Source organism: Pedobacter sp. MR2016-19 (assembly GCF_014947265.1).
In the GTDB taxonomy this organism is placed as follows: domain Bacteria; phylum Bacteroidota; class Bacteroidia; order Sphingobacteriales; family Sphingobacteriaceae; genus Pedobacter.
In genome coordinates, this window is the sequence record NZ_JADCNK010000007.1 from 1 (window position 1) to 230,686 (window position 230,686).

Annotated in this window: 172 protein-coding genes and 2 tRNA genes (1 of these 174 cut by a window edge); 83 read left to right on the plus strand and 91 right to left on the minus strand. The window is 39.4% G+C overall.

Annotated elements, in window-relative coordinates:
- Nucleotides 1-162: 162 nt before the first annotated feature.
- The 3 genes from IM793_RS11355 to glmM all read right to left on the minus strand — a co-directional run bounded on the left by IM793_RS11355 (nucleotide 163) and on the right by glmM (nucleotide 3,651).
- Nucleotides 163-366, minus strand: a complete 204-nt coding sequence (locus tag IM793_RS11355) for a hypothetical protein (protein ID WP_193421381.1) — start codon at nucleotides 364-366, stop codon at nucleotides 163-165.
- 621 nt (nucleotides 367-987) lie between these two features.
- Entirely contained in the window at nucleotides 988-2,136 is a 1,149-nt protein-coding gene (locus tag IM793_RS11360) for a cysteine desulfurase family protein (RefSeq protein WP_193421383.1), read from the minus strand.
- A gap of 129 nt (nucleotides 2,137-2,265) precedes the next feature.
- On the minus strand, nucleotides 2,266-3,651 hold the full coding sequence (gene glmM / locus IM793_RS11365) for a phosphoglucosamine mutase (protein WP_193421385.1): 1,386 nt from the start codon (nucleotides 3,649-3,651) through the stop codon (nucleotides 2,266-2,268).
- Between the two features lie 374 nt (nucleotides 3,652-4,025).
- Here glmM and IM793_RS11370 point away from each other — a divergent pair, with 374 nt between their 5' ends.
- The 6 genes from IM793_RS11370 to IM793_RS11395 all read left to right on the plus strand — a co-directional run bounded on the left by IM793_RS11370 (nucleotide 4,026) and on the right by IM793_RS11395 (nucleotide 8,249).
- Complete coding sequence (locus IM793_RS11370) at nucleotides 4,026-4,757, plus strand: bifunctional 2-polyprenyl-6-hydroxyphenol methylase/3-demethylubiquinol 3-O-methyltransferase UbiG (RefSeq protein WP_193421387.1); 732 nt, start codon at nucleotides 4,026-4,028, stop codon at nucleotides 4,755-4,757.
- On the plus strand, nucleotides 4,754-5,317 hold the full coding sequence (locus IM793_RS11375) for a phosphatase PAP2 family protein (protein WP_193421389.1): 564 nt from the start codon (nucleotides 4,754-4,756) through the stop codon (nucleotides 5,315-5,317). The genes IM793_RS11370 and IM793_RS11375 overlap by 4 nt, the downstream gene beginning before the upstream one ends.
- A gap of 3 nt (nucleotides 5,318-5,320) precedes the next feature.
- Nucleotides 5,321-6,037 (plus strand): ZIP family metal transporter, encoded by a 717-nt coding sequence (locus IM793_RS11380; RefSeq protein WP_132404171.1) that lies wholly within the window; start codon nucleotides 5,321-5,323, stop codon nucleotides 6,035-6,037.
- A gap of 154 nt (nucleotides 6,038-6,191) precedes the next feature.
- Complete coding sequence (locus tag IM793_RS11385) at nucleotides 6,192-6,785, plus strand: Uma2 family endonuclease (protein WP_193421392.1); 594 nt, start codon at nucleotides 6,192-6,194, stop codon at nucleotides 6,783-6,785.
- A gap of 145 nt (nucleotides 6,786-6,930) precedes the next feature.
- A complete protein-coding gene (locus IM793_RS11390) occupies nucleotides 6,931-7,524 on the plus strand; it encodes a Uma2 family endonuclease (RefSeq protein ID WP_193421394.1) in 594 nt (197 codons plus the stop codon).
- Nucleotides 7,525-7,655: 131 nt separating this feature from the next.
- Nucleotides 7,656-8,249 (plus strand): Uma2 family endonuclease, encoded by a 594-nt coding sequence (locus tag IM793_RS11395; RefSeq protein ID WP_193421396.1) that lies wholly within the window; start codon nucleotides 7,656-7,658, stop codon nucleotides 8,247-8,249.
- A 93-nt stretch (nucleotides 8,250-8,342) separates the two neighbouring features.
- Here the strand turns inward: IM793_RS11395 and IM793_RS11400 are convergent, their stop codons facing one another.
- The 8 genes from IM793_RS11400 to IM793_RS11435 all read right to left on the minus strand — a co-directional run bounded on the left by IM793_RS11400 (nucleotide 8,343) and on the right by IM793_RS11435 (nucleotide 14,233).
- Nucleotides 8,343-8,489, minus strand: coding sequence for a DUF5522 domain-containing protein (locus IM793_RS11400; protein WP_193421398.1), 147 nt, complete (start codon nucleotides 8,487-8,489; stop codon nucleotides 8,343-8,345).
- 128 nt (nucleotides 8,490-8,617) lie between these two features.
- Entirely contained in the window at nucleotides 8,618-9,562 is a 945-nt protein-coding gene (locus tag IM793_RS11405; RefSeq protein WP_193421400.1) for an exonuclease, read from the minus strand.
- Between the two features lie 43 nt (nucleotides 9,563-9,605).
- Nucleotides 9,606-10,223: a dephospho-CoA kinase gene (gene coaE / locus IM793_RS11410; protein WP_193421402.1), complete on the minus strand. Its 618-nt coding sequence runs from the start codon at nucleotides 10,221-10,223 to the stop codon at nucleotides 9,606-9,608.
- On the minus strand, nucleotides 10,223-11,170 hold the full coding sequence (locus IM793_RS11415; protein ID WP_227256218.1) for a YbbR-like domain-containing protein: 948 nt from the start codon (nucleotides 11,168-11,170) through the stop codon (nucleotides 10,223-10,225). Before IM793_RS11415 ends, coaE begins: the two co-directional genes overlap by 1 nt.
- 122 nt (nucleotides 11,171-11,292) lie before the next feature.
- Nucleotides 11,293-11,616, minus strand: coding sequence for a preprotein translocase subunit YajC (gene yajC, locus IM793_RS11420; RefSeq protein ID WP_193421404.1), 324 nt, complete (start codon nucleotides 11,614-11,616; stop codon nucleotides 11,293-11,295).
- 66 nt (nucleotides 11,617-11,682) lie between these two features.
- Nucleotides 11,683-12,141, minus strand: a complete 459-nt coding sequence (locus tag IM793_RS11425; RefSeq protein ID WP_193421405.1) for a DUF1573 domain-containing protein — start codon at nucleotides 12,139-12,141, stop codon at nucleotides 11,683-11,685.
- A 2-nt stretch (nucleotides 12,142-12,143) separates the two neighbouring features.
- Nucleotides 12,144-13,094: a transcription antitermination factor NusB gene (gene nusB, locus IM793_RS11430; protein WP_193421407.1), complete on the minus strand. Its 951-nt coding sequence runs from the start codon at nucleotides 13,092-13,094 to the stop codon at nucleotides 12,144-12,146.
- Nucleotides 13,095-13,144: 50 nt separating this feature from the next.
- Nucleotides 13,145-14,233, minus strand: coding sequence for a Glu/Leu/Phe/Val dehydrogenase (locus tag IM793_RS11435; RefSeq protein WP_193421410.1), 1,089 nt, complete (start codon nucleotides 14,231-14,233; stop codon nucleotides 13,145-13,147).
- 442 nt (nucleotides 14,234-14,675) lie between these two features.
- Here IM793_RS11435 and IM793_RS11440 point away from each other — a divergent pair, with 442 nt between their 5' ends.
- Nucleotides 14,676-16,466 carry an ABC transporter ATP-binding protein gene (locus IM793_RS11440; protein WP_193421412.1) on the plus strand — a complete coding sequence of 597 codons (1,791 nt, stop codon included), beginning with the start codon at nucleotides 14,676-14,678 and terminating at the stop codon, nucleotides 16,464-16,466.
- Between the two features lie 79 nt (nucleotides 16,467-16,545).
- Nucleotides 16,546-16,869: a DUF3276 family protein gene (locus tag IM793_RS11445; protein WP_029275977.1), complete on the plus strand. Its 324-nt coding sequence runs from the start codon at nucleotides 16,546-16,548 to the stop codon at nucleotides 16,867-16,869.
- A 75-nt stretch (nucleotides 16,870-16,944) separates the two neighbouring features.
- On the opposite strand, the gene IM793_RS11450 is transcribed toward IM793_RS11445, so the two are convergent.
- The gene (locus tag IM793_RS11450; protein WP_121286815.1) at nucleotides 16,945-17,409 is read right to left on the minus strand and encodes a hypothetical protein; all 465 of its coding nucleotides are present in this window, start codon (nucleotides 17,407-17,409) and stop codon (nucleotides 16,945-16,947) included.
- A 200-nt stretch (nucleotides 17,410-17,609) separates the two neighbouring features.
- Between IM793_RS11450 and ychF the strand changes: the two genes are divergently transcribed.
- Together ychF and IM793_RS11460 are read left to right on the plus strand one after the other, a co-directional pair.
- Complete coding sequence (gene ychF, locus IM793_RS11455) at nucleotides 17,610-18,710, plus strand: redox-regulated ATPase YchF (RefSeq protein WP_193421414.1); 1,101 nt, start codon at nucleotides 17,610-17,612, stop codon at nucleotides 18,708-18,710.
- A 627-nt stretch (nucleotides 18,711-19,337) separates the two neighbouring features.
- The gene (locus tag IM793_RS11460; RefSeq protein WP_193421416.1) at nucleotides 19,338-19,580 is read left to right on the plus strand and encodes a hypothetical protein; all 243 of its coding nucleotides are present in this window, start codon (nucleotides 19,338-19,340) and stop codon (nucleotides 19,578-19,580) included.
- A gap of 473 nt (nucleotides 19,581-20,053) precedes the next feature.
- Here the strand turns inward: IM793_RS11460 and IM793_RS11465 are convergent, their stop codons facing one another.
- Both IM793_RS11465 and mgtE read right to left on the minus strand, forming a co-directional pair.
- A complete protein-coding gene (locus IM793_RS11465) occupies nucleotides 20,054-20,668 on the minus strand; it encodes an HAD hydrolase-like protein (protein WP_193421418.1) in 615 nt (204 codons plus the stop codon).
- A gap of 9 nt (nucleotides 20,669-20,677) precedes the next feature.
- Nucleotides 20,678-22,054: a magnesium transporter gene (gene mgtE, locus IM793_RS11470; protein WP_193421420.1), complete on the minus strand. Its 1,377-nt coding sequence runs from the start codon at nucleotides 22,052-22,054 to the stop codon at nucleotides 20,678-20,680.
- A 911-nt stretch (nucleotides 22,055-22,965) separates the two neighbouring features.
- Between mgtE and IM793_RS11475 the strand changes: the two genes are divergently transcribed.
- The 4 genes from IM793_RS11475 to IM793_RS11490 all read left to right on the plus strand — a co-directional run bounded on the left by IM793_RS11475 (nucleotide 22,966) and on the right by IM793_RS11490 (nucleotide 25,448).
- Complete coding sequence (locus IM793_RS11475; RefSeq protein ID WP_193421422.1) at nucleotides 22,966-24,045, plus strand: RICIN domain-containing protein; 1,080 nt, start codon at nucleotides 22,966-22,968, stop codon at nucleotides 24,043-24,045.
- 127 nt (nucleotides 24,046-24,172) lie between these two features.
- Nucleotides 24,173-24,454 carry a hypothetical protein gene (locus tag IM793_RS11480; RefSeq protein WP_193421425.1) on the plus strand — a complete coding sequence of 94 codons (282 nt, stop codon included), beginning with the start codon at nucleotides 24,173-24,175 and terminating at the stop codon, nucleotides 24,452-24,454.
- Between the two features lie 356 nt (nucleotides 24,455-24,810).
- A tRNA-Arg gene (locus IM793_RS11485) sits at nucleotides 24,811-24,882 on the plus strand.
- Between the two features lie 314 nt (nucleotides 24,883-25,196).
- On the plus strand, nucleotides 25,197-25,448 hold the full coding sequence (locus tag IM793_RS11490; protein WP_193421427.1) for a hypothetical protein: 252 nt from the start codon (nucleotides 25,197-25,199) through the stop codon (nucleotides 25,446-25,448).
- Nucleotides 25,449-25,534: 86 nt separating this feature from the next.
- On the opposite strand, the gene IM793_RS11495 is transcribed toward IM793_RS11490, so the two are convergent.
- The 8 genes from IM793_RS11495 to IM793_RS11530 all read right to left on the minus strand — a co-directional run bounded on the left by IM793_RS11495 (nucleotide 25,535) and on the right by IM793_RS11530 (nucleotide 39,040).
- Nucleotides 25,535-28,813 carry a TonB-dependent receptor gene (locus IM793_RS11495; protein ID WP_193421429.1) on the minus strand — a complete coding sequence of 1,093 codons (3,279 nt, stop codon included), beginning with the start codon at nucleotides 28,811-28,813 and terminating at the stop codon, nucleotides 25,535-25,537.
- A 10-nt stretch (nucleotides 28,814-28,823) separates the two neighbouring features.
- Nucleotides 28,824-31,328 carry a phosphocholine-specific phospholipase C gene (locus IM793_RS11500; protein ID WP_193421431.1) on the minus strand — a complete coding sequence of 835 codons (2,505 nt, stop codon included), beginning with the start codon at nucleotides 31,326-31,328 and terminating at the stop codon, nucleotides 28,824-28,826.
- A 20-nt stretch (nucleotides 31,329-31,348) separates the two neighbouring features.
- Nucleotides 31,349-34,504, minus strand: a complete 3,156-nt coding sequence (locus IM793_RS11505; RefSeq protein ID WP_227256219.1) for a TonB-dependent receptor — start codon at nucleotides 34,502-34,504, stop codon at nucleotides 31,349-31,351.
- Nucleotides 34,505-34,674: 170 nt separating this feature from the next.
- Nucleotides 34,675-35,664 (minus strand): FecR family protein, encoded by a 990-nt coding sequence (locus IM793_RS11510; RefSeq protein ID WP_193421435.1) that lies wholly within the window; start codon nucleotides 35,662-35,664, stop codon nucleotides 34,675-34,677.
- Nucleotides 35,665-35,716: 52 nt separating this feature from the next.
- Nucleotides 35,717-36,256 (minus strand): RNA polymerase sigma factor, encoded by a 540-nt coding sequence (locus IM793_RS11515; RefSeq protein ID WP_193421436.1) that lies wholly within the window; start codon nucleotides 36,254-36,256, stop codon nucleotides 35,717-35,719.
- 299 nt (nucleotides 36,257-36,555) lie between these two features.
- The gene (locus IM793_RS11520; RefSeq protein ID WP_193421438.1) at nucleotides 36,556-37,452 is read right to left on the minus strand and encodes an NmrA family NAD(P)-binding protein; all 897 of its coding nucleotides are present in this window, start codon (nucleotides 37,450-37,452) and stop codon (nucleotides 36,556-36,558) included.
- 10 nt (nucleotides 37,453-37,462) lie between these two features.
- A complete protein-coding gene (locus tag IM793_RS11525) occupies nucleotides 37,463-38,392 on the minus strand; it encodes an alpha/beta fold hydrolase (RefSeq protein ID WP_193421440.1) in 930 nt (309 codons plus the stop codon).
- Nucleotides 38,393-38,470: 78 nt separating this feature from the next.
- Nucleotides 38,471-39,040, minus strand: coding sequence for a Crp/Fnr family transcriptional regulator (locus IM793_RS11530; protein WP_227256220.1), 570 nt, complete (start codon nucleotides 39,038-39,040; stop codon nucleotides 38,471-38,473).
- A 242-nt stretch (nucleotides 39,041-39,282) separates the two neighbouring features.
- Between IM793_RS11530 and IM793_RS25130 the strand changes: the two genes are divergently transcribed.
- On the plus strand, nucleotides 39,283-39,504 hold the full coding sequence (locus IM793_RS25130) for a LytTR family transcriptional regulator DNA-binding domain-containing protein (RefSeq protein WP_370629783.1): 222 nt from the start codon (nucleotides 39,283-39,285) through the stop codon (nucleotides 39,502-39,504).
- 264 nt (nucleotides 39,505-39,768) lie between these two features.
- Here IM793_RS25130 and IM793_RS11540 read toward each other — a convergent pair whose 3' ends face one another.
- Entirely contained in the window at nucleotides 39,769-40,488 is a 720-nt protein-coding gene (locus IM793_RS11540; RefSeq protein WP_193421444.1) for a M12 family metallopeptidase, read from the minus strand.
- A gap of 514 nt (nucleotides 40,489-41,002) precedes the next feature.
- A complete protein-coding gene (locus tag IM793_RS11545) occupies nucleotides 41,003-41,584 on the minus strand; it encodes a GNAT family N-acetyltransferase (protein WP_193421446.1) in 582 nt (193 codons plus the stop codon).
- 581 nt (nucleotides 41,585-42,165) lie between these two features.
- Here IM793_RS11545 and IM793_RS25135 point away from each other — a divergent pair.
- Complete coding sequence (locus tag IM793_RS25135) at nucleotides 42,166-42,276, plus strand: hypothetical protein (protein ID WP_370629780.1); 111 nt, start codon at nucleotides 42,166-42,168, stop codon at nucleotides 42,274-42,276.
- Nucleotides 42,277-42,552: 276 nt separating this feature from the next.
- Here the strand turns inward: IM793_RS25135 and IM793_RS11555 are convergent, their stop codons facing one another.
- From IM793_RS11555 to IM793_RS11595, 9 genes are all read right to left on the minus strand, one after another.
- Nucleotides 42,553-42,891, minus strand: coding sequence for a hypothetical protein (locus IM793_RS11555; protein ID WP_193421450.1), 339 nt, complete (start codon nucleotides 42,889-42,891; stop codon nucleotides 42,553-42,555).
- Between the two features lie 98 nt (nucleotides 42,892-42,989).
- Nucleotides 42,990-43,280: a hypothetical protein gene (locus tag IM793_RS11560; RefSeq protein ID WP_193421453.1), complete on the minus strand. Its 291-nt coding sequence runs from the start codon at nucleotides 43,278-43,280 to the stop codon at nucleotides 42,990-42,992.
- A gap of 347 nt (nucleotides 43,281-43,627) precedes the next feature.
- Nucleotides 43,628-44,362 carry a hypothetical protein gene (locus IM793_RS11565; protein WP_193421455.1) on the minus strand — a complete coding sequence of 245 codons (735 nt, stop codon included), beginning with the start codon at nucleotides 44,360-44,362 and terminating at the stop codon, nucleotides 43,628-43,630.
- Nucleotides 44,363-44,437: 75 nt separating this feature from the next.
- A complete protein-coding gene (locus IM793_RS11570) occupies nucleotides 44,438-45,859 on the minus strand; it encodes a hypothetical protein (RefSeq protein WP_193421457.1) in 1,422 nt (473 codons plus the stop codon).
- Nucleotides 45,860-45,981: 122 nt separating this feature from the next.
- Nucleotides 45,982-49,314, minus strand: coding sequence for a TonB-dependent receptor (locus IM793_RS11575; RefSeq protein ID WP_193421459.1), 3,333 nt, complete (start codon nucleotides 49,312-49,314; stop codon nucleotides 45,982-45,984).
- Between the two features lie 128 nt (nucleotides 49,315-49,442).
- Nucleotides 49,443-50,432: a FecR family protein gene (locus IM793_RS11580; RefSeq protein WP_193421461.1), complete on the minus strand. Its 990-nt coding sequence runs from the start codon at nucleotides 50,430-50,432 to the stop codon at nucleotides 49,443-49,445.
- Between the two features lie 282 nt (nucleotides 50,433-50,714).
- On the minus strand, nucleotides 50,715-51,269 hold the full coding sequence (locus tag IM793_RS11585) for an RNA polymerase sigma factor (RefSeq protein WP_193421463.1): 555 nt from the start codon (nucleotides 51,267-51,269) through the stop codon (nucleotides 50,715-50,717).
- 89 nt (nucleotides 51,270-51,358) lie between these two features.
- A complete protein-coding gene (locus IM793_RS11590; protein ID WP_193421465.1) occupies nucleotides 51,359-52,732 on the minus strand; it encodes a S41 family peptidase in 1,374 nt (457 codons plus the stop codon).
- A 685-nt stretch (nucleotides 52,733-53,417) separates the two neighbouring features.
- A complete protein-coding gene (locus tag IM793_RS11595) occupies nucleotides 53,418-53,651 on the minus strand; it encodes a hypothetical protein (protein WP_193421467.1) in 234 nt (77 codons plus the stop codon).
- A gap of 1,120 nt (nucleotides 53,652-54,771) precedes the next feature.
- Between IM793_RS11595 and IM793_RS11600 the strand changes: the two genes are divergently transcribed.
- The 5 genes from IM793_RS11600 (at nucleotide 54,772) to IM793_RS11620 (ending at nucleotide 62,530) form a co-directional block, all read left to right on the plus strand.
- Nucleotides 54,772-55,380: an RNA polymerase sigma factor gene (locus IM793_RS11600; protein WP_193421469.1), complete on the plus strand. Its 609-nt coding sequence runs from the start codon at nucleotides 54,772-54,774 to the stop codon at nucleotides 55,378-55,380.
- A gap of 64 nt (nucleotides 55,381-55,444) precedes the next feature.
- Nucleotides 55,445-56,419: a FecR family protein gene (locus IM793_RS11605; protein WP_193421471.1), complete on the plus strand. Its 975-nt coding sequence runs from the start codon at nucleotides 55,445-55,447 to the stop codon at nucleotides 56,417-56,419.
- Nucleotides 56,420-56,605: 186 nt separating this feature from the next.
- Nucleotides 56,606-59,743, plus strand: coding sequence for a TonB-dependent receptor domain-containing protein (locus tag IM793_RS11610; protein WP_227256221.1), 3,138 nt, complete (start codon nucleotides 56,606-56,608; stop codon nucleotides 59,741-59,743).
- 10 nt (nucleotides 59,744-59,753) lie between these two features.
- Entirely contained in the window at nucleotides 59,754-61,178 is a 1,425-nt protein-coding gene (locus tag IM793_RS11615; protein WP_193421475.1) for a tetratricopeptide repeat protein, read from the plus strand.
- A gap of 8 nt (nucleotides 61,179-61,186) precedes the next feature.
- Nucleotides 61,187-62,530 carry an alkaline phosphatase family protein gene (locus IM793_RS11620; RefSeq protein WP_193421477.1) on the plus strand — a complete coding sequence of 448 codons (1,344 nt, stop codon included), beginning with the start codon at nucleotides 61,187-61,189 and terminating at the stop codon, nucleotides 62,528-62,530.
- Nucleotides 62,531-63,477: 947 nt separating this feature from the next.
- On the opposite strand, the gene IM793_RS11625 is transcribed toward IM793_RS11620, so the two are convergent.
- The 4 genes from IM793_RS11625 to IM793_RS11640 are packed head-to-tail and all read right to left on the minus strand — an operon-like array spanning nucleotide 63,478 to nucleotide 71,462.
- Entirely contained in the window at nucleotides 63,478-65,925 is a 2,448-nt protein-coding gene (locus tag IM793_RS11625) for a glycoside hydrolase family 3 N-terminal domain-containing protein (protein ID WP_193421479.1), read from the minus strand.
- Nucleotides 65,926-65,937: 12 nt separating this feature from the next.
- Nucleotides 65,938-66,825, minus strand: coding sequence for an alpha/beta hydrolase (locus tag IM793_RS11630; protein ID WP_193421481.1), 888 nt, complete (start codon nucleotides 66,823-66,825; stop codon nucleotides 65,938-65,940).
- A gap of 45 nt (nucleotides 66,826-66,870) precedes the next feature.
- Complete coding sequence (locus IM793_RS11635; RefSeq protein WP_193421483.1) at nucleotides 66,871-69,192, minus strand: glycoside hydrolase family 3 protein; 2,322 nt, start codon at nucleotides 69,190-69,192, stop codon at nucleotides 66,871-66,873.
- Nucleotides 69,193-69,224: 32 nt separating this feature from the next.
- A complete protein-coding gene (locus tag IM793_RS11640) occupies nucleotides 69,225-71,462 on the minus strand; it encodes a TonB-dependent receptor (RefSeq protein ID WP_193421485.1) in 2,238 nt (745 codons plus the stop codon).
- Between the two features lie 192 nt (nucleotides 71,463-71,654).
- On the opposite strand from IM793_RS11640, the gene IM793_RS11645 reads away from it, so the two are divergent.
- Nucleotides 71,655-72,389: an NUDIX domain-containing protein gene (locus IM793_RS11645; RefSeq protein ID WP_193421487.1), complete on the plus strand. Its 735-nt coding sequence runs from the start codon at nucleotides 71,655-71,657 to the stop codon at nucleotides 72,387-72,389.
- Between the two features lie 175 nt (nucleotides 72,390-72,564).
- On the opposite strand, the gene IM793_RS11650 is transcribed toward IM793_RS11645, so the two are convergent.
- Genes IM793_RS11650 through IM793_RS11665 form a run of 4 tightly spaced genes read right to left on the minus strand, consistent with a single transcriptional unit; the run spans nucleotide 72,565 to nucleotide 80,249 of the window.
- Nucleotides 72,565-73,788 carry a DUF4998 domain-containing protein gene (locus tag IM793_RS11650; RefSeq protein WP_193421489.1) on the minus strand — a complete coding sequence of 408 codons (1,224 nt, stop codon included), beginning with the start codon at nucleotides 73,786-73,788 and terminating at the stop codon, nucleotides 72,565-72,567.
- Nucleotides 73,789-73,819: 31 nt separating this feature from the next.
- Nucleotides 73,820-75,022 (minus strand): DUF4959 domain-containing protein, encoded by a 1,203-nt coding sequence (locus IM793_RS11655; RefSeq protein ID WP_193421491.1) that lies wholly within the window; start codon nucleotides 75,020-75,022, stop codon nucleotides 73,820-73,822.
- Nucleotides 75,023-75,045: 23 nt separating this feature from the next.
- The gene (locus IM793_RS11660; protein ID WP_193421493.1) at nucleotides 75,046-76,992 is read right to left on the minus strand and encodes a RagB/SusD family nutrient uptake outer membrane protein; all 1,947 of its coding nucleotides are present in this window, start codon (nucleotides 76,990-76,992) and stop codon (nucleotides 75,046-75,048) included.
- 17 nt (nucleotides 76,993-77,009) lie between these two features.
- Nucleotides 77,010-80,249 carry a TonB-dependent receptor gene (locus IM793_RS11665; protein WP_227256222.1) on the minus strand — a complete coding sequence of 1,080 codons (3,240 nt, stop codon included), beginning with the start codon at nucleotides 80,247-80,249 and terminating at the stop codon, nucleotides 77,010-77,012.
- A gap of 833 nt (nucleotides 80,250-81,082) precedes the next feature.
- Between IM793_RS11665 and IM793_RS11670 the strand changes: the two genes are divergently transcribed.
- The 3 genes from IM793_RS11670 (at nucleotide 81,083) to IM793_RS11680 (ending at nucleotide 83,177) form a co-directional block, all read left to right on the plus strand.
- Complete coding sequence (locus IM793_RS11670) at nucleotides 81,083-81,667, plus strand: hypothetical protein (RefSeq protein ID WP_193421495.1); 585 nt, start codon at nucleotides 81,083-81,085, stop codon at nucleotides 81,665-81,667.
- A gap of 644 nt (nucleotides 81,668-82,311) precedes the next feature.
- Entirely contained in the window at nucleotides 82,312-82,698 is a 387-nt protein-coding gene (locus tag IM793_RS11675) for a hypothetical protein (RefSeq protein ID WP_193421497.1), read from the plus strand.
- 17 nt (nucleotides 82,699-82,715) lie between these two features.
- Complete coding sequence (locus tag IM793_RS11680) at nucleotides 82,716-83,177, plus strand: hypothetical protein (RefSeq protein WP_193421499.1); 462 nt, start codon at nucleotides 82,716-82,718, stop codon at nucleotides 83,175-83,177.
- Between the two features lie 60 nt (nucleotides 83,178-83,237).
- On the opposite strand, the gene IM793_RS11685 is transcribed toward IM793_RS11680, so the two are convergent.
- The gene (locus IM793_RS11685) at nucleotides 83,238-83,609 is read right to left on the minus strand and encodes a hypothetical protein (RefSeq protein ID WP_227256223.1); all 372 of its coding nucleotides are present in this window, start codon (nucleotides 83,607-83,609) and stop codon (nucleotides 83,238-83,240) included.
- Between the two features lie 120 nt (nucleotides 83,610-83,729).
- Here IM793_RS11685 and IM793_RS11690 point away from each other — a divergent pair, with 120 nt between their 5' ends.
- The gene (locus IM793_RS11690; protein WP_193421501.1) at nucleotides 83,730-84,248 is read left to right on the plus strand and encodes a hypothetical protein; all 519 of its coding nucleotides are present in this window, start codon (nucleotides 83,730-83,732) and stop codon (nucleotides 84,246-84,248) included.
- Nucleotides 84,249-84,362: 114 nt separating this feature from the next.
- Nucleotides 84,363-85,580 carry a thioredoxin fold domain-containing protein gene (locus IM793_RS11695; protein ID WP_193421503.1) on the plus strand — a complete coding sequence of 406 codons (1,218 nt, stop codon included), beginning with the start codon at nucleotides 84,363-84,365 and terminating at the stop codon, nucleotides 85,578-85,580.
- A gap of 776 nt (nucleotides 85,581-86,356) precedes the next feature.
- Here the strand turns inward: IM793_RS11695 and IM793_RS11700 are convergent.
- The 8 genes from IM793_RS11700 to IM793_RS11735 form a co-directional block, all read right to left on the minus strand.
- Entirely contained in the window at nucleotides 86,357-87,532 is a 1,176-nt protein-coding gene (locus tag IM793_RS11700) for a redoxin domain-containing protein (protein ID WP_193421505.1), read from the minus strand.
- Between the two features lie 31 nt (nucleotides 87,533-87,563).
- Nucleotides 87,564-89,012 carry a PKD-like family lipoprotein gene (locus IM793_RS11705; RefSeq protein ID WP_193421507.1) on the minus strand — a complete coding sequence of 483 codons (1,449 nt, stop codon included), beginning with the start codon at nucleotides 89,010-89,012 and terminating at the stop codon, nucleotides 87,564-87,566.
- Between the two features lie 11 nt (nucleotides 89,013-89,023).
- Nucleotides 89,024-89,761 (minus strand): DUF4843 domain-containing protein, encoded by a 738-nt coding sequence (locus IM793_RS11710; RefSeq protein WP_193421510.1) that lies wholly within the window; start codon nucleotides 89,759-89,761, stop codon nucleotides 89,024-89,026.
- A gap of 13 nt (nucleotides 89,762-89,774) precedes the next feature.
- Nucleotides 89,775-91,205 carry a RagB/SusD family nutrient uptake outer membrane protein gene (locus IM793_RS11715; RefSeq protein ID WP_193421512.1) on the minus strand — a complete coding sequence of 477 codons (1,431 nt, stop codon included), beginning with the start codon at nucleotides 91,203-91,205 and terminating at the stop codon, nucleotides 89,775-89,777.
- A gap of 25 nt (nucleotides 91,206-91,230) precedes the next feature.
- A complete protein-coding gene (locus IM793_RS11720) occupies nucleotides 91,231-94,551 on the minus strand; it encodes a SusC/RagA family TonB-linked outer membrane protein (RefSeq protein WP_193421514.1) in 3,321 nt (1,106 codons plus the stop codon).
- A gap of 209 nt (nucleotides 94,552-94,760) precedes the next feature.
- Complete coding sequence (locus tag IM793_RS11725; protein ID WP_193421516.1) at nucleotides 94,761-95,954, minus strand: FecR family protein; 1,194 nt, start codon at nucleotides 95,952-95,954, stop codon at nucleotides 94,761-94,763.
- A gap of 95 nt (nucleotides 95,955-96,049) precedes the next feature.
- Entirely contained in the window at nucleotides 96,050-96,649 is a 600-nt protein-coding gene (locus tag IM793_RS11730) for an RNA polymerase sigma factor (protein ID WP_193421518.1), read from the minus strand.
- A 249-nt stretch (nucleotides 96,650-96,898) separates the two neighbouring features.
- On the minus strand, nucleotides 96,899-97,786 hold the full coding sequence (locus tag IM793_RS11735) for a LysR family transcriptional regulator (protein ID WP_193421520.1): 888 nt from the start codon (nucleotides 97,784-97,786) through the stop codon (nucleotides 96,899-96,901).
- A gap of 91 nt (nucleotides 97,787-97,877) precedes the next feature.
- On the opposite strand from IM793_RS11735, the gene IM793_RS11740 reads away from it, so the two are divergent.
- Nucleotides 97,878-98,600, plus strand: coding sequence for a class I SAM-dependent methyltransferase (locus tag IM793_RS11740; protein WP_193421522.1), 723 nt, complete (start codon nucleotides 97,878-97,880; stop codon nucleotides 98,598-98,600).
- Between the two features lie 141 nt (nucleotides 98,601-98,741).
- Here IM793_RS11740 and IM793_RS11745 read toward each other — a convergent pair whose 3' ends face one another.
- Complete coding sequence (locus IM793_RS11745) at nucleotides 98,742-98,978, minus strand: hypothetical protein (protein WP_193421524.1); 237 nt, start codon at nucleotides 98,976-98,978, stop codon at nucleotides 98,742-98,744.
- Nucleotides 98,979-99,358: 380 nt separating this feature from the next.
- Here IM793_RS11745 and IM793_RS11750 point away from each other — a divergent pair, with 380 nt between their 5' ends.
- Both IM793_RS11750 and IM793_RS11755 read left to right on the plus strand, forming a co-directional pair.
- Nucleotides 99,359-100,777: an inorganic phosphate transporter gene (locus tag IM793_RS11750; protein WP_193421526.1), complete on the plus strand. Its 1,419-nt coding sequence runs from the start codon at nucleotides 99,359-99,361 to the stop codon at nucleotides 100,775-100,777.
- Nucleotides 100,778-100,803: 26 nt separating this feature from the next.
- Nucleotides 100,804-101,625, plus strand: a complete 822-nt coding sequence (locus IM793_RS11755) for a universal stress protein (RefSeq protein WP_193421528.1) — start codon at nucleotides 100,804-100,806, stop codon at nucleotides 101,623-101,625.
- A 737-nt stretch (nucleotides 101,626-102,362) separates the two neighbouring features.
- Here the strand turns inward: IM793_RS11755 and IM793_RS11760 are convergent.
- Nucleotides 102,363-102,704, minus strand: coding sequence for a hypothetical protein (locus IM793_RS11760; RefSeq protein ID WP_193421530.1), 342 nt, complete (start codon nucleotides 102,702-102,704; stop codon nucleotides 102,363-102,365).
- Between the two features lie 152 nt (nucleotides 102,705-102,856).
- Between IM793_RS11760 and IM793_RS11765 the strand changes: the two genes are divergently transcribed.
- A complete protein-coding gene (locus IM793_RS11765; RefSeq protein WP_193421532.1) occupies nucleotides 102,857-103,042 on the plus strand; it encodes a hypothetical protein in 186 nt (61 codons plus the stop codon).
- Here the strand turns inward: IM793_RS11765 and IM793_RS11770 are convergent.
- Nucleotides 103,014-103,637, minus strand: a complete 624-nt coding sequence (locus IM793_RS11770; protein WP_132400889.1) for a TetR family transcriptional regulator — start codon at nucleotides 103,635-103,637, stop codon at nucleotides 103,014-103,016. The genes IM793_RS11765 and IM793_RS11770 overlap by 29 nt on opposite strands.
- 326 nt (nucleotides 103,638-103,963) lie before the next feature.
- Here IM793_RS11770 and IM793_RS11775 point away from each other — a divergent pair, with 326 nt between their 5' ends.
- The 4 genes from IM793_RS11775 (at nucleotide 103,964) to IM793_RS11790 (ending at nucleotide 111,004) form a co-directional block, all read left to right on the plus strand.
- Nucleotides 103,964-107,260 carry a SusC/RagA family TonB-linked outer membrane protein gene (locus IM793_RS11775; protein WP_193421534.1) on the plus strand — a complete coding sequence of 1,099 codons (3,297 nt, stop codon included), beginning with the start codon at nucleotides 103,964-103,966 and terminating at the stop codon, nucleotides 107,258-107,260.
- Nucleotides 107,261-107,271: 11 nt separating this feature from the next.
- A complete protein-coding gene (locus IM793_RS11780; RefSeq protein WP_227256224.1) occupies nucleotides 107,272-108,729 on the plus strand; it encodes a SusD/RagB family nutrient-binding outer membrane lipoprotein in 1,458 nt (485 codons plus the stop codon).
- A gap of 77 nt (nucleotides 108,730-108,806) precedes the next feature.
- The gene (locus IM793_RS11785) at nucleotides 108,807-110,042 is read left to right on the plus strand and encodes an alkaline phosphatase family protein (protein WP_193421537.1); all 1,236 of its coding nucleotides are present in this window, start codon (nucleotides 108,807-108,809) and stop codon (nucleotides 110,040-110,042) included.
- A 359-nt stretch (nucleotides 110,043-110,401) separates the two neighbouring features.
- Entirely contained in the window at nucleotides 110,402-111,004 is a 603-nt protein-coding gene (locus IM793_RS11790) for a hypothetical protein (RefSeq protein ID WP_193421539.1), read from the plus strand.
- A gap of 43 nt (nucleotides 111,005-111,047) precedes the next feature.
- Here IM793_RS11790 and IM793_RS11795 read toward each other — a convergent pair whose 3' ends face one another.
- The 10 genes from IM793_RS11795 to IM793_RS11840 all read right to left on the minus strand — a co-directional run bounded on the left by IM793_RS11795 (nucleotide 111,048) and on the right by IM793_RS11840 (nucleotide 122,350).
- A complete protein-coding gene (locus tag IM793_RS11795) occupies nucleotides 111,048-111,989 on the minus strand; it encodes a phosphatase PAP2 family protein (RefSeq protein WP_193421541.1) in 942 nt (313 codons plus the stop codon).
- 1 nt (nucleotide 111,990) lies between these two features.
- Nucleotides 111,991-112,611 carry a sterol desaturase family protein gene (locus tag IM793_RS11800; RefSeq protein ID WP_193421543.1) on the minus strand — a complete coding sequence of 207 codons (621 nt, stop codon included), beginning with the start codon at nucleotides 112,609-112,611 and terminating at the stop codon, nucleotides 111,991-111,993.
- Nucleotides 112,612-113,018: 407 nt separating this feature from the next.
- Nucleotides 113,019-114,308, minus strand: coding sequence for a DUF4833 domain-containing protein (locus tag IM793_RS11805; RefSeq protein WP_193421545.1), 1,290 nt, complete (start codon nucleotides 114,306-114,308; stop codon nucleotides 113,019-113,021).
- Nucleotides 114,309-114,318: 10 nt separating this feature from the next.
- Nucleotides 114,319-116,862: a DUF5686 and carboxypeptidase-like regulatory domain-containing protein gene (locus IM793_RS11810; RefSeq protein ID WP_193421546.1), complete on the minus strand. Its 2,544-nt coding sequence runs from the start codon at nucleotides 116,860-116,862 to the stop codon at nucleotides 114,319-114,321.
- Nucleotides 116,863-117,237, minus strand: a complete 375-nt coding sequence (locus IM793_RS11815) for a GtrA family protein (protein ID WP_193421548.1) — start codon at nucleotides 117,235-117,237, stop codon at nucleotides 116,863-116,865.
- A 2-nt stretch (nucleotides 117,238-117,239) separates the two neighbouring features.
- Nucleotides 117,240-117,695 (minus strand): phosphatidylglycerophosphatase A, encoded by a 456-nt coding sequence (locus IM793_RS11820; RefSeq protein WP_370629781.1) that lies wholly within the window; start codon nucleotides 117,693-117,695, stop codon nucleotides 117,240-117,242.
- Nucleotides 117,695-119,020: an inositol-3-phosphate synthase gene (locus IM793_RS11825; protein ID WP_132400858.1), complete on the minus strand. Its 1,326-nt coding sequence runs from the start codon at nucleotides 119,018-119,020 to the stop codon at nucleotides 117,695-117,697. Before IM793_RS11825 ends, IM793_RS11820 begins: the two co-directional genes overlap by 1 nt.
- Nucleotides 119,021-119,040: 20 nt before the next feature.
- Nucleotides 119,041-120,030 (minus strand): NAD(P)-dependent oxidoreductase, encoded by a 990-nt coding sequence (locus tag IM793_RS11830; RefSeq protein ID WP_193421550.1) that lies wholly within the window; start codon nucleotides 120,028-120,030, stop codon nucleotides 119,041-119,043.
- Complete coding sequence (locus IM793_RS11835; protein ID WP_193421552.1) at nucleotides 120,027-121,148, minus strand: hypothetical protein; 1,122 nt, start codon at nucleotides 121,146-121,148, stop codon at nucleotides 120,027-120,029. Before IM793_RS11835 ends, IM793_RS11830 begins: the two co-directional genes overlap by 4 nt.
- Entirely contained in the window at nucleotides 121,145-122,350 is a 1,206-nt protein-coding gene (locus IM793_RS11840) for a pyridoxal phosphate-dependent aminotransferase family protein (RefSeq protein WP_193421554.1), read from the minus strand. The genes IM793_RS11835 and IM793_RS11840 overlap by 4 nt, the downstream gene beginning before the upstream one ends.
- A 541-nt stretch (nucleotides 122,351-122,891) precedes the next feature.
- Between IM793_RS11840 and IM793_RS11845 the strand changes: the two genes are divergently transcribed.
- Nucleotides 122,892-123,788, plus strand: coding sequence for a helix-turn-helix transcriptional regulator (locus IM793_RS11845; RefSeq protein ID WP_132400846.1), 897 nt, complete (start codon nucleotides 122,892-122,894; stop codon nucleotides 123,786-123,788).
- Nucleotides 123,789-124,441: 653 nt separating this feature from the next.
- Here IM793_RS11845 and IM793_RS11850 read toward each other — a convergent pair.
- The 4 genes from IM793_RS11850 to IM793_RS11865 form a co-directional block, all read right to left on the minus strand.
- Nucleotides 124,442-125,518 carry a phytase gene (locus IM793_RS11850; RefSeq protein WP_193421557.1) on the minus strand — a complete coding sequence of 359 codons (1,077 nt, stop codon included), beginning with the start codon at nucleotides 125,516-125,518 and terminating at the stop codon, nucleotides 124,442-124,444.
- Between the two features lies 1 nt (nucleotide 125,519).
- A complete protein-coding gene (locus tag IM793_RS11855) occupies nucleotides 125,520-126,779 on the minus strand; it encodes a right-handed parallel beta-helix repeat-containing protein (RefSeq protein WP_132400840.1) in 1,260 nt (419 codons plus the stop codon).
- Nucleotides 126,780-126,801: 22 nt separating this feature from the next.
- Entirely contained in the window at nucleotides 126,802-129,579 is a 2,778-nt protein-coding gene (locus IM793_RS11860) for a TonB-dependent receptor (RefSeq protein WP_193421559.1), read from the minus strand.
- Between the two features lie 261 nt (nucleotides 129,580-129,840).
- The gene (locus IM793_RS11865; protein ID WP_193421561.1) at nucleotides 129,841-131,445 is read right to left on the minus strand and encodes a tetratricopeptide repeat protein; all 1,605 of its coding nucleotides are present in this window, start codon (nucleotides 131,443-131,445) and stop codon (nucleotides 129,841-129,843) included.
- Between the two features lie 159 nt (nucleotides 131,446-131,604).
- Between IM793_RS11865 and IM793_RS11870 the strand changes: the two genes are divergently transcribed.
- From IM793_RS11870 to IM793_RS11895, 6 genes are all read left to right on the plus strand, one after another.
- Nucleotides 131,605-132,000 carry a GNAT family N-acetyltransferase gene (locus IM793_RS11870; RefSeq protein WP_193421563.1) on the plus strand — a complete coding sequence of 132 codons (396 nt, stop codon included), beginning with the start codon at nucleotides 131,605-131,607 and terminating at the stop codon, nucleotides 131,998-132,000.
- A gap of 732 nt (nucleotides 132,001-132,732) precedes the next feature.
- Nucleotides 132,733-133,092, plus strand: a complete 360-nt coding sequence (locus tag IM793_RS11875; protein ID WP_193421565.1) for a hypothetical protein — start codon at nucleotides 132,733-132,735, stop codon at nucleotides 133,090-133,092.
- Nucleotides 133,093-133,180: 88 nt separating this feature from the next.
- A complete protein-coding gene (locus tag IM793_RS11880; RefSeq protein WP_193421567.1) occupies nucleotides 133,181-133,876 on the plus strand; it encodes an ABC transporter ATP-binding protein in 696 nt (231 codons plus the stop codon).
- A gap of 13 nt (nucleotides 133,877-133,889) precedes the next feature.
- Nucleotides 133,890-136,397, plus strand: coding sequence for a TonB-dependent siderophore receptor (locus IM793_RS11885; RefSeq protein WP_193421569.1), 2,508 nt, complete (start codon nucleotides 133,890-133,892; stop codon nucleotides 136,395-136,397).
- Nucleotides 136,397-137,845 (plus strand): DUF3526 domain-containing protein, encoded by a 1,449-nt coding sequence (locus IM793_RS11890; protein WP_193421571.1) that lies wholly within the window; start codon nucleotides 136,397-136,399, stop codon nucleotides 137,843-137,845. The genes IM793_RS11885 and IM793_RS11890 overlap by 1 nt, the downstream gene beginning before the upstream one ends.
- Nucleotides 137,846-137,850: 5 nt before the next feature.
- Nucleotides 137,851-139,212 (plus strand): DUF3526 domain-containing protein, encoded by a 1,362-nt coding sequence (locus tag IM793_RS11895; protein ID WP_193421573.1) that lies wholly within the window; start codon nucleotides 137,851-137,853, stop codon nucleotides 139,210-139,212.
- 223 nt (nucleotides 139,213-139,435) lie between these two features.
- On the opposite strand, the gene IM793_RS11900 is transcribed toward IM793_RS11895, so the two are convergent.
- Nucleotides 139,436-139,903 carry an Lrp/AsnC family transcriptional regulator gene (locus tag IM793_RS11900; RefSeq protein ID WP_121286955.1) on the minus strand — a complete coding sequence of 156 codons (468 nt, stop codon included), beginning with the start codon at nucleotides 139,901-139,903 and terminating at the stop codon, nucleotides 139,436-139,438.
- 196 nt (nucleotides 139,904-140,099) lie between these two features.
- Here IM793_RS11900 and IM793_RS11905 point away from each other — a divergent pair, with 196 nt between their 5' ends.
- From IM793_RS11905 to IM793_RS11925, 5 genes are all read left to right on the plus strand, one after another.
- Nucleotides 140,100-141,146, plus strand: coding sequence for a PLP-dependent cysteine synthase family protein (locus IM793_RS11905; RefSeq protein WP_121286957.1), 1,047 nt, complete (start codon nucleotides 140,100-140,102; stop codon nucleotides 141,144-141,146).
- A gap of 24 nt (nucleotides 141,147-141,170) precedes the next feature.
- Nucleotides 141,171-141,620 carry a protein-disulfide reductase DsbD domain-containing protein gene (locus IM793_RS11910; protein ID WP_193421575.1) on the plus strand — a complete coding sequence of 150 codons (450 nt, stop codon included), beginning with the start codon at nucleotides 141,171-141,173 and terminating at the stop codon, nucleotides 141,618-141,620.
- Nucleotides 141,621-141,636: 16 nt separating this feature from the next.
- Nucleotides 141,637-143,286: a protein-disulfide reductase DsbD gene (locus IM793_RS11915; protein WP_193421577.1), complete on the plus strand. Its 1,650-nt coding sequence runs from the start codon at nucleotides 141,637-141,639 to the stop codon at nucleotides 143,284-143,286.
- A 650-nt stretch (nucleotides 143,287-143,936) separates the two neighbouring features.
- Complete coding sequence (locus IM793_RS11920) at nucleotides 143,937-147,014, plus strand: TonB-dependent receptor (protein WP_227256225.1); 3,078 nt, start codon at nucleotides 143,937-143,939, stop codon at nucleotides 147,012-147,014.
- Nucleotides 147,015-147,043: 29 nt separating this feature from the next.
- Nucleotides 147,044-149,044 carry a RagB/SusD family nutrient uptake outer membrane protein gene (locus IM793_RS11925; RefSeq protein ID WP_227256226.1) on the plus strand — a complete coding sequence of 667 codons (2,001 nt, stop codon included), beginning with the start codon at nucleotides 147,044-147,046 and terminating at the stop codon, nucleotides 149,042-149,044.
- A gap of 66 nt (nucleotides 149,045-149,110) precedes the next feature.
- Here the strand turns inward: IM793_RS11925 and IM793_RS11930 are convergent, their stop codons facing one another.
- Nucleotides 149,111-149,386 (minus strand): Txe/YoeB family addiction module toxin, encoded by a 276-nt coding sequence (locus tag IM793_RS11930; RefSeq protein WP_121286969.1) that lies wholly within the window; start codon nucleotides 149,384-149,386, stop codon nucleotides 149,111-149,113.
- A gap of 3 nt (nucleotides 149,387-149,389) precedes the next feature.
- Nucleotides 149,390-149,665, minus strand: a complete 276-nt coding sequence (locus tag IM793_RS11935) for a type II toxin-antitoxin system Phd/YefM family antitoxin (protein ID WP_132400808.1) — start codon at nucleotides 149,663-149,665, stop codon at nucleotides 149,390-149,392.
- A 549-nt stretch (nucleotides 149,666-150,214) separates the two neighbouring features.
- Here IM793_RS11935 and IM793_RS11940 point away from each other — a divergent pair.
- On the plus strand, nucleotides 150,215-151,885 hold the full coding sequence (locus IM793_RS11940) for a beta-xylosidase (RefSeq protein ID WP_193421579.1): 1,671 nt from the start codon (nucleotides 150,215-150,217) through the stop codon (nucleotides 151,883-151,885).
- Nucleotides 151,886-152,227: 342 nt separating this feature from the next.
- On the opposite strand, the gene IM793_RS11945 is transcribed toward IM793_RS11940, so the two are convergent.
- The 8 genes from IM793_RS11945 to IM793_RS11980 form a co-directional block, all read right to left on the minus strand.
- On the minus strand, nucleotides 152,228-153,430 hold the full coding sequence (locus IM793_RS11945; RefSeq protein ID WP_227256227.1) for a glycoside hydrolase family 28 protein: 1,203 nt from the start codon (nucleotides 153,428-153,430) through the stop codon (nucleotides 152,228-152,230).
- A 116-nt stretch (nucleotides 153,431-153,546) separates the two neighbouring features.
- Complete coding sequence (locus IM793_RS11950) at nucleotides 153,547-156,318, minus strand: glycosyl hydrolase (RefSeq protein ID WP_193421583.1); 2,772 nt, start codon at nucleotides 156,316-156,318, stop codon at nucleotides 153,547-153,549.
- Nucleotides 156,319-156,322: 4 nt separating this feature from the next.
- A complete protein-coding gene (gene rhaM / locus IM793_RS11955) occupies nucleotides 156,323-156,631 on the minus strand; it encodes an L-rhamnose mutarotase (protein WP_193421585.1) in 309 nt (102 codons plus the stop codon).
- 222 nt (nucleotides 156,632-156,853) lie between these two features.
- Nucleotides 156,854-157,981 carry a glycoside hydrolase family 88 protein gene (locus tag IM793_RS11960; protein ID WP_193421587.1) on the minus strand — a complete coding sequence of 376 codons (1,128 nt, stop codon included), beginning with the start codon at nucleotides 157,979-157,981 and terminating at the stop codon, nucleotides 156,854-156,856.
- A gap of 20 nt (nucleotides 157,982-158,001) precedes the next feature.
- Complete coding sequence (locus tag IM793_RS11965; RefSeq protein WP_193421589.1) at nucleotides 158,002-160,905, minus strand: sugar-binding domain-containing protein; 2,904 nt, start codon at nucleotides 160,903-160,905, stop codon at nucleotides 158,002-158,004.
- A 95-nt stretch (nucleotides 160,906-161,000) separates the two neighbouring features.
- The gene (locus IM793_RS11970) at nucleotides 161,001-161,792 is read right to left on the minus strand and encodes a rhamnogalacturonan acetylesterase (RefSeq protein ID WP_193421591.1); all 792 of its coding nucleotides are present in this window, start codon (nucleotides 161,790-161,792) and stop codon (nucleotides 161,001-161,003) included.
- Nucleotides 161,793-161,915: 123 nt separating this feature from the next.
- Entirely contained in the window at nucleotides 161,916-162,683 is a 768-nt protein-coding gene (locus IM793_RS11975) for a rhamnogalacturonan acetylesterase (protein WP_193421593.1), read from the minus strand.
- Between the two features lie 25 nt (nucleotides 162,684-162,708).
- Complete coding sequence (locus IM793_RS11980) at nucleotides 162,709-164,484, minus strand: rhamnogalacturonan lyase (protein ID WP_227256228.1); 1,776 nt, start codon at nucleotides 164,482-164,484, stop codon at nucleotides 162,709-162,711.
- A 584-nt stretch (nucleotides 164,485-165,068) separates the two neighbouring features.
- Between IM793_RS11980 and IM793_RS11985 the strand changes: the two genes are divergently transcribed.
- Both IM793_RS11985 and IM793_RS11990 read left to right on the plus strand, forming a co-directional pair.
- Nucleotides 165,069-167,069, plus strand: coding sequence for an alpha-L-arabinofuranosidase C-terminal domain-containing protein (locus tag IM793_RS11985; RefSeq protein WP_193421595.1), 2,001 nt, complete (start codon nucleotides 165,069-165,071; stop codon nucleotides 167,067-167,069).
- Nucleotides 167,070-167,085: 16 nt separating this feature from the next.
- On the plus strand, nucleotides 167,086-168,624 hold the full coding sequence (locus tag IM793_RS11990; protein ID WP_193421597.1) for an alpha-N-arabinofuranosidase: 1,539 nt from the start codon (nucleotides 167,086-167,088) through the stop codon (nucleotides 168,622-168,624).
- Between the two features lie 149 nt (nucleotides 168,625-168,773).
- Here IM793_RS11990 and IM793_RS11995 read toward each other — a convergent pair whose 3' ends face one another.
- The gene (locus IM793_RS11995; protein WP_193421599.1) at nucleotides 168,774-171,119 is read right to left on the minus strand and encodes a glycoside hydrolase family 127 protein; all 2,346 of its coding nucleotides are present in this window, start codon (nucleotides 171,117-171,119) and stop codon (nucleotides 168,774-168,776) included.
- A 21-nt stretch (nucleotides 171,120-171,140) separates the two neighbouring features.
- Complete coding sequence (locus IM793_RS12000) at nucleotides 171,141-172,514, minus strand: rhamnogalacturonan acetylesterase (protein WP_227256229.1); 1,374 nt, start codon at nucleotides 172,512-172,514, stop codon at nucleotides 171,141-171,143.
- A 743-nt stretch (nucleotides 172,515-173,257) separates the two neighbouring features.
- Here IM793_RS12000 and IM793_RS12005 point away from each other — a divergent pair.
- The 9 genes from IM793_RS12005 (at nucleotide 173,258) to IM793_RS12045 (ending at nucleotide 191,391) form a co-directional block, all read left to right on the plus strand.
- Nucleotides 173,258-180,298, plus strand: coding sequence for a type I polyketide synthase (locus tag IM793_RS12005; protein WP_193421601.1), 7,041 nt, complete (start codon nucleotides 173,258-173,260; stop codon nucleotides 180,296-180,298).
- Nucleotides 180,299-180,321: 23 nt separating this feature from the next.
- On the plus strand, nucleotides 180,322-184,557 hold the full coding sequence (locus IM793_RS12010) for a type I polyketide synthase (RefSeq protein ID WP_193421603.1): 4,236 nt from the start codon (nucleotides 180,322-180,324) through the stop codon (nucleotides 184,555-184,557).
- Nucleotides 184,545-184,841 carry an acyl carrier protein gene (locus IM793_RS12015; protein WP_193421605.1) on the plus strand — a complete coding sequence of 99 codons (297 nt, stop codon included), beginning with the start codon at nucleotides 184,545-184,547 and terminating at the stop codon, nucleotides 184,839-184,841. The genes IM793_RS12010 and IM793_RS12015 overlap by 13 nt, the downstream gene beginning before the upstream one ends.
- Nucleotides 184,829-185,593, plus strand: a complete 765-nt coding sequence (locus tag IM793_RS12020; RefSeq protein ID WP_193421608.1) for an alpha/beta fold hydrolase — start codon at nucleotides 184,829-184,831, stop codon at nucleotides 185,591-185,593. The genes IM793_RS12015 and IM793_RS12020 overlap by 13 nt, the downstream gene beginning before the upstream one ends.
- A gap of 11 nt (nucleotides 185,594-185,604) precedes the next feature.
- Nucleotides 185,605-186,804 carry a glycosyltransferase gene (locus tag IM793_RS12025; RefSeq protein WP_193421610.1) on the plus strand — a complete coding sequence of 400 codons (1,200 nt, stop codon included), beginning with the start codon at nucleotides 185,605-185,607 and terminating at the stop codon, nucleotides 186,802-186,804.
- An 11-nt stretch (nucleotides 186,805-186,815) separates the two neighbouring features.
- On the plus strand, nucleotides 186,816-188,018 hold the full coding sequence (locus IM793_RS12030; protein WP_193421612.1) for a glycosyltransferase: 1,203 nt from the start codon (nucleotides 186,816-186,818) through the stop codon (nucleotides 188,016-188,018).
- A 268-nt stretch (nucleotides 188,019-188,286) separates the two neighbouring features.
- Entirely contained in the window at nucleotides 188,287-189,564 is a 1,278-nt protein-coding gene (locus tag IM793_RS12035; protein WP_193421614.1) for a condensation domain-containing protein, read from the plus strand.
- Entirely contained in the window at nucleotides 189,561-190,829 is a 1,269-nt protein-coding gene (locus IM793_RS12040; RefSeq protein WP_193421616.1) for a condensation domain-containing protein, read from the plus strand. Before IM793_RS12035 ends, IM793_RS12040 begins: the two co-directional genes overlap by 4 nt.
- Entirely contained in the window at nucleotides 190,822-191,391 is a 570-nt protein-coding gene (locus IM793_RS12045; protein ID WP_193421618.1) for a hypothetical protein, read from the plus strand. Before IM793_RS12040 ends, IM793_RS12045 begins: the two co-directional genes overlap by 8 nt.
- A gap of 701 nt (nucleotides 191,392-192,092) precedes the next feature.
- Here the strand turns inward: IM793_RS12045 and IM793_RS12050 are convergent.
- Nucleotides 192,093-194,171, minus strand: coding sequence for a hypothetical protein (locus IM793_RS12050; protein ID WP_193421620.1), 2,079 nt, complete (start codon nucleotides 194,169-194,171; stop codon nucleotides 192,093-192,095).
- Between the two features lie 305 nt (nucleotides 194,172-194,476).
- Between IM793_RS12050 and IM793_RS12055 the strand changes: the two genes are divergently transcribed.
- From IM793_RS12055 to IM793_RS12080, 6 genes are all read left to right on the plus strand, one after another.
- Nucleotides 194,477-195,331, plus strand: a complete 855-nt coding sequence (locus IM793_RS12055; protein ID WP_193421622.1) for an alpha/beta fold hydrolase — start codon at nucleotides 194,477-194,479, stop codon at nucleotides 195,329-195,331.
- Between the two features lie 901 nt (nucleotides 195,332-196,232).
- Nucleotides 196,233-196,853 (plus strand): insulinase family protein, encoded by a 621-nt coding sequence (locus tag IM793_RS12060; RefSeq protein ID WP_193421624.1) that lies wholly within the window; start codon nucleotides 196,233-196,235, stop codon nucleotides 196,851-196,853.
- Between the two features lie 320 nt (nucleotides 196,854-197,173).
- Nucleotides 197,174-197,647 carry a TspO/MBR family protein gene (locus IM793_RS12065; RefSeq protein ID WP_193421626.1) on the plus strand — a complete coding sequence of 158 codons (474 nt, stop codon included), beginning with the start codon at nucleotides 197,174-197,176 and terminating at the stop codon, nucleotides 197,645-197,647.
- Nucleotides 197,648-197,696: 49 nt separating this feature from the next.
- Entirely contained in the window at nucleotides 197,697-199,994 is a 2,298-nt protein-coding gene (locus IM793_RS12070; RefSeq protein WP_227256230.1) for a patatin-like phospholipase family protein, read from the plus strand.
- A complete protein-coding gene (locus IM793_RS12075) occupies nucleotides 199,991-200,521 on the plus strand; it encodes a hypothetical protein (RefSeq protein WP_121287023.1) in 531 nt (176 codons plus the stop codon). The genes IM793_RS12070 and IM793_RS12075 overlap by 4 nt, the downstream gene beginning before the upstream one ends.
- Before the next feature lie 851 nt (nucleotides 200,522-201,372).
- Nucleotides 201,373-201,942: a 2'-5' RNA ligase family protein gene (locus tag IM793_RS12080; RefSeq protein WP_193421628.1), complete on the plus strand. Its 570-nt coding sequence runs from the start codon at nucleotides 201,373-201,375 to the stop codon at nucleotides 201,940-201,942.
- On the opposite strand, the gene IM793_RS12085 is transcribed toward IM793_RS12080, so the two are convergent.
- Nucleotides 201,943-204,366 (minus strand): BamA/TamA family outer membrane protein, encoded by a 2,424-nt coding sequence (locus IM793_RS12085; RefSeq protein WP_193421630.1) that lies wholly within the window; start codon nucleotides 204,364-204,366, stop codon nucleotides 201,943-201,945. It abuts the gene before it with no gap.
- Here IM793_RS12085 and IM793_RS12090 point away from each other — a divergent pair.
- From IM793_RS12090 to IM793_RS12105, 4 genes are all read left to right on the plus strand, one after another.
- Nucleotides 204,357-205,103 carry an RNA methyltransferase gene (locus tag IM793_RS12090; protein ID WP_193421632.1) on the plus strand — a complete coding sequence of 249 codons (747 nt, stop codon included), beginning with the start codon at nucleotides 204,357-204,359 and terminating at the stop codon, nucleotides 205,101-205,103. The two genes, IM793_RS12085 and IM793_RS12090, sit on opposite strands and share 10 nt — an antisense overlap.
- Before the next feature lie 59 nt (nucleotides 205,104-205,162).
- Nucleotides 205,163-205,236 (plus strand) — tRNA-Cys (locus IM793_RS12095).
- A 34-nt stretch (nucleotides 205,237-205,270) separates the two neighbouring features.
- Nucleotides 205,271-205,441: a spore protein gene (locus IM793_RS12100; protein ID WP_193421634.1), complete on the plus strand. Its 171-nt coding sequence runs from the start codon at nucleotides 205,271-205,273 to the stop codon at nucleotides 205,439-205,441.
- A gap of 274 nt (nucleotides 205,442-205,715) precedes the next feature.
- Nucleotides 205,716-206,381: a DNA alkylation repair protein gene (locus IM793_RS12105; protein WP_193421636.1), complete on the plus strand. Its 666-nt coding sequence runs from the start codon at nucleotides 205,716-205,718 to the stop codon at nucleotides 206,379-206,381.
- Nucleotides 206,382-206,707: 326 nt separating this feature from the next.
- On the opposite strand, the gene IM793_RS12110 is transcribed toward IM793_RS12105, so the two are convergent.
- The 3 genes from IM793_RS12110 to IM793_RS12120 form a co-directional block, all read right to left on the minus strand.
- Entirely contained in the window at nucleotides 206,708-207,736 is a 1,029-nt protein-coding gene (locus IM793_RS12110; protein WP_193421638.1) for a quinone-dependent dihydroorotate dehydrogenase, read from the minus strand.
- Between the two features lie 337 nt (nucleotides 207,737-208,073).
- The gene (locus tag IM793_RS12115) at nucleotides 208,074-208,724 is read right to left on the minus strand and encodes an NAD(P)-dependent oxidoreductase (RefSeq protein ID WP_193421640.1); all 651 of its coding nucleotides are present in this window, start codon (nucleotides 208,722-208,724) and stop codon (nucleotides 208,074-208,076) included.
- A gap of 73 nt (nucleotides 208,725-208,797) precedes the next feature.
- A complete protein-coding gene (locus tag IM793_RS12120; protein ID WP_132400714.1) occupies nucleotides 208,798-209,208 on the minus strand; it encodes an Rrf2 family transcriptional regulator in 411 nt (136 codons plus the stop codon).
- A 166-nt stretch (nucleotides 209,209-209,374) separates the two neighbouring features.
- Between IM793_RS12120 and IM793_RS12125 the strand changes: the two genes are divergently transcribed.
- From IM793_RS12125 to IM793_RS12150, 6 genes are all read left to right on the plus strand, one after another.
- Entirely contained in the window at nucleotides 209,375-211,282 is a 1,908-nt protein-coding gene (locus IM793_RS12125) for an ABC-F family ATP-binding cassette domain-containing protein (RefSeq protein ID WP_193421642.1), read from the plus strand.
- Between the two features lie 382 nt (nucleotides 211,283-211,664).
- Nucleotides 211,665-212,942, plus strand: coding sequence for a DUF5103 domain-containing protein (locus tag IM793_RS12130; protein ID WP_193421644.1), 1,278 nt, complete (start codon nucleotides 211,665-211,667; stop codon nucleotides 212,940-212,942).
- A 387-nt stretch (nucleotides 212,943-213,329) separates the two neighbouring features.
- A complete protein-coding gene (locus IM793_RS12135) occupies nucleotides 213,330-214,295 on the plus strand; it encodes an SUMF1/EgtB/PvdO family nonheme iron enzyme (RefSeq protein ID WP_193421646.1) in 966 nt (321 codons plus the stop codon).
- Between the two features lie 33 nt (nucleotides 214,296-214,328).
- Nucleotides 214,329-215,648 carry a Gfo/Idh/MocA family oxidoreductase gene (locus IM793_RS12140; RefSeq protein WP_193421648.1) on the plus strand — a complete coding sequence of 440 codons (1,320 nt, stop codon included), beginning with the start codon at nucleotides 214,329-214,331 and terminating at the stop codon, nucleotides 215,646-215,648.
- Nucleotides 215,649-215,658: 10 nt separating this feature from the next.
- Entirely contained in the window at nucleotides 215,659-216,654 is a 996-nt protein-coding gene (locus IM793_RS12145; RefSeq protein WP_193421650.1) for an FAD:protein FMN transferase, read from the plus strand.
- 20 nt (nucleotides 216,655-216,674) lie between these two features.
- The gene (locus IM793_RS12150) at nucleotides 216,675-217,601 is read left to right on the plus strand and encodes a hydroxypyruvate isomerase family protein (RefSeq protein ID WP_193421652.1); all 927 of its coding nucleotides are present in this window, start codon (nucleotides 216,675-216,677) and stop codon (nucleotides 217,599-217,601) included.
- Between the two features lie 131 nt (nucleotides 217,602-217,732).
- On the opposite strand, the gene IM793_RS12155 is transcribed toward IM793_RS12150, so the two are convergent.
- The 3 genes from IM793_RS12155 to IM793_RS12165 all read right to left on the minus strand — a co-directional run bounded on the left by IM793_RS12155 (nucleotide 217,733) and on the right by IM793_RS12165 (nucleotide 219,988).
- Nucleotides 217,733-218,026, minus strand: coding sequence for a GIY-YIG nuclease family protein (locus tag IM793_RS12155; RefSeq protein ID WP_193421654.1), 294 nt, complete (start codon nucleotides 218,024-218,026; stop codon nucleotides 217,733-217,735).
- Between the two features lie 125 nt (nucleotides 218,027-218,151).
- A complete protein-coding gene (locus IM793_RS25140) occupies nucleotides 218,152-218,328 on the minus strand; it encodes an alpha-amylase domain-containing protein (protein WP_193421694.1) in 177 nt (58 codons plus the stop codon).
- Nucleotides 218,329-218,341: 13 nt separating this feature from the next.
- Nucleotides 218,342-219,988: an alpha-amylase gene (locus tag IM793_RS12165; protein ID WP_370629782.1), complete on the minus strand. Its 1,647-nt coding sequence runs from the start codon at nucleotides 219,986-219,988 to the stop codon at nucleotides 218,342-218,344.
- Between the two features lie 489 nt (nucleotides 219,989-220,477).
- Here IM793_RS12165 and IM793_RS12170 point away from each other — a divergent pair, with 489 nt between their 5' ends.
- Nucleotides 220,478-220,999 carry an acyl-CoA thioesterase gene (locus tag IM793_RS12170; protein ID WP_121287055.1) on the plus strand — a complete coding sequence of 174 codons (522 nt, stop codon included), beginning with the start codon at nucleotides 220,478-220,480 and terminating at the stop codon, nucleotides 220,997-220,999.
- Between the two features lie 71 nt (nucleotides 221,000-221,070).
- Entirely contained in the window at nucleotides 221,071-222,252 is a 1,182-nt protein-coding gene (locus IM793_RS12175; protein ID WP_193421656.1) for a cation:proton antiporter, read from the plus strand.
- 177 nt (nucleotides 222,253-222,429) lie between these two features.
- On the opposite strand, the gene IM793_RS12180 is transcribed toward IM793_RS12175, so the two are convergent.
- From IM793_RS12180 to IM793_RS12190, 3 genes are all read right to left on the minus strand, one after another.
- Nucleotides 222,430-222,993 carry a hypothetical protein gene (locus IM793_RS12180; protein WP_193421658.1) on the minus strand — a complete coding sequence of 188 codons (564 nt, stop codon included), beginning with the start codon at nucleotides 222,991-222,993 and terminating at the stop codon, nucleotides 222,430-222,432.
- 533 nt (nucleotides 222,994-223,526) lie between these two features.
- On the minus strand, nucleotides 223,527-224,039 hold the full coding sequence (locus tag IM793_RS12185; RefSeq protein ID WP_193421660.1) for a hypothetical protein: 513 nt from the start codon (nucleotides 224,037-224,039) through the stop codon (nucleotides 223,527-223,529).
- Between the two features lie 226 nt (nucleotides 224,040-224,265).
- Complete coding sequence (locus tag IM793_RS12190; protein WP_193421662.1) at nucleotides 224,266-224,670, minus strand: EVE domain-containing protein; 405 nt, start codon at nucleotides 224,668-224,670, stop codon at nucleotides 224,266-224,268.
- A gap of 156 nt (nucleotides 224,671-224,826) precedes the next feature.
- Here IM793_RS12190 and IM793_RS12195 point away from each other — a divergent pair, with 156 nt between their 5' ends.
- The 6 genes from IM793_RS12195 to IM793_RS12220 all read left to right on the plus strand — a co-directional run.
- Entirely contained in the window at nucleotides 224,827-225,327 is a 501-nt protein-coding gene (locus IM793_RS12195; RefSeq protein WP_193421664.1) for a DUF2004 domain-containing protein, read from the plus strand.
- A 299-nt stretch (nucleotides 225,328-225,626) separates the two neighbouring features.
- A complete protein-coding gene (locus IM793_RS12200; protein ID WP_193421666.1) occupies nucleotides 225,627-226,406 on the plus strand; it encodes a hypothetical protein in 780 nt (259 codons plus the stop codon).
- A 448-nt stretch (nucleotides 226,407-226,854) separates the two neighbouring features.
- Nucleotides 226,855-227,568 (plus strand): hypothetical protein, encoded by a 714-nt coding sequence (locus IM793_RS12205; protein ID WP_193421668.1) that lies wholly within the window; start codon nucleotides 226,855-226,857, stop codon nucleotides 227,566-227,568.
- Between the two features lie 320 nt (nucleotides 227,569-227,888).
- Nucleotides 227,889-228,452, plus strand: a complete 564-nt coding sequence (locus IM793_RS12210; protein WP_193421671.1) for a hypothetical protein — start codon at nucleotides 227,889-227,891, stop codon at nucleotides 228,450-228,452.
- A gap of 217 nt (nucleotides 228,453-228,669) precedes the next feature.
- Nucleotides 228,670-229,323 carry a hypothetical protein gene (locus tag IM793_RS12215; RefSeq protein WP_193421672.1) on the plus strand — a complete coding sequence of 218 codons (654 nt, stop codon included), beginning with the start codon at nucleotides 228,670-228,672 and terminating at the stop codon, nucleotides 229,321-229,323.
- A 150-nt stretch (nucleotides 229,324-229,473) separates the two neighbouring features.
- Nucleotides 229,474-230,686, plus strand: partial view of an SIR2 family protein gene (locus IM793_RS12220; protein WP_193421674.1) — the 5' portion only. The gene runs 1,340 nt beyond the window's last position; only the first 1,213 of its 2,553 coding nucleotides appear in the window; it begins with the start codon at nucleotides 229,474-229,476; its stop codon lies off the right edge, out of view.

Consider the following 230,686-nt stretch of genomic DNA (forward strand, 5'->3'; position numbering starts at 1 on the left):
CTAGGTTCTAATAATAACGATTGTCATCTCAACTGGAATAGTGAAATTGATAGACTGTCAAGGCAGATTTCTCGACTACGTTGCACCCGTAGCTATCGGGTCCGCTCGAATGATGATGCGGGTGGAATTTCGCTACCAATTACGGCGTCTCGTGTTAAGATTTTACAACATTGCTCCAGGCAATTTTCCCATTTCATGGATGCATCCGAAAGAATGAAATTTTCTTTTGTGGATTTTATTAAAATGGTTTGAAGATTCGAAAGAAAACGGATTGAAGATAAATTTGTAAATGTGTTTTCTTTTTTCGTTTAATTTTTCTTCCAATTTTGCATTTTCCAGATTTTGAGTGTTGTTGTTCTTTTCCATGACGATATAGGTTATTGAAAACCTGGTGGGTTTTCAGGGTTAACAATTTTAATACTTAATAAAAGCTTTTTTAAAATTTGCTTAACCTTATACCATTGGGGTTCTGATAAGGTTTCGTTCTGGAACTACATTAAAATGGCGTGGATTGCCTTATGTTTAATTAAATTTAAGCTTAATTTTTGAGTTTTGCAAATTATTTTTTGGGAGTTAAATATTATTGCGCTAAAAATCTAAAGGGCATTTTTTAGAAATCAGCCCCAGTGGCATTTAGGTAGATATAGTCCTGCTCTTTACTTTACTCCGCTCCGTGTTCGTTCCGATCAGGTTTAAGTGTCACAGCCTGCAATGCTATTTAGGTTTGCAGGGCGCAGCGAATTTGTTTTTAAAATGAATTCTTCTGTTGCTTCATACAACCTTAAATAGCAGCAACATCTTAATGGAGTTAAACCTGATTGAAGCGGATACCGGCCAAGTGCTTAAGGCCTGCAGGCGTATAAGCGTAAAGCAGGACGAACATTAAATGAATTACTGCACATGCTTTTCAGAAAAAAATGATTAATGGTTTGCCCACAAAAAAAGTCCCGATTTTCACCGGGACGCTCCTATTTGGTTAATGATATTTTAAGCTAAAGCATTCTGCTTCACTACCATTTTAACTTTTTCGATTACGTAATCCAAATCCTCTTTAGTGGTATATTTACTAAATGAAAAACGCACTGATGGACGGTTTGGATCGGCATTGATACCATTTAGCACATGCGAGCCTATATTTGAACCTGAAGAACATGCACTACCGCCTGAAGCGCAGATACCATTGATATCCAAATTGAACAATAACATATCGGCCATGTCCATTTCAGGGAAAGAAACATTTAGTACTGTATATAAACTTTTATCGGCATCGGTTTCGCCATTAAAGCCAATACCTGGGATTTCGGCAATTAATTGTGTTTTTAGATAATCTTTTAAGCCCTGAATGTATAATTGATGCTGATCCATTTCTGCATAAGCAATTTCTAAGGCTTTAGCTAAACCCACAATACCATATACATTTTCGGTACCGCCACGCATATTGCGCTCTTGTGAACCGCCGTAAATCATTGGTGGGATTTTAATATTGCTGTTTACGTATAAAAAACCAACGCCTTTAGGTCCGTGAAGTTTATGTGCAGCACACACAATAAAATGTGCTTTAAGCTCGCGTACATTGTGTGGATAATGGCCCATAGTCTGAACGGTATCGGCATGGTAAATAGCATTGTATTTCTCGCAGATATCGCCAACTTTAACCATATCGGTTAGTGTACCCAATTCGTTATTGGCATGCATCAATGAAACGAAAGTACGCTCGTTATTTTGAAGCAGTTCTTCTAAATGGTTATAATCGATATTTCCTTTTTCACCAATATTAACGAAACTTAATTTATCGATCTCGCCATTTTTAAGCATCGTATTTAAGGTATGCTCAACAGCATGGTGCTCTATTTTTGAAGTTATAGCATGTTTAATGCCATAAGCTGAAATTCCGCAACGGATAGCTGTATTATCGGCCTCTGTGCCTCCGGAAGTAAAAAATATCTCAGACGGAGATGCATTTAACAGACCTGAAACGGTTTTACGGGCTTTCTCCACGAGTGTTCTCACCTCACGGCCAAGTGCATGAATGGCAGATGGGTTACCAAAGTAATTTTCCATCACATTTGTCATTTCTGCGATTACTGCTGCATCTAAAGGCGTTGTGGCCGCATTATCTAAATAGACCCTTTTCATTTCTATGAATATTTAAAAGTTTTTGTTGCAAAGATGCCTTGTTAAGGGCAAGCTCTGATTTAAATGCCCAAGGTTTAATCATTATATTAAACCCTGAACAGGTATGCTTGATCCTGAAACCTTAAAAGATTAAAGGTGTAATATTTCTTTAATGTCAGAAATAATTTTGTTAGCCAAATTCTCGGCAATGGTTTCATTTTCTGCCTCACTGTAAATCCTGATGATCGGTTCCGTATTAGAGCGGCGCAAATGTACCCAGGTTTTATCAAATTCTATCTTCAAACCATCAATAGTGCTGTAAGGCTGATTTTTATATTTCTCTTCTACCTGTTTCAATAAATTATCGATATCCATTTCTGGCGTAAGGGTAATCTTATTTTTAGAGATGTAGTATTGAGGATAGCTGGCCCGAAGTACAGAAATAGATTTACCAAACTTAGCCAAATGTGTTAAAAATAAAGCAATACCCACCAAAGCATCTCTACCATAATGCGATTCAGGATAAATGATTCCACCATTACCTTCACCACCGATTATGGCATTCGTCTCTTTCATTTTGTTAACTACGTTTACCTCACCTACTGCCGATGCATTGTATTCAGCACCTGCTTTTTCGGTTACATCGCGTAAAGCACGGGTTGATGAAAGATTGGAAACTGTGTTTCCAGGTGTGTTTTTCAATACATAATCGGCAACAGCAACTAAAGTATATTCTTCGCCAAACATGCTGCCATCTTCGTTTACAAAACATAAACGATCAACATCAGGGTCTACTACAATACCTAAATTTGCGTTCTGTTTTTGAACTTCTTTCGATATTTCAGTTAAGTTTTCAGGAAGTGGTTCAGGATTGTGCGGAAAATATCCGTCTGGTGTACAATATAATTCTACTACCTTATTCACTCCCAAAGCTTTTAATAAAGCAGGAATAAAAATACCGCCGGTTGAATTTACACAATCGATTACTATTTTAAAATCAGCTTTTTTAATTGCCTCAACATCAACCAATGGTAAGGCTAAAACTTTATCGATGTGTTTTTGAAGATAAGTATCGTTTTTTATTACTTTACCTAGTTTATCTACCTCAGCGAAGTCAAAATCAGCACTTTCTGCTAAATCTAAAACTTCTTTGCCATCTGCATCGCTAATAAATTCTCCACTGGCATTTAATAATTTTAAGGCATTCCATTGTTTTGGGTTATGGCTTGCGGTTAAAATGATTCCACCTCCTGCTTTTTCATCAGGCACCGCAACTTCTACCGTTGGCGTAGTAGATAAACCTAAATCGATTACCTCAATACCCAGGCCTTGTAGCGTTCCAATAACCAGATTATTCACCATCTCACCCGAAATACGTGCATCGCGACCTAAAACTATTCTTTTATTGCCTGTTTTTTGTATCACCCAGCTACCGAAGGCAGCCGTAAATTTAACAATATCAAATGGCGTTAAGCCGTCTCCGGCCCTTCCACCGATGGTTCCCCGTATTCCTGAAATCGATTTTATTAAAGTCACTGTATATAATTTGATGAGGCTCAAAAATAAGAAAAAAAACAAGATAGCTGCTATTTTACCCAGCTTCTGCAAGTTAATTTACATTGTTTTTATATCTATAAACACCATGTAATTAGTAGAGATAAGCTTCAATATCAAAATCAAAGATATGTTCTATTTTGAGTTCTTATTAAAAAACAGGCATCCTATCAACCGGCGTATTAAAACCTTAATAATTTATTACATCAGGTACATCTGCGATTCAATCTCCGCAAAGCACAACCACTGGCTTATTAATTTCTATGCAATAATGTTGCATAAAACACCACTCGAAACTTTACTAGCGATTGTAAAACCTTATATTTGCATCTTTTTAAGATACAAACGGCTTTTATATGCAGCGCAAGTGGTTTCAATATTGGTTTAATTCGCCATATTATCATATTCTTTACCAACAACGAAATGATGCTGAAGCCGAATTCTTCATTGATAAACTCACGGATTACCTTCATCCAAAAGCCGATGCTAAAATGCTCGATATTGCCTGCGGAAAAGGCCGGCATTCTATTTACCTGAATAAAAAAGGCTTTGATGTTACGGGGATAGATTTATCAGAACAAAGCATAAAATATGCCAGGCAATTTGAAAACAGCAAATTACACTTCCTTGTTCACGATATGCGGAGGCTTTTTTACATCAATTATTTTGATGTAGCTTTAAACCTGTTTACCAGTTTTGGTTATTTTGATACAGAAAAAGACCACGTAAATGCGCTTAAAACTTTTCGTAAATGTTTAACCGCCGATGGGATTTTGGTGCTGGATTATTTTAACACTGAAAAGATTATCCGCAATTTAAATTCCTGTGAAACAAAATCATTAGATGGCATCACTTTTCACATCACCAAAAACATTATCGATGGGAAAATTATTAAAAAGATAAATTTCGAAGACAAGCAAAAAGTGTATCATTTCGAAGAGCGGGTACAGGCATTTAGCTTTGAAGATTTTGAACGGATGTTGAGCAAAGCGGGGATGGTTATCAAAAAAACATTTGGCAATTATGACTTAGCTGATTTTGACGAAAACAGCTCAGACCGATTAATTTTAATCTGTAAAAAAGCATGATAGAAAGCATACAGCAATTTGACGTAGAATTGTTTTTGAAAATCCACCGCGGACTTTCAAACAGCTTTTTTGATTGGCTGATGCCTTTAATGCGCAACCGCTTTTTCTGGTCGCCACTTTACCTTTTTATTGTTGTTTTTTGCATTAAGCAATACAAAAAACAAGGCTATTATATCATTGGAATGGTGCTGTTCACTTTTGCCATGGGTGATTTAATTGCCTCCAGGGTTGTAAAACCCTGGGTATCACGTGTGAGACCTTGCAATGATTTAAGCTTAGCTAACGACATTATCCATCGCGTACCCTGTGGAAGCGGCTTGAGTTTCCCATCGGCTCACGCTACCAATCATTTTGCTATAGCTGTTTTTTTAATCTGCATTTTTTACAGCAGATGGAAACCTATTTTACCTATTGGCCTACTTTGGGCATTTATTATCAGTTTTGCTCAGGTATATGTTGGCGTTCATTACCCTGTCGATGTAACAACCGGCGCCTTATTAGGAATCACAATTGGCATGATTTGTTCGAAAATATTTAAAAAATTACAACCTGATTTTTAACCTATGGAAATCTGGAAACTTTGCGTACTCTTTTTCTGTGCCTTTTTAGGCGGAACGGCTATCTTTTTGGTTAAAAGTGATAAATCTAAATTACTTAAACTGATTTTATCTTTCAGTGGCGCCTATTTATTTGCCATTACAGTTTTACATTTAATTCCAGATGCCTACAGCGGGCCTGACAAAACTGAAATTGGTATATTCATACTGATTGGTTTCCTTTTGCAGATCTTCTTAGAGCAATTTTCAGAAGGTGTAGAACATGGCCATATCCATAAACATCATGACGGGCATGTTTTCCCTTTCGGGATTATGATCAGTTTGTGTTTACATGCCTTTTTAGAAGGGATGCCCTTGGCAAAAGAGCAACATAATGAATTGATTTTCGGGATTTCGCTACACCATATCCCTGCAGCGTTTGCATTAGCGAGTATATTAATGCAAAACCATTATAAGAAAGGTAGCATTGTATTTTACCTGATTGTTTTTGCGATTATGGCACCCCTTGGCTTTTATGTAAGCGTTGGCTTAAGTAACGGTACTATTGGTGGCCTTGATGCTTATTTCAATAAAATTATGGGCATTGTAATTGGCATTTTCTTACACATTTCTACCACCATTTTATTCGAATCGAGTGCCGATCATAAAATCAATACCCGCAAAATGATTGCCGTTTTATTGGGCATTGGTGTAGCATTGATTGGTTTCTTTGCCGGACACTAGTTCGGCTGGCGGTTTGCAGTTGGCAGTTTCCGATTAGACTATTTGTCAATTAACCGATTTGAACAGTTAATCAATTGACCAAGGAAATATTCGTGTTAAACGTTTAATCGTTTATACATTTAGCCTTTATAAAAAAACATCTGTAAATTCGTATATGGATGAGATTGTAAATGAACCTGTTGTGGCCTATCAAAAAAGGCACTATACTGTTGAAGAATACCTGGAGATGGAAAAGGTATCAACAGAAAAACATGAATATTTCCAGGGAGAGATATTTACAATGTCTGGTGCTGGCGATAACCACAATGAGATTTTCAGCAACGTTTTTATAGAAATAGGCAACAAACTTAAAGGCAAGCCATGCAGACCCTATGGAAGTGATAAACGGATGAATATTCCCGAGAATACATTATTCACTTACCCCGATATTTCGATTTATTGCAATGGTTTAACGCATAGCGATGTTGACGAAGACACCTCAATTTTACCAACTGTAATCATCGAAATCCATTCACCTTCAACCAAAAATTATGATAAAGGCAAGAAGTTTAATCTCTATAAAGATATTCCTTCGTTAAAAGAATACATTATGATCGATTCGCAATCTATTTTGGTTGAAGCTTATTACATTGATCATGAGCAAAATTGGGTACTCAATAAACATGAAGAACTTACTGATGTGCTAAGTTTTGTTTCGATGGGGTTCGATGTAGCGCTAAGCGATATCTATTATTATGTTACCTTTTGAAATCGGAGATCTTAACTTTATTTATTTTAACTGTTAAAGCGAAAACTCAAAAGCTTGTGAAATAACTAGTTAACACAATATCCGTGTTAAACGTTTAATCGTTTATATATTTAACCTTTTCAAAAAAACATCTGTAAATTCGTATATGGATGAGATTGTAAATGAACCTGTTGTAGCCTATCAAAAAAGGCATTACACTGTTGAAGAATACCTGGAGATGGAAAAAGCATCAACAGAAAAGCATGAATATTTTCTGGGAGAGATATTCGCCATGTCTGGTGCTGGCTTTAACCATAATCTTATCTTTTCAAATGTTTTCGGGGTTCTTGCTCATAAACTAAAAGGATCTAAATGTATTCCGTTTGGCAGCGATATGAGAATGAATGTTCCAGAAAATATGCTATTTACTTATCCTGATATTTCCATTTATTGCAACGAAATTAAACATTTAAATGAAGATGAAGACACTATTTTGCAGCCAACTGTCATCATCGAAATCCTTTCGCCTTCGACAAAAAACTATGATAGGGGCAAAAAATTCACACTTTATAAAGATATTCCTTCGCTAAAAGAATACATCATGATCGATTCAGAATCGGTCTCGGTGGAGGCTTATTATATCGATGAAGAAAAGAATTGGGCGCTCAATCAACAGAAAGAGCTTTCTGAGGCATTAACCTTTGTTTCGATGGGGTTCGATGTAGCGCTAAGCGATATTTATTATTATGTTACCTTTTGAAATCGGAGATCTTAACTCTATTTGTTTTAATTATTAAAGCGCAACCCGAACACCTGTTAAAACAAAAGCCGTTTTAAACGTTTAATCGTTTATTTATTATATGTTCAATTATAATTCAGGTAAATTAGTATATGGAAAATATTGTAGATGAACCAGCAGTAGCCTATCAAAAAAGGCATTATACTGTTGAAGAATATCTAGAGATGGAAAAAGAAGCGACAGTTAAACATGAATATTACCAAGGTGAGATATTTGCGATGTCTGGAGCCGGAGATAATCATAATTGGCTGTTTTCTAATATTTTTTTAGCAGTTGGCGGCAAATTAAAAGGGAAGTCATGCCACATTTTTGGAAGTGATAAGCGGATGAACATTCCCGAGAATAGTTTATTCACCTATCCGGATATCTCTATCTATTGTAACGATATAAAACATATTGATATTGATGAAGACACCTCAATTTTACCAACAGTAATCATCGAAATCCTTTCACCTTCGACAAAAAACTATGATAGGGGCAAAAAATTTAACCTTTATAAAGATATTCCTTCGTTAAAAGAATACATTATGATCGATTCAGAATCGGTCTCGGTAGAGGCTTATTATATCGATGAAGAAAAGAATTGGGTGCTCAATCAACAGAAAGAGCTTTCTGAGGCATTAACCTTTGTTTCGATGGGATTCGATATAGCTTTAAGCGATATTTATGATCATTGTTCGCTTTAATAAAAAGTAATATCCAAACCTGACTTTTGGTTCAAAGCTAAATACTATTGCAATTACAAACTGTAAATTGAGAACTGTAAATTGCTAACTGAATCACTTCTTTTCCTTCTTCTTGCCATAAGCCCAAGGGCAGTGTTTACACTTATTTTTACAGCAATAACCACGTTTTAAATGGTAGGTTTCAGTAAAAACCATCAGTCCATCTTCGTTAAAGTAAAAATCTTCGCCTTCTTTTAACATAATTATTGAATGACAGCATCTTGAATGAGTGAATTATAATGATTGAATATTAAATGAGGGAAGGTTTTTAATCGTTTTTCTTTATCGCCACATTCAATCAGCCTCTAACTCTATCATTCAATCAATTTTTAACCATTGAGTATTTTAACTTCCAGTTTATTTTTAAAATAATCTTTGAGCTGTTTACCATCACCATGTAAAGTCCATACTTGTTTTGGTTTAACTTTTTCTATGGCTTCTAAAATTGCATCCCAATCGGCATGATCAGAAATATAAAGTGAAATCCCGTTTTGTTGTTGCAGGTTCTTCCATCCGGAGGCAAAGGCACGTACCACATTTATTGCCTTATGGTAACTGTGAAAAACCATCGGCGGGACAATATAGACCTGATGTTCCTGATTATTTTTCATCACCTTTCTATCGTACATTTTGTAATTCCCTACTTTTATACCATAGTCCTCATATATTTTAACAAAAGGCATAATACTGTGGTGAACCATAACATTCTTCGTGGGGCAATACTCATTTAGCAATTGTATTATCCGCTGGCTTTTGCCCAATGCATAAGAACCAAGCATAATATTCGCGCTGGTTTCATTCAGTTTTTTAATTTCATCTACTGGTGAGGGGTGTTTGGTTTCCGGATTAGCAAAAGTACTTTCTGTAATTAAAACATCTGCTTCTACAAATTCAAAAGGCTCACAGGTATTGTCAGGTTCAATTTTATAATCACCTGTATAAAGATACTTTACCCCCTTGTATTCCATTAAAACCTGTGCAGAGCCCAAAATATGTCCGGCAGAATAAAAAGTAATGGTAACTTCTTTTATTTTGAAGGATTCATGATAACTTTTGGTAAAAAAATCAACTGCGGCAAATTTGCGGTAACGGTGTTTCATAAAAGTTGCAGTAGCAGCCGTGCAGTAAACATGCTGGCTTCCACCAATGGCATGGTCGCCATGCGCATGTGAAACCACAGCTTCATTTACCGGTTGTTGTGGATCGAGGTAAAAATCGCCGTAAACACAGTATAAACCCGTTGGCGTAATGGCAATGAAATCTTCTAAAATCATTTATAAAGGTGAATAGAATTTAAGGATGTATGATTTAAGTTGATTAAGCCCTGGTATTCTTAAATTCTTTGGCTGATTTAAGGAATTCCTGGTGTAACGCTAAAACCTGCTCAATTATTGATTGTTGTTCATCATTAGCAATGAAATGATTTGCCATTTTCGATTTTTCTTCGTCGCTTAATTGTTTGTCCATACGGGCTTTAACCTGTTCTGCTGAAACACCGTCGCGTTGCATTACCCTTTTCAATTTAATTTCATAGGGTGCAGTAACCAGGATAGTAGTATCGCACATCTTATAAGAACCACTTTCGAAAAGCAAGGCAGCCTCTTTAAGTGTATAAGGTGTATTTGACGGTATGGTTTCTTCCCAGGCATCAAATGCCCTAAAAACAGCCGGATGAACTAATGCATTTAATTTTGCCAACGCTTCTTCGTTATTAAAAACAATGCCGGCAATATGTTTGTTGTTCAGTTTTCCATCTTCAAAATAACTTTCATTTCCGAAAGCAGATTTGATTCCTGCAACCAATAAAACATCTTTACACATGATTTCCTTAGCAACAGTATCCGCGTAAAACACCGGAATCCCCAATACTTCAAAAACCTTGCAAGCCGTTGTTTTACCACTGCCTATACCACCTGTTATACCTACTTTATACATTATTTTTCTACAATGAAATCTATTTTTGAAGGGCTTACGCTTACCAACTTACAATAATCTGGAAATTCGGTTATCTTTACCGTAAAGCGGCGATGCCCTAAATTTTGCCATTCATCAACATCAATAGTTGCGGTAATAAAACTTTCATCAACCTGATCATAATTGCTTAAAGCCACTAAAAAGGTAACTTTAACTTTTTTGGGATAAAGTTTAATGCTGTTATAACTTCGGTTATTGGTAATTTTTAAAGGTACCTCGATGGTTTTTTCAGTAAATTCGTCTACAGGAACTTTAACCTCTACAGAAGATGGGTAGATGCTAACATTTTTGTGGATACTGTGCTGTAAGGCTACCCTGGTTGTACTGCTGCTCTGTATTTTATCCTGTTTGAGCGTATCAGTTGGCCAAAATTCTATTTTTGAAAGTTCTTCCAGCGGGCCAGCCACCTTAACATATTTTGGGTTAAGGATAATCTCACTCGAAATGCCATATTGTTTTTCGAAACTGAGTTTATCGATCAGTTTTACCGGAACTTTTTTAACTACACGTTTAGTAAAATCGAAATAAAGGGTATCGGGCTTAACAGAAATTACTTTCTGTGTACTTTCTAACTGTCTGTTTATATTAAAAAGCTGATCGGAAAAAACGACAAAATCTTTGGTATTCAGCTGACTCAGACTAACAGAAACAGAAGGTGGACTGATCCTTAAACGGGCAAACAGGAGCTGCCAGCCTGTACCTTCTACCTGTAAATCTATAGTATCTGATTGTAAAGGGTAAAATGCTCTTTTTGTTGGGGTATTTTTAAAAACCAATACAGTTTTCGCTACATAAATATACTTGTTATTTAATGCCATAAAAAGCCATGCAGCTATAGCCAGCAGCAAGCAGGCCAATAAGCTAAATACACGTCTTTTTTCAATCTTCGTTAAACTGATGAAGGGCATAATAAATTAAATATTAACTGTAAGCTGGAAAAACTCTATCCAAAATGCATTTAATCAAATGTAGTAAAACAAAAACAGTCCCGAAAGTTTTCGGGACTGCTCAAATTTTTTATTATTTTTTATTAAGCTTTAGGTGCAACCGGAGTTACTGTTGCTTTTGTTGCATCTAAAGAAACTGCTGATTTATCGAAACGGATTTTTACACCACCTTCAACCTCGATTAAAAAAGTTGTGTCATTCATATCGGCTATACGGCCGTGAATACCTGCTGTAGTTACAATTTTATCACCTTTTTTCAGCTCACTGATTAATTTTTTATGGTCTTTGGCTTTTTTAAGCTGAGGACGGATCATAAAAAAGTAGAATACCAGTGCAATCGCTCCAAACATGATTAATTGTCTTGGATCAAATCCTCCTGCTGCCTGTAAAATTACTGTTGATGTCATTTTTTATTTTTTTTGTTTTTATGAATTTTGGTCCTTATGGATGATGCCATAAACAATTGAACCCATTTATTTTTTAGCAAGCACCTCTCCCACTAAATGAACCGTGGTTACCGTTGGGTTTGCATTTGAAGTGATGGTTACGACCTTATCTTGCATGCCCATTTTGCCTTCGCTATTGAAAACCACACTAATTACACCTTCTTTACCTGGTAAAATAGGTTCGCCTGGTACCTGCGGAATAGTACAGCCACAAGTTGCCGTTGCATTTGAAACGATGAGTGGGCTTTTGCCTGTATTTTTAAATTTGAAATCGTGCTTAACTTTTTCACCTTGTGTTATTTTACTGAAATCGAAAATATCGCGTTCGAAAACAATAACAGGTGCATCTGCTGGAGCAACTTTAGCTGTTTTTGAGGTATCGTTGCCAACTGAAACAGCTGAAGCAGTTTCGTTGGTTTGATTATTTGCATTACGGCATGCTACAAAAGAAAGTGCAGCAATAGCCAGAATAAATGTTCTTTTCATTTTTAATCTTCGATTAATCCGCGGCCAATCTTTTTAATGGTGTTATTTTTCTTAAGATCGCCTAAAATTTTGTCTAAAATACCGTTAATAAACGAATTACTCTTCGGTGTACTGTAATCTTTTGACAACTCTAAATATTCGTTAATGGTTACTTTAACCGGAATAGATGGGAAATTTAGCAGCTCGCAAATGGCCATTTTCATCAAAATTGTATCCATTAATGCAATACGTTCTGATTCCCAGTTTTTGGTTCTATCGGCAATCATTTCCTGATATTTTGCATCGTTCTGCAAAGTATGTACAAAAAGATCCTGAACAAATTTGCTGTCTTCAACCCAATCGGCACTAATTTCGGTCAATTTATTTTTGAATGGATCATCGGATGTAAAGTTTTTCAGGGTTTTGGCAACCATACCTTTCATCACTTCGTGATCTACCTGCCAGTTGATAAACTTCTCTTCGAAAACCTGAATAATAGCCTGGTTTTTTAAGATGATTTTACGGAAAATGTATTTGATGATATCTTTTGATGACTCTAAACTTTCGTTTGGATCGGCAAGATAATCGGCATATTCTTTTGATGCTTTTAAAGAATTGTAAACGGTTTTACGGATTTCCGGATCGAAACCCCAATCTACCTTGTATTTTTTAATTGCAGAAACATACTCTGGATTTTGCTGCATTAAAACGCTAAACTTATTGTGTAGCAATTTCATGTTAGGATTAATATCCTCTGCAGTTTTAATGAATTTGTTTGCGCGTTCTGCCGCGTCGTTAGCAGTAAATTCGGTAACTTCTACCATTAAAGATAACATCCAGATGTACATTTCGTACACGCTATCGATGCTCTGCATTAAAGTTTTCAAATCACCTTTAATGTCTTTTTTGTCTGCCATGTGCCATGCAAAAATATTTTGCAAAGCTTTGATTCTTAAGTGCCTTCTGTTTAACATGAATGTAAGAACGAGTGTGGTTTTTTAAAACCTGTTTTAATAATTATGATTTAATATGACGATTTAATTTTTTTAACATCTGCAATCCGTTTCTCGGCAATCTGGTTTGCGGCAATATTTGTTGATATGTTTTCGGTTTTACTTAATTTAATTACACTGCGTGTAGCATCGTAAATATTCTCTGTAAGCTGTACGGTACGTTTTTTACCAAAACCAGTTAACTCCGAATAGCAGGAAATTAATCCGCCAGCATTAATCAGGTAATCAGGTGCAAATAAAATCCCCTTCTTCAAAAGCAGTTCGCTATCTAAAACCTCATCTTTTAACTGGTTGTTTGCTGAACCTGCAATAATTGCAAATTTCATTTTTTCGATGGTTTTGTTGTTAACGGTAGCACCCATTGCACATGGGGCATAAACATCGGCATCAGTGGTAAAAATTTTATCGGCCTCGATCGGTTTCGCTTTATATTTACGGGCAACATAAGTTAATTGTTCCTGGTTAATATCGCTGATCAAAACTTCGGCATTTTCTTTTCTTAACAGGGCAACCAGGTGCTCACCAACATTTCCGATACCTTGTACTACAATGGTTCTACCAGCAAGCATATCTGTACCGAATACCTCTTTAACACTGGCTTTAATACCTAAATAAACACCTTGAGCAGTAAAAGGAGCCGGATTCCCTGCCCCACCGATTGACTCAGGAACGCCAGTAACATAATTGGTTTCCATACGGATATATTCCATATCGCGTGTATTGGTTCCCATTTCTTCTGCGGTAATAAATTCGCCATTTAGGTTTTTAATAAACCTACCATAGCTACGCATTAAAGTTTCTGTTTTGTCTTTCCTGGAATCGCCAATAATTACGCCTTTTCCGCCGCCCAGGTTTAAACCTGTTATCGCTGCCTTGTAAGTCATTCCGCGCGATAATCGCAGCGCATCTTGTAATGCTTCGCCTTCGGTGCTATAGCTCCACATGCGTGTTCCGCCCAATGCAGGTCCCAATGTGGTATCGTGTATAGCGATAATTGCTCTTAAACCTGTATCTGGATCATTACAGAAAACCAATTTTTTGTGTCCATAGACACTTAATTGATCTAAAATTGATGAATCTGACGGAGAATTTGCTGGCATATTAACGTTCGGCTAACCTGCTGCAAAATTAAAATAAAAAACCATTATTACATGTATTTAACGAAACTATAACAAAATTAATTCGGACAGGATTAAATAAACAAGGTTATTAGTTTAAAAAAAGTATTATTTTGGAGAAAAATGTACTCCATCTCACCTGAAGAACCACCGGCTTATGTTAAATAAACCTGATAAAGCGGAAAGCCTACAGCGCAGCGAGGACTTGAAGCGATAGCAGGACTTACATAACCCAAAAACACCGAACCTTGCTTTTCAAAATAATCATTGACCACCTAAGCCACCTGAGAACAGCTTAGTTATACTACATATTCCATCCCACATCTCCCCTTTTACATCCGAAAGTGTCATTAATTTTTAAAGCTTAGGCCCGAATAGATAAATATGTATTATGAAATAACAAAATTAGCTAAGTTTGTACAACATGAAACACCTGAGCCGATTAAACAAATACTTCCTCAAATACAAATGGTGGATTATACCCGGAAGCATTTTCGTGGTGATTTCTAATATTTTTGGTGTAGTGCCAGCCCAGGTGATTGGCTATGCAGTTGATCTGATTGACGAAAACATTCAGATATTTAATCTCTTTTATGGTTTCGATCGGCAGGCCATAATTTACGACATATTTAGCAGTAACCTTTTATTTTTTGGGTTGCTGGTTATTGCACTTTATTTATTGCGTGGGCTATTTCTGTTTTTTATGCGCCAAACCATTATTTTAATGTCGCGGCATATAGAGTTTGATATGAAAAACGATATCTACCAACATTATCAGGAGTTGAGCCTTGGTTTTTACCGCCGGAATAACACCGGAGACTTAATGAACCGGGCAACAGAAGATGTTAACCGGGTAAGGATGTATGTTGGTCCGGCGATTATGTACACCATTAATACCTTCGTTTTATCGGTGCTCATTATCTGGTCGATGTTTGATGTTAATTCCAAACTTGCCATTTATTGCCTTTTGCCCCTTCCTTTTCTTGTGGTGATTATCTATTATGTGAATACGCTAATTTTTAAAAAAAGCGGGAAGATCCAGGAACGTTTATCAGATCTTTCGAGCTTTGTACAGGAGCGTTTTTCGGGGATCAGGATCATTAAATCATATGTTCGCGAAGATTATACCCGAAACATGTTCGAAATCCAAAGCAATGATTATAAGAGAGACTCGATGAACCTGGTTAAAGTATCGGCTTTGTTTTACCCTACCATGCTCTTATTAATTGGGTTGAGTACGATTTTAACCATATATATTGGTGGGATCCAGGTAATGAATGGCAGCATTACTGCAGGGAATATTGCCGAATTTATCATTTATATTAACCAGTTAACTTTTCCGGTAACCATGCTGGGCTGGGTTACTTCTTTAATCCAGCGGGCTGCTGCGTCACAACAAAGGATAAATGAGTTTTTAGATATCCCATCCGACATTCAATCAAAAGAAAATAAAGAAATTGAGCTAAAGGGTAATATCAAATTCGATAACGTGAGTTTTATTTATCCGGATACGGGCATTGAGGCCTTGAAAGATGTAAGTTTTGAAATCAATAGCGGCGAATTTGTAGCCATTATCGGCAAAACAGGGTCAGGAAAATCGACATTAGCAAATCTGATTATGCGGATGTATGATGTAGAAAATGGCAGGATAGACATCGATGGAAAGAATATAAAAGCACTAAATCTCAAAGATTACCGAAGCCAGATTGGCTTTGTACCGCAAGAGGTTTTCCTCTTTTCAGACACCATAAAAAATAATATAGCCTTTGGTTTAGACCAGGTTACTGATGAAGAAGTGCATGATGCGGCTAAAAACGCTTCGGTTTATACGAACATTATTGATTTTGAAGAAAAATTCGAAACCATGTTGGGTGAACGGGGAATAACACTCTCAGGAGGACAAAAACAACGTGTTTCTATTGCAAGAGCATTGATTAAATCGCCTAAAATTTTAGTCTTCGATGATTGTCTTTCGGCGGTTGATACTAAAACCGAGGAAGAAATACTACAAAACCTTGGTAAAATCATGGCTGGAAAAACCAGTATTTTAATTGCCCATAGGATTTCGACCATAAAAAATGCAGATAAGATTCTGGTACTTGATGACGGGAAAATCATCGAACAAGGCACACACAATGAATTACTTAAGCTAAACGGCAGTTATAGGGAGCTTTATAATAACCAACTTTTGGAGGAGGAAACGCGTACGATTTAAATTGTATTAAAATTGTATTTTGAACTTTAAATATTTGCTTTATATTTACCGAAACCAAAAACCAACATCAATACCAACCATGGGAGAATTCGACAACAAGGAAAGAGAAGAAGTTTTTTCAAAGAAAGTAAGAGCAGGTAAGAGAACTTATTTCTTCGACGTGAAGGCTACTAGATCGGGTGATTATTATTTAACAGTTACCGAGAGCAAGAAAAGATTAGAAGACGGTGTGTTTGTAAAACATAAAATCTTTTTATACAAAGAAGATTTCGAAAAATTTGCAGAAGGACTAAACGAAACGGTTGATTACATCAAAACTCACCAGGATGTGGTTGAAAAACGATATGAATACTCTGAAAATGGAGAACATAGCACTAAAGCAAGCGACGATTTTACTTTTTAAGTAACTATAATTTCAATAGAAAGCCTACTGATTTTCAAAATCAGTAGGCTTTTTTTTATCTGTATAATTTATTGTTTATTTTATACCTACACTACTTACGGCTACAGCGAGAATTAACAGAAAATAACTCACCAGTAACACAATGGTAAGTATGCCCCAAAATTTAAAAAGCGATTTTGCATTTGCAATGGCATCGTTTAAATTTTCCTGATCGCCAAACAGCACACCTTGTTTGCCCTTGGCTGAAAAACGTAACAACAATAAACTTGGGTAAAAAAAGAGGAGCGCCAGCAAAAGGTAAAATATGGTAATGCCCGTTGCGCCGATACTGGCCAATGGCCCTAATTGATTGAGCATAGCCGGATTAGCTGTTATTGCTGCCCCTATTCCAAATGAACTTAAGGTTAAAAATGCAGAGACAACAAAACCTACAACCGATAAAAACCTTGCCCATTTACTCATATCGTAAAAATAGCTCCGCATTTCTTCGGTAACAACCAATTTTACTTCCTGAGGCACTTCATTTTCAAAATCTTCCATTTATCTCTGTCTATTTTGGGCTAAACTTAGATAAAATATAGATTTGATACAATAGCAAGGGTTTAAATAAAGGTTTTAAAACCTTATCTTTGCGCGGTTTTAGCGGAGATTTAATACGAAAAATGTAAGATGGATGATGTGATGGATAAAGCGATTACCGACTAAAGACTGTGGACTAAAGACTTAAAGACTAATAAATAATGGCATTACAATGTGGTATAGTTGGTTTACCAAATGTTGGAAAATCGACTCTTTTTAACTGTTTATCAAATGCAAAAGCGCAGGCAGCAAACTTTCCCTTTTGTACTATTGAGCCCAATGTTGGCGTAATTACAGTACCTGATGACAGATTAACCAAGCTGGCCGAGTTGGTTAAACCAAACAAAGTGCAACCAAATACAATCGAGATTGTAGATATTGCAGGTTTGGTAAAAGGTGCATCGAAAGGTGAAGGCCTGGGAAACCAGTTTTTAGGAAATATCCGTGCTACCAATGCAATTATTCACGTTTTACGTTGTTTTGATGACGGAAATGTAATTCATGTGGATGGTTCTGTTGATCCGATCCGCGATCGTGAAATTATTGATACTGAGCTGCAGCTTAAAGACTTGGATACCGTTGATAAACGTATTCAAAAAGTTGAAAAGATGGCTAAAACAGGTGGCGATAAAGATGCGAAACGTACTTATGAAATTTTAACAGTAGTTAAAGCGCATTTAGAAGCTGGCAAATCTATCCGTACGGCACCATTGACTCAAGATGATTTCGATTTTATTGAAGATTTAGGTCTGCTTACTCAAAAACCGGTCATGTATGTGTGTAATGTTGATGAAGCATCGGTAATTAACGGCAATAAATATGTTGATCTGGTTAAAGCAAACGTTGCTGATGAAAATGCTGAGGTTTTGGTGATCTCTGCTAAAATTGAATCGGAAATTGCTGAACTGGATAGCTACGAAGAGCGTCAGGAATTCTTAGCTGATTTAGGTTTAACTGAATCTGGCGTAAATAAATTAATCCGCGCGGCTTATAAATTATTAAATCTTTACACCTACTTTACTGCTGGTGTACAAGAGGTTCGCGCCTGGACCATTACAAAAGGCTTTACAGCGCCTCAAGCTGCTGGTGTAATCCACACAGATTTTGAAAAAGGATTTATCCGCGCCGAGGTAATTAAATACAACGATTTCGTAACCTTAGGTTCTGAAAACGCTTGTAAAGATGCGGGTAAATTGGGTGTTGAAGGAAAAACCTATGTTGTGGAAGATGGCGACATCATGCACTTCAGGTTTAATGTTTAGCCCCTAAATCCCCTAAAGGGGACTTTGAAAAGCATAGCCATTCGAAAGAGTGGCTTTTTTTGTTTTGAGATGTTTTGTCATGAGGCACAGAATCTATTAATTAGAGTTTACAACTTTCATAGCACAGTTGCACAGAAAGTTGTCAACTCTTCAATTATTATAAGTGATCTTTACCACAGAGACTAGGAAAACACGGAAAATGCGATGCTAAGCTGTTAGGCGCGATTGGCAGCGTTACAGGAATTAACCGCAGATGCACAATAATAAACACAGATGGATTAATGTTTTATTCAGAGTTGACAACTTTAATGGCAAGGCGACACAGAAATTTGTCAACTCTTCAAGTATTATAAGTGATCTTGCCACGGGGACTCGGAAAACACGGAAGATGCTAAGCTGTTAGGCGCGATTGGCAGCGTTACAGGAATTAACCGAAGATGCACACGGATAAATACAGATGCATTAATGTTTTATTCAGAGTTGCCAACTTTAATGGCAAGGCGACACAGAAATTTGTCAACTCTTCAAGTATCATAGGTGATCTTTGCCACGGAGACTCGGAAACACGGAAGATGCTATGCTGTTAGGCGCGATTAGCAGCATTACAGGAATTAACCACAGATGCACATGGATAAACACAGATGGATTAATGTTTTATTCAGAGTTGCCAACTTTAATAGCACAGTTGCACAGAAAGTCGTCAACTCTTCAATCATCATAAGTGATCTTTGCCACGGAGGCTCGGAAAACACGGAAGATGCTAAGCTGTTAGGCGCGATTAGTAGCATTACAGGAATTAACCACAGATGCACACGGATAAACACAGATAATGAAGCGCTGTTTCTTTTTAGCAGTTATTTTGCCATCTAAACCCGATTGACAGTGAAAGCGCCTGATCCTTCATCAGGCCTTGAACAGAAAGCGGGAGGAAACTTTAAAAATAGCTTCTGTAATTGCTTTTCAAATACAAAAAAATATTTTTTGATACGGATGCAAGGAAAGCCATTCAAAGCACCTCACTTTTTCGTGAGTTTGGTGTCAGAATCGAACTGACTACACTGGTTTTGCAGACCAGCACACATCCATTGTGCATACCAAACGGTTAGAAATAAAAAAGCCGCTTATTACATTTGTAACAAGCGGATCTAAATTCTTTTTATATTTTATTAGATAAATAAAGTCAACCCGTTACTTTTTGAGTAACAAAAACACGAGTTCAAACAATATTTTGCTGTTGTATTTTTCACGATGTAAAGATAAATATATTTTTTATTCTTTTTGTAAAGAGTTGACAACTTACAAGCACAGCTGCTTAGAAAGTTGTCAACTCAAAATACTGTTGATTAAACCTCTAAGCCATAAACAGCCAATTGTGCCTTGGTATCTTTGTAATCGATATGATGAATGCCTTTTAAACCTAAACCTTCGGCAACCTGTACAAATAACATCCGGTCATCAATATATAAACTTGTTTCTACATCGCTCTGAGAAATATCAATCGCTACCTTAAAAATATCGGCATCGGGCTTACGGAAATGTACAAAGCTTGATGATACGAAGAAATCGACAAATTCGTTCAGTTTAAAGGTATTGATGCGGTACTGGTTGAGCTCTCGTCCTTCGTTGCTGATTACAGCTACCTTTAGGTTATATTTCTTTTTTAAATCGCAGATCAACTCAATCATTTCCGGATAAGGAAGTGATTTTTTGAACATAAATTCTTTAAAATCATCGTAGGTAAAGTTCCGTTCTTTGAAAAAAACAATACGTTCCAGATATTCATCAAGCGTTAGTTTACCCACCTCATAAGTATCGAAGGTAAGGTGATGGCGTTCTTCAAGATCAACAGAGTCGAGGTTAAAAAGCACCGAAGCTTCTCCCCTTGCATGTCTATCCCAGCCATTAGTTAACAAAACGCCCCCTATATCGGTAAAAAGTGTGGTAATTTTCTTTTGCATGATTTAAATTTAAAGTAAAACGCCTTTTAAAATTAATACAGCTACACTGAAATAGATTACAATTCCAGTCACATCAACCATGGTGGCTACAAATGGTGCTGATGATGTTGCAGGATCGAGTTTCAGTTTTTTCAATATGATTGGCATCATCGAACCAATTAAACTGCCCCACAACACAATGCCAACCAGGGTAAAAAAGATGGTAGCTGCAATTAAAAACCAATGTGGACCATAATTATAGAGATGTAACTGTTGCCAGGTTATAATGCGGATAAAACCAATGGTGCCTAAAATGATGCCCAGCAAGGCTCCTGAAACGAGCTCGCGGCGCATCACCCGCCACCATTCTGCAATGGTTACTTCACCTAAAGCCATGGCCTGGATAATTAATGTTGAAGCCTGAGAACCACTGTTCCCACCGCTACTCATAATCAATGGAATAAAAAGGGATAACACTACTGCCTTTTCGAGTTCGATTTCGAAGTGCTGCATGGCAGTTGCGGTTAACATTTCGCCTAGAAATAGCACGATTAACCAGCCAGCACGTTTTTTAACCAGTTTTAGGATCGGGATATCGAGATAAGGTTCATCCAAAGCCTCGGTACCCCCGATTTTGTGCATATCTTCTGTATACTCTTCGTTGGCAATCCACAAAATATCATCTACCGTAACTATACCTAAAAGAATGTTATTCTCATCTACTACCGGTAAAGCCACACGATTGTTCATCCTGAAGATATTAATTGCATCTTCCTGAGGATCGTTTGCTTTTAAGGCAATAAAACGTTTATCGGTTAATTCACCGATAATAGCTTCAGGATCGGCCAGTAAAACCTCACGAATCCTGATGTCATCCAACAATACCCCATCTTTGTTGATTACATACACTACATCGATGGTTTCGGAGTTTTTACCATAACGTCTGATGTGCGCCAAAACATGTGTAATAGACCATTCTGGTTTTACAGCGATATAATCGGGTGTCATTAAACGGCCGATACTATCTTCTTTGTAGCCTAAAAGTGCGAGCGATTCTTTACGTTCTTCGGGCGGCAAAAGGGTGATCATTTTTTTAACCACATCACCTTTTAATTCACTAAAAAGTGCAGTACGATCATCGGGTGGCAGATCTTTGATGATCTGATTGAGTTTATTGCCGGAAAGTTTTTTTATGATACGTTCCTGCGTAGGAAAATCCAGGATCCTGAATACGTTTACTGCCCTGTTGAGGGATAAGGTTTCGATAAATTTAGCTGCATATTGTGGGAGTTCATCTATCAGTTCTTCAACATCCGAAATATTCAGTTGATCCAGATACTGCTTTAACGCCTTATCATTCTCTTTTTCAAGTAGTTCCTGAATTTCTTCCACAACCATTTCTTCCATACACAGCTATTTAATTTGTTACATGCCTAAACCTTTATTAACGGTTCGCAAAGGTGCATTTTTATTTCCTAAAAAGCCAACCTAAGCATTTAAAAACCGTGAACCGAACAGCCGAATTTAAAAATATGGATGCATAAAGCCAACATACAGGAATGTTTGGGAAATGATTTAATCATTTTTTAACATAAAAGAGATCTCAACGGCAAGAAGTTAATTTTATTAAGCATTTGCAGATTAAAAACAAGCTTTTTTTTTAATGAATTGGTATTGAAATTAAGAAACCCACAGGCTTATTACAGTACAATCAACAGTCCTGATCTATTCAACTCTTCTAAAATTCCCATCAAATATCAACACAGCACATTTTTCATTAGCTTCAGCATATCTGTTCTATTGAAAAATTCAGTTTGTTTTTCTTTACCAGATAAAAAATAAGCGTAAAAAAGAAATTTATAAAAATCTTATTTCGATAAAAAGCTTAAAATAAAGCAATAACAGACAAAATGAAAGAGTTTGCCCCCTAATCTTTATCAGATTACCCCTCACTACGAGCGCCTTTTTATGCTTAATTTGTTTTAACCAAGTATAAAATGACAGATCCTGATATCCAAATTTTCAAATGGATATTACTGGTTATAGGCAATTAAAATTGACATAACCAGTTTTTTTGAAATAACAAAGCTTTTTAACCGATTATGAGAAACTAAATTATGCTACAAAACGCCCAATTATCAATTAGCAAGTGTACCAGCGGCAATCTTCTCTGAATTCTGAAATCAATTAAGATCATTTTAAAGCGTGCAGTCAAAGTAAAAAAGAGGGGCTCAACTAGATGAGTTGCATATGCCCTCTTTAAAATAACCAAACGAACAGATGCATATGCCTGTTCATTCACCTTTTACCTAATTTTTATGAAAACAAAATTTTCTACCTCAGTTCCGTTCAGCATCTTTATGCTTGGAATTCTTTTATTTGCAGGCAGCTGCAGAAAAGCCGAATTACCGAACCCAGACACCATCAAAGATCCGCTTTCGATAAAGGGAAAACTAAGTGCAATACCGCCTAACGAACCCCCTTTATCCGTCACTAACGGTACTTTTTACATTGTGAACCGCAAAAGCGGAAAAGCTCTGGATGTTGGTGGATTTCAGACTGCAGATGGCGCCAATGTTTCCCAGTACGGAGGTACAGGCGGAACAAATCAAAAATGGAGTTTAACACTGCTTTCCGGTGGCTACTATTCGATTACTGGCGTACATAGCTCTAAAGGTTTACAGGTAGATCAGGCAGGAACAGCTGATGGAAACAATGTAAACATAGCTACCTACTCCGGAGCAACAAACCAGCAGTGGCTATTTACATCACTTGGCAACGGCTATTATCGTATTGTAAACAGGAACAGTGGCAAGGATCTTGAAGTTGCCAATCAGTCTATCGATGATGGTGCTAATGTCGACCAATTGAGTTATGGAGGCGGAGAGAACCAGCAATGGTCTTTACTAACGGTTAATGCAACCGGCCAATTGAGTTGGGTACTTAACAGCACCGGAGTACCTGCCGAGGTCGTGACACGCATTACTAATGCCATGAATGATGCCTGTTCGAGGTATAATGCAGGTGCTAACTGGCCATCGCGCACACTTACGGTACAATATAACACAGGTGTACCTACAGCCGACGGCAGTACAAATGGAAATATACGATTCGGTGCGAACACCAGTTACCAGAATGTGCGTACGGCAATGCACGAAATTGCACATACTTATGGGGTTGGTTTGAGCAGCGGATGGACATCAAATACCTCTACAGGCGACTTCCTGGGAACCAATACAACTGCACTGATTAAGATTTATGATGGTCAAAGTGGTTTAGTACATACCGGAGGCGGGCATTTTTGGCCCTACGGCTTAAACTATGACAATGAATGGAGCGAAACAAATGCCTTTAGACATGTAAAATTGGTTTTTGCCATGCGCTCTGACGGGATGTAGCGCAACAGACTACAGATCTTAACCAGACGACCGGCCAGATATCGAGTTTAAATATCTGGCCGGTCTTTGAACAATTAATATCAGGCGGACCCTAAAACCAAGATATAGTTTTTCGCGTTAATACGTTATGGAAAATAATAATATTCAGGAATACTTTACTACTTATATTGAACTACTTGATAAAATCCATACCCTTGGCCATGAAATCGATGCATCAGTTATCGAAACCGATATACAGGACATTATTGAAAAGAGGTCTAAATACAAGGCAAGAATGCATATGGTGAGAAATAAATTGATTATGGCATTAAAGGATAAAGGGAACAGATATCCTGTATATAATGCTTTGGCTCAAAAAAACACGCTGCTTTCTGTAATAGATGGCAAATTGGAATTTAATGAAGAATGATAGCTCATTGCCATATAGAATTATAACTTACTGTTATACTGCATACTAAACACTTGGGTATGCGCAAAATGCTTAAGTAGAAATTGATAATTCCTCTGCACACGTAAACACCTCTACAAACCATAGGGCTCTGTACCGATCGGTGTTAGCAACAAGATACTACTCTCCAAAATGATCTGTTTAGCCTAAACTTTCATCCGGGGATTGGCATGCTTATCATCACTAAATGTACCTTTTATATACAAAAGACCGATATTACAGGGGAATTTTGCGGATAAAGACTAAAGGAAAATAAGTGTATTTTTTTATTCAAAATGCCAAAAAAATAAGTTTTCAAATCCTATATTTGCAGCCTTGCTCCCGTAGTTCAATGGATAGAATTATGGTTTCCGGTACCATCGATATGAGTTCGAATCTCGTCGGGAGCACTAATTAGACCTTGCCAAATTAATTGGCAAGGTTTTTTTTATAAAAAATCTGTAAGAAAACCCCTTACCAGTCCCATAACTGAATTTGCAATGCTGATCGCTGAGGATATACCTGGTATACTACTGACAAGCGGGCTTTTTGTTATGCTTAAAACATTATCAATAATTTTTCCGCCCACTTTCTCTTTTCTAGGCTTTATGTTAATGGAAAGCTTAGGTTAAAAAACAATTGTCGAAAAAAGTAAAAAAGAAATGCTTTCCATTTATATCTCGATGTAGAAGATGCCACTATCAGTAACTGGAACTCTAATAAAATGCAGCCTGGCCTAAAGAGAATCGAAGAAATTGGCGATCTTCTAGAAGTTGATAATATAGAGCTGATTGCATCAAAATATAGAAAGCCAACTGGTTTAGCCGGAAAGCTACAGCTTGAATATAAAAGACTATTATCAGAAGGAATGCAGATAAAAGTGGTCATTTCAGATGCAAAAGGCAATCAAAAGGAGGTTAATAACCCGGCGATGGTAGAAGCCCTTAGAGATTTCGTAGCTAAAAATAGAAGTTAATCTCATAAGAATCTACTCAATCACATTGTTACTATTTTCTTAGGGTGTATATTTCGTATAAAGTTTTTATTAAAGCATGATTGACTTTACAAAAACGAATACCGTACGCCAATCTGTACTATGTAGGTAGAATTGATACTGTTGTCATTTTTATAGGTCTCTGCAATTAGCTTGTCACCAGTAGTGGCCAACTGAAATAAGGGTATAGCTGTTCCACTAGGCCGTACTTTATCTAGGTTAGTGGGTATCAGTAGGGCATTTGCATTAGGGAGTTTACGCAATCCCCATTTGCTATTAATAAAATTGCAAAAATTAAGGATATCTACACTCAACTCGAGTACATGTTTTTTATGCTTTTGATACAAACCTAATTCCGTGCTTAGTCGCAAATCTACCTGGTTTCTCCAGGGTAGAATTCCGCCGTTGCGTTCAGCATAGGTGCCACGCCTTGTTTTTAAATATTGATCCTGCTCGATATATGCGAAAAAAGCGTTTTTCTGCTCTTCTGCGCTATAAACAATCCGTCCGTTTGCTGTTGAAATGCTAAATGGAGAAAAAGTAATTTCGGAAGGATCCTTGGGAATATAAATCAACGATCTGTTGGTGCCATCACCGATAAGATCGCGTCCATAGGTATATGAAAATCTTCCCTCCGAACTACCCTGATAAACCAAACCTAAGTTTACTGTACACATTTTGAAAAACTTTAAAGGAAAAGCTAGTGAAGCAACGACACGGCCGGGAGGCACATAACCTGCATAATCTAAAGTTTGATTGTTGATGCCGTTTACCGACGGTGTGGCATTGAGTGCTGAAAGTGTTTGGTCGCCATCCCCATCATTGTAGGTTTTGGTTACACTGCGGATGTACGAAAATGATAAATCGAGACCATTGGCGAATTTTTTGGTCAGATTGCCCATGGCCGAAAAATAATATCCACCCGAAGAATTGAAAATGGAAACCACATTCATCGCTTTATTTCCCATCGGATCACGCTGTCCGGAGCTATTTAACGGATTGATAAATTTCTCTCTGTTCTCCTGCGGATAAACCAAACGGTGATCTGGATAACCGGGAATATTCAACTGAACCGGATTTACCAAATTCAGGTCGCGGAAAGAAATCCCCCTAATATCTTTATTGTAAAGGAGTTCAACTTTACCTTTAATCTCCAACGGCAATGGCATATCAAAAGAGATACTCGATTTCCAGCTTTGCGGCATTTTAAAATCCTTCGCCAAAACACTGCTTACGGAAGGAAGTACATTTGCATTTTTGGCCACAGATGCCTGTTGCGGATCGGGATCGAATGTAATGGGTGTATTGGATGGACCTTTCCAGGTCTGACTGATCTGCCCTACCCCAGAATACCTGGCCTGACTGATGACCCAAACAAAAGGGATTCGTCCGGTAAAAATGCCGGTACCTACTTTAAGCAAATAGTTGCCATCGCCAAAAAGATCATATTTGAACGATAACCTGGGCGATAATAACAAAGCCGGTTTTGGCAGGAAGGCCGTATTTACTTTTTCACCCTCAGCAAAGCTCAACTGGCCGAGCAATTGGTTATCGGGCAGTTTTTTAGGATATACCGTCACGTCACCCCGAAGGCCAAAATTCAGCTCTGTATGGCTTGTTATTCGGATGTAATGTTGTAGAAAAGCAGAAAAATTAAGGTAATCGAAAGCATAACGTACCGCCTGATCGCCACCATCAACGGTATAGGTTAGGGCATAATCGAGCGGTTTTTTCCCGTTTTTGAAATCGTCCCATGATGCAAAAGTATAATAACCGGTACCAAAAGGCATATAAGTGTTATCAGTAGCCATATAATCGGCCTGAATACCAAAATCCCAGCTGTTTTTACCGGGTTTCCAATGGAAAAGATCGGTTAAAGAGGCCAATCTTACCCCTCTTTTATTGTTGAGCGAAAAAGGCTCGTAACCAAAAGAGGCAAAAGGCTGTCCATCCTTTAAAATATCAACGAAAGGAAAAGGCACACTATCCGAATTGCGGTATTCGTACTGCCGGGTATATGATGCCCTTAAGGTATGGCTAAGCACATTAGAAAAGCGGCAATCCCACTCGGCAGCAAGCGAATAAAAGTTAGAACGGGTATCGAAATTAGAATTGGCGAATGTAAGCGCATTAATGCCTCTGCGTCCGGTACCGGCAGCAAAAGGTGTAAGCGGACTGCGTGATCCGTTAACCAGTTCGGGTTTATTGCTGTTTAGTTGGTTATAACGCAGGCTGATGGTATTGTTTTTGGCAATGTTCCAATCAAAACGGATCAATAGCCGGTAACTTGCAGCCTGGAAATCGTAATCCTGGTAAGGTCCTGTTTTATAGCCATAACGGTTGTTGAGGTAGGCACTAATCTCATCAAGCTCCGCAACAGTTGGCCGGGCAACATCTGTAGCGCTTCCATAAGCGGCTGTTGGTGTTGCTGCCCTAAAGGTCTGGGGCTGATAAACCTCGCGCTCCTTTTCAAAACTGAGGAAATAGAACAATCGGTTTTTAACTACCGCACCTCCTATCCTCGCACCCTGTAGCTGATATTGGTTCGGCCTTCTTGCGATAAACTGCTCGCCCACCCTGTTTCCAAAACTACTACTGCCGCGAAAATAGGCGTATAAAGCACCTTCGGTACTGTTAGTACCCGAACGGCTTACAATATTTACTGCACTACCGATAAAACCCGATTCCCAAATGGCATTGTAAGGTGCATTGTTGAGCGAAATTTCGGCAATGGCCTCAAGCGAAACCGGTTGTGCGCCATTTCCGGGAAGATTATCGCCCACACCAAAATTATTGTTGAACTCCGATCCATCGATGGTAATAAAATTCTGCCGGAAATTACCCCCGGCTATAGCTGCACCAAAAGCATTCGGACTTAACCTGATGTAATCGGCAATGCCCCGTTTTACGGTGGGCAGCAGTTTCATTTTACGGTAGTTGATGTTAAAACCGACAGAATTATTGGTTTGGAGACGAAGGGTATCAACTGCTGGAGCCTTTACCTTGATCTCGTTCAAGAGCAGTATTTCTTCTTTCAATGTCACATCGATCAGCATCGGTTCATCGAGTTTGAAATAAAGATCGGAACGGCGGTATTTTTCGAGCCCGATGCCCCTTATTTCCAGTTCGTATGGTCCACCGGGCAGTACCGATGGAATCAGGTAGCCACCTGCAGCATTGCTCGCACAGCCATAGACCGCAGCGGTGGCCTTATGCGTCAAGGTAATGCTTGCACCAGAAAGTGGCATACCCTGCCCATCTTTTATCGTACCGTACAGCACCGTTCTGGTACTCTGCCCAAAAACGGTAGACGATAATAGCACAAACAGGATGGTGAGGGTACGCATATCCGAAATATTAAACCATTTTCCCCATCAATGGATCTGTTTTGGTCTCTTTTCCTGTTTCTACCCTTCCGGCAAAACGCTCAAAATAGCTGCTGTTTCCTTTAACACTTACCTGAAAATCGTACCAGTTATGGCTTTTATCCAAATTAAGGATCAAAGATGCATTGCCTTTTGGAGCAACGGTCAACAAACGTTTGCCGGTTTTATAGGCCATATCATCGATGCTTACTTCGAGAGGCTGACTGCCTTCGTTGCGCAATTGCAGGGCTACATTTCCTTTTAGTGATGCTTTGGTGAAACCATTTTCGTAAGCACATTTAACCGTTAATGCCGGGTTATTTTTGTTGCCTTTAAACTCCCTGAAAAAACCGTTTGGTCCATAGGCACGTAAATGGTATTCACCACCTTCAAAATCACCAATTGCCCATTCGTCCTGTATCGTATCTCCCGCTTTAACGGTATAATCCCACACCCTAAGGGTTTCGTTTTTAAAAGGATTGATACCATAAACCGTAAATGGAGATCCGCTTGCTTTTTTGCCAAAAACCGTATTTCCCGCAGCAAAACTGATGTGGAATTTACCGTTTGCGAGTTTTCCATCCACATAAAGTTCGTACCGAAGCGCACATGACGACCTGATCCCTTTTTCCTGTTGAGGGAAATATGGAGATGCACTATGGTTTTGGTTGATGGTTTTAATTTCTTCGGCACTTAATTTCCGGTAATTATCGGGCAGATCTTTAAATTTGGCCGAATAGATCTGTTCCATAAAAGGCTTTTTCTCCAGGCCTTTTGGATAAGAAAGTTTTTCACCGTTGTAAGGTCTGAAAACAGAAGTAAGGTCACCACAAACCGTTCTTCTCCAGGGCGAGATATTTTCTTCAGTTACTTTTTTTCCGTATTTCTTTTCTATAAAAGTTTCCAAAAACTGTAAGGAAGAGGTATGATCGAACACTTCCGAACACACGTATCCACCTCTTGTCCAAGGCGATACAATTACCATCGGTACGCGGTATCCTAAACCAATCTGACTCTCCCTAATGTTGCTTTCTTTGGTTGAAGGGTTGGTTTGCTGGTTTTTGGCAGCATAATCAAGCAGCGTATCCAATCCTTCTGATACCTTTCCGGCGTTTTCTTTAAATGGATGCGGTGGTACAAATGGCGGCACGTGGTCGAAATAACCGTCGTTTTCATCATAAGTCATGATAAAAATGGTTTTTTTCCATTGTTCGGGGTTTTTAGTAAGGATATCCATCACTTCGCTTACAAACCAAGAACCAAACCAGGGCACGCCAGGATGGTCGGAGAAATTGGCCGGCGTCATCAACCACGAAACTGTTGGCAGCTGCCCGGTATCCACGTCTTTTCTAAACTGGTGCAAAATATCCCCTTTTGGAATATTCAGTTCGCGTTCTGTACCCTTTTCATCATATTTCATCGAAGTGAGTTCGTGAAAATCCGGGTCGCTGGTATTTGTACTAAAGGCCTTTGCGTTAAGTTTTTTTGCTTTTTCTGAGAGTTTAGCATGGTTTTCCATGGTGTACTGCTGCATTTCATTGTCTGTTTTGAGCAACAGTTTGCGCAATGCTTCTACTTTGGTTTTTTCCTCATCACTTAGATTTTCTTTTGCCGAATCGGCAATCTGTTTGAGCAAAAATTTCTTTTTTTCTTTCAGGTTGGCAATGGCACCTGGATTTAAACGCACGTTGTACTGCTCAAAATATTCGATTACGTTGGTACCGAAATTACTCAACCAGGCACTCGATTCGCCATTCAGGCCAAAGCCCATGGTGAGTTCGTTCTGGTAAATTTTCCACGATACCCCGTTTTCTTCCAGGCGTTCGGGATAGGTTTTCCAGTTCAGTGTAGGTTTATCGTAATTGCTGATGTTCCATAAATTTGCCGTACCATCGGGTGTATTGTTCTCCCTCACTGTACCCGTCATCCAGTAATATCGGTTGGGGTGTGTACCGGCAATAACCGAGCAGAAATTCTGGTCGCATACGGTAAAGGCATCGGCCAGCGAATAGTAAAAAGGAAAATCTTCTCTTTTACAGTAACCAATGGTTAATGGCATGTGCGCATAAGTAGCTTTGTAGGCCTTTTTTACATCCAGCCATTTATTGTACTTCCCACCGTTTCGCGCATCGGTCTGGTCGGTCCAGTTATGTGGTGTAGAACCCATCCAGGCAATTTTCGTATCCTTAATGTCGAGGTGCCAGGGCGCATAGGTTTCGCCTTCTTTATTCGATTGCAGCCATACCTTATTCTTGTTGGGCAGATCGATTGCCCGGGGATCGTTAAAACCCCTTACGCCTTGCATTAAACCAAAAACATGATCGAAAGAACGGTTTTCCTGCATCAGGAAAACCACATGTTCTGCATCGTAAAATGTACTGCCCAGGGCAGGGTTAATGGCCAGGGCCTTCTGTATTGCCGGTGGCAACATACCTGTTAAGGCAGTGCCTCCTGAGAGGAGGGCTGCCTTTTTAATAAAATCTCTGCGTGAATCCATTGATTTATAGCTACAATTTGTTAAAATGAATATCTGCCACCAAGCTGGATCTGGTAAGGTGTACCTGCCACCTGGGTTACCCCTACGTTTTCGTTCACCCGGTACTCATACTGTTTTTTTACCTGATCGAATTTGGTTACCGTTAGCAATGTTTGGTCGCCAAGGTTATAGTTTACGCCCCATTTCTTGTTCAAGAGGTTAGCAAAGTTGAAAACATCGAAACTCAAGGTCAGCTTTTGGGTTTTGTAGGTTTTAAAATCCTTTTGCACACGGATATCAAAAGTGCCCGAAAATGGATTTATACCGCCGTTTCTGTCGGCAATTTTGCCCAGGCTTTTCAGGATATACTCTTTTGCCCTGTTATCGGGATTGTTGAGTATTTTTTCCATCGACGCTTTATTGGCTGCACTGATAAGTGGGCTGTTGGGATCGAAAACAAAGGCAAGATCATTATCGTTACCCGGACCGCCCACAAAATCGCCGTTGATATCGGCATCAACGCTTAACGAATAACGTGTACCGCCTATGCCCCTAAAAGTTGCAGCCATCGAAAATCCTTTCCACGTTGGGGTACTTCCGTAAACCACCAGTTTATTACGGAACTGGTTATCAGAATAAACAACCTGCGAAAGGTCGCGTGGATCTGATTTTACCGGTCTGAATGTTGAAGTATTGGCTACGTTACCATTATATGATGAATTGTCTTTTGCATCATTCAAGGTATAACTTACGTTGATATAACCATCATTAAGGTAACGGAAACTGGCATCCAAAATCATGGCTTTCTGTTCCAATGTCGCACCGTTGGTTAACATTAATACCCTGCCCACTTCGCTGGTTTTTCTACCCAAAACGTTATTGGTAATCCCCGAAGCGGTAATAGAAGCCGCAGGAACAAATATGCCCCTGTTTTCTTCATTGGCCAAAGTAAAATATGGGTTATCAACCAGGTTTTTATCCAGGTACACATAGTTGTTTTTGGTGTACGAGTACAATAGGTTAACGCCCAATCTTAAACGGTCGCCGATAATTTTGTTATAACTTAGGTTTGCCTTGAATATCGAAGGCATTTTAAGGTTTGGATCGTTCAGGTTGATTGTTGATACATAAGGTACGCCTGCAATAATGCCTGGTACTGCTGAAGGATCTCTGCGGTACAAAGGAAAATCAGGGGTGGGCACCAAACTTGTACCAGACGCCGGACGGGAAACATCAATAGAAGCTACTTTTGTACCACTGTTCTGGATGTTGTTTACCTGCGCATAATTTACCGGATACGAAGAGAATAAACCACCACCCAAACGGATAATATCTTTTTTCTCGTTGTTGATATCCCAGGTTAACTGAAAACGGGGCTGTATTTTACCGGCATCGGTAATTTTGCTATCGGTGCGCAGGCCAAGTGTTTTTTCTACCACGGGGTTGTAATCGGCCTGGGTGAGGAAACTGGTTACATCATAACGCACACCGAACATGGCATTGATATCCTTTGCCAGGTCGAATTCTACCTGTCCGAAAAGCGACAGGTTTAAAATGTACTGTTGTACCGATGGAATGCCGTTAATGGGAGCTTCTCTTGCATATCTTGAAGCGTTGAGGTTATTGAAATCAGAAAGATTGTTGAAGATAAACCTACCGTTTTGCTCGCTCGAAATATAGGTATCCATATAAGTAAGGGTATTATCCGTACCGAAAGTGAATTTATACTTATCGATGTTATAATACGAAGTATTGATCAACTGGAACTGGTTTTCGAGGTTGTTTTCGGGGAAGAAACGCTGACCACCAAGCTGTACGGTTTTATTGCCGAGGGTACCGTTTGGCAAGGTAGAACGTACGGTTACAATTGCCCTCGGGATATTTGACGCCGGAAGTTCGCTATTGGGTACGTAATTACGGCTTGCCGTTTGAAACTGAACTTTAAATTCATTCAGAAAGGACGGACTGAACTGCGAACGTAATGAAGCAAGTGTGCTGTTTTCTTTTGATTTGAAATCGCCCCATACCTCAAAAAGACTGATATTCGAGTTATCGCTGTTACTTACCGGATTTAACCAATCGCTGTAATTGTTCCTGATGGTTAACCGGTGTTTGTCGTTGATCTGCCAATCTAACCTGGAAAAAAAAGTATTGGCCAATGTTTTACGCTTAAACTCACCTACCTGCGGACCGCTGCCCAAACCGTATTTTGCCCTACCGATATTGACTACACTATCCAAAGCACCTTTACTGATACCCAGGCTAACCGCATCGGCATCTTCCCTGATATCGGCAATAAAAAATGGCATGGTTTCGTCCTGACGATCGAGTGCGGTAAAAAAATGAAGTTTATCTTTTACAATGGCGCCACCCAGGCTAAATCCGTACTGGTTGGTTGTAAATTTCTGCACGCGTTTATTTCCCCGGATATCGTACGGACTGGCCAAAAAATCAGAACGGTAATAATCGAATACCGATCCGATAAGGGTATTGGTTCCGGATTTGGTAACCGCCGAAACGGTACCGCCACCTTCACGTCCACGGCTTACATCGTACACATTGGCTGCCACCTCAAATTCCCTGATCGCCTCAAGCGATAATGAATAAGGTCCGCTGCCTATTGCACCAGAGGTTAAATTGTTCCTTGCGCTGGCCCCATCAATCAGGTAATTGGTTGATGATGCCCTTTGGCCCGAAATATTGGTTCCGTTGGTGGTTGGTGCAAGTGCCGAAAGGTTGTTAAAGTTCCTGTTCTGTGTAGGCAGCTGCTGGATGTTCTGCGCCGTAATCGCCGTGCTCGATCCAAGCCTGTCGATCCGTTTGGTAAGCGAATTTGCACTTACATTTACCTCGCTCAACTGGGTATTCGATTCAGTCATGCGGAAATCGGCCACAATGTTATCGCCCTGGTTCAAAGCAAGGTCTGATTTGCTCTGTTTAGGATAGCCGATGTAACTTACCGTAACGGTATAGGGCTTGCCCAAAGGCAGTTGGATAAGGGCGTAACCACCCTCCTTATTGGTAGATGTTACTGTCCTGAAACCGGTTGATTCGTTACGCACCACTACCGAAGCGCCAGGGATCGCAATCCCTTTTTCATCGGTTACCTTACCCCTGATAGAGGCATCGGTTGATTGGGCAGCAGCTTTGCCACCGATAAATAAAAATAACAGGCATAATATTGGCAATTGTGCCAAAAACAAAATTTTTCTTGTCGAAATGTTAATAAAATGGTAATAATGTCGCATATTTATTTGCTTAATTGATTTTTCGGAATTGATTAAAACTGGATAGTGCTGCTTCAGCAATATCTAACCCGGGTTCCTATGGCCGTAGGAGTCCGGTTTTTTTTATTTATATGATTATATCATTTTGCTGGATTTATAATAAGTGAATGATCTGTTAACTGATAGTTCATCCCCGTTTTTATGGCCAGGAATGCCAGGGTTTGCGGAAGTGATGAATATTTTAACGAAAAGCTATATTTTGGCAATGATATGCCTTTCGCTTTTACTTCTACCTTGATATTGTACTGCCTGGAGAGTAGCTCACCAATCTGCACCAGATCCATCTGGTCGAGATAGCTGGAATGATCTGTTCTCCAATTGGCAAATTTCTCGGTCGGTTCATTGGTCAACTGAGGTTCCTGAGCATCTACTTTATCACTCAGTACCTGGTTTTTGACCAGCTTTTCGGCTAATAGCAAGATTTGTTTACCCACTATTTTCTCAACCATCACCTTGCCGGTACGTACCGCCACCTGATAGCCTTTACGCTCGGGATAGGCATTGATATTGAAAGAGGTTCCGAGTACGGTAGTAAGGTAAGCACCGGTTGCAATGCTAAATGGACGTAAAGTATCACGTTTTACTTCAAAAAAGGCCTCTCCACCATCGAGCATCACCCTGCGAAAAGCCGCCGACTTAAAATTACGGGGTACACGAACGGTAGTGGCTGCATTAAGGTAAATGGCTGTACCATCCGGAAGCATGATTTTTTTGATTTCGCCATTACCCGTAGTAAAGGAATCGTACAGCATTTCTGGTGCAGAATTTACAAGGCTTCGGTTTTTCAGTATGAAGAAGGAACCGAAAGCGAGCAAAAACACAATCGAAGCCGCGATGGCCCAACGTACATTTGCTGAATGCTGTTTCTGTACCGGATTAGAAAGTTTTGCTGTAATCTGCGAAAATATTTCATCGCCCAGTTCCGTGTTTACACGGCTCCCCTGTTCTGCTGCTTCGCTTTCTTTAGCGGCAAACCAGTCTTCGATAATTTTCTTGCGCGCTGCACCGGGCCGATCAGACTGATATTCGGATAAATGTCTGGAAAGGAATTTTCGCTGTTTGGATTTCATTCATCCATAAAGCGTTCGAAAGCACCAAAAGTACTTTAAGAAGATATTAAACTTATGTTAACTTTATGCGATGACGCAATCGCCTGAGCGCTTCTGAAATGTTATTTTTCACAGTCTGCTCGGATAAACGGAGTTCTGTGGCAATTTCACGGATGGTTTTTTCCTCCCTGCGGCTCAGCTCGAAACATAATTTCATGTTGTGGGGCATTTCTATTACTTCAGCGTCGATAACGGTCTGCAGTTCGCGTGTGATGATTGTTTCTTCTACGGTATGATAGGCCTGCAGGTCGTTGATTAGGTTCTCCACTCCTTCTATCCGCACCTTATTTTTCCTGAACAGATCGATGACATCGTTGCGGGCAATTTTGATGAGGTAAGGCCACAGCGAATCGGAAATGATGATAGTGTTCCGTTTGTTCCAAAAAGTCATAAAAGTATTCTGAAGAATATCTTTTGTTTGATCCTCGTCGCCAACAAGGTGTATCACTACCGAGTAAAGCCGTTTCCAATACGAATCGAAAACATGTTTAAATGCCCCCTCATCCCCAGACCGGATGGCCTGTAAAAGTTCAATATCAGATTTGTTGCCCATAATGATAACTGCGGCAAAACTAGTCAATCGATTATTAAGCCATCGTTAAGCTTATTTGAACAACAGGTTTGTTACTTCTTACCAAGCAGATGGAGTACAAATTGACTCGTCCTGATTTTACTTATCGTTTTTTTTATAATACTAGAATAAGTTTATATCTTATTGTTTTGTTTTTAATTAATGATACAAAGTTAGCTGGCGTACAAAGCCTGAGCCTTATACAAAAGTGGGTTTGTGTGATACGAAATAACGGGAATTGAAAAAGGATTCCCAGTTTTTCCAGAATCCTTTTCATTAATTTATTTTAGAAAAGATTTCAAATATTCATTCTCAGAAGTCCATTCTATTTCACCATAATTTTGATTGTCTAGCTTTGGATGTTGCGTAGTGAACATCGAGTACATGTATTGTGCCTGTTGCCACTTGGCATACAATTCCTGCTCACCAGAAGGATTTTCTGACCTTTGTTTTTTAATGTTTGCGGAAAATTCATCCAAGTCCGAAAGCTTTTGCAAGGTAAAATCCTCTCCTGTAATCGCTTTAACGCTTCCTTTCAACATTTTTGGGCTGATTTGAAAACTGGCAATGTGTAAATCTCTCTGACTTTTATCTTTCAAAGCTACTGCAGCGGTAAATGCCGCCGTGTTTTCCATTGTTGTGAAATCAAGTTTCCAATCTGCTTTATCGCCCCAATACGCAACAGATCTATTTTTAAGGTTTAAAATCGGGGTGTTGTATTTCAGGATATCAGCAAACGCGCCGTTAAAAATGGAGGTGGGTTGAATATCTTTTTCGTCGATATAACTTCTAAAAGTTCTCCGAAGATCAAAATTTCTGTTTTCTCCAGGTATTAATAACTGATAATCAGTACAAAAATCAGATGGAATAAACCGTTTAACTCCAGCGGCTATGGCACCATCCAGAAGTGCTTTTTGAGTATCGATTATCACGTCGGCAAGTCCGGCGAGAGCAGAAACCACGCAATCTATCCCTTTACAAGCTTTTACAATATCCGAAATTTTATTGAAATCTACTTCAATTACACCAACCCCCATTTGAGCGAGTGGTTTTATCTTTTGGGAATCACTTTCTTTCCTTACCAATGCAACCACTTTTGCGCCCTGGCTAAGCAAAGCTTTACAAATCATTAAACCAAGATGACCTGTAGCACCTGCGACTAAAATATTTTTTTTCATTCTTTTTTATTTAAGCTTTTAAAAAATTATAGATGGCTTCAATTACCTGCTCGGGGGTTTCTTCAAACATATAATGACCACCTTTAGATAGAGCGACTAAATGGCCGTTTTGGCAAACATAAGGCATCGCCACCTGCATAAACTGATAACTGACATTGCTGCCAATTCCTAAAACGGGCATTTGAAGTTGCTGATAGGTTTTCGAATCCTCAATATCCTGTCCAAATGTCTGATACCAAGCGTTTGAAGTTCTAATACTCTCTGCATCATTATAAGCTTCAGCGTAAATGCTGCGCTCCTTTTCAGTCATTTTGGTTTCGTCTATCATTACATAATCAAAAAGCCAGTCAATGAGAAAACGGAAACGACCTTCAAGAATCTTTTCAGGCAAACCTTTCACCTGATTAAAACCCATCCACCAGGCATAAGGCATATTGGCATCCATTTTTTCTCCAAAAGTTCGGGGTGCAGGTAATAGCGGCATCTGCATCATGCCTTCGTTGGGGTGCAACCCGTCCGCTACAATCAGTTTTTCCACAACTTCGGGATGATTGAAAGCCAAGCTCATCGCAACCATTCCACCAATATCGTGACCAATGATGGTTGCTTTTTTCAAACCCAGGGAATATATTAATTGTCTGATGTCGTCCCCCATCGTCTTTTTATCATAACCACTTTCCGGCTTATCAGAAGTACCCATTCCTCTGATATCTACCACGATTACACGATGCCTTTTAGAAAGTTCAGTAGCTATGTTTCGGTAAGAATACCAGGTCTGCGGCCATCCCGGAAGACAAATTAATGTTTCGCCAGCGCCACCGTCTGCGTAATGCAGGCAAACCCCATTAACTTCTGCATAATGATTGCTAAATCCTGGGAAATCCTGAATGAGTTGTTCGTCTGAAAATTTTTGCTTTGCTGTTCCACTAGATATTGTCATTTGATTTCTTTTTAAATTGATGCAATCAAATCTACGGCAATGAATCTGCGGCAAAACTACCAAAAGGTAGAAAATGAATTACCTGATGTTTTTTCTAATGCGGCTAAGTGCATTGGGTGTAATACCCAAAATAGCGGCAAGCTGTTTTACCGGAATTTTCTGTACCAGTTCATTGCTTTTAAGAAATTGTAGATAGCGCTCTTCTGCAGTCAAAGTCTGGAAATTTAATAATTGATCGACCATTCTCGCTGTTGTAGCTTCCCAGATCTTGCGCCCGAATTCTTCCCAACTGCTCAGATGGGCATAGAGAAAATCCATATCTTTCTTATCGATGACGATTAACTCAGTCTCCTCGATAGCCTCAAGGTTAAACCGGGTAGGTTTTTGCGGATGAAGGCTGGATATTTCAGTGAAAAACTCATCTTTCAAACAAACCCACGTGGTGTTTTCCTGCTCGCCAGATGCATTATAAAACCGCAGTCCACCAGATATGATGAAGTAATACTGATTGGCAACCTGTCCGCATTTTAACAAAAGCTTACCCTTTGGAACCACTTTCTGTCTGCATTTTGATTGGACCAATTGCAAATCCTGTTCATCTATAGCCACTACACTTTTAACAAATGTTACAAATTGATCAATTCCCATTTATTTACCGGACTTCAGAAAATTAGAAGAAGCCGCACAAATTTAGTTAAACTAAAACAGTGGTAGTTTATTTCAAAGAGAAATTCTCCCTAGGTGTGTATTTCGGTGAAAGTGGTTCTTCCCCAATTTGGTGTTTTTTTTGATAAATATAGACAAACCAATTCTATTGACCCTTATCGCCAATTTGCTAATATACAGGCCAGCAAAACTTACAAAAATTTTATTTCCGGTTAGAAGAACAGATAAGCTATCATACATTGAAGCATGTAGAAGAGACTATTCAAGAACGGACTGAATTCCTGAGAGTCAACAGGTCTGAAATTATATCCTTTAATCACGTCAAGCAGGTTGATGGATACCAAATCCTGCTCAACAACGGAAATAGATTTATGGTAAGCAGAAGTTATAAGAATAAAATTGACGAATTTCTACACGGCCGATTACCTGGTCCTGGTATCAGATAAGCTTCACTCGATAATGTAGTAAATTCGCGAGGGGATCAGAAAATGATATTTATTCTATAATTAAAATACAAACAAAACAAGTGAATCCAGAATGAGTCACCCTAGCATATATACTTCGATATCTCATGAGCATTACGATATCTAGGGGTTTAAAGTCACATTTATACCATGGATGATGAATATAGTTGGATAATCAGGCACAAGAGTTTTACAGGGAAATACCCATTTCGCCTTTAATAGACAAACTCCTGTGCCTGCAGATAATTAAATACCGTAAATAGTTTTCACCCAACTGGCATCTTTGGTGGACGGGGATTTTGTACCACTCCAGGCATTATCGATCCAGGTGGAACCATCCAGTCGTGTCGTAGTTGGAAGACTACTATTTATCGCCCCATAGCCATTGTATGATCCATAAAGCATAATAGAACTGATGTCAAAAGTGGTCCCACCATAATTCATGCCTGTAAGTTTATTATATCCAGATTGTGCTGCTGTAGTGATATTATCCCATTTTACAGCGATGTAAGAATCACGATCTACACGCAGCTGCTCATGGTGTAAGCCGATGGCATGCCCCAGCTCATGAACGACAATGCCTTTAGCCTCTGGATTTGAAAGATTCATTGTGGCCCCGCTGACATAGCCTACAGTGCAATTGTTCGCGCTTCCCGGCTGTATAGTCAGGTAATAGCCCGAAGTTACCGCCTCAAAGATAATTCCGGATTTTGTGGTCCAGTCGGCCATGGCGGTCAAGATGGTGTTTGTCTGAGCAGTAGTAAATCCAGAGGCAAATCTATATGAGACTTTGTGGTTTGGCCACTTATATGCTCCTGCAGGCCCGTGTCCTTCGGTTGTAACTTCCGGGAGCTTTGAAGTAATCTGTTCATCTGGAATAACCATATCGCCATTAAAAATATTTCTACCGTCAATTCGCTCGTAACTGATTAACGAACCCAGATAATAACCCTGCCTCAATTCCACATTTTTTCCAGCAGGGTTTTGTTGCGCTGAAACTTGTTGCGCGTTGTTGTCATTTTTTTTGCACCCCTGTGAGAGCAATAGCAATCCCGTAAAGCATAGCGCGAGTAATCTTGTATTTTTCATAGTAATTATTATGTAGTTTAAATACTAAGTTAATGTATTTTTTGATAATTAAAAATGAAATTTGCCAAATTGTGGATAAACCGTAGCCATTTAAACCCATCTCGCCAAAGATTGAATTTGCACTAAATTATTAATTATCTTACTATTACGAAGGTGGCGACACAGGGTCAATGAGATTGGTTTTTACACAAGAGCCTTTGTTGATGGAGATTTCGGCTTCATTGACCAAGTGATTCCGTAGCGGATTGACCAGTCCTAGAAAAAATAGGACTATCTCTATCAGATTATTTATCAGTTTGTTGGGGTGGTCAGTCGCGACTGAAACGACCTGACCCTAAATTCCGAAATGAGTTGGTCACTCCTAGCGAAATCTCCATACGAATACCATATCCTAACCTTTATCAGCTACACGTTTCAGAAAATAAAGGTTGTGACCCAACTCATGCGTATTGTAGAGCATAAATCCAAAGCGTTCATACCAAACGACCTGTGAAAATTCCGGGGTTTCCAGATATACCGGCAAGTTCTTTTTCTGCATTTCCAGTATCACATCCTGTAAGAGCCTGCTGCCATTTCCCAAACTCTGGAAACGGGGTGAAACTCCAAGCATCCAGATTCGGGCTACCACAGTTTTACCAAGCCTGGTTTTCGTCATACGCCTGTATTTTAGTACTCTTATGCAATTTCCCAGGCCGAGACCTTTCAGGATCAGTTGAATTTCCAGTGATATTGTTGTCAAGGTAGCCCTTTCCAGATGGGGATATAATACCAAGGCGCATGCCCTGCGGTCTTGGGATAAGAATACGTCCCCCTGCAAATGGCATCTATAAAATGCGTACTGCATTAGCATGCCAATGCGACTGATTCTGTTTTTACCTTTAGGGATCAGGTAATTTACCGTTTCGTTGTCTTCAAATGAACGGGTCAGCAGTTCCGCTACCAGGTCTTTGTCTTCGTGTGTCGCTTTTATCATAACCGCTATCGCTTATAACCCTATTCCAAAACCAATCAGATCAGGAAAAGGGTTCAGAGCTTTAAATGTATTTTATATGGTGTAGCGGTTATGCAATAGGCAGTTAGTATATTTATAAAGCGTTAGTATCTATATTTAAAATAGGTGTATTCATCTTTCTTTTTATCCGTTTAATTTTAACAGCGACATGCTTAGCCAGGTGATCAGCGGCATAAATTAAACCAAACAAGACAGTTAAACAGCCTGTCCTTAGCAGATACGGATTATATCTAAGGTCTTCCTGATAGCTACTTTCTATGTGGTCAGGCTGCATGCTCAATTATTATACCTACTGTTATCTCGGTCAATAAGACCAGCGTGGAGAGCAGCAGTCCGCCTTTGCTAAGCAAAAAGCGGTTTACCGGCTCTTCATAGGAGCTGTTATTAAAAAAACTCCCGGAAGCTGGCAACTGGTTGAAAAATGTAATCCTGTAGAACTTTCGGTCAAAGTGGTTTGAAAGTATCAGGATGGATATACTTAGCAATGTTAGTATGATGATGGCGAGGTCGGTTGACTGCATATTTGTAAATAAAAAATAATCATGTTCCATAGGAGAGCCGGATATTTTCTGCAAGCAGTCCATAAGCAGGTTGTTTTGTCCGGATTTCCTTTTTCAATTCTTTTAATTTTCTCGTCAAAAACTGCGCTTTAACATGGGCATAGAAGACTTCGTATTCAATTACCACTTGCTCCAGATCGGCCAGCTTTTTCTGATAGTCGCTGTACACATATTCCAGTTTTTTTTGGTAATCAATGGCCTGTTGGATGCTTTCTTTATCCTCCTGTTCGTTCTCTAATAAGTTTGACAATTGAACCAGGGCGTTTTGTAGCTGTTCGTGTTTGCCTTTATTTATGCCTTGCATAAGCTTTTATCTTCTTCATTTTATAATTGTTCTCTAAATTTTAGCTACAATGCAACCGGTAGCATTTAACTGGTTAATCTTACCGGATAGCTGAAAGTTTTCTGATTATCATGGAGCAATGCCAAATGAAAACCGGATTTTTTTAATATATTCATCTTCAACGTTTGTACAAAAGACTTCAATTCCTGCGGGGTCATCACTTCCGGTTTAATCCCGTTTGCCTGCATCTTCATCAGCATCCCTTTAACTGAAAACTCTACCTCTTTAATCGTTCTCCTGTAATCAGTTTCTTCCGGGCTTAGATCAGCAGCCAAAGCATTAATAAGCAATCCGATTTTCAAAATAATTTTATCTAAATCCTTTTCCTGCCGCAGCGTCAAACGGACTTCGCCACGGGGCATCATTTTGGGTGAATTATTCGATAATGATGCCTCATAAGTCTGCATTCCCCGCTGACGCAGAATTTCCTTCTGCGTAAACTAAGATATCTGCCCCTCATGCATCATATCATAGCTGATATAGTACGGAACAGGGTGCCTGCCTCAGACCTCATATCGCCAAGAACGATTCCCTGTTCCGAGGTACCATATACCTTTCTGTTAATTAAAGTTGTTCCGTTTTCGTCGTGATCCTGAAAAGCGCAGGAAAGACTGTTATTCTTAGTGAAATAGGCGGCTATCAATTCCAGACCCGTTTTTTTTAACTTATAACGTAACCGATACCGCGCGAACACATGAGGTTTGAAAAGCGCCAGGCCAATCCCTTTCTTTCCCTGGCCTGGGGCGCTAGTCATTAAAAACGCCCAAATTCCATCGGAAAAATTTGCTGTGCATATGGCCAAGTGATATATTCTTACGCTCACACCGGTTCATAGCACGGAAGATCACAATTCACCGGTTTCTGTTGGCCGTAGTCACCAAAGGGTGCTGCAACTACCGGAAACGATGTAGATTTAATGATCAAACGGCAGAATTCTTTCTGCTTGTACACGGCTTTGGCCCGCACCTCCTGCAGATCCATTTCCATTTGGGCCGTTATTTCATCATCTGTCATCGTTTGAACTATCATGTCGAAGGATTATTAGCACTTTATATTAGGTTCTTTCCATGTTGCCTTGATATTTTAAATTCTCTATTAAAATTAATTTGCAAACAGCGTCTTTACGATAATCTTATGTGAAGTTCCGGTGATGATACTTCCAAATTCATTTTCAACAAAATAAAGTGTAAGGATGCGCTTGTTATCGGTAGGATCAGATAGTATAGCGTAAATATCATCTAATACGGGCTGCTGAGTTTCACTATCAACTATTTGTAAAACAATGTTATATGTGCCGTCCTTATATAAAACTTCTGCAAACTCTGCCGGAAAATTGCTTCCTATTTTATTAATCCTACCGCCTTCAACCAATTCAAAAGTATTAGGGTCTGACCAGTAAAAAATAACGTCCACTGGTTTGGCAAATGCTTTTGGCGCAAAATTTGCAAATTTCACCTTGATGTGTTCTTTATCTGGCTGAGGTTCTTCAGAACCGTTATTTTCAAGAACAACTGGTGTTACTTCTGCTGTGGGTTGAAAAAGTATCCAATTATTTGTTGCATTTGGCGCAGTATTATAAAGTGTGTCTAAGATCGGTTTGCCTGAATCATCCAAGATCGAAAGCCGTCCCTGACCTGCTGGGACTTTTATATTTGCTAACTGAAGTTCTCGACCTTCGTTCAATAAAACATTATTGTACTTAATCAATAATTTTTGATAAGAGGTTTGATTAATTAAGTTTAAAAAACCAAATTCTGAAGCAATGAGTGGCTGTTCTTTTTTACAGGAAAAAAGCATCAGGCTTAATATAGAAAATAAAGTAAAAAACTTTGACATATAATTTGTATAACGATTTAAATTTATAAAGGCGGCTACCTTAAAAGGTGCCGCCCTTATTTTAAAAGAGTTTAATTAATAAACTTGATTTTGTGGAGTAAGCAATGTCCAGCCTTGTAACCAAGTGCCTGTAGCAGAAGTACCTGGTGCAATAGCGCCAGCATACGGGCTAGAAGTTGAAGCAGGTGATGTTGCACGTGGCACTAACTGGCCTACATTGTAAGCGGTAGCATCACCAAGATAGAATGGTGATAATCCGCCTATAGCACCAAACTGAAGATAGCTATTAGCATTTGTAGCAGTGCTATTAGGTGTTTCCGCACCAACTACCGCTGCAGTAAATGCATGCAAAATGTTGGTAGTGAAAGTGCCTGAAGCCGAATTCTCTTTGATAACGCCAGTAGGAAAACCGCCGAAAACTGAATTCTGAATATCAAAACTAGAATTTCTTCTCAAACGAGCACCAGCTCTAAGAATCGAATTTGTAGTGTTTGTACCTAAGATTGTAAAGTTCTTAAGCACTGGTGTGGTTCTTGGTGTTGCACCACTGCCAGTTTTATCATTATCCGACTCGATACCGTTTGCATCAGACGCACCACCCGAAGTACTGTGTGTTGAATTCAATGCTTTAAGACCTACTGCATACTGAATAGTGCCGGTATAACCGAAATCGAAATCGAAATCATCATCATCACCACCAGCTGCAACCAGGTAAGTAGCATTTACTGTACCACCGAAGAACTCGAAGCTATCATCAGCAGAGTAAGTCACCTGGATGTGATCTAAAGTGGTACCTGAACCAACACCACCCAAAGTTAAACCGTTGATTTCGTTATTGGCGAACAATACCAATCCCGGATATTCAATACGAACGTACTTTAAAGTTCCTGAATTATCGGTATTGTCTGTTCCACCGTAAGTAATGTCAACACCTGATGGTGGAGTTGGCAAACCTTCAATAACTGTGGTGGTCGGCTGGTTTATAGGGGCATCTCCTAATAAAATTACACCACCAAAATCACCTGCTGCTCTGCTACCAGGAGCATTTGGCGAGGTGAATATAATTGGAAGGGCTGCTGTTCCTTGCGCGTCTAGTTTTGCACCTTTTACTACCACTAAAACACCACGAATGTTTTTGGTAATATTAACTCCAGCTTCAGTTGCCGTGTAAGATTTAAATGCACCTGATGAAAGGATTGTACCAGGAGCGATTTTTAGGGTTTTACCGCTTGGCACGTAACTTACACCATCAATTAACCATACTGTGCTACTGGTCAGGTTAATGATGTTGTCTGAAGCGTTACCGTCGAAACTGTCCTGAATTACGCCATCTGCGTTAACCGGGATACTCAACTGCGACGGGTTGCTGAAACCTGCTGTTTTTGCATGATCGTAGTTACCGCTACCATCCTTGCCTAATTCTTTTTTACAGCCGCCTGTAAAAAGACCGAGAGCTACCGTAGCTGTCATGCCTAGATTTTTCAATGTTGTTTTCATTTTTTTGTTTTTAATTTTTAGTACTGCTAAGTTATATATTCAATTGTTAATTTAATGTTATTTATTTATGTAATTATCTGTATATCAAATAATTGAGTTATTTACCCAGATACTACGCGCTGTTAAAAATTATAGGTAAAAGACAAATTGTAAGTACGGCCATATTTCATTTGATAACGCATTCTGTCCTGGTTTTCCGGCTCATAATTATCTGTTCCTTTAACCCTTGTAAAGCCTTCGGTATAACCGCCTTCCCACGATTGAGAATTGATGTAATATTGATCAGCAGTATTTAACAGGTTGCTGATGTTTAATTTAATCTCACCCTTTTGTTTAAGGACCCTTCCGCTCAACTGCAGATCAAGCAGGCTCCGCGCCCTTTGAAATTCTGTTTCAGCAGGATTTGCGGAAATGATGTAAGAACGGTAACCGGAACGGTTGAAACTCAACGTGCCACCCAAAAATTTGTCCTGATACCCTAACCCCGCATTGATTATATAAGGCGACTGCCCGATAAGCGGACGTTTTAGGGGCTGTATAACCTCTATTTTTTCTGGCGCTTTGTCCGGATTAGCAGGGTCATAGGCCGGATTGTTTGTTTTTATAATCGTTTTAATTTCGCTCCAGATATAAGCCGCGTTACCAAAGACGTTAAAATTGGCCAAACTTGGGCTGATTACGTTCAGCGATTTACGGAACTCCATTTCGATACCATAATTCTTTGCTGAATGCTGGTTTTGATAAGTCAGCGTAAGGATGCTGCTGCCCGGGCTTAAGTTGACCAATTCGACCGGACGATCCAGGTATTTATAAAAACCCGATACCGATAGAATTTCTCCGGCACTTGGGTAAAATTCATAACGCAGGTCGATGTTCTCAATTTTGGTACTGCTTAAATTACCGCCCCTTATGGTTGCCTGCAACAGCGGATCTGGAAAGCCAAAAGTAGAGGTTTCCCTGAAATCGGGTCTGATCATGGTTTTAGCATAGGCTGCCCTGACATTCATTTTTTCACTAAGGCTATAAGTGGCATTGATAGAGGGTAAAAAGTTCCAGTTTTTTTCCCCGGTCAATATCGGATTCTCCTGGTTGATAATTATATCAGGGTACTGCGCCTGTTGCAGTCTGCGTCTTCTGATCTCTTCTTCCTGGCGGTTTGCCAGATTAAAATTTTCCGCACGCAGGCCATATACCAAACGCAGTTTTTCAAAAAAACGCTGATCCAGCATTAAGTAGGCTGCATGGTATTTAGAATCCGCGTCAAATATCCCGCCACCGCTTTCATTATCCAGGTAATAATACATTTGAGACAAACCGTAACCGATTCTTTCAGGCGTTAACAAAGTTTCATAAGGATCGATAAAGCCTGTTGCCCCACGCTGCGCATATATTTTAGCCAGGGCAATATCTTGTGTCCTTTTTTTGTTCCATCCCGTGTATCCGGCCTTAATCAGGCTTTTATCGTTTAAAAAGTTAAAAGGGTAGCTTATATTTAATGCCCAATTGTAATCGTGCTCTTTTATCGCTGTCCAGAAACGATAATCCCATACATAATTTCCGACAACCGTACCCGTCGTGGTAACATTTGGCTCCTGGTAGTATGGTTTATCCCCAAAAGTATTGTCCAAAGCATAATAGGAGAATTTACGGGTATCTTTGTGCTCCTGATTCAATCCGGTATAACCCAGGCTCCAGTCAAATTTTAATCCCTTGTTACCAATGCTGTGCTCTGCATCTATTTTATGCTGATTGATATTACTGAATACAGGGTCTGCAAAATTAGTGTTCTGCTTCCGCCCTGATCCCTCATCTCTGCTATAACCCACATAAAAATCTTCATTAAAGGTGCGCGTATATAAATTGCGCACATTAATCTTGAATTTTTTCCCTTGTATCCCGCCGTTTAGAACTGCCCCCAGATTAGTGTTAAACTGGTATGCGGTACCATGACCAACCGTGTCAGGTGAATTATAATAATCAGGCGTGACAGCCAAGCCCCTTGCGGACTGAAAAGTATTAACCTGCTGTGTATTGCGATAAGTCACTCCTGCAACAAAGCCAATTTTGAGTTCCTTCTTCTCATTGATATCGTACAAACGGCCCATAGTAAAACGATAGTTCTGGTTGGGGGCTGTTTTGTACTTATACAAACGGAAACCATCCGGATTAAATTTTTTGCCCTGCTCAATGGCACCGGCGTATCCGGTTTTGAACCCATTTGCGTCCGTTGCTTCAATACGTGGGTCGTCCTGCTGGTTGGCCAAACTATAGAAAACAAGGTTATCAGGCTTTTTACGGTCTCCGTTATCAAATCCGAAATAATCACTACCCTTCCTTGTGCCAGCTGACAGGAAATCCTTGCCTGTGCTCTGCGTGTTACCGCCCCCGCCAATGCTAATTGTTGTGAAGTTTTGGGTTGGGATGCTTAGCGTGTTTACGGTCACCTGGCCACCCACAAACTCTGCAGATACATCAGGTGTGGCCGTCTTGTTTACCACTATACTACTTACCAATTCGACCGGTACTACATCGAAGGAAAAATTACGGCGGTTCAGGTCGGTATTTGGCATTGTAATACCATCAACAAGTGCCTGGTTATATCGCTCGGTCAGTCCACGGACTACGACATATTTATTGTCTAAAGTAGTAATGCCACTAACTCTTTTTAATACAGCCCCGACATTGTTGTCCGGGGTACGGGCAATCTGCTCCGCCGAGATACCATCTGTTACCGAAGCTGCGTTTTTCTGCAGGGCGTAAAGACCAGCTACACTTTCCTTTTTATAAGATGACTTTACGACTACGTCGCTCAAAGAACTGGTAGCAGTTTTCAGCACAATGTCCAGTTTAACTAACTGACCATCTTTAACGATAACGTCAGCTATGCGCTTGGTCTGGAAGGAAATATAACTTACCTCTATGGTGTAGTTGCCAGGCTCTACATTAAAACTGTAGGTACCATCTACGCTACTACTGATAACTTTGTTCCGCTCCAGTAGTTTTATACTCGCACCTGGTAGTGGTTCACCCTTATCATCAACGATCTTGCCGGCAATCCGACCTGGTTGTATCTTTTTTGTCCCTGCTTCCTGTGGTTTGGTATAATTAACTGCAACTGATTTGTTATTAACCGAGAAACTGAATCCTGAACGGTTCAGATCGTTCAACACTTTACTTAATGGGGTTTTACTGTAGCTGATATTTTCCAGCAGTACTTTCTCTATCGTATTGTCGTAATAGAATTTATAGCCTGTTTGTTTATCCAGTTCTTTAAAAAGGGTAACTGCGCTTACTTTATTATTAAATTGAATACTCACAGGACTGGTGATCGTACTGTAAGCCTGGGCAAATAAAGGCGAACCCAATACAATAAACAGATATAGGAGATTGAATTTAAGGATCTTGTGAAAGTTTTTAATTAAACTATCCGTTAGGATATGTATAGAAAAATGCATATTTTCGAGAAATTTTTTACGATATTTTTTTGTATAAAAATTTAATTTTTAGTAGCGGGCTTGCTATCCGCATTGTAAAGTGCCGTTTTACCGAACGGCACTTTCTTTTTTATTTAGTTTTAGTAGCGCTATTTCCTCATGAATGTATATGTTAAACTGTCTGTTTTAGTGAATTTGAGTTTATTAATAAATGCAATGGTTGTAATGACTTCATCAATGGTTCGACCCTTAAAATCCCCATTAACAGAAAGATCTTTCGTGTTAACATTATCAAATATGATATTGACTTTGTGCCATGAAGCGATCCTGTAAACGGCGTCGCTGAAAGATGCCCTCTCGAAAACAAGGCCTTTTTCAACGGGGTTACCTGGCTCAACATCGAATGTGCTTAAGGTTTCCTTTGTACCCACATATTCATAGGCATTTCCTGGTGTGAGAAGAATCGCTGGGCGGGATGAACGCTTGTCTGTCGGCTTTATAGCAACCTTACCGGTATACAGGTTTACTTTACCCCAATGAAACACCGGGTTATATTCTACAGTGAAAGACGTGCCTAAGGCAGTGGTCTGCAGTTCTCCGGATTCTACACTAAATGGTTTTTTCGGATTTTTGGTTACTTCAAAAAATGCTTCCCCAACTTTAAGATATACCCTACGCTCTGCTGTGGAAAAAGCCTTCGGATAGCGAAACACAGATCCTGAAGAAACGGTTACTACTGAACTATCAGGAAGGATTACCTTTAACGTTTTTCCTAATCCTGCCTCTACCGTAATAAAGGTTTTGGTGTCCTGAATAAAGCTGTAGTATTGAAAACCTTTAACTCCCGCAAAAAGAAACAGAACCGCAGCTATACTTGCTGCAACTTTGTAAACCAGTTTTAACGGTTGCTTTTTACCAGGACTTATTTTTGAAGAGATATTGTTTTTAATGGAATTTAAGGACTGTTCAATGTCATGGGGTATATCAATCGATTGGGATATTTCCAATTCTTCATCATCTTTAAGCAACGGCATGTGTTCACCGCTTGATGCCATTTCCCAAAACTCCTGTTCCTCAAAAGGGCTTAGTGTTCTGTCGGCAAACTTTTTTAAAAGTTCTTTTTTTCTGTTGTTGTCCATTTTATCACTCGCCGACAATTTCCTATTTGACCGGTTACAGTGATATATACAGTAAAACTAAGGGGTAAGGGGGGCTCTGTATGAAAATATATTTTTTAGGAGACGAGGGGGTGTCATTTTAGGTGGTTCGACTGAGCATATCCCGCAGCCTATACATTCATAATCATAAATAATTAAATTTGCTGCATAATTGGACAGCTTAACACCTATTTAAATTATTAAAGAACCAAACCTTATAAAAGGCGCCTAATCAAACGCTACAATTGGCAAAAGGGGAGCACGCTATAAATAATCCCCGGAATGATTGAGTACGGCTAATTTCCGTGTTGCCTTGGAGATGTGGTCTTTCACGGTTTCTTTACCAATAGAGAGCTCAATCGCGATCTCATCATAAGACAAGCCGGATACCTTAGACATTAAAAAAACTCTTCTTCTTTTCTCTGAAAGAATAGATTGAGTTTTTTCGATCAGCGAATTGAAGTCCATACGGATATAAACATCTTCACACTTAACATCATAATTACCATGCTTGTAGTGATCGGTATATTCCAGTTGCATTTTTCTTTCTTTGGCCATTTCCTGAATCCAGTTGTAAAAAATACTTCGGGCAATTGTATTTAGATATTTTTTGATCCCCTGCTCCGGGTCGATATTAGAGCGGTACTTCCATAAACGCAAAAACGCATCCTGAACCAGTTCTTCCGTTATTTCACGAGAACGGGTGTTTTGGTAGAAGTAGAGCCAAATGTTACGGCTCAATATGCTGAAGACCTGATCGAAGGCCTTTTCATCACCTTCAATGAATCTTTTTACGATATTTAATTCTGAACTTTCCATGGTAGACGCGTTAGAATTTCAAAGTTATTTATAATGAATGTAGCCTTTGATTATCTGAATGTTATTTCTGTGTTAACATTAATTGGCCGCTAAGGCAACCTTTGTATTTTTACCTGTCCCGCATTTTTATCCATTAATTCCCTTGAATCATAGAGTAACCGTGGAGCTGCTTTAGCACTAAATGTACTAACCCTTGCCGCTCCGTTTATCCTTGCCAGTGCGCTTTTGATCAGCGGATCATTAGCATCTCCGAAAGGAACGAGCGCTTCGCTAAACTCATTTGCGGAAATGTCAGGAACTAAACCGGAAGGGTAATCTCCCTCGCTGTTGCTATTATACAATTTGAAAATCATGGGTTCGATACTCCAATTGTTATTTTTGCTGCTATTACCATCCCTGATCGCAAAGGAAGCCATATCCTTACCGAGTGTGGACGCGCCTATCTGAATAACATTGACCCATGGCTTCAGTCCTTTTATCAGAAATTCGGCTGCTGATGCAGTGTGCGTTCCGGTTAGCACAAACACCCTGTTTAAATTTAGCCGCATCGCTTTTAATTCATCAAAGCTGAAGGAATATCCCGGAGCAATATTAGAAATGGTTTTTTCAAATGATTCTCTGCGGGTTCCTGCGTTTTTATTTCCCCGATATTCGACAAAAATATCGCTTTGGTTTACATTGGATAATATGGCTGCCAGTGCGGCGCTCATGCCAATGTCGCCGCCAGGATTGTATCTTAAATCTATAATCAGTTCAGAAACGTTTGCCGCTTTAAAGGAAGCAAATGCGGCTTCTAAATCATATTTTGACCTCCCTTCAAAAGAGTTATAAAATAAATAGGCAATAGCTTTTCCTCCATTGTTAAACACCTTATGCAGATATACCGGATTTTCGGAAATCAGGGCTGCACCGAGCGTAAGCTCCCCCTTCCCTTCAATATCAAGGCTGATTTTACGTTGGGCAATTGCGGATTGGATCAAATCTGCAATATTACTACCTGATGGCTTCGTTCCATTGATGGTTTTTACGATGCTTCCCCTTTCCAATCCGATTGTCTGAGCCTGGGTGCCCGGCACCACCATAGCAACATTTGTTTTCACCTCCCCTGAACTTTCCTGAAAAACGACCAGCTCAAATCCGAAATTATGGACAAGAGAAGGATAGTAGCTTTCCCGTACAGCGGGATTTGTCAACCTGGAAAACTTATCACGTGAATTTTTAATCGAGGAAAAAAAGTCAGAAGGTTCAGCATTAAAATTGGGTTTGGAAGGCAGCTCACTACTCCAGTAGTAATAGACTTTCATACTATCCAATACCCAGTTGTTGATATATTGATTGGAGCCCGCCGGATAGTCTGGAGGGTTATTATCTTTCTTACAGGAGCTCTGTGTAAGAGAAAATAGCAATAATAGCCAAATACAGCTATAGTAACATTTTTTAAAAATGAGTAATCTATTCCACATGGTGCTTATGCTTAGATTAATGGCATATGTAAAATTAGGCTGCTAATGTTAACAAATAATTAAGTTTCCCCCTTATATACTGACATGGAAACGAATAAATGATGCAGGTCAGGCAGCTTAAAGCAAAGGAGCAAATTACATTGACATGGCCTGCTCTTTTAGAAGTTTCAAAGGAATCACGAGTTCCGAGTGATTCCCCCGGCCTCAAGGACGGCAAGATATTTTTGTGGACAAAAATACATCTTGCTAAGACCACGCGGGCTTGCACTTGCCCGATCCTGAAGCGGTTCTGAACTTAGATTTATACTTAAGAATGCTTGAAAAAATGGTGTGGTAAGCTTCGTTAAGTCAGCTTTTCATTGGTATCTTGCACTCTTATTCCGTATGGTTCCAATAGAAGAAAGGAGCGCAGGAGCTGCCTAATCTTCTGGCGTGGCTGCTGCCGGATTCACTTGAGTTTCGGGTAGTAGGCACCGTTGAATTCACAGCCCTTTAGTCCGGCTATGGATATTTCCTTTTTCATGGCTATACAATTAAATTTTATACTACCAAAATTGGGCAAGCTAAAATTCCATTTTTCCAATATGGGATGTTTAGTCAAAAAACACCGTTAAGGCATTAAAAAGGCTTTTTTTTTTAAAGCATAAAATCCCTTAAATCGTTAAAAGATGAGAGGGATACTTTATCAGTTTCCTGGCTTGAAGCCGTCAAGCAGATTTAGTATTTCATGCTGGCTAATAGAGGCTGGGTCGTTGAACTGCCTTAAAAGAATATCATTGGGTATAGCAATAGATCCGCTGGTGGTTCTCACCAGGGTGCCAACATCTGTTTGGTTATTGAGAAGATACTCACCGACGGCAGGGTTTAACTCCTGCAACCTGATGAGCAGTTCGTAGATCACGTATACTGCAATTTGCATTTGGTAAAATTACGATAACTTTTACACAACATTAAATCATCATTATATTAACAACGCAGAAATGATTATGAATGGTTTAACACTCCATAAACCAGAGCATATAGCAAACTGACATGAAAACAACAAGTGATGAACATTGATGCTATCTATCTGCAAAATGGCTGAATGACGTGAATAAGATTTGTGTTTATAAGGTCAAGACGGTAAGATTTTTCAGATGAGTTTCTACAGAATGTCGCCTTGAAATGCAAAAAAGCTCCGACATCCATCTGAGCTTTTTGTATCAACTAACCAAACTTATAAATACTAACCAAATATTTATGCACCAAAGCTAAGACCGGATCGTTAAATAAGTGTTAAATAATAGTGATATGTTACCTCCTTATTATGACATAATATGAACTGACCAATAAATTAAAACCAGCTTCCTTATTTGCATCAAGATTAGATTTACTGGAAAGAAACTCATTAACTTAAGTTGCTTCAAAAAGACGTGGCGAGGATTTGCGGAGTTACTGAAGCCTGCATTACGAACTGAAAAAAATAGATGTATCCCTCAAATTCAATATTTCCCCCGGATTGGTAGTTTTTCGCTGATAATATTGTTTTTAGTTGTGCTCAAGAATGCTGCGCATTTTGACGCGCCAGAGTACCCAAAGCGCTTTGTTCTTCGGTATAAACCTGTATTAGCTAGCAGGATGCCTAAACTATCATTAAAAAGAAGTGTCCAAATGGTAGATCATCTATTCGGGACCTCGAAAATGTAGAGAAGTAATTTGACAGCAAGTGGGACAGACAGATCCTGATTTTAAAACCGATAAGTCAGAACATCCGTAATGACTTATCGTGATCAACTAACTAAACTTTGTATAATATCAACCAAATATTTACATCGCAAAGGTATGGCCGGATTATAAATCCAGCATGATTTTTTTGTTAATTTCAGACATATTGCTCTGTACGGGCAAAAACTAAAATCTTAAGCAGCCATCCAAATTAGCAGTTTGGCAGTCAAAACCGCTTCGTGGGAGATGAGGGATGAAATCTTCGAAGATGATCGGCACATCTTACCTAAAATTAATATGGAGTTCATACTCGCCCCGTAATTTTGCTTCAGTTTATGAATCTATCGTCCGACAGTAGCTTATTTGAATTGATAAAAGCGGGCAATCACCTGGCCTATACCGCTATAATAGACCGGTATTGGGAAGAGTTATACAGACATATATGGTCGAAGATCAAAAATCAGGACGATGCTAAAGATATCGTGCAGGATATTTTTCTGGGTCTCTGGAAAAACCGAAAGAGCATTACCATTGAAACAGGTGACAGCCTTGCCCCCTATTTGTTCAGATCGGCTAAATATGCCGTTATCAACCATTTTTCAAGGCCAAGAATAACAATTGCCGACGAGCAGGCTTTATCAAAAGCACTACAGGCCCCTTCAACAGTTAAAACCGACGATACATTGCTCATGGGCGAGCTGCAGGGTTTGGTAGAAGACGAAGTCAACCTGTTGCCTGCAAGATTACAGGTCCCCTACCGGTTGTCCCGCGAACACGATCTACCGGTCAGGGAAATCGCCAAAAAATTATCTCTTTCAGAACAGACCGTTAAAAACAACATCAGTACGGCTTTGGGCATCATCAGGTTTAAATTAGGCAAATACAATTCGGATGGATCTATTATACGCGTCCTGGCCGTTGCCTGTTTACTTCATCACAAATAATTGATGTAATGTTAACATCTGCTTAAAGTACCTGATCGTTACTGGGGTGATATCTATGGTAACGATGTCACAATACAAAGATCAAAAAGCTTTAAAATCTGTACTTAAGAAATACCTGGATCAAAGCGTAAGCCCTGCAGAACGCGCTGCCGTCAATTCCTGGTATGAGGGGCTAGGTAAGGAGAACCATGATGTACCCGACCTGGATCGCCTGGATGCTGCACACAAACTGGGCCGTTCGATCAAAATGCACCTGAACAGGCAGATCCTCCTTTCAGGCAAAGCAAGCCCATGGTTGCTGTATTTAAAGTATGCAGCCGTATTTCTTGTCCTGTTGGGCACAGGCCTTTTCACCTATCAGAAATACCATTTTCCCATAAAACCGGAACAGGAAGTTACATTTAAGTCAACGCAGCATGCCGCCAAGGAGATTTCCCTACCTGATGGCTCGGTGGTACTGCTAAACGTAGGAAGTGCACTCACACTAGCCGCCGACTTTGGAACACATGAGCGGAGGGTAAGGCTGACAGGCGAAGCTTTTTTTAAAATAGCAAAAGATAAAAAAAAGCCTTTCATTATAAAATCCAGTATACTTACCACAACGGTACTTGGCACCTCATTCAATATCAATGCCTATCCGGACCTGGATCGGATTAAAATTGCGGTTGCCACCGGAAAAGTTAGGGTAGCCAGAAAGACAGCAGCAGGCGAAGAAGTACTTGCCTTGGGAATGACAAAAGATGCCAGTTTAACCTTTGATAAACCTACCGGGACAGTAAACCTTAAAACAGAAGACGCTTCACTGCTTTCTTCCTGGAAAGACAATAAACTATACCTGGATAATGCAACCCTAAGCGAAATTGCAAAGCAGCTTGAAAGATACTATCACCTAAAGGTAGTTTTTAGTCGAGCGTTGGATAAAGGCAAAAGATATACGGTTCGCTTTAACCGGGAACCGGCAAACAGGGTAATGGAAATCCTTTCCCTACTTACCAAAGCGAAATTTACCTACCAAACCAATCAGATCACTATAAAATAAAGATTATGTAACAGGTACTAAAAAATTAAAAAAGCCGGAAATGAGCCAACACTTCCGGCAGGATTAAGGCATTGAAGCAATGCCCAACATTTCCAATGATCGCTTAAAACATTAAAAACTTATTCAAATATGCAAAATTATTACCCGGGTTGCAAACACCCGACATGGTCACTTTTTATCCTAAAAATGAAGCTAACAATAGCCCTTGTTTTTCTTTCAAACGCACTGCTTTTCGCAGGCCCAACTGCGGGGCAGTCTATGAACGACATCAAAATAGATCTTTCGGTAAAAAACCTGCCCTTAAGGAAGGTACTGGATTTGATTGAAAAGAGAACACCCTTTGTAATCGGTTATGAGAACAACCGCTTTACCGAGACAAAAACCTTTAATATCCAGGCCAGGCAGAAATCCGTAGCAGACATACTCCATGAGCTGATGGAAAATTCACCTGTAGAAATCCTGCAGATCAGCAATAAATACATCTTGATCAATACCAAAAAGATCCTGCCTCCGATGTTTGTGACGGGCACGGTTACCGATAAGCGTACCGGAGAAAGTTTACCCGGCGTGAGTATCAGGGTGAAAGGCGGCACCGCAATAACCCAGACTGACAGCAAGGGCAATTACAAGTTGACTGTTCCAACGGATCAGCAGGATGTAATAATTGAAGCTAGGTCGATAGGTTTTAAAAGCAGGGAGTTTGTGGTTGCAAGAAATTCTACAAGCGTAGCCATCAACATCCAGTTGGAAGAAGACCTTTTGGGCCTGGATGAAATTGTTGTTACCGGACAGGGAATAGATGTGAGCAAAAGAAGACTCTCATCAAATGTGGTGAGCATTTCTGAAAAAGACATCAGGGATATCCCTGCTTCCAGGATCGACCAGTTGTTGCAGTCAAAACTTCCCAACGCACAGATCAGGTTAACGGGCGGGCAGGCAGGTGCTACTTCCATCATCCGTTCGAGAGGTGTCAATTCAGCTTTCATCAGCTCTACCCCTATTATTTATGTAGATGGGGTAAGGATGGACAACCTGAATACAAGGGCAGCTCTGGGCGGTGGAAGTGCTACAGGTGCCGCCATCAGTTCGATTTCTGATATCCCAATGGACAATATAGAAAAGATCGAGTTTGTTAACGGCGGTGCCGCAACTACCCTGTATGGCTCTGATGCAGCCAACGGCGTGATCCAGATCATCACCAAAAAAGGTGGAGCCGATAAAACCGACATCACTTTGGAAACCCAGTTGGGCATTGAAACACCGACAACAGATTACCTCCACTTTAAACGCACAAAGGACCTGCTGATGCAGGATGGTTTTTATCAGAAGCACAATGTCGCCCTGAACGGTGGCGATGGCAAATTCGGCTACAGTTTCTCGGGCGGCTACCAGAACAGTACGGGTACGCAGATCCACGATCAGAACGGCAACAGGAGGATTGACCTTAGGACAGGCCTCAGGGCTTCTTTAGGTACAAAAGTAACTTACGAGAGTTCATTCAGTTACATCAGCAACAAATACAAAAGAAGCCGTAATGGAAACCAGGGCGGTTATACAGGCCTATGGTTTGCTGAGAGCGGAGCATCATCCATCACAGGGCCAAGGTTTAAGAGTGACCTCGATGCGATGACCGACGATGAGTTTGCGGCTATCAAAGCCTATGTAGATAAAGCCGAAGCCCTGCAGAACAACGGTATCAATGTAAACAGGTTCCAGACTTCACAGGTATTTAAATATCAGCCATTAAAGAACCTGACCTTCAAAGCTACCGGAGGAGTAGATTACCGTGCCCAGCGACAAAACATCATCACCACCAACGAGTACCTTTCGCATACCACTAATACCGCCATTACCAATCAGGGTAGCATCGACAATTTTGACAGGAACTATCTTGGCCTCACCTTCGAATTTAATGGACAGTATGAAGCCAAGGTTGGCGATTTCTCTTTCATTACTACTGCCGGCGGACAGCTCTTCCGCAACGAAGACCACCAGATCCAGTACACCGGAACCAATATCAGGGACGGTGCCCAGACCATCAGTATTGCTGCAACCCGTACAGGTGATGAGTATTATTCTGCTGTAACGAGTTACGGAATCTATCTGCAGGAGAATGCAGGTTATAAGAACAAAATCTTTCTTGATTTAGGCCTGCGTGGCGACGGGAACTCGGCTTTCGGAAAGAACATCGGTATCCAGTATTATCCCAAAGTTGGACTTTCTTACATTCCGAGTGCAGAAAAGTATTTCCAGTCTGTTTCGAAAATATTATCATCCGCTAAAATCCGCGGAAACTATGGTATTGCAGGTAACTTTCCTACCCCTTTTGCCAATGAAAGAACAATTTCTTTTATCGGTTTTAACGGCGAACAGGCTGCCTCATTCGGCCAGGCGGGCAACAGCGATTTAAAACCTGAAAAAACCACAACCGTTGAAAGTGGAATTGACCTTGGTTTTTTAAATGACAGGATTATCATTTCGGCCGGATTTTACCATTCCATCACCAAAGATGCCTTATTCGTAGTTCCGCCAGCACCTTCAACCGGACAGACCAGTCAATTACAGAACACAGGAAGAATCTTAAACCGTGGACTGGAATTCAATACTGTTTTAACCCCGATCAAAACGACCAACACCAGTCTGAGGTTCAATCTGTCTGTAAATACCTTGTACAACAAAGTAATCAGTTCTGGTGGTGCAGCACCATTCAACATTAACGGTTTTAGTGCAAGAACGGTACAAACAGTAGTACAGGAAGGTTATCCGATCGGATTTATCAGAGGAAACTATGGAGTGTTTGATGATCAGGGTTTGCTTGTGAGCACCACTGCACAACAAAATCTGGGCACAACAGTACCAGATTTGTTCGGTAGCATGGGTATTAATTTCCAGTACAAATCATTTAATTTCTTTGCCAATGCAGATTACCAGAAAGGCGCTTATGCAGTTTCTTTTGATAGGCAGTTCAGGTTTAATTATGGCACCTCTACTGAAGGAATCCCTCAGGCAGAAATCGATAAGAGTGGCAGAACAAGATGGCTTGATATCACCAATATGTTTGTAGAAAAAACCGATTATATCAAAATCAGGACCATTGGCATAGGCTATAACTTTAAACCTGCCGCATGGAAAAAAGCCGTTAAAAGCATCAATTTAGGCTTTTCGGTAGTTAACCCGCTAAATTTCGCTACTTCGAGCTTTGATCCGGAAACAACCATCAGTGGAAGTGCTCAGGGACAGAACGGTGCCACAACGGGAGGTATATCATATTCTACCTATTCGGCACCAAGACAGTTTGTAGGTTCACTAAGGGTAAATTTTTAACGATAAACAAATGAAAACATATATAAAAAACTTTCTTACAGCAACAATAGCATGTATCCTGCTTGCAGGCTGCGCAAAAGACAACCCCAACATTACTGATGAGGTTTATTTGACCACAACCAACGTTGCAACCACCTGGTTGTCGGGATTAAAGCGTCAGATGGCGCTGACCATGAACCAGGTCATCGTGAATACAGAACTGGTATCAGACAATTATTTCAACAACAGAACCCTGAGCAACAAAGTGTTTGATATTCCGCAGATAGACAATTTTGATCTGGATGTGAACAATATCCAGTCTGCAATTCAACGTTTAAGGGAAATGTCCGAATACGGCTTAACCACTGTTGTCAATGCGGATAAATCAACCACTCCAGTACAAAAAGCAGAAATGTATTTTATAAATGCTTATGCGCATGTGCTAAGTGGAGAATTGTTTACAGGTCTCCCAGGTACCGCTAAAGGGGCTGTGCTTTCCCCAGCCCAACATTATGCAATGGCGATTTCCTCCTTGGATCAGGCGATTTCCTTACAAACCAACGCCACTGAAAAAGCAGCATATACACTTTTGAAGGCGAGGGTTTATTATGATCTTGGCGATGCGGCACAGGCAAGAACATTTGCAACGGCAGTAATGACAACCCCATTATTACTGAAACAACAGGTTTTTGATGGGCAGAATTCAGCTTCAAATGATTTTCAAACCTATCTTTTCTCTTCAACAACCAATGAGTTTGCGCCACTTCCCCGTCTGGACTTTCTGGATCCGAAATATTATAATACCGGAACGATTGCGCTCGACCAGAAACCGGTAAGTTACCTCAAAGGTGAAGAAGCTTATCTGATTTTGGCCGAAATCCAGGTTTCCAGTAATGATCTTACCGGTGCAAAAACAACTTTAAAAAATCTGTTGACAGATGTAATTGCCAAGAGACCAGTTGCTACTTTTAGTGATGTAAAAGAAACGCGGAACGGCGGTAACCGAAACGACTACCCCTTGACCGCGGTGAAGGTAAAGTTTGATGATACTGATGTGGAACGTGCTGGTTATGTATTAGACAGAAAAACAGCCAACATTAATATTTCAACAATTTCAGGCACAAAAGTAACCGCAGCAGATATCGATGCTGCAAGCACCCAAGATGCGCTGTTGTACCTTGTTTATAGAATGAGACAGGAAGTTTTCATTTCAGAAGGAAGAAGGATGACCGATCTGGGCATTAAATTTCCGGTTTCCCAAACTGAACAATTAAACAACCCAAATGTAAAACCCAGTGACCTTATTGCGCAGATTCCTTCATTTATCCCTAAAAACAGGGGAATGGATGATTTTACCAATAATATCGCAAGTGGCGTAGTTACCATGAAATATGACATGAACAAAGTGCTGGTTGGTAATAAAACAGCAAAAGAAATTTTCCCATTTATTAATTGATTAAAGAAATGAAACCGAACATTTTTAAAAATACAATAGTCCTGATCTTCCTTATCGCCATTTCTATCAGTACACAGGCGCAAACAGCTAAATACGTGGTTTTGGTGAGTATTGATGGTTTCCGCCCTGATTTTTACCTGGACAAAAGCTGGCCAACGCCAAATCTGCAGCAGCTCATGGCAAACGGATCTTATGCAAAAGGTGTGCGCTGCATTTTCCCAAGCGTAACTTACCCCTCTCACACGACTTTGATTACCGGCACCTTCCCTGCTAAACATGGCATTACTTATAACAACATGCCAAATGAGGACAACAAATACGAATGGACTACTGATGCCAAAAAAATTAAAGCAGAAACGCTTTGGCAGGCTGCCAGAAAAAAAGGGTTAAAATCTGCATCTGTTTCCTGGCCTATCTCTGTTGGCGCAGAGATAGACTATAATTTACCTGAAATTTGGTCAGAAACCAATATGGCCGATCGTAAGAGCGCAATCTCCACACTGGCAACCCCTAAAGGCTTGCTGGAGGAAATGGAAAAATATGCTATTGGAGATATCGATATGGAGGATTTAAACCTGAGTTCTTTGGCCATGGATGAGAATAACAGCCGTATGGCAGCTTATATCCTTCGAAAATACAAGCCGAGCCTGTTAAGCATACATATTGCGGGAGTTGATGGTGCAGAGCATAAAGAAGGGAGATCTGGTGACGGCGTAAGCAGGGCTGTCGCATCGGCAGACCATGCTGTAATGAATTTATTGGATGCCATTAAAAAAGCAGGCATGCAGGACAGTACTGCGATAATTATTACCGGTGATCACGGATTTGTAGATGTTGAGAAAACACTCTCACCAAACGTTTGGCTGAGTGAACTGAGTATTGATAGTAAAGTAGGAAAAGAAGAACCGGTTGCTAAATTTCAATCTGCCGGAGGGTCTACTTTTTTTCATCTTAAAAATAGTAAAGATGTAGCTATCCTTAAAAAAGTACGTCAGAAACTGGCCAATCTACCTGCCCAGTACAAACAGATGTTCAGAATAGTAGAACGGGACGAGCTTGACAAAATCGGTGCAGATCCACACGCCAGCTTTGCATTGGCTGCCGCTAAGGGCGTTTACATACAAGATAACGCCAGCGGACCACTTTCTGTCCCTAAAAAAGGTGGCGCCCACGGATATTTCCCCGATAGCCCCGAAATCCGTACGGGATTCATCATTGCAGGTGCGGGAATAAAAAAAGGCATTGTTCTGGAATCCATTAACCTTGAAGATGTAGCCCCAACAGCCGCTAAAATACTTGGTATCCAGTTAACAGATGCCGAGGGCAAGGCCAGAACTGAATTCATTAAATAAATAATCCTTTTATCAGTCGAAAAAACAATCATAATTCAAGTAATTATGATTGTTTTTTTTTGCAAAACCAGCATTCCTCGACGGAACCCGCTTCAAACTCAAGCTTGTAAACCAATCCAAAATAACACTGTAATTATATCTTTTTATTTGTCAGTATTTTTGGAAAGCACAAAGTACCCTCCCTGATTTGCTCTTGATTTTTTTTAATAGATACTAATCAATATTTCGTTTAGATTTTGGATAGATAAATTCCTTTTTATACTGATCATCAATTCCGCAATTCGTTTTAAATCATCGATGAAAAAGTTCGATAACGGTCCTGCCAGTAGCACCAAACGAGACAAATCAGTTTTTTAAGCTGGTTGTCTCGTTTTTTATTTTACGCAACTAGATATTAATCAGATATATTAACTAAACTCTTCATTCAATCCAGGTGTTTATTGGTTTAAGATTTACTAATCCTTTTCAAAAACCTTATTGGCTTTACTGCATTAATCCTAAATCGACATGGCGAAATACAATGATAGTAGAAATAGCTTTTGTATTTTCCTTTTGATGAACTGCCAGTCAGATTTTTTCCATAAGAAGAGCACAATAATAATCCGCGTAAAGAAAGTTGTTCAGAGCTTATCATTCTTCCCGGGCTATGGAGCTTCTACCATCCATTATATATTTAACTAATAGTGCACCCCTCCATTTCAGTGCAAAGTGGCCGACAAATGGATTGCCGAGTAAATACAATATTGAAAAAACGAGGCTGTATCAAAAAGATTTAAGTTGGCTTCACTAAGCAAATTATATTTTGATACGCCGTCATTCCCAATTTAATTGGGAATCCTAATGCTATTTCAAAGCGCTTTAAGATTCCCGCCTGCGCGAGAATGACGGGAAACGAAATAAATTCTAGCCTTAACTCCTAGATTTCACTTTTGATACAGCCTCGTAGATTATTTACTTTTCAGCTCGCTAATTGGAGCAATTAATGCAAACGCTTTATGCACTTTTTCCACTTCCAGTTCTTTCGGCAAAGAGAATTCAGCAGTTTGTTTTATATTTAAAGATGATGAGCCAATTGCCACTTTATAGGTTCCAGTTTCAGCAATCCAGGCACTTTTACTTTCCATAAATGAGGCTAAATCTTTCGGAGACAGGGTTAACTGCAAAGTTTCTGACTGACCAGGTTTAAGTAGCTTGGTTTTAGCAAAAGCTTTAAGTTCTTCAACGGGTTTATCAATATTTTGATGTGGTGCTGAAAGATACAATTGTACAATTTCTTTACCGGCAACCTTGCCAGTATTTTTTACCGTAATGAATGCGGTTAACTTTCCATTAAAAGTTTTGCTACTCAATTTAAGGTCGGTATATTCAAAATTTGTATAAGACAGACCATAACCAAATTCAAACGATGGTTTTACCTTGAATGTATTGAAATAGCGATAACCTACATAAATCCCCTCTTCATAAGTCACGTTTTCCGGATTCGCGATAGGTGTACCTGGCCAGTTTTTAGCCGATGGCGTATCTTCATATTTTATGGGGAAAGTCATCGTTAGTTTACCCGATGGATTTACTTTTCCCGAGATAATATCTGCAACAGAATTTCCTCCCTCCTGGCCTGGCTGCCACGATAATAAAATCGCATCAACTTTATCTTTCCAGCTAGCAGTTTCAATTACCCCGCCAATATTTAAAATTACCACCACTTTTTTCCCTTTTGCATGGAAAGCCTCAGTTACGTTATTAATTAGGGTTACTTCATCTGCAGCAAGGTTAAAATCGTTATCAACCTTTCTATCCCCTCCTTCACCGGAGTTTCTGCCAATCGTAATAATGGCCAGTTCTGTAGTTTCTGCTTTTTTAGCAATGAGTTCCTTGTTTAATTCAAGTTCTGGCAATCTTTGTGGCAAAGCCAAAATACCACGCTCTTTACGGCTCTCCAATTCTGCAGCTTTTTCTTTTGCAACAAATGGAGTGTACAATGTTTTCAGTTCGGCATCTAATTGATAACCGCCTTTTTCTAAACCTTCTATCAAGGAAACGGTGTATGCCTCATTTACATCGCCACTTCCGGTACCACCGGCAATAAAATCATAAGAAGTTACGCCAAAGGCCGAAATTGCTTTTGCCTTGGCAGTGTAGGGCAATAAGTTATTGTTGTTTTTAAGCAAAATCATTCCTTCAGCGGCAGCATTTCTGGTTACTTCTGCATTGGCTTTAAGGTTAGGCTTGTTGCTATATTTGTATTTGGCTATGGTTGGCGATTTAAAAACCAATTCTAAAATCCTCCTGAGATTGGTATCAACTACAGACTTAGAAAGTTTTCCGTTTTTCATGTTTTCTAAAATGGCTGCTTTTTGCGCAGGAAGCCCTGGCATGAGCAGGTCGTTACCAGCCTCTAGCTGTGCTACCACATTGCTTGTTCCTGCTTTTAAAGCATTGAAACCAGCGTAACCACCAAACCAGTCGGTCATTACAATACCTTTAAATCCCCATTCATCACGGAGGATATCTGTTAAAAGATCTTTTCTTGCAGAGGTATAGGTTCCATTGATCAGATTATAAGATGACATCACCGTCCAGGGATTTGATTCTTTAACGGTAATCTCAAAACCTTTCAGATAAAGCTCTCGCATGGTCCTTTCGGTGATGTGCTCATTGATGGATAGGCGATTGGTTTCCTGGTTGTTTGCCGCAAAGTGTTTGATCGAAGTACCAACCCCGTTCGATTGGATACCGTTAACCATCGCTGCTGCAATTTTACCGGCAATTAAGGGATCTTCTGAATAATACTCAAAGTTACGTCCATTTAACGGATTGCGGTGGATGTTTAAAGCAGGTGCCAAAAGCACATCAACACCATATTCTTTCACTTCATTCCCCATGGCTTTACCAACACGCTGAATCAATTCTGGGTTCCAGGTCGAGGCCAATGCAGTACCAACAGGAAAAGCGGTACAGTAATAGGTATTTTTATCGTTATCACGGATGGGTTTAATACGCAGACCGGCCGGGCCATCGGCCACAATAATTTCGGGGATGCCCAACCGTTTAATTTTGTAAGTACCGCCCGCAGCACCCGGCACCCGGCCTTCAATAGCGCCAACAACTGGTGTAAGTCCGTCGAAACCAGGCATTCCCGTACCCATTAGCATTGATGCTTTTTCTTCATCGGTCATTTTGCTGATCAGATCATCAATCCGTTCGCTTATCGGAAGCCTGTAATCTTCATATTTATCCAGTTTACCGTTTCTGTTCATATCTTCAAAGGTAAAACTGTTTATGGTTAAGGTTGGGTTTTTTCCATTTGTGGAAGCATTTTTCCAGGAGATATTGGCAAATACCAATACCCCCATCAGCGAAAGCTTAAGCACCCCGTTAACATGGTTCTTTTTCATAATCTATATTTATTAATTCATTAACTTTTGATATTTCAACCAATCTTCAAACCGATCGGCCCAGCTATCTACAGGTAGGTTTTGTTTGCCCATACCAAAGCCATGGCCACCTTTTTCGTACATATGGAGTTCTACAGGATAGCCACCATCAAGCCATTTATTGTATAACTGGATGCTTCTTGGTGCAAGCTTTAACTGATCATCGCTGGCTGCACAAACAAACATTGGGGTAACCTTTTTTGGCATTGGTTTTTGCAGCAAATCAGCCGCCGGACCACCATAAATAGAGGCTACAAAATTTGGAATGTAAACTGTATTATTGTTTAACACCGTTTGCATGGCAACCGTACTGCCAGCAGAAAAACCAATAATCCCGATCTGGCTGGCTTTTACACCAAATTTTGATGCATTTTCATAAACATATTCCAGTGCCTTTTTACCATCCTCTGCAGCCAATTCGATTACGGGTGCAGTCTGTTTTTCAAAAGTGGCACGATCTTTCAACTTATCCATCATTTCTTTTGCAGGGTCGTTAGTGATGGTTTCTACCAAACGGTATTTTAGCACAAAGGCCGTAATTCCTTTTTCGCTTAACCTTTTGGCCAGGTCTATTCCCTCTCTGTTGATGGATAAACTCTGGAAACCTCCTCCAGGCGCAATTACAATGGCTGTTCCCGTATTCTGAACACCTTGCGGCACTTTGTAAACCAATAAAGTTGGCGAGGTAACGTTGTAAACTACTTCTGTTTTAAACAGTTCGGAATAGGTTTGTGCCTCCTTTTGTTTCCAATTTTCTGATCCCGGGGCAACGCCATTGTATAATTTAACAGTTTCTTGGGCTTTTACCGACACGGAGAAACTTAAAGCGACTAGCAGTATTAAGGTAATTTTATTTTTCATGATGTTATATTTTAGTGAACTGAATTAAAACGAACTTTAAATTTTTCATGGTTTCACAACTTTATACTGCGCTGTTCTGGCATCTTTAATTACACCTTTCCAGTTTAAGCCGTAGCCAAAATCGTAACGGTTGCCTTCGGTATCCTGATGCGGAACCAGATCGAACGGCACATCTTCTTTTTGCTCTTCAACGGTTTTCATATCCGCTGGCATCTGTACCGGAAGCAGGCCTGATGGCTCTGTGCTGCCAGAAATAATATCCAGAACAGCCTGTGTTGATACACCAAAATTTAGTACAATACCATTTACCGCCTTTTCGAATTCATTAAAGACCATTGGTTTTGACGCTGTAACCGAAACAATTACTGGTTTCCCTTTCATCATTTCTTTGGTATCTAAAATGGTCCTTAAATCCATAGTATTGGCAGCGGTAACCGTTTTGCCTTTGTAATTGCGATCTTTAATGGTTGGGTCAATTACCTGATCGCCAGCGGCAATACTTTTTGCCCTTGCATATTCTGCGGTGTAAGTGCCATATTGTAATGAAATTGGCACATAACCATTGCTGCCGTTATTCCTGTCGTTAATGTCGTAACCGCCTTCGGCACTCTGTGGACTGGTCACAAAAACTAGGGCAAAATCAGCCTGATCGGGATTATCGGTTACGTTATAATATTTTTTAACCAACTCTAAATTTACAGGATAATCTAACCTGGCAGGTGTGTAAACTCCCCACCAATCTTTGGTAGGAGCTGAATAAATTTTAGGGATATAAACGGTTTTCTTTTCTTTGAGCGGCAAAATGTTTGCCTTGTTTTTTAAGAGTATTACTGATTTAAGCTGCGCATCATATCCAGCTTTCATAAACTCGGCATTACCCACAGTAGCTTTAGTTTCGGCTACATTTAAATAAGGATTTTCGAAAAGCCCTACACGGAAAATGTTTTTCAGTAAACGCACTGCTGATCGCTCAAAACGTGCACGCATAAATTTCTCACCATATTCTTTAACGCCCATTTTATAGGCTTCCAGAACCGGTTTTTTATCGTTGTTACCACCAAACTGGTCAACGCCTGCCATTAACACCTTGTAATGTCTTTCTGCAATACTTAAGGCTTCAGCTCCCCAGGGCTTTCCTGCAAATAGGTTTGGCGTTTTACCCTCATCTCCGGTAACCAGCCAATCGGTGCACACCACACCATCATAACCATATTTATCGCGCAGCAGATCGGTTATTATATATTTGCTGTAACTATTGGCTACGTTTTCGTTGTACTTTTTATCCTGATCGAAAGTGATGGTATAATAGGGCATTACGGCAGAAGCCTTACCTGTTTTTCCATTTAATTTAAATGCACCATTTACAAAAGGATCAATATGCTGCTGCAGATTATTACCTGGATAAACGGCGAATTTGCCATAAGCCCAATGCCCGTCTCTGCCACCTTCTTCTGCCCCACCACTCGGCCAATGTTTAACCATAGCATTTACACTATTGTAGCCCCAGCCATCTTTAATTTCATGCTTACCATAAGAAGTTTGAAAACCATCAATGTAAGCCCTGCCCATATCGGTAGTTAATAAAGGGCTTTCGCCAAAGGTCATGGCAATACGGTACCAACGGGGTTCACTGCCTAAATCTATTTGAGGAGATAAAGCCGTAGCAATGCCCAGTGCGCGGTATTCTTTTGCGGCAATCTGGCCAAACTGTTGCACAATTTTTGGATCGAAGGTAGCCGCCATGCCCAAACCATCGGGCCATAAAGAAATTTTGCCTCCGGCACCTGCATTAAATTCGCTGGTAACTAAAGCGGTATTTCGCGGATCTGTACTATTGTTAGCGGGGATCCCCAAGCCAATTCCTTCTACAAAGGCCTGTGCATTGTTGTTCCAAATGGCAGCCAATTCCGGCGTTTGCACACTGGTGATTAAAACGTGGCGAAGATTATCATCCTTAAAAAACTGTTTCTGCTGATCGGTTAGATCAGAGGCTTGGGCCTTACTTTCCGGAAAAACCTTGCCATTATAGGTGCCTGCATTATAACCCGAAATCCCTGCCGGCATGGCCTGATGACGGCTGTATAACATTAAACCTGCAATCTGCTCAACCGACATTTTTGAGGCCAGGTCCTTAGCCCGCTCACTTGCAGATAAACGCCAGTCTTCATACCTGTCCAGCTTACCGTTTTTATTTAAATCCTTAAATTTTTTACCCCCAATAGTTAAAATTTTAAGGCCTGAGGCTGACGAATAACCGAGTGTTGCACCATTGTTATTTTCTACCAGCGTAAAACCATCGTTTTGCTGTGCATTTACCGCAAAACAGGCTAAAACACCCAGGGTTAATGTTGTTGTAATTTTTTTCATCTGTTTATTATTACATGTGGCTCTTTCTGATGTTAAAACCTAAAATTAAGTGAGGCCTCAACAGTAAACGGACGGATATACGAGCCTACTAAAAGTTGGTTATAATAAGCTGAGGCATCGGTAATCAGCTCTGCTCCATTGATTGTCCCTTTAGCTCCGGTCTGGTTTAAGAAGTTTACCGCAGTTACGCCAAAATCAAAGTGTTTGTTAATTTTATAGTTTACACCTCCAAAGGTTTCCCACCTTGCGGCGAAATAAAGCGCATTAGTGAGGTTGGCAAACTGCTTACTGAAATATCGGAAACTTGCCCAAACCTTTACGTTTTTATAGGTATAACTCGGATCGATCTCCATTAAGATTTTAGAAATCTCCAGTACGTTTTTATTATCGTAAGAGTAACTATTACCAAAAGCGTTAAAATTATAGTTTTTATAGATCGGGTTCTGAAAAGTTACCAGATAGTGCAGGTTAAACCCTTTAAATGGATTGGTTACAATGTCGGTAGTCCAGCCTACCGTCTGGATATCATAATTTACAGTAGCCACCTGAGAATCGCTTCCATTGCCTGGATTAACCAGGTTTAGCCGTGCCTGATAGTTGTTTCTGGTAAGATAGGTGGCCTGGGAAACTACACTAAATTTATCATGGTTAAAATAAATCCCAAATGCACCTAACGGACTTTTTGTTTTATCCACATTGGGTACAACAGCTCCAGAATAACTTTCTAGCCTACCATTGTTTTCTGCATAGGTAAAATCAGCCAACAGACCCAGCTTATCGGTAATTTTATAAACCGCATTAACAGATCCGCCAAGGTGGAACCAATTATTATCGATATAGGTTTTCTGACGCTGATCAAACACAAAACCACTGGTTCTTGGGGTTAAGTAGTAATCGCCCTTAACTTTTTGGTAGCGTAAATTCAGGCCATAGTTAAGGGATAGTTTATTTGAAATTTCCCATTTATCAGAAAAATAAGCCGATAATTTATTTTCGTATCCATTATGATATTCTCCGCCAACATTATAGTTATAAAAACCATCCGCATCGGTATTTGAACTACCGCCTGCAGTATTTCTAACCAATTTCCGGGGATTGGCCTCTACGGTTTGGTAGTAGAAAGAACGGCTCGAGGTAAATTTGTTTACATCATAAAAATATTCGGTTAAGCCGATTCTTAAATCATGGTTATTTACTTTTTTTGTAATTTCAAACCTGGACATGGCCGTTTTCGTAGGCACCTTTGGCGAGCTCAAAGCCAACATCGAATTTACATTTCCGGCATAGTCCTCCCCTGTTGATTGATAAGAAAATCCACCACCTGAAGCAGTTTGGAAAATACTTAGCGGAATAGTTGTAAGTGTTGTTGCTTCTGCATACCTGAAACGGGTAGAAAAATTAAACTTCCATCCGTTAGCCAGTTTATAATTTCCCAGCACATCAAAAGACTGGGAAGTTGAGGCAGCATCGTTGTTCCCTAAATTTTTATAACTGAATTCTCCGGTTAAAATATCTTTAACTTTTACCGTTCCATCATTGATAATATAAGAATCCCTACCGATCCTGAAATTATCCAATTCTTGCACCTGCCCGTTTTCCTTATACTGGAAAACCGCATAATTGGTTAAAGAGATAGATTTGGCATATTTATAAAGGAAACTGATCTCACCTTTATCCTTTTTAAAACGTTTGGTTAAACCGGCACGATAAATCTGGGTTTTATCAGAATAGTTAGAAAACTGAACATCAAATGAATTTGGATCATAGTTCTGATAAATACCGGCTACATAAGACCAGCCATTGGATAATGGCCCGGAAACATTTACATCGCCTTTAAGCCAACCATAATGACTGGCCGACAAATTACCTGCCAGTTCGAACTTTGGCGTTCCCAGTTTGGTATAAGAGTTTACCGCGAAACCCAGATCGCCAGTGGTAATAACCGACTCCCCTATTTTTAGCAGGCCCGTTTTGGCCAGGCTTACACTCTGGCGCCATGTTCTGTTAGGCAGTTCGGGCCAGAAAAAATACACTACAGGCAAATCGTTTTCCTGGATGGTAATACCTCCAACAGTTGAAGGAAGACCAATATTTACATCTCTTGGCCCGGTATTGTTTGCTGCGTTGAGCATTACATTTCGGTTATCTTCTTCTTTTTTCTCTACAATTTTCTTTTGTGGGATGGAGTCTCTTTTTACAGGATCTTGGGCAAATATAGGAATGGAAAATGCCGACATTAAAAACAGTAAAATGCTTTTAGGGGTGCTCATAACTAACGAATAATTAAACTATCTGATATTTTATTGATTGTTTTTTGAAGCATAAAAATTTTTGAGGCGAGATAAATTGGTTAGAAAAAATCAAGCGACTTCTCATTGCTTCATTATGAAGCAATATTAAGATGTTTAATTAAGAAAAACAAATTATTAATTTCGGTGTCTAAAAAACATTACTTTACAGCAATGATTATTCAAGAGATACAAGATGCGAGTGCCGAAATGTGGCGTAAATCCCTGCCCCATATTTCAATTGATAGTGTGGTGTTTGGCTTTCGCGATAACAGCTTAAAAGTACTGTTGCTGAAAATGAAAAATGAAGACAACTGGATCCTGCCGGGAGGTTATGTGAACAAAGATGAATCTATCGATGATGCAGCAAAGCGGATCTTGTTCGAGCGGAGTGGAGCGGATAAAATCTTTCTGAATAATTTTGGTGTGTTTGGCGATCTTAACCGCTCGGAAGGCTATTTTGAAAGCTATCCGGATGATCTATGGCACAAGCAACGTTTTATCACCATCGGCTATTACGCCCTGGTGGATTATACACAGGTAACTCCTGTTGCAGATAATTTTTCTGACAAATGTGAGTGGATCCCGGTTGATAAACTACCTAATATGGTGATGGATCATGCAGTAATTTTACAAAAAGCGTTAAGTACGTTAAGGGAACACATCAGCTACAAACCTATCGGCTATAACCTGCTTCCCAAAACCTTTACCATGCCAGAGCTACAATCGTTATATGAAACCATACTTGGACAAAAGTTGAACCGGGGAAACTTCTACAGAAAAATGATGCGTTACAATATCCTGATCAAACTTGACGAACCCAGAAAAGGTGGAGCACATAAGGCTCCGAACCTCTATAGGTTTGATGAGCAAAATTATGAGAAAGCAATAAACGAATTTAGGTTTTAGTCTGACTAATAAAGTTGAATTAAAGCAACCATTAATTATTTTTTGTAATAATTTTGAAATTTACAGCTGATGGGTCCAGACAGAGTCGACAAAAAGCTTTTTCCGGAATCGGCAACCCAAAACAATGAAATTATAAAAAAAGCGCCAGAATGTATCTGGCGCTCACGAAAACTACCTAATTAGTTTTGGGCAAATATTTCAGGCGAACCTGACTAATTCTCCAGAATGTACCATCTCCAGCGCCTTTATTTGGAACATTGCCAACGAAACCAAGCGACACTTTCTTTTCGGTAGTCAATGTAAAAGTAATCTTATATGTACCTTTTGCATTAGTCTTGGCGTAGGCCAATGAAGATGTGATGTTGCCTGTATTAGGTATGCCATCTCCGTCGGCTGCCACGGTGTAGAAGTCTCCCCCTGCGGTACAATCGGGGATATCCATTTCGAAGGTGTACAACCCGGCCGGTAAAACAGGACTTTGATAAATTTTACCATCAGTAATTGTAACCATATTATCTGCTGACCATCCCGCTTCCATAGCAAGTTGAGGGCCGCCAAACCAGGCATCTACCCCACCATAAAATACGCCTGCTGCCTGCCTGAAATTTCGCACAGCATCGTTGGTTGTCCAACCAGTTGGGATTCCCCATCTGTCTCCCTTCACACTGGTAGTAAAGGGTATCCTGGTGTTTGATAGATACTGAGCAGTAACATCCTTTAAAACACCAACCTGAACAAATTCCGTATAAAAAGTATCTATACTTGATTTAGTGGGCAGGTACAAGGTCCTGGTGCTAATTGTAGAGGCCGTGCCTGCGAGATCATTCAACACGGTACGTTCGCTTGCTATAGGTACCCTGACAGTTTTTAATCCGGTTGTCGAATTGTACCTGATTTCAGTAGCGAAAGGTCCGGCCGAAGGATCAATGGTTAGCCAATCAATGGCAGTTTCGCCATTGGCCTGGGTTGCGCTGCCAATTACACGATTGGTTAATGAAGCAGCATAACGTGGGCCATAAACCCGCCCTACGGCATTAACAGCAATAGAACGGTTCCCTGCAGCATCAAAAGTGTACACTAAAAAGCTGCGTACCCCTTCTTCAACATTAAAAATCTGACTGAATTTTCGGGGATCTGTATTCATATTTACCGAATACTCGATCGAATCTTTTTGATCATTCCAGAGGATTTTAATCCTGTTGATTTTCGGATCGGCTTTTAAAAGGCCGGTCAACTGTACACGATTGTTACCTGGGTTAATTTTAACAGAATCCAATTTACCCGAGTAAAGGATATCTCCTCCATCCAGGTATTTTTTATAATCATCCGGCTTAGAGCAACCAAACAGCACTACTGCTGCAAGGGAAACAAGGACGGTTTTCTTTATTTTGTATTTCATCTCCTTAGTTCTAAATAATGAATCAAATTGTTTACTGTACCGAGCCATAAACCTCTATTTCATTGATACTTTGCGCGGTTCCGCCTGCCCAATTTTCCAGGCATCTGATCCTCAGATAGCGCACTTTAGGAGCAGCGAGATCAATGTCCCAGCTAAAACCAGCTGCTGCAGTGGCCTGATCTTCTGCATTATCGTTCCCATAAGGCAATCCAGAAGGTTTTTTAACCTCGTATCTACCCAGCAGAATCCAGCTTGAGTCTAAAGCTCCATTTAGATTTGGGCTACTGGAACCATAGATTTCGAACCTTTTCATCGTAGAGAGATAATAATATCTTATTCCTTCAGGGAAAGGGCGAATCCAGACCCGGCTTAATTTCGCAGAAACGCCAGTATCAAAACTGACCATATGCGGCCCATTACCACCATTGATCTGATGGGTAAAACTTGTATAAGGCCATCCGAGTCTGCCATCCCAGGCATAATTCAGCGCAGCACCGTTGGTAACCTGAGGAGCGTCGCCAGGTAATACCAAAGCCCGGAAAAGTGATGGATCAAGCTTGGCTTCAAATATTGGATTTATTGTTTTGTAAAGCGTGTCTGAGCTGTTTCCCCATTTGTCTTTAACAAAAATTGCCAATTCCTGCTTTGTTGTACTCAGTCCCCTGATTTTCGATAAAATTGAGTCAGTACGGGTAAATATGCTCCTAAAATTATCGACTTCAAATTGCTTAAAAACATTCATCTTCATTACAATTATGGAAATATTATCCCGTGTTGGATTTGTAGCCGCCAGATTATATCCACCAAAAGCATCGATAACCTGAATGCTTTTAAATGCTTTAAGAAATGGGGCTTCCAGGGGTTTCACTTTTACCATAGTTGGTTGCGAAAGTACTTCGCTCCTGCTTACAGAATACAGTGATACCTGATGCTCCAGTGTATCGGCAAATCCTTCAACTACAACAGTATCTTTATAAAAGGAGGATTTGGCCTCAAAATTAGTTCCATTAGCCAGTTTAAAAACTGCTTTTACATACAATAAATTCTTATCGTTTGGTAACTTGTAGGTAATTCTGGCTTTACCGCTCAGATTCTCAACACGGATATTACTTACCATTTGCGGAACAGTTCCGTCATGCTCTGTTGGACCACCAAGTTCTTCCTCTTTACAGGAAAACAGGGCAAATACCAATGTGAACAGCAGTAAGTAATTTATTATTTTCTTTAATTTCATGATTTTTATCTTTAAAATAAATACTACCATCCAGGGTTCTCTACAAGTTTGGGGTTCTTTCTGATTTCATTGTCTCCAACCGGCCAAAAATAATCTCTCGGCGCTATAAATGTTTGGCTGAAAATAGTTCGTTCGATATTATAACTCTCGGTTGTCTTACCCGAAATACTTAGTCCCGTGATATCCTTATTGAGTTCCTCGCCAGATAGTTTCCATCTGCGGAGATCCCAGAATCGTTGACCTTCGAATGCCAGTTCGATCAGGCGTTCTCTGCGAATAATATCCCGAAGGCCAGTCTGGCTGGTATACTTAGATGGACTCTTGGAATAATTTGTCCATGATTCTACAACACCTTTTAATCCGGCCCTGGTTCTCACGCGGTCTACATAGCTGATTGCAGTAACGGAACCGGGTTCCACTTCATTTAAAGCTTCAGCGTACATCAAATAAAGATCAGCCAGTCTTATTTCCGGCCAGGGATAGCTCTTCCAGCTTGGGGCATTGCTGGTATTCGTAGTGGACTCCCAATGAACAAGTTTTTTAATAAAATAACCCGTCTCATTCCAATTGGTAAAATGACCAAATCCAGATCGCTCTGCATTTTTTGACTGGACGAATACTGAGTTTACGTCGCTACTTGTGCTGGTCGCATCCTTCATATACCATTTACTTCCATCGAAGCCCAGATCAGCATAAAACCTTGGCTCACGGTCGTAATTAAGTCTTGCCGTTGCAAATCCAGGTTCAATTGTAAAACGCTCTGAGGTAGTGGCTACCCTGGTTTGCATATAATTACCAAAATCCAGTGTTTTATCTTCTTCAATAGGTACACCGTTTTTGCTGTAGAACATTTTCGCAATTTTCAACGGAGCTCCCCAAACACCTTGTAACTGGAATCTATCCACATTTGCGATGCCTGCCATTGGTGGCATACAAAGGGCCTCATTCACAAAATAACTGTTTGAAAGTGCCCAAACGTGTTCAGTACTCCATCTGGTGGTTACCGAATTGCGGATGTTCAATTGAGTTTTTGTTTCTGCGCTTAAGCCATATGAATCGTTAGTATAAGTGTAAAGGGCACTGCCATTTAACTCCGCAGACTCTATTGCCGCTTTGGCTGCATCCCTTGCCTTTTCCCATTTTTTAAGATCGAACACCGGATTGAAAAATGTTGTATTTTCTTTATCCTTAAAGCCAGCATAATCCGAATTCCCATTAAATAGCGGACTTGCAGCCATCAAAAGGAGTTTTGCCTTGACAGCAAGCGCAATTGGTTTGGTTATTCTACCCAGTTCTTTATTCTCATCAGAAATCCGTTGTGGCAGCTTTTCAGCCGCCGCATCCAAAAGTGCCGAGAGATAATTTACAGTCTCATCTATTGGGGCACGTTTATAATAAAGCCCTTCAGGATCCGAGGATTCGGGTGCATTTACATCAATAAGCGGTATAGGACCATACATCCTCATCAGGTAATAGTGGTAATAGGCTTTCAAAAACTCTACTTCTCCGATCCATCTTTCCCGTTCAGCTATCCCCAGATCGGGCGCTTTTGTTTCGTCTTTGATATTTTGAAGAAAGATGTTACAATGGCGTATGGCCCTGAACATCATGAGGTAGTTAAATCTTCCGTCTCCTCCTTTTAAGTCTCCACCCCATTCGTTAAATAAGGGCCTGCTTCTATTCTGCTCCCCCTGGGCAATCTGGAAGGCTGGATGCCAATGTGCCTTGTCTGTTTGGGGCAGCCAGATTTCATCACCCGACATCATTCCGGCATTATACCAGCCATCCCCATTTTTGGGTAAGTAAGAATAACAGGTAAAGAGATATTTTTCGGCTTCGATACGAAGTTTGAATGCATTTTCGATCACAGCAACATTGTCAGGAACTATGTCCAGATACTTTTTGCAGGATGTTATGCTACAAAAGACTGTGAAAACGACAGCTAATGCAATTATTTTTTTCTTATTCATTTCCGTTAGATATTATATTATAAACTCACCTGTAAGCCTAGGTTATAAAGTGATTGGAGTGGATAGTTCATTCCTTTGCCACGCATTTCTGCATCCCACATCTTGAACTTACTCAACATGAAAAGATTAGTTGCCGATAAATAAAAGCGGATATTTCTCACATTCAGTTTTTTAATCTCAGAGGTATATCCAAATTCCACATTTTTTAACCTAAGGAAATTGCCATTCCTCATCCACCAGGTTGATGTTACATTATTGCTCGGCACCCTCCAAGTGCTTAATCTTGGCCAAAAGGCATAAAGATTAGGATTTGTCTCAGTCCAATAATTGTCGGCAACTGCCTTTAGCAAACCTGTCTGATAACCACCACTTTGATAAAATGGCTGAACTTGTTCCGAGTCTATGAAAAACGAAAAGCGGGCCGATCCCTGGAAATAAAAACTAAAATCAAATTTCTTATACCTAAAGCTTGATCCGAAACCATAAGTAATTTCTGGTTCTGTAGGGTAACCAAGAGCAACCTGATCATCTGTGTTGATGACCCCATCGCCATTTATATCCCTGTATTTAATATCACCTGCCCTGAGACCACGATCGCCAAACTGAACGGGTGAATTGGCAACTTCTTCATCATCAACAAACAACCGTTCAGCAATATATCCATAGGCTTGATTAAATGCTGTTCCTTTTCTCGATAGGTAAGATAGTGATGCGGGGTAAGGAAGTTCATCAACTCTACCTATCTTAGTTGTAGCATAAGTAAAAGTTCCCCTGGCATTGATCGAAAAATCACGGGAAATATTTGCCCGATAGCTTCCAGACATATCTACACCTTTGGATGTACCTTCTCCGAAATTAGAAAAAGTTGTTGCCATTAAGCCCGCTGCATTATCAATATTTGCTGCAGGTTGCAAGATGTTAGTTCGTTTTTGCTTGTAAACATCCACAACTACATCAATTCCTTTTCCTACTGTCAAATCCATCCCAATATTTAATTGCGTTGACCTCTCCCAAGAAATATCAGCATTTGCATATCTGGATATGGAAACACCAGGACGGCTATATAATGCAGCTCCGTCATTTCTACCAAAAGAGGCGCCATAACTATAGTCGTTTAAACTTACCCGCGACATGTAAAAGAAACGGTCCTCTACTTTTCCAATGGCATCATTTCCTGCGACACCATAGGTAGCCCTAAATTTAAGACTAGAGATTACACCTCTCAGTGGTTCAAAAAACTTTTCATTCGAAATCCGGTAGCCAATACCGGCAGAGGGAAAGAACCCCCATCGGTTACGCGTATCAAAACGCTCAGAGCCATTATAACCGAAGTTAAATTCTGCAAGGTATCTATCGTCATACCCATAAGAAAACCTTCCTGAAACACCTGCGTTTCTCGAAGGTAAAGACTGGATCAGCTCGTCAACATTGGCGTTTTCATAATCTGAAAGATAAGAAACAAGCATCCCTCCAACCGCATGTTTATTCTTAAAAGTCCTGTTATAATTAACCGAACCTTCCAGCCACATCCTTGAGTCAATATCTTTTGCATCCCTGCTAAAATTTAGTACTTCTGTTCCAACGGTACCTATCGAATTTTGTCCACCATCATTTAATGCGGTTAAATTATAGGATTGATCCTGGGCATTAATCACTGCAGAATAAAAAAATGGATCGTAATTTCTATTTACCCTGTAAAAGGAAGTCCTGCGTAAATACCCCATTGCCCGTGCACTTAAGCCCGTTGTTAAAGCAGTCAGATCCTGTTTTAATTCCAGCTGGGGCTGCAGGTTCGAGGTCTTGTAAACCTGATATCCTTTTACCATCTCCGCATAAGGATTGGTATACAAGGTAGAACTTAAACTCAAGTCGGTATTGCGTGTTTGAGCAGAACCAAAAAGCGGATGCTCAATGAAGGGCAATTTGCCTGATGGATACACAGCAGGGAACATAACCGGATTTGCGTTTAACGCATTTCTAAAAGTTTGCTCACCGCCAGAGATACGCCTTGAACCATCAAACCCACCGATCGGTCCCTGATAGTCATCAAACTGGCCATACATACGAATAACTAATACGGTTGATTTGGTGAGATCAAGATCTATATTCGTCCGGATTGAATAGTTGTTCAGGCGAATATTATTATTAAAATTATTAATCGGGTTCACTTTTAAATTACCGTTATCCTGGTTTAAGGTACCTGCAATGTAGTACCTGGCACGGTTAGTACCACCTGATATATTCAGGTTGTAGCCCTGGTTAACCGTTTGCTTTTTGATCAGCTGGTCTAACCAGTTATTATTCGGGTACAGATATGTATCTTCACCGGCTGCAGTACTGTTGATTTTATTTTGGGAATAGGGTTCAATTCCATTTGGAGTGCGTGTTATTGAAGCTTCATTCGCCATTTTCATATAGGTGATATTGTCTGCAAACTCATAATCCCTGGTATTCCTCGACATTCTATTCTCTACCCTGAAATTAAACTGGGGCTTTCCGTTCACTCCCATTTTGGTATTAATAAGGACAACCCCATTTGCCCCCCTTGCACCGTAAACTGACGAGGCCGCAGCATCTTTCAGTACAGAAAAATCCGAGATATCATCTGGTTGCAGGCGCGCCATATCGGTAGCCGAGGATTCCACTCCATCAATTAAAATGAGTGGATCTCTTTTACCTGAGCCAAACGTAGATAAACCACGGATATAGAAAGTCGAGTTATCAGTGCCCAATCCTGGCTCGCCACTATTTTGGAAAGCAATCACTCCGGCAATACGCCCGGCAAGGGCATTAGTCAGGTTTGATGAAGGGGTTTTTAAATCCTTCACATTTACCGTTGTGATCGAACTAACCATACTCGCTTTTTTCTGGGTATTACCAAATCCCGTTACTGCAACTTCCTGTAGCTCTGTTGTATTACTTTCAAGTCTGATATCTAAAGTGATCACATTGCCTGCATCAATTGATTTTGAAGCAAGGGAGATTTGCCTTGGCTTGAATCCTATACATGTTATGGTGAGCATCGCCGACTTTGAAGCCCTGATTTCGAATCGGCCAAAATTGTCTGTAGCGGTTCCTTGATTCGTAGCCCCTACAATTTTGATTACGGCGCCCGGGAGTCCACTTGTCGTGTCCCTAACAATACCCTTTACCGTTATTGAATTCTGGGCCATGGCATTAATACTTAAAAAGGCGAGAAAAAGTATGACATATTTTGCCAATCCCATACTATTAAAACCGGATTTAATTTTCTTCATTTTTTGCTGTCTGTTCATCACTGGTGATAGCATTATTTTGAAAGACCCGGTCAATAAATCAGGCAGATTACGAATTTTTGGGCTTAACCCTTGTTTGTTACTCATAAAATTATTTGGTTAGTGGTTTTTAGATGGTTTTAAACAGGCATAGCATTCCCTATTCCTTTTCAAGATTAATTTTAAACGTCAAAATGACATTTATTATAATAAGCAAAGAAATATGGCATAAGACGAAATCTTAAACCATTTCTGTTTCAACATATTCCTTATCTGAAAATGATAGTGCTGACTTTTAAATAGGTGCTTGCCTATAGAGGATTCGACTTTTGTTCATTTAGTTATATTTGGTTAATAGTTAGTTATACTCATTATCACTTCTGAAGATAATAAGCATTTATAAACGTCTGAAAAACGTTTATTAAATGTAAACACAATTGAAACATAATACTGACCGTATTTTAACACAAAATAACCGTATTTTAACCCATCTATATAAAATCACATGAAGTTGTTTAGGGTTTCTACACGGTACGACATTTTCTGTGACCGCATCTGGAAAAGAAGAGGGCTAACCGTATATAAAAACCAGAATCTTACATACTCATACAGCAGCATGCCTATCTTTCCAATTCCATCTTACAAGACAAGTAGGCGTAAAAAAGCCATCTGTTGGCTCCCACCCTACAATGCTATATTTCTTTAAAGAAAGAATGATTTATGTAAAAACTTGAACCAGTTGCAGCCACAGATATCCGAAATTGTTAAATATTGTCAAGAAAGTTAAAAAGGGTTAATGATTACGCAGACAAAAAAGAAGTCAATAATTTCGGAGTATGAAAACTAAAATTACACTTCTACTTATGTTATTTGGCGCACTGGGTGTGGGCAAAATAATGGCTCAAGACTCATTGCTTAAACATTCTGTTTATGTCGCTCCGTTTGTCGGTCTAAATTCTACAATTAAGGCTCCCGTATATGGAGCCGAGGTTGGATATGAATACCGGCTCAATAAACATTGGGGACTTACTGCCGGCGCAAATATCGCTTATACGCAAAAGAACAATCCTGCTATTTATGATGGTAATAATGGTGGTAAACAAGCAAAAAACTCTAAACTCCTCCAAAATGCATTCTATGCTGGTGCTAAATATTATATGGGTAAGTTTTACCTGGCGGCTGATTTTGGCTATCAGGATGCTTACTCAACGATAAATCATCAGTATATGGGTACAGGATCCAGTTACAATTATGGCACCACAGCGACAAACGGATTTTATCAAGCTTATGGTATTGGCTATCAAATGCCGCTTGCAAAAGGTGATAACATTGAGTTTTTCGCAAAAGGAACGAACGCAAATAGTAATACGAGTTACCTGATTGGCTTTAAGTATAATTTCGGGCTATTTAGAAGAAAGTAATTCTTTGCCACTTAAAAACTTACCCAGGTATCTTTAAAATAACCTGGGTGAGTTTAAGCAAACTTAAAAATTGAAATTCTATATCTTGCCAAAAAAAAAAATTAGCATGCATATCTGCAGCACTTATATCAACTGAAAATAGCTCACTAAAGCGTATTGATCTTCATGGCACGCTAATTTTTCAGGGAAATTGCCGCTATAATTTCACGTTTTAGGGATATTTCAGCCTCAAAATATGCTTTCTCAATGTTTAGAAGAGCTTTCGATATTTTTTGATTAGGAAATCATTCATTTTTCATCTATGGTATTTGGGGCTATCAGTCTAAAGAAAGAAGCAACAACGATTAACCGGACATCTTTGAGTGTAAGGTTTATCTTATCTCTTTTTCTAATTATATAGGTGTCTTTACACGCCCTTCCTGAATCATACACACTAGGCTCGGCTTGATTGGTTTTGTAAATAGAAGCTATCCCAAAATGATAATCCTTTAAAACATCATTTATAATGCACCAATGTATCATAAAAAGGAGTATGATTTGACAATTAAATTACATATATTCGTAATATCTTACTTATACCGCTAATTTACATGGTGTAAATAGTTGGTACTGTAAACAAATAACTTAATCTAATTTATCATTACATGAAAAAAAAAATTATTGCTTCATTATTGCTAGCGATTAACTTAGTCCCGGCGTTCGCGGATGCCCAGGTAATCATTCTTAATAATCCACCTCACACCGCTCTGCTGGCGGTACCTACGCAAGGATTCGAAGTAGATTTCGCCTGGGGCGGTGGTCAAGATATACTTCTCACTGCCGAAAATCTGAATATTCTTGGTGCTTTGGTACAAGTAACTTCTCCTATTGGTCATAGTTGGTCTTTCGCCTCACTTCCTCTTTCTAAAAATTATAAAGCTTATTATTATAAACACCCACTACCTATAGCCTGGAATTTTAACGCATCAACTAATGCAGATGTGGCACTAATTTCGTTTTCAGCTCAAAATATACAACATCCTCAACAATAAATAAAAAAACATAGTCAATGAATAAGTTAACAACAATATTATCAATTTTAATATGCGTGGCAATCATAAGCTGCAAAAGGGATCAAACTGCAATGACACCTTTGCCTATTTCAAATGCAAAATCTTCAAATAATGATTTGTCAATAAAAGTTAATCAATTACTAAAAACCGATACATTGATTGATTTCGATGTAAATAGCGCCGTAATAACCGCTGCTAAACCTATAGCTACAAGCGAATACGCAAAGATGCGGGTTGCCACTTATCGGTTTTATCGTCATGTTAAATTAGTTGACGGCATATATATATATCAAGGGAAGGGTGGTTATAAAGCTATAAATTTATCGGAACATCTGTTTTCTGCTTTCACAAACAATTTAAATGAAATTAATAAGGCCGTTTCTAACGCCCATGCAAAGGGCGAAAAAATAGAATTGCCGGAAGTGACTGATGAATATTTAAATTCATTGTTAAAATAGCATGTCTGTTTTTCCAAAAGGCCATCTTATCAGTAATATTTAGACATCCTTTTTGTAAATTTACTTGAAGCTGGATATTCCTTCATATGTTTTCACATATGAAGGAATGTTACGTTTACCTACCGAAGACCTTCTTGAAGCGCCGGAATGTTGCTGGTATAGGGCAATTGAGGGAGGCAGTCCTTGGATTGAGTGCACTTCTGGAATATTCATCTGGTTGAAAAGCCTGCGGACATAAGGCGAGCCGGATTCCAAATAGTGACGTTGCGCTTCAGCATAGAGCGTGCGGAAGGCAAGAGACGATTTTCCTGATCCGGAAACGCCCGTAAATACAACCAATTTATCCCTGGGAATTTCAAATGAAATATCTTTTGGATTATACTCTCTTACGCCCTTTAACCGGATTACATCAGACTTATTCCCATTCACCATTAATTCTGTTTATACCATAAGCAACAGAAATCAGCGTAGTAGTTTTGTGAAAATCTGAAAGCACTAAAGCACTCACAAAGTAAAGCGGACTTTAAAAACATTAAAATTACACTTCTTCTTATGTTATTTGGCACACTGGGTATGGGCAAAATAATAGCTCAAGACTCATTGCTTAAACATTCTGTTTATGTCGCTCCGTTTGTGGGTCTAAACTCAACAATTAAGGCTCCCATGTATGGGGCAGAAGTTGGATATGAATACAGACTCAATAAGCATTGGGGACTTACTGCCGGCGTAAATATCGCTTATACGCAAAAGAACAATCCTGTTATTTATGATGGTAATAATGGTGGTAGACAAGCAAAAAATTCTAAACTCCTCCCAAATGCATTCTATGCTGGTGCTAATTATTATATGGGTAAGTTTTACCTGGCGGCTGATTTTGGTTGTCAGGATGCTTACTCAACGATAAACCATCAGTATGTGGGTACAGGATCCAGTTACAATTATGGCACCACAGTGTCAAATGGATTTTATCAGACTTATGGTATTGGCTATCAAATGCCACTTGCAAAAGGTGATAACATCAAAACAGATAAAAATAGGCGTCTCAAAAAACGAAGAATTCCATATGCTTAAATAAGGCATCGATTTTTTCAATTAATTTAAAGCAGAATCATATTAATTAAAGCGATGATACATCACTTTTAGTTAAAATCACGATCTTTATTAACTCAAATAAAACAAACAGATATGAAAAAATTATTTTTAATATTCCTGCTGCTGCCTTTTATTGGTAGCGCACAGGTTAAAGGCACCCATTTTGAACATGGACTTTCCTGGCAGCAAGTGAAAGAAAAAGCAAAAAAAGAGAACAAATTCCTTTTGGTCGATTGCTTTACTACCTGGTGCGGTCCTTGCAAATATATGGCCAGTACCATTTTCCCGCAGGAGAAGGTCGGTGAATTCTTTAACAAAAACTTTGTAAATGTTAAGGTACAGTTCGACCAAACCAAAAATGACAGCGAAGAAGTGAAAAGCTGGTATGCCAATGCCCAGTCTATGAGCAAAGAGTTTAAAGTAAATGCCTATCCTACCTTTCTGATCTTCTCTCCCCAGGGAGAGCTTGTACACCGTATTGTAGGCGGCGGTGAGGCGGATGAATTTATCGCCAGAGCACAGATGGCGCTAAACCCGGAAACCCAGTATTATACGCTGCTGAAAAAAAGCGAGTCAGGAAATCCTACTCCTGAAACCCTGAAACAATTGGCCGTTAGTGCCGAGGCCGCATATGATGAGGAAAACTCCGAAAAATTTGCCAATGCTTATATTGATACACAAAAAGACCTCTATACCAAAGAGAACCTGGAGTTTATCAGCAGATACGTCAGAAGCACTAAAAGCAAGGGATTTGAGCTGATGCTAAAAGATCCTGAAAAAATAGATGCGATTTTGGGAAAGGGAAAATCAAATAAAATCTTAAGCACTATTATTCTGGAGGAAAACATCTATCCTGCGCTTAGGAAACCTAATGTAAATATAGATTCACTGGTTGCTGCCGTACAGGCGAAATACCCGAAAGTAGACATTAACGAACCCACAGACCTCATCAAGATCCAGATTTTTCAGACCGAAAAGAAATGGAACAAATTTCAGCCGGCAGTGTTAAGCTATATGAAAAAATATGGCACCGAAGTAACTGCTGAAATGCTCAATTCTTTTGCCTGGACTGTTTTTGAAAACTGTAAAGATCCTGACTGCATTGCTGAGGCGTTGAGCTGGAGTAAACGCAGTGTAGATGAGACCCAGAGCAAAGAACCTTCCTACCTGGACACTTATGCCAACCTGCTATATAAGCTGGGTAAGAAGGACCAGGCGATCGCCATGCAGCAAAAAGCAGTGAACCTGGTTTCAGCTGAAAATAAAGCGCAGTACCAGGTTACGCTTGAGAAAATGAAAAAAGGTAAATAACCCTCAAGATTAAGGAAAAGGGGATGTAGCTTATGGTGCTACATCCCCTTTTTTGCTAATGCCCCGATATAAAGCATGAGCAAAGAAGTTTCTCGGTAAGCTAATTAAGTTAAGGGATAAATCGCAAAATGATGTCACCCTGAGGGATAATTTATTTATAAAAATTAATACAAGTAACATTTAATTGATTTCTTTTCCCCTTCGGCGCAGTCTTGCCTCGGCTCGCCGCCGCCGAAGGGCTCTTTCTTTTTGGCATCAAAAAGTAACAAAAAATGCCGGCTGAAAATTTTTCTTTCGAAGCTAGTAGGTTGGCTTAGGCAGTGCAGCCCGAAAAATTTATTAGGCCGGATTTAAGTAGAACGGGGATACTGTGCTATGGCCTAGCTGGATGGAAATGCGAAAGCCGTTAAAATGTTTATTTGCGAGGTCGGGATCATTATCAAAAAGTCTTCGACTACGCTCAGACTGACGACCGCAGAGCTTAACTTAATGACTTTAAGCTAATCGCCTACCGAACAACGCAAAATCACCTTTATAGAATAATCCTACATTTAAACAGTATACCACGTTTAAAAGGCAAGTTAAGTATCCGCGCTTGAGCGCAAGCAGGCCGGAAATTAGTTAATTGCCGTGCTTTCAACTCACAGTATTCCTATGATGTCTCCAACATATTATTATGACTCCTTGGCGCCTTTTCAAAGCAAACCCTCATATGCATTTCGGCATATAAGGGTTTACTTTAATAATTATTTATCCATTCCTGGGATAATTACATTTTATCTGGACATCTCTATCATGGTTGAAAGTTGCCTCACGGCAACCTCATTTGGCCAAAGCAATCCCAATTCTTTAAAGCGTATTTTACCATTGCCATCAATAATAAACTTTGCGGGAATTCCGGAAACACCAAATGAGGTTACTGCAGGATTCTTTTTTGTAACGGAATCTTTAGTATCCATATACAAAGGCAAATCCAGGTTATGGGTTAACAAGTAGTTTACAGCGTCAGGTTTTGGGTTTGGAACCGTTTCCCAGGTGTGTATAAACAAAAACTTTACCGTCGGGTCATTTTTATATTTATTAACCATCATTTGCATCGCTGGTAACGACTTTTTACAAGGTCCGCACCAGGTTGCCCAAAAATCAAGAACAATCGTCTTTCCTTTAAAGTCTGACAAGGATACTTCCTTGCCATTTATATCTTTTACCTTAAATTCCGGTGCCTGCTCCGACAGCATTTTGGCTGCTATTTCCGCTTTATATTTGTCGTCAAACTGCTTGGTTAAGGCATCGAGGTAAGCATTTGAATCTTTCCCTGGATGCACCCTTGCATAAGCATTTTTTAGTTCGGTCTTAACATCATCATTCGCCAGGCCTAAGAAAACTGCTTTCTCCAGTTCAGGAAGTGCTTCCTGGTACCTGCCGGTTTTGCTCATCAAATAATAATACTGTGCAGTCAATCCTGCACTTTTTTTGTTAGCCTGCTCATAGCACTCTTTTATAGCAGCGAAAGCTTTCTCATGATCGCCCAGTTTATCCGCCACCTGACTGTATAATTGTAGCAAATACAACCGCTCTTCCTTTGCATTTGTTGAGTTGTTTAATTCTTGTTTAACCAAAGTTTCAGCTGCTTTCAAATCATAAGCCACTAAACCGGTAGTAACATTTTCAACATACATAATTCTTGCAGTTTCCTGGATTTGGTTAAAATAATATAAAGCCTTCGCAGAATTTTTTGCTACTATAAAATTATCTACGAGTATAGCTCTGTACTGGTCAAAGCTTTCGTTTGGATGGGCTTTTACCAGGCGATTAAGAATGGCTTCTTTTTTTGAAAGATCAATGAAGATTTTCATAGAATCGAGACTTGCCTTATAAGCGGGTTCTGCCTGCTGGCTATATCCTGATAAACCTGTAAACAGGAGCGCAATAAACACTGTTATTTTTCTCATTTTGATTAGATATTATAAATCTTTTTCTAAGTTACATCGACAGATTTTGTCTGGCAGCGGCAATTTGCATAATTTCCCCAAAGCCAGTAAATTTCTTAGTGTATGTACCGTTGTTAAATTCTCCCTGGGCATTGATGTCGAAATAATAAACTTCGCCCGCTGAACCATTATTCACACCAATCACCAGTTGTTTGCTGGTACTTCGTTTCATTTCGATATCTTTAATTGCATACCCAGTTGGGAAAGTGTAGATAAGTCTTGCCGATTTAGCAAGCATGTCGTATAAATACACGTTATTTCCGGCGGTATAATAAAGTTGTTTTAAGATGGAAGAGGTTGCAAAGTTAGTGGCGCTACCAATTTCCGGACTACTATCCATTTTTTGATTAACCCCAGGGTGAGTACTATTTCCATCCCCTGTTAAAGATAGTAAATAGCGTCCATCGTTATCTTCCATAATATAATACCATTCAATTCCCTCTTGTGATAAGGTTGTTACGCCCCGGTCATAAGCGATCATTTTTTTGCCCACGTTTGCCATATCAAACGAGTTTGTTGTTAAAGGTGTTGCAGGTGCACGATCCAGAATTCTCGACAAATAGGGCATCTGCATAAAACTCATTGTGTTGTTGTCGTAGAAATAAGTCATACTATAATCGGCGGGGAATATGCCGGGGAATAAATTATAGTTACCAGGAATGCGCTGAGTAAAGGGTTTTACATTGTCTGAGATTGCACCGGAAAGCCCAACATATAAATTGCCGTCTGCCACTATATACTGTTCAAATTGTAAATTATTTATCATAAATACTGGGGCAGTTTTGAACGGAAGTGGTGTAGCCAAACCCGGGAGAATCGAACTTTTGTCACCAAGATCCAGCCAGTCGTTCATGTTAAAACGATAAACATTTTGATCACTGAAGTAATAGAAGAAACCACCCTTCCCAAAATTATATAAGGCCAGTGCTTTACCTGGATAGGTTTTATTGTTTGCCACTTCCATAGGGTTGTCAAAAATGACATCGTCTGTCCGAATCAAAGAAACTTTGCCTTTTCCATCTTTGTTATTGACAATATACCAACCATCAGGATAAACACCATTCACTGTGATGGTATATTGCTTTACTGTATAAATGCCATTTCTCTTGCTCGTTACTTTGTATACTACCGGATAAGTACCTGGGCTTAGTGTTACTTTGATGCGTAGATTTTTTGTTTTAGCAATTGTTGTTGTATCTGTTGCGGTATTAAGTTTCCAGCTATAGGTAAATGAATCACCTTCGGGCATTGTTTGCGCCAATGTTGGTGTGATAATCAACGAATCCAGTTGTGGAACTGTAAAAGTAGTTATAGCATCTGTAATCTTAATGTCGTTGATTTGATCATATTTAAACGATTGATTGTCTTTTTTACAGGCCGAAAATGCAAGCATGATGAAAATAAAAACCGGGCTGAGCTTTAAAAAGTATTTTAAATGCATAATATTTTAAATTAAGGGAACGATATCTCTTGACCGTTCTCATCTAACAATGGACCATTTGCAGCCTCGTAAGCGGCCAGCGCATTCCTTAGGGTAACCGGATAGTTCAATAAACCGTCAGAACCAATATTCTCAAAAGAGAAATCTGTTATACCCAATATCTTAACCATGAACTTGTACTTTTCGGCGCTAAATTCCCCGAAATCTGCATCTAAAAGATCCCAATAAGCAGGCCTGACATACATACCGGATACATCGATCTTCAGATATCTAAAGTTTTCCTCCGTACCTTGGTTAGTGACGGTCTCCGGTGTCTGTCCTAAAGTACCCAAAATAAAGTCTTTAGTTTCTGCGGGTTCCAGCACAATTCTGTACACATTTTTAGCCATTCCGGCAGAATTGAGCAATATTAAGGGATAATTAAATTTCGATGCGCCTGCAGGAACGGTGAATTCTTTCAACTCAAAATCTACTCCTGCAGTTGCGGTAGTTCCCTGAGCTGTTTTCAGCAGCACCGTGCGCGGTTTATCGGATAACTTCCCGGTGATGCGCATGGGTATAAACAGGGTGTCCCTTTGCTTTTCAGTAGCTTGAAAGGCAAAAGAGTAGCTTCTTACGGCTGTGGTATTTAATTGTTCGTAGGTATAGGCAAAGAAACTAACGCCATCCTTTCCCTGGTAGGTTTCGACTGCTTCTTTCTTGCATGAAAAAAGACAAGCCGCTACCATGATATATGATAAGTATTTCATAATACAAGTGTGATTAATTAGCATAATTCGGATTAAATTGAAGTTCAGAAGGTGGAATTGGGAGTATATATTGACTCTGTGCCATAGCAGGACCAAATTGCATTCTGGAGGCTTTAATGCGCTTATAGTAAAAGAACAATTGTCCTTCTGCATAAAATTCCTTCTGATATTCTTTCGTAATCTCCGCTTTAAGCGTCACTGCTGTAATCGTATTCGGCAAAACTTTAATTCCCCTGTTCAGGCGCACCGTGTTTAAATATCCAACACCAACATCAGGCGTTGATGCCGTCTCAGCCAGGATATAATACATTTCGGAAAGGCGTATACCTGGTACATACTGGTCGAGTAAATTGTCGGTAATTGTGGTTGTAGATGTAGAAGCCTGCCAGAATTTGGAAGGGAATACGGCTGTGCCATCCTGCTCAAGGCGAAACGCAAATCTAAAGTCTGAAGTTCCCCCATTGCTGGTTTCGTAAAGTGTAGCAAAATTAGCGGCGCTACGTGTAAGCGTTTGGCTTGCAGCCCCCCTAAATCTAAAATAATTTTGTACCGTGGGCAGTATATCCCTAACCCTGATCATAAACACCTGTTCGTTAAAATACAAGCGGTCACGTACTGTCAATCCCGTAGCAATAACACCAGCTTGTGCCTGGGTAACAAAAGTATATTTTGCAGAGTTAACTACCACAGTTGCAGCCGCCGCCGCCCCGATATTATCGCCGCTATACAACATAATTCTCGCTTCCAGCGCTTTTACACCATAATAATTAAGCTTATTCCGCCTGGTCCGTAAATCGCTGGTCACAATCGGATCAACAGGTAACAGTAGACTTTCCGCTTCTTTCAAGTCGGCCAGGGCAAATTTAACCACCTCTGCAGTTGTTGCTGGGGGATTTGCATTTTGGTTGACATCTTTTTTATATGGGATGGCTTTTAGATTGGCACCCGCAGTATATTCAGGCCCAAACATCCGTAATAAATCAAAATGCAAAAATGCCCTTAAGGCTAAAGCTTCACCACGTAATAGTGCGTACGAATTATTAGATAGCACAGATCGGTTTGTTTCTGTATTTGCAATTATTTTATTAGCTGCGGCAATTGCACTATAACTGGCAGACCAGATGGAATCGGTATAGCTTACGACTTCCGTTGAAGCGTAGTTCAGGATTTGTGTCTGTTGCAACTGAACTGACGATGCAGGATCAATTGTCGCATAATTTTGAGCAAGCGCGGAAACGAAGCCCATGGAAAGGTTATCCCCATAGAGTTTGCTACCGGCAAGCTGACCATATACGCCTGATAAAGCCTGTTGAAAACCAACTTCTGAAGTAAACAGCTGTTCTTCAGATAGACTCGTTTTGGGTGTTACATCCAAAAATTTCTTACAACCGGAAAACATCGCAACTATTGCCAGGATTCCTATAATTAATGTTGTTCTTTTCATTGGGATATGAATATGTTTTTTGAATTTAAAATCTTGCACTTAAACCAAATGTATACTCTCTGGCAAAAGGGTTATCTGTACCACGTTCTATTTCAATGGAGCTAAAGGTAGCTAGGTTGTTCGTTGTGGCACTAACACTTAGGTTCTGCAAGCCTAACTTTTTTACAAATGCGGTTTTGAACTGATAACTCAAATTAATTGAGCTGAGCTGAATGTTATTATCGCGCTGAACAAAACGTGAAGTAAGCTTTGTTGGTGTCGGCGAGGTTGTAATTCTACGGTATGGGCTCAAACTTCCAGGTCCAGTCCAACCCAGGTCATACGCTCTTCGGTCTACGTTGTTACGCGCATCAACGGCCTCCACACGGCTTAATAACGTACTGTTATACAGATCAGCACCATAATTATAATTGAAACTGAAATTTAAGGCAAAACCTGCGTACAGGAAGTTTGAATTAATGGCACCTGTCCACCTGGGGCGTGTATCGCCAACATAGGTTTTATCGTTAACGTCCCATACAAAGGTTGGGGTACCATCTGCTTTCAGGTAAACTTCCTGGCCGGTAACCGGATCAATGCCCAGTGACCTCACCGCATAAATTGCCGTTGTCGACTGACCTTCAATAAACTGCGCATTTTCAGCTGTTTGATCAGGATTATTCGCATTCAATGCGGCGTTGAAGGCTTTGAGTTTATCAGAAACTTCTTTTAACACCGATTTATTAGTGGCTGCGTTCACAGAAACATTCCATTTTAAGCCTTTACGAGGGTCAGATAGGATGGTGTAACCGAGGTCGAGTTGTAATCCCCTGTTTTGAATTTTACCCAAATTTTCAGTGTACGAAGGGAAACCGGTACTAGATGCCAGCGAAACCGTAGTCAGCGCATTCTGCGTTACTTCGTTATAAAATTCTGCATTAAAAGTTAAACGGTTATCCAGAAATGCTGAAGCAATACCAATGTTAGACTTCAATACCTGTTGCCAGCTTAAATTCGGGTTTCCAAGTGCACCAGGAAAAGCACCTACCTCGCCGAAATAACCGGTCGATGTACCCAGGTTGTACCTGAATTGTGCGGCGTAAGGATTTTGTACAGATGTACCGGTAGAACCGTAACTACCGCGAATCCTCAACAGGTTAACTGTTCTGCTGTCCTTAAGGAATTGTTCATTATTGATGTTCCATCCTAAACCTGCAGACCAGAAATTACCAAACTTATTATTCTCTCCATAAGCAGAAGAGCCATCTCTGGTATAGGTAAAATCGGTAAAATACCGGTTATCATAAGAATAGTTTGCACTTCCGGTATAAGAAAGATTGTTAATGGTACTCTCAGTCCCGGTAGGTCTGCTGTTTAAATATTGCGCAGCAAACAGGATGTTATCTAAACGATCGAAAGGGAAACCCTGTGTAGATACATTATATGAATTTAAGCTTGTGCTGGCAAGCCTGAATCCTGCATATACCGTAACGCCATGCTTTCCAAAATTCTTGTTGTAGTTCACAGCACCTGTTCCGTCCATGGTAAAGGCATCACTGTTGTCTTTCGAATAGGAACCTCTTGCACTTAAATCTGCGATACCATCGAACCGGCTATCTAAAGCGGAATAGAAATTATCTATTGTACCATTCACTTTGGTGATGCCCAGTGCACCAGTGAACCACAAAGACTTACTATAGTCGTAACGAATAGTGGTGTTGTTTCTTAAATTAAAGTTCTTATTTCTGTTGTTGATAGTATTGTACTTAATATCCATTAATGGGTTTAAGACAACCGAACCTGCTACACCGAAGCCCAAATTGATGTTCTCCAGGTACTGGTTTATATTACCATTTTCATCGTAAGGTTTCCAGTATGGATTCAAAGCCAGGTACTGACTAAATTCTCCATAGGGCGAGTCATTAGAAATAACCTGAGTGGCAATCGTGTTGTTTTGGAAGGTTAAATTATTGGTTTTATAACTCAGCGTAAAACTTCCCGAATAATTTTTCCTATCCTGTTCTTTCATTACGCCCTGTAGCAGATTTCCGCTGAAAGTAAGGTTGAAAGTCAAAGACTGGTCGCCCCCACGTAATGAAAGGTTAGTTCTGTTGTTGATTCCTGTTTGAACGGGGATAGATTTCCAATCCGTATTCACACCGCTCAACATTGCTTTATATCGTTCGGCATTAATGGCTTGTCCTCTATAACTGTTTAGAAAACCTACCCGACGTTCGAAATCCAATTTTTCTTCTGAATTCAGCATATGATAAACAGAAAGATCAGGGGATGATAATGTTAAGTTATTGGTTATGGAAACTTCTACTTTTCCTCTTGGAGGAAGGATTGTTGTAACAACCATCACACCATTACCCCCACGAGATCCATACATTGCAGTAGCAGAAGCATCTTTTAATAACGTTACTGATGCAATTTGATTCATATCAAGATCTACGATTGCCTGTAATGAAACCTGGAATCCATCGAGAATAAACAATGGCGTATTGGGATTTCCAACAAGTTCTGAACCCAGGGTTGGGTAAGAAGTTTGTCCACGCATGGTAATTTCAGGCAGCGCATTGATGTTACCCCCAATCTTATTATTGGGAATGATTCTGAAAGAGGGATCGAGGGCGGCAATACCAGCAAATACATTTACCGGACTCACGGCCTTAAGCTCAGCTCCGGTTATGGTTTTGGCTGCTCCGGTGTAGGTGCTTACCTTCCGGTCGACCATTCCTGTGATCACCGTTTCATTTAGCGTCAACTCATTCTCCTCCATATAAATGGTATAATTCGAATTAGAGGAGATGGGCACATCAACGGTCTTATAACCTATAAATCTGAACTCCAAAGACGTTGCACCCTGTGGTATGCTGATGGTAAACTTTCCATTCTTATCCGTCTGAACCGCAGACTTTGTTCCCTTGATTGACACTGTAACGCCCGGGATGGGCTTGTGTTCTTTGGCATCGGCAACAAAACCAGAAATGACATCCAGGTTAGCCTTTACACCTGCTTTAATCACCACGGTCTGGTTACGTATGGTAAAGTCCAGATTTTGTGCTGCAAAAATTTGCTTAAGCACAGCAGGCAATTCAGCATCTTTAACATTGATGGTTACAGGTATTGAATTTTCCAATAGATTGTCCGCATAAAAGAAATTATAACCAGTTTGTTGGTTAAGTTCCTTAAAAACGGATCGAAGTGAAGCATTTGACTTGGTTAAAGTCACTTTTTGAGCGAGACTCGATGCACTTACCTGCATAAGGCACGCTATTATTATTACAATGGTTAGGCGCATGGTTAACAATAATTTGAGGTACAGCCGGTTAGGTATACCAAATTTCCTTGATTTTTGATACATTAGTAGTTGGTTTGGTTAAACAGTCTCTGATGCGTTGGTCCGTAGCGAGACTGTGGTTGTAAATTGATTTTCAATCGAATATTCCAGACTATGATCAGGTCCCGGCAGTTAAACGGGGCCTGTTTTTTTGAGGATATCTTTAGTTATCGTATTTCTTTTATCATCTAGTTTGTTTAAAGGTTAAAATTCAGTTTATTATTCGTTATTTATTATTTTGATACATATACAGTTCGTCCTTTTAAATCGAAACGAGCTTCCCCTGTTGATTCCACGATTTCAAGCACCTTTGACAATTTATCAAACCTCGAAACTTGACCACTGAAACGCTGGGTGGTTTTTTCACCGATGTAAACAACCTCTAAATTATACCAGCGACTGATCATTTTCATGATTGTTTCGATGTTTTCACTTTCGATTACAAATTCATTATTTTTCCAGGCAACAGCCAGATCGGTATCCGTTTCACTAATCGTTATTTTGCCAGCGGATAGCTTTGCCTGTTGCCCTGGTCTTAGCAATTTGGAGTTACCTGATGCTGAGAGCTTCACGCTTCCTTCCAGCAAGGTGGTTTTTTCCACTTCATCATCGGCATAACTGCTGATGTTAAAATGAGTTCCTAATACTTCTACTTCCTGCCGGCCTGTCTTTACAATAAATGGATGCTGCTTATCCTTAGCCACTTCAAAATATCCTTCACCACTAAGGGTAACTATCCGCTTTCCGTTTTGAATGAGGGAGGTGGTATAGGTGAGGCTGGAAGCGGCATTTAAATATACAAGCGATCCGTCAGGCAACCGCACCTGATAGGTTTCGCCACGGGCGGTAGATAAGGTATTGGAAGCATTTGGATCCGAAACCTTTTCACTAACCTGGTACACCAGTTTGCCGTCGCCTGATTTAGTGATGACTATTCCGGATTCTCTTCCTATTTCACCTTTAGACGCATTTGCTAAGCTGACCTTCCTGCCATTTGCCAGAGTAAGTGTAGCACCATAGCCCCCTGACTTGATATCATATAAAGTAACTTTGGGAACAGTGGCAACCTTTTCCGGTTGGTTATTGAAAAAATAAACACCCAGGTATACTACAGCTAAAACTGCAGCAACAGCAACAATTTTTAACCAAAGTTTAAGTATTTTACTCTTCCCTTCTGGTACCGCATGTGCTGATTCCTGAATCTGAACAAACAAATCCTGGTCAACCTTTTCCAATACCCCGGCAATGGCTAAATCATTTTCATAGTGTTCATCCTGGATTGCTAAGGCGCCGATGATGAGATCTTTCAACACCTCCTGATCTTCGTCAAGTTGAAAATAATTCATCAGACGCTGGGTTTCTTCGGGACTACAGGTATTATCCAGGTGTTTTTTGAAGAGTATATGAAGTTGTTCAGATGGTTTCAAGGTTCGATTTTTACAGCTAATACGGAGCTGCGAAAAAATATCCTTAGTCTGTTAACAAAAAATTAACAATTAATTTCCAAAAACAACGATCAGGATCAAAAGCCTTTGCATAAAACAGCCAAAACTATCGAAATGGTAAGTGTGGGTGAATCTCTAAAATAGGTTTTAAGAAATCTATTGGCCTGCAGCATGTGGCTACTTATGGTTTTAGCATTAATGCCCATAATCTGCTCTACTTCTTTATAAGATTTACCTTCTAATTTGCAGAGTGTAAATACCATTTTACGCTGTGGGGGCATCAGGTCTATGGCTTTCTGCAATTTTTGAGCATCTTCTTTACTCAGCAAATCTTCTTCAACGTGAAGATATAATTCTGAACCTGAAGCAACCATTTTAGTCAACAACCGTTTGTCTTTCGCTACTTTCCGGAAATAATCATGTACCAGGTTCTCTGCTATACGAAAGAGATAAGATTTAAAAGATTTTTCGGCATCAATCTGTGTCCGCACCTCCCATATTTTAAAAAAAAGCTCTTGCAGCACTTCTTTTACCAGGTCGTCAGATTTGAGAAGTTTAAATAAATTTCCAGCGATCCGGTATTTATAGTTATTGTATAGGATTTCAAATGCCCGCTCGTCACCATTTTTTAATTGAAGTAATAAAGACTTTTCATCGGTGTGATTAACGTTGATCATTCGTCTGGCAAATATACATTAACTTGAAAAGACAAGGTAGTTATAATTTTGGAAACGCAGTACTGAGTTATTTAACTATAGTTATTTTGATATTGATCAAATATTCCTCGCAATGGAAATGAAAGCCTAAACAACAAGGATATGACTGAAGATTTATCTTTTGTGATCTTAGGCTAAGTATTGAGGTTAATTAATGAACTTTAAAAAGCCAGTTCAAATTTGATTGTACACTTTAAATCCAATTTGGAATTAATTAATTTTTAATTGGGTATAGTGTTTAATAAACCAGATTAATGCCGTGTTTTTGTTGGATTCTTTATAAGCCAATACCACCTCTGTATTAACAGGAATGGCATCAATTTCAATAAAAGATACCTTTAATTGTGCATATTGCTTTTTTAGTGATAATGGCAAAATAGATACACCCAGACCTGCTTCTACCAATTGTAATATGGAGTGCACGTTGTTAGCCTCGTGGGTAATATCGGGACTAAAACCCATTCTCTGACAAATCTCGATGAGTTTCTGGTTATACTGGGGTGCAAAATCTTTATTAAAGAATATAAATGGACTTTTTTTCAAAAAATCTGCAAGTTGTTGCTGGTCATCAATTTTTTGATCTGTTATGGGGATAACCACTACAAAGGGATCAAAAAACAAAGATTCTACTTTCAATTTCTCGGATAAAACCGGAGCTCTTAAAATCCCAACATCCAGGCTGCCATGTTCCAATGCTTTAATCTGGGTGAGTGTAGGTACTTCAAACAAACTCGTTTTTAGATAAGGAAATTCCTGATGCATCAATTTTAAAATTTCTGCAAGGTGCGATTGGTAAACCGAACTGATATAACCGATCCTTAATTCGCCGCTAACGCCTTCATGAATTTTACGAACCACTTCTTTACTTTCTTCCAGCTTGTTAAACATGGTATCAACCTCACTCTTAAAATATTTGCCGGCGTTTGTTAATGCCACCCGCTTATTATTCCGAACAAACAGCTGTACACCAAGCTCTTCTTCCAGCTCTTTAATCTGCCTGCTCAAAGGCGGTTGCGAGATAAAAAGTTTGGTTGCTGCTTTGGTAAAATGAACTTCTTCTGCAACAGTTTTAAAATACAACAGGTGTCTGAGTTCCATAACTATAATACTTAACAGGTATTGATATATGCAAAAATTGATATTTTACAAATATGATCAACAGCACTAACTTTACAAAAAAATTAAAGCAATGAACAAAGATTATTCGCATAAAGCAACAAATGAAGAAATCAAAACAAGGTTTGACAATGATGTAGAACGTTTCTCGAACTTGGAAAGCGGTCAACAAACCACGATCGACGCACCACTTACTATGGAGCTTTGCACCGGAGCAGCCAAATATATTAATCCGGATGCTCAGGAACTGTTGGATATTGGATGTGGTGCAGGCAATTACACATTAAAAATGCTCACCAAAATCCCAAATCTGAACTGTACCCTTAACGACTTGAGTTTACCGATGCTGGAACGCGCAAGTGATAGGGTATCGGCACAAACTACCGGAACAGTAACTGCTATACAGGACGATATGCGAAACCTTAATTTACCTGACAATCATTTCGATATTGTACTGGCCGCAGCAACATTTCATCATTTGCGTACTGATGCCGATTGGGAACTTGTTTTTACTAAAGTTTACAAGGCTTTAAAACCTGGCGGTAGCATCTGGATTTCAGACCTCATTGCCCACGATGCTGTATTGATCGACAATCTTTTTCAAGATCAATATGGGGCCTACCTCGAAACACTTGGCGGCGCAACATATAAGCAAAAGGTATTTGATTATATTGAATATGAAGATACCCCGCGTTCTTTAAACTACCAGCTGGCATTACTACAAAAAGTTGGGTTTACCGTTACCGAAATCCTGCATAAAAACTCTTATTTTGCAGCATTTGGAGCGATAAAATAAAACGATTCTGCCAGGTAATATTGTAATCATTACCTGGCAAAATCTCTACTAAGATTAATGAATAGCAAGAATAATTCTATTTAAAAAAAAGAGAATCCCAGGTTTATTTTTAATAAATGATTTAATTGACCTCCTACCAAATTAAGGGTAGCCAGGTTTAAAACTTTTAATTAGTACAGTTAATTCATCTTGATTGATCAGATTAGGATCTTCGAACTGTCGCTTTAAACAGTTAAACGGAACTTTTAAAGTACCATTTGTAGTACGCAAGATGCAAACTTCTTCATTGGCGGTGGAGGATACATAATGACCGATTTCGGATTCAATTTCAGATAAACGGATGAGCAATTCGTAATAGATGTAGAGTGGGATATTCACAACGCAAAGTTACCACAATAAAAAGCAAACATTTAATTATTGTTATATTAACGTTAATTGATTTGCTAACCATAAATTAACAGTAGGCATTTTTTCATTTAAGCTCATCAACCGGGGTTTAAAACTTAATCCCTGCTTAACAATAGTAGTTTTAAGTTTGCTGTTAAAATCAGAAAGGTTATGAAAAAACGCTCAACTCACTTAAAAAGAATGGTTTATTTCGGATAACAATGCACCTGCAGAAGAGTTAAAAAACAACCACCCACTTTAACGTATTGATAACAATCATTTAACATTCAAGACGATTTAAATCAGTTAGTTATTCAGTTATTTGAAAGCGCAGATACATGATCTGCAACATCAATATCCAAACTGATTTTATGCCGTCTTTCTGCACTGTTATACCCTTTTTAGGGAACACCGATTTAAGTAGCCCTCTTGCCATTGTTTTTATCGTTTGTCTGCTTGCCGTAGTCGGATTTGAGTTTGTAAACGGTTTCCATGATACGGCCAATGCTGTAGCTACTGTAATTTATACCAAAGCGTTAAAACCTGTTATCGCCATCCCATGGTCGGGATTTTGGAATTTCATGGGGGTATTTACCGGAGGAATAGCCGTAGCGATGGGTATTTTAAAACTCGTTCCGCTTGATGCTTTAATGAACCTTCCGGTTGGTGTTGGCGCCGCAATGGTTTTGGCGGTTTTACTGGCCTCTATCGCCTGGAACCTGGGCACCTGGTACCTGGGCATCCCCTGCTCGAGTTCGCATACCATGATCGGTGCCATGATCGGTGCCGGTTTGGCTTTTACCTGGTATTATGGTGGCCAGGGCGTAAACTGGGGCAAGGCCGAAGAAATCGGTTTATCGCTCATTTTATCCCCTATTATCGGTTTTGGTCTGGCCATGCTGCTGATGTATTTTTTAAAACATGTAATTAAATACCATGCCCTTTTTCATATCCCAACGGGCGAGAACGACCGTCCGCCCTTATTGATCAGAGGATTACTGATTACCACCTGTACTTTGGTAAGCTTTTTCCACGGCAGCAACGATGGACAGAAAGGTGTGGGTTTATTGATGCTGATCCTCATTGCTTTTCTACCTGCAAAATTTGCCGTGAACCACCATATCCCCAATGATAAAGTATTGTTCCAGCTTAACCAAACTGAACAACTGCTGCAAAAAACAGCAAAACTTAATCAGGGTAAAATACTCGATATTACCGCTCTTGTAAAAGAAATAGACCAAGCGAAATTCCACCTATCTCTTAAAAATGAAACCGACAAGAAAAACACTTATCTTTTCCGTAAACAGATTGAAGAGGTTATTGCTGCTATAAAAACAGTAAGGGAAGATAAAACATTGGTAATTAATGCAACCGACGATCAGCTGCTTCATGATAATGCTTCCGAGTTATCGAAACTGGTAGAATTTGCACCACTTTGGGTAATTCTTGTAATTTCGATTTCACTCGGACTGGGTACCATGATCGGTTGGAAACGCATAGCGGTTACCATTGGCGAAAAAATCGGTAATGAGCATTTAAATTATGCCCAGGGCGCTACTTCAGAAATTGTGGCAGCTTCTACCATTGGCCTGAGCACTGCTTTTGGCTTGCCGGTAAGTACCACACACGTATTATCGAGCGGTATAGCCGGTGCAATGGTGGCCTCTGGCGGACGAAAAAACCTGAACAGTAACACGCTTAAAAATATTGGATTGGCCTGGGTGCTTACCTTGCCAGTATCGATTATATTGGCTATTTTGTTATTCATGCTTTTTCACCTGTTTATTTAACAGTTTAAAATATTATTCTCCAAAAAATGAAACAGATACTTGTAGCAACGGATTTTTCAAGAAGTGCCGGAAATGCCCTCTCCTATGCACTGGCCATGGCAAAAACGCTGAAAATGGAAGTTGTGGCTATTCATGTCATCCACCCTACCGAAGGTATAAATAACAGTACCTACAATGCCATTTTTATCGAATCTTATTACGGAAATAAAAGAGCTGCTTTAAAAGAATGGGCCGAAAACATCCGCGAAAGGGAAAACCTTAAAGATGTAAAACTCGAAACAATATGTGATGTTGGTTTTTTAAAAACAGTAATTACCAAACATACCGAAACCAATCCGGTAGAGCTGTTGGTAATGGGCATTACAGGTGCCACCGGGATTAGCGGAATTGTAGGCAGCAACGCCAGCATGGCCGTTACTAAAATGCGGATCCCAACATTAATTGTTCCTTTGGAGAGCAGTTTTACCAATTTCCCGATTATTACGCTGGCCACTGATTACGAAACTGTATTATCGCCAAAAGATATTACCGCCCTTAGCGAACTGTTAAAAGCCTCCGGAACGAGGAAAATGCAGGTACTTTATGTGGCCGAAAAATCGGATGAAGTACACATCCAGACGGGAGAAAAAAGGATCAGGGATCTTTTACCGGATACGGAGATCGAATTTAACTACATTATGGACAGCAGTGCCCCAAATGGCATTATGGATTTCATTAAAAGTAACCATACCGATATCCTTTGCCTGGTTAAACACCACCACAATATTATTTACCGCTTATTTACCAGCAGCACGGTTAATCAGGTAATGAACAAAACGGTGAAGGCTATTTTGGTATTGCACGAATAGTTTTTAGTCCAGAGTCGGGAGTCCGGAGTCTTTAGTTGATTGACGCTAAAGCAATGATAAAAAATCAATAAGCAATGAATGTTCTCCCTGGATACATTTCTTTCCACTCATTGTCATCCTGAGGAGTAATTATTTCATAAAATCAATATAAAAGACAAATCTTTTTGGCAAAATAGTGGGCTGCGCGAGATCTTCATTCCCAACTCGATTGGGAATCTTAAAGCGCTTGCATTACGATTCCCGCATGCGCGGGAATGACGACCGTGCTAATGGATTCTGTCTATGGTAGTGTCGTCGGAGGATCTTTTATAATGAAAATGATTAAATAGATTTCTCCATTCCGCTGCGCTTCATCCGATAGCTATCGGATCGAGATGACGATTTTTCTAATTAATACAAATGATAGGAATTAACCTACATGTAAAAATTCCATCGAGTTACCGTCATTTCGAGCGGAGTGCAATGCAGTCGAAAACCACAAATTGCTCAGCGAAGCTAAATCTATCTATATACATCTCTCCTTTTCGCTTTGCTCCGGTCGAGATGACAACTTTTCTAATGAAATCTCTAGCTTGTAAATTTCTAAATAAAATCTTAATGTCCTTAATTTCTTAATGGTCAAAACGAGTAAGAACCAACAAATTACAATGACTAAACGTTAACTACTGTTTCAACAATCAAACAATGAAACAAATAGGCAATTTTCAACTCCTAACAAACCAATGACTAATGAACATCTATCTCCTTACCTTCTTGTAAAGCCTCTCGATTTTTTTAGCATCCTTTTTAAAGGTTTCGATATAATCTTCTATTTCCTTTTTAGATAAGGTTTCTACCTTCGCCTTAACATCATCCTTAAAACGGCCTACTGCAAGCAGCTGGTTTTTATTATCGCGAAATTTCACATTAGGAAAAAGTTCGGTGATGTGGCGCTTATTCCTTTCCCTGATCTCGCTCAGTTTAGTAAAGGATTTTGGATGTTTGTCGCTGTTAATGTCTGTAAGTGATTCATAATAGTCGTAATCGCCGATATAATTGATAAGATTTAGGGTAACAATGTTCGGATCCATATTGTACATTTGTTTCAGTTAAATATAGGATTTTGTGTTCAGAATACAAGAAGTAACAGCATTTTTATAAGATAATTGGAGTTAATAATATGAAATTAGCAATGTCTATTATTGGGTGGTCTGGAGTGGTATTTTGCACCCTCGGATACCTTTTATTAAGTATGAAATTAATCCGCGCAGATTCAATCTCCTTCCAGGCACTTAATATTATGGGTGGATTATGTCTCGCAATTACTGCCCTTGATACCCAAGATCTTCCCAATGCAGCAGCAAATGTACTCTGGATGTCTATCGGTTTATTTGCTTTAAGCCGTCAGTTTAGCAAACGGGAGCAGAAACAACCTTAACTGGAGGTATGCAAAGTGTATCGTAGGCTTTTTGCTTATAATAGGCTAAACGTTCCGAATAAGCTTTTTTATCACTTTCCATCGAAAGATAAAAATAAACCCCATCAACCATTACAAAAATAAAATCTGCAGCAACCTGTGGGTTATCTACATTTGTAATGCATTGTGCATTGCATTGTTCGATCAACAGCGCAAGTCTATTGCGCAAAGAATCCAGAATTAACTTATATTTTAGCTTGATTTTTTTTTCCCTGAATGCCAAAGCATAAAAAGTATAAAATAAACCGTCATCAAAAAGCAGGTTCCATTTTTTAGAAAACAACATTTCTATAGTTTTCTGTAGGTCATCCAGGCTTGCTTGCCCTTTATGTTTGATGGTATAAATCAATAAATATCGGTCTAGTATGTGGTCGATCAATTCGTAAGTGAGTCCTTCCTTGGTTTCAAAATAATGAATAATAAGGCTTGGGTTAATATCCATCACCTTGGCAATCTTGGCAATAGATGTATTTTCATAACCTTCTTTTTTGGCTACCTGATAAAATACTTTAATAATCTCCAGTCGTCTGGTCTCTTTTAGGCTTTTGCGTCCCATTATGCAGTTAATTTAATTGAGCAAACTACTCAAAAATAGCTTGATTCTGCAAATCTATTTTATTAATAGATTGAATGAACGTTCAATTAATATATTAATTGAATCTTAACTTAACCTTAATATGATATGTTCAATTTAGCACCGTTGAAAAGCACCTGTCATTTCAAAACAAACAACTAAATATTAAGTAAAATGAAAAAAAAGCTTCTATGGATGTTCAACCTTCTGATCCTACCTGCTAGCGCATTTGCTCAAGGGATTGCCATTAAAGGAATGGTCTCTGATGCAAAGATGGGAGAAACGCTAACAGCGGTAAACAAAGGGCTATGTTAGGAGTAGGCCAAATGGAAACCAAACTGAACAAAGTTCCCGATAATAACTCCAAAAAAACATTTAAAATTTTAACAAACGAATTAGCTTTTATGAAAAAAAGATTTACTTACCCATCTTTGTTTTGCCTGAAGAAGAGTTTATGGGTAACCTGTTTACTTATCGTTATTTTCAATTCTGCCTTTTCTATCCCCAAAACGAATGATAAGATTGTTTTAAAGCCTTCGCAGCAGAAAAAAACAACAGAAAATGCCAGAATTATTAAAGGCCATGTTACCGATGAGAAGAAAATGGGTATTCCCGGAATATCAGTATTGATAAAAGGAACCAATACAGGTACAGTTACTAACCAGGAAGGCGATTTTTCAATCAAGGCTGACGATGGCGATGTACTTGTTTTAAGTAGTATCGGATATGTTAACAAAGAAATTAAAGTTGATCATTCCGATACGTACCAGATCGTAATGACCGAGGATGCAAAAGCATTATCTGAGGTGGTAGTTACCGCTTTAGGTGTTAAAAAAGAACGGTCAAAATTAGGTTATGTGGCGCAAACGGTGCAAGGCGAAAATTTAGTGAAGGCAAGAGAGCCGAACATTATCAGTTCGCTTACCGGAAGGGTTGCCGGCCTCAATATTAACAATTCTACTGATTTGTTCCAGGAACCAACTATTTCATTAAGGGGAAGAAAGCCACTTATTGTTATCGATGGCATACCAGACCAATCTGCAGATCTTTTTCGTGTAAATGCAGATGATGTCGAATCGGTAACTGTATTAAAAGGTGCCAATGCATCTGCATTATATGGTTCTATCGGGCAAAATGGTGCAATTATGATTACCACAAAACGTGGCAAAGGGAATAATCTTAGTATTGATGTAAATAGTTCTACACAAATACAGCCAAGTTTTATCAGGATTCCGAAGGTACAAACAGAGTATGGTGCTGGTTACAAGGGAAAATATACCTATGTTGATGGTTCAGGAGGAGGACAAGAAGGCTCTGGATGGATTTGGGGTCCCAAACTCGATCAGCCCGATGCCACTACGCCCAGCGGTTTTTTTGAAACGCCTCAGTTTAACAGCCCCAGAGACCCGGTTACCGGAAAATTGGTTCCGCTTCCATTCCTTTCAAGGGGAAAAAACAATGTAGAAGACTTTTTTCAAACCGGACTAATTTCAAGTAATAACATTAGTATTACCCAAAGTTCGGAGAAAGGCTCTTTCCGGGCTTCAGCTTCGCATATTTATCAAAAAGGTATTGTGCCGAATACCGATTTAAACAATAGCTCATTTAACGTTTCCGGCAATTATAAACTTTCAGATGCATTTACAATCGATGCAAGATTGAATTACAACCGCCAGTTTACCAAAAACTTTCCTGAAACAGGATACGGACCGACCAATTATCTTTACAATCTGGTGTTGTGGACAGGAGCCGATGTAAGTGTGCAGGATTTAAAAGACTATTGGCTGCCGGGCAAAGAAGGTATCCAACAACGCAATTATAATGTCTCTTACTATAATAACCCATATTTCCAGGCTTATGAATATTTGCGCGGTTATGATAAAGACAATACATATGGTTCATTAAACCTGAATTATAAAATCAGTCCGGCTTTTAGTGTTCAGTTTAGAAATGGACTAAACGCTTATGGCCTAAACCGGACCTATAAGGAACCAATGAGTTATATTGGCTATGGTAATAAATCCAGAGGACAATTTACCGTTGCTACCCAAAACTACATTGATTTGGTTACTGATTTGATCGGAGACTACAACCATACCTTTAGTGATAAGTTTAAGCTACATGCTCAAGTTGGTGCTTCTAACTATTATAGAAATAACAAATACGGTTCTACAAATACTGATGGATTAAGCATTCCAGGTTTTTATAACCTTAGTAATTCTGCAAATCCACTTCAGGGCAGTAATGCTGTTGAAGAAAGAAGAACAAGCAGCGTTTATGCGATTTTAGATCTGGAATTTTTAAATGCAATTTATTTAACTGCTACAGGCAGAAACGACGTCATTTCTACACTTCCAACGAATAATAACAGCTTCTTCTACCCTTCAATAGGCTCATCTGTCGTTGTTTCCCAGTTAACTAAACTGCCAGACTGGTTTAGCTATTTAAAAGCACGCGGTTCGTGGTCAAGAGTTTCAAGCGGTACACTTGGTGATGATACTTATACCTATGGTTATCTTCCGGCATTTGATAAAGGAACGAGCTGGAACAGTACACCCGCGCTAACTTTTGGCCGTTTGCTTAAACAGGCTAATCTTACCCCACAAACGTCCGACAGTTGGGAGGTAGGTTTGGATACCAAGTTTTTTAAGAACAGGTTAAGTGTTGAAGCCACTTATTACCAGACAAGCGACTTTAACAATATCGCTTCTCCGGATATTTCAATAACAAGCGGTTATGGTAGCCAGTTGGTTAACGGGAACGTTTATCAGCGTAAGGGAATGGAGTTTGTGGTTAATGGAACCTTGTTAAAAAGCAACGATTTTCAATGGGATATGGCCGTAAATCTGAGCAAGTACCGCAGGTATTTAAAAGAAATTTATGGGGGTGCCGAAACCCTGGGCAATCTGCGCGTGGGTGATAGGACAGACAGAATCTATGGTTCGGTTTATCAGACCAACAACCAGGGACAGATTATTTACGGAAGCAACGGTTTTCCATTAAATGATAATTTTTCAAGGTTTATTGGAAATGAAGCTCCAGACTGGACTTACGGTATCGAAAATACTTTTAATTATAAGAGTTTCACGTTAAAGTTTCTGGTTGATGGAAGACTTGGCGGATTGATGTACTCGACAACCAACCAGAAAATGTGGTGGGGTGGTACACATCCGGGTACAGTTAACCAATACCGCATTGATGCCAATGCAGGGAAAGCGACATTTGTTGGTGATGGTGTTGTGGTTACCAGCGGAACAGCTACCTATGATGCCAAAGGTAATATTACAAGCGATACCCGTGTTTTCGCCCCAAATGCCAAAGCGGTAAACTACATAGATTATATGATCGAGACCAGTAATGCTGCCTACAATAACTACAACTATTTTTCGCAAACCTTCCTGAAATTAAGAGAAGTAACATTAGGATGGCAGGTACCAGCCAGGCTGTTGGGTAAATCTTTTGTTAAAGGTTTAGATTTTTCAGTAGTTGGCCGTAATCTTTTATTGTTCTCAAAAATGCCAAATATTGATCCTGATCCCGCAAAGGATAACCTCCAAACGCCTTCGACCCGTTCATTTGGTTTTAACGTTAACCTTAAATTCTAATCTGAATGTATATGAAAAAGACATTATATATTGTATTATTTGCAGCAATTGCACAAATGGGCTGCAAAAAATTTAGCGAGTTCCAGGTAGACCCTAACAAAACTACTGCTGCAACACCCGATCTATTATTGAATGCCATTGAGCAAAAAGCCTTCCAGTCAACTAATCTTGATGTAGCGCTTGCTTCCCGTCAAATGATAAATACAGATGAAATTACCTTAAACCAATACTATGGCTGGAACCGGGGCAGCTATGCTACTTATGATACCCTGCGCCAGGTCGTGAAGATGGAACAAGCTGCCATAAACACAAACAAACCTCAGTATTTGCCACTTGTGAAATTTTTTAAGGCCTGGAATTTTTTACAATTAACCCAGACTTTCGGCGATATTCCTTACAGTGAGGCTTTAAAAGCCGAACAAGGTATTGTTGCGCCAAAATATGACAAGCAGGAAGACATTTACTTAAATATTTTAAATGAGCTTAAATCTGCCAACGGAATGATTGACGGAAATACCGCAAATTTACAGGGAGACATTGTGTTCGGTGGGAATATACAACAGTGGAAACGCGCAATCAACTCACTTTCCTTAAGGGTATTAATAAGTTTATCGGTTAAGGAAAACGACTCCAAATTTGAAATCAAGAAACGTTTTGCCGAAATTGTGAACAATCCAACGGATTACCCACTGTTTACCGGAAACTCGGACAATGCCCAGCTTAAATTTTACGACCTTCAGGGAAACCGCTATCCATATTTCAATAGCAATAGTATGCAAACCGCATATTATATGGATGAAACTTTTATCAATTTGTTAAAATCGCTTCAGGATTCCCGTTTATTCCGCTTTGCCGATAAAGCACCAAAATTTGCATCGCTTGCCGCAACAGATTTTAAGGCTTACGGCGGGGGAAATGGTAGCGCACCAAAAGATGAGAATACGGCTCGTACGCTTTCGGGAGAAGTTTCTAAAATCAACCCGCGTTATTACAATAGCCCGGCAAATGAGGCAAGTATCGCATTGGGTTATGCTGAGCAACAGTTTATTCTTGCGGAAGGCGTTGTAAGGGGGTGGATTTCAGGAAGCGCAAATGATTACTATCAAAAAGGTATCAGGGCATCTATGCAGTTTTATACTATCGATGAGACCACTATCAATGCCTATCTGGCGCAGGCAACAGTGCAGTTAAATGCTAATGCAAATCCTCTGGCGAACATTATTACCCAAAAATACATCGCATCTTTCATGAACAGCGGCTGGCAGCCATTTTTTGAGCAGAGAAGAACTGGTTTTCCGGTTTTTGATACTACAGGGGCCGGGGTGTTAAACAACAAACGCATTCCAAAACGTTGGATGTATCCGGAATCTGAATTACGATTGAATCAGCAGAATGTTACGGGGGCAATAGCAAGACAGTATCCCGAAGGTGACGACATTAACGGGGTAATGTGGTTATTGAAACCGTAAAACAGACCATAACAGCACCGCCAATTTTGTCGGTGCTGTTTATTTAACCGCAATCTCTAATTTCTACAAAACATAAAATGATTAAAAAAATTCTTTTCCTCTTCCTGATTTTGGTTTCAGTAAATGGCTGGGCGCAGAAAATAAAAACTAAAAAAGTGGTGTATGTTATCGCCGACGGCATTCCGGCTGATGTGCTTGAACGCTTAGAGCTGCCAAATTTTAAACGGATTATTCAAGCCGGATCGTATTCCCGCATGCATGTGGGTGGCGATAAGGGCACTTACAATGAAACACCGACTATATCTGCCGTTGGCTACAATAGTTTGTTAACAGGTACCTGGGTTAACAAACACAATGTGCCTGATAATGCAATCAAAGCACCTAATTACAATTACCAGCATATTTTTAGGCTTTTTAAGAGTCAATATCCTGCAAAGAAAACCGGCATATTCTCGAGCTGGACAGATAACAGGACAAAACTATTGGGCGATGGACTAAGTGAAACAGGTAATTTTAAACCGGATTATGTTGCGGATGGCTTTGAGCTGGATACGCTGCGCTTTAAGCACGATAAAAAGGCCGATTATATGCATCTGATTGATGAGGAAGTGGTTAAGCAGGCCGCCGAAACGATTCAGACTAAAGCGCCCGATCTTTCCTGGGTTTACCTGGAATACACGGATGATATGGGACACCAGTTTGGAGACAGCCCTCAGTTTTATAAGGCTGTCGGCATGCTCGACAAACAAATGGGTAAAATCTTCGATGCGATAAGCTACAGGCAGGCTAAATTTAACGAAGACTGGTTAATGGTGATCACGACCGACCACGGAAGAGATGAGCAAACCGGTCGCGCACACGGCGGGCAATCTGAGCGTCAACGTTCTACCTGGATGGTGAGCAATTATAAAAACCTGAATACTTATGCCCATTATTTCGATCTTGGCATTGTCGATATCATGCCCTCAGTTGCACGTCACCTGAATTTAAAATTTCCCCGGAACGTAGAACAGGAGATAGATGGAACACCGTTTATTGGCCCTGTATCTATTACAGCTTTAAAAGCAAATTATGTTCAAAACCATTTAGACATTAGCTGGAAAGCACTGGAAAAGAGGGGAAAAGTAAAAATTTGGCTGGCAACCACCAACTCGTTTAAAACAGGAGGAAAAGATGACTATCATTTATTGGGCGAGGTTGACGTTAATCAGCAACATTATTTGGCAGACCTTAAAAACTACCCATCCTCTTTCTATAAACTCGTAGTTGAAGCACCAGATAACATGCTCGACAAATGGATAAGCATTAAATAACTAGATTTATTCTAATAACTTTTGCAAGCCCAATAGCTGATCGTTTAGGATCGGATATTGGGCTTTTTTAATTACTTATTGCACTTATCTTAATTGAATAACACAAACAAAAAGCATATTTTTAAACTTCGGGATATCGTACTTTTCAACCAATTTTTAGGATGTACAGACCTTTTTTAGCAATGGTTCTTGAGCGAAATTTGTAGTCTAATATCGGCAGAATCACGTTTATTGATTTTTCTAGCTGATGACAAATCCAAATTCAATAAAAAATGGTCAGTCCCACAATCTCATCAAGCCCCAGCGGTTTAAAAACTGCTATTATCCGATTTCTTATTTATGGTTCAATAATGGTTTTATTGTCTGAATTTTTAAAGTGGAATGTGCAGCACGAAGCAGGAAGTAATAAATTTAATGAAGAATCAGTTGTAGAATATGTGCAGAGCTTGCTACTACTGCTAAGTGCCCTTACTTACCTTTATATTTCATTCAAACATAAATCATCATTCCCACTTGCTTTTGCTTTATTTAGCTTTACTATGGCGTCTCTTATCAGAGAGCAGGACGCTTTTCTTGATGAGCATGTTTATGATGGAGCGTGGCAAACCGGTGCTTTTGGTCTACTTTTTCTTGCAACTATTATTGTATACAGAAATAAAAGACTCTTTTTTGCTAACCTAAACGGTTTCGTAAATAAATTTTCCTTTGGGATACTGCTATCAGGAATTTTAACTACTTATATTTTCGCGCGTTTGTATGGTAGAAAAGTGTTTTGGATGGCCGTTATGGAAAATCAATATATCCGTGATGTGAAGAATGTGTCAGAAGAATCTCTTGAACTTTTTGGTTATACACTTATCCTTATCGCTACTGTAGAATTTTACCTGCTTGCGAAAGCAAAAAGCAATTACCTGGCTTTAACAATGAGCAACAGACAAACAGCATTTAACCTTTCAGCATAACATCATACGCTGAAGTATTATTTAACCGATCAATGCTGCTTGTCTAATCACTAATAGCATTGATCAGGTTTTTCTCAAAGAGCTTCAAAGCTGTCTTCCGTATTAAATAATTGAAAGAAATAATACCCACTATGGCACAGCTTAATCCAGCCAACACATCAAGCGTATAATGATGACTGGTATAAACGGCCGAAAACCAGATGCCAAGCATTACCGTAAAAAAGAAAATATTGATTTTCCCCAAACGGTTCTTTAAGCCATAATAAACAACAATAACGGGATAAGATGAGTGCAACGATGGCATGGCCGCAAATACATTAGAACCTTTGCTATATATCCCATGAAAAAGGGTAATGTTAAAATAATGATCGAAACGCGATAATCCGGCAGTATTGCCAGCTGTTTTAGCTATAAACTCAAAGCCATGTTCCTGCACATACCAGGGCGGTGCAGCCGGAAAAGCATAATAAACCACAAAACCTAACAAATTTACCCAAACAAAAGTGAGCGAAAACCGAACAAACTGTTCTTTATTTTTAAAGAACAGGTAAGTAGCAAAAGCCAGTGGAACCGGCACCCACATGAGGTAGAATAGCCCGGTAAGTACATCTAAAAACGAGGTACTGTTCAGTTTCCAGTATTCGTTTGGTGTAAGTTTTAAACCGCTATGGTTAATACCAAAAACACTTTTCTCCAGATCGTATAAATCTTTAATATGGACGGTATTGAACAGGTAATTCGGAAAGGCCTTCATGTAATCGAAAAGGATCCAATAAACAATGAAGATCGAAAAACCGAGAATGAAACGCCTTGTTCCTGCAGAAATATAAAACAGGCTGTTAAAAATAAAAATCAGCACCAGCTGATCGGTTTTAAAGCCGACCAGTAGTACTGATAACAACAGATATCCAACAGATACAGCAACTGTCAGATAAATATTCCGAAGATTATAAAAACTGTTTTTAATCGAAACTTCTTGCTGCATATTATTTTTTATCAAAATTAGACCTAAAAATATGGTCCCAAAAAGTCCAGCTTACCCCATAACCTTTGGTCGAATCGGAATAATGGTGAAGCATGTGGTGTTGCTTTAGCTCTTTCCAGAAACCGCTTTTAAAATTGGCATGGTGAAGTGCGTAATGCACCATATCGTAAAAGAGATAACCGATCATAAAACCTGAGAAAAACGGATAAACTATTGTATCTGGTAACAACCAATCGAAAAGAAAGTAAAAACCCAATGCCATCGGGATACTGGCTGAAGGCGGCATGACCAATCTTTTGGCATCATTGGGGTAATCGTGATGTACTCCATGAAAAATAAAATGAATTTTCTTGCCCCATTCTACATCTGGTTCAAAATGAAAAACATAACGGTGCAGGATGTATTCAGTGATGGTCCAGAAGGCTAAGCCCAACAAAAAGCAGCCAGCAAAGGTTAAAACCGGCATCTGTATTTCTGCCAATGCTTTCCAAAAAAGAAAACCGATAACGGGTATATATACCACCAAAGGCACGTAAAATTGTACTTTTGAAAGGCTTTCTAAAAAGTCGTTTTTGAACATCCTGATGGATGATTTCGAATTTGAAACAAAATTCTTTTTCATTTGGTAAAATTTTTTAAACTGGTCTTTGACTCCGTTTATATGCAATCGTCATCCTGAACTTGTTTCAGGATCTTTTCCTCAAACCACTTGTCATTCTGAACGTAGTGAAAAATCTCTAACCTATAAAACACAGAACCCATAAATTAACTTTAAAGATTCTTCCTTGCACTTAGCATAACAAATAAGGCCGTTCAAACTAACATTTTCGACGTACGAAAAGCCTTATTCAACACCTTATATGTTCTTAGGTGGCTCAGGTGGTCAAGTTAAACAGCTCATTTTTATGACCACCTTAGTCACCTGAATTCACCTTAGTTTTATACGTAGCGTCTTTCTAATGAGCCTTAACAAAAGATTCTTCGTTGCACTCAGAATGACAATCAACGCCACCCGCAAAACGCCCAACGCTATACCTTAATCCTTTCAACTAATACTTTTGAAGGCTCTGAAGCATCAAAACCTTTTATCTCTACATATTTTACATTCGGAAACCAGAAGGTACCGCCTTCAATCCGAAGGAATATCCTTTCTAACTGCATTTTTTTATTGTTAATTGTCGCAAAAACATGGTATTTTTTGTCTGCACCCGATTTATTCAGATACATTGGCAATTTTTTGTGCGAGGTAAACCGCAGTTCGAACTGTCCGTTACCCAGATTTTTGCTGATAATTCCATATGCAAATTTCCGTTGGATATAACTCAATTCTTTCTTCTCGCCATTATCCCCATAACGCATCCAGAATACATTTACAGGTTGATCTTTATTCACTACTCCATGTTTGTCTATATTTAACTGGCAGATTATGGTATTGGTATTCGGATCGCGCTGTAGATAAAAAAGCTGGTTACTGATGTCTTTAGGCGTTGGAAAAGTAATTGGCGAAGGGTCGCTTCTCTGTGCATTTGCATTAAAAGAAAGCAGACCACTTAAACTCGTCATCAAAACCAGTCCCGCAATTAATGCTGCCCTGTTATTTCCTTTTCTTTCGTTAAACTCTTGCGCCTCGAGACCTTTTTTGGCTTCCTGCAGTCGTTTTACAGCAGTGATATTGGTCAATAAAGCCATTATGGTAATTGGCATGGTAAAAATCGACATCGTTTCAAAAACATGGAAGGATATGCCCGGCACATAAATTTTATAATCGCCACCAATAAAGTGCCCGGCGATGCCACAGGCAATGGCAAAAACACCGATGGTGACCACGCGCTCCGGCCTTTGCATTAAACCTCCCTTACATTCTACCCCCAAACCTTCAGCTCTCGCGCGGGTATAACTCACCATCATCGAGCCGATTAATGCGATAAATGCAAACAAGGAGCTTAAAAAATAATGATGTGCCACCAGGTAATAACAAATCCCTAAAAACATAATCATTTCGCTATAGCGATCGAGTACCGAATCGTACAAAGCACCAAATTTCGAACTCATGTTTCCTAACCGCGCTACCTGACCATCAAGCATATCGAATAAACCTGCAAAAAGTACCAATGCACCCCCCCAACCAATGTATGACATATCGCCGCGGTTTGATTTTTCGGCACCGAGTACAAAAATAACGGCCACACCGACATTCAGGATCAAACCGATAGTGGTGACGGCATTTGGGGTTAAGCCAATTTTAATCAAGCCCCGAACAAAAGGATTGATCACTTTATAAATGCCCTGTTGCAGGCTGTCCCTTAATTTCTTTTCCATAGCTTTTTTCTTAAAAATCAAATTTTACCCTTGCCCTTATTCCCCATTCCGAAACTTCCGGATGGTTGAGGTAATTGAAGCGTTTTACCAGATCGACCCTTAACAGTTTGAAGATATTACCTACCCCAATACTTCCTTCCATATAAGGATCATCGCCCAATGCATAAGTCCGCTGTGCACCATTTTCGTAAACAGGAAGCTGATATAAACCAGATTGAAAATTTGGATTGTTCTCGTTCCTCAAACCACCATATAAAGCTTTAAACGATACCACTTCTCTTAATTTCAAGCGTTTAAGCAAAGGCACTTTGTTAAAAAAGAAACCGTTAAAATTATGGTCGATATTGATGCTAACGTAATGATCACTCACAAACTCAAGAAAGTTCATCAGGTTGTATGAGTTAAGCTGATAAGCATAAGTTTGGTTGGCCCGGTGTATATCCAATAAAGGGAAAGGAACTTTTCCGGCAATATAACTGCCCTCTACCGTTACATCACTATAGCCCAGCTGTGATAAATAAAAACGTTTATCAATGCTTCCCAATAGGTTATGATAATTGTATTCGCCACCCAAAACACCTTTTAAACCAGCGGTATAACGTAAATTAAATACCGGATAGCGGTCAGCAATCGGCACACGGTATATTTTTCCCTGGTAAAATTTCTCATTCGGGGCGTATCTTAACTGTAGCGAAACCTCACTGGTGGTTAACCTGTTTACCAATTGATTATTTGAATTTAAATAATTCAATCCGCCGGCTGGTGTCTGACTCCATTTTTTAAAACCCAGGTTATAAGAAAAGTGGTTTTCGAACTCTTTAACATAATCCAGGCGATAAAAATCGTTATAGAGCAACATATCATTTACCCCCCTTTTAAAGGAAAGTAAAAAATTATCTTCCTGCACAAACTGGAGCTCTTGTCCGGGGATTTTGGTATCACGCTGAAAACTGGCCCTAATATAGTTTTGAGGAAACTCGTAGATCGATTTATTATTCAGTGAATAAGTTCCCGAAAGAAAAAACTTCCATTTCTCATCTTTAATACCATAGGCCAGGTAATTTTCGAAATAATAACGTTTGCTGAGTTCAGGTGTTGTTCGGCCTCCAAACCGCAGTCTTAAACCTTCTACATTGTTAAAGCTATAAAACGTATTTACCGGACCAATTTCATATGGCCCTAAGTTTTGATAACCTGCAAATAAAAGGGTTACGATTTTCATCGTGCGTTTAAAAGATGGCAGATTTTGCAGTGTATCAATATTGCCATAAATCTTCAACTGATTTTTTGAAATGGTATCCAGTCTGTTTTTCTCCCAAAATTTGTCGTCTTTTTTTGCCGCATCAGCCAGCACAACAGTGCTTTTTCCTTGAAAAATAGTATCAGGCAGCGCCGTATCGAACTGATAATTTTTGAAAGTAACCGTACGTTCGCCGGTAAAGCCTATTCCTTTGGTTTTGCCGATACCGAAATCAGCCAATAGATTGCTTTTGCTTAAGCTGTATTTGCCTTTATCGTTGGCTTCAAAATCAAGATCGACTTTGAGTGCACGGACAAAGTTGAGGTTAATGTTTTTGTTTACGCCAAATGAAGCGCCGGTAACAGCATAATGACTATCGTTGGTTACATAAATTTTCCCCTCGAATAACATATCATTTGTATTTCGGGGAGTAAAGGACAGCTCAATAACCTGTGGTTTTTGATTTTTTAGCGTATCGGTGATAAAAAACTTATAAAAAGCAGGTGCACCATCTGCAATCGGGCTTAAAAACTCGTTACTGATCACCGAAATGTTGTTTTTATAAATATCAATATCCTGATACATCCTATCGAAATAAGTTTTCATTCCTTTATTATCGATGTACCTGCTATCGAAGTTTACCTGCTTTTCTGCAATAACAATAGTTTTATTCTTTTCAGGATCTTTACTGAGGTAATGATCGGCCAGTTTCTCCTGAATATATACCGGCAACAGGTTTTTTCCGCCAATTAAGGTAGAATCCTGTTCCTGAAACAGAAACTGATAATTTCTGAACATTCTTTTGCTCTTAAACTTATCCGAAACATTGCTTAACGAAAACAACATCTTCTCATACTCCCTGAAAGAAGCAGTATTATAACTCTTAATGCGATTTTCTTCTTTATGGGCAATTACCTGGCGGATCAATTCTACAGCCGGATTATCTTTATTGCGGTACTTCACCTTTTTACCGCCCACAATCACCACTTCATCCAGCGCCCTTGCATCGGGTACTAAGGCCACGTCAAATTCCTGCGTAGCAGAAGGCACAATATTTTTAAAAACGGTTCGGTAGCCCACGTAGTTGAAACTGATTTCACTTTGTGGATTAGGCGAAATGAGTGTATATTTTCCATTTACATCCGTCTGTGTACCAATTTGGGTATCTTTAAAGAAAACGGAAACATTAGGCAGCGTTTCTTTGGTTACAGCATCGCGCACGGTTCCAGAAACCACAGTTCTTTGGGCAAAAACATTTACCTGCAAAATAAAACTTGGGATCAGGAATAAAAAAAATGAATAAATCGCTTTCATTTAACTTGTAAAAATAAACTGCCTTTGCATGATATAATTGTAGCTGATGCCGGTTAAAACCGAGCTTAGCACTTTAGCGAGTACGTAATTGAGATTAAAAAAATGGGTAAAAATAAATACCCCGGTGGTAACGATGGCCAGATTGCCGGCCCATACCAAAATATACCTGAACACCTGCCACTTCACCTCCTTCGACCGGCTTTGAAAAACCCATTTGCGGTTAACATAAAAATTAACCACACCGCCCGAAACGGTGCCGATGATGCTTGCTGCCAGGTACCACAATCCGAAAAAGTTTACTGCAATGATGGTGATACCAAAATCGGTTGCAGAAGCCATTAAGGATGATGCCTGTGCTTTTAGGTAGGTAAGCATGTCTAAAAAAAATCGAAAACCACTACCAGTTGGAGGATTATATTTGCGTAAATCCCGGCCAGTATATCATCGGCCATTACGCCCCAACCGCCTGGCAGTTCTTCCATTTTGCGGATATAAAAGGGTTTCAGAATATCAAAAAACCTAAAAAGAACAAGCCCAATAAGGGTATATTGCCATTTTAAAGGCACAAATAACAGGGTAATGCACATGCCCGCCACTTCATCAATCACTACCCTGTTATGGTCTTTGCCCCAAATCTCTTCTACCCGGTCGGCACTCATTATCCCGATCATTACGATGAACATGGTAGAAAGTATTGGCCATAAATATGGGTTGGTATAAGGGCTCTGGCAAAGGTGCCAGCAGATACAGGTTGCTATAGCAGCGTATGTACCGGCGCCTTTGCCGATGTAGCCAATGCCCAGGGCCGTTGAAAGAAATTTGTGGATAAACACTATACGGTTTCTATCAGTTCTTCTTCGTAATCCTGACCTAAATGGGTAATCAACTCTTCGCCCATGATGTAACGTAAGGTATTCTGAAGTTTCATTAACTGTTTGAAAATGTCGTTCTCTGCAGGTACACCTGGAATCGTTTGTGGCGATTTCAAGTAGAATGATAACCATTCCTGAATGCCCGACATATTTGAGCGTTTAGCCAGATCGATAAACAAAGCAAGATCCAGCACAATTGGTGCAGCTAAAATTGAGTCGCGGCAAAGGAAATTGATTTTGATCTGCATTTTGTAACCCAACCAACCGAAAATATCGATGTTATCCCAGCTTTCTTTATTATCACCGTGAGGCGGATAATAGTTGATCCTGATTTTGTGGTACATATCGCCATATAAATCCGGGTTAACTTCTGGTTTGAAAATATCTTCCAACACACCCAGTTTAGATACTTCTTTGGTTTTAAAGTTATCAGGATCGTCTAACACCAAACCATCACGGTTGCCTAAAATATTATCTGAGAACCAGCCATTTACACCTAACGAACGTGCAGCTAAACCTGGCGCCAAAATAGTTTTCATCAAAGTTTGACCGGTTTTGAAATCTTTACCAGCAATTGGGGTATCGGTTTCTTTAGCCAGTTCGATCAATGCAGGGATATCAACTGTTAAGTTTGGTGCACCATTAGCGAAAGGAATGCCCAGTTTTAGTGCAGCATAGGCGTAAATCATACTTGGCGCAATACGCAAATCGTTGTCTTTTAAACCTTGCTCAAATGCAGCAAGCGATTCGTGTACTTCTGATGCTTCAAAATAAATTTCGGTAGAACCACACCAAACCAATACAATACGGTCGCAGTTGTTTTCGGCCTTGAAGTTTTTAATATCTTCCATTACCGCTAAAGCCAGTTCGTAACGGTTATCGATATCTTTTACATATTTACCATCCAGGTTTTTTACGTAGTTTCTGTCGAAAGCAGCACGCATTGGTTTAATGGCCTGTAACTCTTCACGCACATCGCGCAAAAGGTTGGCATCCAGTACACGGGCGTTTAACGCAGCTTCGTAAACATTATCTTCGTACACATCCCAGCCACCGAAAACTAAATCTTCCAGATTGGCTAAAGGCACAAAATCTTTAATTTTTGGCTCTTTTTTTTCTGTTCTTTTACCCAAACGGATAGTACCCATCTGCGTTAACGAACCAATCGGTTTTGAGATGCCTTTTTTAATTGCAGCAACTCCGGCGATCATAGTTGTAGCTACAGCGCCAAGTCCTGGCATTAATATTCCCAGCTTACCTTCAGCTGCTTTTACTTGTTGTTTCATTCTATTTTTTATTTAAAATCTTATAACCAATTGTTTTTACGGTACCAGTTGATAGTTTCGTTTAGTCCCTGTTCCAATCCGAACCGGGGAACAAAACCAAAATCGTTCTGAATATTTTTAATGTCGCAGCCCCAGTTAAGGGCAGTGAGCTCTTTTATTTTATCTACATTTAAGGCAGGTATTTTATTAAATACGCCATACACATGTTCCATCGACCAGGCCAAACTTTTAATCAACGGTACAGGCACATTTACCTTTACTGTTTTTTTGCCTAAAGCCTTACTTACATAATGAGCGAGCGATGAGCGGTTGTACACTGCCCCATCTGATATATTGTAAGCCTTGCCCGCCACTGCAGAAGCAAGCGCTTTAATGATGATATCGGCCAGATCAGTAGCATATACAAAACTGAGTTCCTGTTCCTGCTTGCCGATGTAAAGCTCCAGCCCAGCTTTAATGGTTTTGATCAGTATGAAAATGTCTTTCTCCCGTGGGCCATAAACCGCTGTAGGCCTGAAAATGATCAGAGGCAGATTGGAAATTTGCGCCAGATAAGTCTCAGCCAGCGCCTTACTGATGCCATACTGGGTTACCGGATTAGATGCACTTTTTTCCGTCAGTTTATCGTTTTTCTGCTTTAAAGGACCCAAAGCCGCCAGACTACTGATAAATATAAATTTCTCTATCGCATGTGTTGATTTCGAAGCAGCTACAGCTAAATTCCTGGTATATATTGCGTTGATCTTATTGTAATCTCCTAAATTCTTTGCCTTGGTTACTGCAGCGGCATGTACGATATAATCGTATTTTTTCTCTTCGATATTTTCTTTTAGTAAGTAGATCGATTCGAAATCCAGGTCCACATAATTGATCTCAAAATCTTTAAGGTGAACTGCAGCAGCCTTTTGACGTACATTTGCATATACTTCCAATCCATTGGCTAAAGCAGATTTAATCAGGTGGTACCCTACAAATCCTGTCGCCCCGGTAATCAACACCCGCTTTTTCATATCGCTTTCTCTAAAATCCTGTATTTGCGGTACAGTTTTCCGCCGATGTCTTCAATCGGTTTATTGATCAGGTCGTTATGGTCCAAAGTCCAGCTCGCCTCCGCATATTTCATTTTTTTAGCTTCGAAATGTTTGATAATCCGGCCATATAAACAGGCTTCGATGCCCATTTTGCGGTAACCATCAACTACACCAAGCAGTAAAATGCGGATACCATCTATTTTCTTTTTATTAGCTAAAAGTTTGATCAAACCTGTAGGAAACAGCCTTCCACGTTTAATTTTGATCAAAATCTGGTTGATATCGGGAATGGCCAGTGCAAAACCCACAATTTTACCATGTTGTTCGGCCAGGATGCAAAATTCAGGATCGAGGATCATTTTTAAGTCGTTCGCAGTATAATCGAATTCTTTGTCCGTCATCGGTACAAAACCAAGGTTTTTGTCCCATGCTTTGTTGTATACGTCTCTTACCGCATTACATTCTTCCTTGAATTTTTTCATGTTAATTTTACGGAGAATGATATCGTTCCGTTTCAAACGGTCCTCTATCCTATCCATCAGCTTTACCGATCGGTCGCTGTAAGTGCCAGCAGTATACCGGTAAGCCCTTAAATCAACATTTTTTTGAAAACCCATTTGCTCCAAAAGCGGCAAATAATATTGGGCGTTATAAGGCATCATAGCTACAGGCGGACCGTCAAAACCTTCAATCAGCAATCCACACACTTCGTTGGTGGAGAAATTAACCGGGCCTAAAACTTTGGTTAACCCATTTTCCTTTAACCATTCCTGCGCTGCTTCAAAAAGTTGTTTAGCTGCCGATGCATCATTGATACAATCGAAAAAGCCAAAAAAACCGTCTTTAGATTCGTAGACTTTATTATGGTTGGTATTGTTGATTGCTGCAATACGTCCAATTACCCTGCCTTCATCATAAAGCAAAAAAAGCTGAATTTTGGAATGTTCGTAAAAAGGATGTTTGCCAGGGGTAAGCAGATCGCGCTGCGCAATAAAAAGTTCGGGAACATAGTTTACATCACCCGCATACAGTTCATGCGGGAAATCTACAAATGCCGCCAATGCTTTTTTACCAGAAACCTTGATCAGTTCTCTCATGATTGGCTTCCTACTAATTCTACGTTAACGGCCTTAAAAGCAGCATTTAGTTGCTCAATCGCCGATTCAATCTGTTCGAAGCTATGTGTCGCCATCAAAGAAAACCTGATCAAAGACGAATCAGAAGGTACTGCTGGTGAAACAACCGGATTAACGAAAACCCCATTTTGCTGAAGGATATTAGTGATCATAAAAGTTTTGGTGTTATCGCGGATGTAAATGGGTATAATAGGACTGTTGCTCTGCCCAATATCGAAACCTGCATTGAGCAAAAGTTTCTTCGCATATTCTGTATTGGCCCAAAGTTTATCAATCCTTTCAGGTTCTGATTCGATGATATCCAATGCAGCAATCACACTTGCCACGGCTGATGGCGGCATACTTGCACTGAACATCAATGAGCGTGCACGGTGTTTGATATATTCGATAGTCTCGGTACTCCCCGCAATAAAACCACCAAGAGAGGCCAGCGATTTGCTAAAAGTGCCCATAATCAGGTCTACATCCTCTGTAAGGTTGAAATGTGATGCCGTTCCCGATCCATTAAAGCCAATTACCCCAAGGCTATGCGCATCATCCATCATGATGTTGGCACCAAATTCATTGGCAATTTCTACCATTTCTGGAAGATTAACTAAATCGCCTTCCATACTGAAAATACCATCAGAAACAATCAGTTTGGCGGCATCTTCAGGTAAACGGCTCAATTTGCGGCGAAGATCCTGCATATCATTATGCGCGTACTTAATGGTACGGGCAAAGGCCAGGCGACTGCCATCAATAATCGAAGCATGATCGTACTCATCAAGCAAGAGGTAATCATTACGATCTAATAAACAGGATATTACCCCTAAATTCACCTGAAAACCAGTGCTAAAAAGCACCGCAGCTTCTTTGCCTACATACTCGGCCAAACGGTTTTCCAATTCGAGGTGGATATCGAGCGAACCATTTAAAAATCGCGAACCCGCACAACCAGTTCCATATTTTTCAATGGCGGCTTTTGCAGCTTCTTTTATTTTAGGATGATTGGTTAACCCTAAATAGGAATTAGAACCAAACATGAGCACCTTTTTCCCATTGATCACCACCTCGGTATCCTGGCCTGATTCTATTGACCTGAAATAAGGATATAATCCCTTTTCTTTTATCACCGCCGCATCCTTAAAAGAGGCAATTCTATCTTGTAATTTTTTACGCATGCTGAACACTTATATTCTTCAGTTTTTAAAACCCTGTTCTGAAAGTTTAGCCCGCAACTTGAATGCTACTTGTAGAGATTGAAATCAACCAGGTAGATTAAGACCGCATTAACCAAACGATTTGATAACACAATTTTAACGCGGAATTGAGGCCAAAAAAAGGTTCAAATGTGGGATATATTGGTCAAAAAGTCGGATCGATGAAATGTGACATTCAGATGAATTGACCAATTGACATTCTGACTTTTATTATAAAATAGTAAAAAAGTTAAAAACAACTTAAAACGTACTATAAATCACATAAATAACTGTTTTTTAACAAAATACAAACTAACAATCTATTAATCAAAAACATAAAAATCAATCATAAATTAGTCATTTTAAAAAATTATGCTTGCAAAAATGATCTTGAACATTACATTTGCGGGTACAAAATCCGACAGATAAAGGGCGAAATCCATCCGAAAAAAGATGGCTGAAATTGGTGTATAAAAGATGATCGTATCTGTTAAGAAATTATTAAAAAATACTGAACGATTTTATGCAACAAGAGTTACTCAATAAAACTTTTTCAGAAAAAAATCACGAGGAAGCGCTTTCATTAAATGATGGCCTGATGGCAAAAATACACCACAGCAGCGATCCAAATTATTGCAGTTCGGAGCCTTTCCGTGTATCGAGTTATGCCCTAATCCTTATTACTAAAGGCAAGCTCAATATTAAGATCAATTTTGAAGATTATGTGCTCAACCACAGGGATATTTTACTGGTTTTGCCACATTCTGTTTATGAAATTGCAGATAATAGCAGTGTTTCGTTTATCAGTATCCATTTTAATAAGAGCTACCTTAAAAATAAGGGTATATTTTTTAACAATGGCGAAACATACCGGATGTCGAAAGATGTTCAATCACATAAATTTTCATTATCGAAAGAGGAATACACCTTTATTTATTACGATATGCTGGCGCTCCACAAGAAACTTAATGTTTCAAAAGATACTCCACAGATCAAAAATATTGTGCACAACAGCTTTTTGGAACTTCTTTATGATATTTTCCTCCTTAAAAACAAACAGAAAGATTCTAAACCATTAGTACATAACAGTCGCACGGAATTAACCAACCGGTTTTTATCGCTGGTCTCGGAAAACTTTAAAAAGGAAAAGCGTGTAATTTATTATGCTAACTGTTTGCGCATTACGCCGAGGCATTTATCGCAGGTGGTGAAACAGGTTACAGACAGGACGGCTGGAGAAATTATTGATGAAATGGTAATCAGGGAAGCCAAATTACTGCTAACCGGACATGTAATGAATATCTCGGAAGTTGCGATAGAGTTGTGTTTTAGCAATTCTTCATTTTTCGGCAAATATTTTAAAAAACAGACGGGCGTTAGCCCATCTGAGTATAAAATGTCGAATAATATTGCAGTATAGATCAGTTGAACCGTCATTTCGATTGAAGCAAACCGATTTAAGGATTTGTTTTTATTTACTTATGGTATGCAGCTTGTTTCACAGGTTTCACCGGTAGCGAAATGGAGAAATCTTTCGATATAGATTTCTATACTCCTCGACGCCACTATCGATGACATATTCTAAAAATCGGCGTCATCTCGACCGGAGCAACGCGTAGTGGAGATGACGAATTAAATGAAATTGGACAGGAAGATGGAAGTCTTAATCTATTCCTTTTTTTGAAAAGCAGGGATAGTGGTGCTTCGGCCGCCCTGGTCCCGCCCTTTGCTTTATCCCGATAGAAGGAATCGGGGATAACGCTGTCGGTCGGGTTTATTTCACCCATAATAGCAGTACTATTCATGCCACCTAAACCCGATCAAAGCGGGATGCCGATTTCCTTCAAATTGGCAGAAGCGGAAGCGGGACTGAACCCACCCAAATGCTCCTGCAATTGCTTTCCAGAAAATAAATGTTAGCACCTGTTAAATTTTACAACAAATATTACATAGTCTTTTGCTGCCATGTTGAGTTTAATGGATCGCTTTTACTAATGCGTTGAAATGGTCTTCGACTATGCTCAGACTGACATAGGAAATAATTTTATTTAATTTTTAAATAGTCTCTTAACCTTAAGGTTTTATACTAGTTAATTTTTTACCTGCTATATCTTCCCACCTATAAAAATGAAAGGTTTTATCATCGCTCATCGCCACCAGCAAGCCGTGTTTAAAATCGTTATTCAAAGGAACGGAAACCACATCAATACCATCTGTTTGATTAGCCGAATATTTAACTGTGGTTAAAAGCGGGTGGGGCTGAGCAGTATTGGCTTTCGCTACCCGATCGTACACTTTTAACTGTCTGGCGCCCTGATCGGATACCAGGATATATCCTTTATTTCCTGAAGTTTTATAAATAGCTATTCCTTCATTATCGACAGCAAAATCGCCCTGCCCAAATAGCGCCAATTCTTTATTTCCTTTAGCAGGGTCTGCATAATATTTACGTATCCCTACCTGCTCATCGCAGTAATAAACATAACCCAGTTCGTTATCAACGGCAATGGCTTCTATTTCTTTTTTACCACTATATAGACCAAATTTCCGCACCAAATCTGCTTTAACATTGCCTTTTCCGTCATCAGTTAACAAATATTGCCAAAGATAACTTCCGTTTTTAGGTCCGGTTTTACGACCAACAATTGCATAAATTTTTCCGCTTGGATCGGTATACATCGAAATCCCCATCAAATCGCGGTACTCTGCTCCTGTTTCACCTACAAAAACCGGAATTCCGCCATTGTCGATTGCTTTCATATCGGGAAGAGAAAATATCCGCAGTTTATGCGTGTAACGTTCTGTTGTAACCGCAATATCTGTTTTTTTCCCAGCCAACTGTAAACCATAGGCAATATCAACGTTGTTAGGTCGCTTTAAACCTTTTATGGTTTTTGATTTGATGATTTTACCTTTCAGATTGAAAACATACAAGCCACCGCCGCTATCTTTATCGGTACCGATCACCAACGACTGTGCAGGATCTTTCGGGTTTACCCAGATCGCAGGATCATCGGTATCAACATCGACAGGATCAGACACATATAAAGGTTTTACGGCTGTACTATTTCCGTTTTGCGCACCTCCATTACAAGAAATGGTCAGGCTTAGAACCGCTAAAGCGGCAAGTTTTAATATATTATGCTTCATTTTATATCTTAGTTCCGTATGCACCAACAAATGTTGATGGTGAAGGTGAGCTATAGGTGATACCATTTTTCATTGTAATTCCGGCCTGGTAATGGCGGGTAAAGTTAGTAATGCCTTTACCCAAAGCCGGTGAGTTGCCTTGCAGGTGAAAATCCCATGCGGTATTGAAATCTGCATTGGTAACCGCAGTATTTAAAGGATAATTCACAAATTTAGGATCATTAGCTCCGGCAACATTGCTAATCACATCGTTTTTACCACCCACAATATCGCCGGTTGGCTGAAACTGATTTACAGTGGTCTGATCGAAACCATAATACCAGTTATTGCTATAAGCAGAACGGCTATCTTCAGGCTTTTTTGGATCTCTTTTCACACCAAAACGGGTATTGGCGAAAAGATTATTATACAGATCGGCACGTACTGTACTCTCCAGCCAGATTGATCCACCTTTGGCCGTTGGCCTTCTCCAGCCCGTATTCACCATGGTATTGTTATAGGCAATAATATAGGCTTGTGGTGTTTTATCTCCAGTGTTAGATAATTTTAAGGCATTGGTATTAGTGCTATAAACCAGGTTATAGGCCACATCTGCCAAACAGCCCGATTTAAAGTTCATGGCTTCTCCTCCTGTTACGCCAGTGGTATAAAACACATTATTGGCAAAAATAATCTTTCCACCATCAATGTAAGTACAATCTTCCTGGAGGTTTCTGAAGATGCTATTTTGAACCACTAATTTACCATTAGCATTGGCAAACCAGAGCGCGGGTAAGTTTTCTCCGGCCCTTGCTTTATAAAGCCCCATCTTAACCGATGTTGAAGCATCTGAAGTAGTGGAGCCAGCATATTCGAGAATTACATGATCAAGCACCAGTTCCTCACATGTTTGGCCGGCCAAAATGCCGCCCCAAAGCTTTCCGAATTTTTTTGATGCGGTTTTATATAATTCATTTACCGTAAACCTGATTGGATTTTCTGCAGTTCCAAGCGCATACAGATTACCTTTTATAATAATTTCTGGTTTCGCAACCGTATCCATCAGCACCGTCACCCCTTCTTCAATCGTTAACGTTTTCCCTTCCGGGATTACAATATCGCCTTTAATTACCTGCGTACTGCCTTTCGCCCAAACCCCGGAAACCTCACCGATGGCCGAACCATCAACAGCAGTGGTATCAACATCTATATTGGCTTTTTCACATCCTGCTAAGGCCAGCACAACAAGGATTAATAATTTAAAAATCTGGTTTGATTTCATGTCTTTATTTCTTTAAATGCTATTAATTAAATTTATACCTAAAGCCAACAAGATAATTCTGGCCATAATAATCGCTTCTGATCAAGGTGTTTCCATTTTTAACCAAATCTTCATTGATATCGTTATTTGCCGGGTTTGTACCTTTTATAAATAGTTTTGTTGGGGTATTTAAAATGTTATTGGCTTTAACAAAAACACTGATGCCACCTTTAAAACGTTTCTCTGCAGAGGCATCCACCTGTATAAATCCTTCCTGCCACAAATCGTTATTTAAGAATTGTGAAACGGTGTTGATGCGTGGTCCCGTATAGGCACCGGCAACCTGTGCATCCCAGCCTTTTTTGGTGTCTTTAAACAATACAGATAGGTTGGCAATATGTGCAGACTGGCCGTAAAGTGGACGTTCCTGGTTTACATTGGCAGGCTCGGTATCTCCGGTAGTGCTATTGATCACCCTGGTGGTTTTGGTGGTGTTAATGCGCGAATGGGTGTAGGTATAATTGGCCTTTACACCTATTTTACTAAAATATTTGATGTAATCTACCTCAGCTCCGTAGTTATTGGCTGTACCAAAGTTTCCTGGACTATAATAAATATCCTGACCGCGAACAGCATCGGCCTGAAAGGTATATTCAATTGGATTTTTTATCCTTTTGTAGAATGCACCAACCAATAGTTGCTCGGAAGCGCCAGGAAAAAGTTCGTACCTTAAATCAAAATTATCAGCCAGTGCACGTTGCAGGTTAGGATTACCACGTTCCTGAAATTCTTCATTTACAACTTTTCCGGGTACAATTTCGTAAAAACCAGGGCGATTAAGTGCTTTGTAGTAAGAAGCATGCAACTGCGCTTTTTCTGTTAAAAAGTATTTTGCAGTTAAACTCGGTAATACATCGGTATAAATCTGGTTTCCTTTTGGAAAAGATTCTCCTGCCGGAAAAAGAAGATTATAACCCTGATTGGTATGTTCTACTCTTGCACCACCAATTACTTCTAACTTAGCTGAAGTATATTTAAACATTCCATAACCAGAAGTAGTTTGCTCAGTTGCATCGTAGGTAAGGGAATTGGCTACTGCACCTGTTGGATTGCTTACTACCAGATTCAGGTCGGTATAATTTTGGAAATTTACACCATAAATATCATTTGCATGATCTGCTCCCTGAGCCAAATTATAATTATTAAAGAAGCTGCTCCTCTTTTTATCGCGGTATAAACCTCCTGCCATAATATCAAGCTTATGGTCTCCTGATAAAACACGGTAAGTCAAATCAAGATAACCAGCTAAGTCCTCGTCGGTATTGCGTTCCCATCTGCGCGTAACCGGATTGGTATTGACTAAACTGGTACGTTTGCGTTGAAAATTCTGCTCCAATCCATTCAAACTGATACTGGTATTTTCCGGCACATCATTTTTGGCAGAAGAATAAACAGCCGACCATTGCACCTTAAATTTATCATCAAAAAATTTATGATCGCCATGCAGCGTAGAATTGTAAATCTGCTGCTCCGTTAAACGGCTACGGGTATCAAAAACCAACTGTGCATTTCCTGCTATAGGATCATAATCCTTGTTGTAAGTTGTGGTTATGGCATCTCTAACCTGCTGGTTTTTCAGATTAACGTACACATTGTAAAAACTGATCTGATGGTTTTTGTTAAACACATAATCAATTTTCCCGTGCAACCCGGTACGCTGCTGTTGTTCAGAAAACTCGCGGTAACTTTTACTGGTAATTGTAGCATAAGCATCTGTACCAACAACCGAATTATTATAGAAAGTACTATTGCTTCCGCGGTAGGTATTTTGATAACTTCCTGCTAACACGACGCCTAATTTGTTATCTAAAAAGCGTTTACTTAAAGATAAACTTCCGATTAAATTAGGTACAGGGTTTTTATACTTATAATCGAGTGTACCCTTGCTAAAATCGTTCTGTGTAGCATTATAGCTTTTCCCGTTTACTTCGTACGGCGATTTATAATTAATACCTGAAGCATTGTAACTGGTAAACTTACGATCGAAAAATAATTGGCTATAACCGGTAGAGATATTGGCATTTACCTGCAACTGGCCTGGTGCATTTTTCATCACCATATTAATCGCACCGCCAATTGCATCGCCCTCTAAATTTGGCGTAAGGGTTTTGTACACCTCTAAACGATCGAGTAAATCAGCAGGGAAAAGATCAAGCGGAACATAACGGTATTTATTATCCGGACTAGGGATTTTAACGCCATTTACCAAAGTATAATTATAGCGTTTATCCATTCCCCTTAATATGGCGTACTGTCCATCGCCATTGCTATTGCGCTCTATAGACACCCCCGAAATGCGTTGCATCACATTTGCCACCGTTAAATCTGGTGAAATTTCAATTGCCCTCCCTGAAACGATATTCATTAGCTGAGGGGCATTTTTTTCTAAACGTCTTGCCCCCTGATCGGTAGAACTCACGGCATTTGACTTAATTGTGATATCATCAAGGCTTTTCGAATCGCTCTCCATGTAGAACTTTAAGTGATCGTTATCCTCTGTCAGTATCACTAAGGTTTTTTCGATGGTCCTGTAAGTGATGTAGCTTACACTAATTTTAGTAGCACCTGCTTTTACATCCTTAAATTCGAAGGTCCCATCTAATCCAGTATTCGTTACGCGCCTTGGGTTTTCTAAAACCACTGTTGCACCTACAATGGCTTCTCCAGTTTGCTTATCGTAAACGTGGCCTTTCAGTTTTGTGGCATTTGCAGTGCCTGCACAAAAAAGAAGTAAAAACAGAATTTGTAATAGTTTATTCATTGTGTTTGGTCATGTCTTTTTATTATCGACGGGGCAAAGGTGTATACACCATTTTACACAAAGAAATTATTGAGGTTACATAAAGGCAACAGCGTTACAACAAGCATATATCAAAAGGCAACAAATAAACACAAAATATTGATTATCAATAAATTAAACAACAACAAAAGCGCCGTTACGCTTTCGTTACCGTTACATTAACAAATTGTTAAGCCTTTAAAATCCAAAAAAAGGTTAATAATATTACAGCTGATGTAACGGTTATAATGCCTGGATAAATGCTGATAAATTATCGCCTTGTGTCAGATTCAGCTTTTTCCTTAGCCTATATCTCGATACCCTTAAGCTATCGGTAGATATACCGAGCAAGGTTGCAATATCAGCGGAATCGAGATTCATTTTCAATAATGCAATCAGGCGCATATCGGCAGAGGTAAGCTCGTGGCTATATTTTTTTAGACTTTCGAGAAATTGATGGTGCACCTGTTCGAAAGCCAGCGTAAATTCCTTCCAGTTGCGTTCGTGGTTAAAACTCTGATTAATCTCGGCGAGAATCTGGTTCATCTGTTTTTTCTGATCCCGTTTATCCTCTTTCACCATCGCTTGTAAGGTACTTCTGAGATTTTCTAAAAATTGGTTATGCTTAATCAGATTTAACGTGTGGGTAGATAGTTCCCTGCTTTTAACCTCCAGCAATTGTTTCAGATTTTGTTCTTCGAGCTGAAGATTTTTAAGCTCGAGACTGGTCATATCGTGTTCTATCGCCTTCTGCCTCGCCAGCATCTGTTGATCTCTTAATTTTAAACGTTGCCTGCTGAAAATAACAAAACCCAAAACAACCAACAATATCACTACGATTGTGGCAGAAAAAGCAATAATCCTGTTCTCCTTCCGGTCGTTTTTCAGTTTATTAATCTCCTCCGATTTTTTATTAATATCGTAAAGCACCTGCAAAAAGGCCACCTGCCGGGCACCATCTTCCGAATACAGATCAATGGTGTGCTTATAACCAAGTTTTACATAGTGGTAGGCGCTGTCCATGTTGTTCAACAGTTCATATGCCTTGCCCAAATCTCTGCAGCAGGAACTCAACTGGTAAATATTCCCCATCTTTTCGGCCATTTTCAATGCAGTTTCGGTTTGCACAATGCTTTCCTTATAACGGCCGGTTTTACGCAGGATATCGCCGAGATTATTAATTACCTCAATACTCCCTAAATTATTATGATCTTCCTGGTAGAGATTTAACGACTGTTTAAAATGCACATAAGCAGAATCGTAACGTTCCAGGTCTTCATATATACTGCCCAGGTTTTCGTGTATTTTTGCTGCTCCGCTTTTATCGTTAACCTGTTCGTTTATTTTTAAAGCCAGTTTTTGATAGTAAAATGCACTGTCGTACAATTGCCTTTTTTCGTATAGCTGTCCAATATTGCCTAAAACGGTTGCCTGACCGGTTAAATTATTCGATTTTTTATAAATACCAATGGCTTTGTTATAGCTATTCATGGCCTTGTCTTTCTGCTTCATATAATAGTAGAGCACGCCAGCATCATTAAGGTTAGCAGCTAATAAAAGCAATTGATTGGCATTGTTGAATATTTTATCTGCCTTTAAGAAGAATTCTAACGATTGACTGAAATGCCCCTGTGTATAACAAACCTTGCCCATTTGCTGCAAACATTTGCCCTCCAAAAGCTCATCATTATCGTCAATGGCTTTAGCATATATTTTTTTTAATTGAGCCAGGGCTGCAGTCGGATCTTTTTGATTCAGCGCAATAATCGATTCGAATCTGTCGCCCCGGGCGTATGTATTCGAAATGAAGAATAGAAAAAATATAAGAACACAAATGGGTTTGATCATGTTAAAAGCAATTATACCAGGCAATTCCGAACAAAGAAAGAGCACCCATGTTAACTTAAGGTTAAGTTGAAGAATTAACTAGTGCTGATCAATATCGCATCTGTGTTTCTGATGTCGTTTTTATTATTCTCTACAAGTATATTTTGTAATTTAGAGGATATGAATATTACCTATAAGTTAGACATTATCCCTCAGGCAGAAGAGGTGATTAATTTATTTAGCAAGGCGGGACTTAAACGCCCTACTGAAGCTGAAAGAATAACATTGATGCTAAAAAATGCCGATGTATTGGTTACTGCATGGCAAGAAGAAAAACTTGTGGGTATTTGCAGAACCCTTACCGATTGGGCCTGGTGTGCTTATCTGTCAGACCTTGCAGTATTTACAGATTTAAAAAATTCGGGAATAGGCAAGGAAATGATTTCGATAACACGAGAAAAAATTGGTCCGCAGTGCATGCTCATCCTCTTGTCAGTTCCTACTGCCTTTGATTATTATCCTAAAGTGGGTTTCAATAAAGAAGACCGTGCATTCAGTATAGAACGTAAACAATAATTTTATACGAATTAGAAAAATCATATTAAACCTTGCCGTTATATTAGATGGATATACTGAAAGGCTTAATTTTTACCCTCTATTAACTGTTTTCGTGTCAGATGGAAACATCAGACACCACAGAAGATAGGCCAATTATACTTTGCCACGGAAACACGGATTGATACGGAGAAATTTTCATTGCCAAGGTTCGTGTCTGCACGAACCATTTTCATTTTAACCCTACCCCCACCGTGGTCTCTGTCCTCACAGACCACTTAAGTGATCAGAATAAAGGGATTCGATGAAACGAGATGCCTGTGTTAAATAAACCCGACCGATAGCGTTATCCCGGTTTAAGAATTATTTTCTTTACCGGTTAATCTACCGGGATTAAGCAAAGGGCGGGGCTATCGTAACCGAAGTACCACTGGTATTGCTTTCCTAAAAAAATGATTAAGCCTAACATTTTATAAATACTTTAGCCCTTAATATCAAACATTTTTTCCGTGTCAGATGGAAACATCAGACACCACAGATAAGCAAAGGGCGAGCTATCGTAACCGAAGCACCGCAGGTATTGCTTTCTTAAAAAAAATGGTTAAGCCTAACATTTCATAACTACTTTAGCCTTAATATCAAACATTTTTTCCGTGTCAGATAGAAACATTAGACACCACAAATAATCATCAGATTCAAAACCAAGCCTAACAAAAGATTTGATTTTAATTTTTTAAATGTAACTTTGTTGCATTGAAACATTCAACGTACAAATATCGCCGCGAAATTTTTACCCGCATATGGGGGATATTGGTATTAGCGGTATTTCTTAATGCAATGTTGTTAGAAAGTCTGCACCACCACGGAGCGAAAGAAATAACACATCATAATTCTCATTCAAAATACAATACGCAACTTGGTTCTGCAAAGTTAAAATGTAAACTCTGTGAGGTGCTGAAACACCAATCGCACTTTTTCTATCTGCCAGCACCCTTTGCATTGTTTTTACCATTAAATAAACCAGGTGTTAAACCTTGCGCTTATTTGATCAAGCGTCCAGTTGCTTATATCCTATCTTATGCAAATAAAGGGCCGCCAGGTTTATTGGCCTAATCACTAAAACCAGTTTTTTTTATTTATCAGACAAATTCATTTTGTTTAATGTGCAGCTGTGCCGGCATGCGCTATACTCTTATATTTTATGCTTCAAGCCATTTCATTATCTAAAAATTACGGGGCTTACCAAGCCCTGAATCAACTTAATTTAACAGTTAACCCTGGCGAGGTATTTTGCCTCTTAGGCCAAAATGGTGCAGGAAAAACAACGACCATTAATTTATTTCTCGGTTTTATTGAACCAAGTTCGGGTAAAATTTTAATTGACGGCAGGGAGTTGGACACACATGATAGCGAGCGCCGCAAACACCTCGCTTATATCCCTGAAGTGGTGATGCTTTATGGTAACTTGTCGGCCATTGAAAACCTTGATTACTTTTCCAAACTGGCAGGTTTTAATTATGGCACCAAAAGTTTGATCGGTTTTTTAAACCAATGTGGCCTACAAGAATCAGCTCACCACAAACAGCTATCTGGTTTTAGCAAGGGGATGCGCCAAAAGGTAGGTATTGCCATTGCCCTGGCTAAAAATGCAAAAATCATTTTAATGGACGAGCCCACCAGTGGCTTAGATCCAAAAGCAACAGCAGAGTTTACACAATTGGTTAAACAATTGTCTGCCGAAGGTAAATCCATCTTAATGGCTACGCACGACATTTTTAACGCGGTAAATGTGGGTTCTCACATCGGCATCATGAAACAGGGCGAATTGATCCATACCCTTAAAGCCAGCGAGATTAACGCAACCGACCTTCAGGAATTATACTTACAAACCATCTAAAAAAATCCATTTCATGTACCCAAAATATAAGGCACTTCCTGGTGTCGTTACAATTTGTTTGCTTTTTTTGCTCAATTTATTTAACCTGCAAGCCAATGCCCAAATTAAAGTAAGCGGAAAGGTGATTAATGCCCTGGATCAAGGCGTCCATAAAGCCACGATTAAATTTAAAAATGGCAAAGATCAGTTAAATACAATTAGCGATTCGTTAGGAAATTTCTCGCTTATCTTACCTAAAACTGCCAATTATGCTATCACCGTAAGCGCCATTGGTTATAGCAACTTTAATCAGATTTACCCTATCAATCAGACAGGCGATTTAAATCTTGATGCCATTGTATTGCAAACTTCAAATGAAGAACTACAAACTGTTGAAGTAGTAGGTACCAACGGCAAAAAATATTACGGCAATTATTCCTTCTCAGCCACAAAAACGGCCACATTGAATAAAGACATTCCTCAGGCTATTTCTTCGGTTTCAAAAGAACTGATTGCCGACAGGCAGGCAGCTGTACTGGCTGATGCTGTTAAAAATGTAACCGGAGTATCGCAAAGCAGTTATTATAATCAATTCTCTATCAGAGGAATTAACCAGAATGAAGAAGGTGCTATTATTAATGGCATGCGTACCCATCAATATTATTTTAACCAACCATTAACCAATAACCTCGAACGAATCGAAGTAATAAAAGGCCCTGCAAGTGCCACGTTTTCGAGCGTAGACCCAGGGGGAAGTATTAATCTGGTTACTAAAAAACCACTGACTGAAGACCGCAAGGAAATCAGCATCTCAGCAGGAAGTTTTAGTACAATACGCGGCGCATTAGATTTTACTGGTCCGTTAAATTCGGATAAAACACTGCTTTACCGGCTTAACCTCGGCTATGAAGACAGCAAAAGTTTCAGAGACCTGCAATATAGAAAGGGTTATATGATTGCTCCTTCATTTTCATACATCCCAAATGACCGTACCAGTTTAAATGTAGAGGTTGTAATGAACAACAGCAATTCGAGATTAGACCGTGGACAAGCTATTTTTGGCGCCATCGCCGGGCAAACCGATTTAAAAAGTACACCGATCAGTTTCAACATGGGTGCCAGCAACGACCGTTTTAACAGTCAGGATTTAATGCTGATGACCAATTTTTCTCATCGTTTTAACCAGGATATTGTTTTCAATGTGGCTTATATGAAGCAAAACTGGAACGAAGATCTTTTGGAACATCGAACCACCAATGCTTTTGGTGTTGATGAAAACAATCAACCGATCCCTACCCTTGCAGCCATGCGGGCAGTTCAGCGTCAGCAAAAGTGGCGTACCGATAATCTAAGCACCTATTTCAGTATAAATGCCAATACGTTTAGCTTAAACCACAAACTGGTAATCGGCTACGATCGGATTAATACCCAAAAACTGCGTGGCGGTGGTGAAAATTCTGCACAGGGTTACCGGTTAAAAGACGGAACCATTGCAGCAAGGTACGATCCCACAAAAAAAGATCTCTATTTATTTAAAGTGGTAAACGGCGTAAATGCACCTGTGCCCAACGTAGAACATTTTAACCTCGCCAACCCAAGTTATACGATTAAAAATTTAAGCGATTATATTTTTACCAAAACTGAAATACCGCCAGCCTACAATTTAGTTAATGCCGTTTATTTTCAGGATCAGATCAAATATGACAAGCTTGCCTTAACCCTGGGCCTTAGACAGGAATGGTACGAAGATTACAGCAATTATGAACTGGCGACCCAGAAGAAAATTTATCAACATAAACTCTTGCCAAGAGTTGGGATAACATACGCGGTAACCACGAACATTAACCTTTATGGAACTTATTTACAAGGTTACCAACCGCAGGGCAATACTTCAACTCTGGTAATTGTTCCGCCGCCTACAGGTTCCAATTTTAAACCATTAGAAAGTGATTTGAAGGAAATTGGTGCGAAATCTGAATGGCTGAATAAAAACCTGATGGTAAATGTTTCGGTTTTCGAAATTAACCAGAAAAACCTATTGATGAATGCAAACGATCCTTTAGATGTAAACCGTTTAATTGAACGTGGTGCACAACGCAGCCGTGGTTTCGAATTCGAGGCTTCAGGTTTCATCAGACAGAACTGGCAGTTTAATGCAGGTTATAGTTATGTAGATGCCATTATTAAGGATGATTTCAACCCGGCTTTAATCGGTCAGCGTGTGCAGAACATACCAAAACACAGTGCCAGCTTATGGACGCGTTATAATTTTGAAACGCAACAGCTGAAAGGCATTGGTTTTGGTGCAGGCTTACAATATAGCGGTACTAAACTTCCGTTATACATCAGAGATTTTACACTTCCGGCCTATACCCTTGTTGATGCCGCAATTTATTATTCGCCTGCAGGCGCTAAAGTACAGCTGGCCATAAACATGAACAACATTTTAAATAAAACCTATTGGGTTGGGGCACAAAACTACCTACGCCTTTTCCCTGGCACACCAAGAAATGTAATGTTTAACGTAACTTATAGAATATAATGTCAGCTAGAATAAGCACTATTGCGAAACAAACTTTTAAAGCCGCCTTTAACAATAGCGCCACCTTAGCCTTAACCCTTTTATTGGGTTTATCGCTCTGTTTGGCCACTTATGTTGGCTGGCAAAACTTTAAAACGCAAAATAATCAACGGCTCCATTATAAGGAGCTGGTAAGGGCACAATGGTTAGCCAAACCAGATAAACATCCTCACAGGATGGCGCACTATGGCTACCTCGCCTTTCGCGAAAAACATGAACTCAGTTTCTTCGATTTTGGCATAGAAAGTTTCGCCGGGGTATCGATTTTTTTAGAGGCACATAAACAGAATACCGTTAATTTTAGTGAAGCAGGTTTTACGAACGGTATGTTAAGCTTTGGCGAAATCAGTGTAGCCATGGTATTACAACTATTGGTACCGCTGCTCATTTTCTTTTTGGGTTATAACAGCATATCGGCAGAACGCGAATCAGGGACTTTAAAAATCCTGTTGTGCCAGGATGTAAGCTGGAAACAACTCCTTTGGGGCAAAACTATAAGTATTATTGGCATTTGTCTTTCCATATTTATCCCACTTATATTGCTCACCATCTTGTTATGGGCATCTTTAAGTCACTGGGAAATTAGTATGGATTCAGCCTTACGCCTGTTACTTCTGGTTTTATCTTATGCCATTTATTTTTTCATTATTTCGGCTATTACCGTTTTGGTTTCGGCCTTTGCGCGAAGTTCTAAATCAGCCTTAATTACCTTATTGGCCTGCTGGATATTTTTCATGGTCATTATGCCCCGTATTACTCAGGCGGTTGGTGTAAAGATCCATCCTTCGCCTTCTAAAATAGAATTTGCCGATGCCATTGCAGCTGATGTTCATCGGCAAGGCGATAGCCACGATCCCAATGACCCACATTATGCGGCCATTAAAGATTCACTGCTTAAAGCTTACGCGGTGGATGATGTAAAAAAACTCCCTTTTAACTATGGCGGTTATATTATGGCCGAAGGCGAAAAAATTACCTCAAAAATTTATAGTCAGCACCAAAATGAGCTGAACCATATTTTCGAAAAACAGAACAGCATTACTACCATTTCGGGTTTCTTAAACCCTTATTTATTGCTGAAACATATTTCGATGGCCTTAACCGCATCCGATTTTAATACCTTCGTCGATTTTCAGCATCAGGCAGAGACCTATCGTTATCAACTTGCTCAAAAGATGAATAAGCTGCAAATTGAAAAGATCAGCAATATTGCACCTGGAGAAGAAGAAAAACCTTTAGCCATCAGCAAGGCAAACTGGGCCGAACAACCCGATTTCAATTACCATTTTAAAAAATTAGGTACTGTTTTGTCGAATGAGTTATTAGCGCTAAGTGCTTTAACCTTCTGGTTATTGGTTGCGGTTATGTTGCTTCAATATTCAACCAAATGGATCAAAACGATATCGTAATAAACATGAAAAAAAGTAGATATAACCTTGAATTTAAATTGTTTTTTAGAAGTAGTTCCTCATGGATTGGGATCGTTGTGCTCCTGATAACAGGCTTTGCTGGCCTGTATTTCGGCAAAACCTTCGTCGCCAGGCAAAAGGCTGTAATTGAAAAAGCAGCATTGCTACAAAAGAAAAACACCATCAATAATATTAATCACTTTGGCAAAGATATTGGCCTGTTTTTTTTCCATAATAAGTTTACGCTGGCCAACGCACCGAACAACTGGGCTGCTTTTGCCAATGGGCAGCGAGATATCAATCCTTATTTAATTTCGGTAACCATGTTGGGTTTAGAAGGCCAACTTTATGATACAGATATTAATAACCCTGTTAGCCTGCTTTTGGGCAATATGGATCTTAGTTTCGTTTATATCTTTTTATTCCCACTGGTTATTATTGCCTTTACCTACAATCTTCTTTCAGAGCAAAAGGAAAGCGGCATTTGGTCGCTCTTAAGAGCACAAACCAATCAATCATTTCAGGTAATCTGGCAAAAATTTTTAGTCAGGCTAGTGGTAATTTTTACTGTTGCGCTGTTGCTATTATTTATAGCGATGCTTTATTTAGAACTCCCCCAAGATTTCACTTTCTTGTCGGTTACCGTACTCATTTTACTTTATCTGACTTTTTGGTTTGCCATTTCATTTTTCTTCATCTCTCTAGGTAAATCTTCTAATTTTAATGCATCGGCGCTGATAGCAGTCTGGGTACTACTCTGCATCGTAATTCCTGCATCTTTCAATCTTTTCCTTACCTGGAAATACCCGGTACCTGAAGCTTTGCAAAATGTGATCAACCAACGCGAAGGCTATCATGAAAAGTGGGATATGGCTAAAGACGTAACCATGAAACCTTTTTTTGAACATTACCCCCAATTGAAGAAATATCCTTTTCCTGAGCAGAAAACCTTTAGCTGGTACTGGTATTATGCCATGCAGCAAATGGGCGATGACCAGGCAGCAACAAGCAGGTTTGCTATCGAAAAGAAACTCGCCAGCAGGCAATATTTCACCAATATCTTTGCATTTTTCTTTCCTACCATGCAAACTCAACTTGGGGTAAATAAAATGGCAGGATCTGATCTGGATACACATCTCGGCTTTCAACAGGCGGTCAGAAAATATCACGAGCAGATCCGCTTACATTTTTATCCGGCAATTTTTCTTAATCAATCAGTTGATAATACAGACATTAAAAATTATAAACTGGAAAAATATAATCCGCAAGAGATTCCGTATATCTGGATTAACATGCTTTCGGTTTCACTGCTAACCATCATGATTATTGGCGCCACTGCCTTAAATTTAAAAAGGTTCAATAATTAACAGAATGGTCGTCATTGCGAGAAGGCTTTTTCAGCCGACGAAGCAATCTTTATAGCAAGTATTGCTAGCATGAAAGATTGCTTCGTCGTTCCTCCTCGCAATGACGTTTTATCGCGGACATACGCAACCTCAAATTCTACTAGCTAATCAATTGACTCTAAGGTATCAGATTTCCTTCAACCAATGACAAATGGACAACTAACTAATGACCAATGAACCTCCCTTACAGCGGATAAGCAGTTTCACTTTTTGGCTCTGAAAGTACAAAATAGCTCTGCACGGTTGTAATATTGGGGAGTGTTGCCAGTTTATTCCGTAAAAATTCGTGATAGGCATCCATATCTTTAGTTGCAATACGGAGAATAAAATCATGAGCGCCAGTCATTTGAAGGCATTCCATTACTTCCCCAAATTTAGAAACTTCGGTTTCGAATTCGATCAGGGTTTTAGCAGTATGTTCTTTCAGCAATACATGAGAGAAAGCAATCAGGTTTCTGTTTATTTTTTTCCGATCGAGAATCGCAACAATTCTTTTAATGTAACCTTGTTCCTTTAATCTCCTTATACGTTCGTGTATGGTTGCTATAGATTTATGCAGCTTTAACGATATCTCTTTATGAGTCAGGGCGGCATCATGCTGCAGCAATTTTAATATTTCGATATCAACCTGATCTAAATCTCCGTGTATCATGTATGCCTATGAATGAAAAAAAATATAATGGACATTAAAAAACTCAGCTTAAACTGAAATAAAAATCAATATTAGTCAAAAAAAACAGAAAATTTCTGTAAAAAATAACTTGTATTGACACAAATAAGAATAATAATGAATTTTACCGAAATTAAATTATTGGAAAAGCTTTCTATAATCGATTTAAAAAATAGCCATGAGAACATTAACAGCAAATGAAATGACAGCTTCCAATATAGGAAAATTTGAACATTTATCGCTTCTGGTTGGTAACACACCAATGCTGGAGCTTACTTATACTTACCAGGGAAGTATTGGTAAAATTTATGTTAAATGTGAGCATTACAACCTAACAGGCAGTATTAAGGATAGGATGGCGCTTTATACCTTGAAAAAAGCTTATGCTGAAGGCAAAATCAAAGCAGGAGACCGTATAGTTGAGGCTACGAGCGGTAACACCGGGATTGCATTCGCAGCAATAGGCAAAGCTTTAGGCCATCCGGTAACCATCATAATGCCCAACTGGTTGAGCAAAGAGCGCATGGATATTATTAAAAGTTTAGGTGCTGAAATTATTCTGGTAAGCAAAGAAGAAGGTGGATTTATTGGTAGCATTAAACTTGCAGAAGAGATGGCCGAAAACAATCCGGATATCTTTTTACCAAAACAGTTCGAAAATATTGCCAATCCAGAAGCACACGAACATACCACAGGAAAGGAAATCTGGGGCCAGTTAAAATTAAAAAATCTATCGCCAGATGCTTTTGTTGCCGGAGTAGGCACCGGAGGAACCATCATGGGCGTAGGTAATTTTTTAAGAAAGCAAAATGCTGATATTAAAGTACACCCACTTGAACCTGCAGAATCACCTACTTTAACTACGGGTTATAAAGTAGGCAGCCACAGAATCCAGGGCATTTCTGATGAGTTCATTCCCGAAATTGTTAAACTGAGCGAACTGGATGAAGTGATACAGGTAAATGATGGTGATGCCATACTAATGGCACAGAAACTTGCTGAGAAACTTGGTTTAGCGGTAGGCATATCATCAGGAGCCAATGTGATAGGTGCTATCAAACAACAGCAAAAAATGGGAATTGACAGCTGCGTAGTGACCATCTTTTCGGATAGCAACAAGAAATATTTAAGTACCGATTTAATGAAGTTGGAACCAGTTAAAACAGGATACATTACCCCTGAAGTAGATTTTCTGGATTACCAGGCCTTTAGCAGATTACATTAATCAACATAACCAATAAACCACAACATGAAAAAAATCATCTTTTTGTTCTGTACTGTATGCCTGATTAGCCTTAGTGCATATAGCCAAATTTTAAAACCCGTAACCTGGAGTTATGCCGCAAAAAAAACCGGCCCAAATACAGCTACTGTTTTCATCAAAGCTTCGGTAGATCAGGGCTGGCACCTCTATTCACAATTTGTTAAAGACGGAGGTCCTGTTAAAACAACCTTTACTTTTCCTGCATCCGGCGGTTATACCCTGGTTGGAAAAACAATCGAACCAAAAGCAATAACCAAGTTCGAATCTACTTTTAAAATGGATGTAAGCTACTTCGAAAAGTCGGTAGTTTTTCAACAAAAAGTGAAGCTAAAAGGGAAAACTGCAACCATTAAAGGCAACGTAGAGTTTATGGTATGCGATGATAAGCAATGTTTACCGCCAGAGCAGGTCGAATTTAGTATTCCTGTAAAATAATAGCATTACCAAGACTATGATATCCTTAAAAAAAATATGTCTCGGTTTGCTGTTCGTTTGTGCCATATCCTTAAATGGATATGCACAGGATAGCTCAGGCACCGACGACCTCACTTTTACAGAGATAAAGCCGGAAGCGCCTGATAGCACGATTAAAGCAAGCGATACTGTTGCCAAAATAGCAGCCACAGTACCCGCTACTGTTAAGCAAACTGTTGCGCCATCAAAAGAAGAACACAAAACTTTGTGGGGCATTTTTATTGCAGGCTTTGTTGGCGGTTTAGCAGCCTTGTTGATGCCCTGCATCTTCCCCATGTTGCCCCTTACAGTAAGTTTTTTTACTAAAGGATCAGAAAAAGGGAAAGCCTTTCGGCGTGCAGCATTATATGGCTTTTTCATTATCCTCATTTATGTAGTGCTTGGACTTTTGGTTACGGTAATTTTTGGTGCCGATGCCTTAAACAGTCTCTCTACCAATGGGATATTCAATTTCTTTTTCTTCTTATTGCTTGTTGTTTTTGCAGCTTCGTTTTTGGGTGCTTTTGAAATTACCCTACCCTCTTCATGGGTAAATAAAATGGATGCCAATTCGGATAAAGGCGGCATTGCAGGATTATTTTTTATGGCCGGAACACTGGCTTTAGTATCCTTTTCCTGCACTGGCCCTATTATAGGTACTTTATTGGTACAGGCAGCTACAACGGGGGCTTTGTTAGGACCAGCAATTGGTATGTTTGGCTTTTCTTTGGCTCTGGCCATTCCTTTTGCCTTATTTGCTTTATTTCCGTCTGCAATGAACAAACTACCAAAATCTGGTGGTTGGCTAAACAGTGTTAAGGTTGTGCTCGGTTTTCTTGAGCTTGCCTTTGCCCTGAAATTCTTGAGCAATGTAGATCTGGCCTACCATTGGGAATGGTTTGACCGTGAAATATTCTTAAGCCTTTGGATTGTTATTTTCGGGATGATGGGTATTTATCTTCTGGGGAAACTAAAGTTTTCGCATGATAGTCCTTTGGCATTTATTTCAGTACCCAGGCTTTTTCTGGCCACTGTAGTATTGGCCTTTACCATTTACTTGATTCCGGGCATGTGGGGGGCGCCATTAAAGAGTATTTCAGCCTTTCTTCCACCTCAGGAAACACAGGATTTCGATTTATATACAGCCAATTTATTAGCAGGGAAACCGACTGCAACAAATGATGGTCCGCATAAATATGCTGATAAATTTCATGCACCATTAAAGCTGAATGCCTATTTCGATTATGATGAAGGTTTAGCTGCAGCTAAGAAACTGAATAAACCTGTACTCATTGATTTTACCGGCCATGCCTGCGTAAACTGCAGAAAAATGGAAGCCAATGTTTGGCCAGATAAAGACGTATATAAAATGATCAGTAATGATTATGTATTGATTCAGTTATATGTGGATGATAAAACAGCACTTGCTCCGGCTGATGTAACGGTTACACCTGAAGGAAAAAAACTCAGCACCATTGGTAAAAAATGGAGCGACCTGCAAGCAAGGAAATTCCAGTCAAATTCGCAGCCTTTTTATGTACTGCTTGATCCAAAAACAGAAGCACTATTGGCACCACCACAAGGTGCTGATTATGAAATAGCCAATTACCAAAAATTCTTAAAAAGTGGTTTAAACGCTTTCCACTAACAGATAGGACATAAAAGCGTTTATTTTAGTTAATGATGGAAGGACAGTACCGGATGGTCTGTCCTTTGTTTTGCCTTTTTTTTTCCACAGGTAAATCCACTCATTTACATACCTCAGCATTAATCTTTGCAAATACGTATCGCTTACAGGATGGGACAGGACGGATTAGCCGAATAAAAGTTCTAACATCGTATAACCAAGTATAAATCCATTCTTTTAATCATTACCTATATGAGCAAGAAAAATTACGCTAACATAATGCAATCGTTTGCATTTACTGATCTCATTATCGCCATTTTAGATTCGCGAAGCACATAAGAAGAAAAGCCAGGTGTAGCCAAACTAACTCATTTTTCATCTTGTACGAGGTAATACATCCAGATGCAATGGATTACTTGCTTAACCATACACCCTCAAAACAGATAGCACAGCACCTCCGGTATGCTATTACCAAATAACCAAATATTTACAAAACCAATTAAATTATGGGTCTTAATTTTTATCCAGAAAAGTTAAAGCGACGAAGAGGTTGTTCCTACAGGGCAATCCTGATCACTAGCATGTCTGCACTCTGCATGTTATGTGTCGCAAATAATGCAAATGCTAACCATCTGAAAACAGCACTTTCGTCAGTCACAACAAACATCTCCATGAGCAAACGAGACGTTACCCTAAAAGGAAAAATTGTTGACGAAAAAGGTGAAACCTTGGTTGGCGTGAGTATAAAAGTAAAAGGTACAACTATTGTAGCCTCTACCGATGCCAATGGTACTTTCTCCGTTACTATTCCATCAACGGTGAGCAACCCGGTTTTGGTGGTTTCGTACATTGGATATGCCACACAAGAATTACCCGTAGATGGAAAAACTACAATCAGCATACAATTAAAGAGTTCCACAAATGATTTAGATGAGGTTGTAGTTGTTGGTTATAACACCGTAAAAAAAAGTGATTTAACCGGCGCGGTGGTAAGCGTGGGTGCAGAACAGATCAGATCAAGGCCGGTACAAAATGCATTACAAGCCATACAAGGCAAAGCAGCCGGGGTTGATGTTACTTCAAACGAGCGCCCTGGTCAAGTTGGCTCCATTTTAATCAGAGGTGTACGATCTATAAATGCCAGCAATTCACCATTATACGTAGTAGACGGTATTCCATTTGCAGCAGGCGGTATTGAAGCCATCAATCCTAACGATATCGAAAGTATCGACATTTTAAAAGATGCATCCGCAACTGCAATCTATGGATCAAAAGGAGCAAATGGCGTTGTATTGGTTACCACTAAAAAAGGTAAAACAGGCAGGTTAACTTTAGATTATGTGGGTATGGCAACCATCGAAACCATCCAGAACAGAACACAGATGATGAATGCTGCCGAATACATCGAATTCCGCCGCGATGCTTACCGCCGTGTAGGTTATTTAAATCCTGCAGCTCAGGCAAGCACTACTTATCCTGTTATACCAACACAAGCAGATGATAACCGCATATTTCCTAACGATAGTTATGTAACGGCAAACATTGCACAAGGCTGGCAAAATGGTATTTACAATGGCAGCTTGGTGCCTACAACAAACTGGACCGATCTGGTTACGCGGACTGGTATTACGCAAGACCATGTATTAAGCGCCAGTGGCGGTACAGACAAATTAAAAGCTTATGCCTCATTTGGCTACTTAAACCAGATTGGTACAGAACTTGGCCAGGATTATAACCGTTATACTTCTAAGGTAAGTGTAGAACTGAATCCGGTTAAGTGGTTTAAATTCGGGGCTAACATTACCGCATCTTACGGCTTGCAGAACTATGGGTTTTCAACAGGTAATGCAACCGGACCGAGCAGTTTATATGGTGCAGCACTAGGCATGCTACCTGTTGCTGTACCTTTCGATGTAAACGGTAACAGGATCAATTTACCCGGTGCAGACATCAATATTCAAAATCCCGTGGGTGAAGATCAGTACAATATCAATTTACGTAAAGTGTTAAGAACAATCGGCTCTTTTTATGCTGAAGTAAGCCTTTTGAAAGGATTGAAGTACCGTATTAACTTTGGCCCTGATTTTTACAACAACTACAATGGAAGATACCAGGATGCAAAATCAATCAATCGTGGCGCGGGCGAATCAGGCTCTACCAATTATGCTCAGCTTAACCAAAACAACAGATTTGCCTATACGCTGGATCACCTGGTTTACTACGATAAAACAATAAAAAAACACAACTTTGGTGTTACTTTATTGCAGAGTTCATCACTCTTTAAAGAAGAGAGTTCATCAATGACGGGAACTAAAATCCCTTTAAGTAACCCACTCTGGTATGGCTTAGGCGGAGCCAATATTCCGAGCCTGGATGCTTTTAGTACCGATTTGAGCAGAAACACTCTTGTATCATACATGGCCAGGGTTAATTACAGCTTTAATAGCAAATACCTGTTAACTGCATCGGCACGTTGGGATGGTGCATCGCAATTGGCTGAAGGCAACAAATGGGACTTTTTCCCCTCTACCGCAATTGCGTGGCGCATAGATCAGGAAGATTTCATGAAAAACATCAAATGGGTAGACCAACTGAAACTTCGTTTAGGTGTGGGTAGCGTGGGTAATTCGGCCATTTCTTATGGCACAACTTTAGGTAAATTACAGCCCTTAACTTATACTTATGGTAGCTCGGTACAAACCGGATATGTAGCCTCTGATGCATCATTGGCCAATCCTCCTACCTTACCAAACAAAGCGCTTGGATGGGAACATACTTTGCAGTACAATCTAGGCCTTGATTTTAGCTTAGTTAAAGGAAGAGTTGGCGGTTCCATAGACTTATATCAATCTAAAACCACCGACCTGTTATTGCAGAAAGACATTTCTTCAATAAATGGTTATACTTCATCTTTCGATAACATTGGAGAAACCCATAACAGAGGTATCGACATTACCCTGAACACTGTAAACTTAAAAAACAAAGATTTTAACTGGTCTACAACCTTAAGTTTCTCGGCAAGTAAAGATAAGGTGGTTAAACTGGCCAACGGCGATGTAATTGGTAGTTTATTGTTCATCGGTCAAAGGGTTAGGGTAGCCTACGATTTTGTCAAAGATGGCATCTGGCAAAATACGCCTGAAGACTTAGCTGAAATGGCAAAGTTTAATGCTAATCTGCCTGCAGCAAGTGCTTTTAAACCAGGCAGCATTCGGGTTAGGGACTTAAATAACGATTATAAAATTGATGCCAATAACGATAGAATGATTAGAGGAAGTTACACGCCAAGCTGGACCAGTGGAATGACCAATACCTTTACTTACAAAAACTTCGACCTTTCTATTTTTATTATCGCAAGATATAATTTTTTGATTGCCACGGGTGCAGAATCGCTCCAGGGCCGTTTTGCCCAACGTCTGGTTGACTATTGGACACCAACCAACCCAACAAACGATTATCCTGCCCCAAATTATGGAAGTGCATCCGGCGATCCTTACCGAAGTGCTATGAACTACCAGGATGGATCTTTCGTAAAAATCAGAAATATCTCATTGGGTTATTATTTCCCGGAAAAAATTGCCAAAAAATTAGCATTATCTAAATTAAGGGTATATGCACAAGCCATTAATCCGGGTTTAATTTACTCTAATGTTGGCTGGATTGATCCTGATTCGGGCATTTCATCCAACAATAGCGTTACCTCAACTTTTAACAGAGGTGTAGTATTTGGTGTTAATGTTAGCCTTTAATCCTTAATCGCTATTTAAAGAAATTGATCATGAAAAAGATTATAAATATATTATCGGGTGCTGCAATATTAGGAGGACTGATGATTTTCCCTACTTCCTGCAAAAAAAGCTTCTTAGATGAAGAAGTTGTTAATGCCCGTACCACAGCAGATTTTGTTACAACTGATGGCCTCGACGGTTTAAGCATAGGCATGTACCAGAGTTTAAAATTTCACTTTAATTATACCTGGGCATATACTACCACCAACTATGGAGTAGATGAATTTACAGTTGGTGGAGATAGAACCGAACAAATGTGGAATTCTTACGACGCAAGTTTGAATTCCCTTAACGCTGATGTAGCCAGTGTATGGGATAATATGTACGAAAACATAAATTCGGCCAATATTCTTATCAAAAACGTACCATTGTATTATCAGGGTGCAAGCAAAAACACTCGTCTGGGCGAAGGTTATTTTATGCGTGCTTTCGATTATTTCAAACTGGTAAAACAATATGGTGGTGTTCCGTTGAGGTTAGAAGCACAGGATTTCATTCAGGAAGAATTTACCAGGAACAGTGCAAAAGAGGTATATGAGCAAATAATTCAAGATTTTACACAAGCTTATAACTTTTTACCGGCTACAGTAACAGAAACCGGCCGCATTACCAAATGGGCAGCAGCACACTTTTTGGCAAAAGCGTATTTATTCCGTGCAAGCGAAATAAACAATACCTGGAATAGTGATACCAAAACCGCCGATCTTCAGAACGCTGTAAAATATGCCGATCTGGTAATTAACAGCGGTCAGCATACTCTGGCTACCAACTTTAGCGATTTATGGAATTTCACTACCATTGATGGCACAAACGAAACCAATAAAGAAATCATTTTAGCCGCCCAGTTCTCTGGCAATACAGCTACTCAGGGGCGTTACGGTAACCAGGTACATTTATATTATCCGTCTATTTACCAAAATTTACCAGGCATGCAACGCGATATCCCTGGCGATCGTGAATTCCAGCGTTTAAGGTCTACAGATTATGCCCTCGATGTTTTCGACCGAGTAAACGACTCTAGATTCTGGAAAAGTTTTAAAACACGTTATTTATGTAACAGGCCCGCCGCAGCACCACTTTGGACAGCAGGAACGGCACCAACACCAGATCTTGTGGGTAAAGCAAAATTTGCCGGCGGCGAAGAATCTATTTTATATATCATTAATAATGCAGGCGATACCAGGTATACACCTGCCGTTGCAAATGCAAACCCTGCACTTTCCACTGATATTGGTCGCCGCAAACCAAGTATGTATGTAAGGTACTTTGCTGGCCAACCGCAAAGTTATTTAGGTGGACATGGAAATTATGGTGTGAGTCAGTTTGTTGCTTTATCTAAATTTATGGATGGTTCAAGAAATGCTGTAGCCTCGCAATTTGGTCAACGGGATGGTATTTTAGCCCGCCTCGCAGAAACCTATTTAATTGCAGCTGAAGCTTACGGACTAATGGGCCAGTTTGCGCAGGCCATTCCATACCTAAATAAAGTTAGAGATCGTGCGGCTTATAAGGAAGGTGAAGATCGCTCTGTTTATGTAGATGGTGGCGCATCATATAAAAACAATGCTGCTGCAAACACAGCGCAATTTGTTTCATATTCTGATAAAAACAGCTATTTCGAGTCGAATAACCTAACCGCTACAACTGCCACTACCCTAACAGGTATGCACTTAAACAGCGAAGCTGACATATTTAACTCCAATAAAGAGTTTTATGATAAAATTGGTGCTACCTCACAGGAAAATAAGTTTACCGCTTTTATCTTAAACGAACGCTCCAGGGAGCTAATGGGCGAGTTATTGCGCTGGGAAGATTTGGCACGTACCAAAACATTGGTAGCCAGAACAGCTGCCTTTAACGATGAGGCAAAACCTTCAGAGAGCAAACATTACTTACGCCCAATTCCTCAGAGTTTCTTAGATGTGATTAAGAGCGGTGGAGCTGCATTAACACCTGAACAAAAACAGGCCATGCAAAACCCAGGCTGGTAAGCAAACTAAGCCTTAAAAAAGAGCAATTTACTTTCGGGTTTATTGCTCTTTTTTGTTTAGATATTATTATTTATTGTAGTGAAACCGGCACTGAATAACGGCACATTGTTGATCTTTTCCTTTAGTACCTGATATTTGATAAACCAGACGATGCTCCCCGGTAATCCGCCGCGACCAAAAACCCTTTAAATTATGCTTTAAAGCTTCAGGTTTTCCTAAACCATGAAATGGTGTTCTTGTTATATCTTTCAGGAGTGCCCTTACTTTTCTTTCCGCTTCGTCATCATTATCCATCCAATATTCAAAATCCTCCCAGGCTTCTTCAGTAAATAATATATTCATTGCTTAAAGCTCAACTGACTTTTCATCTTCTAAAAAAAATTGCTTCATTCTGTCATTTTTTAAGCTCTCCATAGATTTCTCTAATCTTTTGCGGTTTGCTTCTGTCGACATTAAATGTGCAGTTTCGGTAAGCGCATTATATTCTTTAATAGAAATAACCACAATAGCATCATCTTCATTATTATTTCTTGGAACAATTAAAACATCCTCTGTAGCACTTATCTCATCAAAATAGCCTTTCATATTTGTTCTAAGCGAAGAAATGGTTACTGCTTTCATATTTACTAGTTTTGTACAATCAAATGTACATCATAATGTACAAAAAACCAAATAATGTAATCCCTATTCTTTTATCTTCATCATATAAACACTCGATTAATTGAATTGCTTTTGTCACCACTGGTTTTCGAAGGCAACTCCAACTAGGTTTAGGTTATTTACAGCTAATTGCAAAGCAATCAAGGAAAAATAGTTATCATACCGTTAGTGGGCTCAGGAAAAGAAAAAGAAAACTCATATATTGGCCTAGAGGTAAATGGTAAAAACTTGATGACGGTGTTAACCATACTGAAACCAAATTAAAGGGTGATTTAAGTATTATTGAAGCAGAAATTTACGAGTAGCCTTAGGCAGACTTCTGAAGTTTACAGGCCCGTTCCGTTGGCAGATGCTAATAGAAAGGTCGTCATCTCGACTGAAGTGCAACGGAATGGAGAGATCTTTTAACCAAGTTATTGAAATGAAATTTAAAGATTTCTCCACTGCGGTCGAAATGACGACACTTCGAGGAGACAAATTAGCCACTCAGATTGACATTAAAAACACAATATGAAAAAATTTAAAAAAGCTTACTTGCTGCTTTTTTGCTTAACCGCTTTCATCCATTCGGTTAATGGGCAGTCTAAAGCCAACATTGAAGTTAATTTCGACAAGAATATAGCACCCATGAAACCCATTTGGGCCTGGTTTGGTTATGATGAACCGAATTATACCTATATGAAAGATGGTCAGAAGTTATTGACCGAACTTTCTAAATTAAGTCCGGTTCCGGTATATGTACGTGCGCATAACTTGCTAACCTCTGGCGATGGTACTCCTGCTTTAAAATGGGGATCAACCAATGCCTATACAGAAGATGCCAAAGGTAATCCCGTTTACAACTGGAAAATTGTTGATCAGATTTTCGATACTTACGTAAAAAGAGGCATGAAACCTTTGGCGCAAATTGGCTTTATGCCCAAAGCGCTATCAACCAAACCTTTTCCTTATCAGCATAAATGGAAGCCAGGTGCCCGGTATGATGAAATTTTAACCGGCTGGGCATATCCCCCTAAAGATTATAAAAAATGGAGCAATTTGGTTTACGAGTGGGTAAAACATTGTGTCGCACGATATGGCAAGGCTGAGGTAGAAAGCTGGTACTGGGAAGTGTGGAACGAGCCCGATGGCGCTTATTGGAAAGGTACACAGGCCGAATTCTTTAAACTTTACGATTACGCTGCAGATGGACTTAAAAGGGCTTTACCCACTGCAAAAATTGGTGGTGCCAATGTAACGGGTGGAGGAACAAAATATTTAGATGCCTTTATCAAACATTGTTTAAACGATACCAATTATGTAACGGGTAAAATCGGTTCTCCTTTAGATGCTATACTTTTTCATGCTAAAGGCTCGCCAAATGTGGTTAATGGAACCGTAGTGATGAATGTAAGGACTCAGCTACGCAATATTGATGGAAATTATAAGATCATCAGTAAATACCCTCAGCTTAAAAATATCCCTGTAATTATCGGCGAATCCGATCCTGAAGGCTGTGCCGCTTGTGGCATGAGTACTAACCCTGAGAATGCCTACCGAAACGGCACCATGTATTCGAGTTATACCGCAGCCTCTTTTGCCCGACTTTACGAACTTACATATAAATATAAAATCAATCTGTTGGGAGCTGTTACCTGGTCGTTCGAATTTGAAAACCAGCCTTGGTTTGCAGGCTTTCGAGATTTAGCGACTAATGGTGTTGATAAACCTGTTTTAAATGTATTCAGGATGTTTGGCCAGATGAAAGGGAACCGTGTTGAGGCCATAAGCAACCGCATGTACAATTTAAATGCTATTTTGGATTCGAGCATCAGGAAACCACAAACCGATATAGGTGTTTTAGCCACTAAAGCTGAGAAAACCGCTGCTGTTCTGTTGTGGAACTACCATGATGAGGATAAAACGGATTCGAAAGATCTTATTTCTATCTTGCTGAATAAACTGCCCGCAAAAATGGTAATGGTTACAGAATATCGCATTGATACCGAAAACAGCAATTCTTACTCAGAATGGAAAAAAATGGGTTCACCACAAAACCCAGATGCAAAACAAATTGCTGCATTAGAGAAATCCGGGCAACTTAAAATGATTGGTAAACCCAGAAAATTTGACACCACAGGTGGTGCTTTTGAAATGGAATTAGCCCGGCAAGGAGTAGTTTTGCTGAAATTGGATTGGTAGCTTTTTGCTTTTTTTACCACGGAAACACGGAATGCACAGAAATAAATAATCGTTTATAACGATATAATCGTAATCCTATTTATGCACTCGTTTGGAAACGAGCGCAAGCAATAAAAAGAAGCATTTTTCTCTTGAGACTGTATCATAAATTGTGATTCATTTCGAATTTGTCACGTTGAGCCTGTCGAAACGCCTTATAAGACTTTTAAAACAGGTTCTTCGACAAGCTCAGGATGACAATTCTATATTTATGATAAGCCTATCTCAAATATTATTTTTTCATTCTGCGAGGATACAGATTGAGGGTAAGCAATGTCTTGGTAAACTTCGGATTAGCCTTAACTAAGGCTTAACCACCAATGGCGCTCCATTTACCATTACGTTTTCAATTTTAACATCCTGATGCCTGTTTTTTAAAAAAGGTGTTTTCGTAGTTACTTCCAAATCTTTAAAAAGAAAACCAGATACCTTATCTTCCGGATTCCCATCCATTTCGCCAAATTTTGTTGCTTCTACTTTGATGTTTGAGATCCTGATGTTTTTGATTGTACCAAATGGTTTTGCTGTGCTGCCTGCCAAATCGAAAAACTGTTTCCAGGGATTTAAGTCGATAATCGCACCGCATTTCCCGGTAATGTTTTCTACCGTAATATTTTCGTAAAGCTGAAAAGTATCTCCACGCATTTTCATTTTTAAAATGGGACAGTTATTTTCCACTTTACAGTTGCGCATGGTAATATTACGTGCATGGATACACTCACTTCCCATCGTTAAGGTAGCATGTGCTTCGCCGATGGTACAGTTTTCAATTAAAATGTCTTCAACAATCCCGTTTTCTGGCAATTTCTGTGCATCAGGACCTTTACCGCCTTTAATACAAACGGCATCATCATTTACCGAGATATAACAATTCCTGATGGTTACTTTTTTACAAAAATCAATGTCTATTCCATCAGTACTGGGGGCTTTTACAGGCCTGAATGGTGAACGGATATCGCAATCCTCAATTAATACATTATTAGATTGGTATAAATGGGTAGTCCAGAATCCTGCATTACGCAATTTCGCCCGCTTAATATTTACATTATTACATCCCCAGATAAAAATTAACCGCGGACGGCTCACCTCCAGGTTTGTAGATTCCCTTCCTAATTTTTTAAGTGAATCGAGATGTGCCCAAAATGTTTTCCAGAATTTAAGGCCATTTCCATCAATAGTGCCTGGCCCTGAAATACTAAAACCATCTACCTTTGTGGCATTAACCAATGCAGCAAAATATTTAAGGCTCCTGCCTTCCATCCGCGATGGGATAAATGGATAATCTTTTATATTATCAGAACCCTTAAGCACAGCGCCTTCCTGTAACAGCAGCTTAGTTTTAGGCTTAAAAAAGAGTGCTCCGCTAAGATAAACACCTTTAGGGATTACAATCGTTCCTCCTCCTTTTTGATAAGCCTTATCGATTACACTTTGAATGGCTTTGGTATTCAGTTTAGTGCTATCATTACCTACACCAAATTTTGTGATGATATAATCTTGTGCCATGGCATTTATACCTATGACGATAAACAATGTGAGTATTAGGAGTCTTTTGATGATAAATTGCATATTATTTGTATAATTTTTTTAAAATTTCGTGTGCCGGAGTTAATAATATATGTTTAGTTAAAAGCTGTAATGCTTACCTGGCCGATTAATCCTGAAGGCATTACACTCCATTTTGATGCATCAAAATCCTTATAGTTAATATTTACGAAATTGATCTCGTGGTAATTCCGCCACTGGATTTTTTTGATATCCATATCACGGATCCGGTTCGCCATCAAATTAACCACTTCAATTTTTATGGTATTATGTCCTGTTTTTAAATATTTACCCACACGTGCCTGAAAAGGGATGCTCCATAAAATGCCAACTTCCTGTCCATTGATCCATACACGCGCACTTTCATCTACCTGATTCAGGTTTAGAACATATTCTTTGACCGATTTTGAACTCAGCGTAAAGCTTGAAGTATAAACACCTGTACCAGAAAAGGCCTGTAATTTAGGGTCGTTTAAAGTAGTCCAGCTCACCAGTTTAGCTAACTGCTGATCTGCAGGAAGTTCTGGTCCACCTTCAGTAAAATGTAAATTCCAGGCTTTGTTGAGATTAACAGTACTGGTAGCTTTATTTAAATAAACCCAGGGCGTTTTGGTTGTTCCATTCTGACCGACCTTTAAAAACAAACTCTCTCCCGATTTAAGCTGTATACGAACTTTTTTATCACGTATTGCTGCCAAACCCACATTCGAGCTTTGCGGATCCATGATTAAAACCTGTCCTTCTTCATTTAAGGAAAGTCCGGCATCAATATCTTTAGCGGTGTGGTTAACCAGATAATAGAATTTGCCATTTATTGTTTTCCTCCTGATAAACTGCAGTCCGGTATCGGTTAATGTTTCTCTGTTAATATTTATCGAATTTAATGCTTTTTGCACATCGCTAGCCAGTAAAATTACGCCTGTTCCAACTTTAAACTGTTTAATACCATTTGCCTCATCCGTAAAGATAAATTTTGCTAAATCAGCTTTTAGCTGTGCTCTTCTGGCTTCCAGGTTATGTAAACCAGGAACATCTTTAGGCAATGCCTGAAAAATGACTTTTGCTCCGTTGCTGGCCAGTTTTATCATCTGATCTAGCGTTTCCGGGCTCATCATTTCGCATTGCGGAACAATTAATACCTGATATGGCGAAGCGTCTGCGTTGGTACTGATTAATGCCTGGTTAACCGTTGATTGCTTTAACAAGCGATCGGATGCAAAATCGAACGAATAGCCAGATTTATAAAGATCTTTTGATAATTTATAAAAGGCTGTTGGATGTAACCACTCGTCAACATCATGTACTTTTAAAGCCATATCCAAACCTTTAGCCTTGTTCCAAACATCATAAATTGGCCAATAAATTAATAGTTCGTTGTCTGGAGTTCCTGATTGAAGAATAGATTGACAACGGGCTATATAATTGTTTAACCCTTGTGCCTGTGGCCATAAACTGTTGTTTGGATTCATTTCTACCGAAGCATAGAATAACCATCCCGGCCAGGGCACATTTGCAGGCGAATTGGTGGTTCCATGATAAAAAATGTGATTAATCCCTGCCAAAAACAATTGCTCCGCTTCTGGTTTGCATTGCGAAAACGAGGTTTTAAAATGCTCGGTTAGCCAGGTAAATGTTTCGGAAGAAACCAGTTTTTTGCCACCCGTATGCGCTGCGGAAGAAGCAAATTTGAACATCATCGGATCTGGATCTACGTTGCGGATATCCGCCGCATTACGCCTAAGCCCTGGGATCGGGAAGTAACTAGAGCCAAAGGTTTCGGTTTCCGGAATATCAACGGCCCCATAAAGATCGAGCAGATTGCCCGGTGAACCATGCGACTGGTTTCTGGTAACCGATTTAAGCTGATGCGCCCAATTGGTCCAGTTTTGCGTAAAATTATGGAGCAGAAGCTCATCCATGGTTTCCCGGTAATCAGATTTTAAACGCGCAATATCTGCACTTGTAGAATCTTTACCGGTTAGTTCTTTAATATGAGCCGCAAGATCATAACCCCTGTTTTTCTTAAATTCCTGAAAAAAAGTGGGTGTCCAGGTAGCGCCATAAACTTCATAACTATCATTAAAAAACGACCGGACACCTTGTGGTTTTCCTCCAAAAGCATCTGAGAATCTTTTCAGGTAAATATCAACTGCATTTTTATCGAGGTGATCTAAAGTAAAACCTTCCCCTCCTGGCGCTGCTCGTTTAACCATTTGCCTGGTTTTACCTGCAAATGCAGCATAAATATCCCAGCTGCCAATCGTTGGCGACCAATTTAAAGATCCATCGGCCTGAACTTTTGGAAGCAGATTGAGCACCTCACCATTTGGCCCATAAGCGGTTAAAGCCTGCAACTGCGCGAAATCCTGTTTCGCTTCTTTAACTTTAATGGTTTCGGTTAACTTCTCGCCCGCTTTGATTGTATATTGCTGGGTAATCAGTTTGGTGGCGGCATTTTCGGGCTTAATCTGCGGACCGCCAAACGGCCAGCCTGTACCTGTATTCATGTCTACTCCTAAACCCAAAGTATTGGCTTTATTTACCGTATAGTGCAATATATCTATCCACTTTGGCGATAAAAACTGGAGGTATTGTTTTTCATAACCCTTAGCACCATAAATTGGTGTAATTTCTACTCCACCGAGACCAGCATCTGCGTATTTCTTTAAAACCAGGTTTAAATTCTTTTCGTCTACAGCATTTCCCATCCACCACCAGCGGGTCCAGGGCTTCATCTGCTTTTCGATAACAGGCCAACTGCTGGTATTTTTCACAGGCTTTTGTGCTTTAGCCAAACTAAAAATCAATGTACTAAGCAGCAGAACAGAAAAGAATCTATGTAATTGCATATTTTTAATCTAAATGGAAAACCATTTCTAAAGGAAATGTTTTTGGAGAATTATCAGCATTGGTTTCCATAATATCCGCCATGTAGGCCCACCATTTCTGCACAATCCGGGTACTGCCTAAATCCTGCGAGGAACTGCCATTTTGTTGTTGCACGGCAAAAAGTATATTGGTTTCTTCATCTAAAAAAATAGAATAATCGGAGATCCCATTTTCCTTTAATAAAGCGGATAGTTCTGGCCAGATCTCATCATGGCGCTTTTTATATTCTGCTTTAAAACCGGGCTTAAGCTTCATTTTGAATGCAATTTTCATGTTTTTAATTTTATTTTTAATGAGTTTTAGTAACCAGTCCTGTCATTCTTAACGCAGTGAAGAATCCCGAACAGATAAGCATTTAAATTAAGTCTTTCACCTACATTCTTGTCCAGTGTTTTTTAGCCAAACTGTGTTCTATGCTTAAAGATTCTTCACTATGTTCAGAATGACAAATATCCATGGTCTGTGTTTTCCCTAAATCTCTGAAATTCATCTCAGTTACTTTTTAAGCTTATATACCTCTGTTCCTGCCAATAGGAAACAACCCAGGCCATAATCTTCAAAATCAGGCATGCTGGTGTAACTTACCGGCTGTCCGTCTTTTGGTTCCTTACCTGTTCCCTGCATAAAACCAATAAAGCCATTTTTTTGAACGGCATCTCTCGTCATGGCGTTCCAGGATTTGGTAATCATCGGCAGATAAGTAGCCTTATCTAAAACACCATGATTTACGCCCCAGGCCAGGCCATACACAAACAAGGCAGTGCCCGAAGTTTCCTTCCCGCCAAAATGGGTCGCATCGTGCAAACTCACGTTCCAGAAACCATCAGTGCGCTGGATCGCCGCCAAAGCTTTAATCATTTCGTGATAGGTTTTTAAGTATTCACTGCGGTGAGCTTCATTTTCAGGAATAATTTCTAACACACGTACCAGTGCTGCAACCACCCATCCATTCCCTCTCGCCCAGTAACAATCTTCGCCATTTGGTTCTTTATAAGGGGGCACAAAATCTTTATCGCGCCACCAAAGGCCATCTTTGGCATTGTACAAGCCACCACCCTCAGTATTTTTAGCATGCATATACATTTTGTACATGTAATTGTAATAGGTGGTATCATTGTATAATTTACCCAGTTTGGCAAAAACAGGCATCCCCATTTGTATGGCATCAATCCAGGTCCAATCGTTTACCTTGCCCGATTTGATTACCAGATCGATTGAGGATTTAATGTCTTTAATGCGTTCGGGTTGTTTATCGATCAGGTAAAGATCGATATAGGTTTGTCCACAGGCCTGATCGTCGGCATTTTTTGTAGTAATACCATTTCTTAGGCCCCAGTTATGTTTTTCGCCCCATTGAACCGCATAATCGTAATATGCTTTTTCAGGATGAATTTTATAAAGATTCATTAATCCTTCGTAATACACTGCCCTCGTCCAGATGTTGCTTGGCCGCTCCCTATTGGTTATGATCGACTTCCCTGCATCTGGCCATTTATTCATGAAATAAGCATTTGTTAATTTCAATACTTTTAAAACCTCCTTTTTATTGGGGATTTTTTGTGCAAAAAGTACCTGTGTAAATACGCTGAGAATCAGAGCGGAACTGAGTATAAATTTCTTCATGGTGATATTTCGCTTATCGATTAATTGGAATTAGGTTTTGGTTTTAACTCATCCGGACTATCTTTTGTAAAGGTATCGAACTGAATTTTCGACGGACTTTCGAAGATATCTTTCACGGTATTAAAAGCCACTTCATATTTTGGATTAAACTGATCAGACATCATATATTGCTGTAAGCTGAAATAAAGTTGTTGTGCAGCAGGAGTATCTTTTAAATCAGGTGAAAGATTAGCACTCGAAACCACCAATTTCCCCTTACCCACTTTTGCTTCGAAAACCAATGCCAAACGGCGGTTCAAAAACCAGGTATCTATAGGTTGAATAATCGGCCTAAATCCAGAGGGGAAATCTTCGAGGTTCATCACCTGAGATTTGTTTACAATTTCCCACCATTGCATATCACTGTGATAATCCGTTGGAAAATTTTTAAAAGCAGCATGTTTTGGATCACATAAAATCCCTAAAGTATGTGGTGGACGCATTTTAAACCATGAGGTATTCCAGAAAACAGGAAGAAAGGTTTGCACCACTTCTTTTCCTTTTACTACTTTGCCAGCTGCATTTAGAAAAACATTGCCACCATCTGCTAAAACGGACCGGGCTTGATCATCTAAACTGGTGCAATAATACACATCGCTTTTAACTGCTGGCAACTGCGCAGGATAAACCCAGAAATTCCAATCGTTCGCGAATTCAGTTCCATCAATGGTAACCTCCAGTTTCAGTTTAGATGCTTTTGTAATATCACTTAAGGGAAATTTAATTTCTCCTATGGCAATACAATTGGTAACAGCCAAGGTTTTAGGATTGAAATTGCCTTTGGCTACATTCGTGCCACTTTCATCTTTGAGTGTCCACGAGAGTTTCGCATTTTCAATTGGTGCTTTTCCAAAATGTGCCACTTCTACCGCAGCTTCTAAGGTTTCGTTATTGGTAAATACAAACTTTGAAACTTTTAACAAAGGCACCGTGCTGTTAGAAAAACGTTTGAATTCTTTAGCAGTGATATAACCCTTTTCATCCCAAAAGGCATCCAGAACACCAACAAGTGCTGTTCCCTGTCCTGGGTAATCATTTAACGATAATAACTGGTAGCCATTGTAATTTGGTGTGCGTAATGCTTTTTCAATTTCATTTTTATAACAAAGGGCTTGTAATTTACCCGAAGCCATTAAAAAATCGTGTCCTTGATCGCCCATATCGTGGTCTTTGAGATCTTCCTGAAACATTTCGAAATTCTTTGCGCGATAAACACCAGTGTATTTTTTTATTTCATCGAAATTAGGAAAGGCACAATATTGCCCCATTTCATGTGCTACAAAAGGCACTGTAAACTGCTCGATCTGTTTGGCATAGGTTGAAATACTTTCTGGCTTTCTGCCCCAATCTAAACCTCTTGCACCAGCCCGAACCATATATTCGTTGTTTGGAATAACCGGCCAGCTACCACCAACTGAAGCGCCTGTGTATAATCTTCTCGAATCTTTTGCCTTCCAATAATTATTAAACTTAGTCAGGTATTCAACCTGTCTGCCGCGCGGTTCGTTACCATAGGCCATCATACAAAAGGATGCATAATTGCCATAGTTTTTGGTCATGCGGTTGGTTTCATCATAAATAAACTGATCGATCGGTTTTCCATCTCCGATAGACGTACCATGATTGGCCCAGCTTGGTCCTTCAGGCTGAAGGTAAAAACCAACCTGATCTGCAGCAATAAAAGCAGCTTCAGGCGGGCAAAACGAATGGAAACGCATGTGATTTAACCCATGGGCCTTCGAAATTTTAAAAATGCGTACCCATGCAGCAACATCCATTGACGGATAACCGGTTAACGGAAATTCGCAATTGTTAACCGTACCGCGTAAAAAAACCGGACGACCATTAATTTCAAAAGTTCGGCCTACAGCTTTAAACTCGCGCATGCCGAATTGCACTTTTTTCTCGTCTTTTTTGCCATCTTTCGATAGTAAAGTTGCTGTTAAACGGTACAATGCCGGATCGAACTCATCCCAGGTGGCTATTTTATCGCCCATTGGCAAATTGATTTCTAAGCTACCTTCTCCGTTTGTGATCTGATAAGTTGCTGTTACGGGTTTTACCTGCAGGATATTTTTGGTATTGAAACTGCTGGCAGAAAGTATAATTTTTCCTGTAGAAGATTGATTGGCACCAGCCTTAAGTTGGATTTTAACCTTCGCTGACTTTTTCTTTAAATCAGGGTAAACCTGGATATCTTCAAAATAAACAGGCGAACCGGCAATTACCTCCATTTTACCGACTACACCATTCCAGTTGCCTTGGGTATGGTCGGTTAAACTATGTGAATCCTGCCCAACATTGATCGCTTTGATGCGATTGTCGATTAATAAAGTAATGGTATGTTTTCCTGCCTTTAAATTTGCCGGGAGTTCAAAATTCTGCGCAACCACAAAGGTATACTGTGTTCCGATTTCAATATCGTCTATCCAAACCCTCGTTTCTGAATGGGGGTATTCCAGAGATAACACCATTCTTTTACCATTCCAACTGGCTGGAATTACGATATCTTTCTGATACCATGCTGCGCCAGTATAATGTTTGGCGGGGGTTAACCAGAAAGGCATTTTCAGGTTACCAGGTTTTCGATATTTTTCTAAGCGGGGATGAAAAAAGTACGAGCTATCGTAAATACTTCCGGTCCATTTTGTTTTTAAGGTAATGTCGTCGCCCTTTAAGTTTTCGGCCATTGAACCTGGCAGATGAACAGATTCTGGAAGAATGGTGGAATACCATTTTCCTTTTATGCCTTTGTCTTTAGCATCAATTTTGAAACGCCATTTGCCGGCAAGTGAAATGCTTTGAGCATGTGTTTGCGTAATGCTTAAAAATATGAAAGCAATGCCTATCAGCACTTTGAAAACTCGATGAACCTGTTTATGCATAAAATTTAACGGTTTATCACCGCTGGTATTTGGTTAGGCTGTTAAAATAAGACAATATCTTCAGGAAAGCATCCTGTAGTATCCTGCTCTATGACTTATTTCAGGTAGCTATTCAGTTTATTGCGTTTTAATTTATTCAGGCCTTTTATAACAGCAGCTGCATTTAACTTCGCTCCTGCTTCGTTGGTATGGGTATGGTCTTTCTCGGTAAAAAAAGTTTTCACATCAGCCGCACTTAGTGCAGCATATTTATCTTTAATAATCTGGTTTAATGGAATAAAATCGACTTTTTCGGCCTTTGCAACTTCTTCTGCCCAGCTGGCATAACTATCGTTGGCTAAAACTACAGCATCATCTTTAACCGGATTGCGTGGAATTGGTGAGCAAACAATCGCTGTTGCGCCTTTTGCTTTAATATCGCTGATAAATTTGCGCAGGTACCAGCCATAAGTATAAACCACTTCCTGCTTTTTCTTAATCGGGTTATAAATCTCTTTACTTTCCGTTCCGATACCTTTTATGGTACCACGGGCACGGGCGGTGTCATCTAGTGGGCTACTATCGTTATGGCCAAACTGCATCATTACGAAATCGCCTTTTTTTACTTTTGCCAAAACAGCATCCCACAAACCATTGGTTTGAAAAGTGCGACTGCTGGTGCCGCCAAGTGCATCGTTTTCGACGTTGATTTTTTCACTGTTGAATAAATCTCCGATAAAACTTCCCCAGCCCCATAAAGCACCGTCGCCTTTCCCTTTTCCATTTTTAACGGTCGAATCGCCAATGAGGAATAAGGTAGGTTTTGCCTGCCGTTTTAAGATGATGGAGGAAGAAAAAACAAGAAAAGCAGTTAAGAGAATGAGGGGTAGGTATTTGGTTGATTTCATAATTATTGCCCTTCAGGGTTGATTATACAGATGATTGGATTACAACCTTCGGGATGATTACACCGATTGTTGGATTACACAGATTTATATTGCCTTTGGTCTTTTAGCTTTAGTCTTTCTCCTTTATTTAAGAAGATACTTTTTCAAATCACAATCTTTTAATTCTTTAATTCCTTCTACAACAGATGCAGCATTAACTTTAGCGCCTTCCAAATTGGTATGGGTATGGTCACCTGGAAAATACAGTTTTACTTTGTCTGGCCCCAAGGCATCATATTTATCGGCTGTTATTTTATTCAGGTCAACGAAACAAGCATTTTCTTCTTTGGCAACATCGGCGGCCCATTTTCCAAAATCGTTATTGGCTCGAACCACTTTACCATCTTTAAAAACATTCCTTGGAATCATGGAAAGTACAATTGGTGTAGCCCCTTTTGCCTTGGTTTCACGCACAAATTTGCGGATATACCAGCCATAGGTATGTACAGTTTCTACCTTTCCATCCGGCCAGGTTAATACTTTAGTTTCTTCGCCGGTTCCTTTTAACACACCTCTTCTTCCGGCTTTTGTCGTATCAGGTACGCTTCCGTCGTTGTGTCCGAACTGCATGGTAACGAAATCGCCTGGCTTTAATGTTTCCAAAACCTTATCCCATCTGCCCTCCGACAAGAAAGTTCGTGTACTTCTTCCAGCAATAGCGTTATTTTCTACATCAATCCTGGTGCTATCAAAAAGAGAAGCAATCGGCGTTCCCCAGCCCCAGGTTTCTTTGTTCAAATTGCGAACAGTAGAATCACCAATGATATGCAAAACGGGCTTATGTTGAGCGATAAAGGCAGCAGAACAAATAATGATGATCATTCCTGCCAGGATAAAGCTGTATTTTTTCATTTTTATTTAAGATTATGGTACTTAATTAGTGCTTTGGAGGTTCTACAAGTGTGATATTGGGTTTTGGTGCTTTCTTCATTCCGAAGCCGAAATAAAAGCCGGTATGTGGCGGTTGGTTGTAGCCATCGTTTTGCCAGGCGATACTTAAACGGTACTGCGGATCGTGCATTAAAGTATAATTGCGGTGTACTGTCGGTATTGTGGTGGTATAAATACGTAAACTTTGATTGTCATACGACCTTAAGATCAGTTCTTCACGCCAATCGCCAAAAATATCGGCACTTAATGCTGGTGTAGATTTGGTTCCGTTGTTAGCAACAGCTCCATCAGCCGTAAAAAGCCTGCCGCCATTGTATTTATCAATGTGGTTTGCATCTAAAAGTTCTCTCGATAAATCACCGTCCCAATAAATCAAAAAATTAGTTGACCTTGGCTGATCCCCAATTCTATTGCCTTTTATATCATATAATCCGTTAGATCCCGACCACCACATTTGCGCACCGAAACGACTATTGTCAATATTATCGGCTACTCCCCGGCCTACATCCTCGTCGGGTGATCCTTTCCATAATATTTCGCCGGTTTTCGCATCGTAAACGGCCACACCAGGCCCTTTTGTACCTTCTTCTATTTCATGGATACCAAAAACTTCTAAACCAGGGTGTTCCGGATCAAGATCTGAAACATGCATGGCGTCACCGTGCCTCAATCCTGTGGTATATAATCCCTTCCCATTATCATCCACACACATTGAACCGTAAATGATCTCATCCTTTCCATCACCATCTACATCTGCAACCGTAAGATTGTGGTTCCCTTGACCCGAAAATGAATTTTTAGCGTTTTTGGTATCAAATACCCATCGGGAAGTTAGTTTACCATTGCGCCAGTCCCAGGCCGCCAAAACCGTTCTGCCGTAATAACCTCTGCACATCACTACACTTGGATGAATACCATCTAAATAGGCCACGCAGGCATTAAACCGATCTACCCGGTTACCAGAATTATCGTTTTTTCCGTTTCCACCTTTGCCTCCCCAGGCACCAATATTGCCGCGGGCTGGAATATAATCTGTTGTGGCTAATGCCTCTCCGGTTTTACCGCTAAATACAGTCAAAAATTCAGGACCATCCAATATTTTACCGTTCGCGTTGCGCCAATCTTTAGTCGCATCGCCAATTACTTTTCCTTTGCCATCTACCGTTCCGTCAGCAGTTTTACATACCATTTCGGCAATGCCATCGCCATCCAGATCGTACACCATAAATTGAGTATAATGTGCCCCTTCGCGAATGTTTTTCCCTAAATTAATCTCCCACAAAAAAGTGCCGTCTAATTTATAAGCCTGAAAAATCGGCGGATCGGTAATACCGTTTGATGAGTTATCCCTGCTCCGGCCAGTTTGATGCAATACAATTTCATATTCACCATCTCCATCTAAATCGCCTACTGAAGCATCGTTAGGCGTGTAACCTGCTGGTGTTTTTAAAGGAATCGTTAAATATTGCTGAATAGGTGGTTTGGCTGGCAACCTGAAAGGTTTACTGGCTTCTAATTCAGTGCCTTTTAAAATCGGTTTTACAAAATAGCTATTCGGAAGGTCGAATTTAACTCCTGAATCAACAAAATTAGTGCTACTGGTAATGGGATCGTGATTGAGTTTTATCGCTTCATTATTTCCGGATTTGCGGTATAAATTAAAAGCAATTTCATCGGCATCGGTACCCAGCATCCGCCAACCTACATAAACAGAATCGTTATTTTGACGCACTGCAATTACACCACGGCCCAGTTTTTCCATTTGGCGCTGGCCGAAAAGCTGAGTCGCAAAGAACAAGCTGATTATGAAGCAGGAAACTGTAATGGTTTTGGTCATCATGGCTTGTGTACAAGCTTAATTAAAAAATAGAATCGATTCATGGTTTATTAAACTTTATAGGCAGTCTTGGCCAATATAGCTACTCTTTTATCGGTAATTACAATGGGCTTGATCAATACCAGAATATCTAAGAAACGAAGGCTCATCAATGCATGATTTGGTTAGTAAATTTAACAACTGCCGGGTAACCGCTATTAAAGATTTATGTCCAATGTAAATAGTATATTTTTAAGGCGCATCCTGTAGTATCCTGCTTTTCGAAAATGGCAATAAGCTATAATCAAGATTTCTGCAAAAAAAATTTAAACATTAAGCAAAATTCACTTTACTGAAGCCATTTATACTTTCCATTTATATTTCTTTGCTTAATCTCATTTTCGCTAATGCAAAGATTGTAGAATTTAAAAACAAAATAGCTGAAAAAGAAAAAAAATAAATGTTTAGTTAACGTTTATTATTTTAAATATTTTACTTTTACCTTTAGGATCTTCCAAATATTAAACCGTATGAAATTAAATTACCCTGTAAAAAGTGTGTTTTCGGCATGCATAGCGTATGCAATTGGAATTGGCTATACTACAGAAGTGCAGGCACAAACTGCAAAAGTGATCAAAGTTAAAACAGACCATTCTATTGCCAAAGTGCAACCGAATATGTGGGGTGTTTTTTTCGAGGATATTAACTTTGGCGCCGATGGTGGTATTTATGCCGAACTCATCAAAAACCGCTCTTTCGAATTTGCAAAACCGCTAATGGGCTGGACGATCCAGCGGAAAAAACAGCAAGAAGGCGAAATATTGGTGGTAAACCGCAAAGAGGTAAACACTGCAAATCCCAGATATTTACAGGTAAAAAAACAAACCGACGATTTTGAACTGGTAAACGAAGGATTTAAAGGTATCGGTGTAAAAAAAGGATTACGCTACGATTTTTCATTGATGTACCGTCAATCAACTCCGGGTGTTAAACTCGTGCTGTTGTTAAAAGATTCGAACAATAAAATTATTGGACAAGGAAGTTTAACACCTGATCAAACAGGTAGCGACTGGAAAAAACAATCAGCTAGTTTTACCGCTACTGAAACCGATCCAAAAGCTAAATTCTCCATTCTGTTTCAAGGAAAAGGAAACATTGATCTGGACATGATTAGCCTTTTCCCTGGCGATACCTGGAAAAACCGTCCACAAGGATTAAGGGCAGATATGGTGCAGTTATTGGCTGATATGAAACCCGGTTTTATCCGTTTCCCTGGTGGCTGTATTGTAGAAGGCACAGATCTGGCCAACCGTTACCAATGGAAAAAAACCATTGGCCCGATTGAAAACAGACAATTGATTATTAACCGCTGGAATACTGAATTCGCAAATCGTTCAGCACCAGATTATTACCAGAGTTTTGGTTTAGGCTTTTTCGAATATTTCCAACTGGCAGAAGATATAGGCTCAGATGCCTTGCCGATATTAAATTGCGGTATGGCTTGTCAGTTTAACTCCGCCGAAGTAGCCTCACTTGACGAACTTGATCCTTATGTACAAGATGCTTTAGACCTGATTGAATTTGCCAATGGCGATGTAACTACCAAATGGGGAAAAATGAGGGCAGATCTTGGTCATCCAAAACCTTTCAATTTAAAAATGATGGGGGTTGGCAACGAAAACTGGGGACCACAATACCTGGAAAGGCTAGCCATTTTCACCAAAGCCATAAAAGCCAAATATCCCGATTTTAAACTGATCAACAGCTCAGGAACCGATCCTGAAGGCGATCGCTTTAACTTATTGAATACTACTTTAAGAAGCAATAATGCAGACTTTATTGATGAACACTATTACCGCTCTGCCGATTGGTTTTTAAAAAATGCTGGCCGTTACGATAACTACCCAAGAAACGGATCGAAGGTTTTTGTTGGAGAATATGCAGTACATGCAGACAATAGTATAGTTGGAAGTAACCGCAATAACTGGCAAAGTGCACTGGCTTCGGCTTCATTAATGACAGGTTTGGAGCGCAATGCCGATGTGGTACAAATGGCCTCTTATGCCCCGCTTTTCGCTAATATTGATGCCTGGCAATGGGCACCAGATATGATCTGGGTAGATAACCTGAAATCGTACGGAACACCTGACTATTATGTACAGAAACAGTTTTCTACCAATAAGGGAACGGATGTAGTTGCAATTACGCTTGACGAGAAGAACATTATCGGTCAGGATGGCCTTTATGCTTCTGCCGTAACCGATCAGGCTAAAAAAGAACTAATCATTAAAATTTCCAACAACTCCGATCAATCGCAGAATATTGACTTTGATCTTGAAGGGAAAATGAAATTAAAAAATAAGGCCACTAATGAGGAAATAGCGAACAGCAACCTTAAACAGGTTAATTCTTTCGAAAATCCTGAAGCGGTAAGCCCGAAAAAGAGCACGATTAACCTAAAAGGCAAAAAATTAAACATCGCGTTAAAACCTTACTCTTTTAACGTGATCAAAATCCCATTTAACCAATAGACTTAACGAGATCATGATGAAAAAACTTCTCTTATCTGCAGCCCTATTCTGCAGTTCGATTTTAGTGCATGCACAAAATGAAACCCAGTTAACCATTAAACCTGCAGGCGATCAAGTGGTGAGCAAGCACATTTATGGTCATTTTTCGGAACATCTGGGCCGCTGTATTTATGATGGATTTTGGGTGGATGAAAATTCGACTATCCCTAATAAAGGTAGAATAAGATTAGACATTGTTGAGGCATTAAAAAAGATAAAAGTTCCGAACTTGCGCTGGCCGGGAGGTTGTTTTGCTGATGAATACCATTGGAGAGATGGCATTGGACCGAGAAACCAACGTCCGAAAATGGTTAACACCAACTGGGGCGGCGTAACAGAAGACAATAGTTTTGGTACACACGAATTTCTGGATCTTTGCCAGATGCTCGATTGCGAACCTTACATTGCAGGTAATGTAGGCAGCGGAACAGTTGAAGAAATGGCCAAATGGGTAGAATATCTGAATTTTGATGGCGTAAGTCCGATGACGGCTATTCGCAGCCAAAATGGAAGAGAAAAACCATGGAAAGTTTCTTTCTGGGGCGTAGGTAACGAAAGCTGGGGTTGCGGTGGCAACATGACACCTGCTTATTATTCTGATTTATACCGCAGGTATGCCACTTATGCACGCAACTATCCGGGTGCTCCGCTAAAAAGAATTGCCAGTGGAGCCAATTCAGGTGATTACAACTGGACAGAAACCTGTATGAAAAATATTGGCGACCAAATGTGGGGATTAACTTTACACTATTACACCATCCCAACAGGAAACTGGAGCAAAAAAGGATCAGCCACTAAATTTGATGAAGCACAATACTTTTCGACCATGAAAAACTGCTTACATATGGAAGAACTGGTAAGCAAACACTCCGCAATAATGGATAAATACGATCCTAAAAAGAAAGTTGCTTTAGTGGTTGATGAATGGGGAATCTGGACAGATGTAGAACCTGGAACTAACCCTGGTTTCTTGTATCAGCAGAACAGTTTACGCGATGCTTTAATTGCAGGAACGACCTTAAACATCTTTAATAACCACTCCGATCGTGTTAAAATGGCCAACCTGGCACAAACTGTAAATGTGCTACAGGCTTTAATCCTAACTGAAAAAGACAAGATGATCCTTACGCCTACTTATCATGTTTTTGATCTGTACAAAGTGCATCAGGATGCCAAGTATTTACCAATTGCCTTTACCAGTCCTGATTATGTGGTAGGTGATCAAAAAATCCCTGCCTTAAACGTTTCTGCTTCGCAGGATGCCAGTGGCGCCATTCATATTTCTTTGGTTAATTTAGATCCTAACAAAAAAATTGCCTTGAGTACGGTTTTAGATGGCTTGAAATGGAGCACAGTTACAGGACAGATTTTAACCTCAGCTAAACTAACTGATGTAAATACATTTAACGATTTGAACAAAGTGCACAATGCAAAATTTACAGGCGCAAAAAAATCAGGCAATTCATTAAAAGTAGAATTACCTGCTCAATCTGTTGTTGTACTGGAATTAAAATAATTTAGTCAGGACAAGAGAGTTTAACACCTTGTCCTGATTCATGAAATAATTAATATGGCTTTTTGGATGATTGTTATCGGGGCCTTTTAATGCTGAAGCACAATCTCCCCTTCCGTGGTCTGTATATCCACAGACCACATCAGCATAATCTATTTCACCAACCTCACTTCATATATATTGGCAATAGCCGATCCCTGATCGGCAACAAATTTTACTTCTACATCTGCTTTTAACAGCGCTTTTGGAATCTGATATTCCTGAGTATAAAAAACATCACCCTTGCTCCCATCTAACTTTACATTTTCAACGGTAACACCATTAATCAGAATAGAGAAACTTTTGTTCTTTTCCTTTCCGAAATATGTTAAACGGAGCTTATTTCCGGATAGGTCTTTATTTTTAAGTACATAACTAAACCATGCTTTCCCATTTCTGAAATGCCTTTCCTGAAACGTTCCGTTATCGGTTAGTTCACCTTTAAAATTGTGGTCAGACTCTGGCTGCTGCTCTCCCGTATTGATCAGATCGACGGTTTCCTGTTCAATCTTCATCTTTTCTTCTTCAGCCAACTTAATCGCCTTTGCACGTTCCGGCAATGCCTCAGCGCTACTGTAAGGAAAATAAACTATATACCGTTTTTCGGCCAGGGTATAAAAAGGAACTAATTTTAAGGATTTGTATTTTGGTTGATAGATTGCATTCCGGGCATTGAAAGTTAAACTGCTTTTATCTGCCAAGGTAATTTCATTTGCCAGCATATTTTTAGCCCCGGTAACCAATGGTGCATCGCTGATCGGAAATAAAGTACCCGAAGCAATATGCCCCATCCTGCTGCCATCAGCGGTTAAATTCGGCTGTTTTAAAGTATCCACTGCCGCAGCAAGTACAATCGGTCCACGGAGAAAGGCTACCCAATCAGAACCATCGGGCATAAACTCCGTAGTGGTATGCATTGGCAGAGCAATATTAACAACGTCGCCTGTACTCCAGATACGATCGATACTGGCATAACCATTTGCTTCGCTTTTAACGGTTACTTTTTTTCCATTTACCAACACAGCCATTTTCACATGTTCTACCCAGGCAGGCTGGCGGAAATGTAAGGCAAAACGTTGTTTGTTTTTTAACTGCAGTTTGATTGTCGTGTTCTCAGCATCTGGAAAAAGTGTTTGCTGTACAAGCTGAATACCTTTTTCTTTCCAATTTAAGGTTGAAGGGATAAAAAGGTTCACATATATATCATTCGAACCGTGTGCATAAATCAGTTCTCCATATTTGCCATGGTTCTCCAATCCTGAACCTACACAACACCAGAAACTTTCCTGCGGATTAGAATAGGTACGGTAATGCCCTGGCCGCATTGGTGTAAAATACACAAAACCACCTTCCGGCCTTTGCGAAGAAAGGATATGATTGTAAAGTGTACGTTCGTAATAATCTAGATAGGTGTTTGAAGGAGCGGCCAAAAACAACTGTTTAGTAAGTTTCAGCATGTTGTAAGAATTGCAGGTTTCGGGCCCTTCGCGCGACTCTGTCATCGAAGAAAAGTCATTGGCGGGATGAAAATGTTCTCTTACGCTATTTCCACCAATGGCTACTGTTCTATGTTCTACTACCGTTTTCCAAAAAAAAGCAGCTGCATTTGCCCAGGCAGCATCTTTATCCAGTAAAGCAATCTGCTCAAAACCAATCACTTTCGGAATCTGCGTATTTGCATGTAAACCGTTCAGGGCATCCGTATTTTTTAATAGTGGATTTAGGATGGATTGATCCGAAAATCGTTTTGCCAGTTGAAGATATTTCTGGTTACCAGTTATCGCGTAAACATGAGCGAAAGTTTCATTTAATCCACCATGCTCACTTTTTAATAATTCCTGTATCTGCTGATCGGATAAATTGGAAACCAAGTCTACACACCAATCAGTTAGTTTAATAAGCATCTGCTTTGCTTTCGCATTACCCGCAACTGCATACGCATCGTACAGCCCCGCATAAATTTTATGGATATTATATAAAGGTACCCATTTTCCATTTAACGAAAAACTGGATGATTTGATATTTCCGGCTTTAATCTCTTTCCAGATTTCCTTGCCGCCCGGGATTCCGGCCAGATATCCATCTCCATTTTGGCGCTGACATTTATCCAATTCGGCAATCATATATTCCATCCGCTCCTTCACCTTGGCATCGCCGGTGGAAGCATACATTAAAGCCAGGGCCGACAAATAATGTCCGCCGATGTGCCCATCTAAACCGGTGTTTTCCCAGTTACCATAAGATGCTGCTTTGGGTTTTAGTCCTGCCTCCCTTAAATATGGCGCCAGAAGTCTGTCTGCATCCAGCGATAGCATGTATTTTTTATCGGTTTCCTGGGCCTGTTTAAAGGGGCCTGCAAGCAAACGGACTTCTGATAAACTAAATGGCTGCAATGCAGTTTGCCCGAAAACAGTTCCGCATAGGGCGGTAATCAAAACGACAGTTATTATTTTTTTCATCTTTTTAGGTAATATTTTGTTCTAATTTCCATCTGGCTTAAGCACACTACTTTTAGGGCTCTCCGGCCAGTGCAAGTTTGCAGGATCATCTGGTTTTGCAGGATCGAATTTTGGTAAATCATTTACCAGATATTTTGCAATCCCCAATTGCTGTTCTTTAATGCCTAAGATCATACACTTTGCAATTTCATAAGCGCCATAAGGGTTAAAGTGCGTGTTATCGGCCAATGCCTTATCCTGGCCTGGATAACTGTTGGCCGGATAATGGACAAAGGCTTTTTTTGATGGCTCTTCACCTAATGCATTAAACAAAACTGATGTCATCGCATTCAGATCAATCAAAGCCACTTTCTCTTCGGCAGCAACCTTCCGTGCTGCGTCAGGAAAATCGCCTAGAGAATTTACAATTTTCCCATCTGCACCAAAAGATCTTCTGCTGGTTGAGGTAACCACCACCGGAATTCCACCTTTTTTCTTCACTTCCGAAATAAATGTTTTTAATCTTTCGGTATAAGATTTATAGGCACCATCATTTGGTCCTTTATCTTTTTGGTCATTGTGTCCAAATTCGATAAACAGGTAATCGCCAGGCTTCATTACACTTAAAATCTTAGCTAAACGTTTGCTACCCAAAAACGTACCTAATGTTAATCCCGATTCAGCATGGTTAGCAATGGCAACTCCTGGTTTAAAAAACCTTGGAATCATTTGCCCCCACGATGCCCAGGGTTCATCATCCTGATTTACCACTGTCGAATTCCCTGCGAGGAAAACAGTAATCTGATCCTCAACTTTCGTAATTTCGAGTGCCTGTAAGGCAGTTTGATGATCAAATTCCAAAGTCAGTTTATCATCCCAATCAAGTTTGTTGAGTTCCCGCGGCTTTAGCGAAACCACTTGCCCGCCAGCAATATGTTTATCTTTAATATTTACAATAAATGTTTTCGTTATCGACTGCCCTGCCCTTGTTTTTACATTTTCGAGCATCAACCTTCTCGATTCGGCTTTTACTGTACTTAACATTGCCACCTTCGGATCGCCAAGTGTTACCTTGATTTTGTAATTTCCTTCGGGCACCGAAACTGAAAAATAAAATGGTTTATTGCTTTTAACCAGATCCGAAGTTAAACGATTCTTCCCGTCATAATTTATACCTTCAACTTTCGAATCAAAATCAAAACCAAAGCCTTTTTCTTTACTGTAAGCATCATCAGGTAAAACTTGTGTATAACCTTTAACAACCTTTCCAGATCCGAAATCGAAATTGTAACTGTTTTTTTCCTGCGCCTGTGACAGATTGACAATCAAACCAAAGAAAATAAATGGTTTAATAAACTTTTGAATGCTCATATCGTTCGGATTTGCTGCAAGATCTGGCGCAATGGTTTTATCCATTCAGACCGTTTTCTCATAAAAATTGACATCTGGCTAATTAAGCGTCATAATGACGATTATCATACGAATATATAAAAACAATTTCCATTTAAAATGAGAATGAACAGCGTTTTTAAAATTTTACGCGGTTTTTCATTAAATGCGCATCATCAACAAACACCAAAAACAACAAAAACCATATTTAAAACACTAATTAATAATACAAAAATAATCAATTGATAATGCGATATAAATTTCTTCAATTTTTAATTAAAAATTTCTAAGCTTAAGAAATATTAATCAATAAGACCAAAAGCTCCATTTCACTAACTTAAATCAATAAAAATTTAATTTTTTTCGAAAAAAAAATCAACACAAAATGTATAAAATCAAGCAATTACAAAAAATAATTTATAAATTAACCCATTATTAATACTAACTCAACACAGTCTCGATTCTTTTGTATATAAAATTTATATAAAAAATAAAAAGAAAGACAATTGAAAATATTAACAAGAATTTTGTTCTTAAAATTCATTTTTTAATGAAAAAACAAGGCATTTTTTAAGCTATTGTTCAGTTCATTCATTTATAAATTTTTAAAACAAATTACTTATAATATCACTATATTAGTGATATTAATCATACAAATTATTTTTAGCCCTAAAAAGCTTTGTAATTCTGTATTACGGCCGACATAAAGAACCATTATGTTCCGCTTAAATCATCCACCAAACAGAAGATTAGAATTAAAATCTAAAGCCATGAATAAACACGCCATTATTGGAGTAACTCCCTTCGAAATTCCTGATAGTAGATTGGTTTCCAATTTACAAAAAGCAGATTGCTTTCCGGTTCTCAGTCTTGGGTACAGTAAAAATGAAGCCCAAAAATCCCTTCAAGAAGTTATAGAATTAGCTATTGCAGATTTCGGCGTAAGCATCAATTCATTAGAATTAGCAGACATTGATCTTCCCACCCAGGTAAGTTTAATTATTTTACCTTATGATTTCGTACTAAAACGTAAAACATCAGCAAAAATTTTCTATCAGGTTTTTGATCTGGAGTCGGCACGGGTTGCGCAAGCTAACGGTGCCGATGGGATTATAATAAAAGGTAATGAAGGCACTGGTCGTGTGGCTTACGAATCTTCTTTTGTTCTTTTTCAGCGGATTATTAAAGAAATCACTTCCATTCCGGTATGGGTTCAGGGTGGCGTTGGCATCCATACAGCTGCCTCTTTAATGGCTCAAGGCGCAACAGGAATCATTTTAGATAGTCAACTCGTGTTATTCCCTGAATGCTCAGCTCCTGAAGATTTAAAAACTGTTTGTGGTAAATTAAGTGGAACTGAAACCAAACTGATCGATAATTGCCGTGTATTGGCCCGTCCTAATTCACCAGCATTGGCAGAGGATATAAATTATAATGGTCTTCAACAGTACTTTAAAGGTTACGACCTGGAAGCAAACTACCTTCCAATGGGTCAGGACATCAGCCTGTCGATTGATCTGGTAACGAAATACAAAAAGCTCGATAAATTGGTTTTTGGCATAAAAGAAGCCATTTATGGCCACTTAAAACAAGCCAAAGCCATTAATATCATCAAGGCAGGCAATCCATTAGCTAAAGATTTAAACATCACCTACCCTATTGCACAAGGTCCAATGACCAGGGTAAGCGATGTAGCGCCATTTGCCAATGCTGTTTCAGAAGCTGGCGCCTTATCGTTTATAGCGTTATCCTTGCTAAAGGGTGCATCGGCAAAAAACCTGATCGAAGAAACCAAAAAACTGGCTGGCGAAAAAACCTGGGGTGTAGGTATTTTAGGTTTTGCACCACAAGAGCTTAGAGATGAGCAACAGGAATATATATTAAATGCGAAACCTCCTGTTTTACTAATTGCAGGCGGAAGGCCATCGCAGGCTAAACCCTTCGAAAAAGCAGGGATCAAAACTTTTCTCCATGTGCCCTCTGCTTCTCTTTTAGATATGTTTTTAAAAGAAGGCGCAAAACGTTTCGTATTCGAAGGCCGGGAATGTGGCGGACATGTTGGCCCGCTATCCAGCATGGTGCTGTGGGAAAAACAAATCGAACGTTTATTAAAAGAAGAAAATCCTGAAAGCATTAGTATTTTCTTTGCCGGTGGCATCCATGATGCTTTTTCTACCGCTTTTATTTCGGTGATGACTGCTCCTTTGGCTGCCAAAGGAATGAAAATCGGTGTATTAATGGGCACGGCTTATTTATATACCAGAGAGGCCGTAAGTACTGGTGCAATTTTAGATAAATTTCAGCAGGAAGCCATGCAAGCGAACGAAACCGTTTTGCTCGAAACTGCTCCGGGACACGAAACAAGGTGTTTAAATTCTTCATTTGCCACTTTCTTTAACGAAGAAAAAAAGAAACTTCAGGCAGAAGGCATGGATAAAAAAGAAATCTGGGCAAAACTGGAAACCCTAAATGTTGGACGTTTACGTATTGCTGCAAAAGGGATAGAAAGACGTGGCGATGAACTCGTAAAAATTAATGAGACGGAACAAACTGATTTGGGCATGTACATGATCGGTCAGATTGCACCTATGCATAAAGAAGTGATGTCATTGCTCGATCTTCATCAGGATGTAGCAGACAATAATTACACACATATTTTAAGCGCTAAACTTTCTTCACCTCCTGAAAATAAAACCAAAGCTTTAGATGTTGCCATTGTGGGTATGGCTTGTATTTTCCCCGGAGCAAAAAATCTTGAAGAATACTGGCGTAACATCATTTTGGGCAAAGATTCGGTAACAGAAGTACCAGATGAAAGATGGAACAAAGAATTGTATTACAATCCTGATTCTACTGCCGGCGATATGTCGCACTCTAAGTGGGGCGGTTTTATTCCGAGAATAGATTTTGATCCTTTAGAATTTGGCATTCCGCCACAATCGCTTGCGGCCATAGAGCCCACCCAATTGTTAACCTTAATGGTGGCTAAACAGGCCATGCAGCATGCAGGTTATGCCGAGGGCGGTGTGGATAATGAAAATGTTTCTGTAATTATCGGTGCAGAGGGCGGAAACGACCTGGCTAACAGTTATAGTTTCAGGGGCTTTTATAAACAGGTTTTTGGCGAAATGCCTGCCGAGTTAGACGCGGCCTTACCAAAAACAACAGAAGATTCTTTCCCCGGCATTTTGGCGAATGTAATTTCGGGCAGGATCACCAACAGGTTAAACCTTGGTGGCAGAAATTACACCGTTGATGCGGCTTGTGCTTCATCTTTGGCAGCAATCGATCTGGCCTGCCAGGAGCTATTTTTAGAGAAATCGGATATGGTTTTGGCTGGTGGAGCAGATCTTCACAATGGCATCAATGATTACCTCATGTTCTCGAGCACGCATGCGCTATCTAAAAAAGGGCGATGCGCCACTTTTGATACCGAAGCTGATGGAATTGCACTTGGTGAAGGGATTGCCATGATTGTATTAAAAAGATATGATGATGCTTTACGTGATGGCGACACCATTTATTCTATTATTAAAGGTGTTGGAGGATCGAGTGATGGAAAAAGCCTTGGTTTAACTGCTCCACGCAAAAATGGACAGGTAAATGCCTTAGAAAGGGCTTACAGCCAGGCTGGAATTACCCCGTCACTGGTTGGTTTGGTAGAAGCGCACGGTACAGGTACAGTTGTAGGCGATAAAACTGAAATCAGTGCATTGACCGATATGCTTAACCAATCGGGTGCAACCGCCGGGCAAACACATTTAGGCTCTGTAAAAACGCAGATCGGCCATACCAAATGTGCCGCGGGAATTGCCGGTTTAATAAAAGCAACCCTATCCGTTTACCATGGAATAAAACCACCAACCATTAATTTAAAAACACCAAATAGCATTTATAATGCACAAACCAGTCCTTTCGCTTTCCATACTGAAGCGGGTTTATGGATGGAAGAAAAACGATATGCAGGTGTAAGTGCCTTTGGTTTCGGTGGAACAAACTTCCATGCAGTACTGGAAAGTGCACAGAATACGGAAAATAAAAATTCGATCTTGAAATCATGGCCTTCCGAACTTTTTGTTTTCAGGGGGGATACTTATGAAGAGGCCAAAAACCGCGTAATTTCGGTAAAAAACCTCTTAGAAATAAACGATCAGATCGAACTGAAAGATATTGCGTATAGCCTTGCAACAGTCGATACCAAACCTGTTCAATTAAGCATCGTTGCCAACCATGCAGAAGACCTGGTCATGAAAATCGACCTGGTTTTATCTGGCGTAGAAAGCAAAGATACCTACCTCACTAAAAAACAGGACGGTAAAGTTGCCTTTATGTTCCCAGGGCAAGGTAGCCAACGCGTAAACATGGCCAGAGATCTTTTCGTTGTTTTTCCGGAAATGAGAAAACTGCTGACTGCTTATCCTGAATACGAAAAAATCCTTTTCCCTAATACTGTATTTAATGAGGCTGATGCAAAAGCACAAAAAGAACGAATTAAAGATACCCGCATGGCACAACCGTTATTGGGTATCGTCGATCTTGCAATCGCTAACTTCTTAAAATCATTAGGAATTGTACCTGATATGGTTGCAGGCCACAGTTATGGCGAATTGCCTGCACTTTGTTTTGCTGGTGCTTTTGAAGACGAAGCTTTGGTTTACCTGAGTGCTGAACGGGCACAATCTATTTTGAATGCCGTAGAAAACGGCGATCCGGGCACCATGCTCGCCGTGAGTGCAAAACAGGAAGATCTTTCACAATACATGGGCGGCATCAAAGACGTTTATCCGGTAAACTTTAATGCGCCAACACAATGTGTAATTGCAGGTAGTACTGCAGCCATTGGCCAATTGGCAGCAGTGCTAAAAGAAGCTAAAATTTCTTTCCGTCCGCTTGAAGTAGCCTGTGCTTTCCATAGTCCGTTGGTGGCCAAATCGAAAGCACTTTACCAGGAAGTACTATCTGGTATAAACTTCAGCGATCTGAAAATCCCCGTATGGTCTAACACCACGGCAAAAGAATACCCCGTTAAAGCTGCAGCAGTTAAAGAACGTTTAACTGACCATTTGATAAAACCTGTCCTTTTTGTTGATGAGCTAAGGGATATGTATGCTGCCGGAGCCAGGGTTTTCGTAGAAGTTGGCCCTGGCAAGGTGCTAAGCGGTTTAACCAAATCGTGCATCGGTAAAGATGAAGTGATTTTACACACCGAAGATCAAGGCCAGAACAAATTGAGCAATTTATTGGGCACGTTGGCCGGCTATATGGCTACGGGCCGTGAAATCAAGCTTGAAAAATTGTTCGAAGGCCGCTCAGTTAAAACCATCAAACTGGAAGAGCCTTCAGCTTATAAAAAAAGTCCTGCCATCTGGTACGTAAACGGCCAACACGCTGTTCCATCAACAGGTAAACTTCCGGCAAATGGTGCATCCCCTATTACTAAACCGATTATCCTTATGAATAACACCTCTACACTAACTGAAAATCAAACCGTTAATGGCTCTGCCAAAGACTTAATGATGCAGGAGTACCTGCACAGCATGAAAATGCTGATTCAGGCACAACGCGATGTGATGCTTTCCTTTTTAGGACAGGCTCCTGCAATGCCTTCACAAATCATTAATCAACCCCTGGCCTCCTATCAGGCACCCCAACCGGTCCGCATTGAAAATCAGATCATGGTAAAACAGGAAGTGCCACAAGTGCAAACCATCGAAGTAATAATACCTGTGGTTGCACAAAAAGATTTAAAACTGGTGCTTTTACAAATTGTAAGCGATAAAACTGGCTATCCGCAGGAAATGCTGGGTATGGAAATGGATCTTGAGGCTGATTTAAGCATCGATTCGATTAAACGTGTAGAAATTATCGGTGCTTTGCGTACAGAATTGGGTGGTTTTTCTCAATTGAGCCTTCCGGAAGATAAAATTATGGAGCAGCTTGCAGGCCTTAAAACCTTAAGCAGTCTTGTAAACTGGATGACCGAAAATACCGAACAGCCAAAATCAGCTCACGCTCCTATTCTGGTAACCCCGGCAACAAGTCAGGCCGAACCTGCAAAATTTTCGTTGGACCAGTTAAAATCAGCCATTCTTGATATAGTGAGTGAAAAAACCGGCTATCCAAAAGAAATGTTAGGCATGGAGCTAGATCTTGAAGCCGATTTAAGCATCGATTCGATCAAAAGAATGGAAATTATCGCGTCGCTTAAAGAAAAAATCGGGTTTGGTTCACAGGGCGATCAGGCTGACGATTTAATGGAGAAACTAGCTGCAATTAAAACTTTAAATGCGCTGGTTAACTGGATTGCTAATGTTGAAGCAGAAAGTTCGGAGGTGCTTACAGAAGCAAAAAAGCTTATTGAGGAGAGCATCGATAATCAAACGGTTAGAGAAAAATTATCCCGTTTAAGATTTGAGCTGACTCCTGCTGCACTTACCATTACTGAAGCAGCCATTTTAAAAGGGCAACGTTTTGCCTTAACTGATGATGGCGGAGGCCAGGCGATCAAAATCAAAAAAGTGCTGGAGAAACATGGTGCCATTGCCGATCTGGTGAACTTTGAAGATTCATTGGATGGCTATCAGGGCCTTATTATCCTGAACATGTTCGAAGCACAGCAAAAAGTGGGTATTCTCGATCATTTCGCCACCATTAAAAAACTAAACTTTGATACCGTAAAATGGGTATACCTGATTGCAGATACCAAACAATATTTTAACGATCAATCGGATATTTCTTTCTTGAGAAATTACCAGGGTTACTCTGGTTTCTTTAAAAGTTTAGATCGTGAATACGAACATACCAAATGCCGTTTCATCAGTCTGGAAACCAAAATGTCTCCAGATGAAATCACCAATATTACCTTAAACGAAATCCTCAATCCAGATAAACCTTCGGAAATCATTTACAATGACCATAAAAGACACATTATGGAATTGGTACCACACCAGTTGAGCACCGAAACCGATGCACATATCCACCTGGATAAAGATGCCGTAGTGATGGTTTTAGGTGGTGCACAAGGGATTACGGCTGAATTAATGATCCACTTTGCGAAAGATTATCCTTGCAGATACATATTAGTAGGCCGTTCGGCAAACCCCATCGCCTCTGCAAATGAAGCCAGTTCTTCATTAAAAACCAAAGACGAGATCAGGCAATATATAATTAAGCAGGGTGAAATTAAAAAACCTGCCGAAATAGAACAGGAAACAAACAGAATCTATAAAAACAACCAGATTTTACGTTGCATTGCAACTTTAGAAGAAGGTGGATCTACGGTAGTTTACGAATCGCTGGACCTTAAAGATGAAGAAGCTTTGACCCGCTTAATCAACCAGGTTTACGAAGATTACGGACGTATTGATGGCGTAGTACATGGTGCAGGTTTACTGGAAGATAAATTGTTCCATAATAAAACTTCCGAATCATTTGGACGAGTTTTCGATACCAAAGTAACCCCATTAAGGGTATTGGCGGAGCAATTACGACCAGAAACCCAGTTTGTAATTCTTTTCTCGAGTATTGCTTCTGTTTATGGAAATCGCGGACAAACCGATTATGCTGCTGCAAACAGTGTGATGGATAAATATGCCTGGGCCTTAAAACAGAAGATTCAAGGTAAGGTAATGGCCATAAACTGGGGTCCGTGGAAAGGTGCAGGTATGGTTTCACCAACCCTGGAGAAAGAATATCAACGCAGGGGAATTGCCCTGATTCCTTTAGAGGATGGTATGGAAACTTTCTTAAACGAACTTAAATATGGTAAAGAAAGCCAGGTATTAATCATGGCCGGAAACACCTGGACATAGAAAATCGCATAACCAAACAGCAGATGAAGAAAAGCGACGTAGCAATTATTGGAATGTCATGCATTTTTCCGGGTGCGAAAGATATGCAGACCTTTTGGGAGAACATTATCAACCGGGTAGATTCTACGCAAGCAGTTCCGGCCGACCGGATTGACCCTGTACATTTTGATAAAACGGTAAGTGGAGTAGATCGTTTTTATTGCAATAGGGGTGGTTTTATACCTGATCATCAGTTTGATCCGCAACGTTTCGGCATTTTACCGCTGGCTGTTGAAGGTACCGAACCTGATCATCTGATAACCTTAGATCTTGTTCATCAGGCATTGGAAGATGCAGCCGTATTTGAAAAAAAATATTCCCTTGATAAAACAGGGATCATTATCGGCAAAGGCAATTATGTAGGGCCCGGGGCAACCAGAGCCATCGAAATTGTAAGAACTGGCGAACAGATTTCGAGCGTTTTGAAAGATTTGATGCCACAACTTACCGAAGCCGAAATTGAAAAGGTGAAACACGAATTCCAATTGCGTAAAGGTCGCTTCAGTGCCGATACCGCAATGGGCCTGATTCCTAATTTAGTGGCCTCACTGGTAGCCAACCGCCTCAATTTAGGCGGACTAGCCTTTACTTTAGATGCTGCCTGTGCCAGTTCGCTTATTGCAGTTGACCATGGCGTACAGGAGCTAAATAATGGCCGTTGCGACATGATTATTGCAGGTGGTGTGCACTTAGGTCAGAATGCAGCCTTTTGGAGTATATTTTCTCAACTTGGTGCTTTATCAAAACAAGAAAAAATTAAACCATTTGACCAAAGCGCTGATGGATTGATTATTGGCGAAGGTTGTGGTTTCGTCGTGCTTAAACGCTTAGAAGATGCCATCAGGGATCAGGACAAAATCTATTCGGTAATTAAAGGCGTTGGCATCAGCAGCGATGGCAGCGGGGCCAGTGTAATGAGTCCATCGGTTAAAGGCCAGTTGAAAGCCATTACCGAAGCGTGGAAAAACGCAGAACTGGAAAGTAAAAATATCGGCTATTTAGAAGCTCACGGTACAGGTACACCACTTGGCGATAAAACCGAGATAGAAACCTTAAAACAGTTTTTCGGTCAGGATGCCGATCTGCCAAAGGCCGGTATCGGTTCCGTTAAATCAAATATCGGCCATGCCATGCCCGCAGCAGGTATTGCAGGCTTGATTAAATCGAGTTTAGCACTCTATCATGGCATTATCCCGCCTACTTTACATTGCGATGAGCCTGTAACACAGCTGGCCGAAACCCGTTTTTCTGCGGTGCAAAAGGCTACAGACTGGAATCAATCAGGCTTACCAAAACTGGCAGCCGTAAACGCATTCGGTTTTGGCGGAATCAATGCACATGTGGTTTTAAGTGCTTACGAAACCCCTAAAAAAGATGAGGTTTTGGTTATGGCAAGGCCTAGTCATGAGGCTTTGATCGAGTCATTAGAAGATGGAGATTACAGCAATGGGGATGGAAATTTCCGCCTGGTATTATTTAACCCTAGTCCTGAAAGAATCAAAAAAGCCTTAAAAATTGTAGCTAAAAATTCTCCCTGGAGAAATAAACAGGATATCTGGTATACCAATTCACCGCTATTGGCGAATGATGGAAAAATAGCTTTTGTTTTCCCGGGTTTAGATGGACTTGCTGGCGGAGAAATTAAATCGGTAGCTGATTATTTCAAAATTAATATCGAAGAAAACGAAAAACAGGATGGTCTTTTAAGCGAGGCACTCAACATACTCAACAAAAGCAGCGTTTTAGATCAGGCTTTAAAGCAATTGGGTATCAAATCTGATATGAATGCAGGCCACAGCCTTGGCGAATGGCTTGCGGCAAGATCTTCAGAACTGGCAGAAGAAAGTTCGGTAATGAATTTGCTGAATGTGCTCAATCCAGAAACCTTTGAACTGAAAGATTCGCGTTTTATTGCTGTGGGCTGTGGTTTAGATACCCTTCAACCCATTATCGAAAGCATTCCTGACTTATACCTTTCTAACGATAACTGCCCGCAACAGGTCATCCTCTGTGGCAGTAAAATGGCGCTGGATGAACTGGTACCGATTTTAAAAACGAAACAGATTTTCCATCAGATTTTGCCATTCCAATCAGGTTTCCACTCGCCATTTGTAGCTGATAAATTGGGATTGATCCTCGAAGGTATGCAGGATATGCAGTTCCGGAAAACCACTACACCGCTTTGGTCGGCTACTACTTTAGAAACTTACCCCGAAGGTTTTGAAGCCATCCGCCAGTTAAGCGCTGAACATTTAATTAAACCGGTACGTTTTCGTGAACTTACCGAAAAACTGTATAACGAAGGTGCACGTGTTTTTATCCAGGTGGGTTCAGGTGGTTTAGTTGGTTTTATCGACGATACTTTAAAGGGAAAAGAAATCAGCACCATCACTGCAAATGTGCCGATCCGTTCGGGCATTACCCAGCTGCAAAGAGTTTTGGCTGCGCTTTTTATTGAAGGAAAAGAAATCGGCCTGAGTTATTTGGGTAACGTCAAATCTACTCCTCCACAAAAAAACAAAGGCATTAAACTCGATTTGGGCTCACCAATTATCCATAACCTGCAAACGCTTAAGGGTTTAACCATTAAACAAACTCAACCTGTACAGTCCAAAACTTTTGTCGAAGCCAAACATCCGGTTTTACAGGCTTTTAATGAGAATGTAATGGAGATGATCAATATGCAAAGTGAAATGATTAATCTTTTCGAAAATGCAGCGTTACAAGTCGATCAACCGAGTAACTGGGCGCCAGCTAAACCAATAAAACCTGTAAGACAGCCCTTTAGCCAAAAGCTTGATGTGAGCCTGGACAATTGTCCTTACCTGATTGACCATTCACTCTTGAGGCAACCAAAAGGATGGCCAACGGTTGAAGATATGGATCCGGTAATCCCAATGACCATGATTTTCGAAGTATTTGCTGAGATTGCCAATGCGCAATCGCCAGAAGAAAAGGTACAAAAAATCATGAACATGCGGGTTTTCCAATGGATGAATGTGGTTAAGCCTTTTCAGGAAACCGTAACTGGCGAATGGAAAGATGAGCAAAGGATTTACCTTAATCTGGAGCGTTTTGCCAATGCAGAAGTGCAGCTGGCTTCACAATTAAATCCTGCTCCGGATAGAACTTTCGATATTGGAAAATTATTGGAAATCGATCGTACTTCCGTACAGATTTACGATGCCCACATGTTCCACGGACCGGATTACCAAGGCATTAAAAAACTGATCGCCGTTGGCGAAAAAGGAATTACAGGCATTATTGAAGCATCAGGCGGCAAAGGTTCCTTGCTTGATAATGCTGGCCAATTGTTTGGTTTATGGCTTCAACTCACTTTAGAAAAAGATAGGATTGCTTTCCCGGTTAAAATCCAGGAGATAGAATTTTTCGGCGATATGGCCGACCAGAAAGGGCAATTCGAATGTACCTGCGTACTCACTGAAATTAACGATGAATTTGCCACTGCCGATATCGTAATGAAACGAGATGGCATTACCTGGCTCATCATTACAGGCTGGCAAAACCGCAGGCTCGAAATAGACGAACCACTTTGGAACGTTTCGATGTCGCCGCTCCACAACCGCTTATCAGAAGAAGTGGCATCTGGTGTTTTTCTTTTTAGCAACGCTTACTCGCGTGTGGTATCCTGGGATTTTATCCTTAAAAGATATTTCAACCAAACAGAGAAGAAACATCATCAAAACCTTTTACCCAATAAAAGAAGAACCTGGATGATCAGTCGCGTAGCGGCAAAAGATGCCGTTCGGAATTTATTAAATACACAGAAAAATCAGGCCTGCTACCCCATCACTTTCGAAATTTATTCTGATGAGCAACGCAAACCTTATGTTAAAGGGGGTTTAACAGAAAACATCAATATTTCCATTGCCCACAAAGGAACTGATGCTGTTGGCATAGCCCGTTTTAACGAAGCTGTTGGTATTGATATCGAACATATTGAAGAGCGCAGCGCTGGCTTCTTCGACCTTGTGTTTAACGATCATGAAATGGCCCTGCTTGAAAGCCGCGACAAAATTGAATGGGCAACCCGCTTTTGGGTAGCTAAAGAAGCCTATGGAAAATACCTGGGCAAAGGCTTACAGGGCAATCCAAAAGCCTACACCGTTGAAGAAATTAATGGCGAAGAATTACGCATCAATAACATCAAAATCAAAACAATCAAACATAAAAACTATATCATCGGATGGACACTATAACTACAAAATTAAGCAGCGAAGAAATCTTCAACCTCATGAAACAATTTATCACCGAAGTAATCGGCGAAGAGTTTGTTGAAGAAATGGATATCACCCCCGAAAGTTCTTTCACCAAAGACCTTGAAATGGACAGCATCGAAATTGTATCTTTTTCCGAAAAAATCAAAGCTCATTTTGGTGAACAGATCGATTTTACGGGCTGGTTATCATCAATGGATCTGGATCAGTTGATCAACTTAAACTTAGGCATGATCATCTCTTACATCGAAGCATGCCAATCGTAACGGTAAACGGCAAATCGGTTCACATTCAGGAGCTCAATAAAGAAGCTACTGAAAGCATCGTCCTGGTTCACGGGATGTTTAGTAACCTGTCTGTCTATTATTTTAGTATTGCACCCCTACTCGCCACAAAATATCACGTGGTACTTTATGATCTGAAAAGCCATGGCATGAGCGAAAAGGCTTTAACAGGCTACGATCTGGAGAGCATGACCAACGACCTGCTTGCATTGATGGAAGAGTTAAAGCTGCAAAAAGTGAATTTGGGTGGTTATAGTTTCGGTGGATTGATTGCTTTAAAAATGGCTATCCGCTTCCCCGAACGAATTAACAAACTGGCCGTGATTGAAGCGCCAGATCCTAATGACGATAAAACAAGGGGAATAATTGATGAATATAGCCGTGAGTTTTTAGAACATTACGTCGAAAATTTTACCGATACTACTAAAGTAAAAATGGGTAAAAGGCAGATGGAGCGTAACCACCGCATGTACGAGTACCTCTTTTATCAAACTTCAATTAAAACCGACATGGAGCTGGAGAAAGATTTTTTTGACAGCCCGGAGATCGAAACTATAAAAAAGGCCACCCTGTTGCTTTATGGTACCGATTCCAATTGTCTCCATGCAGGCAAACAGTTAGATGGGGCGATTGAAAATGCGTCGTTAATTGCCGTTCCAGGTGACCATAATATTCCGATCCAGCAACCATTGGTAATCGCTGAAGCATTGTTAAACTTCTTTCAGGAAACATAAATTAAACACATATGGCAAAATTCGTATTCGTTGTTCCGCCCCTAACCGGCCATATTAACCCTACACTGAGTATGGGTACAACCTTACTTGAAAGAGGTCACCGTGTAGGATGGATTACTTTAGATGAATCATTAGGCGATAAACTTCCTGAAGGTGGCGAACTCCTTGTGATCAGCTACAGTCAGAACGACCAGCAGAAAAAAGATTCAGAAAAATACCTTGATATCATTACCAAAAAAATTGTTTATGGTATTGATAGCATCAAATTTTTGTACGAAGAAGTATTGATTCCGCTCAACAGGCATAGTTATGACGGCATTGCCGGCTTACTCGACCAGTTTAAGCCAGATCTGGTGATTACTGATCATCAGATGTTTGCAGGAGCCATTGCAGCAACTAATAAAAACTATCCTTATGTAACCTCAGTTACTGCACCTGCAGCGATAAAAGTAATGGATGAATTGCCAAAAGTACATGAATGGGAAGTGAACCAGATTGTGGAACTACAAAAAGAATTCGGCATTAGTACAACCGGCTCTATTGCCTGTTCTGATCTTGCCACTTTGGTATTTACTTCGCGGGATTTTTTCGGGGAGATGGATTTGCCAGAACATTTTAAGTTTGTAGGCCCCGTTTTTAACCGCCGTAAAAATAAAATTCCTTTTACATGGGAAGCATTTCATACCAGCAAACCAAAAATACTGGTCAGCATTGGCACCACCTTCGATCATGAGCATAAGAAAAACTTCTTCGCCAAAGTAATCGATGCTTTTGCTGATGAAGACCTGCAGGTGGTTGTGGTTTCAGACCCTGCTCTATTTGAGGAATGGCCGGCTAATTTTACGGTACAGCGCCAGGTACCACAATTGGAACTTTTGCCACACCTCGATGCCGTGGTTTGCCATGGAGGGCACAATACTGTTTGTGAAACCTTGATGAATGGCCTCCCTATGGTAGTTATTCCTATAGCCTACGATCAGAGCCATGTAGCCGGGCGTGTTTTTAGACTTGGTGCAGGGGAACGTTTAAATTTTAACCGCTTTAAAGCCAATCACCTTAAAGAAGCTGTAAACAAAGTGCTGCAGAACGACAGTTACAAAATAGCTGCAGAACAAATTAAACGGTCCTTTATTCAAGCTGGCGGAACAGAAAGCGCCGCCGATTTACTGGAGGCATTAAGCAACAAAACCTCAAACGTATTCATCAGTTAAATTATAATCTTATGTCAAAATTCCTTTTCGTTGTTCCGCCCTTTTTCGGCCATATTAGCCCAACATTAAGCATTGGTGCAAGTTTATTGGCCAGAGGCCATGAGGTAAAATGGCTGGGTATTACCCCGCTTGCAAAGGTGCATTTACCTGAAGGTGGTGAATTTATTTACCCGGAAGAAGACCTGGCTGAGTATGCAGATGAAATACAACGCATTTTAAAACGTCAGGATGATGGCCCGGCCTGCTCTGGTCCGGAAGTGATGAAACTGGCGCTCGAAGAAACTTATGTTCCTTTTGCTAAAATGATGATGAAAGGGCTGAACAACTTTGTTGATGCCTGGAAACCCGATGTAATGATTAATGACTGCATTACTTTCGCTGGTGCACTAAGCGCACAGTTAAAAGGCATCCCATCGGTTACCACTACACCGGTTCCGCCAGATGTAATGGGCGATACGGCTAACAGTGCTCCTAAAATATTTGAATGGCAACAGAATCTGATTAAAGGTTTACAAAGGGAAGTAGGTATTTACAGCGACGATATCCATATCCATTCGAATAAATTGAATATGGTTTTCACGTCACAGGCTTTTGCAGGTTTCGAAGAAAAACCACCACACATGCATTTTGTTGGTCCGGTAAAAGGCCGGCCAAACCTGGCCCCTTTTGATTGGGAACGTCTGAGTAAGGCAACTACACCTAAGGTTTTTGTTTCCCTGGGTACCTTATTGGTTGATATCCGTAAGGAATTTTTTCAAAAACTGATTAATGCTTTCGAAAACCAACCCGTAACTATTGTGGCGGCAACCAATCCTGACATCTTCGAAAAATGGCCTGATAACTTTATCGTAAACGGTTTTGTGCCACAATCAGAACTGATGCCACACATGGATGTAGTAATTTGTCACGGTGGTTTCAATACTGTAAATGATACTTTCACCAACGGTTTACCGATGTTGATCACACCAATTGCCTATGATCATTTTCATACTGCCAAACTAATTGAACAGGCAGGTTGTGGGGTTAGTATCCGTTACAAGCGACTACGCATCAGCGATTTAAGAGACACCGTTTTCGAACTTTTAGAAAACCCTAAATACCGTCAGGCCGCACAAAAAATAAAAGAAACATTTATCGAAGCCGGTGGTAACGATAAAGCGGTGCAACTGCTAGAGGATTTTGCAAAAACAGCACAGGCCCTAGAAACGGTTTAATGAATTGAGTTGTCAACTTTCATAGTACGATCGCCCGAAAGTTGACAACTCTGGGAGTAAATCGCAATTGTCCGTCATTTCGAGCCCTTGCTAGGTCGTCACCCTGATCCGATAGCTATCGGATTTATTTCAGGGGCTTAATAACAGGAAAGATGGATAATGGAACGCATAAAAAAGCATGTCGAAACACATGAACATAACTTAAGAGTTGTCAACTTACATAACCAGTTTACTAGAAAGTTGACAACTCAGCATAACACTAACCTAAATGAAAAGAAAACTGCTATTCGGCGAAAGGATGTTATACGGAGATGGGAAAAGTCCGTTTAATCTCGTGCTACCTTTTAAAATCAAGGGCGAAATACAAGAAGATGACCTAAGGTTTGCCTTATTTAAAATTCAAAAAAAACACCCTTGGTTAACTGCATCAATACATTTCGATGAAGATAAAAGGCCTTGGTTCGTAACCAATCTTACTGAAACTTTTAGGATCCCCATCCGCATTGTAAACAGGTTAAGTGATGAGCATTGGAAAGAAGAATCTACATACGAGTGGGAAACCGTTTTTGACGCTTCCATTGCACCACTTTGCCGCATCACATGGATTAAAGGCAAATCCGTTTCTGAATTTTTGATGGTATATCACCATTGCCTTTGTGATGGTACTTCTGTACTTTCTATTTTAACAGAATTGCTTCAGCTTTTGGATGATCCGGAGACCAACATTGGGAAAGAGATTCCGATTATGGGAGTAGAGGATGTAATCCCTAAAAAGATATTAAAAAGTTACCGGAATAGAACTAAAAACGGATTGATTGGTAAAATTGCTACGCTTGCACTTTGGGTAATCCCGATCAAAAAGGTAGCGGTAGAACGTAAAAAGGATTTTATGCTCCACTGGAAATTCGATCAGGAATTCACCAAACAGATTATCCGGTTTTGCAAAGCCAATCAGTTTACGGTAAATACACTCCTAAGTGCCGCGGTTTTAACCGCATTTAGAGCGGTGAGAAAAGAAAAAGCATTTAACAAAATATCATTACCGGTAGACATCAGGAACTTTAACCCGATTATTAAAAAAGACCACATTTTTGCCTTTGGATTAATGATTGTACTTTCACTATTGCCTGAAAAAGACTTTTTAGGCAACGTTAAAGCATTACAAAAGGACGTAAATGAGAAATCGGCCAAACTGAATCCTTACAGTTTGATGATGATGATGGAAGCGTGCCATCCAGCGCTTAAGAATTTTACCAATTTCTTAAAATATGGCAAATCGAGCAACGATTGCATGTTTTCTAACCTTGGTAAAATCGACATCCCGTACCAATATCAAAACTTTGAAGTAGAAACCATTTTCAGTCCTTCGGTAATGGGCCCATTGGGCAATACCACCACAATAATTACCTCAACTTACCGCAACCAAATGGACTTTACCTTTATGGCCAGTGAAGGTTATGTTGCATTTGTAGAAGCAGAGGCCATCAAAGAAAAAGTAATCGCTATCCTTAAAGAACAAATTGAGATTTTAACTGCTACCGCATGAAAAGAAGATTAATTTTAGGAGAAAGAATAATGCATGTAGATACCAAAACACCGCTAAATTGTGTTTTTGGCGCTAAAATATCAGGTAAAATCAATGAAGAAAACCTACATAAGGCATTACACAAAATTCAGCTAAAACATCCCTTATTGCAGATGAATATTGACGCCACAGGCAAAGTACCTTACTTTGTATTAAACGAAAATATCAGCAAAATACCGGTTAGGATTACCAGTCGCCCAACAGATCAGAGCTGGCTGGTTCAATCCAAAACAGAGTGGTACAAACTTTTTGATGCCCATAACGAACCATTGGCAAGGGTAGTGTGGCTAAAAGGCGAAACAGAATCTGAGCTTTTACTTGTTCTTCCACATTGCATTTGTGACGGAACTACTATTTTAAATTTAATGCGGGAGCTCATGACTTTAATAGATAATCCTGAACAAGATCTGGCTCCATATCCTTCATTTCGTTCCGTTTATGACCTCCTGCCAGAAGATTTTAAGATCACTAAAGCAGCCCATTTTAAAGGAAAAGTCTTCGCAGCGCTTGGTCGTTTATTCTTCTTTTTTAAAGCTACTTCCAGTAATAATGTAGACCAGAGCAATTACGTTGTTCATTGGAAAATCAGCACCGATGATACCAAACAACTATTGGTTAAGTGTAAAGCAGAAAATACTACTGTTCATGCCGCCATCTGTGTAGCCTTTATGGAGGCCTTTAAAAGTGTACAGGGTACCAAAGCACACGGCAAGGTCATTTGCCCTGTTGATATCAGGCGCTTTGTAGAGGCTATTAAACAAGATACCATGTTTGCTTTCGCACCCATTGCAGAGTTAAAGCTAGAACAAAGTGAAAATGATTTCTGGATAAAAACCCGAAAATTAAAAAGCGATCTGGAAACAAAGGTAGCTGAAATGAAAGTTTACGATCTGTTAAACATGAGTGAGTATTTCCATTCGTCCGTAAATAAAATGATCGGATTTTTAAAAACAACAAAGGGTACACACGATGTTACACTCAGTAATATGGGCCTTTTAAACATCCCTAAAGATTATAAAAGTTTTATATTAAAAACCATTTACAGTCCTACGGTTGCTTTCCCATGGAAAAATGCAAATACATTAGTTTGTAGCACTTTTAATGGGCAATTGGATTTCTCATTCATGTCGAACGAATCGTTTCTTCGCGAATTTGAAGCCTGGCAGATCAAAGACAAGGCAATGGAACTGATTAAAGAAAATTTAAAGGAGCTGGTTAATGTCTGATTACCTGGAGCATAATGAGCAGACAAAAGTGTCGAATTGGAAGAAGTTTGTACGAAAAAACCTGCTGTTACACCTCATCCCTAACACAATATTAAATACTATTGTGCCTTACTTTGCTTTTAAAGCACAAAATTCGGTTCATTTATTTAGTGGTGAGCAAAATCTAGCCAGGTTTTTACTGCCTATGTCTCTACTACTTCCATTTATGATTACGCTCGACATTTTAAAGAAAATAAAACTGCTTCAAAACTCAGGTTCAATTAATTACAAGGTAGACGAGAAAATTTCGGGTTATCCTTTTATCTTGAAAAAAGCAGGCCTTAATGGTTTGTATAGCATCGCCGTTGTATTTACCATAATGCTTGTACTGCACTTCTCTTTCCCTAAAAATCACGATTTCGGAATCACCCCATCTGCAGTATGTGCGGGATTATTGGCGGGATTATATTCTATTACCTTTTTTTATCTCGCAATTAGGCGGTTTAAAAATGATGCGGTAACATATTTTCCTTTTGAAAACACTTGTCATTCTGAACGCAGTGAAGGCTCCACTCAATCATAGGCCTTTCTCATACATCCTTGCTGCAAGCGAGGAAGATTAAAAGTTTTAACACCAGCATTACGCTCCAAAAACTTCAATAAACTTCACTCAACAAATACATCCAAAATAATCTTTTTCTGTAAATAGCATTTGAAGATCATTCGACTCCACTATCAATGACAGATTTAAAAAATCGCCGTCATTTCGATCCGAGCTATCGGATGAAGCGCAGCGAAATGGAGAAATCTTTTAACATAGTCCAAACATTTCTCCACTGCGGTCGAAATGACGCCGCTTGTATATCTGTCATTAACCCTCCGATGTATTTGAAAAATTCTAACCTCTACCATTGTTTTTTTTACAATATTTATTAATCAGCATTTTAATTGGTTTCGCATTTCCATCCAGCTAGGCCAAAGTACGGTATCCCCGTTCTACTTAAATCCGGCCTAACAAATTTTTCGGGCTGCACTGTCCTGCCCTCACAACTTGCTTCAAAAGAAAAATTTTCAGCCGGCAGTTTTTGTTTCTTTTTGATGCCAAAAAGAAAGAGCCCTTCGGCGGCGGCGAGCCGAGGCAAGACCGTGGTGTATGGTAAAAGAAATCAATTGTACGTCACTCAGATTTTAAACAATTAATGAACCCTCAAGATGACAAATCACATATATTTTTGGTGTTTCATCACTTAGAGATTCTTCGCTGCGCTCAGAATGACTGTAAAACTATTCCAACCAAACCATTTGCGTAAAAGCACCATTGGTAGCGATGTCCCAGGCCTCTACCCTTACCCACTTACGGCCTTTTAAATTAATTGCCCAACTGTAATCTCTTGTTCCAAAAGCCTGGGTAGTGTTTAAATTAATGCGGTTACGATAAACCTTTCTGCCGTCACCCGATACAATTTCGACAAAACTCAAGGGGAATGTCCAGTTGAGTTGCATATTTATTTTTGCTCTACCACTATGATCAATCTTTAGTGTTTCCCCTGCGCCTTTTCCATTAATGTTAAACTTTGGAATCAATACCTCTCCAGTAGAAACAAAAAATTTGCCTTCCCGCATTACATCTAAAACAGGCTTCCAGCCGTCTGCATAGTTTGGCAACTTGTCCATCTGTAAATAATTCACATTTAAGTGTGCATACATTTCATTTTGCCCGGTAATGGTAAAGATGTCAGCTTCAGAAATGATATGTTTTTTCAGCCCCCAATTCGCCATATCGTCCATTAAATTCAATACTCTTTTACTTAAGGTTGGTAAGGAAAGATCACCAGGAATCGCCTTCCAGGCTGCCCCCATGAAGGTTTCCGATTTAAAAAAGTCTTCCTCCTTATATTTATCCGGATAACCGGTTGAGGCCTTAGTCCGGGCATGTGCTGTCCAGGCGAGGCCTTGCTCCTGTTCCAGTAATTTTAGCATTTCAGCCTTATCGCTAACACGGTAAACTTTCCCATACTTTGGATCATTGGTTTCGAAAGGCAGATCGCTTTTTCGCGACATTATCCAATAAATTGGTTTAGGAAAAAATGCCAGCCAATGTCCACCATAAAAATTATTAGCTTCTTCTCCTGGTAACAGTAAAAAATTAGGATCAGATAACCTTTTGGTTTGTTTAAACAAGGCATCTAATTCTTTTAAACGGATCGAATCTGGTCCTTTTGGATGTCCCGGTCCATGAAATTCGGCAAGCTTAACAATATTTAAACCTGCTTTTTTTAATACGTCAACAAATTCCGGTTTTTCAGGAATCGCTTTTCCGCTCAGCACTACATCCGAAATAAACTCATTATGAAAATGGCTGGCCATTGTTTTATATCCTGCCAAGGGTACATAAGTATCGTTGTGTGTAAACTTTTTAACTGCTGTCAAAACTGTTTCTGCATTCCCTGTACTTAATAAACAGAAAAAATTAAGGCGCTGTTGGGTATTGGGAGGTGCATTAAACCATGGCACATAACGTTTATCTCCTAACGGATCCTGACGGATGCCAATACCAAAATCGGGAATCAAATTTAAGTAATTGCTCCCTTTCCAGGTAAATTTAAGGTTAAAAGCTTCATCCAGGGGATAAAAATATTGATGTGGGGCAGGAAAAACAGCCAAACTTCCACCTTTATTTTCGCCGATAACGGTACGGTATTTTACTTCCAAATTTTTCGCTGAATCTGCTTTGGATGCTTTTTCCCGCTGAAGATTTCCCTTTACATCAGACCAGGCTACATTAGACCAGGTCTCTTTTTTACTTATCAATCCGGCATCGTACAAAATAGCTGTTGAATCTTTTGGAGTAGATACTACAGCTGCTACGTTAAACAATGGGCTTCCATTATACAATGTTATCTCCAAAGCACCACTAAATGTTTCGCATTGCACTCCATTTATTCGCACTACAGTTTGCGCGCCCTTTGTAAAAACACTGGTAGCTCCCTTAGCAAACTTTACAGCATTTGTGGTGTATGGCCTGGTTGGAACACGATCGAAAAAAACATCCCAGCCTCCACTGTTTGGACTTAAGGTTCGTTTACCTATTCTCAGCACAAATGCAGGATCGAGATTTGCAGCTACTTCTTTTAAGGCACCAGGTTTACCCACCTGCAAACTGCTGAACAGTGGTCTCCCATTTTCCAGATCAAGAACCATTTTACCAATGGCACTATTGCCAACCGGCCAGCTTACCACCAGTCCTTTTTGCCTTAGGTAAACAACTGCTCCATTAGGTTTAACACCCTTTAAATTAACCTGAGCAGATGCATTTACAAAGAATACACAAATAATAATAAAAAATGGAAGTGACTTTTTCATCAAGGATATTAGTTTTTTTGGTTAGCAGATCACATGCAAGATAATGATTATGAGCAAAATATGTAATTTAACAATGAAGTTCCAATTATCATAAATATTTTAATTCCCCATTTCTAAAACCTTAAGCCCCTAAACTTCGTATAATAAAAATCAAACAAACATTTGACCATTAAGGAATTAAGAAGATTAAAATTGAAGTCGATGCCTGTTCGCAGATTACAGTATGCATTTTGTTCATTTTTATTTTTTTCATAAAAAATCCGTTACATTTTTTAATTTAATTAGAAATTTTAAAACCAAACATTTTGCATCCTATACTGCTTAGAAATAACGTAAAAATCCTTGGCGAAGGTAGCCAGGTTATTGTATTTGCCCATGGCTTTGGCTGTGCGCAAAGTTCCTGGAAATTTATTACAGATGCTTTTCTTAAAGATTACAAGGTAATCCTATTTGATTATGTAGGATCGGGTGATTCAGACCTAAGCCAATATGAGCAACGGAAATATGCTACTCTTGAAGGATATGCCTGTGATGTAATTGAAATCATAGAAGCGCTTGATTTGAAGAACATTATATTTGTTGGACACTCGGTTAGCAGTATGATTGGCATGATTGCCGCATTACAAATGCCTGAAGCATTTAAAAAACTTGTTTTTATTGGTCCTTCGCCAAGATATTTAAACGATCATAACTATATCGGCGGATTTAATGCAAGCGATATTGAAACCATTTTTGAACATATTGCCCTTGATTATATAGCCTGGAGCAAACAATTTACGCCAGTGGTGATAGACAGCCCTTCTAAGCCCGAACTTGCTGATTTTTTACAGGAGTGTTTTGAAGCTACAGACCCAAGCGTGGCCCTGGCCTTTGCAATGGCCACCTTTAAAGCAGATTACAGAGACAAATTAAAAAACCTCGAAGTACCAAGTCTTACCTTGCAAGGTACTAATGATGTCATAGCTCCATTATCGGCTGCAGAATTTATTCATAAAAATACGCCAGACAATTTTTTGGTTGTGATGAAAGCCACTGGTCACTTTCCGCATATTAGCGAACCGGAAGAAACAATAAGGGAAATAAAGAACTTTATAGAAGATATCAGTTCAAAATCAGCATCAGATCATCGGCATACACCAGAAAATTTCGCCCACCATTAATTTAAAACATGGTAACAAAGAAAGTATAGGTTATGGACCAAAAATGCCTTCACTTCTTTTCTAAGCTTTTTGCATAATCATCGCGGTTAATTGTATCCGATGAGGCTGTCTCATAAATATAGAACTTTCATCCTGAGGGTTAATTTATTTCATAAAAATCAATATAAATAACTGTAGTATTCTATGCGTAAAAACCCCTCTGGTTACCGTCATTTCGAGCGGAGTGCAACGCAGTCGAGAACCACGAAGTGCTCAGCGAAGCTAAATCTAACTAAATAGATCTCTCCATTTCGCTGCGCTACAGTCGAGATGACGACCATTATTAGAGTCTGTCAATGGTAGCCTCTCGAAGGACCTGTTTTAAATACTTAACAAGGCGTTTCGATACTTCATCAAGCTCAGTACAGGCTGAGCTCAACTGACAAATTCAATTGAATTACAATTTATGATACAGCCTCTAACCCACCTTCCTCAATCGCCTGCAAACGTACATTTAGTTTAGCCTTTACCATTAAACATTAAATGGTTAAAAGAAATAAAGGCAATACGTTTAGCATTTCATATCCCTGACTACCAAATATTATTATCCAGTCAATTTCTTAAGATTTAATTCTAAGAGTTTCTTTCGCAGCTAAGTGAATGATAACAGGCAATATTATCAGATTTACGTCAAAAATGAATCGATGCATAGCCAGCAGGAATAATTGAACTGAATAAACAATGAACAAAATGAATAAAATATACATTTGCAGAAATCCGATCCAATTTTCTTCACGTATATAAGCCCGTTCGTCTCTAATTTCTTGCCTTTATTTACTTTAAATAATGCCCAGGAACTAGTCAGAATTATATTAATTCAACATTATCAATAAAATGTATCCTATTATCCATAAAAAATAAAATGAACATAATTAAAACAATTGCAATTTCGGCCTTTGCCATCTTCTCAGTTTATACAACTGAAGCACAAACCTTTAAGGAGCCTGTCGGCTATAAACTTAAAAATGGCATGAACATTATTATTTCTGAAAACAACAGGTCGCCAAAGGCTTATTCCAGCTTCACCTTAGATGCTAAAGCCTTCGATAATAAAAAAGATGGCGTAGTTGAGTTACTAAATGCCGTATTAAATGAAAACGTGGGCAAAAATGCGAACATCAGTTTTAAAGATAACAGCGGCAAACTGGCTACCGCTAGTACAGATCTTGCAAAAGATTTAACTGAAATGGCTTCTTTGATCCGGAATGCCACAATCGATCAAAAAACTTTCAATATTGCAAAAGCTAAATTGATGACCAGCTTAAAAGCACAAGATTATGATTACGATCAATCGGTAAATGAAAATTCGATCAATGCATTAACTTTAGCTGATGTAAAAAGTTTTTATAGCCAGATATCTCCGGAAAAAACGTTTTTAACCATTGCAGGTGATGTGGAATTAAATACTGCCAAAGCTTCAGCAAAAAAAGCTTTTGGCAACTGGAACAGAATACAAGAACCTGCATTAACAGCAGCAAAGTAATATTAAAATTAAATTCAGGCCCTTTGATTTTTTCAAAGGGCTTTTTTATGCCCAAAATATTACAAGAGGTTGAATTTAAGCGGCACGTATTCAAGAAATCATTCAATATATTCGTTTTAAATAAAGCATCATTTCTGAAAACCGACAGATGAAAAAACACACTCACTCCTATTTTTTTTTACCATAATAGTAAAGACAATTATTTATTTGCAGTTCAAAGTATCGGAAAAGACGACAATGAAAGCCTGCCAGTAGTGCCGGGCATTGGCAGGTAATAAAACATTTGGGATTTACCATTGTTTAACCTCAAATTTGGCGCAATGAAATTTAAACCACTAGCTTTTATCATTAATATAGCCATTACACTAGGTGTTGGTGCTTTAGGAGGATGGGCAACCGCTCAATCTGTTAAAACCTGGTATCCAACATTAAATAAACCATCCTTTAATCCACCAAATTGGCTTTTTGCACCTGTTTGGACAACACTTTATATACTTATTGGTATTGCCGCTTATTTGGTTTGGATAAGACGTGATAAAATAGTCCATTTCCCCCGAACAGTTGCCATTTACCTTATCCAGTTAATTTTAAATTTAGGCTGGTCGTTCATTTTCTTTTACCTGCACGAAGTTGGCTTTGCGCTTGCTGAAATTATTTTACTGTTAATTTTCATTGTCATCAATGCAATTATGTTCTATAAAATAAACAAATGGGCAGGACTGATTTTTATTCCATATTTCATTTGGGTAAGTTTTGCCACAATTTTAACTTATAACATTTTCATATTGAACTAATTTTAAAAGAAAACCCTATTTTTAGAGAGTGGTAACTTTTAAAAGATATTTGCTGATACTGTTCGTTTTGTGCTGTAGCCAATTGCAGGCACAAAAGGTAGGTCTTGTATTTAGCGGCGGCGGTGCGAAAGGATTGGCTCACATTGGCACGTTAAAGGCTTTAGAAGAAAACCACATCCCTATTGATTACATTACAGGCACATCGATGGGCGGCATTGTTGGTGCTATGTATGCTGCAGGTTATAGTCCTGCAGAGATAGAAAAAATTGCGTTGAGCAGCGACTTCCAGAATTGGGTAAATGGCCGGTACACGAGCGATTATACCTATTATTTCCAGAAAAATGCGCCAAATGCCTCCATGCTAACTGCAAAAGTGGCTATTGATACCGGTTTTCATTTTAGTTTCCGCTCTAACCTGATTAATGATATTCCATTAAATTTTGCTTTTCTTGAGCTTTTCTCTCAGGCTTCTGCAGTATCAAAAGACAATTTCGACAACCTTTTTGTGCCTTACCGCTGTATGGTGGCCGATGTGCTTTCGCAAAAAAGCATAACGGTAAGCAAAGGAAGTTTAGCTGAAGCAGTAAGGGCCACCATGACGGTACCCATTATCTACAGGCCGATTAAATTAGACGGAAAATATGTTTTTGACGGTGGACTCTATAATAATTTCCCTGCTGATGTAATGGAAAGAGATTTCAAGCCCGATTATGTAATTGGTGCCAATGTTTCTTCTAAAACGTATAACGAATACCCTAAAAACATCGACGATCGTTTAATGAACCGTTTTCTGGTATACATGTTTCTATCCAAATCAGACTCTACCATGATCGGTAAAAATGGGGTATACATCCAACCCGATTTAGCTACTTATAGCACAACTAATTTTGCCCCTGTAGAAGAGCTGATCAAAAAAGGATATGATGCAACCATAGCCGATATGCCAAGAATTAAAGCATTAATCAGCAAAAGAGTAAGCGATGAAGAACTGGCAAAAAGAAGAGAAAAATTTAATGCAAAAAAACCGGAGTTAAAGTTTAGCAACGTTACAGTATCAGGGGTTAATGCACAACAAAAAAAATATGTAGAAAGGCTTTTTAAAAGTGACAAAACCACTTTCGATCTGAAGGATATCAGAAGGGGCTATTACAAACTGGTTGCCGACCAGACTTTCGAAACGGTATATCCTAAAATTTCTTATCAGGCTGCCACAGACAGTTATACCTTTGAGGTGGTTGCACAACCTAAGAAGAGCTTTAAACTCGAATTAGGTGGTAATATCTCCACCAGGCCAATCAGCAATGTTTTCCTTGGGGCACAATACAATTACCTCAACAGGAAATCGTACACGTTTGGAACCAGCTTTTATTCAGGCCGTTTTTACGAATCGGTGCAGGTAAATGGCCGGGTAGATTATCCAACTAAGCTGCCCTTGTTTCTCGCTGCCGAATTAACCTATAACCACTGGAATTATTATAACACCAGTCAGATTTTTATCGAAAATCCCCACCCTATCTACATCGAGCAATCCGACCGGAAAATTGATCTGATGGTGGGCATGCCTTTAAATTACAATACGAAAATTGTTCTCCACTCTACTTTTATCAATAATAGTGATCACTATAGTCCCAACAATACCTTTGGTATTGGAGATGTGTTGGATGAAACCGTTTTTAATGGATTCAGAGGTTCGTTAAACCTCGAAAAAAATTCGCTCAACAGAAAACAATACGCCACAAACGGACAGAGTTTTTCTTTAAGTTTTAATTATACCACTGGTCGCGAAAATTACGATCCTGGTAATATTTTCCGCAATACCCCGGGTTTTATTAAAACACCAGAGCTTAGCCGTTTGCACCATTGGGGAAGCATTAAACTCACCCAGGAAAACTATTTTTTACACCTTAAAAAATATACTTTGGGTTATATTGTTGAAGGCGTTATTTCAAACCAACCCTTATTTAGCAACTATTACGCAACACTTTTAACCGCTCCGGCCTTTTACCCCCTGCAAGATAGCCGCTCGCTATTTCTGGATAAGTTTAGGGCAACTACCTACGCCGCTGGTGGAATAAAAAACATTTATAATGTTAAAAAAAATCTAGACTTTAGATTAGAGGGTTATTTATTTTTGCCTCACAAAGAGTTTGAGCTGAACAATTTTCAGGATGTAGATTATGCAAAGGCGATTACAAAAATACGCTATGCGGCTACTGCAGGTTTAGTTTATCATTCTCCACTTGGCCCCGTAAGTTTAAGTTATAATTTATATAATGATGCTATTAAAAGAAATGGTGTATTATTGCATATCGGTTATTTAATTTACAATAAACGTTCTATCGAATGAAACGAATCTTAGTCTTATTATCCCTGTGTTTAATCGGCTTTTCCGGCTTTGCCCAAAATGCAGCAATCAACAATTTTCTGGTAAAAGAAAACTTACTTAAAAACAATAAACTAGCTATTATTGCAGCCGATTCGTTAAATAACCCCAACGAGAATATAAACGGAACCTACACCTTCAGCGTGAGCGGTTTCACGCAGATTTTAAAATTTAACGATGGTATTGCCGTGCTGCCACTGCCAATCGATAAATCTACATTCGTTTACATTAAACACCAGAACGATACCGGTACGCACAGCAAATTGGTATATGTGTATAAAAAAGATACCGATTTAAGTCCTTACGCCATCAATAGTTTGTGGCTGTTTATCATTCCCATAGCACTCATTATCATTGCATTCGCCTTCCGCAAACTCATCATATTTGTGGTGATTGTATTTTTGGTATTTGTATATTTCAACCACAGTAACGGACTAAACCTTTCTACCTTTTTCGAAAGTATTTTTGATGGGTTGAAGAACCTCGTTTGATGCATCCAGAGAAGAGTTGTCAACTTTCTAGTAAACTGGATATGAAAGTTGACAACTCTAAATAAACCGTCATTGCGAGACAGCTTTTCAGCTGGCGAAGCATCTTTATGCATGGCTTGCGAATTGTTAAGAAAGGTGTAAAAAAGAAAAACGAAGATTGCTCGTACTGGCTATACATTCATGCTCACGCTCGTTTCTAACGAGTGTGAAAATAACAAATCGTTTCTAACGATTAACTTCATTGTTTATCACAAAAGATCTAATGCAATTTCTATTTTTAAGAAAAGCAAGGCCTGCACTGCTTCGGTTCCGCCAGTCCCGCCCTTTGCTTAATCCCGATAAATTTAAACGATAATAAAAAAACCATCTAAATCGGGATAACGCTGTCGGTCGGGTTTATTTCACATAGGTCCTCCATTCCGTTGAACATTCATGCTCACGCTCGTTTCTAACGAGTGTGAAAATAACAAATCGTTTTTAACGATTAACTTCATTGTTTAGCACAAAAGATCTAATGCAATTTCTATTTTTTAGAAAAGCAAGGCTTGCGGTGCTTCGGTTCGGCCAGTCCCGCCCTTTGCTTAATCCCGATAAATTTAAACGATAATAAAAATATCACCTAGTCGGGATAACGCTGTCGGTCGGGTTTATTTTACTTCCAATAGTAGCACATTTTAAGCCCCCTAAACCCGATCGAAGCGGGATGCCGATTTTTCATCGGCAGAAGCGGGAGCGGGACTACTGTAAGCTAAAAGCTTCTGAAATTGCTTTACAAAAAAAATTATACGGACAAACAGCAACAATCAGTATAATGATTTTCAATTTACTAATTTTTTTAGTAAATTTACATTGTGGAAAATCTTTATTTAGTGTGTTTAGTCCCTCCCATTTCTATTGTAGAAGACATCAACGAGATCAGAACCTACATTTCAGACAAATTTAATGTGCACGAATCATTAAAACGTCCGGCACATATTACCTTATACCCTCCGGTAAAACTTTCAGCATACGCTGCAGAAGAAAGTTTTTTCAAAGCTTTAGCAGATGCTTCCTTTCATCAACCCTTTACACAGGCACTCCGAAATTTCAATTCATTTCCGGAACATACCTTTTATCTCGACGTTGAACGAAATGAAGGATTAATGGCACTGGAAAATCAGATAACCAAAGCATTACATCCTTTAAAATTGATCGAAAAAAAAGAAAAATTCAATCCGCATTTAACTTTGGCTTTCAGAGATGTAAAACCACCCGTTTTCAAACAGATTTCTGCTGAATTTAAAGACCGTAAATTTAAACGGGAATTCCTGGTTTCATCCTTTTCTGTTTACAGGCATATGGATAAAAGATGGCAACCCTTTAAAGAATTCTCTTTTAAAGATCCCGATACAAAACCCAAAGCTTTAAGCCTTTTTGGTTAATTAAAACGGCATACCTATACCAAAATTGTATTGTATAAAACGATAAGTATCAGGCCCATGTGTAGCATTATAAGTATCTTTAAAATCTCTCGCTCCGGATAAAAACTTACTGATCACCCATTGATCCGAACCCGAGAACTGAGGATCTTTAAGTTTTAAGCCCACATCAAACCTAAACACAAAATATTGCACATCGTATCTCAATCCTACACCTGTTCCAACAGCCAGCTGCTGTGCAAATTTACTTAATCTAAATACGGTTTGTTCATCAAGTGTTGGCGTTGAAACGAGAATTGATTCGCCTTTACGTAGGTTCCAGACGTTACCAATATCAACAAAAGCTGCACCTTTTAATGTTGCACCAAGAAACTTCTTGGCAACGGTAAAACGGTATTCAAAATTGGTCTCAATCCGCATGGTTCCAAGCTGATCAAGCCCAAAAAATGCCCTTCTCAGTGTATCACTTCTTAAAAGACCTCTATCGTAGTTACCAGGTCCGATGGTTCTTGCCTGCCAGGCCCTTATTCCGCTCGATCCACCAGCAAAAAATTGCTTTTCGAATGGAATACCTGTTAACACCGAATTCCCATAGGCATAAGCTACACCAGCGTTTAAACGGGCAACAAACTGCCGCTCCCCACCCAAGTGTTTGTACCACCTTAGGTCAACCTCCGGGCGCATATATTGGTTAAATGGCAAGCCAAATATTTTTGCAGGATCGTTGTTGGCAGGATCGTTTTTATTGCCGCTTAATTTGGATATGCCCTGCAACATATTACCCGCAATGTCCATCCCTGCCCTTAAATAAACAAAAGACCGGTATTCATTTAGCTTATTTCCATTTAAGGTATAGGTATATTTCATCCCCAGGGTTAAATCTTTACGGCCTAACAATGTTGAGTAATAAAGGTTATTCAATACAGTTTGAGCATCAACATTAGGATCTAAATTGCCAAAACGGTATTCGAAATTTAATGGGGTAAAAGAGTGTAACTTAGATTTGGTTTCAAACCAATCGTAAGTGATCGAATTGATAAAAATTCTTCTTACTGATACATCTTTCTGCAAAGCATAAATATAACTGCTTGAAAAAGTGGTATGTGGCATTCCATTACCACCCAAAACCGGGTTGTAGAAAGGAATCATCAATCTGGGTACCGTAATACTGGCACTGATTGAAAAATCGCGCTGATAAATATCACTAAAGGGTTTAGCACCATTGCCTATTCTTGATTGCAAACCACCTTTTACCTGAAGTTCAAATCGTTCTGCTCCTCTGAAAATGTTATTATTGGTATAGGTATTTCCGAGAGTAAACCCTACTGTACCTCCATTAAACGGCACCTCACCTTCCACACGGTTAGTCATCACCTTTTGTGGAATAAGCTGGATTACAGCATTTACTTTATTTGAGGTACTGTCTCTTCTGAAATAATCGATTTTTACATTTTTGAAAATATTGAGTTCATATAACCGATCGTAAGTGAGGTTTTCATTCCGGATATCGTAAAGGTCGCCTTGCTTCAGAAAATCATACCTCACAATTGGATTTCTGCGGTAGCGTTTGGAAAAATCGGTGAATATGATGCCATTAACCGTGTCTTTGCTGAGCTTATAACGCACTGAATCGGGGAAACCATCAGGGTTAGGTGCAATAATCATGTGGGTATATCCAATATTGAACTGCTTATGTTCGCCATCGTTAGGGTTGGTTACATTTAGGTTGAGATCAATTTTATTGGTTTTAGAAGTAGGCTCTGCACCATAAACGTCGAAATTCACATACGGCCTTAAAAAATAAAAATATCCATTTTCTTTCATGATGCGGTAAATCTGTTCCCTTTCGTACGTTAAAGAGTCTTCATCATACTGCATTCCCTTATGTAAATGGGTTATTTTAGCCTTATTCGATTCGTAAAGGTTTTTAATATTTGTATTTGGTATTGAATCTGAAAGTTTATCAATAAGATAAGCAGGCCCGGGTTTTGCACTGAATACAATTTCAGCTTTTTTATCTGCAATTTTTATAGCAGAAGTTACTTCGGCCTGGCGGTAGCCCTTACTTTTTAAAAACTTCTGGATCTGTGTTCTGGAAATTTCGACCAGCGTGCTATCTAAAATGGCTGGAGGTGTGCCAAACGGCTTAATGTCACTGGTTTTATACCGGCCATCTTTAGAATTAAACAGGTTATATAATGGCACCTGAATACTCAGCTTCGAAGCCGGCCTGATATCTTTTTGAACATAGTTATAAGCCTGTTCTTCAAATTTAGCATCAACACTGTCAATAGTTACCTTTTTCACTATCGATTGATAGTCGGCAATGTACTTAGTTGATGAGCAGGCCTGAATTAAAACAATAATAAATAGTAATATTGCAGTGCTTTTCAGTTTAATATTTATTGAGTTTTGGTATGCTTTCAAAATCACAGATTAGTTTTATAAAATCGTTACATCAAAAAAAATATCGTAAAGAACATGGTTTGTTTATTGTTGAAGGTATAAAATCCATACAAGAATTTTTCCAATCAAGCTACCAGATCCACACTATATTTTACAACAGCGAACAATACAATTTGTTACCCAAATTACCCGCAAATATAAACTTATTTGAAGTAAAGAACGCCGAATTAGACAAGATTAGTACGCTGCAAACACCACAAGGCTTTTTAGCGTTGGTCCACATCCCCAAAAACAAGGAATTGGATCTAAAAGAGTTGAAAAATGAGTTCACTTTAGTGTTAGATGGTGTTCAGGATCCGGGCAATATGGGCACCATTATCCGTACGGCAGATTGGTTTGGTTTTAAAAATATCATCTGCTCTGCCGACTCTGTAGAAGTATTTAATCCAAAAACGGTACAGGCCACCATGGGCTCTTTGGCACGGGTAAATATTTATGAAGCAGATTTACCAGCATTGTTAGAGAAGAATACCATTCCTGTATTCGGTGCATTGTTAGATGGCGAATCGATTTACAAAACGCAATGGGGAACTGAAGGATTGGTAATTTTAGGTAATGAAGGAAAGGGAATATCGGCAGAAGTGATCAAAAAAATAAATAAACCGGTTACCATTCCGAAAATTGGGGAAGCCGAATCGCTAAACGTAGCTGTAAGTGCCGCAATCTTTTGCGCTGAGTTAGTGAGAGTTCGAAATTAAATTGAGATATTATTTGCAGGCTAACTAATAATTGCTATTTTTGCAGCCTTGAATTTAAGGGTCGAGTGGCCGAGTGGCTAGGCAGAGGTCTGCAAAACCTTCTACAGCGGTTCGAATCCGCTCTCGACCTCCATTTGTACAAATAAAATAATTAAAAGGTTATTACCATGGCAGTTACCAGATTAAAAAGAAAAGACAGAAGAAATAAAAATACAGCTCACCAAGAGGTGGCTTTTTTAAAGAGAGCAACTAACATCGAGTTAGGAAGCCGCTCTGCACAACCTAAAAAAGATCAATTAGCTAAAAACAATGCTGTTTTAGCTACTTTGGCAAAATAGTTTTTAGAAATTCTTCTTAAAGATTTAAAGCATCCTTCTGATCAAAGGATGCTTTTTTTTATGCGTTAGTATTTTTGATACTCACAATATTAATTGTAATTCCAAACCTCTTTTCTAATTCAATCGTCATGCTGAACTTGCTTCAGCATCTTTCCTGCAAGATAGACCCTGAAATAAATTACCTTCGGTGAGCTCGCTAAGGCTCGGTTCAGGGTGACGACGTATGCTAACAACCTAAAATCTTAACTTTATTCTATTAGATTTACGAAGACACATGAATCTTACAGAAACTCTTTCAAAATTAGAATCGCTCGGCGAAGAGAAAGTCCGTGCCATGCACCTAAAAAATGGTGCAGGAGAAAATATTTTTGGCGTTAAAATGGGTGACATCAGGGCAATAGCCAAAAAGATCAAAACCGACCACGCGCTTGCGCTTCAACTCTGGGAAACTGAAAATATCGATGCCCGGCTGCTGGCCATCTTAATCCTTAAACCAAAAGCGCTGTCTGCAGAACAGATTGAGCAAATGGTTGCATCAGAAAATTTTACCTGGGCAGCCGACTGGTTTTATAATTATGTGGTTAAAGAATATCCTGAAAAGGAACTATTTCGCGAAAAATGGATGAATTCAGGAAATATTATGCTGGCCCGCGCAGGCTGGAGCTTAACCAGCGGACGTATCACCAGAGCGCCTGAAGGAATAAACATTACATCAATTCTCGACCGGATTGAAAAAGAAATGGCTAAAGCAGCACCAGAAATCCAATGGACTATGAATACCACATTGGCTCAGATTGGTATTAACCATCCTGATTATAGAGAAAAAGCTTTAGCCATCGGCAAAAAACTTGGCATTTACCGCGATTACCCCGTTTCTAAAGGCTGTACTTCGCCGTTCGCACCAATATGGATTAATGAAATGGTAAGCCGGCAGAAGTAGTTTGCAGCGCAAGGTAATTTGTTAAATTAAGGAGAAATATCACCGGCACAGGCCTTTCATAATAAACCCGATAGCAGTGGATGCCGATTCTTTACCGAAAATCGGCACTGAATCAGCATCGGCTGGAACGAATAGCGGGACTATAACCGCCCATGGAATACTGACATTCATTTCCAAAACCTAAAAACGTCTTAGATTTTTATAAAATAAATTAATCCTCACACTAACAAAACGTATAGCAAGATTAGTTTTTACACGAGAATAAAAAAGAAATTTTCAGAAATTTAATACCTTCTTCAGTTTATCAGTTTAAAACTATAAGGCGCTTAAACTAATGCTTTACAGATGCTTTTGATTAACCCCGGCCCCTCATATATAAAACCAGTATACAATTGAATTAAAGATGCTCCAGCATCCAGCTTCTCTTTTGCATCTTCTGCGGAATGGATTCCACCTACCCCAATAATCGGGAAAGCTTTGTTTGATTTTTCTGAAAGATAACGAATGACTTCAGTAGAGCGTTCTTTAACTGGTTTACCACTCAATCCGCCGGTTTCAGCTTTTAAATGCTGCTCTGTGGCCAGGTTTTCCCTGCTGATGGTGGTATTGGTCGCAATAATGCCTGCAATCTTCGTTTCTGCTACAATCTCTATAATATCGTCTAATTGCGCATCAGTTAAGTCTGGCGCAATTTTTAACAGAATCGGACGGGAAATATCGTTTTTACGGTTGCGCTGTTGTAAGGTATTCAGAATTTTCTTCAGGGGCTCTTTTTCCTGCAGTTCGCGTAAACCTGGCGTATTTGGCGAACTTACATTTACCACAAAATAATCTACCACATCAAAAAGACGATCGAAACATTTAATATAATCGCTTACCGCATCTTCATTTGGTGTAGCCTTGTTTTTACCAATATTTCCACCCACCACAATATCAGGATGTTTATCTTTTAACAAGCGTAAACGTTCCGCCATTACATCCACACCTTTATTGTTAAAGCCCATCCGGTTAATTAAAGCTTCATCATTAGGTAAACGAAACATTCGGGGTTTATCATTTCCAGGCTGAGGCATTGGTGTTACCGTACCCACTTCAATAAATCCGAAGCCTAAATTACTAAGTGACTCCACATATTCACCGTTTTTATCAAATCCGGCAGCCAGGCCAACGGGATTTCGGAATTTTATGCCGAAAACCTCACGTTCTAAACCTTTAATGTGTACATCAAAGCTACTACGGATAATGGTTTTACCCAGTGGAAATTTATCATTAAACCACTTTAACCGCTTGACTACAAAATAATGTACGTTTTCAGGGTCAAATTTGAAGAATATTGGTTTAATAAGGCGATACATGGCACGAAGATAAGAACTTATAGGTAATTATGGAAAATGTAAAATGTAAAATGGATGATGAATCTTTCAATAGCTCTATAAGTTCACCAGTTTATTTGCCATTCGTTCATTGCTCTGGGAGACTAAGTATAAGTTTCATATACAACTTTGGTTGATGGTTTGATAGCCATGAGTGATCATTACGAATGACCAGTGATCAATTCCCAATGATCCATGCGATAAACATTTCGCCCATCAACCATGAACTATCAAACCATGAACCCAGGCAACCTGCCTGTCAACGAACAAACTTCCTCCCTCATCCATTTTCCATCCCACATCTTCCATTTTCCATCTTTTAGTACGCCGCGGTAAACTGCTCCTGGTGATGTGCTTTATTTTCCAATTCATCAGCAATAACAATCGCCAAATCTTCTACCGATAAAATAGAACGGCCTTCTTCATTAAAAACCGGGCTTGTTTTACCCAAGCGGTATTTTCCGGTGCGGCCAGTGGTGATGCCCTGATGCATCTCAATAGCCGGACTAAAAAACAACCAATCTAATTCTTTCTCTAGTTTTAGCGTATTAAAATAATCTCTTACTGCTGTTGCTCCTGGTTTGTACTCAGCAGGGAAGTTCGGCCCATCCACGATTTGGTGACCTTCAATCTGCAAAGTACCTGCTCCACCAATAAAAACATAACGTTTAACGCCCGATGCTTTTACAGCAGCCTGAATGGCATTTGCGCCCTCTACTGTATCGTTATATAAATTTGGATTGGTCCAGCCTGCGTTAAAAGCACTTACTACCGCATCCGCTCCTTTTAAAACTTCTGCTAATTTTTCCGTTTCTAAAACATCGACAGCGATTTTAGTCACAAGATCATCGGTACTTTCAATTTTGGCGGTATCGCGTGCAATGGCGATCACTTCATTTCCACGACTTACTAATTCGTTCAAAATGGCTTTGCCTACAAATCCGGAGGCTCCAATTAATGCTACTTTCATATTATTTAATTTTTAATTAACTTATTATTATAAAATTGTAATGTTTTTTATTACAGTTATATCCAAAAAAAAATTATTCAAACGCCGAGGCAAAATCTGCCAATGTCTGTTTTGATAAATTGGCGATCAGCGCATTCTCTGCGTTACTGTACAGGGAATCTAAATGCTGATTGATCTGTCTACCGATCGGACATTTAGGATTCGGTTCATTTTTATGTTGCCCCAACACATTGCTGCTTCTAACCGATTGGTACACTTCGCCCAGATTAATATCTTTGGCACTTTTAGCCAGAAATGAACCTCCTCCCTTACCTTCTTTACTTTCAACAAAACCATGTTTGCGTAAATTCATAATTTCCTTGCGGACCAAAACAGGATTAATATTGATACTTCCGGCCAGATACTCTGAGCTCACAACAGCACCTTTCGCCTCATTTAATAAGGTTAAAATGTGTAGGGAGATTGGAAACCGGCTATTGCTCATTCTGTAATTATTTTTATTACAGTACAAAAGTAAGAAGGTTTTATCAGAATCAAAATTTATTTTACAATTTCTAATAACGCTTGGTCACTGCATTCAGGATAGCAGTTTTTCCTATTTGACTTTCCACCTGAAAAAAGCCTTTAAATTTCGTACTTTTGCAGCCGAAATGATTTCAATAAATAATTTAACTTTCCTGATTGGCTCAAGAGCCTTGTACGATGACGCGAACTGGCACATAAAACCTGGCGACAGAGCCGGTTTAATTGGCGCCAATGGAACAGGAAAATCAACACTTTTAAAAATAATTGTAGGCGAATATGCACCTAGTTCGGGTACTGTTTCCATGTCGAAAGACCTGAAAATTGGCTACTTAAACCAGGATTTACTTTCTTATGATTCGCACCATAGCATTTTGCACGTGGCCATGGAAGCTTTTGAGCGCCAAAACCAGTTGCATGATGAAATTGAAGAGCTACTTAAAAAAATCGAAACGGATTATAGCGAAGAGGTTTTATTTAAATTAAGTGATAAACAGCAAGAGTTTGAAGCTTTAGATGGTTATAACATCGAATATAGAGCTAACGAAATTCTGGCTGGTTTGGGTTTTAGCACGGCAGATCAGTTACGTCCGTTAAATACCTTTTCCGGAGGGTGGCGTATGCGGGTAATGCTGGCCAAAATTTTATTACAAACTCCTGATATCTTATTATTGGATGAGCCAACCAACCACATGGATTTACCTTCTATTAAATGGTTGGAAAACTATTTAATGGGTTTTGAAGGTGCCATTGTAATCGTATCTCACGATAGGTATTTCTTAGATAAAATTGTAAACCGTACGGTCGAATCGCGTAAGGGCAAGTTAACGGTATATGCAGGTAACTATAGCTTCTATGTGGAAGAAAAGGCTTTACGTGGCGAAATCCAAAAGGGTGAATTTAAAAATCAACAGGCCAAAATTAAACAGGAAGAACGTTTAATTGAACGTTTTAAGGCGAAGGCGAGCAAGGCTAAAATGGCTCAATCGCGGATGAAAGCTTTAGACAAGATGGAGCGTATTGATGATGTTGATGATGATAACCCAACCGTTAATTTTGCTTTCAAATTCTCCAAACCATCAGGCAGACACGTGGTGCGGATAGAGCATGCCAATAAAAGCTATCCAAATGTGCATATTTTGGACGATGCTGAAGGTGTAATCGAAAAAGGTGATAAAATTGCCTTGATCGGTGCCAACGGTAAGGGTAAATCTACATTATTGAGAATGATTGCCGGCACTGAAAAATTTGAAGGTTTCTGCGAAACGGGTCATAATGTTACTACCACTTTCTTTGCGCAGCACCAATTGGAGTCGCTGCATTTAGAAAATTCAATTTTAGAAGAATTACAGGCATTTGCCCCAAAACATAGCGATACCGAATTACGGAGTATTTTAGGTTGTTTTCTTTTTACCGGTGATGATGTTTTCAAAAAGATCAAAGTGCTTTCCGGAGGAGAAAAATCGCGTGTGGCCCTTGCTAAATCTTTAACAACAGATTCTAACTTCCTGATTCTGGATGAGCCAACCAACCACTTGGATATCCAATCGGTAAACATTCTGATTCAGGCACTGGACCAATTTGAAGGTACTTTTATTGCTGTATCTCACGATAGGTATTTCTTAGATAATGTGGCCAACAAGATCTGGTTTATAGAAGGCGGAAAAATTAAACAATACCCTGGTACTTATGCAGAATATGAGGAGTGGAATAGCAAAAGGGTAATTCCTGCAGCGAAACCTATTCCGGTTAAAATGCCAGAAAAACCAAAAGAAGAACCAAAACCAATTACTCCGAATACGGCGAATCAGTTGAAAAAGCTGAATGACGAACTGCAAAAAACAGAGAAACTGATTACCGAACTGGAGCAGAACGTTAAAAACATTGAAGCAGAACTGGCTGATGAGAATGTTTACGCTAAAGCCGATAAATTAGCAGAAGCAAACAAACGTTATTTAGCAACTAAACAAGAGTTAGATAACAGCCAAAGTAAATGGGAAAGTTTAGCTGCTGAGATTATGGAACTGGAAGGTTAGTTGTAACCCCTATTAAAGCATATTAAGGCCACAGAAATTCTGTGGCTTTTTTTTGTTGCCACGGAAACGCAGAAACACGGTATTATGCGATATATAATTCCCCTCTTTCAGAGGGGTGTCCGCAAGGACGGGGTGTTCAGATGTGCAGCCAAATGTTACCATCTGGCTGATGCATTATATTTAATCGGAGAGTTGTCAACTTTCAGGCCACCTCGCTATTAAAGTTGACAACTCTGAACAAATCAAACTTCCATGAAAAAGATCCCTCCACTACGGTCGGGATGACGATACGCCGGAAAACCTACCGTATTAATCCATGTATCCGTGCCAACCAAACGCTAACCCAATTTTGCCACTTCCCAATAAAACTTTACTTTTAGCCATGCAGAAAATATTAATTCCGGTTTTATTTTTCATCTCTACTTTAGCTTTTGCACAAAACGATACAAAGTTTACCAACGAGAATAAAATTTATCTTCCAAATATTAAAACTGTGCTTTGCTATAATAGTAATAAAGAGCAAAGTTTACCTGTTATTATGCTCAATTCGTCAGAAACAATCACTTTTTCTTTTGATGACTTGCTGGCAGGCACCCAAAATTACTGGTATACCATTGAACATTGCACTGCAGAATGGGAGACTTCGAAAATTTCGAGCATTGATTATCTGGGGAGTTTTAATGACGACCGCATTATCAATTATCGCTATTCTTCCAATACCGCAAGAAAATATACACATTACGAAATCAGCTTACCCAATACTCAAATCCAACCCAAAATTGGAGGTAATTATGTATTAAAAGTCTATTTAGATGGCGACAAAAACAAACCTGTAATTTCGCAGCGCTTTTATATGCTCGATAGTCAGCTTGCTGTATCGGCAGAAGTAAACAATTCTATGCAGGTAGAAAACAGGAACTACAAACAAAAAATCAACTTTACCATTAACCATGCTTTCCCCATCCCTAACCCCTATCAGGATCTAAAAGCGGTGGTGATGCAGAATTTTAATGCGAATACCATTCAGGTTAATACCAAACCAGCCTTTGTACGGCCAAACCAATTGGTTTATAACGACCTCAATACGAATGATTTTTGGGGAGACAACGAATTTAGGAAATTTGATACGAGGAGTTTGCGTTACAAGGCAGATAATGTGAAGGATATTTATCGCGATAATCAATCCGTAAATGTTATACTTTTCCAGGATGCATCCAGAACTGTAGGTGCATTTGCCAACCAGTACGATGAAAACGGAAACTTTTTTATCCGTAATACCGACGGGCGCGACGACAAAACACAAGCAGAGTATATGAGTGTTTTATTTACTTTAAATGGCTCGGCACCCAGCCCTAACGGCGATGCTTATGTTGTTGGCCGGTTTAACAATTTTACCATGAGCAATGAAAATAAACTCCTCTACGATGCCAACAGGAAACAATTTTATGGCAATGTGATCTTTAAACAGGGCCTATATGATTATGAATATGCCTGGTATAATAAAGATACCAGGGTAATGGAAACCAAACCTTTCGAGGGTGCATTTTTCCAGACCGAAAACAGTTATCAGATTTTCGTTTATTACCGCCGCCCGGGCGCACGTTGGGATACGCTGGTTGGTTTTACCAATTTAAGCAATAAAGTTTCAGACAGAAGGTAAGTCAGCTTGCAATGATGATGCGTCAAAATGCAAGGGAATATAAGCTTAAATGACCTCATATTTGTGCTTTAGTTTGGGTTATTTGTCGCCTTACATGAACGGTCGTCACCCTGAACTTGTTTCAGGGTCTTTATAGCAAGGCGGTTTAACAGGAAAGATGCTGACCACGATTAGCTAAGATCAACTTAAAAATCTTCTCTCCAATTAGATTCTGAAACAAGTTCAGGATGGCGATAGCTTTAATTGTCAACCTGACTTTTAATATTGCAATACTTACCTTTATTGTTACATAAATTTTCTTTGTTTTGAATGTGGTTTTTTACTTTAGTGTTTCAGAAAGCTAACCAGATAAACACCTAGAGAATTAAGTGTATCTAACCAAAAATTATGTTTAAAAAATTAATTGCTGCAGCATTAATAGCCTATCCCTGTGCACATATTTCAGCACAAACGCCTGGTGATTCGTACACACAACCCATTAATGGAACAAAATTAAAATTCGATATGCAAGCTATACCAGCTGGCAAATTTAAAATGGGAAGTAAAACAGGAAAACCAGATGAACAACCTGTTCATGAGGTCAAACTCGATGCTTTCTGGATTGGAAAACATGAAGTAACCTGGGATATTTTTGAGCCTTTCCTGTATCGCGATTATGAAAAACAAGCCAGTACAAGCGCTATTCCTGCTGAAGTAGATGCCGTTACCAGGCCCACAAAACCCTACCTCGATATGACTTTTGGTATGGGTAAAGCGAACCAGCCAGCAGTAGCCATGACACAATATAATGCCATCCAATTTTGTAAATGGCTTTATATGCGTACGGGTGTTTTTTATCGCTTACCAACAGAGGCAGAATGGGAATACGCCTGTAAAGCCGGAACCGAAAGCAATTATTCTTTTGGTGAAGATGCTACTAAACTAGGCGATTATGCCTGGTATAAAGATAACAGCGATAACAAAACACACCAGGTAGGGCAAAAAAAACCAAATCCATGGGGTTTATTTGATATGTATGGAAACGTTAGCGAATGGACATACGACCAGTATATCGCTGACTTTTACAGTCAAAGCAAAGATAAAACTGCAGAAAACCCGGTGGCAGTGCCCGAAAAACTCTACCCAAATGTAGTTCGTGGCGGCTCTTATGATGAAACACCAAATAATTTAACCTCAACAGCCAGATTGGCTTCCGATCCATCGTGGAAACAATTAGATCCGCAGATCCCGAAAAGCAATTGGTGGTTCCCTGAAGCTCCTTTTGTAGGCATGCGACTGGTACGCCCTGTAAAAACGCCTTCAAAGGCAGATATAGATGCATATTACAATAAACAACCGATAAAAGACTTTTAAAAACACAACCCTAACCAAAATAAAATTAAACACATGAAAAAACCAATTAACCAACAAGATCGTCGCGATTTTCTAAAAGCAACAGCCATGCTGGCCGGAGGGGCCATGTTAAGCAGCATTCCACTGGCTGGAGCATATGCATCAGGATCTGATACCATAAAAATTGCCTTAATAGGCTGTGGCGATCGTGGTACCGGAGCAGCTTTCCAGGCCTTGAGCACTAAATTTAATATTAAACTGGTTGCCATGGCCGATGCTTTTCAAGATCGTTTAGACAGCAGTTACCAATCTTTAAGTTCGAAATTTGCGGCAAAAATGGATGTTCCGAAAGAACGCCAGTTTGTAGGTTTCGATGCTTATTTAAAAGCCATTCCATTAGCTGACGTAGTGCTGTTAACCACGCCTCCGGGCTTCCGTCCTATCCATTTCGAGGAAGCAGTTAAACAGAATAAACAAATTTTCATGGAAAAACCTGTTGCTGTAGATGCACCAGGTATCAGAAAAGTATTGGCCGCAGCCGAAGAAGCGAAAAAGAAAAAATTAAACGTTGTAGTAGGTTTACAGCGCCGTTACCAGACCAACTATCGTGAATCGATGAAACGCATTAACGACGGCGCCATTGGCGATATCATGTCGGGCCAGGTATATTGGAATAGCGGGGGCGTTTGGGTACGTCCGCGCACAGCAAATCAAACCGAAATGGAATACCAAATGAGAAACTGGTATTATTTCAACTGGTTGTGCGGCGATCATATTGTTGAACAACATGTACATAATATCGATATTGCCAACTGGATAAAAAACGGACATCCGGTTTCGGTGCAGGGAACAGGTAGCCGTGCCTGGAGAACCGGAAAAGACTATGGAGAGATTTATGATAACCACTCTATCGAATTAACTTATGCCGATGGTGCCGTAATTAATAGCCAGTGCAGGCATTTTGAAGGCATCAGTAACCGCGTAGATGAAACTTTTCAGGGTACAAAAGGCAAAATTTATCTTTCCGGCAGCAACCAGGCCATTATGAAAGATTACAGTGGTAAAGAATTATATAACCACAATACCAAAGGAAATGCAAATCCATACCAAACAGAGCATGATGAACTGTTCGATGCGGTTTCTAAGGGAGAATATAAATTCAGTAATGTAGACTATGCTGCAACAAGTACATTCTCGTCAATTATCGGTCGTTATGCTACTTATTCTGGTCAAACCATTAAATGGGATGAAGCTTTAGCGTCGAACATCAGTTTAATGCCTGAGCGTTTTGCGTGGGATGCGAACCCAAAATTAATGCCTGATGAAAAAGGACTATATCCTATTGCCATGCCCGGCCAAACCAAGGTGATCTAAAATTAAATTGATGCGTTACAGGTTTTTGCTTTTCATTCTACCAGTAATATTTGCTTTCTCCCTGAAAAAAGAGCTGAAGCAATATAAAATTAATGGTTTTGCGCAGGGAACCGATTATGCCATTATGTACTATGCTACTGATAGTTTAGCTACTAAGGCTGGTATAGATAGTTTATTGAACGAAATTGATTTATCGATGTCGCTTTACAAAAAGGGATCATTGATAAATCAATTTAATGTTGCCGAAAAAGAAATTAAAACCGATCGTTTTATAAACGACGTGCTAAAAAGGAGTTTCGAGATCAATCAGGATACAAAAGGCATTTTCGATATTACGGTTGCCCCACTGGTACAAGCCTGGGGTTTTGGGCCAAAAGAGGCTAAAAAAGAACCCGATCCGGCAGTCATTAAATCGATATTGGCCTGTGTTGGCATGAGAAACCTGAAGTTAAAGAATGGTTTATTAAGCAAACTAAAGCCCTGTATACAAATCGATTTAAATGGAATTGCCCAAGGTTATAGTGTCGATTTAATTGCCGCTTATCTTGAACAAAAAGGAATTAAACAATATGTAGCCGAACTGGGAGGCGAAATTCGGATTTCAGGACCTAAACCCAATGGCGAAACCATGAAAATTGGCATTGAAGGTCCGGATAAGGATGGAACGCCGGTAATCAGGCATATCGCTGCGATAAATTCTGGTGCAATTACCACTTCAGGCAACTACCGCAAATTCCACCAGAGCGGCAAGAAAAAAATTTCTCACCTGATCGATCCTAAAACCGGCTATCCTTTAAATAATGAAATGATTAGTGTAACGGTATACGCCAAAGATGCCATTACAGCCGATGGATATGATAATGCCTTGATGGCCATGCATCTCAAAGATGCCATGGCTTTCGTAGAAAGCAGAAAAAACCTTGAGGCTTATTTTGTGTACCATCAAAAAGATGGCAAAGTAGCCGATACGCTAACTACAGGATTCAAAAAATTAATTATACGCTAATATCTGTTAAAACTAAACCGATGAAAAGAAGTGAGTTTATAAGAAATAGCCTGCTTACAGCTGGTGCCATTACTACAGGAGCAGGATTTACCAATACTTTTGCTGCCGAAAAAACAAATGATACATTAAGCGATAAAACTTTTAACCTCGATTATGCACCGCATCAGGGCATGTTCCAAAACCATGCAGGCAAAAGCTTTTTAGATCAGATCCAGTTTATGTACGATAAAGGTTTCCGTTCCATAGAAGACAACGGTTACCTAAACCGCCCTGTAGAAGAACAGGAAAAAATTGGAAAACTTTTGGCAAAATTGGACATGCGCATGGGTGTTTTTGTGGTAGATGGTGGTGATAACTGGAAAACCTCTTTAACCACAGGTAAAAAGGAGTTTAAGGATAAATTTGCCGAAACCTGTAAAAAATCGGTGGAAGCTGCAAAACGCTGTAATGCCAAATGGCTTACTGTAGTGCCTGGGTTTTATGAACGCAACTTGCCTTACGGCAATCAGTTTGCCAATGTAATTGATGCCATGCGGGCCGGAGCCGAAATTTTCGAACCTCATGGCCTGATTATGGTTTTGGAAACCTTGAGCGATACGCCGGAACTTTTCCTGCAAAAAACAAATGAAACCTATGCCGTTTGTAAAGCGGTTAAAAGTCCTTCGTGTAAAATTCTTTACGACATTTACCATATGCAACGTACCGAAGGCGACTTAATTAAAACCATCGACCGCTGCTGGGATGAAATTGCCTACATCCAGATTGGAGATAATCCAGGCAGGAAAGAACCTACAACCGGAGAAATTAATTATAAAAACCTATTCAAACACCTGAATACCAAAGGCTACAAAGGCGTAATGGGTATGGAGCACGGCAATTCTAAAGGCGGAAAAGAGGGTGAATTGGCAGTTATTTCTGCGTATAGGGCTGAGGATAATTTTTTATAGATAGATCATATTGGATAGGTCATCATTTCCAGGCGCTCCGTCATTCCCAACTCGATTGGGAATCGTAATGCATTATACCGGGTTTTAGGATTCTCATCTTTAACAGATAAAAAATGGGTTACGTTAAAAAGTCACAAGTCCTCATTAAACAAATCTAACCATTGAGGATTATTATCGCTAATCAACTTAATTTTCCAATCCCTATTCCATTTCTTTAATTTCTTCTCTTCAGCAATTGCCTCCTCAATGCCAGGATAGAACATAAAATATACGAGCTTTATACAATTGTATTTAGCTGTAAATGAAGTTGGATATCTTTTGCATTTATGATCAATTACTCTTGAGTGTAAGTCAGAAGTAACACCGATGTAATAAACCGTGTTAAAGGCATTTGTCATAATGTAAACACAACCACCGCGTTCCATGTCTTAAAAATACATTATTTCTGGTAAGATTTATGCCCTAAATAAAAGGAAGTTGCTTTAAGATTCCCGTCTGCACGGGAATGACGCGTGGATAGATATTGAGCCTGGGCATGGAATTGACAATCCTACCCCACTTTCAACACCCACACCGATACACTGCCGGCATTGCAATGAAACTCTGCCCAACCATTTTCATCAATAACTACTTCCTGCTGGCGATAGCCTAAGGCATCAACAAAGGTTTTTCCGGCAAAGTGTTTACCAATTTCCCCGCCGTGGTCTGTGTCCCCACAGACCAGAATGTTATCTCTTCTCCTACCCCACTTTCAACACCCACACCGATACACTGCCGGCATTGCAATGAAACTCTGCCCAACCATTTTCATCAATAACTACTTCCTGCTGGCGATAGCCTAGGGCATCAACAAAGGTTTTTCCGGCAAAGTGTTTACCAATTTCCATTTTTTTAAATCCTTCTTCTCCTGTACTCAACAATACGGCTAAACCACTATTTTCATGCTCTTCATCACCGGCACGGGTCCATCCTACACAAATGCCATGGTCAAAATAATCACGTTGCTCACCGTAGGCTAAGGCTGTACGGATTTTACTCATCGTTTCAACCGCAGGGATGGCCACTAGCTCAACATGTACCTCTTCACCCTCTTTATCTTTATCATCATAAATCCCTCCATACAGATCAGGAAAGAATAAACACGGAATGCCTTGCATACGCAACAAGATCATGGCATACGCTAAAGGCCTGAACCAAAAATCGACATAAGATTCCAGCGCCTGCAAAGGTTGCGAATCGTGATTATCAACAAATGTTACCGCCAGATCGGGCTTTACCTGTACCAGCGTTCCATCAAAAATCGTCCGCATATCAAATTCCTCGTTCTTACTCGCCAGGAAAAAATTATGGTGTAACAACGAATCAAATATTTGTGTCCTCCCGCCGGTAATTTCAATATAGTTCAATTGCCCCGCTATATCCACCACATTCCAATCCTCGGCCACAATAAAAAACTCCCTGTTAAATTTTTGGTTCAGGTGATCGATCCACTCTACAATAAAATCAGGATTGATGTGTTTAACCGCATCTAACCTGAAACCGTCTACCTTAGTGGTTTCCACTACCCATTCGCCCCAGTATTTTAATTCTTCAACTACAGCCCTGTTGCGGTAATCGATATCATTGTACATCAGGTAGTCGTAATTGCCGAATTCAGTAGATGGAACCTCTTCAAAACCTTCACCTAAGTGGTTTTGGATCGAATAAATAGCTGTTTCCTTTCTATCTTCGGCCCAGTCTACCCCACTAAAACACTCATGATTCCATATAAATTCAGAATATTTACCTTTTCGCCCGGGGAAAGTAAACTTTGTCCAGGCTTCTATTTCGAAAACATCGCTGGTAAATTCATTTCTATCATCAGGATTTACCGTTCTAACAGCTATTTTCTCCAGTTCATCACCACCAGCTTTGTGGTTAAAAACCGCATCGGCCAAGGCTCCAATTCCATTATCGTGCAGTGCTTCAATTGCTTTGATATATTCGTCTTTAGAACCATGTTTGGTACTTACACTTCCTTTCTGATCGAACTCGCCCAAATCGAACAGATCATAAACCGCATAACCAACATCATAAGCCGCATTGTTCGATTTATACGCTGGTGGCAACCAAACGGATGTTACGCCAATTTCTTTTAAATGACTTGCTTCAGCAGCTACTTTAGTCCATAAATTTTGTTCTTCGTTATAATACCAATGAAAAAATTGGATCAGGGTCTGGTTTTGCATTAAATTCGATTTTTTTGTATGGATAACATGATAGCTGATGAATTTGTTTTTGGATTGAAGATCTTCACAAGTTCTTTCCCGCTGATCTCGCTGATGCCCGCAGAAAAACAACTTAAATCTGCGAAAATCTCTTGAATCTTCGGGAACAATCTCGCGCACGCTTTTCCCGCTGATTTCGCCAATGCTCGCAGAAAAACAAAATAATAAGAGCCTGTTTAAAATTAACTAAAATTTATTTCGTATGTCAGTCTGAGCGTAGTCGAAGACCATTTGAACGCATTAATAAAGCAATCGACTACGCTACCATTGACAGACTCCCAAAAAAGGTCGTCATTGCGAGGAGGAACGACGAAGCAATCTATCATGCTAATGATCCTTGCTATAAAGATTGCTTCGTCGGCTGAAAAAGCCTTCTCGCAATGACGATCCCTCGGAGAGATTTATTTCCATTAAATTCTACTGTCACTCATATTGATAAAAATTTAAACAGGCTCTAAATCTGCGAAAATCTCTTAAATCTGCGGGAACAATCTCGCGCACGCTTTTCCCGCTGATTTCGCTGATCCCCGCAGAAAAAACATCTCCTAAATCCACCAGAATCTATTTGCAATACAATCTTACCCACATTTTAACTACTTTTGCCCTTAAATGAGTTTAAAAAAGAAATTTGCCAGAGAAAGTTTTACCATTATGAACGAATTGGTATTACCAAATGATACCAATACCTTAAATAACCTGATGGGTGGGCGCTTGCTTCACTGGATGGATATTGCAGCGGCAATTTCGGCTCAAAAACACTGTAACCGTATCGTGGTAACCGCTTCGGTTGATAATGTTTCTTTTAAACAGCCTATTAAATTAGGTGATGTCATTACCATCGAAGCCAAAGTAACCCGTGCCTTTAATACCTCGGTAGAAGTTCGTTTAGATGTATGGGCTGAGAATATTCCAAGTGGTGCACGCCAAAAAAGTAATGAGGCTTATTATACCTTCGTAGCACTAGATCAAAGCGCCAGAACCATACCTGTACCAGAACTTATTCCGGAAACGCAGGAAGAAATTGATTTGTTTGATGGTGCACTGCGCCGCAGACAGTTACGTTTGGTTTTAGGTGGCAAAATGCATCCTGATGACGCCAGCGAACTCAAGGCACTTTTCTTTAAAGCATAATTTTTACGTTAAATTCCTTTTCAGCTTAACATGATTGTTTTATTTTAGCGGTCTACCTTACGCTGAAAAATATGACAACTTATACCATTCTTATTATTTTAAGCGGATTAGTAATATTCTCTTATCTGTTTGATTTAGTGGCGAGTAAAACCAAAATACCATCGGTTTTATTGTTACTCCTTTTAGGTATTGGTTTACGTTTACTGGTCGATAACCTAAAGATACAAACCTTCAATTTCCTATCTATTTTGCCCACATTGGGTACTGTAGGCCTAATTTTGATTGTTTTTGAGGGCTCGCTCGAACTTAAATATGATCAGCATAAAAATAAGATCATTAAAAGTGCTTTTTTTTCGGCCTTAAGTATTTTACTCGGTACCACCAGCGTAATTACCACCATTATTTACCAGATTTCGCACCACGATTTATATACCTGTATTGCCAATGCCATCCCTTTCAGTGTAATCAGTTCGGCCATTGCCATTCCATCGGCCGCAGCTTTAAACAATAAAGATAAAGAGTTTGTGATCTACGAATCCTCCTTCTCTGATATCCTGGGAATCATCATTTTTAATTTCACCATTACCAACCATTCGGTTACTACCTCCGCATTTATCGGCCTGGGTTTAAGTACCTTTCTCATCCTTTTACTATCGGCCATTGCCTGTGTGGTATTGTTGTACATTATGGGCCGGTTGGTACACCACATCAAATTTTTCCTGATTATAGCCATACTCATCCTGGTTTATGCCATTGGTCAATCTTACCACCTCTCTTCGCTGGTGCTGATCCTGAGCACAGGTTTATTCCTGAACAATGCCGATACCATCCAGAACGTTTGGTTCAGGAGTATTTTTCTATACAAGAATTTAACGGCCGATTTATCGCAGCTTTATCAGTTATCGGCAGAAAGTGCCTTTATCCTGCGGACTTTCTTCTTCGTGATCTTCGGTTTTACCATGAACATCGGCGAACTGAACAATAAGATTGTATTGGCCAATGGCTTTTTCATTCTGATCACGATATACCTCATCAGGATGCTCTTCCTTAAAATATTTAAAAAGGATACTTTAGGCCCGATTTTATACATCGCCCCCCGCGGACTGATCAGTATTTTACTTTATTTCAACCTGCCCGCCTCACTAAAAATACAGGAAGTGGGTACGCCGTTTTTATTCCTCGTGGTATTGGGCTCGAGTATTGTAATGACGCTGGGGATTACGTTGAGTAAGAGAAATAGTGTGGTTCATTAGTTCACTGGTTCATTGGTCATTAGTCATTAGTTGATTGGGTTAATCGTATAAGCTGGTTAATGGTTTATTGGTTGATAGTTCATGGTTGATAGCCTGAAGCCATAGATTAACAACTTCGGACTAAAATAGGTTTATCGACTATAGACTTCAGACTAAGGACTTCGGACTCCCCTAGCGCTAAGGATTAAACGTAGAAGAAATAGATTTCAGCTGGTGTAATTCGGCCAGCACATTTGGATTGGCCTGGTAATAAATGGAGTAATAACCGAGTTCGTTAAACTTATTTTTATCTATCTTATTAAAATTAAACCGTGCAAGGTTCGGATTAATGGCATGGATGGGCAATGCAACAGCATTTGCCATTGCGGTAAAAACCACAGAAAATACGGTGGCTGCCGCGTCTTCCCTCAAACCCGGCTCTTCCTTACCCCATTTATCAACCATTTTACCAGCTGCATTCATTTTATACTCTTCTGCCCTATCTTCACCGATTTTAATAAAACTCATTCCTTTATAACCTTTTTTAACCGTACGGATCTGTGCGGTTTTAATTTCATTGATGGGAACGGTAATAAATTCGCCATCATGATTCAGAATCACATTTACCGAATCAAGTTTATATAAAATCCCTTTGTATTTTTCATTTTGGGTTTTCAGAATAGCGATGTAAGGTTTAACGCTTTGAGCCTTTGCTAAGCTTAGAGAAAAGAAAAAGATGAGGGTAAAATAGAAAGTTTTCATGTTGAGGTATTAAGAGACAGTTAAATTTAATACAATATTTTAATATTTAACATTTCTGTCACGGTGAGAGCTTAAAAATAAACACAAATGACAGATAATTTTTATTGCAGTGATTTTTGAGAGGAAACGTCATTGCGAGAAGGCTTTTTCAGCCGACAGCCTGCCCCGATTTTCGGGGAAGCAATCTTACAACTATCGCTAGTAGCGACCGCATTAATTAACCCTACCATAGACAGAATCCATTAGCACGGTCGTCATTGCCGCGCATGCGGGAATCTTAAAGCGCTTGCATTACGATTATTCATAAGTTTCACTTGTTTTAAAGGCATTCATGAGCACTCCGTGGTTCCCAATCGAGTTGGGAATGACGATCTCACGCAGCCTACTATTTTGCCAAAAAGATTTGTCTTTTATATTGATTTTATGAAACAATTACTCCTCAGGATGACAATTTCTCGCGTATACCAACTTCATTAATTAATGATTAATTGTTTAAATCGATTAATCCACTCCAAACGCCAAACGCTTGGCGCCTAAGGTCTATCAATATAGTAAGCTTTAGCGTATATCTCCAATTTTTTATACTCAGTGGCAAACAATTTTTCATCTTTATTGATCTTCAAAAACATTTTTTTAGCCTTAAGTTCGGCTATAAGGCCATAAGTTGTGCCTACTGCTGCCCCTAAAGTTGTAGCGGCCAAAAATGCTGCAAGTTGTTCGTTGCCAGATCCATTGTTGTTATCTGTAAATGCCAAAGAACCAATTGCTGCGCCAGCAAGCGTCCCGATCAGAAATCCTTTACCTGTATTGATGCCTTTTTTCTTTAAGCGGATGCTGATGATATTTTTAGCACGAAGCATGATGTAATTCCCATAACCATCATTCACAGCAACACCTTCAGGAGAAATTTTCTCCAAAGTACCTTTTACAACAGGTAAAGAATCTGAAACTACTTTTACTTGGTAATTAATAAATTCCTGCGCCTTGGTTTCGCTAAGAAACAGATTAGCCACAAAGAAACAGAGCGATAAAAAGAAAATTTTCATTGGAGAGCGGTTATTTGGTTAATTGTATAAATTGGTTCAGTAGTTCATTTGGTTCATTGTGCTGATCGTCATCTCGACTGTAGCGCAGCGAAATGGAGAGATCTATATAGACAGATTATATCGTCAGTTGTTTAAACCGGTTAATCCACTCCAAACTATACCCCCCCGTTCAATAGACTCCAAACTTCCGAGTAAAGACTTTGGACTACAGACTAAGGACTTCAAACTACGCCCCCATTTCCAGAATTTTATCAAATTCTTCTGCTTTTAATGGCATTACCGATAAACGTCCTTGTCTAACCAATGAAATATCTGTTAAACTTGGCTCAGCCTTGATCTGCTCCAGCGAAACCGGGTTTTTCAGGCTTTCTACAGGCGATAAATCAACCACTACCCAGTTGGCATCATCAGTAGTTGGGTCCTGATAAAACTCCCTCACCACTTTAGCAATACCCACCACGTTTTTCCCTTCGTTACTGTGGTAAAAAAGCACCAGATCGCCTTCTTTCATGGCTTTCAGGTTATTACGGGCCTGGTAATTACGCACACCATCCCAGAAGGTACGACCATCTTCATTAAATTTTTCCCAACTGTATTTAAAAGGCTCTGATTTTACTAACCAATGGTTCATCTTATTCTTTATTTAAGGCTCAAAACTAACAAAACAGAACGGATTAGGAAATAGGCTGGTAAGAATGAGTTTTCAAAATATTAAAAATTGATTAGTTTTTCGGAATATCATTTTCAATGAAAATTAATATCTTGTGGATATAAATTAACAACAAAAATGGCAGAATACGCTTTACCATATTTCGGAAACTTACAGACAGAAAATTTAGAAGAATATTATGATGTTGATATTGAATTAAATGGAAATGAAATTCAAGTAGACCTTAACTTTGAACACCAGACGGTTGACACATTAATACTGGACAAAGTAAAAAATTTCATTGAAAAATTAGAAAAATTTGACAAGCTGAATAAGACATATATTCTCAATGACTATAATGACGAAGATGGCGACACCGTAAAATTTTACTTAGAACACCATCTTGAGGAACTTGATAAAGAAGAGCTTACAAAGCTTGTAAACTTTGACGACACGATAACAGAACCTGAACAGCAACTTTTGTCGAAATTGAAATTAGTTAGAGTTGGTCTTTATCCTGATAATGAAGATAACTTCGCCATTTTTGACTACTCAATTGGAAAAGATATAACAAATTATTTGGTAGTAATAAATACTGATGAGAACGGACAACTGGACTATATGACAATGGAAAGCTAAATACCTACTGCCACCATCCATTACTAACGCAAGTCTTAGCGTTTACGCTAGTGGGCTGAATGACTTGCGCTTACCAGAGATTTAATTGACGGATTTTTAAGCACAAGTCTGGCATCTACTTTGGCCAGGCACGCTAAGACTTGCGCTAGAAGTGGCGAAAAAAGGCTACTTAGTAGAATCTATTAAAATCAAGTGAAATTGCTCACATTAGCAACGCTTATTAGAATTGATAGTTTCGTATATTTAGGAGTTGTCTGCAAGTCTACGACAGTGGCATAATAAAATTTTACACCAAAAAAATGAAAATAATTTTTGACTCAAACGTTTGGCAAATTGTAACAATACCTCAAGATTTCCCAACAGAAACATCTCTAAGTGATTTTGAAAAGATTAATCATGCAATTATTGACAAGACAATAGAACCCTTTTTATCTGAGACAATATTTACTATAGAAGCGATTAAGAAGATTGAGAGACAAGACTTCTTTTCCTCAACCAAGCCCAAAATTGTAATTAAAGAAAAAGCAAATGGAAATTCTATTTCATTAGATTTCAATATTGGACCAAATGAAAAAGATTCAATTGACTTCGATGAGAGACCAATTCTTAAGAAATATTTTGATGAAGCAATAAGATTAGGATTTAAGATCACTCGTCTTCCTAGAATTGGGGGGCTTGTAAATAATGAAGTTGATGCTGTACGGTATAAGCAGCATGACTCTAATCTTTCACAATATTTAGACAAAGTATTTGAAGTTGTTAGGAAAATTGAAGATGCAGAAGCAGGAATGACACAAATCAAAAATATTGGAGAACAATATGGAAATCAGAATTGGATGAAGGGCTTGAAAAGTTCTCCTGAAACAGACAGGAATAAAATAGCAAAAGCTGCAGCAGAATGGGCAGATGGTGATTCAGTCGCAATTTCAGTTGCATTAAACTGTGATTTTTTTTGTACGAGAGATCAAGCAAAAGGGGCAGGCAGTAAATCAGTTTTGAGTCAACAAAACTTAACGTGGCTTAGAAATGATTATAACTTTCAGACAATTTCACCAGAAGAATTAGCAAAATTATTGTAACTGACAAGATGCCAATAAAGACTTTGACTCAAGTGGACTGAATTTCACTAAAATCGATAAAAATTGCCCCCTCAATGGCATAGGAAATAACTTTTTGAGGGCAAACTTCTCCAGAACACTCCATTAAAAATATCCTATACTCGTTACTAGCGCAAGTCTTAGCGTTTAAGCTAGTGGGCTAGATGACTTGTGCTTAGCAGAGATTTAATTGACGGATTTATCAAGCACAAGTCAGGCCTATACTCTGGCAGGGCCACTAAAACTTGCGCTAGATGTGTGAGTCAATTTGATGCTATATAGAATTTTTTACATACTTTTAACTCTAATCTATAAATACGCTACTCTCGTTCGCCAATCTGCCCAGTTCTGGGCCACTATGCGCTACAGTATAGCCCTTATATTTTAGTTGTAAGAAAAATAAACAAACCAATTCTATTAAATAACGATTATGAAAAAAACATTTACCTTTTTAATTGTTCTATTGTCAAGCGTCAATATCTATGCCCAAGAAAATATTGATTTATTGACATACGCCAATACCCAAGACATTAATTTTTTTAGTTCAATTAAAAATGGTGCTAAAGTAAAAGAGTATATAACGGTTAGTAAGAATAGTGTAAAGATGGGTGACACTTTAATATTAGGAACGCCTACTTCTGAAGAAATGAACACCAGGACTTACTCAGGCAGTTATGGCACCAAAGCAAGAGGAGGTGTAGCCCAATCAAGAAGTACTTCTAAAAAAACTTACGAATTCTTACAAATGGGTAGACCTGCTGGGTTTGGAAGTATTATGGCTGCTATGAATGGAAATGCGCAGAGTATGGCAGATAATAGTTTAAAAAATACTTCTGTAATTGTCAATGAAATAATAACATATCATAGGGGCAGTAAAAATAAACCTTTGTACGTCGTTATGGTTTTAGGTGAAATAAATGGTAGAGCTTTTGGCATAAATAAATATTTAAGTGTAATGGATACAGAGTTAGCTATTGAGTCTGGTGAAGTTTTACTGAAAAACAGAAAAATGACTAGAGATGAGGCTATTGCGAAATTAAAAGAAGCGAAAGAATTAATGGAAATTGATATGATGAGTAAAGAGGAATTTGAAAAATTAAAAAAAGAACTTGCTCCAATTATCACCTCTAAACCCCAAGACTAACCCTCGTTATAATGAGATTTTGAAAGATGTAATACCAAAGATTAAAATGAAAGAATTGCTAAAGCAGGGGTTTTATTGATGAGCTATGGACAGACAGGTGCGGCGCTTATCCAATTGGCCAGTCAAACAGATTCTTTCACAACACAAGCCGCAATGATTGATCGACTAGATGAACTGTCCTATCATAATTTGCAGAAGAAATATAAACTTAGCGATGATATGCTTGACAAGGTATCTAGTTTTGCGATACCCTATTGTAAATAGTCTAAAGATCTACCTAAACACTTATTGCCATAATTTAATTAAAAGCCTTACGATACATGAAATCAATAAAAAACCCATTACTAATAGCTATAAGCTGCTTATTTATATCTTGCGGAAGTTCTTCAACAGTTCAAAAGCAAACGCGCACTCTGAATATAGAACGCTACTTAGATTCAATCCAAAATAAATTTAATGGCTACAATACTAATACAGTTATCAAAGATGAATTGAATGAAACCTTGAAGAAAGATTTCAAGAAAGCCATCAAAAAAGGTGTTCTAAAAGATTTGCCATTTAAATTAAATAGAGTTGAGAAGTGTGGCGATAAATACATTTTAGATCTTGAGCATTTGCTAACTTCAAAATATTATGACATAGGGGTACTGAGTAAGGTTGAGATGAGTATTTATGCCATTACTGATGAACAGACTGCAAAATCAATAAAGGAAGGTGAATTCTATTTAATAGATTTCAGGTTTAATGAATATATTACGTTTGACAACAATGATAGATACTGTGCATTAGTTTTAATGTCGCCGTTTATGGGATATTTTGGTGATGAAATACAGTTTGGTGCTATTGGAGGAAAACTAATCAAGATTAATAAATTCACTGAATAAAATTACTAGCGCAAGTCTTAATTTTTAGACTAGCCCCTCGCTGGCGGCACGCGTGCCGCGTGTGCATTTGATACTGGTACATCTTATATTTATTTCACACGCGACACGCGTGCGCCAGCGCATGGGACAGCAAATCATATATAGCACTCATGATATATTTTTCTTGTCGACAACTTAATAGTAATTATATTTGGTATTTAACGCTATCAAAATTAATATGATTCAAAAAAGGCAGGAGACATTTGTTTACATAATTAAGGGAACACAGATTTTCAAAGAAGATATAGATTACATCATTTTAAAATGTCATCAAAAATCAGTCTCTTTGAAGATATCGGATAACGATTACGTTTATGAAAATCTAGAAGAGCTAATAGCTAATAAGGGCAAAACGCCGAATAAAGTTGAGTTAAAAGGAAAACTAGAATCTACTATGTTTTCATCATTGGATATCATTCTAGAACCGAGAAAGGTTTCATTAACAGCTTATGGTTCTGATGATTTGTTTTCATTTGCACATGAATTGAAAGATTATCTATTAGGTAAGGTACCTGTACATTACAGGATTTTAAATCCTCAATTTTGGGGTACACTTACATGGCTACTCATCATGTGCTGGTTGTACATACAACCTACGGGAAATGTTCAGATACGCAATAATTGGTTTCTTTATTTTGCTATCACATTTCTTTGTGTGTGGATAATATCATTTGCCAACAGACGGATAAATTTTCGAGTTGTTCTCGTTAGAAAGCATGAGCACGGTTTTTTTAAGCGCAATTCAGATGCACTAATATTAATGGTTATTAGTGCTGTGTTCGGAGCTTTAATAACGTTTTTTTTGACTTTACTGTCAACAAATTCAAAATAATTTGAAACTATTTTCAAACTGAAATAACTAATTTTGCTCTACAACTTATTTTCACACCTTTGTCAGCTTTGCCTTTAAAAAGCAACAAGCGAAATCATTTGTTTTATTAGATGAGATAAACGATTATATTTGATATAAATACATTAACGCATGTTCGATAAAGATGATGAAAAGAGGCTAATTAGGCTCTTATCTAGAAATGATGTTGTACTTTTCTTAGGTTCAGGTTTTTCTTTTAATGTTAAGAATCGGTTAGATAATAATTTTCCTACTGGTGCCAACCTTTCTAAAGCAATTTGGGATTTTATAGGTTTTGATGGAGACTACGACGGAACTTCTTTAACTGAAATGTACCAAGCTTTTGTAACTTGTCCACGGAAGAAAGCCGAAAAAAAGGATTTTCTGGAAAAGCAACTATTATCTTCACCAACAGGGATACCAGAATTTTATGATAGTGTAGCAGTGCCGTATTGGTACAAAATATATACCCTAAATATTGATGATGTTTTAGACAGAATCTACAAAAGAGTAAATAAGCAAGTCGATACTTTACAATATCCAGTACATGAATTTAAAGAAAGAGATCAGTCGTTAGGAAAAACTCAGATAATACATTTAAATGGCAAATTACCAGAAGATCCGGAGAATTTAATCTTTTCGAATTCACAATACGCGAAAGCATCACTCGCTCATCAACCATTGTATGCTCAATTTGTTTACGATTATGCAGTTAAAACAACAATTTTTGTTGGTACAGACTTGAACGAACCTATTTTCGAAAGTTATCTTGAAGCTAGAGAAGCTCGAATGAAAGTAAAAGAGCGAAGACCAAAATCGTATTTGATTTCGCCATCACTTGGTGCAGTTAAACAGATGAACTTTCGTGATAGATATAATGTTCATTACATTAAAGGATATACAGAGGATTTTTTGAAATGGCTTACACAAATATCAGATAGGTTACCGTCAAAAGAGGACATATTAAGGATAACATTTCCAAAACTAGTGCAGATGTTGAGTATTCCTGATCTTACATCTGCGGAGAAAGAATCGTTAACTGCATTCGCTTCGGGATTTGAAAGAGTGCCAGTGGATTATGAGGTAAAAAATGTTAGATCTGCTTTTCTTTTGGGGGCCACGCCAATTTGGAACGATATTTTTAAAGACCTCGATATTCCTCGCACAATAACAGAAGGTATTTTTATCGAGGTTAATAATTATTTAAAGAATAACGAGAATAAAGCAATAAAAATAATCAATCTGCTAGGCACAGCAGGCTCTGGGAAATCAACGATTTTAAAGAGATTGGGGTTAAGGTTATCGCAAGAGGGACACACTATATTTCTTTCCTATACAGACTACA

Bases quoted from the DNA above. Each gene is read 5' to 3' on its own strand.
- IM793_RS11355 (WP_193421381.1), bottom strand. From the start codon at position 366: ATGGAAAAGAACAACAACACTCAAAATCTGGAAAATGCAAAATTGGAA.
- IM793_RS11360 (WP_193421383.1), bottom strand. From the start codon at position 2,136: ATGAAAAGGGTCTATTTAGATAATGCGGCCACAACGCCTTTAGATGCA.
- IM793_RS11370 (WP_193421387.1), top strand. From the start codon at position 4,026: ATGCAGCGCAAGTGGTTTCAATATTGGTTTAATTCGCCATATTATCAT.
- IM793_RS11375 (WP_193421389.1), top strand. From the start codon at position 4,754: ATGATAGAAAGCATACAGCAATTTGACGTAGAATTGTTTTTGAAAATC.
- IM793_RS11380 (WP_132404171.1), top strand. From the start codon at position 5,321: ATGGAAATCTGGAAACTTTGCGTACTCTTTTTCTGTGCCTTTTTAGGC.
- IM793_RS11385 (WP_193421392.1), top strand. From the start codon at position 6,192: ATGGATGAGATTGTAAATGAACCTGTTGTGGCCTATCAAAAAAGGCAC.
- IM793_RS11390 (WP_193421394.1), top strand. From the start codon at position 6,931: ATGGATGAGATTGTAAATGAACCTGTTGTAGCCTATCAAAAAAGGCAT.
- IM793_RS11395 (WP_193421396.1), top strand. From the start codon at position 7,656: ATGGAAAATATTGTAGATGAACCAGCAGTAGCCTATCAAAAAAGGCAT.
- IM793_RS11400 (WP_193421398.1), bottom strand. From the start codon at position 8,489: ATGTTAAAAGAAGGCGAAGATTTTTACTTTAACGAAGATGGACTGATG.
- IM793_RS11405 (WP_193421400.1), bottom strand. From the start codon at position 9,562: ATGATTTTAGAAGATTTCATTGCCATTACGCCAACGGGTTTATACTGT.
- coaE (WP_193421402.1), bottom strand. From the start codon at position 10,223: ATGTATAAAGTAGGTATAACAGGTGGTATAGGCAGTGGTAAAACAACG.
- IM793_RS11415 (WP_227256218.1), bottom strand. From the start codon at position 11,170: ATGCCCTTCATCAGTTTAACGAAGATTGAAAAAAGACGTGTATTTAGC.
- yajC (WP_193421404.1), bottom strand. From the start codon at position 11,616: ATGACATCAACAGTAATTTTACAGGCAGCAGGAGGATTTGATCCAAGA.
- IM793_RS11425 (WP_193421405.1), bottom strand. From the start codon at position 12,141: ATGAAAAGAACATTTATTCTGGCTATTGCTGCACTTTCTTTTGTAGCA.
- nusB (WP_193421407.1), bottom strand. From the start codon at position 13,094: ATGTTAAACAGAAGGCACTTAAGAATCAAAGCTTTGCAAAATATTTTT.
- IM793_RS11435 (WP_193421410.1), bottom strand. From the start codon at position 14,233: ATGCCAGCAAATTCTCCGTCAGATTCATCAATTTTAGATCAATTAAGT.
- IM793_RS11440 (WP_193421412.1), top strand. From the start codon at position 14,676: ATGAAACACCTGAGCCGATTAAACAAATACTTCCTCAAATACAAATGG.
- IM793_RS11445 (WP_029275977.1), top strand. From the start codon at position 16,546: ATGGGAGAATTCGACAACAAGGAAAGAGAAGAAGTTTTTTCAAAGAAA.
- IM793_RS11450 (WP_121286815.1), bottom strand. From the start codon at position 17,409: ATGGAAGATTTTGAAAATGAAGTGCCTCAGGAAGTAAAATTGGTTGTT.
- ychF (WP_193421414.1), top strand. From the start codon at position 17,610: ATGGCATTACAATGTGGTATAGTTGGTTTACCAAATGTTGGAAAATCG.
- IM793_RS11460 (WP_193421416.1), top strand. From the start codon at position 19,338: ATGGATAAACACAGATGGATTAATGTTTTATTCAGAGTTGCCAACTTT.
- IM793_RS11465 (WP_193421418.1), bottom strand. From the start codon at position 20,668: ATGCAAAAGAAAATTACCACACTTTTTACCGATATAGGGGGCGTTTTG.
- mgtE (WP_193421420.1), bottom strand. From the start codon at position 22,054: ATGGAAGAAATGGTTGTGGAAGAAATTCAGGAACTACTTGAAAAAGAG.
- IM793_RS11475 (WP_193421422.1), top strand. From the start codon at position 22,966: ATGAAAACAAAATTTTCTACCTCAGTTCCGTTCAGCATCTTTATGCTT.
- IM793_RS11480 (WP_193421425.1), top strand. From the start codon at position 24,173: ATGGAAAATAATAATATTCAGGAATACTTTACTACTTATATTGAACTA.
- IM793_RS11490 (WP_193421427.1), top strand. From the start codon at position 25,197: ATGCAGCCTGGCCTAAAGAGAATCGAAGAAATTGGCGATCTTCTAGAA.
- IM793_RS11495 (WP_193421429.1), bottom strand. From the start codon at position 28,813: ATGCGTACCCTCACCATCCTGTTTGTGCTATTATCGTCTACCGTTTTT.
- IM793_RS11500 (WP_193421431.1), bottom strand. From the start codon at position 31,328: ATGGATTCACGCAGAGATTTTATTAAAAAGGCAGCCCTCCTCTCAGGA.
- IM793_RS11510 (WP_193421435.1), bottom strand. From the start codon at position 35,664: ATGAAATCCAAACAGCGAAAATTCCTTTCCAGACATTTATCCGAATAT.
- IM793_RS11515 (WP_193421436.1), bottom strand. From the start codon at position 36,256: ATGGGCAACAAATCTGATATTGAACTTTTACAGGCCATCCGGTCTGGG.
- IM793_RS11520 (WP_193421438.1), bottom strand. From the start codon at position 37,452: ATGAAAAAAAATATTTTAGTCGCAGGTGCTACAGGTCATCTTGGTTTA.
- IM793_RS11525 (WP_193421440.1), bottom strand. From the start codon at position 38,392: ATGACAATATCTAGTGGAACAGCAAAGCAAAAATTTTCAGACGAACAA.
- IM793_RS11530 (WP_227256220.1), bottom strand. From the start codon at position 39,040: ATGGGAATTGATCAATTTGTAACATTTGTTAAAAGTGTAGTGGCTATA.
- IM793_RS11545 (WP_193421446.1), bottom strand. From the start codon at position 41,584: ATGATAAAAGCGACACACGAAGACAAAGACCTGGTAGCGGAACTGCTG.
- IM793_RS25135 (WP_370629780.1), top strand. From the start codon at position 42,166: ATGTTCCATAGGAGAGCCGGATATTTTCTGCAAGCAGTCCATAAGCAG.
- IM793_RS11555 (WP_193421450.1), bottom strand. From the start codon at position 42,891: ATGATGCCCCGTGGCGAAGTCCGTTTGACGCTGCGGCAGGAAAAGGAT.
- IM793_RS11560 (WP_193421453.1), bottom strand. From the start codon at position 43,280: ATGACTAGCGCCCCAGGCCAGGGAAAGAAAGGGATTGGCCTGGCGCTT.
- IM793_RS11565 (WP_193421455.1), bottom strand. From the start codon at position 44,362: ATGTCAAAGTTTTTTACTTTATTTTCTATATTAAGCCTGATGCTTTTT.
- IM793_RS11570 (WP_193421457.1), bottom strand. From the start codon at position 45,859: ATGAAAACAACATTGAAAAATCTAGGCATGACAGCTACGGTAGCTCTC.
- IM793_RS11575 (WP_193421459.1), bottom strand. From the start codon at position 49,314: ATGCATTTTTCTATACATATCCTAACGGATAGTTTAATTAAAAACTTT.
- IM793_RS11580 (WP_193421461.1), bottom strand. From the start codon at position 50,432: ATGGACAACAACAGAAAAAAAGAACTTTTAAAAAAGTTTGCCGACAGA.
- IM793_RS11585 (WP_193421463.1), bottom strand. From the start codon at position 51,269: ATGGAAAGTTCAGAATTAAATATCGTAAAAAGATTCATTGAAGGTGAT.
- IM793_RS11590 (WP_193421465.1), bottom strand. From the start codon at position 52,732: ATGTGGAATAGATTACTCATTTTTAAAAAATGTTACTATAGCTGTATT.
- IM793_RS11595 (WP_193421467.1), bottom strand. From the start codon at position 53,651: ATGCAAATTGCAGTATACGTGATCTACGAACTGCTCATCAGGTTGCAG.
- IM793_RS11600 (WP_193421469.1), top strand. From the start codon at position 54,772: ATGAATCTATCGTCCGACAGTAGCTTATTTGAATTGATAAAAGCGGGC.
- IM793_RS11605 (WP_193421471.1), top strand. From the start codon at position 55,445: ATGTCACAATACAAAGATCAAAAAGCTTTAAAATCTGTACTTAAGAAA.
- IM793_RS11610 (WP_227256221.1), top strand. From the start codon at position 56,606: ATGAAGCTAACAATAGCCCTTGTTTTTCTTTCAAACGCACTGCTTTTC.
- IM793_RS11615 (WP_193421475.1), top strand. From the start codon at position 59,754: ATGAAAACATATATAAAAAACTTTCTTACAGCAACAATAGCATGTATC.
- IM793_RS11620 (WP_193421477.1), top strand. From the start codon at position 61,187: ATGAAACCGAACATTTTTAAAAATACAATAGTCCTGATCTTCCTTATC.
- IM793_RS11625 (WP_193421479.1), bottom strand. From the start codon at position 65,925: ATGAAAAAGAACCATGTTAACGGGGTGCTTAAGCTTTCGCTGATGGGG.
- IM793_RS11630 (WP_193421481.1), bottom strand. From the start codon at position 66,825: ATGAAAAATAAAATTACCTTAATACTGCTAGTCGCTTTAAGTTTCTCC.
- IM793_RS11635 (WP_193421483.1), bottom strand. From the start codon at position 69,192: ATGAAAAAAATTACAACAACATTAACCCTGGGTGTTTTAGCCTGTTTT.
- IM793_RS11640 (WP_193421485.1), bottom strand. From the start codon at position 71,462: ATGAGCACCCCTAAAAGCATTTTACTGTTTTTAATGTCGGCATTTTCC.
- IM793_RS11645 (WP_193421487.1), top strand. From the start codon at position 71,655: ATGATTATTCAAGAGATACAAGATGCGAGTGCCGAAATGTGGCGTAAA.
- IM793_RS11650 (WP_193421489.1), bottom strand. From the start codon at position 73,788: ATGAAATACAAAATAAAGAAAACCGTCCTTGTTTCCCTTGCAGCAGTA.
- IM793_RS11655 (WP_193421491.1), bottom strand. From the start codon at position 75,022: ATGAAATTAAAGAAAATAATAAATTACTTACTGCTGTTCACATTGGTA.
- IM793_RS11660 (WP_193421493.1), bottom strand. From the start codon at position 76,992: ATGAATAAGAAAAAAATAATTGCATTAGCTGTCGTTTTCACAGTCTTT.
- IM793_RS11665 (WP_227256222.1), bottom strand. From the start codon at position 80,249: ATGAAGAAAATTAAATCCGGTTTTAATAGTATGGGATTGGCAAAATAT.
- IM793_RS11670 (WP_193421495.1), top strand. From the start codon at position 81,083: ATGAAAACTAAAATTACACTTCTACTTATGTTATTTGGCGCACTGGGT.
- IM793_RS11675 (WP_193421497.1), top strand. From the start codon at position 82,312: ATGAAAAAAAAAATTATTGCTTCATTATTGCTAGCGATTAACTTAGTC.
- IM793_RS11680 (WP_193421499.1), top strand. From the start codon at position 82,716: ATGAATAAGTTAACAACAATATTATCAATTTTAATATGCGTGGCAATC.
- IM793_RS11685 (WP_227256223.1), bottom strand. From the start codon at position 83,609: ATGGTGAATGGGAATAAGTCTGATGTAATCCGGTTAAAGGGCGTAAGA.
- IM793_RS11690 (WP_193421501.1), top strand. From the start codon at position 83,730: ATGTTATTTGGCACACTGGGTATGGGCAAAATAATAGCTCAAGACTCA.
- IM793_RS11695 (WP_193421503.1), top strand. From the start codon at position 84,363: ATGAAAAAATTATTTTTAATATTCCTGCTGCTGCCTTTTATTGGTAGC.
- IM793_RS11700 (WP_193421505.1), bottom strand. From the start codon at position 87,532: ATGAGAAAAATAACAGTGTTTATTGCGCTCCTGTTTACAGGTTTATCA.
- IM793_RS11705 (WP_193421507.1), bottom strand. From the start codon at position 89,012: ATGCATTTAAAATACTTTTTAAAGCTCAGCCCGGTTTTTATTTTCATC.
- IM793_RS11710 (WP_193421510.1), bottom strand. From the start codon at position 89,761: ATGAAATACTTATCATATATCATGGTAGCGGCTTGTCTTTTTTCATGC.
- IM793_RS11715 (WP_193421512.1), bottom strand. From the start codon at position 91,205: ATGAAAAGAACAACATTAATTATAGGAATCCTGGCAATAGTTGCGATG.
- IM793_RS11720 (WP_193421514.1), bottom strand. From the start codon at position 94,551: ATGTATCAAAAATCAAGGAAATTTGGTATACCTAACCGGCTGTACCTC.
- IM793_RS11730 (WP_193421518.1), bottom strand. From the start codon at position 96,649: ATGATCAACGTTAATCACACCGATGAAAAGTCTTTATTACTTCAATTA.
- IM793_RS11735 (WP_193421520.1), bottom strand. From the start codon at position 97,786: ATGGAACTCAGACACCTGTTGTATTTTAAAACTGTTGCAGAAGAAGTT.
- IM793_RS11740 (WP_193421522.1), top strand. From the start codon at position 97,878: ATGAACAAAGATTATTCGCATAAAGCAACAAATGAAGAAATCAAAACA.
- IM793_RS11750 (WP_193421526.1), top strand. From the start codon at position 99,359: ATGCCGTCTTTCTGCACTGTTATACCCTTTTTAGGGAACACCGATTTA.
- IM793_RS11755 (WP_193421528.1), top strand. From the start codon at position 100,804: ATGAAACAGATACTTGTAGCAACGGATTTTTCAAGAAGTGCCGGAAAT.
- IM793_RS11760 (WP_193421530.1), bottom strand. From the start codon at position 102,704: ATGTACAATATGGATCCGAACATTGTTACCCTAAATCTTATCAATTAT.
- IM793_RS11765 (WP_193421532.1), top strand. From the start codon at position 102,857: ATGAAATTAATCCGCGCAGATTCAATCTCCTTCCAGGCACTTAATATT.
- IM793_RS11770 (WP_132400889.1), bottom strand. From the start codon at position 103,637: ATGGGACGCAAAAGCCTAAAAGAGACCAGACGACTGGAGATTATTAAA.
- IM793_RS11775 (WP_193421534.1), top strand. From the start codon at position 103,964: ATGTTAGGAGTAGGCCAAATGGAAACCAAACTGAACAAAGTTCCCGAT.
- IM793_RS11780 (WP_227256224.1), top strand. From the start codon at position 107,272: ATGAAAAAGACATTATATATTGTATTATTTGCAGCAATTGCACAAATG.
- IM793_RS11785 (WP_193421537.1), top strand. From the start codon at position 108,807: ATGATTAAAAAAATTCTTTTCCTCTTCCTGATTTTGGTTTCAGTAAAT.
- IM793_RS11795 (WP_193421541.1), bottom strand. From the start codon at position 111,989: ATGCAGCAAGAAGTTTCGATTAAAAACAGTTTTTATAATCTTCGGAAT.
- IM793_RS11800 (WP_193421543.1), bottom strand. From the start codon at position 112,611: ATGAAAAAGAATTTTGTTTCAAATTCGAAATCATCCATCAGGATGTTC.
- IM793_RS11805 (WP_193421545.1), bottom strand. From the start codon at position 114,308: ATGGAAAAGAAATTAAGGGACAGCCTGCAACAGGGCATTTATAAAGTG.
- IM793_RS11810 (WP_193421546.1), bottom strand. From the start codon at position 116,862: ATGAAAGCGATTTATTCATTTTTTTTATTCCTGATCCCAAGTTTTATT.
- IM793_RS11815 (WP_193421548.1), bottom strand. From the start codon at position 117,237: ATGCTTACCTACCTAAAAGCACAGGCATCATCCTTAATGGCTTCTGCA.
- IM793_RS11825 (WP_132400858.1), bottom strand. From the start codon at position 119,020: ATGAAACAACAAGTAAAAGCAGCTGAAGGTAAGCTGGGAATATTAATG.
- IM793_RS11830 (WP_193421550.1), bottom strand. From the start codon at position 120,030: ATGAAAAAGCGGGTGTTGATTACCGGGGCGACAGGATTTGTAGGGTAC.
- IM793_RS11835 (WP_193421552.1), bottom strand. From the start codon at position 121,148: ATGAGAGAACTGATCAAGGTTTCTGGTAAAAAAGCATTGGCGGCATTT.
- IM793_RS11840 (WP_193421554.1), bottom strand. From the start codon at position 122,350: ATGCGTAAAAAATTACAAGATAGAATTGCCTCTTTTAAGGATGCGGCG.
- IM793_RS11845 (WP_132400846.1), top strand. From the start codon at position 122,892: ATGCAACAAGAGTTACTCAATAAAACTTTTTCAGAAAAAAATCACGAG.
- IM793_RS11850 (WP_193421557.1), bottom strand. From the start codon at position 125,518: ATGAAGCATAATATATTAAAACTTGCCGCTTTAGCGGTTCTAAGCCTG.
- IM793_RS11855 (WP_132400840.1), bottom strand. From the start codon at position 126,779: ATGAAATCAAACCAGATTTTTAAATTATTAATCCTTGTTGTGCTGGCC.
- IM793_RS11860 (WP_193421559.1), bottom strand. From the start codon at position 129,579: ATGAATAAACTATTACAAATTCTGTTTTTACTTCTTTTTTGTGCAGGC.
- IM793_RS11865 (WP_193421561.1), bottom strand. From the start codon at position 131,445: ATGATCAAACCCATTTGTGTTCTTATATTTTTTCTATTCTTCATTTCG.
- IM793_RS11870 (WP_193421563.1), top strand. From the start codon at position 131,605: ATGAATATTACCTATAAGTTAGACATTATCCCTCAGGCAGAAGAGGTG.
- IM793_RS11880 (WP_193421567.1), top strand. From the start codon at position 133,181: ATGCTTCAAGCCATTTCATTATCTAAAAATTACGGGGCTTACCAAGCC.
- IM793_RS11885 (WP_193421569.1), top strand. From the start codon at position 133,890: ATGTACCCAAAATATAAGGCACTTCCTGGTGTCGTTACAATTTGTTTG.
- IM793_RS11890 (WP_193421571.1), top strand. From the start codon at position 136,397: ATGTCAGCTAGAATAAGCACTATTGCGAAACAAACTTTTAAAGCCGCC.
- IM793_RS11895 (WP_193421573.1), top strand. From the start codon at position 137,851: ATGAAAAAAAGTAGATATAACCTTGAATTTAAATTGTTTTTTAGAAGT.
- IM793_RS11900 (WP_121286955.1), bottom strand. From the start codon at position 139,903: ATGATACACGGAGATTTAGATCAGGTTGATATCGAAATATTAAAATTG.
- IM793_RS11905 (WP_121286957.1), top strand. From the start codon at position 140,100: ATGAGAACATTAACAGCAAATGAAATGACAGCTTCCAATATAGGAAAA.
- IM793_RS11910 (WP_193421575.1), top strand. From the start codon at position 141,171: ATGAAAAAAATCATCTTTTTGTTCTGTACTGTATGCCTGATTAGCCTT.
- IM793_RS11915 (WP_193421577.1), top strand. From the start codon at position 141,637: ATGATATCCTTAAAAAAAATATGTCTCGGTTTGCTGTTCGTTTGTGCC.
- IM793_RS11920 (WP_227256225.1), top strand. From the start codon at position 143,937: ATGAGCAAACGAGACGTTACCCTAAAAGGAAAAATTGTTGACGAAAAA.
- IM793_RS11925 (WP_227256226.1), top strand. From the start codon at position 147,044: ATGAAAAAGATTATAAATATATTATCGGGTGCTGCAATATTAGGAGGA.
- IM793_RS11930 (WP_121286969.1), bottom strand. From the start codon at position 149,386: ATGAATATATTATTTACTGAAGAAGCCTGGGAGGATTTTGAATATTGG.
- IM793_RS11935 (WP_132400808.1), bottom strand. From the start codon at position 149,665: ATGAAAGCAGTAACCATTTCTTCGCTTAGAACAAATATGAAAGGCTAT.
- IM793_RS11940 (WP_193421579.1), top strand. From the start codon at position 150,215: ATGAAAAAATTTAAAAAAGCTTACTTGCTGCTTTTTTGCTTAACCGCT.
- IM793_RS11945 (WP_227256227.1), bottom strand. From the start codon at position 153,430: ATGGCACAAGATTATATCATCACAAAATTTGGTGTAGGTAATGATAGC.
- IM793_RS11950 (WP_193421583.1), bottom strand. From the start codon at position 156,318: ATGCAATTACATAGATTCTTTTCTGTTCTGCTGCTTAGTACATTGATT.
- rhaM (WP_193421585.1), bottom strand. From the start codon at position 156,631: ATGAAAATTGCATTCAAAATGAAGCTTAAGCCCGGTTTTAAAGCAGAA.
- IM793_RS11960 (WP_193421587.1), bottom strand. From the start codon at position 157,981: ATGAAGAAATTTATACTCAGTTCCGCTCTGATTCTCAGCGTATTTACA.
- IM793_RS11965 (WP_193421589.1), bottom strand. From the start codon at position 160,905: ATGCATAAACAGGTTCATCGAGTTTTCAAAGTGCTGATAGGCATTGCT.
- IM793_RS11970 (WP_193421591.1), bottom strand. From the start codon at position 161,792: ATGAAATCAACCAAATACCTACCCCTCATTCTCTTAACTGCTTTTCTT.
- IM793_RS11975 (WP_193421593.1), bottom strand. From the start codon at position 162,683: ATGAAAAAATACAGCTTTATCCTGGCAGGAATGATCATCATTATTTGT.
- IM793_RS11980 (WP_227256228.1), bottom strand. From the start codon at position 164,484: ATGGAAAAACTGGGCCGTGGTGTAATTGCAGTGCGTCAAAATAACGAT.
- IM793_RS11985 (WP_193421595.1), top strand. From the start codon at position 165,069: ATGAAATTAAATTACCCTGTAAAAAGTGTGTTTTCGGCATGCATAGCG.
- IM793_RS11990 (WP_193421597.1), top strand. From the start codon at position 167,086: ATGAAAAAACTTCTCTTATCTGCAGCCCTATTCTGCAGTTCGATTTTA.
- IM793_RS11995 (WP_193421599.1), bottom strand. From the start codon at position 171,119: ATGAAAAAAATAATAACTGTCGTTTTGATTACCGCCCTATGCGGAACT.
- IM793_RS12000 (WP_227256229.1), bottom strand. From the start codon at position 172,514: ATGGATAAAACCATTGCGCCAGATCTTGCAGCAAATCCGAACGATATG.
- IM793_RS12005 (WP_193421601.1), top strand. From the start codon at position 173,258: ATGAATAAACACGCCATTATTGGAGTAACTCCCTTCGAAATTCCTGAT.
- IM793_RS12010 (WP_193421603.1), top strand. From the start codon at position 180,322: ATGAAGAAAAGCGACGTAGCAATTATTGGAATGTCATGCATTTTTCCG.
- IM793_RS12015 (WP_193421605.1), top strand. From the start codon at position 184,545: ATGGACACTATAACTACAAAATTAAGCAGCGAAGAAATCTTCAACCTC.
- IM793_RS12020 (WP_193421608.1), top strand. From the start codon at position 184,829: ATGCCAATCGTAACGGTAAACGGCAAATCGGTTCACATTCAGGAGCTC.
- IM793_RS12025 (WP_193421610.1), top strand. From the start codon at position 185,605: ATGGCAAAATTCGTATTCGTTGTTCCGCCCCTAACCGGCCATATTAAC.
- IM793_RS12030 (WP_193421612.1), top strand. From the start codon at position 186,816: ATGTCAAAATTCCTTTTCGTTGTTCCGCCCTTTTTCGGCCATATTAGC.
- IM793_RS12035 (WP_193421614.1), top strand. From the start codon at position 188,287: ATGAAAAGAAAACTGCTATTCGGCGAAAGGATGTTATACGGAGATGGG.
- IM793_RS12040 (WP_193421616.1), top strand. From the start codon at position 189,561: ATGAAAAGAAGATTAATTTTAGGAGAAAGAATAATGCATGTAGATACC.
- IM793_RS12045 (WP_193421618.1), top strand. From the start codon at position 190,822: ATGTCTGATTACCTGGAGCATAATGAGCAGACAAAAGTGTCGAATTGG.
- IM793_RS12050 (WP_193421620.1), bottom strand. From the start codon at position 194,171: ATGAAAAAGTCACTTCCATTTTTTATTATTATTTGTGTATTCTTTGTA.
- IM793_RS12060 (WP_193421624.1), top strand. From the start codon at position 196,233: ATGAACATAATTAAAACAATTGCAATTTCGGCCTTTGCCATCTTCTCA.
- IM793_RS12065 (WP_193421626.1), top strand. From the start codon at position 197,174: ATGAAATTTAAACCACTAGCTTTTATCATTAATATAGCCATTACACTA.
- IM793_RS12075 (WP_121287023.1), top strand. From the start codon at position 199,991: ATGAAACGAATCTTAGTCTTATTATCCCTGTGTTTAATCGGCTTTTCC.
- IM793_RS12090 (WP_193421632.1), top strand. From the start codon at position 204,357: ATGCTTTCAAAATCACAGATTAGTTTTATAAAATCGTTACATCAAAAA.
- IM793_RS12100 (WP_193421634.1), top strand. From the start codon at position 205,271: ATGGCAGTTACCAGATTAAAAAGAAAAGACAGAAGAAATAAAAATACA.
- IM793_RS12105 (WP_193421636.1), top strand. From the start codon at position 205,716: ATGAATCTTACAGAAACTCTTTCAAAATTAGAATCGCTCGGCGAAGAG.
- IM793_RS12110 (WP_193421638.1), bottom strand. From the start codon at position 207,736: ATGTATCGCCTTATTAAACCAATATTCTTCAAATTTGACCCTGAAAAC.
- IM793_RS12115 (WP_193421640.1), bottom strand. From the start codon at position 208,724: ATGAAAGTAGCATTAATTGGAGCCTCCGGATTTGTAGGCAAAGCCATT.
- IM793_RS12120 (WP_132400714.1), bottom strand. From the start codon at position 209,208: ATGAGCAATAGCCGGTTTCCAATCTCCCTACACATTTTAACCTTATTA.
- IM793_RS12125 (WP_193421642.1), top strand. From the start codon at position 209,375: ATGATTTCAATAAATAATTTAACTTTCCTGATTGGCTCAAGAGCCTTG.
- IM793_RS12130 (WP_193421644.1), top strand. From the start codon at position 211,665: ATGCAGAAAATATTAATTCCGGTTTTATTTTTCATCTCTACTTTAGCT.
- IM793_RS12135 (WP_193421646.1), top strand. From the start codon at position 213,330: ATGTTTAAAAAATTAATTGCTGCAGCATTAATAGCCTATCCCTGTGCA.
- IM793_RS12140 (WP_193421648.1), top strand. From the start codon at position 214,329: ATGAAAAAACCAATTAACCAACAAGATCGTCGCGATTTTCTAAAAGCA.
- IM793_RS12145 (WP_193421650.1), top strand. From the start codon at position 215,659: ATGCGTTACAGGTTTTTGCTTTTCATTCTACCAGTAATATTTGCTTTC.
- IM793_RS12150 (WP_193421652.1), top strand. From the start codon at position 216,675: ATGAAAAGAAGTGAGTTTATAAGAAATAGCCTGCTTACAGCTGGTGCC.
- IM793_RS12155 (WP_193421654.1), bottom strand. From the start codon at position 218,026: ATGGAACGCGGTGGTTGTGTTTACATTATGACAAATGCCTTTAACACG.
- IM793_RS12170 (WP_121287055.1), top strand. From the start codon at position 220,478: ATGAGTTTAAAAAAGAAATTTGCCAGAGAAAGTTTTACCATTATGAAC.
- IM793_RS12175 (WP_193421656.1), top strand. From the start codon at position 221,071: ATGACAACTTATACCATTCTTATTATTTTAAGCGGATTAGTAATATTC.
- IM793_RS12180 (WP_193421658.1), bottom strand. From the start codon at position 222,993: ATGAAAACTTTCTATTTTACCCTCATCTTTTTCTTTTCTCTAAGCTTA.
- IM793_RS12185 (WP_193421660.1), bottom strand. From the start codon at position 224,039: ATGAAAATTTTCTTTTTATCGCTCTGTTTCTTTGTGGCTAATCTGTTT.
- IM793_RS12190 (WP_193421662.1), bottom strand. From the start codon at position 224,670: ATGAACCATTGGTTAGTAAAATCAGAGCCTTTTAAATACAGTTGGGAA.
- IM793_RS12195 (WP_193421664.1), top strand. From the start codon at position 224,827: ATGGCAGAATACGCTTTACCATATTTCGGAAACTTACAGACAGAAAAT.
- IM793_RS12200 (WP_193421666.1), top strand. From the start codon at position 225,627: ATGAAAATAATTTTTGACTCAAACGTTTGGCAAATTGTAACAATACCT.
- IM793_RS12205 (WP_193421668.1), top strand. From the start codon at position 226,855: ATGAAAAAAACATTTACCTTTTTAATTGTTCTATTGTCAAGCGTCAAT.
- IM793_RS12210 (WP_193421671.1), top strand. From the start codon at position 227,889: ATGAAATCAATAAAAAACCCATTACTAATAGCTATAAGCTGCTTATTT.
- IM793_RS12215 (WP_193421672.1), top strand. From the start codon at position 228,670: ATGATTCAAAAAAGGCAGGAGACATTTGTTTACATAATTAAGGGAACA.